Origin of the sequence: Acinetobacter oleivorans DR1 (assembly GCF_000196795.1) — a bacterium.
GTDB lineage: Bacteria > Pseudomonadota > Gammaproteobacteria > Pseudomonadales > Moraxellaceae > Acinetobacter > Acinetobacter oleivorans.
The window spans coordinates 3,631,450-3,862,135 of record NC_014259.1 but is presented as its reverse complement, the minus strand read 5'-3'; the positions used below and the strand labels follow the sequence as shown (position 1 = coordinate 3,862,135).

Below are 230,686 nucleotides of genomic sequence, written 5' to 3'. Positions count from 1 at the left end.
TAAAGAACTTCTCACGTTGTTCTTCAAGGAACTTCTTCGCATCTGGTTCAAACACGTTTAAGCGTTTTTCATTAATCAGCGTAGTTTGGTGTTTTAACCATTCTTGCCATGCTTGCTTAGAAACATTTTCAAAAAAATCTTGGCCTTTAGCACCTGGGAAAGGAGCGAAGTCTAAACCTTCCATTTCCTTTTGATATTTGCGGCAAAAAACTTGTCGACTCATGATTTATCCTTAAGCGTATAACTGTTCTAAACGTGTATGGGCACGAGCAATCGCAGCTTCAACCTGTTTTGGTGAAGTTCCGCCAATATGATCACGTGCATTTACAGAAGCTTCTAGTGTTAAGGCTTTATCAAATACATCTGCTGTAATTAAGTCAGAGAATTGCTGTAATTGCTCAAGTGTGAGTTCAGATAAATCTTTTTCTTCAGCAACACCTAAAGCAACAGCTTTACCTACAATTTCATGAGCATCACGGAAAGCAACGCCTTTTTTCACTAGGTAGTCAGCAAGATCGGTTGCAGTCGAGAATCCACGAAGTGCAGCTTCACGCATGATTTCAATATTTGGAACCAATGCAGGAATCATATCTGCGAAAGCCATGAGTGAACCACGAACCGTATCGATTGCATCAAATAAAGGTTCTTTGTCTTCTTGGTTGTCTTTGTTGTATGCCAATGGTTGACCTTTCATGAGCGTAAGTAAGCTAATTAAGTCACCAAATACACGGCCAGATTTACCACGGATTAGCTCTGGAACATCCGGATTTTTCTTCTGCGGCATAATTGAAGAACCAGTACAGAAGCGGTCAGGAATGTTCACAAATTTGAACTGTGCAGAAGTCCAAAGAATCAGTTCTTCAGACATACGTGATAAATGCATCATGATAAGTGCAGCAGCTGCATTAAATTCGATGGCAAAGTCACGGTCAGATACAGCATCAAGAGAGTTTTCAGATACAGCTTCAAACCCTAAAAGCTCTGCTGTATATGCGCGGTCAATTGGATAAGTTGTACCCGCAAGAGCAGCAGATCCAAGCGGCATACGGTTAACACGTTTACGGCAGTCTTGGAGACGTTCAGTGTCACGTACCAACATTTCAAACCATGCTAACAAGTGATGACCAAAAGTCACAGGCTGAGCAGTTTGTAGGTGTGTAAAGCCCGGCATAATGGTATTTACATTTTTGGCAGCCAAGCCTAACAAGCCTTTTTGTAAACGTTCTAATAATTTTAAAATATCATCAATTTCGTCGCGTAGGTAAAGACGAATATCAGTTGCAACCTGATCGTTACGGCTACGGCCTGTGTGTAATTTTTTACCTGTAATGCCAATACGTTGAGTCAAACGTGATTCAATGTTCATGTGAACATCTTCAAGATCGATGCGCCACTCAAAGTTTCCAGCCTCAATTTCTGAGCGAATGGTGCTTAAACCTTCAATAATGTCATCGCGTTCTGCTTCTGTGAGTACGCCAACTTTCGCAAGCATGGTAGCATGCGCAATCGAACCAGCGATGTCTTGTTTATAAAAACGTTGGTCAAACTGAACAGAGGCGGTAAATTCGGCTACAAAAGCGTCCGTCGCTTCAGAAAAACGACCACCCCACATACCTGAGGTTTGGTCTGGGGTTACTGAATTAGGGGGATTTGAAGATGTGGTCATGGTGGCTCAGTAAAATAAAAAAGAGTATATCACTTGCCGAAGCTCAACAAACAAAGTTGTTTCCTACAGCATACCGAAATCAAAATTCCTCCTATTTTTTTACGAAAAACGGGCGTTGGCAACACTTATTCGAATTAATTATCGCAAGTAATGTTTTGGCTCTGGTCTTAGCATTGGCTGAAGCACAGTCTTGGCAAGCCTTGAGCGGGGGAAGGCTTTTTCAATACATCATTTTTATTAACTGGGTAATATTGTCGTTTTTTGCATTGGTTGAGCGCTTTCAAGGTTTTTTTAGCACTTTACGTCAAGAATTTGCCTTGGCTATTGGCTTTGTCATGTTGCAAGGTATTGTTGTTTTAACCACCTTAATGAGTAATTTTTTTCAGTTTGGTCTTTTAAATAAACATGCTTCTTTAACGCAGGGCTGGAGTATTTATTTTACCAATGTACCTTTATATCTAAGCTATGGAATATTACTCGGGGCTTTCTGCCTACGTTATTTATATGTCAGAGAACAATGGTTACATCAGCAATATGCAGAATTAAATGCCCGTATTCAGGCCATGCAAGCGCGAATTCATCCTCATTTTTTATTTAATAGTTTAAATAATGTAGTCAGTTTAATTGCGATAGATCCAGATAAAGCAGAAAGCATGCTCATTAGTCTGTCACGTTTATTTCGTGCCAGCTTCCAAGAATTGAAATTGGTGAGTCTGCATGAAGAAATCGAGCTAAGTAAACAATATTTAATGATTGAACAGGTCCGTTTGGGGGAGCGTTTAAAAGTAGATTGGAAAGTCGAGCTTTCACCTGTGCAACTCAAACAGATCACCATTCCTTTATTGACATTACAACCTTTGTTAGAGAATAGTATTTTTCATGGGGTAGAACCAATGATGGGTAAGGCAACCATAGGGGTATTGGTTGAAATATTGCAAAATCAGGTCAGTATAGTCATTACCAACCCATATACAGACGATACAATAAATTCAAGGAAAGGGCATGGAATCGCGCTTGAAAATGTTAAGCAGCGCCTGAAAGCATATTATGGGAGTTCCGTAAGATTTCAGGTTTATAAAGGTGAAACCTTATATACCACCATTATGAGCTATCAATATCAAACAAAATAATAAGTTAGTCAGAGTTAACCATAAAAAAATGGATCAAGTTAACGGTGACAAGGAGGATGAATGAAGGTGCTGATTTGTGATGACGAACCACTTGCAGTGGAGCGATTATCACGTTTAGTTTCAAAGATGGGACATGAAGTTGTATCAACGGCTCATCATGGACAAGAAGCCTTGGAACAGGCGCGGCTTCATCAACCGGATGTAATTTTACTTGATATTCAAATGCCAGGTATGAATGGTCTTGTCTGTGCGGAACAGCTAAGCCAGCTAAATCCTCGACCTGCGATTGTATTCTGTACGGCCTATGACCAACATGCGTTGGAAGCATTTAAGTCTCAAGCTCAAGCTTATCTTCTTAAACCTATTGATCCTCAAGAACTTGAACAAGTTTTTAGTCAATTGACTCAGCTTACTCAAGCACAGCTCAATGCTTTACCACAACATGATTTTTTACATGATCTAAAAACACAACGACATCAAATTGCTGCAAAGACCTATCGTGGGGTTGAGCTAATTCCAGTTGAAAATATCTATTATTTTTTAGCTGATCAAAAATATGTCACTGTGCGTCATCAAAATGGCAGTGTATTAATTGATGAAACTTTAAAAGAGCTTGAAACCGAATTTGCAGATCAATTTATTCGTATTCATCGAAATGCATTGGTTGCAGTTGCATATTTAGATGGACTGGAGCTCGTTAGCTCTGGGCAATATCAGGTTCGTTTACGTGGCTTAGATGAGCGACTTTCTGTGAGTCGTCGACATTTATCTATGCTTAGAGAGCGGATCCATCAGCTCTAAAGTTAAAAAGAGTTATCTTGGGCGTGCGAGATTTTACTTGCAATTTTAAGGGATCAAGTTAAGTTTAGGGTGTATCGTTTGACCAGCCCATGCTTGAATTTATGAAAACCTTGAAAATTGCTACACGACAAAGCCCACTTGCTCTTTGGCAGGCAGAACATATTCGTGCCCGATTACAGGAGCTTCACCCAGATTTAACGGTGGAGTTGGTTAAATTTGTTACGCAGGGCGATAAAATCTTAGATACGCCTTTAGCAAAAATTGGTGGGAAAGGGCTGTTTGTTAAAGAGTTAGAAGCAGCACTTCTAGATGGGCGTGCAGATTTAGCTGTACATTCAATGAAAGATGTCCCAATGGCTTTGCCAGAAGGTCTAAGCTTGGCAGTAATTTGTGAACGTGAAGATCCATTAGATGCTTTCGTTTCAAATCAATTTGAAAAATTTGCCGACTTACCTCAAGGTGCAAAAGTGGGCACCTCAAGTTTACGCCGTAAATCCCAAATTTTAAAACAGCGTCCTGATTTGCAAATTATTGACTTGCGTGGAAATGTTGGCACACGTTTAGCAAAACTAGATGACGGTCAATATGACGCTATTATTTTAGCTAGCGCTGGTTTGAAGCGTTTAGGATTGTCAGAACGTATTCGTCATTGTTTAACACCAGACATTAGTTTGCCTGCGGTGGGTCAAGGTGCGTTGGGCTTGGAATGCCGTGCAGCTGACCAAGATGTATTAGCTTTAATTCAACCACTATTGCACGAAGAAACAGATGTTTGCGTACGTGCTGAGCGTGCTTTTAATGCTTATCTGGAAGGTGGTTGTCAGGTTCCGATTGCAGGTTATGCCACACTACAAAATGGACAAATCCATATTGAAGGTCGTGTCGGAAGTCCTGATGGGCAAACATTATTACGTGCTGAACTGACAGATGAAGCTAGCAATGCTCATCAACTGGGTGAAAATCTTGCTCGAAACTTACTAGACCAAGGCGCGGGCGAGCTATTAAAGGCTCTCTACTAAACCATGTTGTTTATTAATACTCGACCTGATTCTCGTGCAGCTGAATTAACAGATGCTTTGCAAAATGAAGGTTATCAGGTTGAGTCTTTACCTCTTTTAGAACTCGTTGCTAAACCCTTTTCCGAACACTTACTTCAGCTTTACCAACAATTAGTTAAAGCACAAGCTATTGTTGTGGTCAGCCCAACTGCTGTTGATGTGGGTATGCAGTATTTAATACAAAGTGGTTTAAAGCTAGATGACTTAACACATATTCAGTGGATTGCGGTCGGACAGGCTACCGCTAATCGTCTTCATGAGTATGGCGTTGACGCACATATTCCAGATGTGGAAACTTCTGAGGGAATGTTAAACCTACCGATTCTTCATAATATGAAACAGGACGGTAGTGTCGCTTTCTGGCGAGGAGAGGGTGGCCGTCAATTTATGATGGAAACTTTACAGCAGCAAGGCATTCAGATTTTAAATTTCGTTTTATATCATCGGCAATGCCCAGAAACCTCATATTCTACATTCAAACATCTGACACAGAATTCAAATTATAATTTACATAAATGGCTGGTCTTAATTACCAGTGAGGCCAGCTGGAAATATTGGTTAGAGCTTTGTTTAAAAAATAATGTACAACCTGATTGTGTATATTTGGTTTTAGGACCACGTCTTTTTCAAATTGTTAAAGAATATCGCGATCAACAACAGGCTCATTTTCACATTATTCAACTTGAAAATTTATCGCCTTCGGGGATGATTCATCACATTCAGGCATTATAAGGATTCGTATGAGAAAACTTGTTTCTATCATCATTTTACTGGGCATGGCTTGGTTGGCTAAGCTCAGTTACGATATGTGGCAAATTTCTCGTACTGTTCCCGAGCTTAAGCAAAGTCTGCTTCAATCAGAACAGCACTATGCCAATCTAAATGATCAATTGGTTGCTTTACAGCGGCAATTACAGAATCAACCTGTAAATACTGGTGATAAAGTAAGTTCAGTAGCTCACCCAGATGCTCCACCGATAGGTATTGCTCCTACAGTTTTAATTAAACAAAAGTTAGATTTAATTCAATTTGCAATTGATCAGCAGCAATTGATTTATGCAGTTGATCAATTAAATCAGTTGCAGCTATCTCTCGTGCACTATGAAATTGCTCCAGCATTGCAACATAGTTTAAGCCAATCGCTTGAGCAAGATAAGCAAGCAGTTCAACAATTCACTTTGGCTCAAAATCAGCGCCATCAATTGATCGACGATTTATTACAGACGATTGATAAAAATATTCAGCAAGCTTTAGCTCAGCCTAAGCTTGAGATGGATCAATCCGAGTCTGTGTCTTGGTGGAAAAAATGGTTCCGCATAGAAAAAGTAGAAACGCCGTCTATTAATTTAATGAATCGAAGTGTGGTACTCAAAGAAGTACAATTAAGACTATTAATTGCTGAACAGGCACTCAATCAAGGCAAAATGACAGAGTACCAAAACGAGTTGCAATCTGTGATGCAAAAGCTAGATGAAATGCCTGATGCAACGAGTCAACAGTTAAAAAAACGTATTGCTAAAGTGGCGCATTTATCTATCGTGCCTGTTCCTAAATTATCTACACTTGGTCTAATTGGCTCATAAGGAGGAGATATGAAACACCTCCTGTCGGTTTATTTCGTAATTAGTTTAATACTCTTTGCCGCTTTAGCTTTATTGAGTTATGGCTATGGAATGGGGTATGTCTACATTTACTGGCGACAATTGCAGTTGCAAACAAATGTCTGGGGATTAACCCTTGCTTTTGTTGCCATGAGTTTTATTGCTCAACTTATATGGCTTTGGGTTAAACGTTATTCCTCTCGCGAGCAGAGGAAAAGTGAAAACATCTTCCAGTTTAAAAACCTTCATCCCTATGAACAATTAGGTATTGTCTGGTTATTAGAGGCCGCCGAAGATCAACGTGTATTTATTGAACGTGTTTTTACTCAGTCAGCGCTTTTAAAAAATATTATTGATGCCAAATTTCTGGTTTTAAGTGGAGACTATCCAAAAGCATTGGCTGCTTTAGATCAATCACCGCCTATGGCATTTGAATTGGCAGAATTAGAACGAATCGAAATCTTTTTAGCCCAAAACGAAGCTGAACGTGCATTAACTCATCTTGAGTTTTTATACCAGCATCAGTTATCGCCTTGGCTTGAGGAAATAGAAACAGCCTACCAGCAACGATTAACAGCGTTATGGGGGCAATTGGCGCTGCAACACCCATGGGTGTATTTACGGTCAATGAAGTATGGTTTGCTAGATGCTGAGCACCGTGATTTATGGTTACAGCAACTCCTTCAGCAGTTTGATGAAGCTTCTGTTGATGATCTGCATGCTTTGCAACAACGTTATCTAGATTTAGAGTCTGAAATTCAAACTCGACCTTATAGCAGTAAGTTGTTATGGCTCAAACTATTGGCGCGTATGCCTGATATGAGTATGCAGCACGCAGCCTTAACACTACACTTATTAAAAGAACAGTTCGATCCAGAAGTGTTTTATCTGTGGTTTCAGCAACAACTGCTTAAACAGGTTCCAGACTATGCAGATGTCGAAGAAAAAATTATCGAGTTTGAAAATCAATATATGAATTTGCCTGTTTTAACTTTTGCAAAATGGCATGTCTATATGGCAACTGGACGTCAAGCAGAGGCTGAAACATTATTATCATTATATCCAGATAATATTTTAATGAGCTATTTACGTATTAAGTCTACGCTTAATGAAGATGAAGTATTAATCAAACAGTTAAACCTAATTTTTGAAAATGATGCGAATTTTTTAAAATTTAAAATATGAGGCAAAAATGAAAGAACTGTCTGTCTACCCGATAATATATGAACAGAAAGTCGCATGGGGAGATATGGATGCTTTCGGTCATGTCAATAATGTACAATATTATCGATATATTGAAAGCTCACGTATTTTATATATGGAAGCAATAAATATATTAACGCCGCAATTATATACCGTTGTAGCTTCAAGTCAGTGTAAATATTTAAAGCCAGTTTTTTATCCAGATGTACTGAAAGTCGGTGTTCGCGTGGAAGAGCTCCGTAATAGTGCATTCCGTATGGCTTATATATTATGGAGCGAGACACAACAACAAATTGTGGCTACTGGTGAGGCGGTTATGGTCTGCGTAGATAAATTAACAGAACGAAAATGTGAAATACCTCAGGAAATAAAACAAAAAATTATTGAGCTAGAAAAATCTGTTGGGCATGACTTAATACATTTATCTTAAATAAATATTAATAAAATATATTTCATTTATAATTGATAATGTAATTAAAAGGTAATTTTTTTAGTTATTCTGATGAACACGGCTTTCAAACTATTGCTTATTGAATAGATTATAAATAATATTGGTCTTGATTTTATGTTTTTAAATTTTGTCTGTATTATTTTGAATTGTCTGTAAGACTGGAGTATTTATTAATGAAACCGGATATCAGTGAATTATCTGTTGAAGAGTTAAAACGCTTACAAGAAGAAGCGGAAGCTTTAATTGCAAGTAAAAAAGATCAAGCAATCGAAGATGCTTATAATCAAATTATCGAGATTGCTGAAAATGTAGGTTTTAGTGTTGAACAACTTCTTGAGTTTGGTGCTCAAAAACGTAAGAAAACAACACGTAAATCTGTTGAGCCACGTTACCGCAACAAAAACAATTCTGAAGAGACTTGGACTGGTCGTGGTAAACAACCACGCTGGTTAGTTGCTGAAATTGAAAAAGGCGCAAAACTTGAAGATTTCTTAATCTAATCGTATTGCCGATTTAAAAAGCCAGGCAGATTTGCCTGGTTTTTTTATGCATAAAAATAACTAAAGTGTGTTTTGAAAATTATTTAAGAAATTGGGTGTTTAAATTCATCTTTAAATAGATTGTTGAGATCAAATTTGCATTTAGTTCTTTTAGCACTCGGTTTTCATGATTTTGTCATACGTTCAACTTATAGTCTTAATACCGAAGCCAAGCCCGATTGCTTGGTTTTTTTATATGAAGTGAATTGGCGATGTTGAAAAAGTATGCATAATGTCAGACTAGGGAGCTACTCTCAAAATAAGGACGATAATTTGCATGTTGGTAAGGCTGAATGAAGAAAAAGTCTAAGCAATGGAAGTGGTGGTTATTTGCACTCATTGCATTTTTAATTTTTATTATTTTACAGATCCCGGCGACGTGGCTAATTTCTAAATTTTCAAAGAATAATCAAACTCTACACAATGTAAGTGGAAATATCTGGCAAGGCCAAGCAGATTGGCGGCGTGGTACTTTGAGAGGCTCGATTCATTGGAAAACTAGACCTCTTGACCTGTTTTTATTACGGTTCGCTGCTGATGTAGATATCCATAGTGGAAATACCCAATTATCTGGGGTAATGGGCTATGGCGTGGGTAAAAAAGTAATTGTAAAAGCTATGAATGGTCAGGTTGCGCCTGAAACATTAAAACAAATTGTGAACTGGCAATGGCCTGTGAATAGTATCCAGTTAAAAGATATTAATTTTAATTATAAAAAAGAGCAGGGTTTCGCCGCAGTTGATGGTCAATTGCATTGGGGGGGCGGTGCTTTAATTTATAATATTGGTGATCGTCAAGACCGGATGAATATGCCCTCTTTAAATGGGCAACTAACGGATCAAAACGGTCAATTACAAGTTGATATACGTGATCAACGCAGTCAAAAAATGGCGAATCTCTTATTAGATGCCAACATGATGCTTGATGTACAGCTTACCCAAAGGTTATTACTCAATATCCCATCTTATGATGGAAAAGCTGGTTTAGATACATTTGTCATTAGTTCTCGTCAGCCCTTAATACAAGGGGGTAACTAATGAAAGTGTGGATGGAGAAATTACAGCACCTACAATGGCAAAAATTAGATCGGTTAAGTGTGGTTGTATTTGCCGTTTTAATTCTATGGCTGTGCTGGAAATTGGCTTCATTATTTTGGTGGGTGATTGCACCTCCTCAAATGATGCAGTTTGATCGTGTAGAGTTAGGATCACAGCAACCACAAATTCCTAACATTAGTACTTTTTCGCTTTTTAATGAACCTTCAGCCAATGCAGCTCAGGAAAATGTCAACCTAGAATTACAAGGCGTGATGCTGGGTTATCCCAACCGTTTTTCTTCGGCTGTGATTAAGCTTGATAATACTGCTGACCGGTATCGGGTGGGAGAAACAATAGGTTCTACCTCTTATCAGTTGGCAGAAGTTTATTGGGATCACGTGATATTGCGTCAAGGTAATGGAAGTACGCGTGAGCTTCAGTTTAAAGGTTTGCCAAACGGTTTATATCAACCTATGACACCAGATGCCTCACAACCAACTGCAACTGCGCCTCAGTCGTCGGCACCTGTTAATACGACTCAAGAGGCGTTAGGACAGGCTATTCAGCAAATGCAGGGGAACCGAGAGCAGTACCTCAAAGATATGGGGGTAAGCGGGAACTCAGGCGGAGGTTTTGAAGTTACAGAACGTACACCCACTGCGCTTCGAAATAAGTTAGGTTTAAGGCCGGGTGACCGGATTGTTTCCTTAAATGGTCAAACGGTTGGGCAAGGGCAAACGGATGTGCAGTTACTTGAACAGGCTCGTCGAGCTGGGCAAGTGAAATTAGAAATAAAACGTGGTGATCAAGTGATGACCATACAACAAAATTTTTAGTGATAACACGTCACCATAAGAGTTAGGAATTATCGCAAGTTATGGCTTTATTGAATCATCAACGTCCACTTTGGGCATTACTTGCAGCAGCTCCATTGATTGCGACAGTGAGCAGCAGCGTCTATGCCCAGACATGGAAGATCAATTTACGTGATGCTGACTTAACTGCATTTATTAATGAAGTTGCAGACATTACGGGGAAAAACTTTGCAGTAGATCCGCGAGTGCGTGGCAATGTCACAGTAATATCGAATAAACCCCTTAATAAAGATGAAGTTTATGATCTATTTCTTGGGGTTTTAAATGTAAATGGGGTGGTGGCAATTCCTTCAGGGAACACTATCAAGCTTGTGCCAGATAGTAATGTTAAGAATTCGGGAATCCCTTACGATTCTAGAAATAGACTGCGTGGTGATCAAATTGTCACTCGAGTCATTTGGCTTGAAAACACGAATCCAAATGATTTAATTCCAGCACTTCGTCCTTTAATGCCACAATTTGCACATATGGCTGCGATAGCAGGGACTAATGCGCTAATTGTTTCGGACCGGGCAGCGAATATTTACCAACTTGAAAATATCATTCGTAACCTCGACGGTACGGGGCAAAATGATATTGAGGCAATAAGTCTCCAATCGAGCCAAGCGGAAGAAATTATTACTCAACTTGAGGCAATGAGCGCTACGGGGGCATCTAAAGATTTTAACGGGGCGCGTATCCGTATTATTGCAGACAACCGAACAAATCGTATTTTAGTAAAGGGTGATCCTGAAACGCGTAAACGCATTCGCCACATGATTGAAATGTTGGATGTGCCTTCAGCAGATCGCTTAGGCGGCTTAAAAGTTTTTCGATTAAAATATGCTAGTGCAAAAAACTTATCTGAGATTTTGCAAGGCCTCGTAACAGGACAAGCAGTTTCTTCGTCAAATAATAATAGTTCTTCTAACTCATCGAATCCTATCAATAATTTGATGGGTAATAACCAAAATTCCAGTTCAAATACCTCTGGTTCAAATGGTAGCTCAATTTCTACGCCATCTATTAACCTAAATGGTAATTCAAATAATAGTAATCAGAACAGTATCTCTAGCTTTAGCCAAAATGGTGTGAGTATTATTGCGGATAATGCCCAAAACTCGTTAGTGGTTAAGGCTGATCCTCAATTAATGCGCGAAATTGAATCTGCTATTCAGCAGCTTGATGTTCGACGTCAGCAAGTTCTGATTGAAGCTGCAATTATTGAAGTTTCAGGGGATGATGCGGATCAACTTGGAATCCAATGGGCGCTAGGTGATTTATCTAGTGGGATTGGTTTGCTTAGCTTTAGTAATGTTGGTGCTAGTTTATCTTCTATTGCTGCTGGTTATTTATCGGGTGGCTCGGCTGGAGCAGCGTCTGCTATTGCTGGTGGAGCCAATAAAGGTAACGGTGCAACTTTGGCTTTGGGTAATTTTGAAAATTCCCGTAAGGCTTACGGTGCCTTGATTCAAGCACTCAAAAGCAACACTAAATCAAACTTATTGTCGACCCCATCTATTGTTACGATGGATAATGAAGAGGCTTATATCGTTGTCGGTCAGAACGTTCCATTTGTAACAGGGTCAGTCACTACGAATAGTACAGGTATCAATCCATATACAACTGTTGAACGTAAAGATGTGGGTGTGACATTAAAAGTTGTTCCACATATCGGTGAAGGCGGTACGGTTCGTCTTGAAGTAGAGCAAGAAGTTTCGAATGTTCAGACTAGTAAAGGGCAAGCGGCCGATTTAATTACCAATAAACGTGCTATTAAAACTGCTGTATTGGCCGAACATGGACAAACAGTTGTTTTAGGTGGTTTGGTGTCTGATGATGTTGAGCTGAGTCGTCAAGGTATTCCTGGTTTAAGCAGTATTCCATATGTAGGTAGATTATTCCGATCAGACAGTAGAAGTAATACGAAGCGTAATCTTCTTGTTTTTATTCATCCAACAATTGTGGGTGATGCGAATGATGTGCGCCGTTTGTCTCAGCAGCGCTACAACCAGCTTTACAGCTTGCAATTGGCGATGGATAGAAATGGCAACTTTGCCAAATTGCCTGAACAGGTTGATGATGTCTATAATCAAAAAATGACTCCGCCAAACATTACCTCTCAGCCAAAAAATTATCAGCAGGTTCCTTCAGGTGGCAAAAGCTCGACAGTAACAACACCTGTAGCTGTAGAGCCATCGGTTCAAAGACAAACCTTACAGTTGCCTGAACCTGAAGTTAATCGTACTAAAAATACCGTAACAACAACGACACTGCGTCCAAGCACAGCACCGTAGTAGCATGTTATGATTGATAAAAAATGAATAGGACATACGCATGACTTGGAAATTACAAGCAATTACTGGCGAAATTACTGGCCAAGAAATTAGTGTTGATCGTGATATGTTAGTCGGGCGCCATCAAGATGCTGATGTATTGTTGCAAGCCGCTGAAATTTCACGTCGCCACGCTGCATTGCTTTTAAAAGATCAATTGCTATGGGTGCAAGACCTTAATTCATCAAATGGTACATTCATAAACGATATTCGTATTGAGCAAGAAAAACAGCTGCATGATGGTGATATTGTTCAATTTGCTAGCTTTAAATTTTCTGTATTAGCGCCTGCGAAAGAAATATTAGATTTACCCGAAATCGAAGCAGAACCAGTGCAAACTGCTGCACTAACACAAGACTTAAGTGATCAAGGAATGCCAAGTCTTGCAGAGCGTGCTGCAGAAACAGAAGTTCGTCGTGATGGTATGCCACAGAATATCTCTATACCAAAGCCTGCACCTATTCCAGAGGGTGTGGATGTCAATGTAAAACAACCATCACCTGTTGCCTTTGAGGAGCCTGTTTCTCGTGTTGCTGAAGAAAAAGAGCAACAGAAGAATGCCTCAGTTGGTTTAATCACTATTATTATTTTAGTAATTTTAGCTTTATTGGCATGGTTATTCTTTAAATAATCCCTTGCTGCTTTTACAATCAAGGCATGCTAAACGCATGCCTTTTAAATTTTGAGAAGAAGAAGATGTCTGTTGCACAATTAAGTAAGCGCGATTTAATTTTATTTGATCTAGATGGAACACTAGTTGATTCTGCTGCTGATTTATATAGATCAATGAATTTAAGTTTACAAGAATTAAAATGGCCTTTAATAACAGAAGCCCAGATCCGAGCATGGGTAGGTAAGGGAGTGTCTAAACTCTGTGAAAGTGTTCTGCTTCATATTTTTGGAAAATTAGATGCTGAACAGCATAAAGTCCTCTTGCAGAAGTTTGTTGACATATACCGTGCTGAACTTTGTGTGAATACTCAAATTTATCCTGGTGTAACTGAGTTTTTAAAGCATTGTAAAACTTTGAATATACATATGGCATGTGTTACCAATAAGCCTGTGCAACTTGCTCAAGGGTTACTTGATGCATTAGAACTTTCTTCTTATTTTCAAGTTGTACTTGGAGGCGATAGTTTGTCCGAGAGAAAGCCACATCCATTGCCTTTATTGCATTGCATGCAAAGTCTAAAAATATCTGCGTCACAATCATTAATGATTGGCGATTCAAGTAATGATATTGAGGCTGCGCGTCGTGCGGGAATTGATTGTATTGTGGTTAGCTATGGCTATAATCATGGAGAAAATATCTATGATTGCAAACCTCAGCAAGTGGTTGATAGTTTGGCTGAGTTAATTATCTAATGAGTGAAATGGAGATCAGCATGAATAAGCGTATGGTTTTTCGATGGCGTGTCTAAATCGAAACTAGAAAACACACTTTTAAATCGAAACCATATTAGAGAAAAATTCATGACTACTTTAGCGCAATTCGAACAGCTTAAAGCATCAGGTTACAACACTATTCCAGTTTATCGTCAACGTTTGGCAGATACGGAAACACCTTTATCTGTTTTTGCTCGTTTTAAGGAGCAAAAACAAGCTTATTTATTTGAATCGGTTGAGGGGGGTGAAAACTGGGCGCGTTACTCCATGATTGGTTTGGGTGAATCGACAGTTTTTTCATGTAATGCTGGCGTTTTATCTATACAGCATGCTGATGGTTCGATCACACAAGAAGATTGTCTAGATCCATTTGAATATATTCGTGAATTCCAGAAGCAATTTACAGTTCCACCAGCTGAGCTTTTACCAGACTTACCAAGTTTTACTGGCGGGCTGGTTGGTTATTTAGGCTATGATGCAGTTCGCTACATAGAGCCACGTTTAAAAAATGTTCCTGCGGCTGATCCAATTACATTGCCGGATTTGTGGTTAATGCTATCAAAAACGGTCATTGTCTTTGATAACCTTAAAGATACTCTGTTTTTAATTGTTCATGCCGATACAGCACAGCCAAATGCTTATGAAGATGCGCAGCAAAAGTTAGATCAATTGGAACAGTTGTTGGCTACACCAGTTAGTTTGCAAGCTAAGCCACATACACCCCCACATTTTGAATCGATTACGGGTAAAGCGAAATTCTTAGAGACCATAGAAAAGGTTAAAGAATATATTCGTGCGGGTGATGTTATGCAGGTTGTTCCTGGTCAACGTATGGTTTCTGACTTTGATGGAGAGGCTTTACAGGTTTACCGTGCTTTACGCCATTTAAATCCTTCGCCTTATTTGTTCTTAGTACAAGGTCAAACAATTACGGATCAAAAACCATTCCATATTGTAGGGTCATCACCTGAAATTCTCTCTCGTCTTGAAAATGGTATTGCGACAGTTCGCCCATTGGCTGGTACGAGACCACGTGGAAAAACTAAAGAAGAAGATATCGCTTTAGAAAAAGACTTGCTTTCTGATGAAAAAGAAATCGCAGAGCATTTAATGTTGATTGACCTTGGTCGAAATGATGTTGGGCGAGTTTCTAAAATTGGTAAGGTCAAAGTGACTGATCAAATGGTCATTGAACGCTATTCGCATGTCATGCACATCGTTTCAAATGTACAAGGTGAGGTGCGTGATGATATCGATGCACTAGACGTATTTAAGGCAACTTTTCCAGCAGGTACTTTGTCTGGCGCACCTAAAATTCGTGCAATGGAAATTATTGACGAAGTAGAGCCTGTGAAAAGAGGTGTTTTTGGTGGGGCAGTGGGATATTTAGGATGGCATGGTGAAATGGATATGTCGATTGCAATCCGTACGTGTGTAATCCGTGATAAAAAAGTGTATGTACAGGCTGGAGCGGGCTTAGTTGCTGACTCAAATCCTGAATCGGAATGGAATGAAACCCAAATAAAAGCTCGCGCAGTGATCAAAGCGGTTGAATTATCATCAAACGGATTGATTTTATGAGTTTTTAGCAGTTTTTTTAAAAAAACTGCTTGCATCGTTTGGAAGTTTTGCTAAACTGCACACCGTTCCGATACGAAACGTACGAAACACTAAGAAGCGCCGGCATAGCTCAGTTGGTAGAGCAACTGACTTGTAATCAGTAGGTCCACAGTTCGAATCCGTGTGCCGGCACCATTTAAAGTGTGAAGTTGTTAAGTGTGGGATAACACTGAAATAAGTGTGATATGGTGAGATTCCCGAGCGGTCAAAGGGGGCGGACTGTAACTCCGCTACGAAAGTTTCGAAGGTTCGAATCCTTCTCTCACCACCATTAACTTCGATTGAAGTGCTAAGTATACCAGCATCGTGCGGGAGTAGCTCAGTTGGTAGAGCGGCAGCCTTCCAAGCTGCATGTCGCGAGTTCGACCCTCGTCTCCCGCTCCATCGAAGGATAATCGCTCTTATAGCTCAGTGGTAGAGCACTCCCTTGGTAAGGGAGAGGTCTCGAGTTCAAATCTCGATAAGAGCTCCAGATACAGTTTAGTAGATTTTCTACAAAGATTTAAAAAGCAGGCTTATTAGTCTGCTTTTCAAGTATTGGGTGTTTGATTTTTTAGGCGATATGTCGATGCTGAGTCTTGCTCAGAATTGTGTTCGACGTAAACGAGGACTATAAACATGGCTAAGGCTAAGTTTGAACGTAATAAGCCACACGTAAACGTGGGCACAATTGGTCACGTTGACCATGGTAAAACAACTTTAACTGCTGCGATTGCAACTATTTGTGCAAAAACTTACGGCGGTGAAGCGAAAGATTACTCACAAATCGACTCAGCACCTGAAGAAAAAGCACGTGGTATTACAATTAATACTTCACACGTAGAATACGATTCTCCAATCCGTCACTACGCTCACGTAGACTGCCCGGGCCACGCCGATTATGTTAAAAACATGATTACTGGTGCTGCTCAGATGGACGGCGCGATCCTTGTATGTGCTGCGACTGATGGTCCAATGCCACAAACTCGTGAACACATCCTTCTTTCTCGTCAGGTTGGTGTACCTTACATCATCGTATTCTTGAACAAGTGTGACCTTGTTGATGATGAAGAATTACTTGAATTAGTAGAAATGGAAGTTCGTGAACTTCTTTCTACTTATGACTTCCCAGGTGATGACACTCCTGTTATCCGTGGTTCAGCTCTTGCTGCTCTTAACGGTGATGCTGGTCAATATGGCGAGTCTTCAGTTCTTGCTCTTGTTGAAGCGCTTGACTCTTACATTCCAGAACCAGAACGTGCTATCGACAAAGCATTCTTAATGCCAATCGAAGACGTATTCTCAATTTCTGGTCGTGGTACTGTAGTAACAGGCCGTGTAGAAGCTGGTATCGTTAAAGTTGGTGAAGAAGTAGAGATCGTTGGTATTAAAGATACAGTTAAAACAACTGTAACTGGCGTAGAAATGTTCCGTAAACTTCTTGACGAAGGTCGTGCAGGCGAGAACTGTGGTGTTCTTTTACGTGGTACTAAGCGTGAAGACGTACAACGTGGTCAAGTACTTGCTAAACCAGGTACAATCAAGCCGCACACTAAATTCGATGCAGAAGTATACGTACTTTCTAAAGAAGAAGGTGGTCGTCATACTCCATTCCTTAACGGTTACCGTCCACAGTTCTACTTCCGTACAACTGACGTAACTGGCGCAATCCAATTACAAGACGGCGTTGAAATGGTTATGCCAGGTGACAACGTTGAAATGTCAGTAGAATTAATCCACCCAATCGCAATGGACCCAGGTCTACGTTTTGCGATCCGTGAAGGTGGTCGTACTGTAGGTGCTGGTGTTGTTGCGAAAGTAACTGCATAAGCATAATATAGTGACGGATTACGTCTCAGGTTGAGGGCTTTGGCTCTCAACTTGCATTATAGGTCAGTAGTTCAATTGGTAGAGCGTCGGTCTCCAAAACCGAATGTTGGGGGTTCGAGTCCCTCCTGACCTGCCATATTTTGAAATAAAAAGCTTGATGCTGGCTTAGTTGTTCATATAATAAGTCGCGAGTTCTACGACGAGTACAAAAATGTCGAATGATAAATCGCGTGACGCATTGAGCGACGCGCCAATTCCTCAAAGAAATAATTCTGCTGAAGTTGTTCGTTCTGGTTCGCCTCTAGATATTGTTCTATGGGTGATTGCAATTGCATTCTTGCTTTTAGCTACTATGGTGAATCAGTATTTACCAGCGTATTGGGCGCCTGCAAATAATATTTGGGTGCGCGTTGGGGCAATTTTTGCTTGTATCGTTGTGGCTTTAGGTTTATTATACGCCACCCATCAAGGTAAAGGCTTCGTTCGTTTGCTAAAAGATGCACGAGTCGAATTGCGTCGAGTAACTTGGCCAACAAAACAAGAAACAGTCACTACATCGTGGCAGGTTCTATTGGTTGTAGTTGTTGCATCATTGGTTTTATGGTGCTTTGACTATGGTTTGGGTTGGTTAATTAAGTTGATTATCGGGTAAAAGAGCTATGAAACGTTGGTACATTATTCATGCCTACTCTGGCTATGAAAAACAAGTGTTGCGTTCGCTTACAGAACGAATCCAGCGTAGCGCTGTTGCTGATAGCTTTGGTGATGTCCTTGTTCCTACCGAAGAAGTGGTAGAAATGAAGGATGGTAAGAAACGTAAATCTGAGCGTAAATTCTTTCCTGGCTATGTATTAGTCGAAATGGAAATGAATGATGATACTTGGCATATCGTTAAAGAATGTCCAAAGGTTCTAGGTTTCATTGGTGGTACACCTGAAAAACCAGCACCAATCACTCAGCGCGAAGCAGATGCGATTCTTGCGCGTGTACGTAATACAGGTGAAGCACCACGTCCTAAGACGATGTTTGAGCCTGGTGAAGAATTACTTGTTATTGACGGTCCATTCACAGACTTTAAAGGTGTGGTGGAAGAAGTTCAATACGAAAAGTCACGTTTAACGTTGACGATTAATGTATTTAATCGACCAACTCAGGTTGAACTCGAATTTCGCCAAGTCGAAAAAACGATTTAATCTTAATTGGTTGAAAAGCGCCCGATTTTATCGGGCATTGTTGTTGTAACAGTAGTGTTGCGTAAAGATTGGGGAGCCTAGCGGCGTTCGTACCCAGAGGTATTTTAAAATGGCTAAGAAGATTGACGGCTATATCAAGCTGCAAGTTCCAGCTGGTAAAGCAAATCCATCTCCACCAATTGGTCCTGCATTAGGTCAACGTGGTGTAAACATCATGGCATTCTGTAAAGAATTCAATGCTGCTACACAAAAAGTTGAACCAGGTCTTCCAATTCCTGTAGTGATTACTGTGTACAACGACAAGTCGTTCACATTCATCATGAAAACTCCTCCAGCTTCTATTCTTCTTAAGAAAGCTGCTGGTATCCAAAAGGGTTCATCTGTACCAAACAAAACTAAAGTTGGTAAGTTGACTCGTGCTCAGTTAGAAGAAATTGCGACTACTAAAGAACCAGATTTAACTGGTGCTGATTTAGACGCACGTGTACGTACCATTGCTGGTTCTGCGCGTTCTATGGGCTTGGAAGTGGAGCTATAAGACATGGCAAAGTTAACTAAACGTCAAAAAGCCATTGCTGCTGCTGTTGAAGCAAACAAAGTTTACACTTTGGAAGAAGCAGTGCAAGTTCTTAACAGCCTACCTGCTGCAAAGTTCAAAGAATCTTTGGATGTAGCTGTAAATCTTGGTGTAGACCCACGTAAATCTGATCAGGTTGTTCGTGGTGCAACTACATTACCTGCAGGTACTGGTAAAACTGTACGTGTAGCTGTATTTGCTCAAGGCGCGCAAGCAGAAGCTGCTAAAGAAGCTGGTGCTGATGTTGTAGGTTTTGATGACCTTGCTGAAAGCATCCAAGGTGGAAACCTTGACTTTGATGTTGTAATCGCTGCTCCTGACGCTATGCGTGTTGTTGGTAAGCTCGGTACAATTCTTGGTCCACGTGGTTTAATGCCAAACCCTAAAGTTGGTACTGTAACTCCTGACGTAGCGAATGCTGTTAAAAACGCTAAATCTGGTCAGGCTCGTTACCGTGTAGACAAAGCGGGTATTATCCATGCTGCGATCGGTCAATTAGGCTTTGAAGCTGCTGCTATCCGTCAAAACGTTGAAACCTTAGTTGCTGACTTGAAAAAGTTAAAACCTGCAACTTCTAAAGGTGTATACATCAAAAAGATCACTTTGAGCTCAACTATGGGTCCTGGTCTTACTGTTGATGTAAGCAACGTTTCTAACTAAGTTTAAAACTTGGTCAAGAATTTTAAAGTCCTGATTGAGGGCAGGGTATAAAAATCATAGGTTTTTATACCCATTCAAAGTATTGCTTTGTTTCCTCACTCATCAGGCGGACTTTGAATTGATAAATGTAAATTTATCAGCGTCAAAGACCACAGGCGAAGAGACTTCTTTTGAATATCTTCTTAATAGCCCAGCCTGCGTAGACGCGGTGGTGTGATTTATTCCTCCTCCGCGTGCAAGTCAAATCTTTATTGACTTGCGAATTGGGAGTGTACTTTTTTGAGTACATAAATCACCGTTAGGAGGTTTTACAATGGCTCTTCTTATTGAAAGCAAAAAACAGATCGTTGCTGAAGTGGCTCAAACTGCTTCTACAGCGTTCGCTGCCGTTGTTGCTGACTATCAAGGTTTAACCGTTGAGCAATTAACTACTCTTCGTGTTGAAGCTCGTAAACTAGGTGTTGCTACACGCGTTGTACGTAACACTTTAGCTAAACGTGCTCTTCAAGATACGCAATTTGCAATCTTGAATGACAACCTTGTTGGCCCAACAATCTTAGCATTCTCAACTTCTGAAGACGATATGGGTGCAGCTGCACGCTTGTTTGAAGAATTTGCTAAAACTAACAAAGCATTTGAATTAAAAGCTGCTGCATTTGACGGCAAACTTTATCAAGGTGCTGATGTTAGCGTTATCGCAAACCTTCCAAACCAAGAAAAAGCGCTTACTATGCTCGCATCTGTTCTTCAAGCTCCTATTTCGAAATTGGGTCGCTTACTTACAGCGCTTCAAGAGAAAAACGAGTCAGAAGCTGCTTAAGCTTAAATCTACTTCCACACCATTCAATACCCATTTGGAGTTAATCTCATGGCTTTAACAAACGAAGAAATCCTAAACGCAGTTGCTGAAAAAACTGTTCTTGAACTTGTTGAACTTATTTCTGCTTTTGAAGAAAAATTCAACGTATCTGCTGCTGCTGTAGCTGTAGCTGCTGCTCCTGCTGCTGCTGCTGCTGAAGAACAATCTGAATTCAACGTTGAGTTGACTTCTTTTGGTGCTAACAAAGTAGCTGTAATTAAAGCAGTTCGTGAAGCAACTGGCCTTGGTCTTAAAGAAGCTAAAGACCTAGTTGAAGGTGCTCCACAAGTTCTTAAAGAAGGCGTTTCTAAAGAAGAAGGCGAAGAACTTAAGAAGAAACTTGAAGAAGCTGGTGCTACAGTTACACTTAAGTAATTGTAAAAGGAGTCGGTTTTTAAATCGGCTCCATAAAATGGCTGATGGCTCTTGGGTCATCAGCCTTTTTGCGTTACAATAATCGGCTCGATTTTTGTTTGTTCTGTACAATAACTGTTATATTTCAGAAGAATCAAAGTAATTTCAAATGCTTACCAATATTTTTCTTTTTAAAAAATATTGTTAAGCGTTTTAATACCACTAAAAATTGCAGCATTTGTAAACAGTGGTGGCCATATCGGCCTGTGTAATTCCTTCTGAGCCCGTTCTGCAGGCGGGCTTGGTTTACTTTCCGAGGACTCCAGATGGCATACTCATATACCGAAAAGAAACGGATCCGTAAGAATTTTGGTAAATTGCCCCAAGTAATGGAAGCACCGTACTTACTTTCGATTCAGGTCGATTCGTATAGAACGTTCTTGCAAGGTGGCAAATCTCCAAAAAACCGCGAAGATATCGGTCTCCAAGCCGCATTTCGTTCAGTTTTTCCTATAGAAAGTTATTCTGGCAATGCTGCTTTAGAATTTGTTGAGTATAGCCTTGGTAAGCCTGAGTTTGATGTGCGTGAATGTATTTTACGTGGTTCGACTTATGCGGCACCAATGCGCGTAAAAATTCGTTTGATTATTAAAGATCGCGAAACTAAATCTATTAAAGACGTACGTGAACAAGAAGTCTACATGGGTGAAATGCCACTTATGACAGACAATGGTACCTTTGTTATCAATGGTACTGAGCGTGTAATTGTATCTCAATTACATCGTTCACCTGGTGTGTTCTTCGATCACGATAAAGGCAAAACACATTCAAGTGGTAAAGTACTTTATTCTGCACGTATTATTCCTTACCGTGGTTCATGGTTAGATTTCGAATTTGATGCTAAAGATTTAGTTTATGTACGTATTGACCGTCGTCGTAAATTATTAGCAACTGTTGTGTTGCGTGCATTGGGTTATAACAATGAACAAATCTTGAATTTGTTCTATGAGAAAGTGCCTGTATATCTTGATATGGGTAGCTATCAAATTGACCTCGTTCCAGATCGTCTGCGTGGCGAAATGGCGCAGTTTGATATTGCTGACAATGACGGTAAAATCATTGTTGAACAAGGTAAACGTATTAATGCACGTCATGTACGTCAAATGGAAGCTTCTGGTTTAGCTAAGCTATCAGTTCCTGACGAGTACTTGTATGAGCGTATCACTGCTGAAGACATTACTTTACGTAATGGTGATGTGATTGCTGCAAATACATTGTTAAGCCATGAAGTTATGGTGAAACTAGCAGAAGGCGGCGTTAAACAATTCAATATCTTGTTTACGAACGATATTGACCGTGGTTCATTTGTTGCTGACTCATTACGTGCTGACACAACATCTGGTCGTGAAGAAGCATTAGTTGAAATCTATAAAGTAATGCGTCCAGGCGAGCCACCAACAAAAGAAGCTGCTGAAAACTTATTTAATAACTTATTCTTCTCTTCTGAACGTTATGACTTATCTCCAGTAGGTCGTATGAAGTTCAACCGTCGTTTGGGTCGTCCATACGAAGTTGGTACTGACCAGAAGTCACGTGAAGTAGAAGGTATTTTATCGCACGAAGATATCATCGATGTATTACGTACATTAGTTGAAATCCGTAACGGTAAAGGTGAAGTCGACGATATCGATCACTTGGGTAACCGTCGTGTACGTTCTGTTGGTGAAATGACTGAAAACCAATTCCGTGTTGGTTTAGTTCGTGTTGAACGTGCTGTTAAAGAACGTTTAAGCCAAGCAGAAACAGATAATTTGTCTCCGCAAGATCTCATTAACGCAAAACCAGTTGCAGCTGCAATCAAAGAATTCTTTGGTTCAAGCCAATTGTCTCAGTTTATGGATCAAAACAACCCATTATCTGAAATTACACATAAACGCCGTGTTTCAGCGCTTGGGCCTGGTGGTTTAACGCGTGAACGTGCGGGCTTTGAAGTACGTGACGTACATCAAACTCACTATGGTCGTGTATGTCCAATTGAAACGCCTGAAGGTCCAAACATTGGTTTGATCAACTCGCTTTCAGTTTATGCAAAAGCAAATGATTTTGGTTTCTTGGAAACACCTTACCGTAAAGTGGTAGATGGCCGAGTAACTGATGCTGTTGAATACCTTTCTGCTATTGAAGAAGTAGGTACTGTTATTGCACAGGCCGATTCTGCTGTAGATAAAGATGGTAACTTAACAGAAGAGTTTGTTTCTGTTCGTCATCAAGGTGAATTCGTACGTATTCCACCTGAAAAAGTGACGCATATGGATGTATCTGCACAGCAGGTTGTATCTGTAGCTGCATCACTTATTCCATTCCTTGAACACGATGACGCGAACCGTGCATTAATGGGTTCAAACATGCAACGTCAGGCCGTTCCTACTCTACGTGCGGATAAACCGCTTGTAGGTACAGGTATGGAAGCGAACGTAGCACGTGACTCTGGTGTATGTGTGATCGCAAACCGTGGTGGTGCGATTGAATATGTAGATGCTTCTCGTATCGTTATTCGTGTAAACGAAGATGAAATGATTGCGGGTGAGGCTGGTGTAGATATTTACAACCTCATTAAATATACACGTTCTAACCAAAACACTTGTATTAACCAAAATATTATCGTGAATTTGGGCGACAAAGTTGCTCGCGGTGACATTTTGGCAGACGGTCCGTCAACAGATATGGGTGAGCTTGCGCTTGGTCAAAACATGCGTGTAGCGTTCATGACGTGGAATGGTTACAACTACGAAGACTCGATCTTGTTATCTGAGCGTGTACTTCAAGAAGACCGTTTAACTTCTATTCATATTCAAGAATTATCATGTGTAGCACGTGATACTAAGTTAGGTGCAGAAGAAATTACTGCCGATATTCCTAACGTAGGTGAAGCTGCACTTTCTAAACTTGATGAATCAGGTATCGTTTATATCGGTGCTGAAGTTACTGCTGGTGACATCCTTGTTGGTAAAGTAACGCCTAAAGGTGAAACTCAGTTAACTCCTGAAGAAAAATTGCTTCGTGCAATCTTCGGTGAGAAAGCAGCTGACGTTAAAGACTCATCTTTACGTGTTCCATCTGGTACTAAAGGTACAGTTATCGATGTTCAAGTCTTCACTCGTGATGGCTTAGAGAAAGATGACCGTGCGTTAGCAATTGAAAAAGCACAGCTTGACTCTTACCGTAAAGACTTGAAAGAAGAATACAAGATCTTTGAAGAAGCAGCTCGTGAGCGTGTAATTCGTTTGCTTAAAGGCCAAGAATCTAACGGTGGTGGTTCGACTAAACGTGGCGACAAACTTGTTGAAGATATGTTGTCTGGTTTAGAGCTTGTTGACTTACTTGAAATCCAACCTACAGACGAAGCAATTGCTGAACGTTTATCTCAAATTCAAGTGTTCTTGAAAGAGAAGAGCGCAGAAATTGATGAGAAGTTTGCAGAGAAGAAACGTAAGCTTTCGACTGGTGATGAGTTAACAACAGGCGTTCTGAAAGTTGTTAAAGTTTACCTAGCAGTTAAACGTCGTATTCAGCCTGGTGATAAAATGGCTGGTCGTCACGGTAACAAAGGTGTTGTATCTAACATTTTACCTGTTGAAGACATGCCACACGATGCGAACGGTGTACCAGTAGATATCGTATTGAACCCATTGGGTGTACCATCTCGTATGAACGTGGGTCAGATTCTTGAGACTCACTTGGGTATGGCGGCTAAAGGGCTTGGCGATAAAATCGAAAAAATGTTGAAAGAACAGCGTACAGTTTTAGAACTTCGCGAATTCTTAGACAAGATTTATAACAAAGTTGGTGGCGAGCAAGAAGATCTTGATAGCTTAACTGATGCTGAAGTTTTAGCTCTTTCTGGCAACTTACGTGCTGGTGTGCCTTTAGCTACTCCTGTATTTGATGGTGCTGAAGAAAGCCAAATTAAAGACCTACTTGAATTAGCTGACATTTCACGTACTGGTCAAACAGTATTGTTTGATGGTCGTACGGGTGAACAGTTTGATCGTCCTGTAACTGTAGGTTACATGTACATGCTCAAATTGAACCACTTGGTTGATGACAAAATGCATGCGCGTTCAACTGGTTCTTACTCACTTGTTACACAACAACCGCTTGGTGGTAAAGCACAGTTCGGTGGTCAGCGTTTCGGTGAGATGGAGGTCTGGGCACTTGAAGCTTACGGTGCAGCATATACTCTTCAAGAGATGTTAACTGTTAAGTCGGATGACGTTGAAGGTCGTACACGCATCTATAAGAATATTGTAGATGGTAACCATTATATGGATCCGGGTATGCCTGAATCGTTCAACGTATTGACCAAAGAGATCCGTTCTTTAGGTATCAACATTGAACTGAAAAATGGTGACTAAGTCGTAAGACTCACGATTTTTTAGGAAAAAACAATATTTGTGACCCAGTCGGGTAAGCGTTGCTTCCCGACACACGGAGAAAAAAATTGAAAGACTTGCTCGATATCATGCGTAAGAAAACGGACTCAGATGGTCATGCACCAATTGAGTTTGACCGTATCCGTATTGGTCTTGCGTCACCAGAAATGATTAAGTCATGGTCTCATGGTGAAGTTAAAAAACCTGAGACAATTAACTACCGTACTTTTAAACCAGAACGTGACGGTTTGTTCTGTGCCAAAATTTTTGGTCCAGTAAAAGATTACGAATGCTTGTGTGGTAAATACAAGCGTATGAAATACAAAGGCGTCATTTGTGAAAAATGTGGCGTTGAAGTAACTACAGCGAAAGTTCGTCGTGAACGTATGGGTCACATTGAACTCGCTTCTCCAGTTGCACATATCTGGTTCTTAAAATCGTTACCATCTCGTATCGGTTTATTACTTGATATGACGCTTCGTGATATCGAACGCGTATTGTATTTCGAATCATACGTTGTAACTGATCCTGGTATGACTCCGTTTGAAAAGTATCAACTTTTAACAGACGAAGAATACTTCAATGCACTTGAAGAGCACGGTGATGAATTCACTGCGAAAATGGGTGCAGAAGCGATTCAGGACTTATTAAAAGATATCGATCTTGAAGCTGAAATCGCACGTTTACGTGAAGAAATTCCTCAGACAACTTCTGAAACGAAGTTGAAAAAAGCGTCTAAACGCTTGAAATTGATGGAAGCATTCAACGATTCAAACAACAAGCCAGAATGGATGGTGATGAATGTACTTCCTGTACTTCCACCTGATTTACGTCCATTAGTTCCACTTGAAGGTGGTCGTTTCGCGACTTCTGACTTGAACGATTTATATCGTCGTGTCATTAACCGTAACAACCGTTTGAAGCGTCTTCTTGATCTTGCAGCACCAGACATTATCGTACGTAACGAAAAACGTATGTTACAAGAGTCTGTAGATGCATTGCTTGATAACGGTCGTCGTGGTCGTGCAATTACTGGTTCTAACAAACGTCCATTAAAATCTTTGGCAGATATGATCAAAGGTAAACAAGGTCGTTTCCGTCAGAACTTACTTGGTAAGCGTGTTGACTATTCTGGTCGTTCGGTAATTACTGTAGGTCCTACTTTACGTCTTCACCAATGCGGTCTTCCGAAGAAAATGGCACTTGAATTATTCAAGCCATTTATTTTTGCGAAACTACAAGCTTCAGGTCAAGCAACAACCATTAAAGCTGCGAAGAAAATGGTTGAGCGCGAGACTCCAGAAGTTTGGGACGTTCTTGCTTCTGTAATTCGTCAACATCCAGTAATGTTGAACCGTGCGCCAACACTTCACCGTTTAGGTCTTCAAGCATTTGAACCTATTCTTATTGAAGGTAAGGCAATCCGTCTTCACCCACTCGTTTGTGCTGCGTTTAACGCCGACTTCGATGGTGACCAAATGGCGGTACACGTTCCATTGACACTTGAAGCGCAGTTAGAAGCTCGTGCATTGATGATGTCAACAAACAACATCTTGTCACCAGCGAATGGTGAGCCGATCATCGTTCCTTCCCAGGACGTTGTCTTGGGTCTTTACTACATCACGCGTGATGCAGTAAATGCTAAAGGCGAAGGCATGGTGTTTGCTGATACTCACGAAGTAAACCGTGCACTTGCAACTGGTCAGGTTGCGATCCATGCTCGTGTTAAAGTACGTGTGCATCAAACTGTTATCAATGAAAATGGTGAACGTGAACACGGAACTATTATTGTTGATACGACACCAGGCCGTTGTTTGCTTTGGGAAGTTGTTCCACAAGGCTTAAGCTTTGACATGATCAACCTTGAGATGACTAAAAAGAATATCTCGAAGTTAATCAACTCTTGCTACCGTAAACTTGGTTTGAAAGATACCGTTATCTTTGCTGACCAATTAATGTACTTGGGCTTCCGTCAAGCGACTCGTTCAGGTGTATCTGTAGGTATGGAAGACATGTTGATTCCACCTACTAAGCACACAATTATTGATAAAGCAGAAACAGAAGTTCGTGAAATCGAACAACAGTTCGAACAAGGTTTCGTAACTGCTGGTGAGCGTTATAACAAAGTTGTCGATATCTGGGCGCGTACAAACGACCAAGTTGCTAAAGCGATGATGGATAACTTGTCTTATACACTTGTGAAAAATAAACAAGGTGAAGACGAGAAACAAAAATCATTCAACAGCATCTATATGATGTCTGACTCTGGTGCCCGTGGTAGTGCGGCACAGATTCGTCAGCTTGCTGGTATGCGTGGCTTGATGGCAAAACCGGATGGTTCGATTATCGAAACACCGATTAAAGCGAACTTCCGTGAAGGTTTAACAGTACTTCAGTACTTTATTTCAACACACGGTGCGCGTAAAGGTTTGGCCGATACAGCATTGAAAACTGCGAACTCTGGTTACTTGACTCGTCGTCTTGTAGACGTAGCACAAGATTTGGTAATTACTGAGCCTGACTGTGGTACAGCTGGTGGTTTGGTAATGACTCCATTCATTCAAGGTGGTGATGTCATTGAGCCATTACGTGACCGCGTATTAGGTCGTGTAACTGCTGAAGACGTACGTCGTGCATCTGATGATGAAGTTGTATTACCTCGTGGTACGTTAATTGACGAAAAAATCGCAGCTCATCTTGAAGAAGCGGGTGTGGATGAAGTCAAAGTACGTTCAGTAATTGCTTGTGAATCTGCTTTTGGTGTATGTGCTAGATGTTATGGCCGTGACCTTGCACGTGGTCACTTGGTTAACCCAGGTGAATCAGTTGGTGTAATGGCAGCACAATCTATTGGTGAACCAGGTACACAGTTAACGATGCGTACGTTCCACGTTGGTGGTGCTGCGAGCCGAACTTCTGCTGCAAACAGTGTTCAAGTACGTAATAAAGGTACTGTACGTTTCCATAACGTGAAAACTGTACAACATGCAAAAGGCCACTTGGTTTCAGTTTCACGTTCAGGTGAAATTGGTATTGCCGATGACTTAGGTCGTGAGCGCGAGCGTTATAAACTTCCTTACGGTGCAAGCATCTTGTTGAAAGATGGTGAAGCTGTAGAAGCTGGCGGCATCGTAGCGACTTGGGATCCGCATACACATCCATTAGTAACAGAAGTTGCTGGTAAAGCACGTTTCAGTCAAATCGCTGATGGTGTAACTGCAACATCGAAAACTGATGATGCAACTGGTATGACTACTGTTGAAATCTTGCCTGTAACAGCTCGTCCTGCTTCTGGTAAAGATTTACGTCCTGCAATCGTGTTGGATACAACAGATGGCGGCGAACAGTTCTACTTCTTGCCACAAAACACAATCGTAACTGTTCGCGATGGCGAAACGATTGGTGTCGGTGACGTAATTGGTCGTGTACCACAAGAAACATCACGTACTCGTGATATTACCGGTGGTCTTCCGCGTGTAGCTGACTTATTCGAAGCACGTAAACCGAAAGAACATGCAATTCTTGCTGAAGTTTCAGGTGTTGTAAGCTTCGGTAAAGAAACTAAGGGTAAAAACCGTTTAGTAATTACCCCAGATGATGGTTCTGAGATTTACGAAGAATTGATTCCAAAATGGCGTCAAATCAACGTGTTCGAAGGCGAGCATGTGAACCGTGGTGAAACAGTTTCTGATGGTCCACAAAACCCGCACGACATCTTACGTTTGAAAGGTGAAGTTGCATTAACTAACTACATCGTGAACGAAGTTCAAGACGTATACCGTCTCCAAGGTGTAAAAATCAACGACAAACATATTGAAGTTATCGTACGTCAAATGTTGCGTAAAGTTGATATCACTGATGGTGGCGATACAAGCTTCATCAAAGGCGAGCAAGTGGATTACATCCGCGTTGTTCAAGAGAACCAAGCTGTCTTGGCTCAGAACAAGTTCCCTGCGAAGTTTGAACGTCAATTGATGGGTATTACGAAAGCATCGCTTTCTACAGACTCGTTCATCTCTGCTGCATCGTTCCAGGAAACAACTCGTGTGTTAACTGAAGCTGCTGTAACAGGTAAAGAAGATGATTTACGTGGCTTGAAAGAAAACGTTGTAGTCGGTCGCTTGATTCCAGCTGGTACTGGTCTTGCATACCACTTAGAACGTCGTCGTCAAGAAGCAGAAGCTGCTGAACATGAGCTTCACAATGACTTCAGCGAAGTAGACCAAGCATTTAGCCAAGCATTAAACTCAGAACAATTCTAAGTTTAGACTGGCACTAAAAAAGGCACCTCAGGGTGCCTTTTTTTATTTATATTTATTTATAACAATTAAAAGTGGTAATTACATAAACATATTAAAGAGCCATTATTTTATTACTTAAGCGGGATAAACGCTCCACAAAAACAGATTAGGCTACATGCTTATGAGGACTGGAGTAAATCTAATGAAAAAAATGATGATGATTGTGAGTGTTGGCCTGATGTCAACAACTTTGTTTGTTGGTTGCCAAAATGCAAGCCCAGAAAGTAAACGTATTGGTTCGGCTGCGATCGGTGGTGGTGCAGGTGGTGCTGTAGGGAAACATGTGGGCGGTAATATTGGCGCAGGTTTAGGAGCGGCTCTCGGTGCCGGCGTTGCAGCTAATGCAAAAGGATCTAGTAGTAAAACCGTGCGTAATAGTGCAATTGGTGCCGGTGTGGGTGCGGTGTTAGGTGGCGCAATCATTGGTGGCGATGCTGGTGCTGCTACAGGTGGTGCACTGGGTGGTAGTGCGGGCGCAGCTTATGAAGAGAAGAAAGGGAAGTACTAAAAGTATTCCTAATAATGTTTAAAATTAGAAGTCTTTAACCTGTTAGAGACTTCTTTTTTATGTCTTTTTTATAATTAAAATTTTGCTTGATGATCATAAATAGAAGAGCTTTACAAAATATCAATCGATTAGGACAGATGAATAACACAATCTGATCAAATTCCTCATAAAAGAGGATTATTCTTTTTATTAGAACAGGTAGTAGGAGTATGGCCATGAAAAAAACAATAGGATTAGTTTCTGCTTTAATGTTGTCTACGCTTATGTTTACGGGTTGTCAAAATATGAGTCCGTCTGACCAGCGTATTGGTGCAGCAGCAGCAGGTGGAGCACTAGGTGGTGGCTTAGGTAACCATGTAGGTGGTGGTGTTGGTGCAGGCTTAGGTGCAGCAGTAGGTGCTGGTGTTGGTTCAAATAGCCAAGGCGGTAGTAAGCAAACCACGACTAAGAGTGCGATCGGAGCTGGTATTGGTTCTGTGGTAGGTAAAGCAATATTGGGTGGTGACTCTGGTGCTGCAATTGGCGGTGCGATCGGTGGTGGTGCTGGTGCAGCGATTGAAGAAAAAAGATAACACAGTATTGATTGAATAAAATAAGCGCTTTTTAGCGCTTATTTTCATTGCGGGAAAGGTTTTGCTTTTTTACGTCTGATATAAAGCGTTTTTTTAACTTCGGCAATTCTTACCCCAGATTCATCAAAAATGTTTAGATGATAAGTTCTTAAAACAGGGTCGTAGTTTTCGGCAAGCTCACGTATTTGCTCAATCTCAGCTAAATCTACTCGAATGTCTGCATGTACCGTACTTCGACCTGGGGAAAGAAAATTAATTTCAGCAGCTTTATCCCAGACAATATATTTTGATCCGAGATGATGCAGCAGAATCATCATGTAAAATGGATCAACCATTGAATAAAGACTGCCCCCAAAGTGTGTTCCGACCAAGTTTTGGTTTTTCCAAGTCAGCGGCATTTTTACACGTACATGGCAAAGTTCTAAATTCATGATTTCAATATAAATCCCTGCACCACGATAAGGTGGGTAGTGATTAAATAGAAATTTTGAAATCGTAGGATTGTTCTGAAGTCTTCTTAAAATAGCCATAATAGTCAATTTTTTTTATTGAAATAGTATTCATACTAGATAAGTATCATCTTTTTTATATTGATGGCAATGCTCTATCCGACTAACGACATGATCGATTGAAAAACAAGATAGGAAATGATTATGCAGCCAAAAGTTCATACAGTAACAACAAGTGACCAACAAACCCTTTGTGCCAAAACATGGGGCGATGAAAAAAATACACCGTTGGTTTTAGTACATGGTTATCCTGACAATCAAGAAGTATGGGAATCAATCATTGAACATTTAATTAATGATTTTTACATTGTCACTTATGATGTACGTGGGGCGGGTTTGTCGTCTATACCAAAACGTATACGCGATTACCGTTTAGAGCGGTTATCTCTAGATTTACAAGAAGTGGTTGATGAATTATTACCAAATCGTCAATTCCATATGGCTGCACACGATTGGGGTTCAATTCAATCTTGGGAGTCGGTAACTGAGCCTAAATTTAAAGGACGGTTATTATCATACACAACCATTTCTGGGCCATGTCTTGACCATGCAGCTTTGTTTTTGCGTGATAAATTTAAATCTTCACCAGCTCAGATCCTAAAAATATTAACCAAATCTTGGTATATCGGTGCATTCCATCTTCCTTTGTTAGCACCAACAGTATGGTCTCTTTTTAGCCCTGAAAAATGGGGGAAAGTCCTGACTCAGCTGGAGAGAAAAAGTAATTTACCTTTAAATAATAATATTAATGCAGATGGTAAATATGGCATTAATTTATACCGAGCAAATTTTATTCCTCGTTTAACTGGCCCTCGTCAGCGTTATGCTCAATGTCCAGTTAAAGCCGTTATTTTAAAATATGATACTTTTGTGAGCCCTGAATATATTACTGAGGCTATGCCAAAGTGGGTAGAAAATTTTGAATATGTAGAGCTTGAAGCAAATCACTGGGCAATTCTAAGTGAGCCGGCAAAAATTGCAGATCATATTCGTCAGTTTATTAAGGCCCAAGCTTAATCATTGAGTGACTGCATAAAACTGTTAATTCGGCGATATTTTCGGCTTCATAGGTCTGAATCTGATAGAATGTCGCCTTTTGTTTTGCTCTGAATTTATTCATGAATGCTGTCGTTATTGCGATTGCAGTGATGTTTTTATTATCACTGGCGCGCGTTTCTGTCGTACTGACTTTAGTGGTTTCTGCCATTGTAGGCGGCCTCGTAGCAGGTTTAAGCCTTTCTCAAACCGTTGATGCCTTTAACGCTGGTCTTGGCGATGGTGCTGAAGTTGCACTTGCCTATGCTGTGTTAGGGGCATTCGCTCTGGCACTTTCAAAATCTGGTTTACCTGATTTACTTGCCCATAAACTGATTGGTTTGTTGGGAATGGAAGCTGGAAAAAGCCGCGAAACGAAAGTGAAATATCTACTGTTAGGTATTTTACTCATCGCTGCTATTTTCTCTCAGAACCTAATCCCAGTTCATATCGCCTTTATTCCTGTACTCGTTCCGCCATTATTACGGGTAATGAACCATTTAAAGTTAGACCGTCGCGCTGCAGCCTGTGTGCTTACGCTAGGTTTAGTCGGAACTTATATTTTTCTTCCGGTTGGATTTGGTGCAATTTTCCTTGAACAAATTTTGATGGGGAATATCAACAAAGTTGGCGCAGCGTATGGCTTACATGTAGAGCGTGGCATGATGTCAATTGGCATGGCTATTCCTGTTTTGGGAATGGTTTTGGGTACTTTGGTTGCTGTATTTATTAGCTACCGTAAACCAAGAATTTATGCTGATCGCGCTATTACACCAACTACAACGATTGATTTAGATAAACCTCTTCGTGCAACAGTGCAAGATGAAACAGCTGATTTAAAAGCGGATGCAGAAGAGTTAAAGCATGAGGCAGAGCAAGCGCCCGTAATTGCAAAGAAAACGATCTATATGGCATTGCTTGCAATTGGCCTGACACTTGCTGCACAGCTCTATTCGGGTTCAATGATTTTGGGTGGTTTAGTCGGTTTTGCTGTTCTCTCTACTGCTGGAATTTTTAAATGGCAAGATGCAGATGATGTCTTTGTACAAGGCATGCGAATGATGGCCTTGGTAGGTTTCATTATGATTTCTGCTGCGGGCTTTGCATCGGTCATGACACATACTGGGGATATCAATCAACTGGTCAAAGGTGTGGTTGAAATCATTGGGGATAATCGAGCACTTGCAGCTTTCTTAATGCTTTGTATTGGCCTATTTGTCACGATTGGTATTGGTTCGTCTTTCTCAAGTGTACCTGTATTGGCCGTTATTTATGTGCCTTTATGCGTACAGTTTGGATTTTCACCATTAGCGACGATTGCACTTATTGGGACAGCAGCCGCATTAGGTGATGCAGGCTCACCAGCTTCTGATTCGACCTTAGGCCCAACAGCTGGTTTAGGTGTAGATGGGCAACATGACCATATATGGGATACGGTTGTACCTACATTTATTCATTTTAATATTCCGCTATTAATTTTTGGCTGGATTGCTGCAATGGTTTTATAGATTTTTTATAAAATATTAAATTATTAACCTTCTTAATGATGATCTTTAGATTTAAATTAAGAAGGTTTTTTATTGGCTAAACAAAAAGATGTATTTAAAATAAATTATATTAAAATACTCAGAATTAAAAGTATATTAAAATAGTTGGTAATATAAAATAATCTTGATTAATAAGGTTGGAATAAAAACCAATTAAAATAGTTGGTTAATATATAATTTTATTTAAAACAATTATTTAAAAATAAATGATAAATTAATTTTATAATGTGTATTGCATGATTTTAAAATACATGTTTATTATAAATATAAATAAGTTTGGAGATATTAAAGTGTTCAAAAAAGTTTTGGTTGTTGCATTAATGGGGATGTCTTCTTTTACTTTTGCTGGTAACTGGCAAGTGAAATTTGGTGGTAGTGTTATTGCTCCTTCGGAAGATACGACACTTGCTGAAAACACTGTAGTTAAAGCAGATCATGAATATGCATTTACACCATCGGTAGAATACTTTTTTAGTCAATCTCCATTTTCGGCAGAGTTATTATTAGCAGCACCTGTTAACCATGATGTGTTGCTAAATGGAAATAAGGTAGCGAGTCTTAAACAGTTACCACCAACGATTACTGCTAAATATCATTTTAAAAATTCGACTCGTTTTACGCCATATATTGGTGTTGGTGCAACAGCATTTATTGCTTGGGATGAAGATGGCATTGTAAAAGATGTGAAAGAAGATTTTGGTGTGGCAGGACAAGTTGGTTTTAATTTCCAACCTGCGGATGCTAAAAACTGGGGAGTATTTGTAGATGTTCGTTATGCTGATTTAAGCCCAGAAGTTACTTTAAATGATGGGACTAAGTTTGATCTAGATATTAATCCATTTGTTTACACTTTAGGTTATAGCTATAAATTTTAAGCATAATAATAAATAGAAAAAATATAATAATAAACCTAGACTCAGGCACCTCACATATATTTTATGTGAGGTTTTTTTATAGTTTTTATTTGCACTAAAAAAAGCATAAAACAGACAGTTTTATACATATCTTATGCAATTTTTTTCCTAAACTAATTTCTATTCATTACAAAACATGGGAATAAAATCATGAACAAAAAATTAGCGATGTGTTTGGTTGTTTTTAGTGGTATTGCTTTTACACAGAGTTTGCAAGCCGCAAGTTTCTCATGTGATGCTGCAAAAACGAAAACGGAAAAAAGTATTTGTAAAAACCGATCTTTAAATGATGCTGATGTGAAAATGGCGACGACCTATCAAATTGTTCTGCATGCTTTACCAATGGGCGGGCGGGACAACCAAAAAGATGCTCAGCAACAATGGCTGAAAAAAAGAAATGCTTGTGCGGCTGGCGTAAGTTGTATTAGCAAAGCTTATCAACAGCGACAACAGCAGCTAGACGCGATATTGCAAGATAGAGTGTTAAGCCACGGTCCATTTTAATTAGAGTAAAAATTTTTAATATTCAGGATTGAAAAATTCTAGAAGTACTCCATTCATAAAACATTCGAGAACAAACAGACTTCAAAATTTAAGGAGTGATTTATGAGTGAACAAGCATCACAAAATTATAGTTTCCAAGCAGAAGTTGCCCAGCTTTTACATTTAGTGACGCATTCTCTCTATTCTAACCCTGAGATTTTCTTACGCGAGCTGATCTCTAATGCATCAGATGCATGTGATAAGTTGCGTTTTGAAGGAATTAATCATCCTGAATATTATGAAAATGATCCCGATTTACATGTACGAGTCATTCTAAATAAAGAAGATAAAACTTTAACGATTTCTGATAACGGTATTGGCTTAAATCAGCAAGAAGCGATTGATAACTTAGGTACGATTGCAAAATCGGGTACTAAAGATTTCATGTCAAAATTGACTGGCGATCAAAAAGCAGATGCTCAGTTGATTGGTCAATTTGGTGTTGGCTTTTACTCAGGTTTTATTGTTGCCGATAAAATTACCGTGGAATCACGCCGTGCAGGTCTAGATGCATCTGAAGGGGTGCGTTGGATTAGTGGTGGTACAGGCGAGTTTGAAGTTCAGCAAATTGATAAGGCTTCACGTGGTACCGACATTATTCTGCACTTGCGTGATGATGCGCTTGATTATTTAGAATCTTATAAAGTTAAGCAGATCATTAATAAATACTCTGACCACATTAGCTTGCCAATTGAAATGCAAAAAGAAGTTTGGCAAGAAGAAGAGGTTGCTGAGGGTGAAGAGCCTAAAGGCGGCCAAATGGTCAAAACTGGCGAGTGGGAAGCAATTAACTCAGCCAGCGCTTTATGGACACGTAACAAGAGCGAAGTGACTGAAGAACAGTACGTTGAGTTCTATAAAAACTTAACGCATGACTTTGAAGCGCCACTGGCTTGGGCGCACAACCGTGTTGAAGGTAGTACCGAATATACACAGCTACTTTATATTCCAAGTAAAGCACCGCATGACATTTTTACTCGTGAAGCCAAAGCGGGTATTAAGCTCTATGTAAAACGTGTCTTTATTATGGATGATGCGGATAATTTAATTCCAAATTATCTACGTTTTGTTCAAGGTGTAGTGGACAGCGCTGATTTACCACTGAATGTAAGTCGTGAGTTGTTGCAAGAAAGCCGTGATGTCAAAACGATTCGTGAAGGTAATGCACGCCGCGTATTAACTGTACTTGATGGCTTGGCTAAATCGGAAGATGAAAAAGACCAAGAAAAATTCAAGACGTTCTATAGTGAGTTTGGTTCAGTACTTAAAGAAGGCTTGGGCGAAGACTTTGGTAACCGCGAACGTATTTTAAAATTATTACGTTATGCGACATCAACAAATGATGAAGTAACAACTTCGTTTGCTGACTATAAGGCTCGCATGAAAGAGGGCCAAAAAGCTATCTACTATGTGACTGCTGACAGTTTAGCGGCAGCGAAAAACTCACCGCAGCTTGAGTTGTTCAAGAAAAAAGGCATTGAAGTATTATTAATGGCTGAACGTGTTGATGAATGGGCAATGAATTTTGTTCAAGAGTTTGACGGTACACCATTAAAGAATGTCTCTAAAGGTGCGGTTGATTTAGGTGACTTGCAAGATGCTGAAGAGAAAAAGGCACTTGAGCAAGCTGCTGAACAGTTTAAACCTGTTGTTGAGAAACTAAGTGACTCATTGAAAGCTAAAACGCAAGAAGTGCGTGTAACAACGCGTTTAGTTGATTCTCCTGCATGTTTAGTGACAAGTGAAGGTGAATTATCACCTCAACTTATTCGTATGCTTAAACAAGCAGGACAAGCAGTACCAGAAATCAAACCAATTTTAGAAATTAACCCTGAACACCCATTGGTGAAGAAACTCGAAAGTTCAGAACAGTTTGATGACTTGGCTAACGTCATTTTTGATCAGGCTGTTATTGCTGAAGGTGGTTTACCGGAAGACCCGGCAGCTTATGTAAAACGTATTAATAGCTTATTGCTGAAATAATTCAGTTTAAAAAAAAGCCTCTGAACTGTCAGGGGCTTTTTTTGTGGATAAAGAGAGAGTTATCCACAATTTGATAATTTCTGATTAAAAATTAGCTTCGAGATTCATTTGAACACTGAGCTGATGTTTCGAATCATCATCAATATGGTTAAAAAAGTTAAGGTCATTTTGCATAAAAAGCCAATTTCGCCACACAGGCTGGCGCCATGAAATATAAGGCCCCCAACTATTTAGCCGAATGTCGTTTTTGGTATATACGCCACCGCTATAAACACCGTAAGTAAGATGATTATCCTTTAAAAATTGATACTGCTGGAAAGTCCAATTCCCCCAACTATAATCTTCATTTTCACTCTTATTCACATTAAATTTATTAGCGAAAAGAGTATTGTCTTGCATTTTTTGCGTTAGATTTAGCGTTGTCTCGGTGTAGTTTCGGCTAGTAGAACCGTAGCGAAATACCTGTTCTGTATCCAAACTAATGTTATGTCTTAAATTCCATTTTTTCTTTGCCAAAAATTGTACATAAACATCGTTTTCTGAGTTTGAACCTAAATCAAGATTATTTTCAAAAGGCATCCAAGTTGAAATGGTGGCCCAGCTTGCACTCAGTGGATTAGTTGTCGAAACCTGTGTCGATGAGGTTTTCTTCTTTTTCTTACCGAAGGCCTTATAAGTTTGTTCAGGCTGAGTCGCACGTTTCCATAACGTATCATTTCCAAATACAGCCATTAGTTCTTGAATTAAGGTGACATCGGGTAAAGCATCATTTGTCTCTATTTCACAAGGAGAGAGTGAAAGTGATGGTCTTTTTACTTTAGTAAAACGCGTAGAAGAATAAGGATAACGCCGTGACCGTTGGTGCTTGAACGTATTATAAAAAAATTGAGTATGCGGAATTAAAGCCAATACGCCTAAACTATAAATACAAACTAAGGCAGCTGATTTGTATTGAAATGAAAAAGAGGAGAATTGATTCATTTTTAAGGAGAAGGAATCAAAAATAAAAATTAGAACAATACTTTAAAAGGCTAAGCTTAAAAATTTATTTAAAAGTATTTTATTATTCATCACCTTGGATGGGTTCCAAGGTGATGTTTGGCAGCTTAAAAAAGAGCTTCTAAGCGCAAGAAGGTGCTGACGAAATGGTTGCGATCTTCACGGTGATCATTAAAGTAATTTACATCTCCTTGAACAAAGAACCATTCACGTAAAACAGGTTGGCGCCATGAAACAAATGGTCCCCAACTATTTAAACGCAAGTCATTGTCGTTGTAATAACCACCTGTATAAATACCATAGTTAAAACGGTTATTTGCAAAGAAACTATGTTCACGGAAAACCCTATTTTCCCAACTTAGATCATCATCTTGATCATCAGCATAAGTTAAGCTGAATTGATTTGATAAAATCGGTTGATTTGGTCTGGCATGGGTAAGTTCAAGATTGGTACGTAAGTAGTTTTCGCTATCTATGCCGTAACGATAAATTTGCTCAGCATAAAATTTAAAATCATTACGGAGTTGCCAATTTCTTGATGCTTTTAAACGAACATAAATATCGTCTCCAGAACGGATACCTAAGTCAGCATCTGTTTCAAAAGGCAATTTTTTCGAGAAATCTGACCAACGTAAAGCAATAGAACTGTTGTCATCTCTCGTTTGTTTACCATTTAACTTCTTATTAGAGTCTTGATTTGGGTTTTGGTTAATATTGGCCGGACTGTTATTAAATTCGTTATCTAAAGAATCATCACCAAATACCACACTTAGACGTTTTTCTAGCGTTGGTAATTTAATCCTGCCTCGTATTCTGGGCTTAATTTCAAAATTATCGTATTCATTCCAATAGTTATCGACCATTACGCGGATGGTTGCAGTAGCTGGTTTCTGTGGATCGACTTCTCCAAACCAGTTATCAATTTTTTCAGAAGTACGATCGGCCCAATTACGAATTTTCTTTTGCTTACGGTCAACCCACGTTTGATCTTCTGTTTGTTCGGTAGGGGGAACAATAGGTTGACTAGACTGCTCTGGAAAAATGGTTGGGGTCGCATCTACCCAACGGGGGATCTGATCTAACAGATTTTCATCTGTTGTAGCTCCGGTTTGAACTCCAGATGACAAACCTTCTACTTGTTGGTTTTGAGAGGAAGAGCTCGTTTCTGCATGAGCAATGCATACCGAACCAAATCCTAAAGTTAAAAGTGCAAAAAGCTGCCGATAAGGCATTATGTGAAATGTTTTCATATCTATCTTTATGTTTTGTTGTTGTTTCCACTTTTGTTGATTTTTCTAATAAAATCAAGAGGACGACACAAAAGTTAAGTAAATTTAACTTTTTTTACATATTTGAAATAAATTAAAAAGTTTAAGCTAGTAGCGATTATTTTTAACCAAAAAAAATCCCCCAATTAAGGGGGATGATAGATCAAGGAAACTTCAAATTCCGATCATTAAACACATAAAAAACAGAACATTACAGCGCGAATATTCTAAGAAGCAATCATAAACTGATTTTAAACAATTAGATAGTTCTTTTTTTAGAACGCTCTATTGCTAAAATGGTGATAAAACATACGATTTCATCACATTTTCAATTGTGTTGATTTATTTCTGTGGAATATCACATGATTCATCATTACAAACAGCAGCATCATCTTGCTCGACCGCTTCAGCATTTGCTTTAAGTTGTGCTTGCTCTAAGACTTTTAAAAAGACGTCACGTGGTTGAGCACCTGCGAGAGCAATTCTTTGATCAAATACAAAAAATGGCACACCCGTAACATTTAACTGCTCTTTAGCAATCTTTTCGTCATGACGAACAAAGTCAGATAGCTCATTGGTATCTAATACAAATTCAACTTCCGCATTATCAAGGCCAATACGAGAAGCAATTTCTTCTACAACTTCACGCTCACCAATTGCTAGACCTTCGGTCATATAAGCATGGAAAAAAGCTTCTTTTGCTTGGTTGCCTAAGCCTTTGCTTTGTGCAAGGTGAATAATACGGTGTGCATTGAAACTATTGCCAGAATTCGCCTTTTGCCATTGGAAATCAATACCTTCAGAGGCAGCCATGGCCGCAATATTGCGTTCCATTTCTTCCATCTCTTCATAGGTACGGCCATATTTTTTAGCTAAACGCTCAGTGTTTGAAGTGTCATGTTTTGCTGGCGCATCAGGATCTAATTCAAAACTATGCCAGTGAATTTCAAGCTCAATACCTGCTTCCGCAGCTACATGTTCAAGGCGTTTTTTGCCGATATAACAGAAAGGGCAAACTACATCAGACCAGACATCAACACGCATGGGAGAATCTCATAAATTTTAATTACCCATCATAATAGGGATGATGCACAAAGATTTAAAGCTTTGAGTAGCGAATACAGTGTTGCGTATTGTGAAATAAATGGCATATAAAGAAGAATAAGCTCTATTTTATAACTATAAAGAGCAAAACTATAAGAAGGGAAATAGGAGGTGTGTATGCGCCGAGTTTTGATTGCGATAGCAAGTCTGATTGTTATCACAAGCATTGTTTTTTTCACCTATCAACATATCAAACAGCAGCAGGCCAAAGACAGTAGTCAAATGTTTGATGTCGTCATGACTGAAAAAATGAATCAGCTTTATGAACAAGCACAAGACTGGTCTAAACCCGTCGAGCTTAATATTCACGATAAACGGTTAGCAGGACACTATAAGCAAATTTCAGAATTTCTTTTAAGTTATTGGATTCAAAATATTAATGCACGAAATGCATATTTAAGAGAACTCAAAGCAGCCAAATGGGATACTTTTTTAAATGTTGAGCGTTTAGATCTTGATAAAAAGCAAAAGTTTGTAGAAACCGAGAAGATGTTAGCTGATGTCCGTATGGCTTCAGATCAGTATCAAACTGAATATGAAAAAATTCATAAAACTTTCTTAGCAAAGGTTCAAGAATTATCTGTTGATACAGAGATGAGACAACTCCTTGAAATGAAATTGGGAACTCAACAAAAAGCTGATCAAGATCATGCAATTTTTATGATTGAGCTACAAATTTTAGATAAAGCAGAAGAAATGTTTAAGCTTCTAAAAAATTATGAATGGCAGAAGAAAGATCAGATGATTCTTTTCCATGAAAATGCTCAGGTCAAAAAGTTTAATGGGCTTTACCAAGATGTTCTAAAACTGAATGCAAAAATTGAAAAAATTAAGAAAAAGAATGTAGCTGCACTCGAAGGAGATTTAAAAGAATAAGCGTGGCATGAGCATCAAAAAATTATAGTTTGGTGCTCTCGGCTTTTCCTTTGGTTAAAAAAGTTTGTAATAAACTTTGAGAAGTTTGTAGTTTGTTTAATTGTTCAGAAACATGCTTGAGTTCAGTTTGCAGTTTTTCTTGAACCACTGAGCACAGCGTAAATACGCGTTCATCTAAATCAAAACAAGGCAGCAAGGCTTGAATGTCTTTTAGGTGCATGCCTGCATCATTTAATATTTTAATTTTCTTAATATTTTCAATGTCTTTGTTTGTATAGCTTCGATAGTTATTACTTGCTCGATGAGGCTGTATAAGTCCTAAACTTTCATAGTAACGCAGCATACGCGGGCTGACTTTTGTGAGTTCGGCAACTTTGGCAAGGTTCATAAAATGGGGTTGACCTTAACAGTGGTGTCATAGTTTAGCATGTTTTTATCTTTCAAAATGGTACTTGTTCCATGATCAGAAAACTCATTTTATTGGTGTTATTCGGATTAATGTCATTTGTTGCAAATGCCAAAACACTTGAACTTCAGGAGAAAAACATGCGTCAAATATTTGTGCTTCATGGTTACTCTGCTTCTATAGATGATCACTGGTTTTTAGATTTAAAACATCAAATAGAAGATGAACATACGACTGTAACTCTAATTCCATTTCCAGATTCTGAGCATCCAGATGTGGATGCTTGGCAGAAGGTTTTAGACAAACAGATCCCGAGTGTGGATGAAAATACCTATTTTGTTGCACACAGTTTAGGGGTAATTACGTTACTGCACTTTTTACAAAAACATGATTACCAGAATATTGGTGGAATGATTTTAGTATCTGGATTTTCTGGTCCAATTTCAGACTTTTCTCCACTCGATGCCTATATAACAAAAAGCAAAGTCGATACGAACTACTTTAAGGACATAAAGAAAAAGCTGGTGTATTTATCTGATAATGATGATTTGGTTCCGCCAAAACTGACGATTGAATTGGCGAAAGAAATTGATGCGCCGTACATTACTGTTCCTAATGGTGGGCATTTTTTAGGAAGGGAAGGTTATACGACGTTTCCACAAGTCGTGAATTCTTTAAAAGAGATGTTAGAGAGCAAATAAAATTTATAAGATAAATCGCACTCTATAATCTGAACATTTTTGTTCAAGTTGTAGAGTGCTTTATAGAGTGCAGTTTTAATACATAGAAGAACCGTACTATTACATTAAAAAATTTAATTATATTTACCGTTTATCTGAGCATTACTGAATCAAATTCGACTTTGTTGTAGCCTATTTATAGATACTTTTAATTTAATCATCATCTTTTTAATTTGAATAGGGTGAGTGATTTTTGGAGCAAGTTATGAACTTTCTAAAACAATCAGCCTTCATTGCTGCATTTGCTTTTATGGGTTTACCGACTGTTCAAGCAGAAGAAGTGGCTACTTTACCAACAATTCGCGTTATGGCTGAATCTGAGCTACGTGAAGAGGTAGGATTTGTACCCTTCCAAGAAGATAAAAAAGTGCGTCAGGCTCTGCAACATCATGAGTATAAAACGCATTACGATATACAAAATGCTTTAGTCCCTGAAGGCATGACTACAGTAGATTATCAGCCAGTCATGGCACAACCTGATTTGTCTCAACTTTCTCCATTCTTACAACAATACATTTTAGCGGTAGCGGGTGGAATACAGTCTTCTGATCCAACCAATGGTATCTTTGTAATGTTAAAAGATTTGAATATTAATCGAAGTAATGTCGACGCTTATCGTGAGGGTACGATGAAAGTGAATATTCAAGATATTAGAGATTTACAGAAGAAAATCGAGAATGGTTTAGCTGGTCGATAAAAAAATCCCCGCATTGAGCGGGGATTTTTTTATCTTGGTGTTAATTAAACACGTTCGATCACTGTTGCAATACCTTGACCAAGGCCGATACACATGGTCGCAAGACCGATTTGAGTATCTTGTTGTTCCATTACGTTTAACAGCGTAGTGGTGATACGCGCACCAGAACAGCCTAGTGGGTGACCCAAAGCAATTGCACCACCATTTAAGTTAATGATGTCTTGCTTGTCATAAATACCTAAGCCTTTCATTACTGATAAGCCTTGAGCAGCAAATGCTTCGTTTAATTCGATAGTTTGAATATCAGCCATCGTTAAACCAGCACGTTTAAGCGCTTTTTGAGTTGCTGGAACTGGACCGTAACCCATGATTGCAGCATCACAACCTGCAACAGCCATAGAACGAATCACAGCGCGTGGTTTTAAACCTAACGCTTGCGCGCGCTCAGCAGACATAAGCAACATTGCAGAAGCACCGTCAGACAACGCTGAAGATGTAGCAGCAGTTACCGTACCGCCTTTCGGATCGAATACAGGACGTAGTGCTTTGAACGACTCAAGGTTTGCATCTGGACGAATTACTTCGTCTATGTCACAAAGGATTTTAAAGCCATTTGCATCGTGACCTTCAACACCAACGATTTCGTTTTTGAAACGACCTTCTTGAGTTGCAGCCCAAGCACGGCGGTGAGATTCAACACCAAATGCGTCTTGCTCTTCACGGCTAATGCCGTTCATGCGACCTAACATTTCAGCAGTTAAGCCCATCATGTTAGATGCTTTTGCATAGTGTTTAGATGCTTCTGGGTTTAGGTCGATGCCGTGCATCATACCTACATGGCCCATGTGCTCTACACCACCAATAATGAAGATATCACCTTGGTTAGTTGCAATCTGTGCAGCAGCAGTATGAAGTGCTTGCATAGATGAACCACAAAGACGGTTTACAGTTTGACCTGCTACAGTTTTTGGTAAGTCAGCCAATAAGCCGATGTTACGACCAATGTTCATACCTTGTTCTAAAGTCTGATTTACACAGCCCCAGATCAGGTCTTCAACTTCATTGGTGTCAAATTGGTTACGAGCAACGAGTGCACGAACTAATTCAGCAGATAAGCTGTCAGCACGTACATTGCGGAACATACCGTTTTTGGTTTTACCCATTGCAGAACGTACGCCATCAACGATGACAACGTCACGTGGATTTAAAGTAGCCATTCACGTTGCTCCTTAACCGTAGAATTTTTTGTTGTTAGCAGCCATGTCACGCAACATTTGTGGCGCTTCATAAGCCTTACCTAAGTGTGCATATTTGTCGCAAAGCGCAACATATTCAGCAACACCTGTCTGGTCGATATAACGACATGGACCACCACGGAATGGAGGGAAACCTACACCCATAATCATTGCCATGTCTGCTTCAGCAGCAGTTGCAACGATGTTGTCTTCTAAGCAACGAACTGTTTCGTTACAGAAAGCAAGCATCATGCGGTCAATGATTTCTTGGTTATCAAACTCGCGTTTTTCACCCGTTACGAAAGGAGCAATGATTTCATACGCTGTTGGATCAACAGTTTTTGCTTTCTTGCCTTTCTTATCGAGTTCGTATTTGTAGAAACCAACGTCATTCTTTTGACCAAGACGTTTAGCTTCGTACATTGCTTGGATTGAACCTTTGTAGTCTGGCTTCATGCGGTCTGGGAAACCTTCAGCCATGACTTCTGCACCGTGTACACCAGTGTCGATACCAACAACGTCGATGAGGTAAGCAGGACCCATTGGCCAGCCAAACTTAGACATTACATTGTCAACTTGCTGGAAGTCTGCGCCGTCTTTTACAAGAAGGTCAAATGCACCAAAGTAAGGGAACAATACACGGTTAACCAAGAACCCTGGGCAGTCGTTTACAACGATTGGTGTTTTACCCATTTTTTGAGCAAGAACAACAGTAGTTGCAATCGCTTCTTCAGAAGTCTTTTCACCACGAATGACTTCTACAAGCGGCATCATGTGAACTGGGTTGAAGAAGTGCATACCTACAAAGTTTTCAGGACGTTGTAAAGCTTTCGCTAAACGTGTAATTGAAATTGTAGACGTGTTAGACGCAATAATCGTGTTTTCACGAACATGCTTTTCAGTGTCTGCAAGAACGATTTCTTTAACTTTTGGATTTTCTGTAACCGCTTCGATCACGATGTCGACTTCTTTAAACTCATCGTAGCTTAAAGTAGGACGGATACGTGCAAGGGTTTCACCCATTTGCGCAGGTTTCATTTTCTTACGTTCAACTTGTTTAGTTAACAAGCTGTTCGCTTCTGACATACCTAGTGCAAGTTGTGGGTTACCAATATCTTTCATGATAATTGGAGTGCCTTTGCTTGCCGCTTGGTAAGCAATACCACCACCCATGATACCAGCGCCAAGTACAGCTGCTTGGTTTACAGGGTGAGCACCTTTTTCATGTTTTTTAGCAGTTTTCTTAACAACTTGGTCATTGAGGAATAAACCAATCAATGCACCAGCTTGTGGAGTAATCGCAGCTTTTGCAAAACCTTCAGCTTCAGCTTTTAATGCTTCGTCACGCGCAAGGCTTGCACCTGCTTGTAATGAATCAAGTAATAATTTTGGAGCAGGGTATTGAGCAGGATTTGCTTTAGCAAGTACAGCACCTTTTGCTGTGTTGAACGCCATCATTTGTTCAAGTGGGTTCAATTTTACAGCATCAAGTTTTTCTTGGCGTTTCGCTTTCCAGTTCAAACGACCAGAAATTGCTTGCTTAACTAAGTCAGTTGCAGCTTCAAGTAATTTATCAGCAGCTACAACCGCATCTACAGCACCATCTTTTAGTGCAGCAGCTGGTTTTTTAGGAGCAGCCATCGCCATCCATTCAACCGCGTTGTCGATACCAATAAGACGGCTTAAACGTACGCTACCGCCAAAACCTGGGTAAATACCAAGTTTAATTTCTGGTAAGCCCACTTGCGCAGCTTCTGACATCACACGATAGTCACACACTAAACACATTTCAAAACCGCCGCCTAACGCCATACCGTTAATAGCAACAACTTTTGGAATTTCTAAATCTTCAAAGCTATTGAAGATTTCGTGAACAGGCATAAGCCAGTCAACAATCGCTTTTTCGCCTTGAGCGAAGTTTTCACCAAATTCGGTAATGTCTGCCCCAACAATAAATGTTGATTTGCCCGACGTAACAACTAAGCCTTTAATATCATTATTTGCTTTTACCGCAGCAATAGCAGCTTGGAAATCTTCAATTGTTGCACGGTTAAATTTATTGACCGACTCACCTTGTAAGTCAAAGCGGAATTCTGCAATTCCGTCCGAAAGCATTTGGACGGTAATGGCATTGCCAGCGTGGATCATGCCTGATCTCCTTGGTTTTGGAGGACTTCTAAGTTGATGTTATGAAGCGTGTGCACAGCTTTGGTACACATTTATGCTTCGCTAATCTTACGATAACTATATCTAAAAAAAACCTGACAAGTTGTATCAAGCCGTGACGCAAGGGTCATCTTATTTATTATTCAATTCATCTGTATTAAATTGCATAAAAGAAATCATAAAGATAGCTGCTAATCAAAGGCTTTTGTTTTGCTTTAAATTTTTCTTTATAAAGCTCTGGAGTTATCACACTTTCTTATAAAAAATATGAAAATTCAAAAGTTAGTTTTTTGTCAAAAAAGTCAATTGTTCAATTTTTATCTTAAAAAAGCGAATAAAAATAACAACAAGTTTAACTTCTTAAAGTGCTGAAAAAATACTGAGGGTTCTTTTATTTCTTATAAAAATATGAGACCTATTATTTGACTTATTTTTTACATTCGCTTTTTATAAGTCAATTTTGTTAAAATTTGTGCCAATTAAATAAACTTCCGGTTTCTATTGCCTTAAATATAAGGTGAAGTTGCCCCTAATCTTTTGAAAGAGTAGCAATATGATTAAGTGGATCATATTAGCGATTTTTGTGATATCAGCATTGTATATCCAGCATCGCGGCAAAGTGCGTCACTCGTTTTATCGTCAGTTTTTTGACCATTCAACCTTGCTCGCACCGATTAACTTTTTAATGTACATCTTTTCAAAGGTGCCGAATCAACCTTATATCGACACCCAGCATTTTAAAGATTTAAAAGTGTTGGATGAAAATTGGGAAATGATTCGTGATGAAGCGAAAGCTTTATATGACCAAGGTGGAATCAAAGCTTCAAGTACATATAACGACTTAGGTTTTAACTCATTCTTTAAAACAGGTTGGAAGCGTTTTTACTTAAAATGGTATGAGTCAAGTCATCCGTCTGCTGCTGAGCTCTGCCCGAAAACCACAGCACTTCTTAAAACATTGCCGACAATTAAAGCCGCTATGTTTACCGAGCTTGCACCTGACAGCCGTTTGGTAAGACACCGTGACCCATATGCAGGTTCACTGCGTTATCATTTGGGTTTAATTACGCCAAATGATGATCGTTGTTTTATTGATGTTGATGGTGAAAGATACTCTTGGCGAGATGGCCAAAGTATTGTATTTGATGAAACCTATATTCACTATGCTGAAAATAAGACTGATCAAAACCGTATTATTTTCTTTGCAGATGTTGAACGACCGATGAAAGTGAAATGGATGGAACGTTTCAATCATTGGTTTGGTCGTAAAGTGATGACTGCTGCAAGTTCACCGAATGAAACAGGTGACCAAACAGGTGGTTTAAATAAAGCTTTTGGTTATGTTTATCAAATTCGCATTAAAGCTAAAGCATTAAAAGCTAAAAACCGTAAGTTGTATTACTTCTTAAAATGGTTATTAATGCTTGGGATTTTCTTCCTGATTTTTGTCCGACCATATATATTTTAATTAAAACGCCCGAAAGGGCGTTTTTTGTTTTAAGCTAAAATAACCTGTTAGAAGGAATAGATTATTAATAAAATCATTAGTCAATAAGTTTACCATTTTTGAAGACTTGAATAAGACTTCCTTGCCAACCATAGATGACAACACGGTCTATCTCTGATTCAATCATTAAATATCCTTTTTCTATATCACCTTCAACAATAATCTCTACTTCAGAATTTGACTCAATATTATATTCTTCTGCCCAAGGTTCGAGTATTAATTTGATTTTCTCGTTTTTCGAGTTTTTATAAATAAGCTTTTGTTTTAATATCATAATTATATTTCCATTATTATAATTCATTATATATCATTGTGATATGTCTCTTTCTTTTATTTTGGTAAGGAATTCATCCTGTAGATCTCCATTTAAAATTACTGTCTTCTCATTTTCTGTATATGTCAGCGTAAAGTCACCAGGGATCTGATTTAAGGTCACAGGACCATCAATAATACCTAGAATTATACTTGTAGTATCAATAGTCGTCTGTTTAATGATTTTAAATAAGGTTTCCTTATCTTTTTGAGATAAAGATTGATAAAAAGTGAGAGCATCAAACCAGTAGGGATCTTCTTTAATTTTATTATCGACTAAAGTAGATGAGTAAATCTGTTTATAAGTATCGATATATTCGTCTGAAATAGTATTTATAAGTTCTTTGACAAATTCTTTAGTATTCATAGAAATTAACCTTTATTGAATTTTGTGACTCATTTCACAGTGCTGGCAATTTGTTACAACTATTAAAAGCCAAGGACCAATTTTGATTCTACAATGGCGCGGTTTTTTCGAAGACTGGTTAGCGGAAGTAGGTTTTAAAATGGCTCATGCTCATCACGCAGTTCATGCACATGTTCATCATATCGAAGAGAGAAAAGAAGAAAGCTCTCAAGATGATTTAAAAATGAAAGTGATGTTAAGACAAGCAGCTTCGTCGACTGAAAAACATAAAAAAACTGATGTGAAAATTCATCAATCTGAAGATCAAAATATTAATTTGCACAAGTTCTCAAGTAAGCTTGAAAGTATATCTGCCAACCATAGTAAAGAGAAATGTGCCAAAAATATTCGCATTGCTTTACAAGCAGCAGGAGCGGATGTGTCTAAGCATCCAGTAGCAGCTTCAGACTGGGGGCATACGCTTGAGAAGAATGGTTATAAGAAAATTAAACCTGCTTTTAATCGTCCTCAAGAAGGCGATATTTATATTATTGAGCGGACAAGTGGCCACACATATGGTCATATTGCGGGATATACAGGGAATGGCTGGTTCTCAGATTTTCGTCAAAAAACCTATGCGGTCTATAAAGAAAAAGATGTGAAATATAGCTACTATCGCCTCGATTCTTAAGCGAGTACGACATAGTCTGTCGGGGCATATCCAAATCTGTTTCCAAATTTGGCTTGTGGCACAGTAAAGCACTTGAAAACTCAGGTTGAAAACATCACATTAGGTATTCAGTATTAAGCCATGTCTGCCGATAGTGAATCAAAACGCTCGTCCCCATATTGAAAAAATTTTAGCCCACATGACCCAACTTCCAGGTGTTTATAAAATGCTAGGGAAAGAGGGCGAATTGTTATATGTTGGCAAAGCAAAAAACCTAAAGAATAGGGTGTCGAGCTATTTTGTTAAAACCATTGAGCATCCTAAAACTCAGGCTTTAGTTGCCAGAATTTATGATATTGAAACTTTAGTCACTCGTTCAGAAACTGAAGCACTACTTCTCGAGCAAAATTTAATTAAACAACATCGTCCGCCTTATAACATCATGTTGCGGGACGATAAGTCATATGTCTATATTTTTGTATCGGCAGATAAGCCCTATCCTCGGCTTGCTAGTGGTCGCGGCAAAGGGAAGCACCAAATTGGTAAGTTCTTTGGACCTTATCCAAGTGCCTATAGTGCCCGTGATACTTTACTCGTTCTACAAAAGCTTTTTAATGTACGTCAGTGTGAAAATAGCTACTTTGCGCAGCGCAAGCGCCCGTGTTTGCAATATCAGATCAAACGTTGTTCTGCACCTTGTGTAGGGCTGATTTCACCCGAAGATTATAAAGAAGACATTAATAATAGTATTCGCTTTTTGCAAGGTGATACGAAGGAGCTGAATCAAGAGCTCATTGCCAAAATGGAACAAGCAGCAGCAGAACTTGAATTTGAAAAAGCTGTTTTTTATCGTGATCGACTATCTTTGCTTCGTGAAGTTCAAGCGCAACAAGCTGTGTTTAAAGTCAAAGGTGAGGCGGATATTCTGGCGATTGCTTATCAGGCTGGCGTGACATGCGTGCAGATTATGTATGTACGCAATGGGCGAATGCTAGGTGGAAAAAGCTATTTCCCTGACATGCTAGGCGATGACCTTGGGCAAATGCTGAGTGACTTTATGGCAAACTTTTACTTTCAAGTTGCAGATGAAGTACCCAATGAATTGATTGTGAACATTGCATTGCCTGACCGTAAAGAATTAGAAGAAGCATTGACACAGCAGTTTGGCAAAAAGGTTCAGATTAAGAGTAATGTTCGAGAAACTCGTGCTGAGTGGCTAGAGTTAGCTGAAATGAATGTTCAACATGCAATTAAGGGGCAGTTGAGTAACCATTTAGAACTCAATGAACGTTTCCATCAGTTAGAGCAAGTAATTGGTAGACCTGTCGATCGTATCGAATGTTTTGATATTAGCCATACCATGGGCGAAGCTCCAATTGCGTCGTGTGTGGTGTTTGACCAAGGTGGTGCTCGTAAGCGTGACTATCGCCAATTTGCCATTCAAGATATTACCGCTGGCGATGACTATGCAGCTATGCGCCAAGCCTTAACACGACGTTATAAAAAAGCCATATTGCCTGATCTGTTGTTAATTGATGGTGGTAAAGGTCAGCTTCACATGGCGATGGAAGTTATGCAAGAGCTTGGGCTCGATGCTTTTATGGTGGGGGTATCGAAAGGTGAAGGGCGTAAACCGGGCCTTGAGACCCTGCATTTTACAGATGGCACGAAAATCCAGTTACCAGAAGATCATAAAGCATTGCACTTGATTCAACAGGTACGTGATGAAGCCCATCGCTTCGCAATTACTAAACACCGAGCTAAACGTGATAAACGCCGTAGCATTTCAGTTTTAGAAGCGATTCCGGGATTGGGTCCAAAGCGCCGTCGAGATTTATTAACCCATTTTGGTGGGATTCAAGGTGTTTTAAAAGCCTCTGAAAAAGAGCTCACGCTTGTGCCTGGTTTTGGTGAAATGATGGCCAGAACGATTTATAAAATTCTGCATGAATAAGCATCGTTTTAAAGGCGGAGTGACAAAATAGCTCGCCAATTACTAAAGGATTGACCATTCACATTCCAAACAAAATGAGGAAAGATCGACCCTAATAACACTTTTGTTTTAGGGAAAGGAATGTCTTTGCTGCAATTGTTTGAAGAAATAAAACAAAAGGAATGGATTGAAATATCTGAAGGGTGGTTGCAAGGACGAACAGTGTTTGGAGGTCTTGTTGCGGGATTGCTGATGCAAAAAGCGTGCGCCAATATTCAAGATCCAAATAAAAGATTATTGAGTTGTAGTGTTACTTTTGTGGGGCCTGTACAGCAGGGGCCCGCTCAATTGACTGTTGAAATTTTAAGGGAAGGGAAATCGGTCACTACACTTGAAACCCGTTTATGGCAAGATGGCGCGGTACAAACCATTTTGGTTGCAAGTTTTGGTGTGCCTCGTGCGTCGAATATTGAAGTACGGCAAGAACCTATTGTGCCAATTTATGCACCACCCGAAGATTTACAACCGATTCCTTTTGCTAGACAAATGCCAGAATGCTATCAACATTTTGATGTATGCTGGGCAGAAGGTCATTATCCTGTTACAGGAAGTCAGTATGCTGACTTTGGAGGATGGTCAAGGTTCTCTCCAGAGAAGCATGAAAATCGTCAAATGACATTGCCAGATTTAATTGTTTTGATGGATATTTGGCCACCTGGTGTATTGCCGATGTTTAAACAAGTTGCTCCTGCAAGTTCTTTAACTTGGCACATTACCTTTGTTCATCCATTTCCACATCAATTATGTGACTGGTTTAAATATAAAGTGGTGACTGAATATGCTGGTGAAGGTTATTCCACGGAATATGCCCATCTTTGGGACCAAAATGATCATTTAATTGCAATTTTACGGCAAACTGTTACGGTATTTACCTAAGCAGTCCACTTCCTCGATTCGTATATTTCGTATAAAGTGGCTGTTACAGATAGATACAATATTGAAGAATGTATTTTTGTCTGTTACAAGATGCATGAAGACTAAATTGGCGGTGTTTATGACCACAGGGCGAATCCTGAATATCCCAAATATCCTAACGTTGGCGCGTATCGCGCTTATTCCTGTATTTTTGGTGATTGCGTATTGGCCGCCTGCAATGGGTATTGGTGAGCAAGCAGGAAATATGAGTCGTCATATTATTTTGACGGCTATTTTTGTGTTGGCTGCTATTACCGATTGGTTTGATGGCTATTTGGCACGAACTTTAAACCAGACTTCAGCATTTGGCCGTTTTTTAGATCCAGTTGCAGATAAGCTCATGGTGGCGGCAGCACTTATTGTTTTGGTGCAGTGGAATCCAACCATTTCAATGGCTTTTGCGGCAATTGTCATTATTTCACGGGAAATTACAGTTTCTGCTTTACGTGAGTGGATGGCAGAACTTGGCGCAAGAACAAGCGTAGCTGTATCAACAGTAGGTAAATATAAAACAGCTTTTCAGATGATTGCCATTAGTGTGTTCTTACTCAATTGGCAACCTTTAGAAATGTTGGCTTACGCGTTGTTATATACAGCAGTCATTTTAACTTTATGGTCAATGTTTATTTACCTTAAAGCAGCTTGGCCATATTTAAAGCAACCTTAAGCACATATTGAATGATTAAGCCTTTCTATAATGAAAGGCTTTTTTATTTTCGAAAGTGCAAGAATCGGGTCGTCATGGGGCTTTAGCTACTTTAATGTAAGATATAAGTGCTAAGGAGGTGACACATGCAAATGCTTTCTTCTCGGCAATTTGCTGTAATTGCCAATGTAATTGAATATTTATATGAACATCTAGATCAGCAACCAAGTCTGGATGATGTTGCGAGCCATATGAATTTAAGTTCAGGTTATATCCAACGTCAGTTTCAGGAATGGGTGGGGATTAGCCCGAAAAAATTTGTCCAATATATGAGTTTGCAGCAGGCTAAATATTATTTGCTACAAAAGCGAAGCTTATTAGAAACTGCTTTAAACACAGGCTTGTCGGGTACTGGTCGTTTACATGATCTGTTTATTCAGCTCGAAGGGATGACACCTGGTGAGTATAAACAGCAAGGCGAAGGCGTGATTCTTAATTATTCGGTTGAGACAAGCCCCTTCGGTGAGCTGTTGGTGGTAAGTAGTGAAAAGGGTATATGTTCTATACGGTTTATCGAAACTCATGAGAATATTGAAGATTTAATTAAGCAGTATTTCCCAAAAGCCCAATTGAAAAATCAGTCACCGATTTGGCATAAACAAGTTGCAGAATGGTTCGAACAAGATTTTTCAGAACACTTACAGCAGAAACTTCCTCTTAATTTGGCAGGAACCCCCTTCCAACTGCAAGTTTGGGAAGCGTTACTGACCATTCCAGAAGGTCAATTGCGGACCTATCAAGATATTGCAGAGCAAATTGGCAAACCTAAAGCGGTACGAGCTGTTGCTACCGCAATTGGACAAAATCCGATTGCATATTTGATTCCCTGTCATCGAGTGATCCGCGCAACAGGAATGGTCGGAGAATATCATTGGCAAAAGGGGCGTAAATTGGCATTGTTAGCTTGGGAGATGTCAAAGCAACATGGAGAGACCGTATGACCTTGGATTTATTTTCTCCAGAGCCTTGTGAGAATTTATTACCCTACGATGGTGAAGTTCAGGACTATGGTTGTATTTTAAGCCCTGAAGAAGCTGAACAATATTTTCATTATCTTTACCAGCACCTCGCGTGGAAACATGACGAGGCTAAGTTGTATGGCAAGCACTTTATAACAGCTCGAAAAGTTGCATGGTATGGAGATGACTACTATCAATATAAATATTCGGGTGTCGCACGTGATTCTTTGCCGTGGGACAAAGCACTCGCCAAACTAAAACAACAGGTAGAGCAAATACTTTCAGAGAAATTTAATTCTTGCTTAGCAAATCTCTATGAAGATGGAACTCAAGGTATGGCTTGGCACAGTGATTCGGATGTGTCTTTGGCAAAAACCACAACAATTGCTTCTTTAAGCTTTGGTGCTACCCGAAAATTTTCTTTTAGACATATTCAAAGTAAAGAGAAAGTTGAATTATGGCTCCAGCCAGGTCAACTCATTGTGATGCGTGGTGAGACACAACAATATTGGCAACACCGTTTAAATCGCTCAACAAAAATTTTACAACCACGTATTAATCTTACTTTTCGGCAATTTCAGTTCTTATAAAAATTGGATAAGAAAAAAGCCCATGATGGCAACATGAGCTTATTCCTCTGAGGGGGATGCTTCTATTGATGAGCTGCTGATGAAAAGAATCACCAATAGGAGCTAAAATCATAATATGAGAATATTGTGAGATATTCAATATTTTAAAGTGTAAGAAAAGGTTAAATTATCATAAGGTGGAGTTTTAGATTTCACCTTTTTCAGATAACTCCATAAAACGCTGCTCAATAAGTGCTGCATTTTCTTGTAAAATTTCGATGAGCTTTTCAACATTTAAAAAATCAAAACGATTTTTAGAGGCAACTAGAGTTAAAGCTAAAGGCACTTCTTTGTTCGAAAAACGTACTGGAACGGCAAGCCCAGAAACATTTGGGTCAATCTCACCTTGTGAGAAATAGAAGCCTTGTTTTTTAATTTTTCGCATACGCTGAATAAAGCTCGGTTCATCTTCAGCAAAACCTGATTGTTTTAATTCTTGTTGATAACGATGATAGTAATCTTGCATCCGTTGTTTACTTAAATGCGAAACCATCGTTTTTGGAGATGACCCAACGTAAATCGGTCTTGGGCAGCCTCGACCATACGAGAGCAGTTCAGTGTCTTTAAATATTTCATGATGAATGTCGATGCAATAGTCATCATTTAAATAGGTGAGCAAGCAGCACAGTTCGGTACGTTCTACAATATTTCGCATAAACGGTGTGCTGATTTGAACTAATGGGTCTGTTGTCCGAGATATATAGTCAAGAACTGCAATTTTTGAGCCTAAGGTATAATCGCCAGATGTCCCATTAATGCGTTTTAATAGATCGGTAGACACCAACTCTTTTAGGTAACGGTAACTGGTTGGTTTAGACAAGCCAAGTTCTTCGCAAATAATATCGACATTAATGACTGGACGCGAAACTGAAAATAGGTCCAGTACGGTTAAAATTTTGCCAAAACTTGAAATTGCCATAGTGTCTTGTTCGTATCCTTTAACAATGAGTCATCTTTGAGTTTTTATAACAGAAAAAAAGAAAATTTGTCTCAATTCTAAAATAAATGCCTGATTTGAGTATTTTACTCTGACAAAGAGAAAACTTCTCTTGGCTAATACATCATATACGATAATCAAAAAACATATCAAATTATCAAATAGAGATATTTTAGTTGACTAAATTGCTTTATTTTGAAAAAATTGCCAAACAAAATATCTAATCGAGAAATTGGTCGATTCTAGGCGAATTTCTTGATACCTCTTCTTTCCAAAGTTTGGCCGTTTAAATAGCGCCCAAATTGAAATCATCTGGGCCAATCAGGCAGGATGTGGAAAAATCATTGTATTGAAGGATGCTCCTCATCTCATTTGCTTTTAGGCAAATGGCAAAGTTTTGTTGTCTCTAGAAAGACAATTGAACATTGAAGGGCATGCTCATCAGTTCAAATCTGTATTTGAGATGAGTTCATGTTATTAAAGCAAATACTGGCGTTTCGCCCGAGTAGGCTTGATCTGATCTTTGCAATAAAAACATTTATTGCCGGAATGTTGGCGTTATTTGTTTCATTTGAATTAGATCTGATTAACCCGATGTGGTCGATTGGTACAGTCCTGATTATTGCCAATCCTTATTCAGGAATGGTGTCCTCTAAGTGTGTCTATCGTGTTATAGGAACGATGGGTGGGGCAGTGGTTGCCTTAACACTAACGCCACATCTCATTAATACGCCTTGGTTGTTTACTGTGGTGTTGTCGTTGTGGGTAGGTTTTGCACTTTATGTGTCTTTACTTGACCGGACCCCACGCAGTTATGCTTTTATGCTGGCGGGTTACTCGACAGCCATGATTGTCTTCAATGCGATTACGTATATTGATCAATACAATATTTTTGATATTGCTTTAGCTCGGGTCATTGAGATTTCGATTGGGGTGATTTCAAGTGCTGTGGTTTCTGCCACGATTCTTCCAATGCACATTGGTTCTGCGATTAAGCAGCGCGTCATCAAAACGCTTAAAGATACAGAAAATCTGTTTGCTAATTTATTAACTGCTGACCCTCAGCAGAACAATACGCAACTTTTAGCCACTATTACTCGTGACACCACAGATATTCATGCTTTGGCAGTACATTTGAGTTATGAGAAGGGTGAATTGCATGGCATGACCAAACCCTTGCAGGAAATGCTTCATCAAATCTCAATGGTCGTTGCTAATCTGGTTGCTTTATCTGAACGTATTAAGCAGCTTCAAGAACTTCGGTTTATTGAAACTCATTCAGAAAAACTGCAACAGCTCTCAGCGCATGTTGTTCATTTTCTCGAGCAAAAAGATTTAATTATTGATGAAAATATTTTGCAGTTACCAGATGAGTTTGAAAGTGATTTCTTGAGTTTGATGGAATCGGCTTCGACACATCAGCAAGTTTTGGTCGCTGCTATGAAAATGGATGTACGCCATTTCATTAGCAATGTTTTAGCGGTTAAAGTCTTGTGGCAAAGAATTCAGCAAGGCAATAAAGAAATCCCTGACAACATTACGCCAATGACCACCAAATATCCAAGTTTACACCGTGACCATGGTGTGGCTATTCGAGGTGGCATTAGTGCAGTTCTTATTACATTTATTGTGACTGGGGTCTGGATTATTTCGGGATGGAAAGCTGGATTTATGATGGCGCAAATGGGCGCAGTAACAGCCTGTATTTTAACGGCCTTAGATAATCCCGTTCCGGTTTTACGTATTTTTATCTGGGGCAGTATTGCTTCAGCAGTTTTAGTCTTTGTTTATGCATTTGGTATTTTCCCTCATGTCACCACATTCTGGGAACTTGGACTGGTTCTATTGCCGATGTTCCTGTTTGCTGTATCTATGATGGCCAATCAAATGCTTATGCCAGTAGGTATGGTCTTGGGTATTAATACCATGATGGGCCTAAATCTACATAATGCTTATAGCATGGATGCGGTATCTTATCTTGATGGTTCTTTTGCCATGATCTTAGGCGTTTTAGTGTCTTTAGTTGTCATCGACGTTGTTCGTGCAATGTCTCCAGACACGAGTGCCAGCCGTATTCTGGCCTTGCATTATCGTGCCATGAGACAAGCGATCTATTTGCCTTATGGTCTTGATTTTAAAGTTCACCTGCGCAGTATGCTGGACCGAATTGGAATTCTTAACAGTAAAGTAGTGCAATCTAATGAGATTAAAACCTCAATTCATCAAGCATTGATTGAGTCGAGCAGTATTGTCGATTTAAGTAGATTACAAGAACTGGCAAATCAGTCTCCGCAAAATTCGGAACTGGCTCATCACATCGGAAATTTGCAACAAAATCTAGATGAATTGTTTAGAGCCAAAGAAAATGATGTAGATAATACGGTGGCTTTGGTTGAGCAAATCCATCACGGCTTATTTGAATTAAAACAGCTTGCTTCAAATATTGAAGATATGACGATGCGACAAAGATTACTCATTTCACTTAACAATATTGCTTATAGCATGTGTCATGTTTCATCAGATCAAATGAATGAGAACAGTACCTTGAGAGGAGCGACAGCAAATGGGTGAGTTTAATGTTTATGGTATTTACGTGCCTTCTTTGCTCGTTCAAGCCCTCTTAGCATATATATGTTTTCGTGGGTTAAGTCCTTTGACCAACAAGTGGATTGCACAAGGCTGGATTGCATTACCTAGTATTTTCAATTTGTGCTTTTACCTTTTATTGCTTTTGGTAATACATCAAATTTTTGTTGGGGTGGGTGCATAGAGATGATTGCGAAATTAAAGATTGAGTTAGGTGAGTGAAATGAATCAGGTGGATTTGAAAAAGGTCATCCGTCCAGTAATTTTGATTGTCGCATTAATGGTGGCGGTCTATACCATTGTGCATTTGTGGAACTACTATAATGCAGCGCCGTGGACACGTGATGGTCGAGTGCGTGGTGATGTTATTCAAGTATCTTCGGATGTCGCTGGCCTTGTCACAGAAGTATTGGTTCAAGATAACCAGACTGTAAAAAAAGGTCAGGTGCTCTTTAAAATTGATGTTTCTCGTCGAGCTTTAGATGTAGAGCAGGCCAAATCGGATTTAGCAAAAGCAAATGCAGCCTTTGCTCAAGCGCAGGCGGGTTTGGCACAAGCAAAAGCGAACTTGATTAAATCGGCTAGTAATATCAAATTGGCCGAGAAAAATGCCGGTCGTTACTCGAACCTAATGGATGGTGCTATCTCTAAACAAGAACAAGACCAAGTGTTTGCCACACGTGATCAATCCCTTGCAGAGCATGAGCAACTTCAAGCAGCAATTCAGCAGGCGGAAGCAACTGTTAAGCAGCAACAGGCCCTCATTGAGGTTGCAACGAGCAATTTGCATTTAGCCGAGCTTAATATGCATCGTGCTGCGGTAATTGCTCCAGCTGATGGTACATTATCTAACTTTGATATGCGCCCAGGTAACTATGTTCAAGTGGGACAGGCTGTTGCAGCATTACTTGATCGTAAACAGCTCTATGTGGTGGGTTACTTTGAAGAGACTAAGTTAAATCGTATTCATGTAGGTGATCAGGCTACTGTGCAATTAATGGGTGATAACCAGAAAATTAAAGGTCATGTACAAGGTATTGCATCGGGTATTGAAGATCGTGAGCGCTCAAGCAGTTCTAAGCTTCTTGCTAATGTAAATCCAACTTTTAGTTGGGTTCGTTTAGCACAGCGTGTGCCTGTGAAGATTGTATTAGATGAAACACCGAAGAATGAACTTGCTTTTGTTTCTGGACGAACTGCGACTGTGCATATCGTTGAAAAATAAAATCGAAATGATTTAATTAAAAAAAGCATGTAGTTTTAATTACATGCTTTTTTGTTTTATGGCGTTAATCCAACTGGATTTCGATACCAACTCTGAATGAGTAGTGCAGCAGCAAAACTATCAGCCGAGAGCTTTTTTGCTCGACCTTGTTCTTGGTAAAAACCTAGCTCTTCTCTTGCTTCACGAGTAGTTAAACGCTCATCTACCATCAATGTTTCTATGTTGGTTTGATGACGTAAACGTCTCGCAAATTTGCGGGCACGTGTAGAGAGTTCTGATTCACTATCATCCATATTTAACGGCAGGCCAACCAAAAATAAATTGGGTTGCCATTCTTTCACAATTTTTAAGAGTTGATCCCAATTTGGGATGCCATCTTTCATAACAAATAGAGGGAGAGGATTGGCGCTTTCAATTGAAGACTGGCCAATCGCCATTCCCATTTTTTGAGTACCAAAGTCAAAAGCCATAATCGATTTTGATTGTGTTTCGGTCATTAAGCGTGTCCGATTTCAGATGCTAGCCATGCACGATCTACACCAATTTTTTTATAAGCTGCATCCCAACGGTCGTCATAAGGCAGGTTAAAAATCAGATCCATATCGGCATCACAAATGAGCCAGTCACCACGCGTAATTTCGTCTTCTAACTGATTTTTGCTCCAGCTCGCATAGCCTAAAGCGATCTGATATCGACCTACGCCTTCATTATGGGCAATCGCATCTAGAATATCTTTACTGGTGGTAATACAAACATTTTCACCTACAGCAATAGATGAATGCCATGTTGGTTGTCCAGTATGAAGAACAAATCCAGCTTCAGGACGTAATGGCCCACCTTGTAAAACCGCATGTGGATTTACATTGTCTGCTTCAATGTCGAGATCATTGAGTAATTCTTTAATTTGAATACCAGAAGGACGATTAATAATAATGCCTTGAGCACCTTCTTCATCATGACGGGCAAGATAAATTACAGTGTTTGCGAAAAAGTCATCTGCCATTTCTGGCGGGGCAATCAGACAACGGTGAGTCAGATATTGTTTGGTCACCTAAGCGGTTCTCCCTCAAAAAATGTCACTAGAGGGCCTCTCGACCCTTTTATCTATATAGGTTCTTTTTATCAACATACAAGAGTTAATCGGATTTCGCCAATCTTTTTCTCTCATTTTCTTTATTAATTTGAAGAAGCCTGAAATTTAAGTTGGCGTAATTGTTTAGCATGCTGCAAGGTTGTTTCATTAATTTCAACACCACCTGACATGCGAGCTAACTCAAAAATGATTTGATTTTCATCAAGTTCTACAATTGTACTGCTGGCTGGGTCAGTTTGTTGTTTTTTCACTAATAAATGCTGATCAGACTGTGCAGCAACTTGTGCTTGGTGAGTAATACATAAGAGCTGGACATGTTGTGCCAAGTCAGCAAGTAAACGTCCTACAACTTCTGCGGTGCCACCACTAATCCCGACATCAATCTCATCAAACACCAAAACTTCAGATTCAGTTTTTTCTGCATTCATGACTTGCATTACGAGGGCAATACGAGAAAGTTCACCACCTGAAGCCACTCGTGCCAATGGTTGTGGAGGAATACCTTTATTGGCAGTAAATAAAAGTTGAATAAAGCTTAAACCCTCTGCACCTGGCTGCTCTAATGGTTCGAATTTAAACTCGAAGTGTGCCTCTGGTAACGCTAAAGGTTTCACTTGCTCAGTTAATTGTTTCGCAAGCGGAGTGGCAGCTTCACGACGAATATCGTCTAAATGCTGAGCTTTTTCTAAAAACTCCTCATGCGATTTTTCAACTTGTTCTGCCAATGTTTCTGGATCTTCAAGTTGATGCAATTGCTCAAGCTCACTTTGCCAAGTTTCGTATTCTTCTTTAAGTGTTTCCGGTTGAGTGCGATATTTACGTGCCAGACGATGGAAAACTTCCAATTTGGAATTTAGTTCTTCCATCCGCTCAGGGTCAAAACTTTGACGATCTATAAATTGGCGCAAGTTTGCCGTTGCATCGTCTATTTCACTTTGAGCATTCAGTAAAGAATTATAGATCTCAGAAAGTTGTTCGCTGCGCCCCGCATGGGACTCTAATCTGCGAATAATCGAAGATATTTCTTGAGTAATGTTCTGCTCAGCTTCATCTAAGACATTTAAGCTAAAGCTACAGTCTTGCATGATATGTTCATGATGACTAAGTCGATCAAACTCTTGCTCAATTTCTTTATAGTCGGTTTGAATGACCTCTTCGAGTTCTTCAATTTGGTGCTCTAAAGTACCAATCCGTTGTAGACGGGTTGCTTGTGCATCTAGGGCTGCTTGGTGCAAACGAATGGTACGTTGCCATGAGCTATAGGCTTCTCGTACATCATTCGCTTCAGCATAAAAATTGTTATAACGGTCTAGCCAATGCTTTGGATAAGGCGGTTCAAGCAGCTGCTGCTGGCTGTGCTGACTATAGAGTTGAACTAGCAAACGCCCTAACTCTTTAAGTTCAGATAGACTGCTCGGGCGCCCATTAACCCATGCCTTACTACGGCCAGTTGCAAAAATAACACGACGTAAATGAATTTCCCCAGAATCATCATCTAGCTCGTGGTCTTGGAGCCATTTTGCTTCAGGACTATTATTCTGATAAGTGAAAACCGCGGTAATATCCGCTTTGTCCGAACCATAACGGACATAATTTGTATCTGTACGTTCCCCGAGGCAGGCAGAGAGTGCATCCAGTAATAATGATTTTCCGGCACCTGTTTCGCCTGTTAGAACATTAAATCCCTGTTCTATATCAATAGCTAAATGATCAGCTAATGCAAAATTAATTAAAGTTAAATGTGTGAGCATAAACGCATCCAACGCGCCAAATTATGGGTTAAAGATAGAGAAGTTTTGAATTTGCTACAAGTGATCTATTATTCTAACTGAAATTATAGAACAGCAAGATTGCGGATATTTACAATGAAAAAAACATTCAGCTTACCGAAACCACCCATAGGGATGGTCAATCGTCATAAAAAAAACAATCCTGCGGAAATGAATAAAATTTTAAGCCAACATTTTAATGCATTTAAACAAGCAGCTGCACAAGGTGATTATGCCAAAGCTTATCAACATGTTAAACAAGCTGTTAGCTTAGTTCCTAAGCATCCGGGAGCTTTATCTGACTTGGCTTATACCGAATTACGCTTAGGCCGTTATAACGAGGCCTATCAACATTATTTACAAGCGATTCAGGCCAGTGGAACTAATGTAAATACAAACTTATATGATGGACTCACAGAGGTTTGTCATCATTTAAATAAAAAAGAAGAAACAATCAAATTTGGACGCTTAGCCATTACAACAAAAAAAGAGCTAGCGAAGAGCGAACCTGTTTTATCGATTCCAGATCATGTACCGCCAGCATTTAGTACAAACCCTGAAGAAAATATTATTGCCTTCTCATTATTCGGGGCAAATCCTCGCTATTGTGAAACCTCTATTTTAAATACTCAGCTAGCCAAACAGATTTATCCAGAATGGACGTGTCGATTTTATGTTGATGATACGGTGCCAGTACTGGTACAACAGCGGTTAAAAGCAAAGGGCGCGCAAGTCATCCAAGTTACAGATTCTCAAAAACAACTATCTGGACTGTTTTGGCGTTTTTTTGTGATGGATGATCCTACAATTAAGCGTTTTCTAATACGTGATGCCGACTCTATTGTGTCGCACCGCGAAAAGGCGGCTGTAGATGTATGGCTGAAGAGTGATAAATGGTTTCATTTAATGCGCGATAATTATTCTCATACTGAGTTAATTTTGGCTGGAATGTGGGGCGGGTGTACAGGGATTTTTCATAATATTGAAGCACATATCAGAGATTATGTTGCCACCGGACGTTATCTGGATAATCGGGTGATGGATCAGCATTATTTGCGCTACTGTATTTGGCCGACTTTAAAACAAAGTGTGCTTATACACGATAGTCAGCAATTCGATTCAGATGCTATCGATTTTCCAGCTTATGATCTGGCGTTAATGCAAAATGACAGTGAAAATTTTCATGTAGGAATGAATGACGGTTCACCGGTAATTGCTACAGCAGTTGTCCATCCAACGGCGCAAAAAGTGTGTTGGATACTCCTAGATGAAAATCAGGTCGAAGTTTGCAGATACGATGCAATTGTGTCGAATAGTCGAAATATTGAGATTAACTTACCTTATGCTTTTGCCAAAAAAATTCAGGCACAGCAGTGGAAATTACAAGTCTATCCGTATGAAAACTGATTGATTAGTTATTTAGGCACAATTAAACTACATTCATCATAATTTATATAAATACGGCATTATCTGGAGAATCTGCATGAGTTCAACCCAATTTGATCATGTAACGGTCATCAAAAAATCAAACGTTTATTTTGGTGGAGCATGTATCAGCCATACCGTGCAATTTGAAGATGGAACTAAAAAAACATTAGGTGTTATTTTGCCGACTGAGCAAGCTTTAACTTTTGAAACACATGTTCCTGAGCGTATGGAAATTATTTCAGGCGAATGTCGCGTAACAATTGCAGACAGCACTGAAAGTGAATTGTTCCGTGCAGGCCAATCATTTTATGTACCGGGCAACAGTCTTTTTAAAATCGAAACTGACGAAGTACTCGATTATGTATGCCATTTAGAAGGCTAAGAAATTCCTGTTCAAATCGGGTACACTATGCCCAAAGAAATCCTGTGAAGTTGGCTTTGCAGGATTTTTATTTTTTTGCTCAAACGTTGTTAGAGGTCATGCATGGCAAAACAGGAATATTATTATGGCGTTCATTCAGTGGAGTCATTGTTAGAACTTGAGCCGGAGCGTGTGCTAACCCTGTTTACTTTAAAAGGACGGGATGATCAGCGTTTGCAAAAGATTTTGCAATTGGCAGAGCCTTTTGGAATTAGTGTACAAAAAGCAAGCCGCGATAGTCTTGAGAAACTCGCAGGTCTTCCATTTCATCAAGGTGTAGTTGCTGCAGTACGTCCACATCCTGTCTTGAATGAGCAAGATCTTGATCAAATTTTAAGAGAAACTCCAGATGCTTTGTTGTTGGCATTGGATCAGGTGACAGACCCGCATAACTTAGGGGCCTGCATTCGTACCGCCGCTGCGATGGGCGTGCAAGCTGTTATTGTGCCTCGTGATCGTTCGGCTAGTTTGACACCAACTGCTCGTAAAGTTGCAGCAGGTGGAGCTGAGAAAGTTAAATTTATTCAAGTCACTAATTTAGCTCGTACATTGGCTCATCTTAAAGAAACAACTCATGTACGTGTAATTGGTACTATGCTTGATGAAAGTGCGTTGCCACTTCAAAAGTGTGATTTCTCTGGCGCCGTTGTGATTGTAATGGGAGCTGAAGACACTGGTTTGCGTCCTATTACACAGGCGCAGTGTGATCATAAAGTTTATATTCCGATGTCAGGTAATCTACAAAGTCTAAATGTCAGCGTAGCGACAGGTATGGCACTTTATGAGGCTTGCCGTCAGCGTTCTGAGGTATAATCTCGCTGCCTTTTTAGTTTTTAAGTCATCTTGATATGTCTCCCCGTAAGCAAGGTTATTTCTTTGTATTGGTGACCATGTGCATTTGGGGCGGGTTTACGCTTTTTGCCCGTTTAAATGCACAGTGGCATATCAGTGCTTGGGACATAGCCGCATTGCGTTTCGCTATAGCCTTCCTAATTTTAATGCCCATTTTAATCTATAAAAAAGATCTCGCTTTTTTATGGAGTAAGCATGCTGTTATTTTGGCCTTGATTGGCGGGGTTATTTATTGCCTCACCGTCTATACCGCTTTTCTCTATGCTCCCGCTGCCCATGCTGCAATTTTCTTAAATGGTTGTATCCCAATTTGTACTGCGTTTGCAGCATACTTTTTATTTAGGCAGCCGTTTGATAAGCATACATGGGTAAGTCTGGTAATTATGATTACTGCCTTGGCTCTTATGAGTGTTGTGATGTTGCAAGGTAATGCTTCTGCTTTTGGCGTGGGTGATTTGCTTCTTTTTATTAGTGCGATTTGGTGGGGGATTTTCACTGTATTACTTAAACAGTGGAAACTTTCTGCATGGCACTCTACGGCAAGTGTTGCGATTTGGTCTGCAATTATTTACTTGCCCATCTATGCTCTATTTTTACCAAAGCATTTTATGGAAGTTAGTCCTGTCCATTTAGCGATACAGGGCATTTTCCATGGTGTATTTGTGGTTATTATTGCAACTCTGACTTATGTGGCAGCGATTCAGCGACTTGGCGCTTTTAAAACAGGAAGTATTGTAACTTTGGCGCCGTTTATTGCTGCTATTTTAGCTGTACCTTTACTCGGTGAAGCATTAAGCCCATCTATTGTTGTGGGCTTGGTCGGAATGGGAATCGGCGCCTTACAACCTTGGCGATGGTTCCGACCAGATAGCTTGGCACAACAAATTAAGCAGCAAAATAAATCAAATTAGTTTGTACGCTTTAAATAACTTTGATGTAGCGGCTCTAATTGTTGATGTAAATGTTCGAGTAATCCATCATTAAACACAATGTCATTGGCAAGTTCGCGTTTACGTTCGCGTGGCATTTGTGCTGCAATAATTTTCTGAATTTGTTCTTGGTTTTGCCCATCACGTTGGCTTGCACGCTGAATTTGAGTTTGTTCACTCGCATCAACTAATAAGGTGTGGTTCACCAATTCATGCTGGTTGGTTTCAAAAAGTAGGGGTGAAACTAAAATCACATAAGGACTTTTTGGGTTTTGCAACTGCTGAATAATAGATTGGCGAATAGCTGGATGCGTGATTTTTTCGAGTGTTTGTCTTGCTTCAGGATTTTGAAAAATATGTTCGCGTAGGGCACGACGATCGAGATTACCATCGGATTGAAGTACCCAGTCTCCAAAAGTTTGTTGGATTTTTTGCAGGGCAGGTTGGCCTTTCTCAACCACTTCGCGAGCAACGATGTCGGCATCGACGACTTGTATTCCTTGGGATTCAAACCATTGTGTTGCAGCAGATTTTCCACTGCCAATACCACCTGTGACTCCCAGAATAAAAGCCATCTTAACCTCCCAAATAGATTTTCATAATCTGATCACCCCATAGAAAGGCAACCCAACCTGCAATGGCAATGTAGGGCCCAAAGGCAAAGGGCTGATTGTCATTGCGTAATTTTAATAAAATGATGCCAATAATTGCACCTAGTAAAGATGACAATAACACAATTAATGGCAGCATCAATGGCCCCATCCACGCACCTAATGCGGCAAGTAATTTAAAGTCACCGTAGCCCATGCCTTCTTTGCCTGTAATCACTTTAAATAAGTAATACACAATCCAAAGACATAAAAAACCAATCAGGTAACCCCAAATGGCTGAGTTAGGTGAGGTGTAAATATTAAAGGTGTTAATGCCTAGACCAAGCGCAGCCAAAGGTAGGGTAAAACGGTCGGGTAGCAGCTGAGTATCAAAGTCTATAAAGGTGAGAGTAATCAGGACCCAAGTCAGGACTAGCCCCAAAAGCATTTGAATGGTTGGACCAAACATCATGACCACAACCAGTGAACATACCATTGTTAATAGTTCAACTGCTGGGTAGCGAATGCTAATAGGATGCTGGCAATGACCACATTTACCTTTTAAAACTAACCAACTGATGACTGGGATATTTTGATACCAACGGATGGGCTGATGGCACTCTGGACATGATGAAGCAGGCTTACTTAATGTCAGTTTTTCATGATCAATGATTGGTTGTTCAGGATTGAGTAGTATTTGACATTCTTGCTGCCAATCTTGTTCCATCATTTTGGGGGTGCGATAAATCACCACATTCAGAAAGCTACCAATACATAGGCTCAATAATGCAACTGCAATATAAAGTGCAGTTAAGTTTTGAATAAAATAAGCAATAATTTCTTGCATTATACAACTGAGCCCATTTGGAAAATTGGAAGATACATAGCAACAACCAGACCGCCTACAAGTACCCCTAAAATTGCCATAATTAAAGGTTCCATCATTGAAGTTAAGCCATCAACGGCATTATCAACTTCATTTTCATAGTAGGTTGCAACTTTATCGAGCATGCTGTCTAGTGCACCAGATTCTTCACCAATTGCGACCATTTGTATAGCCATAGATGGAAAACGATTTGAAACGCGCATCGCAAATTGGAGTTGTTGACCTGTAGCTACATCTTCACGAATTTTCATGACAGCTTGTTCGTAAATAATATTATTGGTTGCACCAGCCGTTGATTCAAGCGCATCAATGAGAGGAACACCAGCTGCAAAAGTTGTTGCTAAAGTACGGCTGTAACGCGCAATAATCGCCTTATAAACCAGATCACCAAAGATCGGTAGTTTCAGGGCAAGTTTGTCTAAACTATCACGGAATTTTTTACTGCGCTTTTTAGCTTCCAGAAATGCTGCAATGATTGCACCGATCACAATAATCAGAATGAACCAGTATTCCTGCATCCATTTCGACATATTTACGACCATTTGTGTAAAAGCAGGAAGATCTGCGCCAAAGGAAGAAAACAGATCTTGGAAGACGGGAACTACTTTAACCATCAAAATAATGGTAACAACCACCGCAACCACAATAACCGTTGCTGGATATTTCATAGCTTTCTTAATTTTCTGCTTAAGCAATTCACTTTTTTCTTTGTAAATTGCCACGCGGTCCAGCATGGTTTCAAGCGCACCAGACTGTTCGCCAGATTCTACAAGCGAGCAAAACAGTTTATCGAAGTGCTGAGGATACTTTCTTAGAGCTGAAGCAAAAGTACTACCACCTTCAACTTCACCTTTAATACCGAGTACCACCTCGCGCATAGCTGGGTTTTCTAGACCTTCTGCCACAATTTCAAAACCTTGTACCAGTGGGACACCAGCTTTCATCATAGTTGCAAGTTGTCGCGTGAAAATCGTGATATCGAGCGTTGATACTTTTTTCTTAAATAAACCTTCAAGAATATTTTTACGCTTTTCCCGAATATTACGAACAGTTACACCTTGCTTGCGTAGGGTGACTTTGGCTAAAGCCATATTTTTAGCCGAAAGTTCCCCCTTAATTTTTACGCCTTTACGGTCAACCCCATCATAAGCAAAAGTCGGCATCAATTGTGCCTTTTTGACAGTCATGACATTATCCTTATTTTAAATTGTCTTTTATTCACTGGTTACGCGATTGACTTCTTGTAAAGAAGTAACACCTTGCATAACTTTCTTTAAACCTGAGCGACGTAGATTATTAAACCCCAGTTTTTCAGAAGCGGCAGCGATTTCTAAAGCATTGCCATCTTCCATAATAATCTTGGAAATCTCAGGTGTGACTTTCATTACTTCATAAATACCAACTCGACCTTTGTAACCCTCACGACATTCTGGACAACCGACGGGTTGAAAAACTTGAAAATCGGGATGTGTCAGATCTTGTTCGGTAAAACCCATTTCCAATAGGCTTTGTTTAGGAATGTCAGTAGGTACTTTACATTGAGAACATAGTCGACGTGCCAAACGCTGAGCAATGACCAGATTGACCGATGTCGCAATATTGAAAGATGGAACTCCCATATTGCGTAGACGAGTCAGTGTTTCAGGCGCACTGTTGGTATGTAGCGTGGACATCACCATATGACCTGTCTGAGCCGCTTTAATCGCGATTTCAGCTGTTTCTAAATCACGAATCTCACCGACCATAATAATGTCAGGGTCCTGACGTAAAAATGACTTAAGTGCAGCTGAAAAAGTCAGACCTACCTTAGGGTTCACGTTAACCTGATTAATGCCTTCAAGGTTAATTTCGACTGGATCTTCGGCAGTAGAAATATTAGAACTTTCAGTATTTAAGATATTGAGGCCTGTATATAAAGATACAGTCTTACCAGAACCTGTCGGACCAGTGATTAAAAGCATACCTTGTGGCTTATCTAATGCTTCCATAAAGAGCGCTTTTTGCTCTTCTTCATATCCTAGAGCATCAATTCCCAGCATAGCACTCGATGGATCGAGAATACGTAGAACTAGCTTTTCACCAAATAAGGTCGGAAGAGAGTTCACACGAAAATCAATTGCTTTAGATTTTGATAGCTTGAGCTTGATACGACCATCTTGAGGGACACGCTTTTCAGAAATGTCCATTTGAGACATCACTTTTAAGCGTGAAGCCAAACGATTGGCCAGCTGCAAAGGCGGATTTGCAATTTGACGCAAAACGCCATCGACCCGATAACGGACCCGATACGATTTTTCATAAGGTTCGAAATGTAAATCAGAAGCCCCCATACGAATCGCATCAATTAATAATTTGTTAATATATTTAACAATAGGTGCTTCATCGCCTTGTGGAGTATCCTCATCCTCTTCTGGAGCAGCTGAGGTATCAAGATCTACATCTAGATCAAATTCTTCATCACTAAACTCGAAATTACTTTCTTCAGTAAATTGCTGTACCAGAATTTTTTCGAGTTTATGGTGCTCGACAATAACAGGCTCAACCATAAGCTTGCTGTTAAAGCGAATAGCATCAATAGCATCAATATTGCTGGGATTACTGGTTGCAACATATAAAATCTGTCCTCTTTGTACGAGAGGCAAGATCCGATGTTTTAAAATCAGTTTCTGATCGACCAAATCTTTAGGAATCTGGCTGGTATCGTAAACGTCCAGATCAAAATATGGTTCAGCAAATTCAATAGAAATTGTCTCAGCTAATAAAGAAGGGGAGAGATTAACCTCTTCAATCAGGTACGCAACAGTATCCTGTTTAGCTCTTTTTGCTGCATCTAATGCTGCTTGCATGGTCGCTGCCGACACATGTTTTTCTTCGATTAATCGTCGAAAAAACCCCGAAAATTTTGGAGATGTATGTATGACTGACATCTGCCTACCTGTGCTCATATGTTTATAATTGGTATATAAAAAATTATACTTTTGTTATCTAAAATTACTACCTGAGAAAATGATGCTCTCGTCTTGATCCGTATATTAAAGCTTGAACCAGTCGAAGTTTTTATTCATTAATTTTTAAAATGCGGAGCTTTAGTCTTAATAAAGTTTTATTACTGTTTTCAAATAGTAGAAAAGATATGAGCAAAGCCGTTAAAGAAAAGTATCTGAAATTTGTAGAAATGCGTGTAGAATGTGCTGCATTTTTGATGAAAGGTGAGCCGTATGTCGGGTTCGACGATTACGCCTTGGGTAGTTGGCAACTGGAAAATGAACCCAATGCGTGCCAATGCCAAACAACTTATAGAAGAATTTAAACAACTATTGCAACAAAACGAAATTGCAGATGAAAGCTGCCATGTCGGAGTTGCTCCGGTTTCTATTGCACTTGCAATGGTACAAACACAATTGCAAGATGCTGCAAAAACAGTATATACAGTTGCACAAGATGTATCGCGTGTAGCAGGTACAGGCGCCTATACTGGTGAAGTCAGTGCAGAATTATTAAAAGATAGCCAAATTAATTTTGTATTGGTGGGTCACTCTGAACGCCGTGATTTGTTAGGTGATAACGTTGAAATTTTGAAGGCAAAACTCCAAAATTCTTTAAATGCAGGCTTAACTGTCATTTATTGTGTGGGTGAAAGTCTCGAACAACGTGAACAAGATTTGGCAGAGCAGGTTGTATTGCAACAAATCTGTGATATAGCTCCTGTAGTGAGTGCAGAGCAATGGCAAAAGCAAATTGTAATTGCTTATGAGCCAATCTGGGCAATTGGTACAGGTAAAACTGCTTCACCACAAGATGCACAGGCAATGCATGCTAAAATCCGTGAAGGTTTAAGTCAGATTACTTCTGCGGGTCCAGACATTGCGATTTTATATGGCGGTAGTGTAAAAGCTGAGAATGCAGTCGAGTTGGCAGCATGTCCAGATATTAATGGCGCGTTGGTTGGAGGTGCTTCGTTAAATGCAGCATCTTTTTATCAAATCGTACATGCCTTTGCACAAAGTAAATAACGAGGATAGGGTATGCACTCTTTTGTACTGATCGTACATATTATTTTAGCGGTACTGATGATTGGCTTGATTCTAGTCCAACACGGTAAAGGTGCGGATGCTGGTGCTTCTTTCGGTGGCGGCGGAGCAGCAACCGTATTTGGCGCATCGGGTTCAGCTAATTTCCTTACTCGCCTTACTGCTATTTTAACGGCATTGTTTTTTGTGACGAGTTTAACCTTGGCTGTTTTTGCGAAAAAACAGACGACTGAGGCATATAGTTTGAAATCTGTACAAACAACAGCACCAATTCAAACAACATCGCCTGAAACTTCACCAAATGCACCAAAAACGGGTCAATAATTTGAAATAGGGCTTTCCTTTTATAATTGGAAGGACTAGAATGCGTCCCACAAGCTGCGGTGGTGGTGGAATTGGTAGACACGCTACCTTGAGGTGGTAGTGCCTTCGGGCGTGGGGGTTCAAGTCCCCCCTTCCGCACCAACTTTGAACCAGAAAGTTGAGTGCAAGCAGTTTTTTGATGCGGGATGGAGCAGTCTGGTAGCTCGTCGGGCTCATAACCCGAAGGTCGTTGGTTCAAATCCAGCTCCCGCTACCAAATTGATTAAGGTGCAACTTAATCAGACAGTATCTAGAAAGTTTACATTGACTTTATTTGATATTTGTATATAATTTTTGCACGTTTGATGCGGGATGGAGCAGTCTGGTAGCTCGTCGGGCTCATAACCCGAAGGTCGTTGGTTCAAATCCAGCTCCCGCTACCAAGTTTCTTAAAAGAGGCTCACAGACAAGTGGGCCTTTTTGCACAGTGGACTATTGTTTTCTGTGCTACATAGGGGCGATTAACGCCCTTTTTTATTGGTTATCGTATCGCTATCGTGTAGTTTCGACATCAATTGGTCAAATAGTCATGCTTCACTATAGTAGGTCTGTGTCGGTTAAAACAACCGATTGAATCGCACGAGAATGACGAGAGTAAATGAAATTATCAAATAAATCCCAAGCATTGCATGACTTAATTGTTCCTGCAGTACAAGCATGTGGTGTCGACCTTTGGGGAATCGAGTTTCTCCCACAAGGTAAACGTTCATTATTGCGTATTTATATCGACAAAGCGGTAAGTGAAGAAGATGCTGAGCCAGTACTTAATGAAGATGGTGAAGTAGAACTAGGCCGTGGTATTGGTGTACAAGATTGTGTGCGTGTAACACAACAAGTTGGCGCAATGCTGGATGTCCATGATCCAATTTCAGGTGAGTATTCATTAGAAGTTTCTTCACCAGGTTGGGATCGTCCATTTTTTCAACTAGAACAGTTACAAGGCTACATCGGACAACAAATTGCTTTGCGTTTGATTGCAGCAGTAGAAAACCGTCGTAAATTTCAAGCAAAGCTTATTGCAGTAGACCTTGAAAATGAAGAAATTCAGGTTGAAGTTGATGGGAAGCACGTGCTTGAGATCGACAGCAACAATATCGATAAAGCAAACTTGATCTATCAAGATTAAATTTATTAAATTTTATAAGAAATCGGTAGGTGACTTATGGGCCGCGAAATTCTTACCGTTGTTGAAACGGTTAGTAATGAAAAAGGTGTTAGTCGTGAAGCGATCTTCGAGGCTTTAGAACAAGCTCTAGTTGCTGCAACGAAGAAAAGATTTTACGAAGGTACGCATGCTGAAGAAGCTCAGCTTCGTGTAGAAATTGATCGTAAAACTGGTGATTACAGCACATTCCGTCAATGGACTGTTGTGGCAGATGAAGATCATGAAATGCCAGCTTGCCAAGATGCGATTTCTGACCTTGATCCATCTAAATGGTCAATTGGTGATGTTCGTGAACTCGAAGTAGAATCTATTGAGTTTGGTCGTATCGCTGCACAAATTGCAAAACAAGTTATCGTACAAAAAATTCGTGAAGCTGAGCGTGCTTTAGTTGCTGATGCATACGAGTCTAAAGTTGGTGAGTTAATTTACGGTGAAGTGAAAAAACAAACCAAAGACGGCTTTATTATCGATTTAGGCGACAATGCTGAAGCTTATCTTGCGCGCGAAGAAATGATTCCTAAAGAAATTCTTCGTCCGAAACAACGTATGAACGCTATTTTATACAATGTGAACCGTGAAGGTCGTGGCGCTCAGTTGTTGTTATCACGCGCTAAGCCTGAAATGTTAATTGCTTTAATGAAAAAAGAAATTCCTGAGATTTCTGAAGAAATTATTGAAATTAAAGCAGCGGCACGTCAACCAGGCGTTCGTGCTAAAATCGCAGTGAAAACAAATGACCATCGTATTGACCCTGTAGGTGCTTGTATTGGTATGCGTGGTACGCGTATTCAAGCAGTACAACAAGAGTTAAACGGTGAACGTATTGATGTAGTGGTCTGGTCTGATGATCCAGCTCAGTACATTGCAAGTGCATTAGAACCAGCTGATGTTTCAGGCATCGTGCTTGATGAAGATGCAAGAAGTGCCGATATTATTTTTGCAACCAGCGATCAATTGGCTCGCGCGATTGGCTCACAAGGCCAAAATGTTCGCTTAGCTTCTGATTTAACTGGCTACAAACTCGACATGATGCTTGAAGAAGAGTATCGTGCTCGTCAGCAAAATGAAGCTCAGCAATATCTTGATATGTTTGTATCACGTCTCGATATTGAAGAAGATTTAGCAATGGCATTGGTGGAAATGGGCTTTACCTCTTTAGAAGAGATTGCTTATGTTCCAGCTGAAACTTTTGACGAAATTGAGCTTGATGCTGAATTGGTTGAGTTATTGCAAAGTCGTGCAAAAGAAGCAGCACTTACTGATGCTTTGAAACAGCAAGAAAATATTCAAGAACCGAGCGCAGACCTTCTCACTATGGAAGGCATGACTTCTGAGATCGCTTACTCGCTTGCCGCTCGCGGTATTATTACTGTCGATGATTTGGCAGATCAAGCTACTGACGATATTTCTGATATTGAAGGACTTGATCATGAAAAAGCAGGTCAATTGATCATGAAAGCTCGCGAATCATGGTTTAACTAGGAGATGAAATATGACGGACAAGTCGATTAAAGAGTTAGCTCTCAGTGTAGAACGTCCTGTTGAGAAGCTCCTAGAACAGGCTCGTGAAGCAGGTTTGCCTCAACGTACAGCAGACGACATTATTACCACTGAACAACAGGATACTTTAGTCAATCATTTGAAAAAAGTGCATGGTCAGGAAAGTGGTAACACAGGAAAAATTGCGTTGAAACGTAAAACAACCAGTACCGCTAAAGTTGCAAGTACTTCAGGTAAAGCAAAAACAATTAACGTAGAAGTACGTAAAAAACAGGTTTTTGCTAAACCAAACCCTGAACAAATTGCAGCTGAAGCTAAAGCACGTGCAGAAGCTGAAGCTAAAGCACGTGTAGAACAGCAAACGCGTGACACTGCACAGCAAAACGCGCGTCTTCAAACAGAGCAAAAAGCAAAAGCAACTTTAGATGCGATGCGTGCTGCTCATCAACAAGATAGCGCTGCTCAGACAGCTCCTAAAGCTGCTGTAGTAGTGAAAAAACGTGGTGGTGGTACAGTAAAACCTGCACCAAAACCAGCAGAAACATTAGAGCAAAAGAAAGCTCGTGAAGCACAAACAGCTCAGTTGAAAGCAACTGAAGAAGCTGCGCGTCGTAAAGCGGCTGAAGAAGCTCAGCAACGTACACTTGAACAAATGCGCAAAATGGCGTCTAAGTATTCAAGTGACGAAGCTACTACCACAATTCGTGTGATTGATGATTCTCCACTTGCTTCAGGTCTAGTAGGCCAAGCTTATGAAGATTCATTCAAGCAAGAAGACCGTGAAATTAAACGCGGTGGTGCAACCACTAACCCTCGTGCGGGTAAAAAAGGTGGTCGTCGTGGTCAAGAAGAGCAAAGCTTTGTTAACCATAACAAACGTGGTTTAAAATCAAGCCAAGCTAATAAGCACGGATTTGAAAAACCAGTTAAAAAGCAAGTTTATGATGTAGAAATCGGTTCAAGCATTGTTGTTGCCGATCTTGCTCAAAAAATGGCGATTAAAGTACGTGAAGTTATCAAAACACTTATGAAAATGGGTGAGTTGGTTAATCAGGAACAAGCTATCGACCAAGATACAGCAGCACTTGTTGTTGAAGAAATGGGTCATAACCCTGTTTTAGTTTCTGATACTCAAGCGGAAGATAACTTGCTTGAAGCGGCTGAAGAAGCTCGTGGTGAGCAAACAACTCGTCCGCCAGTTGTTACCATTATGGGTCACGTTGACCATGGTAAAACATCATTGCTTGACCGTATCCGTCGTTCGAAAGTGGCGGCAGGTGAAGCAGGTGGTATTACCCAGCATATTGGTGCATATCACGTTGAAACAGACAAAGGAATCATTACATTCCTTGATACACCGGGACATGCTGCATTTACTTCAATGCGTGCACGTGGTGCTAAAGCAACGGATATCGTTGTATTGGTTGTTGCGGCAGATGACGGTGTAATGCCACAAACTGCAGAAGCAATTGACCATGCGCGTGCAGCAGGTACTCCAATTATTGTTGCAATCAACAAAATGGATAAAGAATCTGCTGATCCAGACCGTGTGTTAAATGAATTAACAACGAAACAAATCGTTCCAGAAGAATGGGGTGGTGATGTTCCGATTGCTAAGGTTTCTGCACACAGTGGACAAGGTATTGATGAACTCCTTGATTTAATTCTTATTCAGTCAGAATTGATGGAATTAAAAGCATCTGCTGAGGGTGCTGCACAAGGTGTTGTTATTGAAGCGCGTGTTGATAAAGGCCGTGGTGCAGTAACTTCTATTCTTGTTCAAAACGGTACATTAAACATTGGTGACCTTGTTCTTGCAGGTTCATCATATGGTCGTGTCCGTGCAATGTCTGATGAAAACGGTAAGCCGATTAAATCAGCAGGACCATCTATTCCAGTAGAAATTCTGGGTCTTCCAGATGCTCCAATGGCAGGTGATGAAGTTCTTGTTGTAAATGACGAGAAGAAAGCGCGTGAAGTTGCTGATGCTCGTGCTGACCGTGAACGTCAAAAACGTATTGATCGTCAAAGCGCAATGCGTCTTGAAAATATCATGTCGTCAATGGGCAAAAAAGATGTTCCTACAGTGAACGTTGTTTTAAGAACAGACGTACGTGGTACTTTAGAAGCATTGAATGCAGCTTTACATGAATTATCTACTGATGAAGTAAAAGTTCGTGTAATTAGTTCGGGTGTTGGTGCGATTACTGAGTCTGATGTGATTCTTGCTGAATCTTCAGAAGCTGTATTGTTAGGCTTTAACGTTCGTGCTGATACGACTGCTCGTCAGAGAAGTGACCAAGACGGTATCGATATTCGTTACTACAGCATCATCTATGAATTGATTGATGATGTGAAAGATGCCATGAGCGGTAAACTTGCTCCTGAACATCGTGAAACTATCTTGGGTGTTGCTGAAGTACGTGAAGTATTCCACTCAAGTAAGTTTGGCGCAGCAGCAGGCTGTATGGTACTTGAAGGTGTATTGCATCGTAATAAACCGATTCGCGTATTACGTGATGACGTGGTTGTGTTCCAAGGTGAGCTTGAATCTCTTCGTCGCTATAAAGAAGTGGTTGAAGAAGTTCGTGCCGGTATGGAATGTGGTCTTGCGGTGAAAGGTTATAAAGACATCAAAGTGAAAGATAAAATTGAAGTCTATGATGTTCAATTGATTAAACGGAGTCTTTAATGGCGGGTAGCCAACGCTTAAAGCGCATGGCGGATTCAGTTCAACGCGAGTTGTCTGAGCTGATTCGTCAAGAGCTTAAAGATCCTCGCTTAGGTGGTCTAGTGACCATCTCTGCGGTGAAAGTCAGTGCAGACATGGGTTATGCTGAAGTTTATGTCACCGTAATGGGACGTGAGCTTGGTGATGAGCAAAGTGAAGCAGCAAATAAAGAAACTTTAGATGTATTAAATAAAGCTTCTGGTTTCTTGCGTCATGAATTGAGCCGTCGTATCAAGACACGTATTACGCCAAGATTGCGTTTCCATTATGACAAGACGAATGCTTATGGTAACTATATGTTTGGTCTGATCGAAAAAGCGGTAAATGATTTACCGAAACGCGATTCAGACGAAGAACAGTAATATAAAAAATAAAAAAGCCACCTTCGGGTGGCTTTTTTATTGGTGGACTTTTTCCTAGTCTTTAGGAGGGTCCATAGGCGGCTTATTTTGCGAGAAACGCTGACCAATTTTATAACGGTCCCACGGCAAGGGACGTTCAATTGACTCAGGAACTTCTCCACTCAATGAGCGCAAACGTAAATGTAGTGCAGCTTGAGCAATTAAATTTGCTGAAACCGGTGCGGTAATAAAAGCTAAAAGTGTGATCAGTAGCTCGGCAAAACCAAAGCGGCCTTGAAAAGCAAAAAAGATCATAGACGCAATCAAAAAGCTGCCTAATCCTAACGTACTCGATTTTGTGGGTGCATGTAAGCGCATGAATAAGTCAGGCAAGCGCACCATGCCAATCGAGCCGACCAACATAAAGAAAGCGCCAAAAACCAGAAAGACCGAAACAATAATTTCCATTGTAAATTGCATTTTGATCTCTCCTTAATCAATTACATGACCAGTTGTGAAGTAACGTGCTAAGGCTGCTGTAGATACGAAACCTAGCATTGCAACCAGTAGGGCTCCTTCAAATAAAGAGGTCGTCATCCAATAAATGCCTAAAACAACAATGAGGCAAGTTGCATTTAAGAAGAGAGTATCGAGTGCTAAAAGCCGATCTACAATTGATGGGCCTATGACCAATCTGAAGAGGCAAAGTAGCATAGAGATGGTAATGGCAATTGAGCTAATACCTAGAGCATAGGGTAGGATGGTCATGCACTTGCCTCCGTTTTGCTTTTTACATCAAAAATTTCCATAAGTGGAATTTCATAACGTTGTTTGATGTCTTCAATATCAGATTCGGTATTATCCGTGCTCAACGCATGAACCAGAATATCTCCACGTTCCTGATCAATGCCTGCAGAAACCGTACCCGGCGTTGTGGTAATGATCATTGCCAGTAAAGTATTAACCTGCTCATGTTCCGTTTCTAATGGCACACGATACCATTTAGGATGTAAATTTTTGGTAGGTCCTAAAACGAGCTTTGCCACTCGGAAGTTAGAAATAACAATATCCCAAAGCACCACAAAGCATAATTTAATAGCGGGTTTCCAGTGAATATGCGGTGTGCGGGTAATAAACGGTTTGACTAAACGAGGAATAATTAAGCCCAACAGTACTGCCGTCAGAATGTCACTAGCATCAAGACTATGTGACAGCATCAGCCAAAATAAAATGATAAGAACGGAAACAAATGGATGTGGAAACCAGCGTTCAAGCAAATGAGATAACTGCATTTTTATGGCTCCATAGGTTTCAATTGACTTTCATCAACAATGGTAGGCGTTTGTAGTTTGTCCTGTTGCTGAATTTGTCGAAGTTTATATTCCGAAATATGTTCACCATTGAAGGTATCTTTCGAAATAATATCTGGAACGAGGTAAGCATTATGATCTTCAACCTCACCACCATATTTAGTTTCTGGTAGGTAAGCAGGGTCAAATGGTTGTACGCTGATAGTTTCACCATTTTTATCTACTTTAAGAATAGTGTGTTGGTAAAGTGCATGGTCTTGAATCTGCTGGGCAGTACTTAATGTGTAATGCTGAATAGGTGCAGCAAAGACGACATAAGCGATTAAGCCGGCAAGTAACACATAAATCACTTGATCATTACGTGGTGGTGCTCGTTCTGGTAATGCTCGATAAAGAATATAAGCCGGATGAATTGGATCTTCCTCTGGTGGTGTTGCTCGCCAGAACAAGATAAAACCAACTCGCGTTAGAGCAATAATACTTAATAGGCTCACAACAAGCACAACACCAATGATCCAACCTTGGTAGCTGGCTTCGACTGTCGCTTGTAAAATAAATACCTTTCCAAGAAAACCACTAAAAGGTGGTAAACCCGCGAGCATCATGGCAATCAAGAAGTAAGTCAGCATCGCTGCTTTTTCTTGTTTGATTCTTGGGGCAACTTTTAAATGATCTTTAAAATCTCCACGTTGTGAAGTTATCCATCCACAAAATAGATAAAAAGCCGCGCCAATCAGTGTGCTGTGCACTAAGTAATATAAAGCACCAGACCATGCTTGTGTATTTGACATGGCAATTGCTGTGAGCAATGTACCAATTGAAGAAAGTACCATAAAGCCGACAAAGCGACGTAAACGATCTGCTCCAATTGCTGCAATCACACCGTATAGTGAGGTAATCAAACCAATCGGAAGTAACCAGCTTTTTAAGATTTCTTGACTAAGTGCATCGTCAAATACTGTTCCATTTACACGCAAAATCGAATAGATCCCGACCTTGGTCATAATGGTGAATATTGCAGCCACAGGTGTACTTGCAACAGCATAAGTTTTTGGTAGCCAAAAACCTACAGGAAGCATCGCCGCTTTAATGCCAAACACTACAAATAAAAGTAGGGCGCCTGCTACGGCTAATTTGTGTTGATCTGCTTCGAGTGTTGGAATAAGGCGTGAAACATCAGCCATGTTGAGGCTGCCCACACTGCCATAAATCATTCCAAGGCCGATTAAGAATAGGGCAGAGGCTAGAAGATTGATAATGACATAGTGAACGCCAAGCTGAAAACGAGGTTTGCCTTGGCCATGTAAAAGCAAAACATACGAAGCCATCAACAAGATTTCAAAAAAGACGAAAAGGTTAAATAAATCGCCTGTTAAAAATGCTCCGCAGATACCCATTAATAAGAAATGCACCATGGCATGGAAATAGCGACCACGGGTATCCCAATTGTCGCTTGCATACCATAAAACTGGAACGACTAATGCATAGGTCAGTACCAGCATAAAAGCAGAAAGACGATCTAATACGAGCACAATACCAAACGGTGCTGACCATTCACTCAGCTGGTAAGTGGTAATTTGGCCTGTGCTTGCAAAGCTTAAATATACAATTGCGGTAACTAATCCAGCAATTGCAGAAACAAGACTAATGCCACGACGCCATGGTTGTCGCCAGTCATCTTTTAAAGAACCTGCTCCTGGGTTGCCTAGCAGTAATAAGATAAAAGCAGTAAATGCCGGAATGAGAATGCTAAAAATCGGCGCATGTTCTTGCCAGAAAGATAAAAAATCAAACATTACGGCTCATCCTCACGTGGGTCGTATGTTGGAGAGATGTCTTCTTTAGCATCAACATGATCACTACCTGATTCATAACGGCTACGCAGTGCCAGTTGTACAATAAAAGCGGTGGTTGCAAAACCGATCACAATGGCTGTTAACACCAGCGCTTGAGGAAGTGGATCGGTTATTTTTGTTGTCTCAGTTAAAATTGCGGGTGAGCTAATTTGTAATCGGCCCATGGCAAATAAAAATAGGTTTACAGCATAGCCAATTACAGCTAATCCAAGCACGACAGGGAAAGTACGAGCACGTAAAATCAGATAAATACCTGTGGCAACAAGTAAACCAATCGCAGAAGCCAATAAGAATTCTAAACTGATCATGATGATTCCTCCCGATGTGGTACTACAGGACCAGACATACTTGAGTGGCGAGAGTCTCCCAATACCGAGATGAGCAACATTGTTGCACCAACCACGGTAATATAAACCCCTAAGTCAAAACTCGCAGCCGAAGCCAAATGTAGTTTTCCTAAAATTGGTAATTCAACATAGACGTGCGCGCTAGTTAGGAATGGGCGTAACCAGAACCATGCAGCTACACCAGTAAGCCCAGCAATGGTTAAACCTGAACCAATCCATACTTCGTAAAGACGACCTGATTTTGCTTTAAGTAATTGTTCTGTCTGGTCTTGACCTAGCGCAATATATTGAATGATTAACGCCATTGAGGTGATTAGACCTGCAATAAAGCCACCACCTGGATAGTTATGGCCTCGCATAAAGATATAAACACTCACGACAAGCGCCAATGGCAATACCCAAGAGGCTGTAATACGGAACATGAGTGGAGATGGATTAAAACGGTAGGTGAGACCTTGAGTTATGGTTGTACCATGTACACGCATACCATCCATGAGGCAAAGTGAACCAATAGCAGCAATGCCTAGTACTGTAATTTCACCAAAGGTATCGAAACCACGGAAGTCAACTAAAATGACATTTACAATATTTGAGCCACCACCCAGTGGCAAAGACTGCTGCGCAAAGAACCATGAAATCGAATTATGATCACGAGTTAAAATCAGCCACGCAATCCAGCCTATTCCTAAGCCTCCAATAATCGCTAAAGCAGCATCTCTTAAGCGTCTAGAGCGAAGAGATTCATACGGTGTTAACTGTGGAAGTAAAGATAAACTCATTAACAGAAGAACAGTGGTTACAACATCCACGGTAATTTGAGTCAGTGCTAAATCTGGAGCTGACATGGTGACAAACACCATCGTTACCACTAGACCAATTGCACCACTAATAAGGACTGCTTTAATGCGCTCATGATGGAACCACAGCATCATCCAGCAACCTGAGAACAGGGTTAGCCAGAGAACGATGGCAATCCATGGAGCATGAGTAAGTTCACGTGTGCCTGTAGTGAGCCCTTGATTAAGTAGCGGCATAGTGACCATGATGACGCTAAAAGCAATGATCAAGAACAAGTAACTTTGCAATGAGCCATTTTCAGTTTTTTGTTTGATTTTTCGGCTTGTGAGCAACAGATGTTTTAAAAATAAATCAAATAAAATGCGGCCTTGTAATCGACCAAGACGTGGGTCAAGGTCAATTTTACGAATCATGCCATCTTTTGCCAAAGCAAAATAGAACAGTGAGCCGCCCACTAAAGCAATAATACTCATCACAAGAGGAGCATTGAATCCATGCCAAATCGCAAGATGAGTTCCTGCAAATTCTGGTTGCATCAAGCTTGCTCTGGTTACGCTATTTACCAGTGGTTCTACCAACAAAGAAGGTAAAACGCCGACTAGGATACATAGCACAGCAAGAAGAAGGGCTGGTGCGCGCATGCCCATTGGCGGCTCATGTGCATCTTTATTTGGCACTTGCTTACCAATCGGACCGTCAAAAAACACGCCGTGCACTAAACGAATTGAATAACTCACTGCAAAAATACCAGCAAGCGTTGCAATGATGCTGGCAAAGATAACTGCTGAACCTGAAAGATTCGCCAATAGCTCGGTAAAGAACATCTCTTTAGAAATAAAGCCATTGGTGAGCGGTACACCTGCCATAGAGGCAGCGGTGATCATGGTTAATGTGGCAGTGAAAGGGAGTAATTGCCAAATACCACTGAGTTTTCGAAGATCACGTGTACCTGTTTCATGGTCAATGATCCCTGCAATCATAAAGAGTGCAGCTTTAAATGTTGCATGGTTAATAATATGAAAAATAGCAGCAGCAACTGCTAAAGGTGAACCGATACCAAGTAAACAAACAATGAGCCCTAAATGACTAATCGTTGAATAGGCTAATAGCCCTTTTAAATCTTCTTTAAAAATGGCAAAACATGCTGCCATACAAAGTGTAAACAGGCCGATAAATGTCACAATATTGTGATAGATCGCAGCGCCTACAAAAATTGGTAGTAAGCGGGCAAGTAGAAAAATACCCGCTTTTACCATGGTCGCAGAGTGTAGGTAGGCAGACACCGGTGTTGGTGCAGCCATTGCGTTAGGTAACCAAAAATGAAATGGAAACTGAGCACTCTTCGTAAATGCACCAAGCAAAATAAGCAATAGCATTGGAATAAATAGAGCATGGGCTTGAATGGCGTCTTTCATGCCCATGATGTCACTAATTTCATAGGTTCCGGTGATTTGCCCTAATAGAACAAATCCACCCAATAACGCCAAACCGCCCATCCCTGTAATGGTGAGCGCCATTCGAGAGCCGCGTTGCGCAGCTTCATAATGACTCCAGTAACCCACTAATAAGAAAGATGAAATACTGGTGAGCTCCCAAAAGACTAATAAAATAATAAGATTATTAGAGAGCGAAATACCCAGCATTGCTGCCATAAACAGCATGAGTAAAGCATAGAGTTTGCTTAAAGAATTTTTAGGGCCAAGATAGTAATAGGCGTATATGTAAATGAGGGTACCGATACCGGTAATAAGTAAAGAGAATAGTAAACCAAGAGCATCGAGTCTGAAGCTTAGATTAATTCCTAATTGAGGTAACCAATCCCAGCTTTGTTGAATGCTTGCACCACCAAGCACAGTTTTAGCTTGAGTCAGTAATAAACCAAAACTGGTTAAACTGACTCCAATTGCCCCTAAAGCCGTTACTCCACGCGAGAACCGTTGAAGCAATGAAACAAGGGTGGTGCCTAATATTAACGGTAATAAGATAATTATCGGTAGCACACTCGTATCCATATGTGATTTAGGCCGAAACCTAAAGGTGAATTTTTAATTTCAGAATAGATAGGAATTCAAAGAGAGTTCCAAGACTTTGTTATTCTGAAAACCCAACCAAATTAGAAAATAAAGCGAGAAACAAGTTGTATTGCGCAACTTGAAGAATAAAAACGCAAAATGAAATTTATTGTACACTAAAAAAGCAGTAAAAATCTGATGTTATTACATGTAGTAACAACATCTAGTTATTTTTAAAGCTAAAAAAACTGACTTAACCATATATTTTGTGACTCTGCTTTTTAATTATAAAAAGAGAGCCGATTGATTATAAAATTTAAACAGAAGGGCTTTCTTCTGGTGTGTCTCCTGCATGAATCATGCGTAGCAATTCGTTTTTTTGTTGTTCATTTAAACCCTGAATTTGCTGAAATAAAACATCAACCTGTGCTGGAGAGGGAGTAGGGTCTATTAAGCTTGGAAGCTGTGCTTCTATATGTGGAACTAATGACTCACTTCTTTGGAGTAATGTATAGATGTGTTCAAGCTGTTGTTTTGTGGTATTTAAATCGAGATGACTAATTTTACCATGCTCTAATTTTAAACATTGATAGGCCGAGGCATGTTCTAGTAACTCTTCACGACTTCCAGTTGCAATAATTTGTAAGCGTGGGAATGCTTGATGGAGTTTGTTTAAAATTTCTGAACAATGCTGTGCATCGAGTTGTGCATCAATTTGATCAATCAATAAAATTCCTTCACCTTCAAGACAAGGATTTAGGCTTAACGGATTGAGTAAACAGAGCCTGCGGGCAATATCGCCCACTAAAGCAATCCATGTTTTTGTGGTGTTGGAAAGTTGCTGAAAAGGTAGGGTTTGGCCATCATAGTCAGCCATAAGTTGAAGCCTAGGCTGATATTGTAAATATAAGTCTTTGAGCTCAGGCAAAACAATATTTAATGCATTTTTAAGAGCGTAGAGGTTAGGTGCGGTGAGCTGTTTAGGCTGCCCAGATAACTCTTTTTGAAGCTCATTTAATAGTTCTGTCTGATCTTGTGGATCTGATTGCTTAGATTTAATGCGTTGTACTAAATGTGCAGCTTGAGCATTTTCGATATCACTAATTTCGCGTAACCATTCAAAAAAACGAGTGAAGGTTGTGAACGGAACTGGACTAATATCATAGGCTGAAATGGCTTGAGTTATGCCGGGTAAATTTTTATTGAGCAGATTAATATCATTTACAAATCGCTCGGCTGGGTAGTAAGCGATTAAGGGTAATCCTTGTAATGGATCTTTTTTGATGACTTGTTGATAAAGGGCCATAGTCTGGTCAAGTTGTTGAGTTTCAACTTGGCTGATTCCAATGCCACTTGAATTTAGGGTTTTAAAAAGTTTCCAGCTACACAGCGAAGAATCTACCTGTTGTGCAGAAGTACTTTCTGGTAAAGAGCCAATTTCTGGTGGAACTTGAAGGGTCACTTCGATTTTTGACTGTAGACGCGATTGAGTAATGTCTTGGTCAGGCATAACAATACCGGGACTACGTAAATCTTTAAAACGGGCAGGGAACCAAGTTAGAGCATGGTAAGTATGTTTGAGCAACATACTTTTACCCGTTGCTTGTTCACCTAAGATTAAGGTAATCGGCTGTTTTTCATATTGAAACTGTATTTTAAGATCGTGAAACAGAGCAATATGTTTAAATTGGATAGATTCAAGTTGCATAGGCTCACCTAATTATGAGCGCTTCAACCAACCGATTGACGAAGACTTAAAGGCGCCCTTAGTTTTAATTGTTGTATCAGATCATAAAGATGATGGATATTTAGACTTACTTTAGCACGAGTACAGGCAACGTAAAGTAATCTTAACTCTTCATCACTAATCTTGTGTTCTAAGCCATTAATTTTAAATTGATAGTCATCTTCAATATGAACGCGATTCCATTCTAGCCCTTTCGCTTTATGAGCTGTAGAGATGACATAATCAGCTTGCTCAAGTGGAGTAATCTTTGCAAGTGCTTTTTTTAGTGGGTCAGTGCCGTGATCATCAACCAGTTTAACCAATGGTTTAATGTCACTTCCTTCATTGGTTTCACAGTACTCATGTACATCGTGCCATGAGTTAAACCATGCCAATTCAGGAACGTCAGTAACTCGTTTTCCTTGCTTTAAGAGACTTGCGGCGTCTACAAAACGGTTTAGTTTTTGATGATCCGCCTGCAAACTTACTTTATCGCCGTGAACTAAGCCTGCCAGTAAAAGTTCCATTGCACGAGCATTGGTACGGCATAAAATCGCATCACGCATTTTGGTATGCGGTTTATTCACTACACTTGATTTCTGGTTTGGATTACCAAGCAAGGGAACAGTTTCATTTAGACCGCCAAGCAGTGCATTGGCCACATCGGCAATCGTTTCGCCAAAACGAAAAGAAGTGGTTAACCGAGATTCGGCCAAGGGCAATTGTTGCATAGCATTAATTGCACCACGCCAAGCGTAGATTTGTTGATGTGCATCACCGACATAAATAACTTGAGTATTTTTTTGGCGAAGCAAAATACCTAGCATTAGTGGGTCAGCATCTTGTGCTTCATCAAACAAGACATAGTCAGTAGGAATGTTTGGCTCTGACAATGCCCAAAGTTTGAGGTAAATATCATGTCCAATACCAGCTTGATGGTTTTGGTCAATCGACTCTAACCAACGTCGTTCTACAGCAGGGTAAAGGTGATTTTGTAATTCGATAATATCGTCTGGATGCAACCAGTTAGGTGCCTGAATATGTCGAGGTGCTGGATATTGAGAACTCGTTGAACAGAAATAGCTCACCGCATTTGCTACAAGACTCGCTAGACGGCTTGGCATTAAGACATATTTCTCGTAACGCCCACCCATCATACGTCGTAAGGTAATCGGTTCTAGTCGATATTCTTTAGCAATAAAGCTTGGACTTAAACGAGGCAAGCGTAATTTATCAGTCACACCGCGCGGCACGCTCCGAAACGCGAGCGAGTGAAAAGTACGGCAGTCTACATTACGATGAAATTTGTTCTGTGCTTCGCCGGCAATGGCCTTATTAAATGCCAAATACATACCGCGCCGTTCAGGCATGGCATCGCTAATCATTTGTAATGTAGTAGTTTTACCTGTACCCGCATAGGCAATCACTTTAAATGATTGCCCAAGACGTGCGTTATCTATGGCAATCGCTTGCTCATAGGTGGCTTTAGGTTTTTCAATATTCGACACTGAGTGATTTTAAACCTTGTTGCGGTTAGCTTTTTCAACTAAACCAGATAAACCCTGACGACGAGCTAATTCGTCAATAATAAGTTGTGGATTAAGATCGAAATAACCCAACATCACAATAGTATGGAACCACAAATCTGCTGTTTCATAAACGAGATCGTTTAAGTGAGCTTCTGAATCCTGTGCGGCAAAATCTTTAGCAGCAATAATTGCTTCTACACTTTCTTCACCCACTTTTTCTAAGATTTTATTGATGCCTTTTTTGTAGAGGCTTGCAACATATGAAGTATCAGCTTCAGCTTGCTTACGCTCTTGCATCAATTGCCCTAAGTGAGCAAGTACATCGACTTGTTCTGTGGTGTGAGCATGATCGTGTGCTTCAGTTTTAGCTTTGTCACCATAAATTGCAGTAGGGTCTTTTAATTGTGCATCGACAATTTCCCAACCCTGTGGTGTGAGTTTACGATAGAAACAAGACTCACGACCCGTATGGCATGCAATACCACCGTGTTGTTCAATTTGTAGAATAATCACGTCGCCGTCACAGTCCAGACGAATTTCATAAACAATTTGGAAATGGCCTGATTCTTCACCCTTGTGCCAAAGTTTTTGGCGAGAGCGAGAGAAGTAAACAGCCTGATTTTTTTCTGCTGTGAGCGCGAGTGCTTCACGGTTCATCCACGCCACCATCAAAATACGTCCGGTTTGATGATGTTGAGCAATGGCAGGGATAAGACCATTGGAATCAAATTTAACTTCATCTAACCAGTTTGACATGAGTGGAAATCCATTGGGTGGAAAGCAGCTAGTGTAGCGCTTGTGCTTAGGGTTGGCTATGCTTGTTGTATAAAAAATCGGTTATATGATTTGTCTATAAGATCGTTATGAGTAAATTGTAATTTAAGAGTTGTTCAAATTAATTTTGATTTGCGAAGTTATCGTTATTATAAAATTATTTAATCGTCTTGCATAACTTAGGAAAATAAATTTTGGAAAAAATAGAAAATTTTGCTTGTCGAATATGTGGGCTTATACAACCTGAAGAACCATGGGGTGAAGATGGGGAAAATCCAAACTTTGACATTTGTGATTGTTGTGGTGTTGAATTTGGATATGAGGATTATACTAAAGCATCTGTAAAAACGTACCGCAAGAAATGGTTGGAGGCAGGTGCTAATTGGTGGACATCAAAAGAGAAACCCAAAGATTGGGATATTGAAAAACAATTACAAAATATCCCTGCAAACTATAAATGACTTATAACTTTATGTTATTTGAAATCTCAATCAAATTTTGATCTGGATCGCGAATATAAACTGAAAGAATAGGGTGCGCCGCACCCGTACGTTCAATGGGGCCTTCCTCAATTGTAATATTTAATTGATTAAGATGCGCAATCACTTCGGAAATGGGAGTTTCTGAAATAAAACACAGGTCGGCAGATCCAGGAGTTGGCTGTAATGCCTTAGGTTCAAACTCGTTACCTTGCTGGTGTAAATTTATTTTTTGATTTCCAAACTGTAGAGCCTTTCTATCACCTTTAAAAGTGATGACCTCAAACCCTAATACGGTTTGATAGAAATTACAGGTAATTTCAATATTTGAGACGGTTAAAACAAGATGATCAAGATGGCTAATTTTCATGTGTTGTTCACTATCATTTAGTTGGGTTAATAGTCAGACAAAGATTCGTTTTTTAAATTGAAAGCACGGCTTTCTCTAGGCGTTTGAGCGACTTGATCATAATCAATTTGCTGAAATGGACCAGTCTTTAATCCCGAAATCGTGATTGCCATTTCTTTTCGAAAATAGGGGATTTGATACATCCAAGGGAAAACTAAATCTCTTAAGCCTCCAGCCCACCAATGGTCAGATTGATAAAGGGGTGTCAGTAAGCGACTAAGAAATTGATAAAACTGAGTAGATGAGTGGCGAAGTTGATGATAGTGCTGCCAGAGCAGGGGCCAATCAATCTTTTGATTCTTTTGGGCATGTTGCAATGACTGAGAAAAAGCCCAAGCATCCAATAATGCCATATTGGCCCCTTGTCCTAACTGAGGACTCATCGCGTGAGCGGCATCGCCAATCACTCCAATTCTGCCTTGACCAAATTGAGTCATGACGACATCACGGTAGTTTGCAGATAGCCATTTAGGCTGAGTTTGACTGTCGTATAAAATCTCTTTTAGCCATTCTGCAACTTTGGGCCATCGCTCTGAGACTTGCTTTAACCAAGTTTGTTTAGCTTGCTCATCTTGCAAGAAGCTTTGTAATTGCTGCGTCGGTAAGCTCCAGAAGATACTTGAAAGGCGCTGTTGAGGTTCTGTTGGAATCGCTCCTGTAGGAAGAATTCCCATCATAATCTTTGAGCGATCATAAAATTGATGCAGAATTTCAGAATCGAGTACTTGGCACTCAGGCACGATACTCCACGCCGCACCCCAAGGATAGGCTTGGTCAACTTTTACCCATGCTTTGGGGCGTAATTGGCTCCGAGCACCATTTGCAATAAGGACGGCATCAAAGCAAGCATCAAACTTTTGATTTTGATGAGTTCCGAATAATCGAACTTCATTGTTATGTTCTTCAAAACTCTCAACAGAATGGTTCATACGCCAAGTAATTTGGCTCGAATACTCACTAAGCTTTTGGGTGAGTACATGGCATAAAGTAGCCCGGTGTATACCTAAACCATAGAGATTTGTAGATGCTTCGTGATAGTGGCTGTCGACTAAAAGACGCTTGTTGGGAAGTTGCCCCTCTAACCCTGTTACTTTTGCTCCTAATGTTAGAGCTTTATCGAGCACCCCTAAATGTTCAAATACTGCTAAGCCCGCCGGTTGTAGTAATAAACCTGCACCTACTGGAGATAACTCATCAACTTGTTCAAAAATAGTAATGTTATTACCTTCACGGGCGAGCAAAATCGCAGTGGCTAAACCTGCGGTACCGGCACCGATAATCGCAAAATGAGGTGTTTTCATTGTTTGTTCTTTTGATGCATTTATAGATTCAATTTAACAATCAACGAATAGCTGATCTATAATTTTTTTGAAAATTAAAGTTTTCACATAAAAAAATCCCTTGCGCGGGCAAGGGATTTTAAACTTATTTCAATATACGCCAAAGCGCTAATAAACTGCTTAGCACAATTAAAATAATAGAAACAAACCAAGGGCTAATAATCGCGATGGTGAGTAAAATCAGCATGCTACTACCGAACATCCAGCTGCGGCGTTGTTGATGTTCCATTTGCAAACGAAGTTGCTGCATTTCGCGTAACTGACGGTCTTGCCAAGCAGACTGATTTTTTAAACCATTTAAACTATCGACAATTAAGCTTGGGAAATCTTGAGCACCTAAAAGCAGGTCAGGTAATTGTTGTCCTAACTCTTTTATATTTTTGACTGGGTTCATGTTGGCCTTGACCCATTCAGTCAAAATTGGTTTTGCCAATTTCCAGATGTCGAGCTGCGGGTAAAGATCGGTCCCTAGGCCTTCGACATGCACTAAAGTTTTTAGCAACAACATGAGTTGTGGCGGAATCTCTAAATGGAAGCGACGGGCAATATCCATTACTTGAATCAAGATGCCCGCAAAATCAAGTTGATCCATTGGTTTAGATACCATTGGACCAACGGTGCGACGCATTTCACGCGATAGCGCATCTTGGTCTGTACCCGGTGGAATCCAGCCAGCTTGATGCACAATTTGAATGAGCTGCATAAAGTTGCTGTTCATTACAGCAAGCAACATGCGGGCAATAGTCATCTGGTCATGCTTAGATAATTCACCCATAATTGCACAGTCGAGTGCAATAAAGCGTGGATTGCTTGGGTTAATTGTTTCTACAAAGACATTGCCAGGGTGCATGTCGGCATGGAAAAAGTTATCGCGGAATACTTGCGTAAAGAAAATGGTTAATCCTTTTTCTGCAAGTTGTGCACGGTCCATGCCTAGACGGTCAAAGGTTGCCGTATCTGAAATAGGTACACCTGTAATGCGCTCCGCAACCATGACATCTTTGGTGTCCATGTAGACTTCAGGCACATACATCATGGTTGAGCCAGTAAAATAATGGCGCATACGACGGGTGTTGTCTGCTTCGATACTCAAGTCCAGCTCATTTAAGATAATCTGGCGGTAGTCTTGAATAATTTCAGAGAGATGTAAGGCACGAGCAGCTTCAAGGCGACTTTCTAGTGTGTTGCCTAACCATGCCAAAATCTCAAAGTCTTGCAAAATTTGGTTGCGAATGTCAGGACGAGTCACTTTAACAACAACTTCTCGACCGTCGTGCAAAGCAGCAGTGTGAACTTGTGCAATTGAAGCAGCTGCTAATGGCTGGTCATCAAATCGTGCAAACAAGGTATTTACGTCAGCTTTCAATGATTCTTGAATACGTTGTTTGGCAACATTGCTATCAAAAGGTTTGACCTGATCTTGAAGTAAGACCAATTGAGCGAGTATTTCAGGTGGAATCAAATCACGTCGAGTTGACAGTAATTGTCCAAGCTTAATTGCAAGCGGCCCCATCTCTTCCAAAGCTTCTTTGAGCTTTAAAGGATTTTTACGTTCGCGACTAGACCATGCAGCTGGGTGCATTTTAATAACACTTAATGCACGTTGAGCTTTAACTGGTAATTCATCCGCAGGGAACAACGTATCGAGTCTATAGTGCGCTGCAATACGCCAAAGTTCGAGTAAACGTGAAACGTGCGGAATCATATACGGTCTTACCTAATCTTGAGAGGGTTGTAGTTGTGTGTTGAGTTGCTGCAATCTTGCTTCTAGACGGTCAATGTCTTGATTAAGCTTGCGAGTTGCTTGAGTTAAATCATCCATTTCCCAACGAGGGGCAAATAGACCGCTATCTTCTTTTAATGCGTCTTCTGCAAAAAATAGATGACTTTGAAGAGAGCGTTTTAAATATTTTGGTGCAAGTTGAATCTTGCCAATTTCGTGGGCGAGTTGAGGACCTACCCATCTTGATAAGTGCGAAGCTAAATCTGGTTCAGCTTGCTGCATAATCTTTTGAATATCCTGTAGCAGGTGGTAGTCACCTTGCAATGGGATATTGCCAATCTGATCTGGATCGCTGACCAATAATTTAATTAGTTCGACGACATCTTTAACATGCAAAGTTGCTGTTGCTTCAGAAATTTTGAATTGTGCATCAAAAGGGCGTTGTTCAAAAATAGAAGGCTTTTCACTGTGCCCTGTTGCAGTAGGTTCAAGACGTACTTTTTCTTGGTCAAAGAATACATCGACAGAAAGCTGCGGGCTATTAATCACAACACGCAGCATTTTGCCCTGTAACTGATTAAGCTGAATGCGTGTAACCGCATCCAGATCGATCAGATGATGAATGATACGTTCGACTGCACCGAGTGCCAAAATCGACCACATATCGTTATCCCTTACAGTTTAAAGCCACGGTGAACGGCAACGATACCAGCAGTAAGGTTGTGATAGTCACAGTTCTGGAAGCCAGCATTTTCCATCATACCTTTTAAGGTGCGTTGGTCTGGATGCATACGAATTGATTCAGCCAAATATTTATAACTTTCAGAGTCATTCGCAACCAATTTACCCATAATCGGTAAAGCAGTGAATGAATAGAGGTCATAAAGTTTTGAGAATGGCTCAAATACAGGCTTAGAAAATTCGAGAATAAGTAAACGGCCACCTGGCTTTAACACACGGAACATAGATGCAAGCGCGGCATCTTTATCTGTCACGTTACGTAAACCAAAGCTAATGGTGAGTAAGTCAAAGCTGTTATCTGCAAAAGGCTCTAAAGTTTCTGCATTGGCAAGTACGAAGTCAACGTTGGTACAGCCTGCATCAATGAGGCGATCACGACCAACATTAAGCATAGACTCGTTAATGTCTGAAAGAACGACATGACCTTGAGGACCAACTTCGCGGCTGAATACTTTCGCTAAATCGCCTGTACCACCAGCAATATCTAACACGTGTTGACCACGGCGTACGCCAGACATGTTAATTGCGAAGCGTTTCCATAGGCGGTGAATACCAAATGACATTAAGTCATTCATCAAGTCATATTTGCTTGCAACCGAGTGGAATACTTCTGCAACTTTTTGAGCTTTATCTTCAGTTCTAACAGTTGAATAACCGAAGTGAGTGGTTTCACCAACGTTGCCAGTATTGCCAGCACCACGTGGTAAATTATATTTCGGTACAGAACCATTAACAGGTGTATCGGTTAAGGTTTGTTGTAAAGATTGTTGTTGCCCTTGAGGTGTACCTGACGGTAAAGGTGAGCTTAGGAATGGGCTAACTTTGTCTGAACTTTGTGCCTGCTCAGTTGGAGATGTTGGCTTTTGGTTTTCGTTAGACATATTGTCTCTCCTAGACTCAAACTCAAGTGAAACGGAATAAGTTCTGCATGATGACAGATTTTGTCTATTTTTACAGGCATCATCATGCAAATATAATGAATAAAATCTCAACTTCGTAAGGTTGATTTTTTCTCTGTGCCGACCTTATCACACTCTAAACGGATTCGGATGCCCTGAATGTACATTTTCAATAATTTGGCGTTCTTTTTCAGTAAAAGTCTTGATAAAGTTCTCGGCTGATTTTAACGGTTTCATCGCACTAAAACCATCTTGGATAAAATCATACATCAATTCGAAGTGATATTTTTGGGCAATGCCTTTACACATTTTAAAGGCCGTAAACATCATAAATGAGCGCATGTATCTATCGAGAGCTGCTCCTAAATCATCAAGAAGAGCAAGCTGTTGATAACGAGCTTCTGCTTGGTCAAGCTTGATTAAGGTTAAACGCATAATCTCATCAGTGAGTACTGTATCTGCCGGATAGTCCTCAAGAAGCTGCATAGCCACTTGCTCATCAAGTTGAGTTGCAAGCACAGCTAAACTTACCGATTTAGTGCCAGTTTTAATTGCATTTTCAGGCAATACTTTTTCGGCTTTATGAGCATATTTCAATAAGCGTTCAATTTGAGCTGCAAGAGCATCAAACTCTGGACCACCATATAAACGATTTAAAAAATACTCTGACATGAGTTTATGTTCAGGCAGATTAAAAAAGTCGTGATGCGTATCTTTCATCCGCTCTTTTAGCCATGTTTGTACATCTTGCAAACGTTGGGCAAGCACTGGATTGTCATGATAATTAAATGTTTTATATTGTTGTAAAAGTTCATCAAAAGCAGCGAGTTTAGACATTTAAGGCTCTAATATTGGGCTATTTGCAAAAAATCATAAGAGGCATTGTAACCTTGTACTATGGCGAGTAGATGTAAAAAAAATGATTCATGCGTCAATTCTTAGACAGATTTTTGTCGCAATGACATAATTTGTATAGCAATTCATCATTTAACCGCATAAGTTAAAGATCATCGAAATTAAACAATAAAATATTAGAGCCGTGGACTATGAGTGAACAACAACCAAAATTTGAAATTCGAGATGAAGAACTGCTTTCAGTTGACTTGATTGAAGCACAATATGCGTTAAAAGAAAGTCGGGGAAAACCCAACGCTAAAAGCACACTCATTTTAATGAGTGGTATTGAGCTGGCAGGTAAAGGGGAAGCGGTTAAGCAGCTTCGCGAGTGGTTAGACCCTAGATATTTACGAGTAAAAGCAGATGCGCCACGTGTGCTGACAGATACAGAAGCATTTTGGCAATCTTATTCGGAGTTTATTCCTACCGAAGGTCAAATCGTGGTGATGTTTGGTAATTGGTATAGCGATTTGCTCGTAACAGCGACACATGTGTCTGAGCCTTTAGATGAAGCACGCTTTGATGCTTATGTTGAAAATATGCGGGCATTTGAGCAAGATTTAAAAAATAACTATGTCGATGTGGTTAAAGTCTGGTTCGATCTTTCATGGAAATCACTACAAAAACGTTTAGACAAAATTGACCCGTCTGAGCAACACTGGCATAAGCTTCACGGTCTAGATTGGCGTAATAAAAAACAATACGACACTTTGCAAAAGTTACGCCGTCGTTTTACCGATGATTGGTACATTATTGATGGCGAAGATGAAAAGCAACGTGATCAGTTTTTTGCTCAGTACCTTTTACAACACATGCGCCAACTTCCAGACCATGAAACCGAAGTCAAAGGGAAATGGCAGCAGGCTAAAATTCCAGAGAGTTTATTAAAACCTTCTAATGAACCTCTTGAAAAAGCCGAATACAAAAAAGAGCTCGATAAACTAAGCAAAAAAATTGCTGATGCCATGCGTTTCGATAAACGTAATGTCGTCATTGCTTTTGAGGGAATGGATGCTGCTGGTAAAGGGGGGGCAATTAAGCGAATTGTTAAAAACCTAGACCCGCGTGAATATGATATTCATTGTATTGGAGCACCTGAACGCTTTGAAGCACGACATCCTTACTTATGGCGCTTTTGGAACCGCATTAATGAAGCCGAGAAAATCACAATCTTTGATCGGACATGGTATGGGCGCGTACTTGTTGAACGTGTTGAAGGTTTTGCTTCACCTTTAGAGTGGCAGCGTGCCTATGACGAAATTAATCGTTTTGAAAGAGATTTATTTGATAGTCAAACGATTGTGGTAAAAATTTGGCTTGCGATTAGCAAAGATGAGCAAGAGCAGCGCTTTAAGGCCAGAGAAGAGACACCGCATAAACGTTTTAAAATTACCGCAGAAGATTGGCGTAATCGTGATAAATGGGATGATTATTTAAAAGCGGCAGCAGATATGTTTGAGCGAACCAGTACCGATTACGCACCTTGGTATATTGTTGCAACTGATGATAAATATACGGCACGTCTAGAAGTATTAAGGGCAGTTTTAAAACAGCTGAGAGCAGATTAAGCTCTCAGCCATAAGGCATAGATTAATTTACAATAGTGGTGCGGCTTTTTTGCTGAATACGTTTTGCAAGATTATAACTGTCAGTAAGATGCGTTTCTGCTATTTTTTTCATCATGAAATAGCCTAAACTAGCTGCTACAATTTGTCCGCCTAGTGGTATAAATTTAGTCACTTGTTTCGTTACGATTTTGCCAAAGAAGCCGTTAAATGTTTTTTTAACGGTCGTGCGTGCCACTACAAAGCCTGAAAATTCAAAACCACGTTTACGTAGCTCATCCCAGTGAATTGTTTTGGTTTTTGGGTCATAGACACTTACGTGTTCAGGGGCTAAACCGAAACGGGAATTGATATCTGGAATCAGGTACGACAAAATTCCCAAATCTATCACCACGTCAAAAAAAGGAATCGGTACAATTGCCGCCCCTGCTGAGACGTAAGCTCTTTTTTTGATGAGATCATGGCACTCATCGCGAATTTGTTCCAGATTTAGGCTAGGATCAATATAGTCAGGAATCTTGTCAATTTTCATAATGTCTACCTGTATAAATTTCTTGATGGCGTCATTCAAACCAAGTGTAAGTGACACCTGAAGTTAAATTATGCTGTGTTTAAACCAACGTGACATAGTCAGATTCAGTTGTATAGTAATGAATGTTTATGATTTTGTGCATAAATTATGCAAGCAGGAAATGAAATAAATGGGGATCCATGTTATTCAAAGTCAACGTATTGATGTGTTATTGCAAGGTGTATTAGCGTCTACATCTCAAGCTTCAACGCATCCATTACAGGTTTTGAAAACCCAGCATTTTATTGTTCCAAGTCCTGCGGTCGAGCAGTGGCTGATACAAAAACTTGCAGAACAGCAAGGGATGAGTGCCAATTACCAGTTTCACCAACGAGTACGCGGCTTCCAGTGGTATGCCTATCAGCAAGTCTTAACTACGCATAAAGAGCAGGTCCGTAAAGCCAACATCCCCCGTTTGATTTTTAAATGGCGGGTGCATCAGGCTTTGCATGAGTTTATTCAACCTGACACGATGAGCATAGACACATCACATCCTTTACATTCTATTGTTCAGCGTATTTATGACAGCGCAGATCGACTCGAACAAGGTATAGATAAACAATTAAAAAAACAAAAAATGCTGTATTGGGTCGCTGAGCAGATTGCTGATTTATTTAGCAACTATATGATTTATCGTGGACAGTGTCAGCGAGGTTGTGAAAATAGTTGCACCTGTCCGGAAAACTGGTTGGCTGCTTGGGGTCAAGGCCGAGCACTTGATATTGAAAAATATATTGTGCAAAAAGATGAAGAAGTGACTGCTTTCGCATTGCATCAAACTGAGGAGCTAGAGCGTTGGCAGCGTTGGTTGTGGCAGCAACATTTTCATGATGATTTTGTGCAGATGCAGCAAATTGATGCGTTGTTCTGGCAAGAGTTAGATCATCCAGATCGCAGTAAGCACGCTATTTCAAGATTACCTAATCAAGTGGTGATCTTTACGTTATTAGATTTACCGCCAAGCCAGTTACAGTTCTTGCGCCGTTTAGGTCAATATATTGATGTATTAATTTTGCACTATAACCCTTCACAAGAATATTGGGCCGATAGTGTCGATCCACTGTGGAAGAAGCGTTATGACCTAGGGGTAAAAGAGCGTTTTATTGCAAAAAATCCCAAGGCAACAGATGCTGAAATTAGTGATTTCTTTAATAAATTTACACTCAACTTTAATGCAGAAGCGCGTGAGTCCAGACATCCGCTTTTAACCAGACTGGGTAAACAAGCCCGCGACCACTTTTCACTATTATCAAATTTATCTACGGGTGAAGAAGGTAAGTGGGTTGATGCTTTTGTGGATGATTTTCCAGAAAGTTTACTCGGTAAAGTTCAGTCAGATATTTTGCATTTAGTGGAGCCCCAAGCTAAACAATATGAGCTTGCTTCCGATGATGACTCTATTCAGATTCATGTTTGTCATTCGACTTTACGTCAGCTTGAAGTATTAAAAGAGCAATTAATCTGTTGGTTGGCTAAACCACATGAGCAACCGCGCCGACCAAACGATATTTTAGTTTTAGTTCCTAATTTAGCCGACATAGAGCCTTTAATTCGAAGTGTATTTCCCGCTACTGCTACTGAGCAGGGTGTGCATTTGCCCGTGAAAATTGCAGGTGTTGCATCACTTGATGCACTGAATGCATGGCGCGCCGTGATTGGGCGTATTCAGCTGATGCAGGGACGTTTTAGCTTTGATGATTTTGCTGACTGGTTAAGCTTGCATGCGACCCAGCAACGTTACGAACTTGAATATGTTCAGGTTGAGCGAATTTTAAATTTACTCGCCGATGCAGGCTTTAAACGAGGGCTTGATGCAGAACATCTCAAGCGCAGCTTGTGTGAAGGGGATGATGATTATCGATATAGCTTTAAATTTGCCTTAGAACGATTGGTCCTTGGCATTGCCGTGCCTGTGCATGCGACATTTAATCAGGTGTTGAGTTATGCCAAAGTTCAACCGGGTGATTTCGAGCTGATTGGTACACTCATTCAGATTTATCAAGATTTGAATGAGCGCCGTGATTGGCTGACTTTACATGAACAGGGGAAAGTCTACACGGTTGAATATTGGCTTCAGGTGCTAAGCAAAGATATTGTTGAATTTGAGCAGGTCGGTGTTGCTGCTTTAAAAGCTGTTCGGGAAATTGTTAAAAAACAAGAGCGAATGTTGACGCTCGCAAGCTATTATGCCGAGACAGAAACAGGAACTTTGCGCAAAATTACCTTACCTCTGCCTTATATTATTGAAGAAATTCAGCGAACTTTAGAAAGCCAAAGTGCACAAGCTGAACCAACAGGGCAGATTACCTTTGCTCAAATTGGACATATTCGGCCGTTACCTTATCGCTTAATGGTCATGCTAAATCTGGATGCAGGGCAATTTCCAAACCGAGATACCCATGTGCCATTTGATTTAATGGATGCACTGCGTCAACAGTTAGGTGACCGCTCTCGACTTGAAGATGATCAAGGTGCGTTTTTAGATGCTTTATTATTAGCCCAAGACAATTTATGGCTGTTTTATAACGGTTTTGATGTGAATGATGGTGAGGTACGAGAACCTTCCAGTATTCTTCAAGAGTTCAGTGAACACCTTGCCCTGATTGTGAAAGCTGAAGACGATATACCTGAAAATGTAGTTGTTGAAGGGATTGAGATTCCATCACAGTTAAAACAACTCTATCACTTACATGACTTACAGCCCTTCGATCCGAAAGGTTTTACTGTACAAAAAAGTGTGATCCGTTATCAAGATCACTGGTTTAAGGTCGCTTCACAAATTCAGCAAGTCTCAGGAAACCGTCAACCTTGGGCGAATACGATTTATCCGCTACAAGCTCCTGATATGCTGGTTTTAGATAGCCAGCAGTGGATACAGGATGTGACGTTCCCTGCACGCTTATATTTGAAAACTTTAGGAGTAGAAAACTTAGGAAGTGTCGGAGTGCTCGACCAAAATGAACCGTTATTATTAGATGGTTTAGGGCGCTATGCGATCCGACATTTTTTACAGCAATCTGAACAGCATCCACAACCTGAAGTATTAATTGATCAGTTGCCTGTAGGTAAAGTCAAATATAGCGCATGGCAACAAGGTGTGTTTGAGCAAGAATGTTTACTTGAACGCCTTCACCATTATGCACCAGCAGTGACACAAACAACTCAGCGTATTTGGCGAATTGCTAAACAACTTCATATGAATATTACGGTTCCAAAGTCTGAAACTCGGGATTGGGTGAGTATGGAGCCTTCAAGCGCCCGAGCAAAAAGACGCGCGAAAGTCTGGTTGGAACACTTACTTTGGTTAGCTTATTTGAATGAGGGAAGTGCAGGAGCTGAAAAACGCCGTATTGTAGTTTTTAGCGATCAAACTGTGATTTGTAGTGGTGTAAGTTCTGAGCAAGCTCGGCAATATTTACAGCCATGGTTTAAAATCTGGCGTCATGCACAGCAACAACCATTGGTTCTACCAGCAGCCTTATTATTAAAGCCATTAGAAAAAGCCAAAGCATATCAGTGGGAAACAACAAATCAGGCAGAAAAAGCAAAACTGGATGAGAAGAGCTACACTGAGCTGTTAAAATACTGGAATGAGACAGGGTCATTTACCACAATGGATATGACTCAAAATGAAGCTTGCAAGTTGCATCGAGACTGGAGCTTTATTTTACAAGAACAAGATGCGCAAGCTTTGCTTCAACATGCTTGTGATGAGTTTGCGTATGATCTGTATCATCCGGTTTTTCAATTTCAACATTCGGAGTAAGACATGAACTCAAGAGTACAGGTGTCTTATCAACCTATTATTGATATTGAATTTAGTGGCTTACACTTAATTGAAGCTTCGGCAGGTACAGGAAAAACCTATACCTTATCAAGTTTGATGGTTCGTATCTTTCTTGAAAAGTATTTGCCTAGACAAGTGATTGCAACCACGTTTACCCGTGCTGCCGCTGCCGAGTTAAAAAGTCGTATTCGCGCCCGTTTAGTCGAAACGTATCGTTATTTAGAGACCAAGCGTAGTTTTACAGAACACGAATTAATTACGCAGGCTGAGCAAGAGCCTGACTTATTACTCCAACATATTTTAAAAAGCTTTGCGACGCGTATTGCCTATGCGTGTGAACGTTTAAAACTGGTCATCGATCAATTAGACGAGTTATTTGTCGGGACACTCGATAGCTTTAGCCAAAAACTGTTACGTGAGTTTGCCTTTGAGAGTGGCAAAATTGAGCGCGCTCAAATTACCGATGATGCCAAAACTTATAGCCGACAACTGATTCATGATGTTTTGCGTGAATGGATACAGTCTCAACCTCAAAACGTGATTGATGCTTTATATCTGGCAGGTGAGCTTAAGAATGTCGATAGTTTTGTTAAACTTGTTGAAGACTCACTTAACTTTAGTTCTGCTCATTTTAAGCTTCCTGAAAAGCCAAACATTCAGTTTGAACAACTTGCTCAGCTCAAACAGTTGGCGACAGAAATTGACTTAAGCCTTTTAGAAAACTATTACCAGCTTGATGGTGAACACTATAAACATGTGAGCGGCACAATATTTCGGAATGGGGCATTTAACAAATTATTTAGTGAATGTTTGCCGCAGCTTTTGCAAGTTCTAACGCAAAGCGACAGCATTTTGGTTTTTGATGGATCTATGACAGCACAACGTGAGCTTGTTTTTAAGTTTTTAGGTCAACTTGCCGATCAGAAAGTTTTCAAGAAATGTCCTGCTGAAATTTCAGATGGTTTCTATCAACATCCTTGTATTCAACAGATTCAACAGCTATTTGGTGTGCTAAAAAATTACGCTGAGCAGTTCGACCAGCTTCATATTTTTTTAAAAGCCTATTTGTGTGTAGAGGTGAAAAAACGTTTACCTCAGGTTTTGCAAAATAAAGGTGAAACTACTTTTTCTCAGCAAATTCGTACACTTTCTGAAGCTTTAAAAGGTGAGCAGGGGCAGCGTTTTGCTGTATTTGTTCAGGCACGTTATCCCTTAATTTTGGTCGATGAATTTCAGGATACTAACCAAGATCAAGACGATATGCTGGCGAACATTTGGCGCCATCCAGAGCGCTACCAAAAAGGCTGCATGATTATGGTGGGTGACCGTAAACAGGCGATTTACGGTTTCCGTGGTGGGGATATGCTCACCTTCTTAAATGCCTATAAAGATATTCAAGCTAAACATGGTCGTGAATATAAGTTAATTCATAACCATCGTTCCGTTGCTGATCTGGTTGAAGTGGTCGATGCCTTATTTCAACGACAAATTGATTTCGGCGAAGAGGTTCAATATGACCCAATTCGAGCAGGAACTCGGCCTCATCCTGTACTGATTGAGCAGAATAATCATAATCCTCATCCTTTACGTTGGCTCATGCTCAAAGATAAAGAAACTGAGGCACAGCAAGTTGCTTGGAAGATTCGAGATCTACTCAATCAGTCACATGCTGGACAACTATATTTTCAGAAAGATGCTCAGACTCAAGCTCTAAACGAAGATGATATTGCGGTATTGTCTCGTAATCATGATGGGCTTGATAAAGTTCAATTTGAGCTAGAGCGTTTAGGAATTCGGGTTAACAGGCCATCAAAACGAAGTGTTTTCGATTGCACAGTTGCGCAAGACGTTGGTGCTTTGTTGACTGCCATACTTCATCCTTACGATGAGGCAAAAGTGAAGCGAGCTTTAATTAGCCGTCTATTTGCCATGGATTTAAAACAACTCTTACAGCTTGAGCAGACAGCCGAAGGGTTAAGCCAGTTTATGACTGGTTTTGATAGCATTAGAGAGTTGTGGTCCGCTCAAGGCTTTTTAGTAGCATGGCAACAATGTCTCATCCAATTTGATATATGGCAAAATTTGGTCGCTGCCCAAAGTAAAGATAATGAACGGGTTGTGGTGAACTTGCGTCATTTGACTGAAATTTTGAGTCAGCACAGTGAGAAATACTCAGGCGCGCAAAACCTCTATCATTGGTATCTCAAACAGTTGAGTTCTCCTCTGGATCGTGATTGGGAGTTAGAGCGTAAATTGTCGAGTGAAGCTGGTGTTCAGCTCATGACAATTCACCAGTCAAAAGGACTGGAATTTAAGATTGTTTTCTTATTAGGTGCAGACAAGCCCTTTCGAGAAAATAACAAAACTCTGAATTTTTCGACCCAAGATGTAGTCCAACCAGACTCAAGTCAGACCTTAACTCAACGTGTCGTTGCGATTGCTGATAAGACTTATTTGAATGAAGTTGAACTTAAGCAACACGAAGAACGAGCGCTTGCTGAACAGAATCGCCTTTGGTATGTGGCTTTAACGCGAGCAAGCCACCGCGTCTATGCACTTTTACAAGATCTTGATGGTAAATCAGTATCAGGCCTCGCGTTTTGGAAAAATAGGACTGAGCCTTTTCAGCACCGTTGCTGTACGGATGAAATGGTTTTGGAGCAGATTCCACAGGCAATTCATTTAGCCAAACAAACAAGTATTATTGAAATACAAGCACAACGGTTTCCTGAACAGCGTTTTTATTCGAGAGGTAAAACCAGTTTCAGTTACTTGGCACAGCATTTAAAACATAAAGCTGGCACAGATTTATTAGTGAGTCAGAGCGATGATGCTGTATTAGCAGAAGATGAGCTGGATTTAATTAACACTGCTGAGGCAATCAGTGCTCAGCCGATTGATTGGATAAAGAGTAACTTCCCGCGAGGAACGCTTGCCGGTAATTTCTTACATGAAATCTTTGAGCACATCAATTTTCAATGTTCAGATGACTGGGTAAGTGAAATACGTCGTCGTTTTAAAAATGACTATAGTAGTCTTTGGCAAGATTTACTTAATAAATATAACGAGAGCTTCCCAGAGCAAGAAGATGCCGAGAATCTGCTTTACCAGTCAGTTGCAGAGTGGCTGAAAGATATTTTGCGAACGCCGCTTGATCAAAGTTTCCGACTAAATCAGCTTCAACAAGAGCAGTATTTGTCAGAGTTTCCTTTTTATTTGGCGTTGTCAGATCGGGTTCTAGCGATGACACGTATTCAGCAGCTTTTCGCTGAGTATGGGTTGAATATGCCGGAATTACTTGAGGCTCGCTCAGCACGTTACCTCAATGGTTCTATCGATTTGGTCTATTTTGATGGGCAGCGTTACCACATTGCCGATTATAAAAGTAATTACTTAGGTGATGATCTTGCAGATTATCGTAGCGATAGCATTGCCCAAAGCATGTCTTTAGCAAGTTATTGGCTACAGGCAGGTTTATATCTCGTTGCATTACATCGCTATTTGCAAGTCAAAATGCAGGATTACCAAATTGAGCAACACTTAGGTGGGGCAACTTATCTTTATTTACGTGGTATGAATGGTGAAGCTGAGCAGGGCTATTATTACTGGCAGCCTAGCATTGAGTTTATTCTGCGTCTTGATGCCATTTTAGGGTATTTTGCTGAGGATAAAATTGCATGAAAAATGCTGATAAAGTATGTAATTTTAATATTAACAAATATTTGGCATGTGGATAAGCCTGTCTATAACCATGTGGACAAGCGTGTGGAAAACTAGGTGGATAAGTGTGTGGACAATCTAAATAGCTCTGAACAGGCCGATTTAAGCTGGTTAACAACGTGGAGTAACTTCTTAAATCAGGCTCCATTTACTGAGCAATCGCAAGGGTCAGAAGCCACTTCTTACTTGCAGCAGCTTATTGAAGCGAGCTTACAAGGCGATAGCTGTATCGATGTCAGTTCTGAGCAAATTGCAGCACTTGGTCAGCTTGCTATATCTGCCGATCAAGCAACTTCAAATGTTGCCCCATGCGTCTATGATGAGCAGGGGTTGGCATTATACCGATATTGGCACCTAGAGCAACGACTTGCAGAACAAATTTGTCGATTAAAGCAACAATTAATTCAACCTGTATCTTGTGATGACTACTTAGACCTACTCACAGACCCGCATCAACAGGCAGCTTTACAAATGGTTGCTCGGCAGAGCCTGAGTATTATTACGGGTGGGCCAGGTACGGGTAAGACCTATACGCTTGCACGTATTATTGCAGTGCTTAGCCAAACAATTCCGAATATTCGTGTGGCGATGGCTGCTCCAACAGGTAAAGCCGCACAGCGCATGCAAGAGGCCTTACAGAACTCATTTAATGACCCTAAATTGCTTGAGTCTGGATTAGTGAGTGAAGAACTAAGGAATCAGGGAACGCAAACAATTCACCGATTATTGGGGATGGGACATAGTCAAACACCACGGTTTAATCAAAAACAACCGCTTCCTTATGACGTGATTGTTGTGGATGAGGCTTCCATGCTGGATTTAAATCTAGCTACTCTTCTACTTGAAGCAGTGCCAGAGTCTTGTCGAATTATTTTATTAGGAGATGCAAATCAGCTGGCTTCCGTCGACGTCGGAGCGGTTCTTGCTGACTTGCAACAAATACAGGCACTCGCCGCTAACAGAGTACAATTACAAACCAGTCGCCGTTTTGCTGAAGGTGCATTGATTGGGCAGGTGGCACGTTTTATTCAAATGCGAACCAGTCAGATCAATCATGAGCAGGTTTTGCAACAGTTTGAAATTGATATTGTTGAGGTTTCTGAATTAAAGCCTATAGTTTTACAAAGTGACATGCCAGATGTGGTTCAGCTTGAGTATTTGCCAGAAGGGAATCACGCAGAAGTCGAAATTTATTATCAGAAGCTCATGCTCGGTTTCCAAGGATATGTAAAAAGCCTAAAAAATTATTTAAAAGAAGAACGCTCTATTGAACAGGTCCAAAACGTAGTAAAAGCATTTGATGACTACCGTATTTTAACGGCTGTTCGTCATGGTCCATTTGGCTTACAGCAGTTAAATCAATATGCGCAGCGTTGGATACAGCAACAACTTTCAATAGTGGTAGCTGGGGGGTGGTATGTCGGTCGTCCGGTAATGATGACTTATAACGACTATCAGCTCGGTATTTCAAATGGTGACATTGGTCTGTGTTTTGAACACAGAACTCAGCCACAGCAATTTGAAGTATATTTTCCAAGTTTGAATAAATGGGTCGCTGCAAATCGATTACCTAAAAGTATTCAAAGTGCATTCGCTTTAACGATTCATAAATCGCAAGGGTCTGAATTTACACACACTGCTGTCGTTTTAGATCAAGCCGCAAAGAATTTATTAAGCCAAGAGCTTATTTACACTGCGATTACACGCGCTAAAAAAGTAGTGAGTCTTTTGGTTCATCCTGAAGCTTTACTACAGTCCTTTACAATTCGTACGACACGAAAAAGTGGTTTAGTTCAGAAAGTTAATCGATTAGTTCGTTAAGCCAAACTTAATATTTTCACCCTTGTAAGAAAAAGCTTACATAGATTCGAGATATTTGCTGCTAGAGTACACACCACGTTTTTGAGATTATAAACGCACAACGAGCTTGGCAAGGAATGTCGGGCAAAATCGCACAATAATAATAGCTTAAGTCGAGAGACTGCGAACTTACAATGACGTAGGTGTATAAAGAGGAAACTTACAGCCGCTAAGCCTTGTAGTTTTGGGAGAGACTACAGGGCTTTTTTATATTCTCAATTTTATTTACTTCTAAAAATTATCAGAAAAGTTCGGATTTAAGCCAATATTGAGTGCAATTTCTTTTAAAAATTTATATCAATAATATCAATATATTTATCTGTAATATGATTTTTAAACAGCCATTTTTCCTGTGAATTGTTAAGTTAAATGTTATACAGAACTGTACGATAATGGGGCAAAAACCGTTATTTATTAAATATTAGACAGACCTGTACGTTTTTGCTTACATGATGATAAGAAAAATACTACTTTTCTTCATAATTGGATATGTCACAATACATCACATAAGGAAATAGAAACAAAACAACGGAAGTCAGTTAAAACAACAAGAAGGATGTGACTAGCATCTCACCAACGATAATAAAAATAGAAATAACACGATAAACAAAAACTACAGCGCAAAAAACCCAAGCAGAAATGCTTGGGTTTTTTATTTGATTTACACTAAGTTCGTTTCATGAGCGTCGCTGCCAAACAAAGATCGGCGCTGATCTCTAGGAATGCGTGGGCATTGTGTTGAAATCTGATAAAGCACATTGGCTAAAGCAGGTAGGTGAGTTCCCACGACCGATTTGCCCGTTGTTAATAGAGAAACACTAATATCTCTTTCAGGGTCGGCCCAACATAAAATGTTGGAGAATCCTAAATGACCAAAAGCTTGCCCCGTCATTGGACCAAAAAGGCCTACAGGATTACTACCTAACATTGGACCTAAGGCATAGCGCATTGGTATTAATAAAGTACGGTCAATGTTAACGCCTGTGGTCGGCAGTGTTGCCCTGAAAATTGTTTTCTCACTAAATATTTGCTGACCGCCGTAGCTTCCGCCACTTAAAAGCATTTCAAAGAAACGTCCAGCTTGTTCTGCACTCGTATAAATGTTGCCGGCTGGGCAAATTGTGTCCATGAAACGACTATCGTTAGTCACATCAACTGCAAGTTGTAACCCTCCACCTAATACATGGTTCAGGTAATGATCGGTACCAAGCCGAGGGTGTAGACCTGTTGCACAGTTTAAGGCCACATCTGAGCGGTATTCTGGTTTTAAGCCATAATTGAAATAAGGCATTCCCATTGGCTTTTCAATAGTTTGATGCACAAACTCACGTAAATTTTGCCCAGTCACCCGTTCAATGACTTCGCCTAAAATATAACCTGCTGTAACCGCATGATAGGCAAGATGGTTACCAGCAGGAGACACAGGTTTGGCAGCATATAAACGTTTTAAAATTTCGTCTTTATCAAATAGGAGTTCGGGCGTGACATCGCCATCAATATAGGGAATGCCGCCACGATGTGCTAATAAATGAAAGAGAGTTGCACGGCGCTTACCATTTACGCCGTATTCAGGAATATAGTAGCTCACAGGATCAAGCAAATTGATTTCGCCTTTTTCATCTAGTAGATGAATCAGCATGGCCGTGATCATCTTCGATGCTGAAAACAGACAAACGGGCGTATCTGGAGTCGCAATCAGGGCATTCTCTTGTAGTCCTGCCGGAGAGTTCCCTTGAGCATATCCAATGCTTCTGTTCAGCAAAACTTTACCTTGTCTACGTAAGCAGAAGGTAATGAGTGGATAATTTCCAGTTTTATATAGTGCTTCTATACTGTTCCAGATTTTTTGAATCTGGCGCTCAGTCATTCCACCCTGTTCAGCAGCAACTTCATCTTGATGACGAATAACTTGCTCAATATTGTCCGGTACTGGACAAGTGTTGGTTGAAAAAATTTTCACACGTCCCTCGCGCTTCTTTCTTTTTATTCAAAGCTAGTGTGCAGGGTTAGCATGCTCGTGTCAGTGTCTAAAATGACAAGTTACTGAAAACTATTTTGCAATCCACCTATAGATACCTTAAAATAGGCAACTTGCTGTAGTGATGCACGGCAGTCAGTTGCCTCAACTGATTCATATCGTTTACTTTTTTAAGCATCTCGGAGAAATCGAATGGCTTTAACTAATGCAGACCGCGCAGAGATCATTGCTAAATTTGCTCGCGCTGAAAATGACACTGGTTCACCAGAAGTACAAGTAGCTTTATTGACTGCTCAAATCAATGATTTACAAGGTCACTTTAAAGCTCACAAACACGACCATCACAGCCGTCGTGGTTTGATTCGTATGGTTAACCAACGTCGTAAATTGCTCGACTACTTAAATGGTAAAGACCACGGTCGTTACACTGCTTTGATCGGTGCTTTAGGTTTACGTCGTTAATTCGATTTTCACTTTGTTTTCGCTATTTCGCATGTCGCAATGCTTTATCGCTGAAAAGAGAGTTTCACTTAATTTTAGATTAAGTGATGTTTAGAAGGGGCGCTTGTGCGCTCCTTCTTTGCGTTTAATATTATTTAAAATTTTTGGCCTAGTGTGATGGCTTCTAAGCTTTGTCATTTATCTACCAACAGTTGTAGTCTGAATGCCAAACCTTAGGGGTCTCACTAGAATAAAATTAGGAAAATACAATACATGTCAATGTTTAATATCGTTCGTAAAGAATTCCAATTCGGTCAACATCAAGTCGTTTTAGAAACGGGTCGCGTTGCACGTCAAGCAAACACAGTTTTAATTACAATGGGTGGCGTAACTGTTTTAGTTGCAGTTGTTGCTCAACCTAAAGCAAAAGCGGGTCAAGACTTCTTCCCGTTAACAGTTAACTATCAAGAAAAACAATATGCAGCTGGTCGTATCCCTGGTGGTTACGGTAAGCGTGAAGGCCGTGCTTCTGAAGCTGAAACTTTAATTTCACGTCTTATTGACCGTCCAATTCGTCCATTGTTCCCAGAAGGTTACTTCAACGAAATCCAAGTAACAGCAACAGTTGTTTCTTCTGACAAAACTATGGATGCTGATATTGCAGCAATGCTTGGTACATCAGCAGCATTATCTATTGCTGGTACTCCTTTCCGTGGTCCAATCGGTGGCGCACGTGTTGGTTTAATCAACGGTGAATATGTTCTTAACCCGAACTTTGAACAGTTGAAAGAAAGTGATCTTGACCTTGTTGTTGCTGGTACAGAATCTGCTGTATTAATGGTTGAATCTGAAGCTAAAGAGCTTTCAGAAGACCAAATGCTTGGTGCTGTGCTCTTCGGTCATGACGAAATGCAAATCGCGATTCAAGCAATTAAAGAATTTGCTGCTGCTGCTGGTGCAGTTGAATCAACTTGGGTTGCTCCAAGCAAAAACGAAGCACTTCTTGAGCAATTAAAAGCAGCTTTCGAAGCTAAAATTTCTGAAGCATATACAATTGCGGTTAAACAAGACCGTTATGCAGCACTTGATGCACTTTATGCAGAAGCTGTAGCTCAGTTCGTTCCTGAAAATGACGAAACTGGTATTGCTGACGAAGTAAATGAATTATTTGAAGACCTTAAATACCGTACAGTACGTGACAACATCTTGTCAGGTAAACCACGTATTGATGGCCGTGATACTAAAACTGTTCGTGGTATCGACGTTCAAGTTGGTGTATTAGACCGCGCTCACGGTTCTGCATTATTTACACGTGGTGAAACTCAAGCGTTGGTAACAACAACTTTGGGTAATACTCGTGATGCATTAATGGTTGATACATTGTCAGGTACTAAAACTGACAACTTCATGTTGCACTACAACTTCCCTGCATACTCTGTAGGTGAAACTGGTCGTGAGTCTGGCCCTAAGCGTCGTGAAATCGGTCATGGTCGTTTAGCACGTCGTGGTGTTCAAGCTGTTCTTCCTGCTGCTGACCGCTTCCCGTACGTAATCCGTATCGTATCTGACATTACTGAATCTAACGGTTCATCTTCAATGGCTTCTGTATGTGGTGCTTCATTATCACTTATGGATGCAGGTGTTCCACTTAAAGCACCAGTTGCTGGTATCGCAATGGGCTTAGTGAAAGAAGGCGAGCGTTTTGCAGTACTTTCTGACATCTTGGGTGATGAAGATCACTTAGGTGATATGGACTTTAAAGTAGCAGGTTCTGCAAACGGTATTACTGCGCTTCAAATGGACATCAAGATTGAAGGTATCACTGAAGAAATTATGGAAGTTGCATTAAACCAAGCATTTGCTGGTCGTATGCACATCCTGAATGAAATGAATAAAGTCATTTCACGTGCTCGTGCTGAAATCAGCGCACATGCACCGACATTTGAAGTGATTAACATCAATCCAGACAAGATCCGTGATGTTATTGGTAAAGGTGGCGCAACGATTCGTGCCATTACTGAAGAAACTAAAGCTGCAATTGATATTGAAGATAACGGTACAGTTCGTGTATTTGGTGAAACTAAAGCTGCTGCTCGTGCTGCGATTGCAAAAATTCAAGCACTTACTGCTGAAGTTGAACCAGGTAAGATCTATGACGGTAAAGTAATCCGTATTGTAGAATTCGGTGCGTTTGTAAACATCATGCCGGGTACTGATGGTCTTCTTCACATTTCGCAAATTTCAAACGAACGTATTGCGAACGTGACTGACGTTCTTAAAGAAGGTCAAGAAGTGAAAGTACAAGTTGCTGATGTTGATAACCGTGGTCGTATTAAATTGACTATGAAAGACATTGAACAAGCATAATTGTTTGAATGACACGAAAAAGTCCGCTTGATGCGGACTTTTTTTATGGCATGATGCAAGTAATACAAAAACAGATCGTTGTGGTATGCAGGTTTATTATTTTTATCGCCATCAAAGCGACGGCTATGTCTTTTTAAGCCGCGAACAGCATAGTGAACATGTTCTGGAGTTTTTCTGGATTGATAGTGTCAGAACGGATGTGGTTAACCATAACGAAGAATGGCAACAAGAGATTCATAAGCTTTCAGGTGTGGTTATTAATGAGTTTCATATGCGGGATATTGCCAACATTGAACATCCCTGTGCATTTGACACGCTTGAAGAATATGACCTGTTAATTTTTAAGAAATTGGTTACGCCTGACGATGAAATTAAGCATGCAGAATCACAAGATAGTGTTTTTGGTTTAGCAACGACGCCGATTAGTTTTATTTTGACACCTGATGTGCTGATTAGTGTGCGCGAGCAGGGGAATAAGTCGATTGAAAACTATATTCAACGTCTCGAAAATATTTTATGTAAAACTTTAGAAGAACAAAACAAAACCCGTAAATTACCGAATTCACCCGTCGATTTATCATTACGCTTGTTAAATAGTATGGTTGATGGTTATCTTGATATCCGCTCACCATTGACGAGAAGAGTAGAGCATTGGCAACAACAACTATTGCAGGGTAATCGTCGTTTTAAACAATGGCACCAGTTGTTCCATGAGAATATGGCCTTTCAACAGGTCGAAAATTTATGTGAAGAACAAATTGAAACCCTTCAAGAGTTTCGGGATGAAATTGTAGAAAATTACCATCATGTTGTTGGCAGTCACATCCATAATTCTCAAGATATTTTACTGGTTCGTTTAAATGATTTAATGAGTCATGTTGAACGTATTCAGAAACATACTTTGCGGTTACGTAGTGCAATTCAGTCGGCCATTGATTTACATTTTTCTGCTATTGCAAACCAAACCAATGAAAACATGCGGATTCTTGCGATTATCACGGCAGTCTTTGCGCCGCTTACCCTTTTAACAGGCATTTATGGAATGAACTTTGAGTTTATACCTGGTCTTAAATCACCTGTTGGTTTCTGGATTATGTTGGGTGCCATGCTGATTAGTACGATTTTTCTGTTGTACTATTTTTATAGACAGCACTTGGTTGGGCGTGGTGAAAAAAGTGTGATTGATTTACTGGCTCAACAGCATCGTCAAGATCGGATGAATTTATTTTGGTTTTTGGAGTATGAGCCGATTAAACAGACGGTGAAGGAATTAGAGAAGATTACTCGATTAAAATAAATTTTTATTTTTATTGAATTTTTTCAAAAATTTTCTCGAGCTAAGCGTCATCCACAACCTGCCCATAATTTAGAAATTATTGTTTTTGCAAAATAATGATTTAAATGAGGCTAGTGAACAGGTTTTGTGGATGACAATGGTTTTGGTTACTTTTGCCAAAACAAAAGTAACGTAATTAGCTGATGGAATAGACAATGAGTGCCAGTAGGACTCCGTCGTGATTATCTAATCTAATGAAAATGCTTTAACTGTTTTCTAAGTTGTTGTACTTCATCAATCAAATCTAACATCACCGCAACTGCTGCCAAACTTGCGTCAAAGTCACGTTGCAGACGATAAGCTTTACGTGCACGTGCCACATCTTCACCGATAAATTGGTGTGCTTCAGGCGTATTGTCGACAGATAAAATGTCATATTCAATTAACTGAATAATCCAGTCAGGGCTTTGACCACAAGCTTGAGCAAATTGTTGTAGGTCAAATGTAGATTGTTCATCAACGACCTCCGCACTAAAGGTATGGCCGTCATATACAATTTCGCGATAATGAATGGTTGTCATGATCTTGCTCCCTAATGAGATGAACGAGGTTCGAATGAAGCGAAGGCTTCAGCCAGTTGCTGATAAGCTTGTTTTTCTTTTTCAGAATGTGCTGGTGGGAATACAATATTTAAAATTAAATAGAGATGGCCTGGCGTTTTATTTGGTATCCCTTTGTCTTTTAAACGTAGCTGCTGTCCTTGTTTTGCATTGTGAGGTAAATTGACGTTTAAAGGTCCAGCAGGTGTTTTTACTTCAATACCTTGACCTAAGGCAGCTTCCCACGGCGCGACATCTACAGTCAAATATACATCGCTACCTTCAACATGAACGCGATCTGTATCTTTATACTGAATTTCAATATAAAGATCGCCGTTGGCACCGCCATTGATGCCACTTTGTCCTTGTCCACTTAAGCGGATTTGCTGACCTTCTTTCATACCTTTGGGTATTTTCACCTGTAAGGTTTTGCGTTGAACTTCAGGCTCGCCATAAGCATTCATGGTCGGGATTTGCAGGGTAATCTGTTGTGTTGATCCATGATAGGCAATATCAAGATCAACCTCTATGCTGGCATGTTGGTCTTCACCGCGATAACTACGCTGTTGTCTTTGGTACTGCTGCTGACCACCACCAAATCCTGCACCAAAGCGTCCAAATAAATCTTCAAAACCACTAAAATCTGCTTGTTCACCACCTGTAAAGCCTTGGCGATAAAACTGTGCTCCATCAAAACCACCTTGTGCAGCACCCTGACCAAAGTTATTAAAACCTTGAGGATGATCTAACATCTGGTCATATTCAGCTTTTTTTTCTGCATTGCTTAACGTGTCATAGGCAACATTAATGGCCTGCATCTTTTCTTCTGCATCTTTTTCTTTGCTGATGTCAGGATGATATTTACGGGCTAGTTTCCGATAAGCTTTTTTAATTTCATCAGCAGAGGCTTTGCGTGTAACCCCTAATTCTTCATAATAATTTTTTGCCATAATGTTTTATCACGATGGAGTTGTTTATTTCATTATGAAACGATTTTTAGAGTTTTCAATAAGCTAGATTGTATAAGAGTTGTTCTATTTCAAAATGAAATTGATAGAAAAAGGTATAGGCAAATGAGGCCCATACCTTTCATGATTTAGATGAAACTTTGATATAAGCCATACAGGGCAATAAGTAAAAGTAATAAACCGCATAGCCCTAATATTTTTGGATATAAATGACTGTTAGAAAGGCGACGGAAGAATATATAAACCAAAGATAAGGTGAGGAAGTCTAAAACAATCCATGTCAGGGTGAGTATGGTTAGACTTAAATTTAATTGAGGGGTAATAGAGACGAATTGCGGAAAGAAGGCCGAGAAAAAGATAATATCTTTAGGGTTTGAAATACCGACGAGAAAGCCTTTCTTAAAGCCACCATTTTGTGCTGAAACTGTTTGTATCGCTTCTGGATGAGGTGCTTGAATCACTTCTTTAAGAATACTAAAACCCAAATAACCAATATATAAGCAGCCTAGAATACGAATGATATTGAGATAACTATCGTTAACACTCAGTACTCCCTTTAAAACGAGTACTGAAATAAAAATTAAGACAAGGGATGCTAAGTTTGTACCAAAAATGGTTTCAAGCGCTTTTTTATAGCCTCCTTTAAGCCCAGCGCTTGCAACTAAAATCATTACGGGGCCAGGGGTCGCAATCATAATAATTACGCTAAAAATAAAGAGAAAATAATCAAAATAATTCATGGCGTTTTAAGCATCTATTTATAGGCTATAAAGTAGCCTTATATTATCCTATTTAAAATAAAATATTGAAAACTATCATCAAAAGTACAGACAAATAAAAAGGCGGTATATCCGCCTTTTTATAAATTTTAATGATTAACTCAAATGTTCACCAAATAATGCTAAAGCTTCTTCAGCAGTAAAGGTGTATTGAGTATTACAGAACTGACAATCCATACGAATAGGGTTTTGTTCTTCTAAGGTTTCATGAACAGCGTCTACACCAATTTGAATCAGCGCATTTGCACAGCGTTCTTTCGAACATGTACAGCCAAATTTTAATGCTTCAATTTCTGGTAAACGAACTTCTTCTTCGTTATATAAACGATATAAAATTTCGTTTGCATCTAAATTGGTTAGCTCTTCGGCTTTTAATGTTTCGGTCAACATCGTCAAACGTGGCCATAAATCTTCATCGACCAAGTTTTGCTCTTCTTCATCATGACGTGGTAAAAGCTGAATCAGTAAACCACCAGAGCGTTTTGTCGTACTTGCTAACACAATGCGAGTTGGAATTTGTGCAGACAAATCGTAATACTGCATTAAACAGCCAGCTAAAGTTTTTTGATCAAGAGGGACAATCCCTTGATAACGCTCGCCAAATTCAGGTTCAATATTAATAAATAAAACTGGATTAACTAAAGCGCCAAGAACTGTACTACTGTCTGTTGCTTCGATGAAGCGTGGGTCCGTTTCGTAATCAGCTAGAGCACGTACTTCACCCAAATGATTACATTCAGCCATTGCCCACTTAAAGGTGCCGCTAGCCTGGATTTGCAAGCTGATACGGCCTTTGATTTTTAGTGTACTTGCAAGTAATGCAGTCGCACTCAACATTTCACCTAACAGAATTTTAACCGCAGGCATATAGTCACGTTGAGCTAAGATAGTTTGTAGTGCCTCTTCTAGATGAACTACTTCCCCACGAACCGGAAAGTTCTCAATATAAAAGCGTTGGCGTAAATCAGACATAATATTCTCCAGGGCCCTAAGCAGAGTATAACTATTTCGTTTTAATCAAGCTTAGGAAATGCAGCGAAGCCGCAAGCCGGACAGGGGCAGCTTTGTGCCCATTGTCCAATTATTTAGGCAATGTGAATAAGTCCTTAATATAGCCATTTTCTGAAATCTCAAGTTATTCTAGATGATCTCTTGTAATGTCGATGCGATTTGGCTGTAAATGACGCTTTAAATTAACATCATGTTTTGACGTAGCCTGTTGCTGTGCATCACTTTCAAACAAATGTTCAAGTTCGGCTAAGGCATTACGATGCGTTTCAAAGATCTTCTGTTCATCAGTATAAATACTTTGCTGCTGTATGAGCAATTTCTCATCGTAATCCCGAAAGATTTCGATATTGTTATAGGCTTGTTCATCTGAGATACCGAGTTCTCTCAAGGCGCGATAAGCCATTCCTAATGAAGATAAATATGTTTCACGCCAAATGTGTTCAACGCCTAAATCTCTTAAAAGATGTACATGGTGACGGTCACGAGCACGAGCTAATAACTTTAAGTTTGGATAATTTAATCTGAGATGCCGTGCAACGTTCATTGAATCTTCAACATCATCAATCGCTAAAATAAATACTTTGGCTTTTTCAATACCCGCGGAACGCAATAAATCTGGCTGGGTCACATCGCCATAATAAAGCTTGCCGCCATAGCGTCGAACAAAGTCTACTTGATGAAGATTATTGTCGATTGCGGTAAAGCCCAAATGTTGCAGGCGGGCAATACGCGCGATAATTTGTCCAAATCGACCAAAACCAGCAATGATAATCGGGTTATCCTGCTGAGGAATTTCATCGTACTCAGGTGGACGTTCTTTATTAAACAGAGGAATGACCTTGGTTGCCATAATCCAGTAAATCACTGGGGTAAGTACCATCGACAATGTGACAATAAGGGTCACTGGCTCTAATAGAGCTTGAGTTAAAATTTTCTCACTTTTTGCAAGACTCAAAATTACAAAAGCAAATTCTCCGCCTTGTGCCAAGCAAGTACCCAAAAGTAAGCTATTGTTCCAACTGTATTTTTTATAGCGGGCAATGGCAGTCAATATCAGTGTTTTGATGAGCAATAAGCCGACTGCTCCACCAATAATAAGTAAAGGCATTTCAATGAGTAGGGACAACTGGGTGGTCATACCCACGGTCATAAAGAATAAGCCAAGTAGTAAACCTTTGAACGGTGCAATACTCGCTTCAACTTCGTGACGAAATTCTGAATCTGCTAATAATACACCTGTGAGGAATGCGCCTAATGTGGTGCTAATTCCTAGAGTATCCATAAGCAAGACAACAGCAAGAATAATAAATAATCCTACTGCTGTAATAAGTTCAGTCGCTCCACTTTTGGCAACAAAACGGAAGAATGGACGCATCACATAGCGACTAAACAAAAACAAGCCCGTAAAGGTTGCAATAATAGCTGCAAAATAAGCGATCCCGTGATGGGTTGATTCTGTTCCTGCCAATAATGGAATGATGGCAAGTAAGGGAATCGCCGCTATATCTTGAAAGAGCAAAATCGAAAAAGATTGCTGACCATAAGTCGTGTTGAGTTGCTGCTTTTCAGTCAGAAGCTGTAATACAAAAGCGGTGGAAGACAGCGCAAGGGCAAAACCAATGACAAAGCTAACAGAAAGCTGCTGCTTAAAGAGTAATAGTATGATCAGCATAAGTACGCCACCGCTAATGAGGACTTGCAGACTTCCCATTACAAAAATAGAGTCACGCATTTCCCACAACCGCTGTGGTCTTAGTTCTAAACCAATCAGGAACATCAATAAAATGACACCAAATTCGGCAAGTTCCATAATTGCTTCAGGGTCATGTGCAATATTTAAAACACTAGGACCTAGAAGTATTCCTGTAAATAAATAACCTAAAACTGTTGCTATCCCTAGGCGTTTGCCAAGAGGGACTAAAATCAGAGAAGCTCCAAGAAAGATTGTTGCTTGCAGTAGGAATGACATTCATTGCCTCGAATGTATTAGTCTCTTTTAAGTGTAAAGCCAAAAAGGCTTCTTCACACCATGATATTCAAATCATCTAATTAAATTCTTGCGGATCGACATCAATTGATAGCCTGAGTTGATGCTGTCTTGGGGCATGAACCAATTGAGACCACCATTGTCTTAAGTAAAAATGTAGGCGAGCACGGTCGGCAGATAAAATTACCATGTGGGCACGGTAGCGTCCCGCTTTACGTTCCATCGGCGCTGGAATAGGTCCCCAAATATCAACAATCTCACCAGCGACTTGACGAAGTTGCTCGGCAGCTTCATTTAAAAATTGTAAGGTATAGTCACGATCTTTGGATTCTGCTCGTATTAGAACTGCATAGCGATAAGGCGGCAGCAAAGCAACTTTACGTTCAGCCAGCGTTTGTTTGGCAACCGCGCGATAATCTTTTTCGATGAGTGTGGTAAGTAACGGATGATCAGGTCTTAAGGTTTGTAAATAAACATGACCTTTATGTTCTCCACGACCTGCACGACCAGCGACTTGTACAATCAGCTGCGCCGTACGTTCTGGCGCACGGATGTCTACACTGAGTAAACCTGCATCAATATCTAAAATGGCAACTAATGTGACATGTGGAAAATGATGGCCTTTTGCCAACATTTGAGTACCGAGCAAAATTGTTGGTTTGTTTTGATGAATGCGATCATAAATTTTTTGCCAGCTTCCGACACGACTGGTACTGTCACGATCGACCCGAATGACATCATGATCTGGAAATAGTTCTTGTAAGTGCTCTTCAACCTTAGCGGTTCCTGCACCTAAAGTTTTTAAGCTTTTTTGCTGACATTCAGGGCAATGATCGGGTAAGCGATGAATGGTTCCGCAGTGATGGCAGTGTAAATAAGAATAAGGCTGAGTGTGCAAAGTAAAATGCGCATCACAATGCGGGCAATTTGCTTGCCATCCACAGCTTTCACAAACCAGTACAGGTGCATAGCCACGACGGTTTAAAAAGATTAAAACCTGTTCTTTTCTAGCTAATGTATGTTTGATTTGTTCAATAAGGGGTTGGCTAATTCCATGCTGCTTTTTGACAATTTTAAGGTCAATCAAATGCATTTTAGGCAAAAGTGCATGTCCAGCACGTTTGTTGAGTTGCAGTGTAGTTAATTTGCCAGTTTCGACTAAATAATAACTATCAATACTTGGTGTGGCTGAACCTAAAATAACAGGGCAGCTTTGCAAGTGACCGCGGTACAGTGCGACATCACGCGCATGATATCGGAAGCCTTCTTGTTGCTTATAAGACAGGTCGTGTTCTTCATCTAAAATGATGAGGCCCAAACGTGGCAGTGGCGTATAGATGGCAGAGCGCGTTCCTAAAATAATAGACGCTTTTCCGGTCTGTGCTTGTTGCCATGCTTGTAAGCGTTTGGAATCATTTAAGCCTGAATGCAATAAAGCAATATCACAGTTAAAACGAGACTTAAAGCGAGAAATCGTTTGAGGGGTTAAGCCAATTTCAGGTACTAACACCAGTACTTGTTTACCTCGCTTTAGCACTTCGTGCATGATGTGCAGATAAACTTCAGTTTTACCACTTCCAGTTAAGCCATCTAGTAAAAAGGCTTGGTATTGATGCTGTGCATTTACGACGTGCTGGGTTGCTTTCTTTTGATCTTCATTGAGCGTGAGCGGCATTTGTGCCAATTGAGCTGGTGTCGGGCTAAAGTCGTGTGGTTCGAGCGTGCAGTCAACCAATCCTTTCTTTTGAAGTGCTTTAAGCGTTGCAGTTTCTACACCACTTAAATTGAGAATATTTTCTGTAGTTCCGGCAGGGTGTAATTTTAAAATTTGATACGCATCTTGTTGCTTAACAGAACGCTTTAGCAGTGCTTCAACATTGTCACAGGGAGTGATTTTCCAAAGATGGAACAAAACATCCATCGGTTTGCCCTGACGCAATAATGCGGGTAGGGCAGTTTGCATGACCTCACCAATTGGAAATTGGTAATATTGCGCGGACCATGTCAATAAACTTAAAACTTGTTCATCTAAAATTGGTTCTTCATCTAAAAGTTCAGAAATGGCTTTAAGCTGAAATTTGCCTGTAAATGGCTCATGTGGATTTACTTTTTCTGTAATGATACCAATCAGGTTTTGGCGTCCAAATGAAATAGCGACGCGTGAGCCTACGTGAGCCCGTTCATATTGTGCTTGGGTGAGTGTATAGTCAAAAGTGTCGTACAGATGCACAGGTACGGCTACACGCACACGATAAACAACTGAATCTGGCTTTGGCGTTATGGTCATAGAGGCTCATTTCGTCAATTTTAAAAAACGGCATAGCGTCGTGAAGAGGACTTGGGTATTCTACACAGGCTATAGAACGAATATGAATGATTGCGTAGCATAGATGCAACAGCAGCGACTATTATTTTTGGAAAATTAGAACATTACCATGCCTGCATATCAATTTACTGCCATTGATGCTTCAGGGAAGCAGCAAAAAGGAGTGCTTGAAGGAGATTCAGCACGCCAGATTCGCCAACAATTACGCGATAAAGCATGGACACCAATTAGTGTTGACCCTGTTGAACAAAAAGATAAACATCAGAGTCAGGGGTTATTCCAAAAAAAGTTCAGTGCTTATGATTTGGCACTCATGACCAGACAACTTTCTGTTTTGGTTGCAGCGGCCATTCCTCTAGAAGAAGCTTTACGTGCGGTGAGTAGGCAAAGTGAAAAACCACATGTGCAAAACCTTTTATTATCTGTCCGTTCTCGCGTTTTAGAAGGGCATTCACTCGCACAAGGGATGCAGCAATCTGGACGGTTTCCTGACCTCTATATTGCAACGGTCGCAGCTGGTGAGCGTTCTGGGCATTTAGATCTGATTTTAGATCAGCTCTCTGATTACACCGAAAACCGTTTTGCCATGCAAAAGAAAGTTCAGGGCGCTATGATTTACCCAATCATTTTAATGCTGATGTCTTTTGGTATTGTGATGGGTTTAATGACTTATGTTGTGCCAGAGATTGTAAAAACGTTCGACCAAAGTAAAGATGCCTTGCCGTGGATTACAGTTGCTTTAATGAAAGCCAGTGATTTTATTCGGCATGCTTGGGTGTTTATTATTATTTTTGCAGTTGTGGGAATTGTTGCATTTGTACGATTCTTAAAAACGACTGCTGGGCATTATGCTTTTGATCGATTAACACTCAAATTGCCATTATTCGGTAAACTGTCACGTGGTATTAATTCTGCACGATTTGCCAGTACTTTATCTATTTTGACTCGTTCAGGCGTACCTTTGGTCGATGCCTTAAAGATTGGTGCAGCAGTGACCAGTAATTGGGTCATACGAGATTCAATTGCCCATGCAGCTGAGCGTGTTACCGAAGGTGGTAACTTGGGAACACAGCTTGAGCGCAGTGGTTATTTCCCACCAATGATGGTACAAATGATTCGAAGTGGTGAGGCATCAGGCGAACTGGACCGCATGTTAGAACGTGCATCGACCATGCAAGACCGTGAGGTTACAACATTTATTTCAACCTTACTGGCATTACTTGAACCACTTATGCTGGTTCTAATGGCAAGCATTGTACTGGTTATTGTAATCGCGGTTATGCTGCCAATCGTAAATATGAACAATATGATTTAATAACTTTGATATTAGAGATAATGATGAAAGTACAACCTATGCAACGCAAACGAAATAAAAACTCAGGCTTTACCCTCATTGAAGTCATGGTCGTGATTGTAATTTTAGGCGTGTTAGCAGCGTTAATCGTACCAAATGTCATGGGGCGTAGTGAAAAAGCTAAAATTGATACCACTCAAATTACCTTAAAAGGTGTGGCTGGAGCTTTAGATCAGTACAAGCTTGATAACGGACATTTCCCAACCATGCAAGAAGGCGGGCTAGATGCTTTAGTTAATCAACCTGCAACAGCAAAAAACTGGATGCCGGGTGGTTATGTAAAAGGTGGTTATCCTAAAGACAGTTGGAAAAATGATGTTCAATATGTCATTCCTGGGGCAGATGGTCGCGCTTTTGATTTGTATTCATTTGGAGCAGATGGCAAAGATGGTGGTGAGGGTAATGATGCGGATATTTATTATCAGCCTTAATTGAAAATATAATAGAGATTATCAATTTAGTTAAAAAGATAAACCGATAAATTTGAATTGATAATCTCTCTCAATCAGAAAAATATAATAAACAACTGAAAAATATAAATTAAAATTAATAATGATATTTGAGATTTATAATAAGAATTATTCCCATATTTAATAGTTACAAGAAAGTTAAAATGTAGAGAGAAATAAGCTATATATTTAAATGAAAGCTTTGCATAATAAATAAAAAGCACTTTATTCAATTAAAAAGGAGAGATTAAATGAAAGCATTTCTCATATTAGATGAACTGACTCAGTTCCATTGGGTAATGCTCAAATCTGTCCTATTGATTTTGGGTTTATTGCCAATTGCTGAATTTTCATTAAAGTTATGGTTGAGTACAGAGGGAAGTAGCCAAATTATGATTGGTTTCTTCGCATTAAGTATTGTGAGTGCATGGTTGATGGTGAGCTTCTTTACCGCATTAAAAGCGAGTGTCTGGCAAGCTAAACAAATATCTACTAAATATGAGCAATTACTGTTTAAAGCTTATCGCTATGTACCCATGGTCTTTTTATCAAGCTTAGTTGCTTATTTATCTTTGGAACTATCTATCGCTTTTTAATGATATTTTAAAACCAGATTTTTAAATAAAACGTAGACTCAACATCTACGTTTTATTTTTTTAGTTAAGCAGGTTGTACTAATATGGCCGTGATTTTACGAACAACAGGTAAGACCAAAAGTAACGTTGGAAAAGCGATTAACCAAGAAATTGCCCATGCAGACATCCAGACATAAAGGGAAAATTCTTCTAGTCCTAAACTTCGTAATGTACTAATCATCGAAACCACAAAAGTCATAATGATCGATAGAAGAAAAGGTAAAACGATAGATGTATAGCGATTTGGAAGTTTTTTAAAAGTAGACAAAGATTTTGAGTTTTGCATTTTTGACTCCGTAAACCAACAAACGCCAGTGCCATTCAAAAATATTTTGAACAAATAGCTCCAAGCATTGTTGGAGGTATGTTGGCACGTTGATTGACGTAAACGTTTACGGCTTTTTGATGAGCAGATTTAATTTAGCATGAATTTTGAAAACTGGAAATAAAAAGAGGGTGTTTCTTTATTTGTACATATTATATGCTTCAAATCAGATATTTAAGAACATGAGAAAAAGTAAATGGAACAAATCGAGTGGAATGATTTTTTAAAAGTAGAGCTTCGCGTTGGTAAAATTATTCAAGCTGAAGTTTTCGAAAAGGCACGTAAACCTGCCTATATTTTACATGTAGATTTTGGTGAAGAATTAGGTATACGTAAATCGAGTGCTCAGATTACCAAGCTATATCAACCACAAGATTTAATTGGTAAATTAGTTGTTGCTGTAGTGAATTTCCCTAAAAAACAAATTGGGCCTATTCAGTCAGAATGCTTAGTGACAGGGTTTCATAACGCAGATGGGGATGTTGCACTTTGTATCCCAGAGTTTGAAGTTCCTCTGGGTACAAAGCTATTATAATTTAGCGACGTGATTTAAAAGAAACGTCAACTTTACGTGGACGATAAATCCAACCTAAAATCAGCAGTAATACTGCAAATCCTAACACTGGATAATCACCTAAACGGTTATAAAGAGTTTGACCTTGCATGGCAGGTAAATCACCTCTCAAGACAAACTCTTTATCGAGCGGTGCTTGTTCAGTGATATGACCATTTTGATCGATAAATGCTGTTACACCAGTGTTGGTTGCACGAATAAACCAGCGACCATTTTCTTTAGCACGCATCTGCACCATCTGTAAATGTTGCCATGGCCCCGCAGTACCCGTAAACCAAGCGTCATTAGATACAGTCACTAAAAAGTCGCTGTCTTCTGCATTGCGTCGGGTAAGGTTTGGATAAGCCACTTCATAACAAATCGCAGCAGCAAGCGCATGTCCTTTAATCATGAGTGGTTTCTGGTTACTCTCACCACGTGAAAAACCGCTCATGCTAATATCATTTTGCATGGCTGGTAATACCCATGAGAGTAAACCTGATAGTGGAATATATTCACCAAACGGCACAAGACGCTGCTTTTTATAGAGACCGCTTGAGTCTCTACCAGAAGCCATAATACTGTTGTAATACAGCGGGCTACCGACTTCATGAGATTTGGTAACATCCCAGTAAGGAATTCCGGTTACCCATGCAGTGTAGTTCTTTTTCGCTTGTGCATCCATTGCATCCAAAAACGGTTCAATGTCAGTTTGGAAGAGTGGAATTGAAGATTCAGGCCATACAATTAAGTCACGGCCCCATTCAGATTGAGTCAGACCAGCATAAATTTCTAATGTTCTAACTTGATATTCAGTCAGCCATTTTAAATCTTGTGGAATGTTGCCTTGAATGAGCGAAACGCTAAGTGGTTTAGCAGCTTTAGGTTTTACAAACTGTATATATGATGCTCCCCATGCACCTAAAACCAATAGGGCAGACGGGATAACCCAGAAAATACGCTTGCGCAGAACTTCAACTAAAGCACACGCTAATACAATAACAACGAAGGAAATTGCATAAATACCGAATAGAGGTGCGTAACCATCGAGTAAACGTTCAGTAAAAGCGTAACCGACAAACAGCCATGGGAAACCTGTAAATACCCAAGTTTTTGCCCACTCGAAAACAATCCAGAGCGGTGCAAAAGTCAGTGGCGTTTCAGGGAAGAAACGTCGGTAAACCCAAGTCTGAAGTGCGGTGAATAAGCCCATAAGCAGGGCCATAATAGCAATCATACCTACGCTTAGAAAAGCATTGGTATCGCCATATACATGGATGGACGTGTAGAGCCAAAAAGCGCCTACAAACCATAAGCCGAAGCCATAGCTCCAGCCAATAGCAAATGCTTGTTTAGCTGAGCGTTTATGTAGTGATGCATAGAGTAGGGCTGGAGATAAAATTGCCAGCCACCACCAATAATAAGGTGCCAGTGAAAAACTGAACACGGCACCTGAAAATAAAGCAATGAGTAAAGGAAAAATTAAAGGAAGCTGTTTTTGTTGTTGCGAAGAATCTAACAGCTTTTCAAAGTATGCTCTCATTGACGTACAGCTCGAATCAGATGAATAGTGCGGGCATCTGCTTCAACGATTGTAAATAACCAATTTCCAAGTTCAACAGTTTGTCCTTGTAAATCACTTACTAGACCAATCTCTTGAAGTAATAAACCGCCGACAGTTTCTACTTCATCGTCAGAAAAATCAGCATCTAAAACAGTATTGAAATGTTCGATTGGTGTAAGTGCTTGCACCATCCATGCATTTGCTACCGTATGGTCATTGTCCGGAACAATGTACTGTGCATCTTCATCAGCAGTGTCATGTTCATCTTCAATTTCGCCAACGATTTCTTCAAGAATATCTTCAAGCGTAACAAGACCAGCTGTTGAACCATATTCATCAATCACAATAGCAATGTGAGTCTGAGTGTGTTTCAGCATGCGTAGAACCTGATCGGAACGCGCACTTTCTGGAACAAATAACGGTTGACGCATAAGAACTCGAATATCGACTTTGGTATTCGGTTCGGTTAGAAACGGCAGTAAATCTTTTGCGAGCAAAATCCCGACAACATTATCAGGCTGATCAGAAGAGAAGACTGGAAAGCGTGAGTGAGCAGACTCGACCAATACATCAAGAATATCAAGTAACTGATCATCTTCTTGCAAACTGATCATTGCTGTTCGTGGTGTCATGACTTCACGAATTTTTGTAGCTGGAAGGTCAAGAACACCTTCAAGCATGGCAACAGTATCTGGTTCTAAAAAGCGACGTGAATTTTGGACTAATTTTAATAATTCATCACGGGTTTCTGGTGCTGTGCCTAACCATTTTCGTAAGCCGCGCATTCCCCACGACGGACTTGGTTCCTCTTGCATGATCTTTCCTAAAGACTCAATCTATCAAATGAATACTTTGAATCATACCGAAGAAAACATGCTTATGCATCTATAAAACAAGCTAAAAGACAAAACGTATATTGTTATGTAAAAGCCAGTTACAGTTAACAGCGCAGTAATTTGTTTATGCTAAAATGTGAAAATTCTATTTGTTCGAGTTTGTTATGTCAGAGCAACCCATTTCACCTACTGTACAACTCAATACGCGTGGTTTACGTTGTCCGGAACCTGTCATGATGTTGCATCAAGCCATTCGCAAATCTAAATCTGGGGATGTGGTTGAAGTCTTCGCAACAGATAATTCGACCTCGTGGGATATTCCTAAATTTTGTATGCATTTAGGCCATGAGTTGCTTTTGCAAGAAGAACGCTTAGATGAAAATGGTCATAAAGAATTTCATTATTTGGTGAAGAAAGGGTAATAGAATAATAAGGCTTCTAATAACGACAATTAGGAGCCATTAATAATTCAAATTTAATTTGAAATGATAATTTTTTACAAATAAGAATCGTTATATAATTTATAAAATTAAGTATATAAATGACGTATAAAAATGAATGATTATTTTGTGAAACGAAGCTTATTTATTTGTCTTTGGTTTTTCTCTATTGCTGGTTTATTAAATCTAGAAACCCCTTGGTTATCTGAAACTCTTGCCACCATTATTTTAGTTACTCTTATTATTGTTGGCTCAATTCTGTTGGGTTATAGAAATACATATTTTGCTCCCGAACCAAAAATAAAGATGAGTCTGATTTTACATACAAGATTCATGGGCTTCATGTTAATTCTTGATTTATTGTTTGGGAAATCAGTTTGGTATTTCGATTTAGCACGAAACTTTGGTTTTCTTGGTCTGTTTTTATTAGGCTCATTTATTTTCTATAAAAAGAACCTTAATTTAAATGTAGCAAAAATACCGCCTTTTCAATAAGCGAACTCCAATAAAAAAAGCCCCGAATAATCGGGGCTTTTTTTATTACATATTAGGATAATTCGGACCACCGCCGCCTTCTGGCGTTACCCATGTGATGTTTTGAGATGGGTCTTTAATGTCACAGGTCTTACAGTGAACACAGTTTGCTGCGTTAATCTGGAAGCGTTTAGAGCCATCATTATCTTCCATGATTTCATAAACACCAGCAGGGCAGTAGCGCTGTGCAGGCTCATCCCATTTCGGTAAGTTTACATTCACTGGAATTGAAGGATCAGTAAGCTTCAAGTGAGCTGGCTGGTTTTCTTCATGTACAGTGTTTGAGATAAACACAGAAGATAAACGGTCAAATGTAAGCTTGCCATCTGGTTTTGGATAGTTTGGCTTGAAGCTAGTTGCATCGACAGTTTTCAATACAGCAAAGTCTTGCTTCAAGTCATGTAAAGTGAATGGCACTTTAAAGACGTTTTGGTCGATAAAGTTAAATGCACCACCAATCCATTGACCAAATTTATGCATTGCTGGGCCAAAGTTACGAGAGTTATAAAGCTCTTCTTTTAACCAGCTGTTGTTGAATTTGTCAGTGTATGAAGTTAACTCTTTAGTGAATAAATCTTCGCCTTCGGTAACACGTGCAATCGCAAGATCACCGCCTTTTTCTACACCAGCAGCAATCGCTTCAAATACAGCTTCACCACATAACATGCCTGATTTCATGGCAGTGTGTGAGCCTTTGATTTTTGCAAAGTTTAAGAAACCTGCGTCATCACCAATCAAGCAGCCACCTGGGAAAGTCAATTTAGGCAATGAGTTGAAACCGCCTTTCACTACAGCACGTGCGCCGTAAGAAATACGCTTACCACCGTCTAAATACTGTTTAATCAGTGGGTGAGTTTTCCAGCGCTGCATTTCCATGAATGGATACATGTGTGGATTTTCATAAGACAAGTCCACAATCATACCCAAAGTCACTTGGTTGTTTTCAGCGTGGTATAACCACCAACCACCAGAAGAACCAGTTTCAGCCAATGGCCAACCAGCACCGTGCATCACTAAGCCCGGCTTATGTTTTGATGGGTCAATTTCCCAAAGTTCTTTAATCCCGATACCGTAGTGCTGAGGATCAGCATCTTTATCAAGGTTGTATTTCGCAATGAGGCGTTTGCCTAAGTGACCACGGCAACCTTCAGCAAAGAGGGTGTATTTAGCGTGAAGTTCATATCCTGGAGTAAAGTTATGCGTTGGTTCGCCATCTTTACCAATACCCATATCACCAGTTTGAATACCTTTTACAGTACCGTCTTCATGGTAAAGCACTTCAGATGCAGCAAAACCAGGGAAGATAGAAACTTCTAGTTCTTCAGCTTTTTGACCTAACCAGCGAACAACGTTACCTAACGAGATAACATAGTTACCATCATTGTGCATGGTTTTAGGAACCATCCAGTGAGGTGCTTCTTTAGAAGTGGTTTCTGAAAGTAAGAAGAATGTCTTGTCTTCAGTTACAGGTACGTTAAGAGGCGCGCCTTCTTCTTTCCAGTTCGGGAAAAGTTCATTGATGGCACGTGGCTCAAGCACAGCACCAGACAAGATATGCGCACCTACTTCAGAGCCTTTTTCAACTACACAAACAGAAAGATCGGGTAAGTTTTTTTCAATCGCTAATTGACGGATCTTAATCGCAGCAGACAGACCGGCAGGTCCTGCACCTACGATGACAACGTCAAACTCCATCGATTCACGTTCGATGTGTTCCATGTAGGACTCCTCAATACTTAAAGGTGGCAACCGTCATATTCAGAAATTCGGTGCTGCCGTGAGTGTTTTAATCCATAGGCGCAAATATGCTATTGTGCCTTTTATCGTTTTGGCTAGTATAGTTTTAAACCATGATCTAGCCAATTGGCTGAGTCGTCATATTTTTTCGTCAGCAAGGCATAAACTATGGTAAATCAAAATAATTCCCCATCGGATATGGGAAAAATACCGTTATCTGATGATAAAAACTTAATGAACATTGCACAATACTTAAAAGGTGTACAGCAAAGTCACAAAAGGTCAATTCCACCTTTAGAGCAGTGGCATCCAAAGCATTGCGGCAAAATGGATTTGACGGTTAAAGCCAATGGAGAATGGTGGCACGAAGGTCAATTAATTAAGCGCCAAGCCCTATTAGATCTATTTACCAAAGTCCTATGGAAAGAAGAAGGGAAATTCTACCTGAAAACCCCCGTAGAACAAATTGAAATTGAGGTTGAAGATGAACCTTTATTAGTCAATCAGGTCGATCAAGTTGAAATTTCAGGTGATCAATTTTTACAACTGACCACGACCAATCAAGATGTGATTTTGGTTGATGCTGAACATCCAATTTTTATGCGTGAATATGCAGGGGAGTTGCGTCCTTATGTGCATGTCCGATTTGGAATTAATGCGCTTATTCAACGTCAGTCTTTTTATCACTTAGTGAACTATGGGACACTCGTCGAAAAAGAGAATGGTGAAACCGTTTTAGAGTTAAAAAGTGGTAATTTGCTCTTGCAATTAGGCACTTGAGGTTTAAGCTTTAGGAAGTGAAATTTTCTGACACTTCAGTACAGCTATGACCGCCATACAACCTCTATTTACCGATCTAGAACCTATGCCTAAAGCATCAGCAGATGCCCCAATTGGTATTTTTGATTCGGGAATTGGGGGAATGTCAGTTGCAGCAGAAATAGCTAGATATTTACCCAATGAACGCATTGTGTATTATGCCGACACAGCCTACGTTCCTTATGGCCCACGTTCTGATGAAGAAATTAGAGAACTCACAGCCCGAGCCGTTGATTGGTTATACCGCCAAGGTTGTAAAATTGCAGTGGTTGCCTGTAATACCGCTTCAGCATTTAGTCTTGACCATTTACGTGAACATTATGGTGAACATTTTCCAATTGTTGGTTTAGTTCCAGCATTAAAACCTGCCGTATTACAGACACGTTCTAAAGTGGTTGCTGTGTTGGCCACACCTGCTACTTTTCGTGGGCAACTCATTAAAGATGTTGTTGAGAAGTTTGCTGTTCCGGCGGGTGTTAAAGTGATGACCTTAACCAGCCTTGAACTTGTTCCTTGTGTAGAAGCAGGACAGCAAATGGGAGAGGCGTGTTTAACGGCATTAAAAGAGGTTTTACAGCCTGCCGCTGAGCAAGGTGCAGACTATTTAGTGCTCGGTTGTACGCATTATCCTTTCTTAAATGAAGCAATTCATCATCTTTTTGATAACCAATTCACACTGGTTGATTCTGGGTTCGCAGTTGCCCGACAAACAGCCCGTATTTTAATAAAAAATGCGTTATTATGTGACCAAATAGGTCAGAATGTTGCACGTATTGAATGTTACGTCAGCGGAAATAATGCTGACGCACTGCAACCTGTTTTACAACATATGATTCCACAAGAGTTAACTTGGACACTTCATAATCTGAACTGATCTTTTAGCATCATTTAGAAAATAGTGTTTTTTTATATTTATTATTTTATTTGGGGCGGTTCATGATCTTGGCTGATTTTAAGTCACATACAGATCATGAGGCGAAAGGGTATTGTTATGCTCGATACACGCTATCAGATTTTTATTTCAACGTCTGGCCGCGATATGCAGCCAGAGCGAACGGTTTTGTCTCAAACCTTGGTGGGAATGGGTTTCTTTGCTTGGGGACTAGAACATCGAACACCTTTAACAACCACACTTGCACGTCGACAAATTGATGAATGTGATTATGTAATCTTACTTCTAGGAAGTCAGTATGGAGAACAATCGATTTCTGGTGTGAGCTATCTGTCTTTAGAATATGAATACGCGTTAAGTCAGGCTAAACCTATTATTGTGTTCATGCATGAACAGCCTGAAAGTCGTGAAATAGATTTACAAGAAACACATCCACAAGTTAAAGATAAATTTCTCGCATTTAGAAAAAAGTTATTACACGAAGCAAAGCATATTTTTTACTTTAAAACTCCACGTGAATTGGAGTTGGCTGTCCGTTTAAATATACCTTTAATGGTTGAACAACATCTGGGACAAGGTTGGGTTCCTGCTCATCAAGCTCAGCAGTTAGAAGATGAAATTAGACTATTAAGAAGTAAAATTTTGCATTTAGAACAGCGAGTAACAGAGCCATCAGTGCAGTTAAAGGAAGTTGCACCGCAAGATATTTTTGCATTTGAATATCAGATTCAAGCATTTCAGGATGGCAACTTTAAAGAGCTTAAACGACAGAGACAAATGACATGGTCTCAGTTGTTGAGCGTGCTGGCAAAGCGCTTTGAAACAGCTGTGCCAGAAGAGAATTTTGGAATTTGTCTGAATGAATATTTAAATCAGGCTGGCTTAGAAGATGCTCGTCAGGAATTACCTCGTGCACATGCGGTGGCTTGCGCACAGATTAATCATAAGGCCCTGTTTCGAATTAAAAATCAAATGCAATCACAAGGTTGGATTGTCCCAACACAAACTGAGCAATCATATGACCTTTGGAAACTAACCACTAAAGCTCAAAAGATATTGCTTAGTTATAAATGGAACAATCGAGGCGTTCGATTAAAAGCTTAGAGCGATTCAATTTATATATGGCATTAAAAACTGTTACATTAGTGTCATAAGATGAACTGAAAGGCATTTACACATGTCGTTTGAACAAAAACCGAAAGTTACTGTCATTTTAGCGAATTTAGGCACACCAGATGAGGCGACTGTGCCTGCGGTGCGCCGTTTTTTAAAACAGTTTTTATCTGATTCACGCGTGATTGAAATACCAAAATTCATCTGGTGGATTATTTTAAATCTGTTCGTTTTACCTTTTCGTCCGAAAAGAGTAGCGCATGCGTATGCTTCAGTATGGTCAACAGATTCGCCAATGCGCGAAATTGTGTTTGAACAAACCAAACGTGTGCGGGCTTATTTAGAACAAGAAAATAAACAGTTTGATTTAACGGTTTTACCCGCAATGACTTACGGTAATCCGGGTATTGATAAAGTTTTAGAAAAATTGGCGGCTAACCCGCAAGAGCATGTCATTTTATTGCCTTTATTTCCTCAATATTCTGCAACGTCTACAGCGCCGTTATACGACGCATTTGCCAAGTGGATTCCAGCTCAGCGAAATTTGCCGGGTCTGACCATCATTAAAGACTATTATCAGCATCCTATGTTTATTCAAGCATTGGCAGAAAGCGTTTTAGCCTACCAAGAGCAGCATGGTAAACCTGAAAAACTGTTGATGTCTTTTCATGGGATTCCACAGCCGTATGCAGACAAAGGCGACCCTTATGCAGATCGTTGTCGCATTACAGCAAAGTTAGTCGCTGAAGCCTTACATTTAAAAGATGATGAATGGGCAATTAGCTTCCAATCACGTTTTGGAAAACAAGAATGGGTTAAGCCTTATACAGACCAGCTTTTACAAGATTGGGCGAAGCAAGGTGTTAAGTCCGTTCAGGTATTAAGCCCAGCTTTTTCTGCCGATTGTTTAGAAACACTTGAAGAATTAGCCATTCAAAATGCAGAGTTGTTTCAAGAAGCAGGTGGTGGTAGCTATGCTTATATTCCAGCTTTAAATAGCGATCAGGCTCATATTGATTTGCTTGCAGGTTTAGTTCAGGCTAATCTTGATGCCCTTACCCATACCTTAGCCCACCGTTAATTGCGTTTTAGCCAGAGGTTCTTATGCTGCAAGTCAAAATTGTTCCCGTTACTGCATTTGCTCAAAATTGTTCCCTTGTTTGGGACAGTGAAACGAAAGAAGCAGTTTTGATTGATGCAGGTGGTGATGCTGCTGTTTTGAAAAAAGAAGTAGAAGCCTTAGGTTTAAAAGTGAAGGCTTTGTGGCTAACTCATGGGCATTTAGACCATGCTGGAGCAGTAGGTGAGCTTGCCAAAGAATGGAGCGTTCCTGTTATTGGTCCACACAAAGAAGATCAGTTCTGGCTAGACATGATTCAGGAAGTATCAGCACGTTATGGCTTTCCAATTCCACAACCTGTCAAAGTCGATCAATGGCTTGAAGGTGGTGAAGTACTAAAATTGGGTGAAGATGAATTTGAGGTACGCTTTGCTCCAGGGCATACGCCAGGTCATGTAATTTTCTATAATAAAAACCATGGCTTACTTTGGACAGGCGATGTTCTGTTTAAAGGTTCGATTGGGCGAACAGACTTCCCACGTGGTAACCATGAGCAGTTGATTGAATCGATTAAACGTGAGTGTTTTAGTTTGCCAGATGATACTCAGTTTATTTCTGGACATGGTCCAATGAGTACCATTGGCTATGAAAAGCAATTTAACCCGTTTGTCGCGGGTAAAGCAGGTTAATCTTCATAATCATCTTCATTTTGACTACCCTTGTTTTGCTGAGGAGCATCTTGGGTAGGCAGTCTATATTCATCATTTGCCCAAGCGCCTAAATCAATTAATTTACAACGTTCAGAACAAAATGGACGAAATTCATTGCCTTCCCAAACACTTGGTTCACCACAACGTGGGCAGGGAAATGTACGTGGCATAAAGCAATATCCTCAAAGTGAAGAGAAATAGATTAGGCAAAAGTCAGGTGACTTGTTAGACTTATGCCGATTTTTATTTAGTTTGATGTGATTATGCCGATTCGTCAATTTCAAGCACAACGTATGCAAGCGCCTCGTGATTTTACTCCAATTGAAAATACCCCGATTTGTGTAGAAATTGGAGCAGGCAAGGGCAAACATGCTTTGCTTTTTAGTGGGCAACAGCCACAGCACACGTTGTATGCAATTGAACGAACCCGAGAAAAATTCTTGGCAATGCAAAAGCAGCATGGTTTGGAACCAAGAGATAACTTGGTGCCTGTACATGCGGATGCTTTGCCTTGGGTAGTGCATGCTTTGCATCCCGCTCAAGTTGAACATTTCTTTATTCTCTACCCAAACCCAGAACCACATAATCCAGCACAGCGCTGGTTGAATATGCCATTTTTTGAGTTCTTAATCTCGCGTCTGCAAACAGGTGGAACCATTACTCTGGCAAGTAATATTCCTGAATATATTGAAGAGGCAGAGCAGCAGTTATTAAATGTATGGAAGCTGCCTTACCAAAAAGAAAAAATTGCTCAAACCTCTGCACGTACCCATTTTGAAATTAAGTATTTAGAACGTGGTGAGCTTTGCCAGCAGCTCATTATGACCAAGCCTGAAGGTTATCAAACTCGATTTGATGAGTTTGCGCCATTGCAAGGGCAAACACATGGCGAATAAGCGGGTTGCCATTATTGGAGCAGGCCCAGCAGGTCTTATGGCTGCTGAGGTATTGAGCCAATACGCTTATGATATTGATGTCTATGAACAAAAACCTTCAGCGGCACGTAAGTTTTTGATGGCAGGTAAAACGGGTTTAAATATTTCGCATGCCGAACCATTAGCCCAGTTCATTGACCGTTATGACCATGCAGAATGGCTCAAACCGTGGGTTGAAAAATGGGATGCAGTCTGGATTCAGAACTGGATGAAAAGCCTGGGAATTGAATCTTATGTGGGCACCTCAGGTCGCATTTTTCCGGTCGAAATGAAAGCTGCTCCTTTACTGCGTGCTTGGCTAAAACGCTTGGCAGAGCAACAGGTTAAATTCTTTTATCGTCATCGTTGTATTAATTTACAAGGTACAACGGCGACTTTAGAAAACCAAAATAATCAAAGCACTGAAACTTTTACTCAGCAATATGATGCAGTTGTATTGGCCTGCGGTGCGGTGTCGTGGTCACAATTAGGTAGTGATGGTGCATGGCAGCAATGGGTTAATCAATCTGATATTGAACCTTTTCAGCCAAGTAATGCAGGGGTATTGCACACTTGGTCAGCTTTTATGGAAAGCTGTTTTGGTGAACCTTTAAAGCGTATCAATGCGTGGGTTGAGCCTAGCCAAGTTACTCATGGCGATATTGTAATTACTCACTATGGTTTAGAAAGTGGTGTCATTTATAAACTTGGACGAGCTTTACGAGAACAACAAAAACAAGGGAAAAGCTTAAATCTATTTTTGGATTTATTGCCTGATGTAGAGTTGTCACAGTTAATTAAAAAATTGCAGGCTGGTAAAAAACAATCGCTCACCAATATCTGGCGTAAAGCAGGTTTAGACACAGCTAAAATTAACTTAATTAGAGAAGTGGTTGATAAAGAGTTATGGAGCCAACCAGAGACTATGGCTCAGCAAATTAAAGTACTTCAAATTAAGCTAGATGGCTTTAGGCCTATTGAGGAAGCAATTAGCTGTGCTGGTGGTGTTAAGCAAGGTGCATTAACTGAAAGCTTAGAGCTTAAACAAACCTCAGGTGTTTTTTGCTGTGGTGAAATGCTGGATTGGGATGCTCCTACAGGTGGATATTTACTTACAGCATGCTTTGCTACAGGGCGAGCGGCTGGTGATGGCGTGCATTTATTCTTAGAAAAATAACAGCGAATTTGGTGCTATGTTTGATATGTGAAAAGTGTTATTTTTGAGCGATCAATAATAATAGGATTTACGAGAACATGTCTCAAGCATCACCAGTTTATCAAGGAAGTTGTTTGTGCCAAGGTATTCGCTATGAAATTAAAGGCGATATCGGGGATATCATTCAATGCCATTGTCAACGTTGCCGAAAATCCAATGGAACAGCATTTGCCACGAATGCTCCTGTTAAAAGTACAGATTTTAAAATTACCCAAGGTGAAGACTTAGTCAAAAAATTCGCTGTGGAAGGTGTGTACCGCTGGTTCTGTAGCGAATGTGGTTCACCTTTGCTTAGTTCGCGTGATGCGCAGCCTGAACTGTATCGTGTAAGAATTGGGACACTAGATACGCCATTAGAGCAAAAACCGACAATGCATATTTTTGCTGCCTCTAAGGCAGAGTGGGAATGCATTCGTGACGACTTACCGCAATATGATGAACGTCCATGATTTTACAAAGTATATTTAAATCAAATTCAAGATGATCTAATATACTTAAAACGGGGAGATGGCATTCCTCCCCTGAAAAACCGCCGTATTGGCTAATGATGCCTACGTTACCCTCATGTATTTATATATCACTGGGTACGTAGGTTATTGCGTACTCTGCTTATTTTTGGAGTACGCCATGTCATATTTTCCTTCATTATTTTTTGCTCTTTTAGCGTCTATCTAAAGGGGTGGTCTTATGTATTATTCTCTACTTTCAATTGCTTTAGGCTCAGTTCTAGGGGCGTGGTTACGTTGGTTTTTAGGTTTAAAACTGAACCCGATCTATCCGCAAATTCCACTGGGCACTGTCACTGTTAATTTGGTTGGTGGTTTTATTATTGGTTTTGCGATTGCCTACTTTTCTCAAAGTGATTTAAGCCCGAACTATAAGCTCTTTGTGATTACGGGTTTTTGTGGAGCTTTAACTACGTTTTCAACGTTCTCAATTGAGATTGTGACTTTATTACAAAGTGGTAAGTTGGGAATGGCGATGTTGGGAATTTCCATTCATTTAATTGGGTCGTTAATTTTTACGTGTTTGGGGTTGGCGACTTATTATTGGGTAGCGGGCAACTGATTATTCGGATGTTTGAGGAGCGAGATATGCGGTACGGCCTCCGTTTTAAGATGTTCTCCAATACCATTTGTATAGGCATACCTTACTTTTGAAAGATCAAAAGTAAGCAAAAATCTTTTGTTTCGCTGATGCTACATCCATGTAGCACAGCAAAACAGCGGCATCCATGCCGCTTGTCACGATAGTAAATGACGAATTAAAAAAATCTGATTTATTTTTGGGATTTGATACGCGTTAAAGTCATCAACAGCCTGACTGAAATTGGCTATATATTGTTTTTGCAAGATATGGGATAAGTGCAAACAGATAACAGGTTCTGTTGATGAAAATGGTTTTGCCTACTTTTCCCAAAAGAAAAGTAGGTCGAGCCGAAGGCTAATCTAGATATAGAACGTCACTGAAAAAACTCTGCTATGACAATTTTCTAATTTAAGACATTCCTTACTAGCACTTATTATTTTTCAGTTAAAGCCTGACCTTCAAACTTCACACCATCCCAACCATTTTGCATAAACTGACGAATATTTTGATGGTCAGTGCCCTCAGGCGTAGCCAATACAGATGCGTAGTGCTCTGCAAATAAACTTAAAGTTTGTGCTTGGTCTAAACCTTGTAACTTGGCAAAAGAGAAAACTTTTGCACTGCCTTGATTTTCAGTCGCAGCATTATGCTGTGCGCCATTTTGAAAAGCTGTTGGAGTATGCTGGTAACGTGCTTCAATATGAGCTAAAACGTCTGAAAATTTTGCTGTGCCTGCTTGTAATTGTGCAAGTAACTCTTGTGCCATTATCTTAAACTTCCTATTAAATGAGGGTTCAAGCATAGCATCGAATAGCAACTTTGAAAGCTTGGCGAATACAAAAAAATGATGAGTTGTGGGAAAAATAAGAAGTGTTTTTATACAAGTTGTGGATAAGTTCTCTTTTATACACAACATAAAAATATCGAAAAAATACACATAAAAAAAGAAGCCTAAGTGGAGGAGATAGTCTTAGGCTTCCAATGATTTAAGTGTATTGGTCAAATCTTAACGTAAGATTAACTCTTACGATTAAAGCGAGCGAAGCGTTTATTAAAGGTTGCAACACGGCCTTCGTTACTTGCTTGACGTACTTCACCTGTGTAGAAAGGGTGAGATGCACTTGAAATATCAAGGGTTACATAAGGATAGACTTTTCCTTGATATTCTTTGGTTTGTTTAGACTGAAGAGTACTACCAATTAAGAAGTACACGTCTGCATTGGTGTCATGAAATAACACTTGTTGATAAGCAGGATGAATATCTTTACGCATGAGAGATTGTCCTAAATTATTTTTGATTAAAGAAATGTTATAACATAACAATTAAAAAGTCAATGTAACCCCTAGAAGGCTACATTGATCAGTAAATTAAGTTAGTTAGAAGGTGGGACAAGCTCTTCAAATAAACCGTTCAGATTGTCATGTACTTTTAAGTGAATTAGGTTCCAGTAGTGTCCTGAAATGGTTCTATTGACCATTAGGGTATCTGGTGAAGGCTTAAAGACATCCCAGTACTTCAAAGATTTTTTCACAAGCAACATGCCATCATGATGTGATGAGTTCTCGGCAAAATCATAAGTAGTGGTAAGCGGACGTAATAACACTTCAATCCAGAGTTTATAAAGATCGCTCGGGAATTTGCCTTTTTCGGCTAGTGAATGTAGCTCAAGTAACTCAGTTTCAATCAAATCGATATTTTCATGACGAGCTGCATTTACTAAGCGTTTAAAGCTATACACAATTTCATTTGAAAGTGTTTTAACACTGCCATAGTCATAAATAATGACACTACCATCTTGGCGGAAGGCAAAGTTACCCGGGTGAGGGTCACAGTGAAAACGTTTTAAAAAGAACATTTCCTGACCTAAAGCACGAATCAAACGACGTCCAATCGTATTTCGAATTTCAATAGGCCAAGCGCTGGCTGTTTCAATGCTGTCACCTTGTTCGAGGCTCAAGGTTAAAATACGTCGTGAAGAGTAATCTTTATAAACAGTAGGGATGATAATTTTGTCATCTAACTGGCTATGAAATGTTTTGAAAACTTCTAGGTTTTGAGCTTCGATTTCATAGTTAAGTTCTGCTGAAAGACTATCCTGAATTTCTGTAAAAAGCTGATCTTGTAGCTTTTTATCAATTTTAAGTACACCCATTAAACGAAGGGCTAAACGCACTTGTTTTAAGTCACTTTCACAGGCCTCATCAACACCTGGATATTGCACTTTCACTACAACTTGTTCGCCACTAGGTAAGGTAGCTTTGTGAACTTGGCCAATTGAAGCAGCTGCAAAAGGTTCTTGATCAAAAGATTTAAAGGCAACATTGAGCGGTTTTCCAAGCTCACGTTCAACTTGTTGCTGAATGGCAGCAAAAGGCATGGCTGGAGCTTGGCGTTGTAACTTTGAAATTGCTTTAGCGACTTCGGGTGGAAAAATATCTTTATATTGAGATGCAATTTGGCCGACCTTCATGACGGCACCTTTCATTTCACCTAAGGTGTCGGCAATTTGCAAACCAATATCCTGAAATAACTTGGTTTTTGAAGCCAGCTTTTGCTCTTCGTCTGCGGTCAAGTTTCGAATCGAGTTAGAAACGGTTTTCGTTGCAATGCTCGCGGTCATTCCTGCAAGTTTCATAAATCGTTTGCCGGGTGAACTTGCATTCTTTGCCATATCTTCGATACCTCATTGACTACAACATAATATTGCCTAGTTTTGATCATAGGTGACAAAGCTTAAAAAGCCTATATGAAATTGTTTATCTCATGTAAGAAAATTTTCGAAAAACAAAATGTTATTTTTATAGTAAAAAATATGAAAAGCTTGTGAAAATCCATTTCATAAACAAAGCTTTAATATCTATAAAGTGTCTGTTTTTTTGGTGCTAATGTGAGTGGCAGGTTAAATAAAAATAGAGATAACAAAAGTTATGACAAGTTTAAGTTCAGCCCATGGGCGGTCTCAGGCGGTTCCTTTATCTGTGTTTGAGCAGTCAAAAGATGCGCATATTATTCGTTCTGATGAAGAAGCAATTGAGGTTGCCAAACAACTTGCGCAAGAGTTCGCACACGAAGCATCCGATCGAGACAAGGAGCGCCGTTTACCCCTAAATGAAATTCAACAGTTCTCACAAAGCGGCTTATGGGCCATTACGGTTCCCAAGCAATTTGGTGGTGCCCAAGTTAAATATCGAACTTTGGCTGAGGTCATCAAAACAATTGCGAGTGTTGATCCATCTCTTGCACAGCTTCCCCAAAATCACTTGGCTTTTATTGAACATTTACGTCTTGATGCAGGTCCAGAACAACAACAGTTCTTCTTTAACTTAGTGTTGAGAGGAATTCGTTTTGGCAATGCATTTTCGGAAAAACATAGCAAAACGGTGGCTGACCTCACTACCACATTACGAAAGACCGAGCATGGTTATGAAATTAATGGGAAGAAGTTTTTTGCAACTGGCGCATTGCTTGCACATTGGGTTCCAATTGTCGCTGTGAATGAACAGGGGCAGCCTTATGCGGCGCTAGTTCCTCGGGAAACTTCAGGAGTTAATATTATTAATGACTGGTCTGGTTTCGGGCAAAGAACCACAGCCAGTGGGACCGTTGAACTTAATCAAGTTCCAGTACGTGAAGAATATCTCATTCCAATTTATCAGGCTTTCGAACGTCCTACACCAGCAGGTGCAATTTCACAATTTATTCAAGCTGCTGTCGACGCTGGTATTGCACGTGGTGCAATTGAAGAAACAATTCACTATGTCAAAAATCATAGTCGTGCATGGGTCGATTCAGGTTTGGAAAAAGCCAGTGATGACCCCTATACGATTGCAAACATTGGTGATTTAAAAATAAAACTGCGTGCGGCAGAAGCGGTATTAGATTTAGCAGGAGATGCGATTGATCAAGCGATTGCCGACACGACAGAAGAACATGTAAATCAAGCGACATTACTGGTTGCTGAAGCAAAAGTACTTACTACAGAAGTTGCGATTTTAGCAGCGAATAAGCTTTTTGAGTTGTCTGGAACACGTTCTACTTTGTCAGAGCTTAATCTGGACCGCCATTGGCGTAATGCACGTACTCACACCTTGCATGATCCCGTGCGTTGGAAATATCACATTGTCGGTAATTACTACCTCAATGGCATCCATCCACCTCGTCATGCATGGAGCTAAAGTGAAGAAAAAACAAGATTAGGAGAATAAAGATGACAATTACCCAAATTGAATTAGAAGAGCTATCGGTAGGCGCCGATTATGAAAAAGTAGCAAGTAGATTTCGTACAGTTTTTGAAAAAATTGCCCAAGGTGCAATTCAACGGGAAAAAGAACGAATATTGCCTTTTGAACCGATTCAGTGGTTAAAAGAACTTAAATTAGGTGCGGTACGTGTTCCGGTTAAATATGGTGGAGACGGGGTGTCATTGCCGCAACTTTTCCAGCTTCTAGCAGAATTGGCGCAGGCAGATTCGAATATTGTGCAAGCGTTGCGTGGACACTTTGCTTTTGTCGAAGACCGTTTAGTTGCGCATAAAGAGCATTCGCAGGAAGTCTGGTTCCAACGCTTTGTACAAGGTGATCTAGTCGGTAATGCATGGACCGAAGTTGGAAATGTACAGATTGGTGATGTCGTTACACGAGTAACCAAAGATGCTTCGGGCAACTTGGTGGTGAATGGTGAAAAGTACTATTCAACAGGAAGTATCTTTGCTGACTGGATCGATTTATTTGCTTACGATGAAGTGAATGACCGTCATGTGATTGCTGCTATTTATCGCCATGAAACTGGGGTAAGTGTGATTGATGACTGGGATGGCTTTGGTCAAAAGACAACGGGCAGTGGTACTTTAAAAGTGCATCAGGTGCATTTACCAGCTTCGCACCTTATTCCATTCGACCAGCGTTTTAAATATCAAACTGCTTTTTATCAGGTTGTCCACCTTGCAACGCTAACAGGGATTGCACATGCTGCTGTCGAAACTTTTAGCCAAGAAATACGTGAGCGAAAGCGTATTTTTAGTCATGGTAATGGGGACCTTGTTCGTCACGACCCACAAGTTTTACAGGTGGTGGGTAAAGCCTCGGCTCAAGCCTATGGAAGTCTAGCAATTACGATTAAAACAGCAGAAGCATTACAGAAGGCTTATGAAAGTCACTTTAGTGAGTTAGAGGTGCAAGAACATCAGTTTAATGTAGATGCAGAGCTTGAGTCGGCGCAAGGGCAGGTGGTGATTTCTAATTTGGTACTGGATTTAACTAGCCAGTTATTCAATGCTTTAGGTGCCTCGGCGAGCAGTCAGGTTAAACAACTCGACCGTTTCTGGCGTAATGCACGAACAGTCTCTTCTCATAATCCGCTCATCTATAAAGAAAAGGTGATTGGCGATTGGGAAGTGAACCGTACCGATTTACCCTTTGTCTGGCAAATTGGAGCAAGCCCGCGGGCAAAGTCTGCATAATGAAAAAAAGCCGATGTTTCATCGGCTTTTTTATTAGGTCTGGCTTAAACGTTTGGTATTTAAATAAAGCCTTGAAAGTAATAAAACACAAGCAATGCTCAAACCAATAATCAAACCTAGCCACACACCAGCCACGCCCCAATGGGTATAACGCGCTAGATAAAGCCCAATAGGAAAAGCAATCACCCAATACGCCATAAGCGTAATCCACATGGGTGCTTGAGTATCTTGCATACCTCTTAAACAGCCTGCGGCACTCACTTGCAATGCATCCATTAACTGATATGCCATTGCAAACCACAGTAAATACATCGCAACAGGAGCTACGTTTAAGTCTTGAGTATAAATCGAGATAATTTGTTCACGGCCTAGAGCAATAAAAGTCATGGTTAATATGGCAAAAAATATGGCTGTGCTGAGACCAATTTTTTGTACTTGGTACATTGCAGCCCAGTTCTTTTCACCATAATACGTTCCCACGCGAATGGTTAAGGCAATGGCTAGTGAAAGCGGAATCATAAACAGTACAGAGGTAACGGAAATTGCGACTTGGTGTGCGGCAATAAATACTTCACCAAGAGGGCTAAGGACCAATGCACCTGTACTAAAAATACTAATCTCAAAGAACACAGCTAAACCGATTGGTAGACCAAGCTGTAAAATTCTTTTAACTAAAGCCATATTAATTTTATCAAATCGGCCAAAAATAGACGTGTTTTGATAAGCCGAAGCTTTATAAATATAGCCAGCTAATGTAATCAACATGAGCCATTGTAAAATGGAGGTTGCAAAACCACAGCCAGCACTACCTAATGCAGGTATTGGCCCTAATCCATGCATAAAGATCATGTTAAGAGGGACCAATACAACTAAAGCTAATAGGCTAATAGCTGTGACAGGGCGTGGATGGCCTAATGCTTCTGAATAGCCACGTAGTGCTGCATACATGGTCACAGCTGGCATACCTAAACCAATTGCATGTAAGAACAAGCTTGCTTTAGGTCGTAAGCTCTCTGGTACGCCGAACACATGCAAGAAAAACGGCATAAGCTGCAAAATGAGCATTGCCAGTACACCTAAAATGACAGCAACCCACAATGACTGACGAACAACGACAGGGATCTGCTCTGTATTTCTTGCGCCTTTTGCTTCAGCGACCAAAGGTGTTGTTGCAATCATAATGCCGCTGAACAGGAGCATGATTGGAACCCATAAACCGACCCCTACAGCAATTGCTGCTAAATCGGTTGCAGATAAATGCCCAGCCATAATAGTGTCAATTAACCCGAATCCTGCTTGAGCAAACTGGGTAATTAAAATAGGTAGCATTAAGTGGAAGAGTTGTTTTAATTCAGCCCGAAAAGATGTGACATTCGACACAAAAGGTACTCTTTTTAAATATAAAAAATGAAGCTAACGCTGCAAAGTGAGTACCACACCGACAAAGATGATGACTCCACCAAGAAACCGTTGCCATGTAACAGGTGTCTTTTCTGTGCCCAACCAACCAAAATGATCAAGTAACATAGAAATAACGATTTGCCCAAAAACGACTAGCCCTGTAAAGGTTAAAAAACCAAGCTTAGGTGCAGTATAAATGCTCATGCTGATTGCATAAACCCCAAGGAATCCTCCAGTCCAAAGAAGCCAAGGAATATTTGATATTTCACTTAAAGAGGGCTTCTCGGCACTTTGAAAGAAAACCATAATCGCTAAAACAATAGTACCTATGAAAAATGATAATAAAGCTGCTTGTAAGGGTGAGTGTAGTTGCTCGCGCAGTTGAGCATTAATTGCTGTCTGAAAAGCCATGGCAACACCGATTCCCATAGCTAAGGGTAAGATCAGGAAAAGTTGACTAGAGAATTTCATCATTTTTATCAGTATTTAAGAATGTTTAAATTTAGTCTAAAGCAATTAAGGTATGTTTTCATAAGCCCATTGATGCAGTCATGTTAAAATAGAAATATTGTGTAAATTGGACCTGCTCCTTGGCCGTATTAAACCCTGCTTCTATTCCTCTATCTTTATATATCCATATGCCGTGGTGCGTGCGTAAATGTCCATATTGTGACTTTAACTCGCATGCGGTACCAGACGGAGCACTTTCGTCAGAACTTGAGCAAACCTATTTAAAAGCATTGGTCGCCGACTTTGAAACTCAACTAGAGATGGCGCAGGGACGTCCGATCCATAGTGTGTTTATTGGTGGAGGAACCCCTTCACTGATTTCGGCACAGGGTTATGTATGGTTATTTGCAGAACTTAAGTCATTGCTTAAATTTGAAGATGGCTGCGAAATTACCTTAGAGGCAAATCCGGGAACGGTAGAGCATGACCCATTTGCAGGGTATTTAGAGGCTGGCATTAATCGTTTGTCTATTGGTGTCCAGAGCTTTGATACTGATCATTTGCAAAAACTTGGTCGTATTCATTCTGCAAACAATGCAATTGAAGCGATTCAACAAGCAAAGCAGGCTGGTTTTAAACGAGTAAATGTAGACTTAATGCATGGTTTGCCTGAGCAAACGCTAGAGCAGGCACTCTATGATCTCAAGCTTGCTGTAGAAAGTGGTGCCACTCATATTAGTTGGTATCAACTTACCATTGAACCGAATACGGTTTTCTTCCGTACTCAACCCGTTTTACCGCAAGATGAAATGCTTGAAGATATTCAAGAGCAGGGTGAGGCATATCTTAAGGCAAATGGTTTTATAAATTATGAAGTTTCAGCATGGCGTAAAGAGCTGCCTTCAGCACATAATTTGAATTATTGGGAGTTTGGTGATTATCTTGCAATTGGGGCAGGTGCACATGGCAAAGTGACACGACCAGATGGTGTGTATCGTTTCCAAAAAACTCGTTTGCCAAAAGACTATTTAGCTAAGGTTCCAGCCGAACATCTGCAAATGAAAAAGATTGAGGCAGAAGAGCTACCTTTTGAATTTATGATGAATGCTTTACGTCTAAATGATGGGATAAAAGCTGATTTATATGAACAGCGTACAGGCTTAAGCTTAGATCATTTAAATGAGGTACTCACTTCACTGCGAGCTAGAAAGCTACTGGTAGAGGATAGTTCTCGTTTGGCTTGTACAGAGCAGGGGCATATTTTTTTGAACTCGGTACTAGAAGAGTTTTTATAATAAAACAATGTAAAAGCCGCACTATGAGATGCGGCTTTTTTGATTTTAGCGAGTGGTGTAGCCACCATTTGCAAAAATTGTTTGACCAGTAATCCACCAACCATCGGTTACCAGAAAACGAACCAATGGCTCAATATCTTCAATTTTGGTAAGCCCACCTAAAGCTGAAGCTGATTTGTGGTAAGCCACTGCCTCGGCAGATTCTTGTCCATAAAAGAATGGTGTATCCATTGGGCCAGGTGCAACAGCAGTCACAGAAATCTGACGATCACCAAATTCTTTTGATGCAGCGCGCGTGTAATGCTCAACAGGTGCTTTTAAGCCTTCATAGGTTGAATACAGCCCAGTGTAGGCTGCAAGAAGAGAAGTCACGATTGAGCAGATCTTTCCGCCGTCATTTAAATGACGACCCGCAGATTGAATAAAGAAATAGGCAATTTTTGAGTTGATATCGCTCATGCTATCAAACTCTTGTTCTGTGGTGTCTAAAAAGGATTTCTTTAAAACCTTTCCAACTGTATTAATGGCAATATCAATTCCACCAAAATGTTGCTTAGTGTCTAAGAAGAGCTTTTCAATATTATCAATATCCGTTAGGTCTGCTTGAATTAAAACAGCGTCTACACCGAATGCTGTTACATCTGCGAGCGTCTGTTCTGCATCTGCTTGAGTTTCAGCGCTATTGTAGTGAATTGCAATTTTTGCACCTTGTTCTGCAAATTTACGGCTAATAAGTCCGCCTAAGTTTTTTGCACCGCCCGTAATCAGTACAACTTTATCTTTCAGAGTATGAGTTGCCATGATGATTGTTCCTATGATGACTTGTTTTAATGTGTTTTTAGTCTAGATTGGCGGTAATTTTTGATCAATTATGCTAGTTTGGTTTAACTATTCAGAAAATACGAACAATTAAATGGATCGGTTGCAGCAATTTTTTATTTTTTCAGAAGTGGCTAAACGACAAAGCTTTAGTGAAGTAGCAAATCAACTTGATTTACCTCGCTCTACAGTGACGAGTGCAATTCAACAATTAGAAACTCACTATGGGGTACGTTTATTTCATAGAACTACACGCAAGGTAAGCCTTACTCAAGATGGACAAAGAATCTTGCCTGAATGTCAAAACCTATTATTTGACTATGAACAGCTTGAACAACTCATACAAACGCAAAAGCAGCATTACCGTGGCACGCTAAAAATTTCAATGCCCAGCCGAATCGTACATCAAGTGATTATTCCTGAACTTCCCGATTTTTATAGCCGCTATCCAGACATTCATTTACAGCTCAATAGTTCTGATGACATGACTGACTTAATTGAAAAGGGGATTGACTGTGTTGTTCGGGTAGGTGAGTTAGATAGCAGCAGTTTAATTGCAAGATTGATTGGTCATTTGGTCATGGTGAACTGTGCAAGTCCCCATTATTTAGAACAATATGGTATTCCTGAACAATTAGGAGATTTATCTCAGCACAAACTCATTAACTACGCAGGAGCCGTAGGAGAAAAACAGGGTATATTTTTATATCAAAATGGAACAGTAATGATCGATAGTGCTTTAAGTGTAAATAATACAGAAGCCTATGTTGCCGCGGCTTGTGCTGGCTTAGGGATTATTCAACTTCCATACTACGATGTTCAGGATAAAATAGAGCAAGGAAGCTTGGTTGAAGTGTTAAGTGCACATACTGCTCAATCTTTGCCACTCAATATTTTGTATCCGAACCGAAGTTATATTCCTAAACGTTTAGAAATCTTTATGAATTGGGTTAAAGAGATTTTATATAAGAAATGCATCGTCATCTTTTAGTCATGAAACTAAAATAAGATAACAATAAAAAAAGCCTCTCGCAGTGAGAGGCTTTTTAGAATTTGGTGGGTCGTCCGCGACTCGAACGCGGGACCAACGGATTAAAAGTCCGCTGCTCTACCAACTGAGCTAACGACCCAAATAGGTTCAAAACAGATAAGTGGTGGGTCGTCCGCGACTCGAACGCGGGACCAACGGATTAAAAGTCCGCTGCTCTACCAACTGAGCTAACGACCCGTATCGTTTTGATGTCGCGTATTTTAGCAAGTTATTCAACTAACACAAGAGGTAAATCAAAAACATTTGCATGATTGCCTATAAAAAGCACGATTTCCTCTCGTTTAGCTAAAAAATGAACTAAAAACGGTATTTATATGCCTGAATGTTGTCAAAAATTTCAGTTGTGACATCACAATAACTGTTCGTACCAGGTAATAAAGCGAGTAAACGTTCAGAAGTTTTGCTTGGATTAAACGAATCTTCCTTCAATTTATTCTTTTGATACTTAAAAGTACCTGTTGTTTCAACTTTAGCTTGCACTCGTAAGAACACGGGTACTGCATAAGCAGGCAGGCATTTTTTAAATATAGTGACCATTTCGGTTAAGTCAGACTCATTTAACTCAGCGCCATCAGCAAGTGTGATTGCTGCCATACCAGCACGACCATTGGTATTTGGGATTTCTACCCCATAAACCACCGCTTCAGCGATCTTGTCATATTCACAAACCATGTTCTCAACTTCAGTAGTAGATACATTTTCGCCTTTCCAGCGGAAGGTATCACCTAAGCGGTCAACAAACTGAGCATGACGGAAACCAATATTACGAACAAGGTCACCTGTGTTGAAATATGAGTCACCTTTTTTAAAGACATCTTTCATAATCACAGATTTATTCTTTTCTGGATCTGTATAGCCATCAAAAGGTGAGCGACTGGTAATTTTACCTACTAGCAAACCAATTTCACCTGCTTTAACTTTTTTACACCAGCCCTTTTTATCGCGTACAGGTTCATTTTTCTCTTTATCAAACTCAATAATGGCATATGGCGTAGGAGAGAAGCCTACTGTGTTGTCAAAGTTAAAAATATTACTAAACCCGACATTGCCTTCACTTGATGCATAAAGCTCAAGAACCTCTTGCACGCCAAAACGTTGTTTGAACTTATCCCAGATGTTTGGGCGCATGCCATTACCGATCATTTTGGTTACGCGGTGGGCACGGTCAATTTCTGTATGAGGGGCATCCATTAAGTAACGGCAAAGCTCTCCTACATAGCCAATTGCAGAGGCATTAAATTTCTGAACATCTTTCCAGAAGGCACTGGTTGAATATTTACGTCGAATTGCAAGGGTAGAACTTCCCGCGATCACACCACACCAGCACACTACGACACCTGTTGCATGGTAAAGCGGTAAAGTTACATACATCACATCATCTGGGCCAAGATTTAAAATGTGCCCATAAGTACCATAGGCAAGTGTCCAGCGACTGTGTTTGAAAATAACAGCCTTTGGTAAACCTGTAGTGCCCGAAGTATAAATATAAAACAGGCCATCATTTCCATGAACAGACTGCGTAGTCGATGGGTTAAATTTTGGAAATTGATCAATTTCTATTGCAAGATTGGCATAACCTTGAGGTGCAGTTCCTGCATCTTGACGTGTAGCCTGATCTGCAAACCAATGAAAACGGTCTTTAGGAACATTGAGGTCCTGACGAATTTCATCAATGACCGCTCGAACTTCTTCACCTGCAATTACGGCAATTGGTTTTACAAGATTGATACTATGAGCGAGGACCTTACCTACTTGAGAGGTATTCACAAGCGCAATTGTTACCCCAATTTTAGCTAAACCTACAATCGTGGCAATAAGCTCAGAACGGTTCTCAACCATTACGGCAATCACGTCACCTTTCTGTGCGCCAAGAGATAGATAATAGTGAGAAATTTGGTTAGCCCATTCGTTTAAAGCTTCATATGAATAACGTTGATCTTCAAATAATAAAGCAATGCCTTGCGGATTTCGCTTAACAGCTTTTTCAAAAGCTACACCCAATCCCGTTGGTGTATTTGCTGTTCTTAAGTAAGCCTGTTTAAGACCATTCAGGATATGGGGTACTTTGGGGATGAAGCTAGGAAGTCTTGTTGCAACATCACCAAGCGTAATGATATCGGTCTGTGTTGTCTGGCTCATATCAATCCTATTTATTTTTCGATCAATCCAAAAAAGGTTGCGTTGGCAAAAGTACAGTGTTTTTCATGGTTCACCATGCTTTTAAAACTTTTCTTCTAGTGCAATCAACCTAATTGGTTAAAAATAACAAAAAAAACCTAGTCATCGAAATGACTAGGTTTGTTTAAATTAGCTGCAATTGAGCAAATGATTTACTCAGCTACAGGATTTGCTTTCTTTGGTGGACGACCACGAGGGCGACGAGGAGGACGACTTGGTTTGTCCTGATCTGCCTTAGAATCGTCTGATTCAACTTCTGCAGTAGCTTCTGTTGGTGCTACAGCCTGTTCTACGGCAGCTTTTGCTCTTGCAGATGCTTTAGGCTGTTTAACAACTGGAGCTTCAACTACTGTTGTCGCTGGTGTTTCTTCTGTGCTTGTTTCACTTTGTGCTACTTCAGTCACCTGATCAAGCTCAAGCGGTTGTTGTTTTGACTCAACAGGTGCTTGTGTTTCAGCAGCAGGAGCAACAACCGTTTCTTCAACAGCTGGAGCTACAGGTGCAGCTTCTTCTGGTGCAGCGTGTTGTTGTTTAACTTGCTCAAAAGCTTGTTCCGCAGCAAGTTTTGCTAAACGACGACGCTCACGTGGATCATTAGCAACACGTGGTGTTTGCTCTTTTTGTGGCGTCAATGCAAGTACAGGCGCAGGCTCTGCTTCTTGTGATGGCTTGTTGCTTGGAAGCTCTGCATCACGAGTAACAGGCTTTTTGTCTTCAGCATCAGACACGACTTCTGTTGCTAGCGTACTAGCGTACTGTTCAGCAAACTTCTGCAATGCACGATTGAATGTTGGAACTAAACCAAACTGTTCAATCAATACTGTGCAGTCTTCACCATAAACATGACGAATCAAGCTACCAATCGTATATTGCGCCAACGTTGGAATTTGCGATGGGGCAATTGATGGTACCGCAGCTTTAGCACGTTTCGCGTTGCGTTGTTCACGACGACGCATACGAGGGTCATTGCTCGCACGTTGAATTTGCGGTTGAGCTTTGCTGTCTGCAGGAGGAGTCGTCGTTTCTTCTGCTTTGGCAGGGACTGCTTCTTCTACAACTGCAACAGGTGCTGGAGCTGGCTCTTGAGCGACTTCAACAACAGGTGCTGTTTCAGTGCGTTCAACAGGTTGCTCTGGAGTCAAAGCAATAATTTCGCTTTGTGCTTGATCAACATTGATTACTAAGGCTGTATTCATGACTTCATGCTTTGGAGCATCAATCAAATCAACCTTAATTTGTTTCTCATCAACAACTACTGGTGCCGCCGGTGCATTTTGATTTTCATTCAATACACTTGGATCGCGGTGGCGATTTGGACGGTTCGGACGTTGTTGATTATTACGGTCACGACGCGGCACGGCATTTTCAGTTTGTTGTCCATCATTTTGATGTTGTTGATGTGACTGATCTGGGTGCTGACGTTTTTGTTGACGTTTTAACTCACGTTGTTCTTGACGTGATAACTGTACAACTTCTTCGTGAACCTGTTGTGGTTGTTGCTGTTGTTGTGGCTCTTGAGCATGGTGATGTTGTTCACGTTGCTCTTTGTGCTTACGTTTTTTGTTGTTTGGACGTTGTTGTACTTTATCGTCTTTTTCAACATTTTCACGAACTTCCTGTTTAGCAGGAGACTGTGAAATGTAAGCATTATTAGATGGAGCCGCAACAGTTTCAGCAACTGGCGGTACTGCAACTTGTCCAAACTGGCCACGGCTTACAGCGCCAGTATTGACCATTTGTTCAATTGTCGCAGCAGCATTTTGTGCTGAACGAGATTGATCAATAGTTTTAGCTTGTTTTTGAACAAAAAGGTTCTCTAACCATGCGAGAGGGCTTGCTGCTTTTTGAGTGCTTGGCTGAGCAGCAGAAGGTTGAGCTGCTTGATTTGCTTTCTTTTGACCAGCTGCGTTATTTGCAGCAGGAGCTGCATGAGCATGGCCATGATCAGCTTCTTCTAAATGCCATTCAGAAGATTCATAACCTAACTCTTTCTCACTTGAACGAGTTGCTTCTGTACGCTCATAGCTAGATGGTGCAAATCCATCTGGATTGTACTGAATTTCATAGTGAGGTGTTTCTAAGTGCGGGTGAGGTAAAACAGTCACACGAACACCAGAAGTTTGTTCTAAATAAACAAGGCTATGGCGTTTTTCGTTGAGTAAGAATGCTGCAATTTCAACAGGAACTTCTACTTGTACTTCACCATGACGTTCACGAAGTGCAATTTCTTCTACTTTACGCATAATTGAAAGCGAAAGTGAACGTAAGTCACGCACCATACCCGTGCCATGACAGCGTGGGCAAACATATCCAGTTGCTTCTTCAAGTGATGGGCGTAAGCGTTGACGGCTCATTTCCATTAAGCCAAAACGAGAGAGTTGGCCAAACTGGATACGCGCACGGTCGCTTTGTGTTGCTTCACGAAGTTTTGCTTCAACCATGCGTTGGTTGCGTTCTTTAGTCATATCGATGAAGTCGATAACAACTAAACCGCCAATGTCACGAAGACGAAGTTGGCGAGCAATTTCTTCTGCTGCCTCTAGGTTTGTATTAAGCGCAGTTTCTTCAACGTCATGTCCACGAGTCGATTTCGCAGAGTTAATGTCGATTGAAACTAAAGCTTCAGTCTGGTCAATTACGATTGAACCACCAGAAGGAAGTTTTACTTCACGCTCGTAAGCAGTTTGAATTTGGCTTTCAATACCAAAATGAGCAAACAATGGCTCGTTTAAAGTATAAGTTTTAAGTTTGTCTAATTGACGTGGCATAACTGCTTTAACAAAGTTATACGCTTCGTTATAAGCTTGTTCGCTATCAATTAAAATTTCTGCAACGTCATCACGTAAGTAGTCGCGGATGGCACGAGTAACTACGCCAGCTTCTTGATGAACAAGCATTGGAGACGGACCAGAACTTGCAGTGCCTTGGATTTGTGCCCAAAGGTCAAGCAAATGCTGTAAATCTAACTGTAATTCTTCTTGAGTACGGCCAATACCTGCGGTACGCACAATAACACTCATGCCGCGAGGTAAATTTAAAGAAGCTAAAATTTCTTTTAATTCTTCACGTACAGAACCTGAAATTTGACGGCTAATACCACCGCCTTTCGGGTTGTTTGGCATAAGAACCAAATAACGTCCTGCAAGTGAGATGAATGTAGAAAGGGCAGCGCCTTTGTTACCACGTTCTTCTTTTTCAACCTGAACAAGTAATTCAGTACCTTCAGTGATGAGTTCACGAATGTTTGAAGTTTGTCGCGGGTCTGCTTGGAAATAACTATTCGCAATTTCGCGCATAGACAAGAAGCCTTGACGGCCTGCGCCATATTCAACAAACACAGCTTCTAAAGAAGGTTCTACGCGGGTTACATGGCCTTTATAGATATTGGATTTTTTCTGTTCTCGGGTACGATTTTCTAAATCAAAATCGTAAAGACGATTACCAGTGATAAGTGCAACGCGGACTTCTTCTGCGTGAGTTGCATTAATCAACATACGTTTCATGGGTGTGACACCTAATAGTGACCCACACAAACATATCGCACAAACTTAAAGGTTCTGAACGAACATCGAACATGACGGATCATTTCCCAGATCTCAAAATATTTGTGGTCTGAGTCATCTGTTACCGGCTACATTTAGCCTTAACTTCGATTCTCGTCTGTGATGTAGGCAATACTGCTTCAACCTTTAAATCGGACTTCCTTAGTGCTTCACTGGCGGGTGAGCGGTACATTGGTTAATGACTTTCACTGTCATTGAGCGCGAAGTGACTTCTTTTTGGAAGTTTGATACGGAATGTTCATCGTATCGGTGCTTTCGGCAGTTCCAATGCATCAACGCTTTAGCCTGAAGGCAACTTTAAGGAGCGATTTGTCTGATGTGTATCAGTTTACGTTCCATAACCAACTAGAGTTGGTAACATATTTTTTTGAACAAACTGAATTAAACGCAACAGTTTGTCATTTTGCCGATATAATAAGCCTTCGGCGTCGGCATAATTCTTTAGGACCTATCCGAGCTGATGGTGAAAGCATCATTTTGATTGAGGTTTCAATCAGGGAAATTCCCTATTAGATGTTCACTTACGGCGGTATCCGTGCGCTGACTATATCAAACCTTGCAGCATCTGCCTATGGGCTAAGCTTAGATTTCTTGTGAAAAAACTAAGCTAAACGGTCATTTATTAATCAAATTTAGCAAAATTTCAGGTTTAAATATTAGTATGAATTCTACACAGCAATGGCAAAGTGTCACTTGGTTTGAGGTGGATGAACATCAAGCAGGACAGCGAATTGATAATTTCCTGTTCTCGCGTTTAAAAGGTGTACCTAAAAGTCGTATTTATCGTTTGATTCGTGAAAGTCAGGTTCGAGTAAATAAAAAACGTGTTAAAGCTGAGACTAAACTTGAGATTGGTGATCAGATTCGTGTTGCTCCAATTCGTTACGAACAAAAAGACGAAACAGCCGCTCCGGTCAGTGACAGTGTGGCACAAGGCCTATTAAGCCGTGTGGTCTATGAAGATGAAGGTTTGTTAGTTGTAAATAAACCATCAGGTATTGCTGTCCATGGTGGTAGTGGTATGGCATATGGTTTGATTGAGGCACTACGTGCAGCGACAGGCAAAAAATATTTAGAACTTATTCATCGTATTGACCGTGATACTTCTGGTCTGGTCATGATTAGTAAAAAACGTAGCACATTAAAACAACTACAAGATATGTTGCGTGAGCACAAAATTCGTAAAACCTATGCAGCGATTGTTAAAGGGCAAGTGAGCTTAGATAAACAGCTGATTGATGCGCCTTTATTACGCTATGAGCTAGCAAATGGCGAGCGTCGTGTACGTGTGACTAAAGATGGTAAACCAAGTAAAACCGAATGGGTTGTAGCAGAGCGCTTTAAAAATGCGACTCTGGTTCATGCATCACCTTTATCTGGCCGTACTCATCAGATTCGTGTGCACGGTTTAAGCATTGGACACCCTTTGATTGGTGACGATAAATATGGACACACGACTGAGTACACTGGTCCTGAAGCACGTCGTCTATGTTTACATGCGATGCGTTTAGATATTCCAGGTTATCCACCGATTGAAGCTCCTTTACCAGAAGACATGACGCAGTTATTAAAGGCTTTGAGAGTGGCAAAATGAGTCTAAAAACCGAATTAGTTATTTTCGACTGGGATGGGACTTTATATAACTCTGTTGGACAGATTGTTGCTAGCTTGCAACATGCCGCAGAACAACATGAATTGCCTTTAACAGATGGAGCAGCAAAAAGTATTATTGGTTTAGGCTTGCCCGAAGTTATGCAAACCCTATTTCCAGAAGCACCTGAGTTACATGACTCAATTTTAAAAGCATATGGCGATCACTATATTGCAAACTCTACAAATGATGCATGGTTCGATGGTATTGCTGAGCTACTACATGATTTAAAAGCGCAAGGTTTAAAACTTGCAGTCGCAACAGGTAAAAACCGTCGTGGGCTAGATCGTGTAATCGCAAAAACAGAGAGTACTCATCTTTTTGATGTGACTCGAGCAGCCAATGAAACCAGATCGAAACCAGATCCACTCATGTTGCAAGAAATCTTAACAGTCACTGGAGTGAATGTTGAGCGTGCAGTAATGATTGGTGATAGTAGCTATGATCTTGAGATGGCTCAGAGGTTAAACATGCCACGAATTGGTGTGGGCTATGGTGTGCATTCGATCGAAGTTCTACAGCAGTTCCAGCCTTTAACGATTGCCAAAGATGTACCTGAGCTGCACAACTTTTTAAGAGAGTATGCAAAGTTATCTACGGTAGATGTTGCATAATTTAGAATAATATAAGAAGGGGGAATTTATTCCCTCTTATTGTATGTTTAATATCAATAAGAAGAGAAAAATGAGTCGTTCTATTCGTCTATTAAATCTTTTACAAGAACTTCGAGAAGCCCGTTATCCAATCACTGCACAAGTTCTCGCTGAACGTATGGGAATTAGTGTACGAAGTGTCTATCGCGATATCGATAGCTTACGTGAGCAGGGTGTAGCAATTGAGGCATCGGCAGGTATAGGTTTTCAGCTTAAAGAAGATATTGTACTGCCACCAATGACACTCAATGAAAATGAAGTCGAAGCTATTTTTTTGGCATTGTATTGGTTGAAGAGTGTACCTGATCAATCGTTACAATCGGCATCTACATCTGTATTAGCTAAATTGAATTCTGTTTTGCCTGAGCATCGGCAATATTTATTACAGCACACGACTTTAAGAGCATTTAATACGTGGCTGCCTGTAGATGAAAATCGAGTCGAACAGGTGCGTTTAGCCATTCGGCAGCAAGTTAAAATTTCGCTGCATTATCATGATGAGCAGCAACGAAGTAGTGTTCGAACCTTGTGGCCTTTTGCCTTGGGATATTTTAATGACAAAATTTTATTGGCTGCATGGTGTGAACTCAGGCAGGATTTTAGACATTTTAGACTCGATCGTATTCAACAGCTGAGTTTAAGCCAAGAATTATATCCATCATTTAAGCAAAAACTATTTGAGCAGTGGTGGGCACAAGAGTCGAAGACTACTGACAAAAACTGACAAAGAGGTTTTGTAGACTAGGTTCCACGATAAACAAGGAGCCATAAAAATGAGCCTTAAACTTTATACTAATAAAGAATCACGTGGTGTTGTGGTCGACTGGCTTTTAGTCGAATTAGGTGTTGAGTGTGAACGTATTGAAGTCGAATACAAGACTGAAATGAAAACACCGGAATATCTAAAAATTAATCCTTTTGGAAAAGTACCAGTATTGGTAGATGGTGATGTCGTGATTTATGAGCTAGGTGCAATCTGTGCTTATCTTGCTGATAAATTTTTCGATAAAGGTTTAGCTCCTGCATTAGATGATCCTAAACGTGGTTTGTACTATCGCTGGTTATTTTTGATGGCAGGCCCATGGGAAGCTGCTGGTGTTGATAAAGCTCTCGGAATAGATGTATCGCCTGAGCAAAAAATGTTTGTGGGTTATGGTGATTATAACGATGCCTACCAAGCTTTAGTACAAGGACTTAATGAAGCAAATCCGTATGTGTGTGGCGAACAATTTACCGCCGCAGATGTAAGCGTTGGAGCAATGCTGTTATGGCAATTGAAAATGGGAGCGATTGAATCTCATCCTGCTATTACGCGTTATGTTGAAACCATCAAGCAACGTGAAGGCTTAAAACAAAGCACGATGGGCTCATTGTTGTAAACCTCTGCTGTTTAGAGTCACCCATTTGGGTGACTTTTTTATTTCCTAAATGCAAGTTTTAGTTGGTAAGAAAGCCAGCAGCAACGTTAATACAGATCGCTAAAATGGTGGTATTAAACCCAAAAGACAAAACCGCGTGAAATAAGTTTAAAAGACGCATGTGTTTGGTGGTAATCGAAACATCGGCAGTTTGGGCAGAAGTCCCAATAATATAACTAAAATATAGAAAATCAGGATAAGTGGGCTGTTTTGTTCCCGGAAAATCTAGACCACCATTTTCTTCATTCCTCGATAAAGCCATATAAAAATCATGGGCATAATGTAGGGCAAAAACGGTATGCATAAAAAGCCATGCAGAAATAATCGTGAGTAAAGCTAAAGCCACATGGCCTAACTTTGCAGAATGATCAGAAGGAAGCTGTGAGAGCTGTATTAAAATAGCAACTAGGCACATGGTTAAAGCCAATAAAACAATCAGCATAATGACCCATTTGCTTTCATCTTGTTTTTTAGCTTGCTGCTGCATTTGTGAATGATCAGCACTTTTCATGAGCTGCCAAACATGTAGTAAATATATACTAATCGAAGTATTCCAGCTGACTAATAAAATAGTTGACCATTTCCATGAGGTGAACCATGTCAGAATACCTGCTGTAATAAATCCTATAAATAAAGCAATAAAGAAATGAGGGCGGTTTAGTACACTACGTCCAAGGTGTTGAAATACTGCAACCATTTTCCTAATCTCCTTTTACTAAATGGTAAATATATTGTTTTTTATTAAATGGTGAAAATAATATCCAGTTTTATATAGATTTTATTCCAAGACTTTAAATTGTATTTAAGAGATATTTACTTTAATCGAGTAGGTAAAATAGAACAAAAGCGCGAGCTAAACTGTTTATAAAAAGTATAAAATAAATAAAAAATATTATTTACTTATACCTTTTATAAAGGTGTCCTTATTAATCATAGGCTTAAAATAAAATATAGCTTCTCTGATTAGGTGTGAGTTAAGTTCTTATCTAGATGAAATACTTTAGTGAGTTGATCAATAAATTTTTGGACGCCTAAAGACTGTGAGTTTCTACGGTAATTTACGAATAAATCCAATGTCGGTAACTCGACATCAAGAGGGCGGACTACTGTATTTTTGATGCCTAAAGGTGCAACGTAAGCAGGTAAAATTGTACAACCTAATCCAGAGCCAAGAGAGTTAATATTAAACAACATGCTGTCTGCTTTTTGAACAATATTGAGGTCAATATTATGAGTTTTGGCAAAATCTAAAATTGTGTTATGTAATGTTTGTGACTGCTCAGCAGCAGGAATAATAAAGTCAACGCCCTGTAAAGCATGGACGGGAATTCGTTCATATTGAGTAAGTGGGTGATTTTTAGGAAGTAAAAAAATCAAGGGTTCAGTCAAAACAAATTGGCTTTGGATCTCATCACTATCTGTATTTTCTCGAGTAAAAGTAATGTCTAACTCACCTTTTTTTAAGGATTTAAGTTGTTCAGTATTGTTTAGATTAGATAGTTCAATGATGAGATCGGGGTGTTGTAATCGCAGATTAGGAAGAACGTAAGGAAAAATTTTCATTTCTGCAATGGGAACAAAACCGATACGGAGCAGTTGCTGTTTAGCCTTAGAAACCTGTCGTGCCAGAGCAACTGCTTTTTCAGCTTGAGCAAGGGTCAGGCGAGCATGTTCTAAAAAGACTTCACCTTCTTCGGTTAATTCAACTTTACGTTTAGTGCGATTTAAAAGTCGTACACCAACATCTTCTTCTAAATCTTTAATCTGTTGGCTAAGGGAGGGTTGTGCGGTAAAAAGTTTAAGGGCGGCTTTACTAAAATTTAATTCTTCAGCAACGGTAATGAAATATCGGAGATGGCGTAGTTCCATAAGACTAATCCAAAAAATGTCTTACTATGATTTATGTGAAGTATAAAGCATAAAGGGATATAGCGTGAAGGTGATTTAGGTATTTATAAAATAAATGGAATTTTCATTTTCATTAAACATTTAATATATAAATCTAAGTTCAAGTAATTCATAAAATATATTAATTAGGGTCGTTTAAATACATTATTTTTACTTAATCAAAGAAATATTTAAATGTTTTAAATATTAGTATAGGTGATTCTCATATTATGCAAAAATGAAGAAATATAAAATAATATTATAAAATATAAATTCTTTAAGAATGAATTGGCTTTAAGTGTTACTAAATATTTTGTTCTGTAATCTGGCAAAACATTTGAAGTGGGAAAAGTAGAGCTTACTAAGGCAAAACCAAGTAACTCCCCCCTAATTTCACGTGACTAATTATTGTTATGTTATACAAGCACTCTTAATAAGAATGGTAATTATCGACGCATAAACCCAACACATCTATGTATTTTTTATGGCAATCTAATTCAACTTATGTTGGCTATGACCACAATAAAAGGGATATTTATATGATAAATAAGTGTAAGTGCCATAGCTTAATTTGTTTTAATTGTTAAGATAGAAACCTGAACACATCCATTCTGCCGATGCTAAAACATAGAAAAGCCCATGAAAGACAAGCCGACATTAACATATCAATTGCCGACTCAGTCCTGTTGGACGCATACATGGATAAAACCTCCTTTTTATCATCCCGAGTCAGGGCGTGAATCTGATACACGTTTTTATAACCAACAGCCTAAATCACCGGCTAGAGGCTCAAAAGAGCTATTACGTTGGTTAGTTACACGTGAGTCTTTTACATGGAAAGTTGATATTCAAAATGAATACGATACTCGTGTAAATACGGCTGTGGCCTTGCCTCAAAATCGTCCTCAGGCGGATTTAGATGATTGGCAAGTTTGGTTTGTTGGACATGCAACGGTATTGATTCAGATTGGGCCTTATAACTTTATTACCGATCCCGTATGGTGTGATTATGCAAGCCCTTCACAGGGTCGTGGACCTCGCCGTGTGTGTCCGGCAGGTTTTGCATTAGAGCAATTGCCGACGATTCATGGTGTTCTACTCAGCCATAATCATTATGATCATATGGATTTGGCTACGCTTGAATGGCTACATAAAAAATTCGCAATGCCGATTTATACTGGACTCGGGAATGGCTTTTACCTACCCAAAGAGTTTCATGTGATTGAGATGGATTGGTGGCAAGAAATTCCCTATCACGAACTAAGAATAATCTATACACCTGCACAGCATGGCTCTGGTCGTGGCCTACGTGACCAGAATAAAGCACTCTGGGGCGGCTTTTCGGTTGTAGCGAAAACAGGGCATTGTTTCTTTGCTGGTGATACGGGTTATGCGGGGCATTTTAAGCAAATCCATGCTCGTTATGGTGCACCACGTGTTGCTTTACTTCCGATCGGAGCTTATGAACCTCGCAAGTTAATGAGTTATGTTCATATGAACCCTCAAGATGCTGTACATGCACATTTAGATTTGCAAGCTCATCGTTCTGTTGCGATTCATTATCGAACTTTCCAGTTGACCGACGAAGACCGAGAAGATCCTGAACATGCGCTAGCTCAAGCAATTAAAGCTTCATCGAAACTTGCGAATCCTTTTTATTGCATTCGAGAAGGACATAAATTGACTGTATAAAATTACATCATTTTATATTTAATTAAAAAAGCCAGTTCAATTTGAACTGGCTTTTTTAACTTTGACTTAAATTAAGCTAAGTCAAAACGATCAAGATTCGTGACTTTAGTCCATGCCGCTACAAAGTCTTGAACAAATTTTTCTTTACCATCGGCCTGAGCATAAACTTCTACCAGTGCACGTAAGATTGAGTTTGAACCGAATACTAAATCATTACGCGTTGCAGTAAATTTTACAGTGCCTGTTTTACGGTCTTTGCCTTCAAATACTTCACTTGTTGAATCAACAGGTGCCCATACAGTAGACATGTCGAGTAAGTTCGTGAAGAAGTCTGTGCTGAGTACGCCAACCTGCTGAGTGAATACGCCGTGTTGCGAACCATCCCAGTTAGTGCCTAGAACACGTAAACCACCAACCAATGCAGTTAACTCTGGTGCAGTTAAAGTCAGTTGCTGTGCTTTATCAATTAATAAAGCTTCTGTTGCTGCATTGACACCCTCTTTTTTCCAGTTTCTAAAACCATCGGCAAGGCCGCGGAGCAATTGGAAAGATTCGACATCAGTTTGACTTTGTAATGCATCAACACGACCAGAGGCAAATGGAACGCTAATGTTGAAACCTGCCGCTTGAGCAGCTTGCTCTACACCAACGTTACCTGCTAACACAATGAGATCAGCCAATGACAGTTGAGTTGAGGCTTTGATTTCTTCAATTTTAGTTAAAGTTTCAACAGCTTTTTGGTTTACTTCCCAATCACGTTGCGGTGATAAGGCAATACGTGCGCCGTTTGCTCCGCCACGCTTGTCTCCACCACGGAAAGTTGACGCTGAAGCCCAACCAAGAGAAACCAACTCGCCAGCAGATAGCCCTAGTGCAACAATTTTTGCTTTTGCATCAGCAATGCTGGCAGCCGATGGTGCAGCGCTAGCAGCAGGTAATGGATCTTGCCAAATTAAATCTTCAGCTGGAACTTCAGGACCTAGATAACGTGCTTTTGGTCCCATATCGCGGTGAGTTAATTTGAACCATGCACGGGCAAAAGCATTGGCGAAAGCTTGTGGATCGTTAAGGAAGCGGCGAGAGATTTTTTCAAACTCAGGATCAAAACGTAAGGTCAAATCTGTAGTCAGCATTGTTGGCTTACGTTTAATTGATGGATCGAATGGATCAGGAATGATCGCTTCAGCATCTGCTGCTACCCATTGAATTGCGCCAGCAGGTGAGCGTTCTTGTACCCACTCATATTTGAATAGGTTTTCAAAGAAGTAATTGCTCCATTGTGTTGGCGTTTGTGACCAAATGACTTCTAAGCCAGAAGTGATCGCGTCTTTACCAACGCCTGTACCAAAGCTATTTGACCAGCCAAAGCCCATCTGTTCAATTGGGGCACCTTCAGGATCAGCCTGAACATGATCAGCAGAGGCAGCCCCGTGGGTTTTACCTAAAGTATGACCACCTGCAATTAATGCAACAATTTCTTCGTCATCCATTGCCATGTTGCCGAAAGTCGCACGAATAAATGGTGCAGCCGATTTTGGATCACCACTGGCTTGTGGACCCTCAGGGTTTACATAAATTAGACCCATTTCGGTTGCAGCGAGATTGCTGCCTTCCAATGCTTCAGAGTTTCGATGAGCTAACCATTCTTTTTCATCGCCCCAGTTTACATCGTTGTCTGGTTCCCAAACGTCTTCACGACCCGCACCAAAACCAAATGTACGGAAGCCAGAAGACTCAAGCGCAATGTTACCGGCAAGAATAAATAAATCTGCCCACGATATTTTTTGACCGTATTTTTGTTTAACTGGCCATAGCAAACGGCGTGCTTTATCTAAGCTCGCATTGTCAGGCCAACTATTTAATGGCGCAAAACGTTGCTGACCGCGACCAGCACCACCACGGCCATCGCCCATACGATATGTACCGGCAGCATGCCATGCTAATCGAATAAATAAGCCTGTATAATTTCCCCAATCGGCTGGCCACCAATCTTGAGAATCGGTTAATACATTTTTGATATCAGCTTTGAGGGTGTAGTAGTCGAGTTTTTTAAATTCTTGACGGTAATTAAATTCTTTACCGAGTGGATTAGAGCGTTCTGAATGTTGGTTGAGTAGGTCGACGCGTAGTTGTTTTGGCCACCAGTGTAAACTAGGCGTGCCACCACCGACCGTTACCTCTGGTTTTGATTTATGGCCTGAAAAAGGGCATTTTGATTCGTCTGACATGGTTATATTCTCTCTGGGTAATAATTATTGAGCTCTTGATAAAGTAGTAGGGCTCATTTTCCTGGACTTCTGGTTTAAAAACTCATGTTTATTAAATAAGGAAATGAGTGAACACATGGTGAGAGAAACCGTTTCAAAATTCTTTTCACTAAGATGTTGGCTCATTATTTTTTATTTAATAATGCATCAGATTCCTTTAATTGTTATCCCTCCAATTTACTGCATGGAGGTTAAAAAATAAAAGGAAAAATAAGATGAAACCTGTAAATAACGATGCATAGAATTACCTCTTCAATTGCTGAACAACTTAAGATCTTTTAATAACGCTCTTTAAATATAGTAGAAGTAGAGGTCTTATTTTTCAAATGGATTAAATTGTCAATATTGATTTAAAAAACCGATTAAAGTTTGGTTTAAAAAGCTGGTTATTAGCGAGAGTGAAAAGAAATTTTTATATTTATTTTTTAGCTTATTTGAAAGAAAAAAGGAGAGCATGGCTCTCCTTTTTTTAAATATTAAACATTTACGATTCGATTTGATTTGACCATGTCGGCTAGGCCGTGAGTTTTAAAATAGTACTCAAGCCAGCTTTTCACAATGAGTGGGTTATTCATTTTCATAACATCATCAAGTAATTTTTGTGCATCTGTCATAGGTACATGACAAATTGCTTTTCGTACTCGCAAAATATTACTTGAACTCATCGAAAGGGTATTAAAGCCCATCGCCATAAGTAAAATTGCCGATAATGGATCACCTGCCATTTCACCACAAATGCTGATTGGTTTTTTGTGATCATGGCATTCTTTAACCAAGCGAGATAAAGCACGTAAAATGGATGGGTGGAAATGCGAGTAAACGTTTGCCACATGTGGATTATTACGATCAACCGCGAGTAAGTATTGGGTTAAGTCGTTTGAACCGACTGAGAAGAAATCGACGAGTTCAGCAAACTCATCAATTTGTAGTAATACGCTTGGCACCTCAACCATAATTCCAATTTTAGGCTTGGTAATTTTAACTTGCTCTTCTTCTTGCACCGCAATCCAGTCACGCTCAAGTAAATAAAGTACTTCTTCTACCTCACTTACTGTAGTGACCATTGGCAATAAAATATGCAAATTATTTAGACCAATACTGGCTTTGAGCATGGCGCGAATTTGAGACGAGAAAATCTCAGGATGATCAAGCGTAAAACGAATACCACGCCAGCCTAATGCCGAGTTTTCTTCTTCGATACTGAAGTAAGGCAAGTCTTTATCGGCACCAATATCGAGAGTTCGCATCACCACAGGTTTGTTGGCGAAGTGGCTTAATTGTTGACGATAAATGGCACGTTGTTCTTCTTCACCCGGGAAGCGTTCCCGTAACATGAATGGAATTTCGCTTCGGTATAGACCCACACCTTGCGCGCCACGTTGTACTCCGCGGACGACATCAATCATGAGACCTGTATTCACATAAAGCTGAACAGATACACCATCTGGCGTAATCGCTTCTTTGGTCTCGTATTGTTTGAGATCTTTTGCGATCTGTTCATCTTCTTTTTGAATTTCTTTATAACGTTGGCGTAAACGACGTGGAGGATTAACAAAAACACGGCCCTGATAGGCATCCACGATCATTTCTGCATCATCAAGTGTGTTAACAGGCAGTTCAGTTACGCCAACTACGGTTGGAATGCCTAATGCACGGGCCACAATCACCATATGTGAATTTGCTGCACCTTCTGATGTCACAATAGCTGCAATGTTATCTACCGGTAATTCCACGAGCGCAGCAGTACTAATTTCTTCACCAATTAAAATACTGTCTGGGCTCAGTTCACGGTGGCTAGAATCTTCTTCTTGCAACGAAGCTAAAATACGTCGGCCTAAATCTTTAAGATCGGAAACTCGCTCACGAAGATAGTCGTCTTCCATTTGTGCAAATAGGGCAGTATGTTTTTCAATGACACGGCGTACTGCACCTTGTGCCCAATGCCCGTCACGAATAAGTTCTTTAATTTCGGCTGGTAATGCATTTTCATCTAGCATTCTTAAGAAAACACTAAATAAAGCGCGTTCTTCTGCCATTAATGAATCATGCATTTTTTCATCTAAAGAACGAATCTCTGAACGAACTGATGAAATGGCTTGATCTAGAAGTCGAAGTTCATGACTAATATCTTCTGCTTCACGGTCAGGTACTGAAGCTAAATCGGCAGGTGGATATAAAATAATAGCGCGACCTAAAGCAACACCGCCTGCACCTGAAGCACCTTGAAAGGTTTTATAGGCAGGGCCATTACTTGGTTTACGAAATACGTCAATATTACCCACTGCATGAGCGTGAGCAATAACCCCAGAAAGCTGAGCACACAGAGTGACTAAAAATGACTCGGCTGCTTCGCTAAAATCTTGAGGAAGTTTGTTTTGTACAACCAAAACGCCCATAACCTTACGGCGATACATGACAGGTACGCCAAGGAATGAGTTATAAATTTCTTCGCCCGTTTCCGGCAAATACAAGAAACGCTCATGTTTTGGCGCGTTGTCAAGGTTAACAATTTCTTCACGTTGTCCAACCAGACCGACCAAGCCTTCACCGAGTTGCAGTGAAACATGGCCCACAGATTCTGGATTTAAGCCTTTAGAGGCCATCAAAACATAGCGCTGGTTGCGTTCATCGAGTAAATAAATAGAGCAAACATCCACTTTCATGGCTTCAGCAACCTGATTGACCATGATGTCTAACGATTCATGCAAACTGACGGACGCATTAACCTCTTGGACAATGCGCCGTAAAGTGTCGAGTTGCATGTTTGACATGGATGTATACTCCAGTATTTTTTTAGACTATGAATGTATTTATAACAGCACTTTTAATAAAAATCATTTGCTAGATAAATGATTTTTAGGGTAATTGTTGCATCGGCAACTGTGTACACAACTCCACCATGGCTTTACGATAAACATCACGCTTGAAGTTCACCACTTGTCCAAGGGGATACCAATAGCTAACCCACTGCCATTCATCGAATTCGGGTGGGTCGGAGAGGTTTAACTGAATATTTTTTGCATGTGCAGTTAATTTCAGTAAAAACCATTTTTGTTTCTGTCCGATACATACGGGGTCAGAGTCTGACCGAATGTACCGATGTGGCAAACGATAACGCAGCCATCCTTTGGTTTGCGCAATAATCTGGACATGTTCGGGCAATAAGCCGATTTCTTCTCTCAGTTCTCGAAAAAGTGCCTGTTCAGGAGTTTCTCCAAACTGAATGCCTCCTTGTGGAAATTGCCAAGCATTGTGACCAATGCGCTTTGCCCATAAAACCTGTCCATCATCGTTTGCCAAAATGATCCCGACATTCGGTCGGAAACCTTCTGAGTCGATCATTTGGCTACCTAAATATTGTCTATATCATTGACTTTAATCGCGGGGACAAACACTTTTTTATGTCCAGCTCGAAAAGATCAAAGTAAAATGTTTAAATTGCTACGATCTTAACGAATTTCTATCGACTAGCGGAGATAGATTTACATTTTTTTTCTTAAATTTCAGTTTAAACGAGAATTTTCATGAAACTGGCGTTGTTTGATTTAGACCATACCTTGTTAAATACCGATTCAGACCACTCGTGGGGTGAATTTTTAGTCAATGAAGGTTTGGTTGATCCGGTTCATCATCGTCAGATGAATGATAAATTTTATGAAGATTACAAAGCAGGACAACTTGACCCATATGCTTATAATGAATTTGTCTTTGGATTTTTAACAAAGCACGACAATAATTATTTAACTGAACTTCATCAGTTGTTCATGCAAAAAGTGATTCGCCCACAAATGCGTCCTAAGGGTTTTGATGCAATCAAAAAACATCAGGACTTAGGTCATACAATTGTCGGAATTACGGCAACAAGTGATTTTATTACTGCACCAATTTTCCGTGAATTTGGAATTACAGAAATTTTGGCAACCAATGCCGAAGTGGCTGACGGCAAATATACTGGTAAAGTTGCGGGCTTGGCATGTTATCAAAAAGGTAAACTTGCACGTCTTGATGACTGGTTAGCTGGGCGCAGCGTCTCTGAGTCTTGGGCGTATTCAGATTCAATCAATGACCGTTTTTTACTTGAATATGCAACCCATGCGGTTGCGGTAAATCCTGATGATCGTCTAGAAAAGTTAGCTCAAGAGCACAACTGGGAAATTCAGGACTGGTCGATTTAATTGAAAGGCGTGAGCTTCTTGGAAAAAATAAGTTTTTAGAAGCTCTTTAATAAATTACTTAACTTTCTCTGTAGTATGCCAAATATTTGGGTCAGGGTTTTGTTGATGCCAAAGCTTAAATTGAGTCCGCCATTGTTGAAAGGGTGCAGTTAACGTAGGGCGTGGGTCATCACTTAAACTATAAGCCATGCCTTCTACTAGCCATTTGGGTTTAGTCAGCATTGCTATATTTCCCCATTCTTCGGCTTGACGGTGATGAATAAGCTCATGGGTGATGTAGAAATCTTTCCAGCCACGCGGTGCAACCAATAATCCCAAATTACCAACAGCTTTAGCGGCTGCTTTTTCCATACCAAAGGTATTTGCACATTGTGGAGTTGAGCAAAAAACCATAGTGGGTTGTTGATGAAAAGCACCTACTTTATCTTGGGTCTCTTTTAATGCCTGATTATAAAGTATCTTTGCAAGAGGCTCTGTCTTTGGATCATCTACACATATCTGACCATCACACTGTAACAATGACAGGTGATGGGCGAAAACAACACGTATCGGTTTAAACCAAATAAATGTAACTAGAATTAAGACAGCTAAAGTTATGAAGCCGTATAAACCGATTTTAATTATCTTTGAATATTGATTCTTCACGATCATGAATCTTAAGTGAAAAGTATAATGATAGTAGAGAAAAGGATATATATTTACAGTATCATTTCTAATCAATATATAACTTTATTAATTAAAATAGCATGGCTAAAGACAAGCGCACTAAAAATGAAAGTAGTAGTGGTTTCTTTCAAGAGTTTATAGATCAGCTCATTACCGCTATTTTTGGTGAATTACTTATTTATATCATTGCTTTACTGTTTATGAGTGCATTTGGCGGAATTATTTTCGCTGCTATATGTTTCAGTTGGGGCGTTCTGTTTTTGCTGCTGCCTTTTGCTGTTTTAATTTATATTCTTTTTAAAAAATATAGTCGTTAATTCAATTACTCCTTATTCCTGCATCATTTTAATGAGTTCTTGCATAGCTCTAGATTGAGTACGTGCAGGATGCCACACCATGCCTAATTGGCGATTCATTTCTACATCTAAATCAAGTTGCTGCATATCTTGATTCAGTAGAGTTTTTGGTAGTACTGACCAACCTAAACCAATCGACACCAACATGCGAATAGACTCAAGAGGGTTATTACTCATGGTGATTTTTGGTTTAAGTCCTTGTTTTTCAAACTCGGCTAATGTGATTTGAGCTGTGTAAGTTTGTGCAGCGGGCAATAGGCTTGGATATTCAATTAAATCTTGTAAGGTCAGATGCTCTTTTTGTGCAAGTGGGTGAAATGGCGCAGCAACAAAAACTAAAGGATCATTCCAGATTGTAATGTAGTTAAGGCGCTCATCACCTGAAGGCGGAAGTGTTAAGAATGCTAACTCTAAATCACCAGCAAGTACTTGTTCATGAGCTTGTTCTGAATCAACAAAATGCACATCTAAAGTAACCTGCGGAAATTGTTGAACAAAGTGTTTAAGTGGGGACGGTAAATGATGCAAGCCAATATGGTGACTAGTACCGACTTTTAAGCGGCCTTGTATCTGAGTTTGTTCATGGCTAAGCGTATGGTGAATATCCCCAAGCTCATTTAACCAGTTTTTAACCTTTGGTAATAATGAATGTGCAGCATGGGTTGCCTGTACACCTCGGCCTGCGGACTCAAATAGTTTTACACCAAAATATTCTTCTAAGCTGTGAATCCGTTTGGTAACAGCAGGTTGAGTAATAAATAATTGATCTGCTGCCACAGAGATAGACCCTGTTTCCATAACTTTTACAAAAGCTTCAAAGGCTGCAAGATTCATAATACAACTCAACTTGGAATAGAAAAATCGAGGGGCTAAAGTTGCCGAGCCAAAATCGTATCATGCTTGCAGCAAAACGAGTTAGAAAGTTGTGAATTACCGCACTAATCTTAGCCTAAGCCGTTGTTTCTTTTTCGGCTAAGGCTGATACGCGGCGATCTTTAGCTGCCCAAACTTTTTCATGGAAGAAAAAAGCAAATGCTTGTACGGTTGGTTCGAGCATGCTTAGGGTTAAAGCCATCCAGATATTACCTGTTACAAAGTATGCAACTATCATTGCTACACTAATATGCATAATGTAATAGCTGAAGGTTTTCTTTAAGGTACGTTGATTATTTATAACGAATTTTTGGATATTAGCCATGATCATTCTCTTTAGCCACTTTAGATATTTTTAGTATAGAGATGAGAGTATAAGATTAAAAATTGATTATGCAAATGATAATCATTAACAAAAACGATTTATTAAATTTACGATACCTCAAAGGAATTATAATTTATTCCAAAAAGTTTTCTAATTTATAAAAATGATAAATTAGATTTATGTGAAACTCTGGCTATAATCGAAGAAAGATTAGAATTACCCAGTCCAATGGAGCAAGACGACATGGCAGGCAAAACTTTATATGACAAATTGTGGGATGACCACGTTGTTTCACAGCGTGATGATGGCTCATGTTTACTTTATATTGACCGTCATTTATTGCATGAAGTGACTAGTCCACAAGCATTTGAAGGTTTGCAACTTGCAGGTCGTCAACCATGGCGTTTAAGTGCAAACGTTGCTACACCGGACCATAACGTTCCAACGTCTAAAAAAGAACGTGACCAAGGTATCGCAGGTATTGAAGATGATACGTCTCGTATTCAAGTTCAAACCTTAGATGACAACTGTAAAGCTTTTAATATTGTTGAATTCAGCATTAATGATATCCGTCAGGGTATTGTGCATGTGGTTGGTCCTGAACAGGGCTTAACTTTACCCGGCATGACAGTCGTATGTGGTGATTCACATACAGCTACTCACGGTGCTTTCGGTTGCTTGGCGCATGGTATTGGGACATCTGAAGTTGAACATGTGTTAGCAACACAATGTTTGATCCAGAAAAAATCTAAAAACATGTTAGTACGTGTAGATGGCGTATTAGGCAAAGGTGTAACACCAAAAGATGTTGTGTTGGCAATCATTGCTAAAATTGGTACTGCTGGTGGTACAGGCTATGCAATTGAATTCGGTGGTCAAGTTTTCCGTGATATGTCGATCGAAGGGCGTATGACGGTATGTAACATGGCGATTGAAGCTGGTGCTCGTGTTGGTATGGTTGCAGTTGATGACAAAACTGTTGAATACGTGAAAGGCCGTAGCTACGCACCAAAAGGCGAGCAATGGGAACAAGCAGTTGCTTACTGGGACACTTTGCATTCAGATGAAGATGCAGTGTTTGATGCAGTTGTTGAATTAAATGGCGCAGAGATCGAGCCACAAGTGTCTTGGGGAACTTCACCTGAGATGGTTATTCCTGTGACAGAAGCTGTGCCAACTTTAGAACAAGCGAAAGATGACGTTCAACGCAATGACTGGACGCGTGCTTATCAATATATGGGTTTAAATGCAGGTCAAGCATTAGCTGATATTCAACTTGATCGTGTCTTTATCGGTTCTTGCACTAACTCTCGTATTGAAGATATTCGTGCTGCGGCTGAAGTGGTTAAAGGCCGTAAAGTAGCCTCTAGCATTAAGCAAGCCATGATTGTTCCGGGTTCAGGTTTAGTTAAACAACAGGCAGAAAAAGAAGGCTTGGATAAAATCTTCTTGGAAGCTGGTTTTGAATGGCGTGAACCGGGTTGTTCAATGTGTTTAGCAATGAATGCAGATAAGTTACAACCGGGTGAACACTGTGCATCGACGTCTAACCGTAATTTCGAAGGTCGTCAAGGCAATGGTGGTCGCACTCACTTGGTGAGCCCAGCAATGGCGGCAGCGGCTGCAATCGCAGGTCATTTTGTTGATGTTCGTTCATTTTAATTCGGTCTGGAGCAAACCATGAAAGCTTATACAGTTGAACAAGGTATCGTTGCACCATTAGATCGTGCCAATGTTGATACAGATTTAATTATTCCAAAACAGTTTTTGAAATCAATCAAACGTACTGGTTTTGGCGATAACTTATTTGATGAACTTCGTTATTTAGATGAAGGTTATCCGGGGCAAGATAACTCGGTACGTCCCAAAAATCCGGATTTCGTTTTGAACCAACCACGTTATCAAGGCGCAAATGTTTTAATTGCTCGTACTAACTTTGGTTGTGGTTCAAGCCGTGAGCATGCGCCTTGGGCATTAAATGAATACGGTTTCCGTACTGTTATTGCCCCAAGCTTTGCTGATATTTTCTTTAATAACTGTTTTAAAAATGGCATGTTACCTGTCATTTTGTCAGAAGAAATTGTTGATCAGCTATTTAAAGAATGTGCTGCTAATGAAGGATATCAATTAACAATTGATTTAGCTGCTCAGGAAGTACGCACGCCAACAGGTGAAGCTTTTAAATTTGAAGTTGACCCATTCCGCAAGCATTGCTTGTTAAATGGCTTGGATGATATTGGTTTAACCCTTCAAAATGCCGATGCAATTCGTGCTTATGAAGAAAAAACTAAACAAGTTCGTCCTTGGGTATTCCAAGAGTTAAATTAACCTTTTGGTACATTTTAAACATAGCCATGGCGTAGTGTTCAAACTCTTGCTAACATGCTAAAGCATAAAAACACCTTAAAATTATGCACTAGATGAGGATTGGGCTTGAACAATGAAGAGGAACGTTACTCATAGCTTTTTGTTGAGCCTGTGCGCAATAACACTCAGTGCTTGTCAGAGCACGTACAATGTAGTGGATACTGTCCGTATTAAGCAGGCTGAACAAGAAAATTTGGGGCAGAATGCAGCAATATATTGTTCGGGCGCGAAGAGTTGTGAATTTGAACGACTAAATGATATTACTGTAGTGGATGCGCAAACACGACGAATTAGTAATCAGGCAATTCATCAAGGAATTGTAAGATTGCATGGTTCAGTGCTTGGTCAAACCAACAGTTTATATTTATCTGTGCCCGCTAAACAATATGAAGTGGTGATCCGTTTCTATCCGATTTCTCCAGATCGGGCAGAAACATTTCATGTGATTCACCAGTTTAATGCCAACCATCGCTATACTTTTAAAATGTACCGAGACAAATCTAACCGTTCGGGTAGTTTGCTCAATGTTTCTGTACCAGATCCATTATGTGTCGATTTAGATCAGGATGGGCGTGTAATTCGCCGTTTTTGTCGACCATTTGATGTAACAACAGGGCTAGGCGAGTTCCTTGAACAGAAAAAACTAACACCGCGGTAAATATAACGCTGCTTGTTTTTGGAAAATGGAAAAAGTTCATGTCTAAACAGATTTTAATTTTAGCTGGTGATGGTATTGGTCCTGAAATTGTTGGGGCAGCAGAAAAAGTATTAAATACAGTAAATGAAAAATTTAATTTATCTTTGACTTGGGAACATGGTCTATTGGGCGGCGCAGCAATTGATGCGCATGGTGAACCGTATCCAGCTGTAACGAGTGAACAAGCAAAAAAAGCTGATGCAATTTTATTAGGTGCGGTAGGCGGACCAAAATGGGATGCGATTGAGCGCTCTATTCGTCCTGAACGTGGTCTTTTAAAAATTCGTAGTGAACTTAACTTGTTTGCTAACTTGCGCCCAGCGATTTTATATCCGCAATTAGCAGATGCTTCTAGCTTAAAACCTGAAATTGTTGCTGGCTTAGATATTTTAATTGTTCGTGAATTGACTGGTGGTATCTATTTCGGTCAGCCACGTGGTATTCGTGAACTCGAAAACGGCGAAAAACAAGGCTATAACACAGACGTTTATTCTGAAAGCGAAATTAAGCGTATAGCAAAAGTAGCTTTTGAACTTGCAGGGTTACGTGGTGGTAAAGTTTGTTCGGTCGATAAAGCCAACGTTTTAGAAGTTACAGAACTTTGGAAGCAAACAGTTACTGATTTACAGCAAGCAAGTTATTCAAACATTCAGCTTTCACATATGTATGTCGACAATGCTGCAATGCAACTTGTACGTGCGCCTAAACAGTTTGACGTGATCGTAACGGGTAACTTATTTGGTGATATCTTATCTGATGAAGCCGCAATGCTTACAGGTTCAATCGGTATGTTGCCATCTGCATCGTTAGATGAAAATGGTAAAGGTATGTATGAGCCTTGTCATGGTTCTGCACCTGACATCGCGGGCCAAAATGTGGCTAACCCATTAGCAACGATTCTTTCTGTTGCAATGATGCTTCGCTATACTTTCCGCGAAGAAGCTGCTGCAAAAGCAATTGAAGATGCTGTAGGTCAAGTACTTGATCAAGGCTTGCGTACAGCAGATATTATGTCTGAAGGCATGACAAAAGTTGGTACAGCTGAGATGGGTGAGGCAGTTGTCGCTGCTCTTGCTTAATCGCTACTTTACTAAAAAAACGCAGCCTAATCGCTGCGTTTTTTTGTGCCTATATTTTAGCAGGCTTTACCTTCATATTGAATAGACTGGGCAATATCATTCTTCAGCTGGAAAATAACTTTGCAGTTGAAATTTAAATCGTAAGAATTACCACCCAGATTACCTGATTGTATAGCGACAGAATTACCTCTCATGTCGACATTAGTCACCATCGGGATTGGAATGTTTAATGGCCGTAAAATCGTATAGATGAGTTGATTGGATGTTTTCTGTGGAGTATTTGTGACTTGAAAACCAAGACTTCGTAGATTGATATCTTGCCGAATGGTGTTCGATGATTTGCCCAGAAAGCCCTTTAAGTATTCTTGTAAATCTATTGATTGGCGTGGATGGCTAGTACAAGCGCTCATATTCATGACGATTAAACAAAGTAGGCCAATTTTACATCGGGTAGCTGTATTCATTTTTATCTCAATAAAAAATTATATTTATTATTAAAGAACAATAGGTTGGATTTGAATGCTTGTAAAGTAAAAAAGGAAGATTATGATAAATAGAAGGTAAATTTGTCTTGCGATTTATCATTACATTCAAATCGTTTTAATAATAATTTCATAGAAAACTTAAGGAATAAAAGTATGAAAAAAATAGTTTTGGCTTTTTTATGCAGCTTTGGAATGACTGCGGTCTATGCAGATAACTGTGATAGTGCCCGAAATACTTACGATGATATTTACTGTACAAATAAAATTTATGCGAGTGCTGATGCAGATCTGAACAAGAACTATCAAGCATTGCGCGTAAAATTAAATATGGCGCAAAAAAATATTCTTAAAAAATCTCAACTCGCGTGGATACGTCAACGTGATGCAGATTGTACAGATTCAAATAGGAATAGCGTAGACGTGCAATGTCGTTTACAGACAACGCAAGAAAGAAACCATTGGCTGCAAGAAAGACTGCGTGAATGCCAAACGGTAGGATGTAAAGCCAGTCGCTTAAGTGAATAAACAACGCAATAAAAAAGCCACATCATAAAGTGGCTTTTTTGCATTCACTAATTAGCGAGCACGGTACGTAATACGACCTTTAGTGAGGTCATATGGAGTCATTTCGACTTTTACACTGTCGCCAGTAAGAATACGAATATAGTGTTTACGCATTTTACCAGAAATGTGTGCAATAACTTCGTGACCGTTTTCAAGACGTACACGGAACATCGTATTAGGAAGCGTTTCGGTGACAACGCCTTCGAACTCAATGAGTTCCTCTTTATTGGCCATAGCCTACCTGATGATCAAATTGGAAAGGCGCAAATTATAGTCAATTTATTTAAAAAAAACAAGATAGACATCCTTTTGCTAAAGCATCTGGTTAAAGTATGACTAATAAAAAAAGATGTAATTTTTTTCATAAAAGAAGAGTAATTCTGTTGTCAGTTTGGTCAATCAACGCTAATCTAAAATCATAGTTATTAGGGACTGTTAATTGCGTAAAGGTCAACAGCCCTAAATATCAATGAAGTATCTACATGGAAGGGCACTGCGTGGGTCAGCTAACAGATGCATCAGTTGTATTACGCTTTGGCTATCAAGCGATTCGTCGTGCGGGTTTGCCAACAGAAGAAATATTAACCAAAGCGGGAGTTGCTTTAAATCAGGTTGATACAAATGCACGTACACCGTTAAGTGCACAGTACGCCTTTTGGACTGCCGCTCAGGAAGTCAGTAAAGATCCAGATATCGGTCTGCATTTAGGCGAGCATTTGCCTTTGTACCGTGGTCAGGTCATTGAACATCTATTTATTAGTAGTGAAACTTTTGGTGAAGGTTTAAAACGGGCCTTGGCTTATCAGCGACTCATTAGTGATGCTTTTGATGCAAAACTAGTCATTGAGGAAGGGCGTTGTTATTTAACCAATGGTGAGCAAATTGGTGCTGATAATCTTGTTAATCGTCACTTCTCTGAATGTGCAATTTCAGGCATCCTTAGATTTTTTAAATTTATTACCGAAGGGCAATTTCATCCCATCTTCATCGATTTTAATTTTAGCGAAGGTGCTTCTGAGGATGAATATTTCCGAGTGTATGGCTGCCCAGTCAGTTTAGGTCAGAAAGAGACACGTTTATATTTTGATCCAGCTATTCTAGATTTTCAGCTTTGGCAAGCAGAGCCTGAGTTATTGCAGTTGCATGAACAGCTCGCGATTGAAAAACTACAGGAATTGGCTCGTTATGATTTAGTGGGTGAAGTTCGTCGCGCAATTGGTTCAACGTTGGAAAGTGGAGAAACAACCTTAGAAACGGTTGCAGCTCAGTTGAATATTACTCCACGTCGCTTACGTACTCAGCTAAGCGAAGCCAATACTAGTTTTCAGCAAATTCTGTCAGATTATCGTTGTCGATTAGCTAAAAAACTTTTGGCAAATACCAACGAGAGTGTTGAGCGTATTGTGTATTTAACTGGCTTCTCTGAACCGAGTACGTTTTACCGCGCATTTAAGCGTTGGACGAATGAGACACCGGTTGAGTACCGTAAGCGTAAACAACACCGGTAGAAACATACAGCATTGGGCTAAGCTTACTCAGGTAAGTTTAGCCAATGTGGCCCAAGTGGTGGCTGTGGCAAATCAAACTGCTCAGGATAATTACACTGAATAAAATAAAGACCGTCGGGTGGGGCTGTTACTCCTGCCGCTTTACGATCCTGTGCAGCAAACATTGTATCGATATGATCAATTTCATACATACCTTGACCAATTTCAAGTAAGCATCCAACAATGTTGCGAACCATATGGTGTAAAAAACCATCTGCTTCAATATCTAAAACCAAATAGCGCCCGTGTTCAAATAAACGGCAATGTTTTACATGTCGAACAGGTTGATTTGATTGGCACGCTGCTGCACGGAAGCTTTCAAAGTTATGAGTGCCTTCAAATTTACTTGCCGCTTCAATCATCTTTTTCACATCTAACTTTTGGTAAATGTGAGTAACCTGTTTATGCAGGAGTGCAGGGCGATGTGGCGTGTTATATATAATGTAGCGGTAACGTCGAGCAGTTGCTTTAAAGCGGGCATGAAAACTTTCATCCATCAGCTTAATCCACTGAATGGAAATATCTTTAGGCAGCTGACTATTTGCCCCTCTTAACCACCCTGTCTCTGGACGAATGGCATGAGTATCGAAGTGTGCCACCATATTTGTCGCATGTACTCCTGCATCGGTACGACCAGCACCATGGAGTGCTATAGGTTCATTTGCGACTTTGCTAAGCACACGTTCAATAGTTTCTTGTACGCTGGCAACGCCTGGCTGTTGTGTTTGCCAACCTCGATATTGAACTCCGCTAAATTCAATACCGACTGCATAACGTTGCATGGCTTTACCTCTATTTAATGCAAATTTTCGTTCCAATGGCTGAACCATTGTTCTGGGGTTGAGTATTTTAAATAGATTTGAAGTGCTTTTGCATAGAGATCTGCGTGACTATGCGCATCATTAATGACAATTTTTGCAGTTTTGGCCCAAGCACTAATTGCATAACGTTGGTCAATACCACCAAACGTCACCTGTGTCGTCAAGATTGGAACACAACCATGAGCATACAGTTCATCTAAGGTTGCCAATAATTCAGGGTTTACTGCGATATTGCCTGTACCAAAGCCTTGTAACACCAAGAAGTGTGGTGGGGCAGGAAGTAAATGACGTAACTGCTGCACCAAGTGCTGTGTTGCAATAGGTTGCATCATCCAGTTTAAAATTTGGAATGAAGCAGCTTTTTCAATTTGAACATCTTGTACGATCAATTCATTTTGCTGAGGCTTAAACTCAACTTCACTACTTAAACCTGAAAATGCATCGAGTTCAGTCGTATGCGTTTTTAATGCAGTTTGTGCATGGAATACTTGATGATGGAATGCAAGATACGCACCTACAGGTAGGGCAATCACTTGTTCTAATGCAAGATATAAGTTCTCAATTGCATCAGTAAATTCACGAGTATTATCACCCTGAACATTGAGTAACGGGTATTGGCTACCAGTAATCACAATATGACAGCTTTGGCCTAAAAAGCGAGCTAGGGTTGCAGCAGCATAACTAAGAGTATCTGTACCATGAATAACGACGAAGTGCTGATAACCTTCGAGTTGGAGCTGTTGTATACGTTGAATAAGACTTAGCCAATCGGGCGCTGTACAAGCGCTGCTATCTACAATATTTGGGGCAGCAAAACAGTCAACCGTTAAGTGGGGGGGTATAACTTTTTTAAGTTGAGGCAAGAATTGGTCATATGGCATAGGTGCTAAAGGTTCACCTACACAGCCAAAAGTACCACCCATATAAAATAAGGCAATTTTTTTCATCTTTTTCAGGCACAAAAGCAGTCATCTTTGACTGCTTATGGTAAAACGATCGGCCTTAAGAAGCTATGCGATTTAGTAGATTTTTCGCGCGTTGTTGTTGCTCTGTGTTGAATTTTTGCTCATTACTTGCCAACAACGCATGTGCTGCTGGGTAAGCACCTAATTTGATGTATTGTTCTGCAAGTTGTAAGTCGAGTTCATTTTCATCTAACTGTTTTAATTCTGGAAATGCGTCTAGAAGTGGATCCTCTATTTGAGTTTGAGTCGCCTCTTCATTGACTGTCTCTATATGGTTTTGAGTTTCAATCTCTGGTGTTGTAACTAACGCTGGCTCATCTAACGAAAACTCAAGAGGCGCGATTGAAGTTGCTTCTAATGGCGCTTGTTCTACGAGTGTAAGTTCATCTAATGATGGAGCTTGTTCAACAGATTTGGTCTCTGAACTTGAAGGATTTAAGTCAAGGTTAAAATCTAATGCATTGACGCTACTCTCTTGATCTGCTTTTACCTCTAGTGCTTGAGTTTTTTCCTCAGTTTCATGCAGAGGTGCCAAGTCAAAAGAAAACTCTAAATCAGCTAGCTCATTTGTTTCCTGAGATGACGATACTTCTGGTACTTGCTGAGATGTTGATACTTCTGGTTCATGTACAGGTTGGCTGTTAGTTTCGGTAGCAGCGGTTTTTTCGAGTGAAAAGTTAAATTCTAAAGGTTTAACTTCAACAGCAGGTTCTTGTTTTACCGGTGTATAGTCTTTCCGCAAGTCATCAAAAGAAGCTTCAGAAGAACTTGTTGTTAACTGATCAAACTGAGCTGTAGTGTCTGGTGTATTTTTTGGTTCTTCATATGTTTGAGCTTGAGGAAAATCGATGGCATCAGATTGGCTAGATGACTCATGTTCTGTTTTTCGTAATGTCTCATATTCTTTTTGTCGAGCTTCTGCTTGAGTCACTATTTCATTTAATGCCAAGCTACGAATATGGCTAATCAGTTGTGTTATAGCAAACTCATCTTTTTGTGCAATATGAACTTCAAGTAATAATAAATAAAGAGCATGCTGAGTATTGTCTTTTTTTAACGCCTGATTGACTTGAGCTTCAGCAGCTGAATATTGCTTTTCTTGAATGAGCTGTTGAATTTTTTGACGTACAGCTTCTGGAACAGGAGTGTTTTGTGGAACAGGTGGAAGAGTGTCTTCTACTACATTTACTTTGCTTTTTTCACGCGAGCTTTTACTCGATTTAGAGTTCGCTTTTTTATTGGTTTTTTTGTTTACCGTTTTAGGAGAAGTGGCCTCTTGTTTCTGGCTATTCTCGCGTTTTTTTAAAATAACAGCGACCACGAGTAATATGATGAACGGAATTACATATAACATTACTTTCCCCTTAAAAATAAATATTTGCAATATAAAGCGAGCTAACTCTGGTTTTAACTTAATGTTTTTGTTTGTGAGTTTGTTGCTGTGCTTGTAACTGCTGTTGTAACTCTGCCAAACGAGCATTCAAAAGCTGAATACGTTGGTCTTTTAAACGTAAAGTTTGATTTAGTTTGGTTACATTCCTTTGTAATGTAACGTTTTTTTCTCTTTTTGTCATAACTTTTACTGCTAACTCAGTATTGTTTTGACTTTGTTGTGTGCTCTTTTTAGCACTTCCATGTGTAGAATTTTGGCTGTTTTCAGCCACGATACTCATTTCTGCTTGTTGCAATCGGTATTTAGCTTGGCCAGAAGATGATTTTGCAGTATGTGTTATTTCAGTTTTTGATTTATTTTGCTGAGTTTTAGCGACAGGAGGGTGTGTGAGTTTTAGAGAAATTCCCTGACGCAAACGGTTTACATCACCTTGAATAAAAGCATGCTGGTTTTGTTTTTGGATATCATGCATGACCTTTGCAACTGGCTGTTTGGTTTTCGCTGCAATACGATTAGCAATACTCCATAAAGACTCATTATGTTGTACTACATATTTACCTGAAGTTACTGGTCCTTTAGATGGACTTAGGGTTTGTTTCTTTGCAGTATTTTGATTGAGATTTTTGGATGGAGCAGTCTTCTTTTGTCCTGCTAAATTTTTAACTGTTGTCTTTGGCGAAGTATGGGCATTTGACTTAGTGATAGTAGGTTTGGTTTGTGCCTGATCGGGCGCCGTACCTGTTACAACTTGTTGAGTTGCTAGAGCTGAAGCGTTTTCACTAAGTGAGGGAGTTGAATTCGTATTTAATGCAGAGGCAGTGCCAGAGCTGATATTAAGATTTTGTTCACTATTAGAGTTTGTTGTAGTTGGGGTCGAAGTTGATAAAGCATATTGGGTGCTTTCTGGCAGATTTAATGCAATATCCTTCTCGTTAACAACAAACTGAGGAGATAAAGTACTTTCGTTATTTTCAGTCTTTTTTATCGGAGAAGGTTTAATTACAGTTTTAATATGCTGTAAACGCGTTGCAGAACCTTCACTGATTTTCACAACAATATTGAGCTCAGGATCATTAACAGGTCGGGATGAGGTAATCACAATAACCCCAGAACCTTGACCATTTTGGCGTGTATAAAAATTAAGATTTCCTGGAGGCTGATGAGTTACACCCAAAGCGCTTAAATCTTCAGGAGTCGCTAAACTCACTTGTAATGTAGCGTTGGGGTCAGCTTGTTGGAAATTCATTTCTGCATATAACAAATCCCCGGGCGCAGACTGAATTTGTATAGGGTCTAATGTAATCGCATAAAGAGAAGGCGAAGACATAATGGTGAAAATGGCAATTTTTAATTTGTTATAAACAGTCATCTCAATCCATGACCTAATAAGTCGTAAAGTCGTTCAAAATTATACAATAATGAAATGTAAATAAATTGTAAAATTTTTACAAACCAGTTACGAAAAAGCCGATCTAATGTGATCGGCTTTTCGTTTTGACTGAATAATTCAGACCAAATTATGAGCTCTTGTATTCTACTAAGATACGTAACATGCGACGTAAAGGTTCAGCAGCACCCCAAAGTAACTGATCACCTACTGTGAATGCGCCTAAATATTCTTTACCCATATTAAGTTTGCGCAAACGGCCAACAGGTACAGTTAAGGTGCCAGTTACAGCAACAGGTGTAAGGTCAGTCATAGACGCTTCACGAGTGTTTGGTACAACTTTCGCCCATTGGTTTGAAGTGCGAATCATATCTTCGATTTCATCAAGTGGAACATCTTTTTTCAACTTGATTGTCAGTGCTTGAGAGTGGCAACGCATCGCGCCAATACGGACACAGTGGCCATCGATCGGAACAATTTGTGAATTACCCAAGATCTTGTTGGTTTCAACCTGACCTTTCCACTCTTCTTTTGACTGACCGCTTTCGAGCTGTTTATCAATATAAGGAATCAATGATCCAGCTAATGGCACGCCAAAGTTAGCAGATGGGAAACCTTCGCCACGTTGTAACTCAGCAACTTGACGATCAATATCCAAAATTGCAGATTTAGGGTCATCTAACAATGTTTTGGTATTGTTATATAAGTAGCCCATACCAGTAATTAGCTCACGCATGTTTTGTGCGCCAGCGCCTGATGCTGCTTGATAAGTCATAGCAGTCATCCACTCCACCAAATTGTTTTGGAAAAGTGAACCTACACCCATCAACATAAGCGATACGGTACAGTTACCGCCTACGAAAGTTTTGGTGCCGTTAACCAAGCCGTCTTTAATAACGTTAAGGTTTACTGGGTCAAGAACGATGATCGCATCATCTGACATACGTAAAGTAGAGGCTGCATCAATCCAGTAGCCATCCCAACCAGTTGCTTTTAACTGTGGGAAAACTTCAGACGTATAGTCACCACCTTGACAGGTAATAATGACATCCATTTGCTTCAGACTATTAATGTCTGTAGCTTCCATAAGTGCTGGGGCAGTCTTACCACCAAATGAAGGAGCTTCACCACCTGCATTACTGGTAGAGAAATAAAATGGCTCAATATGAGCAAAATCATTCTCTTCAACCATACGTTGCATAAGGACGGAACCGACCATCCCGCGCCAACCGACCAGACCTACTTTCATGTCATTTTGCCTCGGTGCGTTAAAATTGTTAGGGGGAGTTGAGTGTATCAAAAGTGTCCACAACTGCAAGCGTTACAGAAACAAAACACCATGTTTATTGAGTAGAATATCTTGTTTATGTTACATACAAAATTGATAAAGATGACAAAAAACTTAAAAACCAAATCATCTTAAAAGAGAAAATTCAATGATTTATGTCGAAGTTCTAGCTGGTCTGGTGATTTGGTTAAGTTTCTGGTCACTTATTCCTCGTGATGAGTGGTGGTTTCGTGGCGCCGATTTTCCTCGTTTGCAGATTCTATTTGTTGGTCTATTAGCCTTTGTTGGTATGCTGTTTTGGCCTGGCGAATGGAATCTATGGCGTGAAATAGTGCTTGCTGTGCTTATGGCGGCCATCGCCTATCAGCTTAAAATGGTTTTGCCTTATACCTTGCTCTGGAGAAAACAGGTTAAACAGGTCAAATCATCCCAGTTAGACCAACAAAAGCAAATTTCATTAATTGTATCGAATGTTCTAACCCCAAATGATAAATATCATTTATTGCTTGAACAGATCAGGACATTAAAACCAGATTTGTTACTTACATTGGAAAGTGATAAGACTTGGGAAAATGCTTTAAAAGAAATTGAAGAAGATTATCCTTATCGCGTTCCCGTGCCTTTAGATAATTTATACGGCATGCATTTATATAGTCGATTATCTCTATCGAATACTGAAGTTAAATTTATTTTAAGTGATGAAATTCCATCTATTCATACTACTGTGACCTTACGATCTGGTATGCCAGTTCAACTCTATTGTTTACATCCGAAGCCACCGAGTCCAACCGAGGCGAAAGATTCGACTTTACGTGATGCAGAGCTTTTAATTGTTGGCGACCAGATTAAAGACTTAGATGAAAGCTGTATTGTGATGGGAGATTTAAATGATGTAGCGTGGTCACGAACTACGCGGTTGTTCCAGCGGATTAGTGGGCTACTTGACCCACGAGTTGGGCGACATTTTATTAATACTTTTCATGCAGATTATCCATTGCTGCGTTGGTCTTTAGATCATATTTTTCATAGTACGGATTTTGGTTTAGTTAAAATGCAGCGTTTACCACATATTGGATCTGATCATTTTCCTGTATATGTTGTTTTGCAGACTGGGCGAATATTTGAACATATTCAAGAGGAATTGGAACAAACTCAAACCGATGAAGAAGAGGCTCAAAGCGCCATACAAGAAGGGATTGCAAAGGCTGAAAAAGAAGAAAAAATTGTGACTGATAAAATTGCACAGCCTTATAAATAAAAAGAATATAAAAATTGATGTAAGCAATAACGTACAAAGATTTGAGTCTAGGGCGAATAGGCAGGGGGGGATAAAAACCTTATTCTACATTCATCGGCACACGGAAACGGGAATGGACTATCCCACGTAAGGATACACAAAGCTGATATGGAATAGCATCACGGATTAGATGTTGGAACGGAAACGATAAAAATAACGATTAACCTGAAAGCACAACCTCATTTACCCGAGTTTTGCAGGACGCAGAGCTCGGGTTAATATTTTATATATACCATATTTAATTTATCGTAAAAAAAGAAATATTTTTAAGTTAATCTTAATTTTAAAATCTATCTAATGATAGGTAAGCACTCATCTATATCTAAGTAATTTTTAATGAAAATAGATACAATTTTTTTTTCAGATAAGTTTCTGTTTTTATAGATTATTGATGAATAAATATGGGTTTTCATCTGTTTAGATATAAATTGGGGTTGTTTAATTAGCAAATCTCAATAGAATGTGCCGATCGTTGACATGTTGGATCGTCAACAGGCATTGTTGTTTATCTCGTCAGATCGGCGAGTTGTGATTTGTTTGTACATTTAAATTTCTGTTTGGAAATTACTGTACATATTGAGGTTTCACTCTTAGTTAGTGGTCTTCTCCCTCTCATATTTGATACTTTGCGGTGCATAAGGATTGTCTTATGAAGAATTTTAAATTTAGCCTTGCTTGGCAAATTTTAATTGCTTTAATCCTAGGGATAGTTGTCGGGGCTGTTTTACATAATCAGCCTGAAATCAAAGACAGTATTGTAACTAATGTTCTTACGCCACTTGGTAAGATTTTCATTAGCCTGATTAAAATGATTGTTATTCCAATCGTTTTCTCTACCTTAATTTTAGGTATTGCAGGTGTTGGCAGTACGAAAAGTTTAGGGCGACTTGGTTTTAAAACCATTCTCTATTTTGAAATTATTACCACTATTGCTATTTTGGTGGGCTTAGTTGCAGCGAATATCTTCCATCCAGGTTCAGGCATTGATATGTCTCAACTGGTTCAAACTGATATTTCTCAATATAAGCATACAACTGAAGAAGTTCAGTCACAGTCTCATGGCATTATGCAGACAATATTATCGCTTATCCCAACGAACATTATTAGTTCAATGGCGCATGGCGAAATGTTACCTGTGATTTTCTTTGCTGTGTTATTTGGTATTGGTTTGTCTTCATTACCAGCAACAACTAAAGATCCATTATTAAACGTATTTCATGCTGTATCGGAAACAATGTTCCGTGTAACGCACATCATCATGAAATATGCGCCAGTGGGTGTGTTTGGTTTGATTGCAGTAACGGTTGCAAACTTCGGTTTCGCTTCGCTTATCCCTTTAGGCAAATTAGTCGTGTTGGTATATGGCGCGATCTTGTTCTTTGCTTTGGTGGTACTTGGTTTAACTGCAAAAATGTTCAGCATCAATATCTTTACTTTATTTAAGATTTTGAAAGATGAATTAATTTTGGCATATTCAACTGCAAGCTCTGAAACAGTTTTACCGCGTATTATGCAAAAGATGGAAGCTTATGGCGCGCCTAAAGCAATTTCTAGTTTTGTAATCCCAACAGGTTATTCATTTAACCTTGACGGTTCTACGCTTTACCAAAGTATCGCGGCAATCTTTATTGCACAGCTTTACGGTATTGAAATGTCAATTAGCCAACAGGTCATTTTAGTTGTAACTTTAATGATTACTTCTAAAGGTATTGCGGGTGTTCCTGGCGTATCGTTTGTTGTGTTATTAGCAACATTAGGTAGTGTTGGTATTCCTGTAGAAGGCTTGGCATTTATTGCTGGTGTTGACCGTATCATGGATATGGCACGTACCGCATTGAATGTTGTAGGTAATGCACTTGCAGTACTTGTGATTAGTAAATGGGAAAAACAATACGACTATGAAAAAGCAGCAGCTTATGAAGCATCGCTTAAATAAAGCTGACTTTTTATTGTTGTAATAAAAACCCGCGTTGATCGCGGGTTTTTTTATGGGGTTATTTCAGTACAGATTCATATAGAGCCAGTGTTTGATCACACATGTCTTTCAAGCTAAACCTGGTAACAGGGGCAACGACTTGAGGCTGTTCAATATGCTGTCTAACTGTTTCCAGTAAAGCCTTTTCATTTCCTACTTCAACAAGACCTTGTGTATAGATATTCGATAAAATCTCGGCTACGCCTCCACGATTCCAGCCAATGACTGGAGTACCTACTGAAAGCGCTTCTAATGCTGTTCTACCGAATGTTTCTGCCTGATTGGATAGAGAGAGCACAATGTCACTAAAAGCGAGCCATTCGCGAATATCTGAGCGATGTCCTACAAAGGTAATTTTATCTGTGAGTCCTTTGCTTTGAATGGTACTCTGCAACTCGCTTAAATAGGCCTGTTTTTTTGCATCGGCACCGCCAACCACCACAGCATGTAGCTGAGGATATTGTTCACCTAGTTTTTGCATCAATTCAATTAAACTTTCATGTCCTTTTAAACGTGTAATACGGCCAGGTAAGCAAAGTAAAAACTTATTTTCAAGTTCAGGAAAGTCATTAAAAACTTGATTAAACCATTGTGCTGATGGCTGATAATTATGTGGAAACGCGGCTGGGTCAATTCCTCGATAAATCCGAACAATATCTTGGGGAGGGCAGTTTTTATAATGGTCAGTGATGTATTTAACTACGCTGTCTGAAACAGCAATCACTTTTTCGGCCTGAGTCATAATTGCACTATAACGATTGACTGAATAAAAGCCATGCACCGTGCTAATGAGGTGAGGGCGTTTGTTCGCAGGTATTTTTCTTAAAGCAAAGTGAGTCAGCCAAGCAGGTACGCGTGAGCGTACATGAACAATATCTGGTTGATGCTGTTCAATCAGCTGGCGCAATGGGCGGATTTGCCACAAGCTTGAAAGTGATTTTTTATGAATTGGTAGCGTTAAGTGAGTAGAGCCTTCAGCTTCGAGCTGTGAGACCAAACGGCCACCATTTGAAACAACCAATGATTGGTGGCCTTGTGCAACGAGCGCACGGGCAATTTCTAGTGTGCCGCGTTCTACGCCACCGCTGTTGAGTTCTGGGAGAAGTTGCATCACTTTCATTGTTTTTGCCTTTAGGTTGTAGCAAAGCGGGGTCTTACGATTTATTCATTCAATAGGTGGAGTTTACTCCTTACTTTTGTTTTGGCAAAAGTAACAAAACCATTTGTTGGACTAACGACACATCCATGATGTCGTAGTCCAACAGGCGACATCCTTGTCGCCTTCGCACGATAGTAGATACTGGTGTTTATTTAAATGTTTATAACTACAGTGTGGTCATTACAGAAGATTATTTAATAGATCTCTTCATATCCCTCAGGACGTGTCTTAAATCGACGGTGGAACCACATATATTGAGTCGGTGCGATGCGAAGTTGATTTTCAATAATTTTATTGACGCGTGTTGCATCATCGACTTCGTCTTCGCTTGGCATATTGTCGACCGCAGGTTCAATCAGAACGTGATATTTCGGGTTCTTTATATCTCCATGGCGATAGAAATATAAAGGCACGGCGACTGCTTTTGAGATTTTTAATAAGCGGCGGTGTGCAGTGACTGTGGCAGCAGGTACACCGAAAAACGGTGCCATAACACCTTGTTTAAGTCCAAAGTCTTGGTCGGGGCTATACCAAATTGCATCGCCATCTTTAAGGTGGCGAATTAAACCACGCATATCATCATGATCGATTTGTGCTTTATAAATCGTGCCACGGCAACGATAAATGAGCATATCGAGCAATGGGTTATTTTGAGGTCGATAGACAACATCTGGTTCAAAATACTGAGCACAAACATAGCCGCCAGCATCAAGAAGCGTGCTGTGAGTCCCCAGTAATAAAACACCTTTGCCCTGAGCTTGGGCATTGGTAATGTGCTCTAAACCTTCAATCGTGACTCGGTTTTTAAACCAGCGTGGGCTGTACCATGCATTTAAGGTTTCAAACACTCCAAGCATCATATCGACGAAAACTTGTTGAGCTTGTTGTTGAACCTTATCGGCAGACCATTCAGGAAAACAGACTTCTAAATTACGAATAGTGGTTTTACGGCGTGATTTTAGATATTTCCAAGCTAGATGAGCTACGCCATGCGCCAGACGCCATTGTATGGCCCAAGGTAAAATAGCCAAAAGCATTAAAAAGACAATAGCAATCCAAACACCCCAATATTTAGGCAATAAAAAGGACCATTGAAATTCACCGGGCGTATAAGGCTGCTTTTGGCTCATAACGATATAAAGAGTTCAAAAAGTTAAAACAGGCAAAAGTGTATCACGAACTGAATTTATCGTCGTAATACACTGTTCAATTGAGTGTTAATAGAGGATGAAATAAGAAGCTTGAGTTATCGGCGATTTTCTAAAAGAATTTTAACAGCAAGTCCTGCTAATACTGTTCCCATGAGCCAGCGTTGTATATTTGCCCAAAGAGGTTTTTGTTGTAGAAAAAGGGCAATGCTACCCGCAGAAAGTACAATAAGCGCATTTACTGAAACGCTGACAAAAATTTGAATCGTACCGAGTTGAATTGATTGCCACAAAATACTGCCTTGTTGTGGGTGAATAAACTGTGGGAGTAAAGATAAATACATAATGGCAATTTTCGGATTAAGCAGGTTGGTCGCAAAACCCATTAAAAAGAGTTTAGCTGGGGAATCTACTGATAAATCTTTTACATTGAAAATTGGAGCGGCATTTGGACGTAGTGCTTTCCATGCAAGCCAGAGTAAATAAATCGCACCAGCAATACGAATAGTATCGTAAGCATAAGGAACAGCTACAATTAACGCCGTAATACCAAAAGATGCGCAAAGCATATAAAAGATAAAGCCTACAGCTACGCCACCTAAAGAGATAAATCCAGCGGTTTTCCCTTGGCAAATTGAGCGGGAAATAAGGTAAATCATATTGGGACCAGGAGTGAGTACCATCGCCAAACAAATTAGTCCAAATGCTAAAATTTGAGAAAGCTCCAGCATGCCAAAACACTCCAATATTATTATGCTGTTAGATATAACATAATTATTTTTATAAGTCTTATATTCAAGCACAGGGTTATTTTTAAATACTAAAAATAACCAAAATATAATCTATTATAGGAATGTGATTTATAGGCTTTAAGTTTTTAAAAGCTTATATTCACAATATAAAAAAAAGAGCCTGCTTAATTTAAGAAGGCTCTTTTTTTTAGGGTCTTTTTAGAAAAGTAAAACGAATTAGTTTCCTTTGCTCATTTGTTCAAGCACGTCCCAACGTTCCAATTTTTCAAGCAGTAATTCTTCAATTTCTGCTAGGCGTTGGCTTGCTTGGGTTGCAGCATCTGCATCTTTAACAAACCATGAACCATCTGCAAGTTTCTCAGAAAGTTCTGCTTGTTCCTTTTCTAAGTTTTCAATTTCAGCGGGTAATTGTTCAAGTTCACGCTGATCTTTATAACTCAGTTTGACCTTTTTAACGGTACTTTGGGCAGCAGCTTTTTCCGCTTCAGCTTTTGCCTGAGCTTTTTTAACGTCAGATTTCTGATCGACTACTTTGTCATCTGGACGTTGCTGCAAATAGTCTTGGTAGCCACCGATGTATTCTGCAATATTGCCTTTACCATCAAATACCCACGTAGATGTTACTACGTTATCCATAAATGCACGGTCATGGCTAATGAGAAGCAAGGTGCCTTTGTAATCAGACAACATTTCTTCTAGAAGCTCTAGAGTCACCATATCCAAGTCATTGGTTGGCTCATCCATTACAATTAGATTCGATGGTTTGAGTAGCAGTTTAGCTAGTAAGATTCGATTTCGTTCACCACCAGAAAGTGCTTTTACTGGAGTACGAGCACGTTCAGGTGAAAATAGGAAGTCTTGAAGGTAGCTGTAGATATGACGACGGTTGCCATTTACATCAACGAAGTCAGAGCCTTCTGAAACGTTTGCCATTACCGTTTTTTCAAGGTCTAAGGCATTACGTAATTGGTCAAAATAGGCAACTTCTAACTGTGTACCTGTTTTAACTGAACCGCCATGTTCGATTTCACCTAAAATGGCTTTAATCAACGTCGTTTTACCAACGCCATTATCACCTACCAAGCCAATACGATCACCACGCATAACAAGGGTAGAGAAATCTTTGATCAGTAAATTATCGTCGTAAGCGACACTTAAATGTTCGATATCAAATACTAATTTACCTGAACGATTTGCTTCTTGAGTTGCCATACTCACTTTGCCTTGTTGTGAGCGGCGTGCTTTCGATTCTTCACGTAAAGCTTTTAACGCACGAACACGGCCTTCATTACGGGTACGACGTGCTTTAATACCTTGGCGAATCCAAGCCTCTTCTTCAGCTAACTTTTTATCAAATAAAGCATTCTGTTTTTCTTCTGCTTCCATTTGCTGAGCTTTTAGCTCTAAATAGCGAGAATAATTTCCTTCATAACCTCGTAGAATACCGCGGTCGAGTTCTACAATTCGAGTTGCAATGCTATCTACAAAAGAACGGTCATGCGAAATAAATAGAAGTGTTAAATTATTTTGATCGAGTAAGAATTTTTCTAACCATTCAATACTTTCAACATCTAAATGGTTCGTAGGTTCGTCTAGAAGTAATACGTCTGGTTGTGTTAAAAGAGCACGTGCGAGTAAGACACGGCGTTTACGTCCACCTGACAGGTCTGCTAAGTCTGCATTTGGATCAAGCCCCATTTTACTTAAAAGAGCATTTACCTTATTTTCTAGTGCCCAACCATCTAGTTGGTCTAGCTTATGCTGAAGGTTACCCATGCGATCACAGGCTTCCATATCTCCTAACATACAAGCATCGGTCGCTTCATGATAAGCTCTGAGTACTTCAGAAGCTTCACCTGCACCATCTGCCACAATGTCAGCTACTTTGCCAGAGTCCATTGGAACGTCTTGGGCTAACATTGAGACAGTTAGACCATTTTGAATGGAAACTTCACCAGAATCTGGTAATAGGCTTCCCTCGATCAGTTTAAGTAAAGTAGACTTACCTTCACCATTACGCCCAATTAAACAGACTCGTTCGCCACGTTCTAGATTAAAGTTCGCGCCATCGAGTAGGGCAGGTCCGCCAAAAGCAAGTTGGACATCCCTTAGGGTAATATAGGCCATAATGTTTTCCAGAATCTCAAATGAGGATTTAAATGACTAAACCACCATATCATGATGATCAAGCGTCATTGTCCGCACCCATTGAAGATTTGCAAGTGCGAATTACATTTTTGGATGATTTAGTTGAAGAATTAAATCAACAACTCGCTATTCAGACCCAAGAAATAGCTGATTTAAAAAAACAAATGCAATTTCTTTATCAACGTGTGGAATCATCGGATTTATCGGAAGGTATTGCACCTTTTGACCCATTAACCAATAAACCTCCTCACTATTAATAAAATGGCAAGTTCAATGCTTGCCATTTTATTAGGGAATATTTTTAATTTTACTTAAAAACCATGTAATACGATTTTCCCTTTTGTTGTGCCGCTTTCAATTTGCTGATGAACTCGTTTTAAATTTTCAGCATTAATTGGACTTATAACCTCGGTTACGGTCGTCTTGATTTTTCCTTCGTCAACCAGTTTGCTGATTTCATTTAATAGTTCACTTTGTTTTTGCATATCTTCAGTCTGGAACATTGAACGTGTAAACATAAACTCCCAATGCACCGATACTGACTTTGATTTGAAAGGCTTAATATCTAACTGAGCTGGATCATCAATTAAACCAAAATGACCTTGTGGTGCAATCAACTCTACGATATCTGATAAATGCTGATCTGTTTGAGTCGTTGAGAATACATATAAAGGTGCAGTTAAGCCTAATTGCTTGATTTGGGCTGCTAAAGGCTCTCGATGATCTAATACATAGTCAGCACCAAGTTGCTTAACCCATTCTTGAGTTTCTGCTCGTGAAGCTGTTGCAATAATTGTTAGGTTAGTCAGCTGCTTAAGAAGTTGAATGGTGATTGAACCTACACCACCAGCTCCGCCAATTACTAATATTGATGTATTTTCTGGAGCAGCTTTGGGTACTTGTAACCGATCAAATAGCATTTCCCATGCCGTGATAGCAGTTAAAGGAAGAGCAGCTGCTTCAGTTACTTCTAAAGTTTTTGGTTTATGCCCCACAATACGTTCATCAACCAACTGCAATTCACTATTACTGCCTTGGCGATTGAGTGCACCTGCATACCAGACTGCATCTCCGACTTTAAATTGCGAGACTTGATCTCCAATCGCTTCAATGATGCCTACCGCATCCCAACCAAGAGTTTTCCACTGATTATTTTCTGGATTTACATTGTTGCGAATTTTTGTATCAACTGGATTAACTGAAATCGCCTGAACACGAACAAGTAAATCACGACCTTCTGCAACGGGAGTGTCGAGTTCAATATTAACGAGTGCTTCTGGTGACGTAATGGGACCTGCTTTTTGATATGCCACAGCTTTCATAATAATAATTCCTCTTGTTGAGAGTTTGATCATAACGTAAGCTTAAATTTAGTGACTACAAACAAATAACGCTCATAGTGTCAAAAAGGATACTGTAAAATGGCAAAACTACGACATTCAAGTTTTGATTGCTCTCCAGGTTGTTCAGTGGAGGCGGCCATTAGTTTGATTGACGGAAAGTGGAAATGCGTCATTCTTTGGCATTTATTTAATGAAGGCACCTTACGGTTTAATGAAATTCGAAAGCGTGTTCCGAGCATTACCCAAAGAATGCTGACAAATCAGTTACGTGAGTTAGAGCAAGACGGAGTTATTCATCGGGAAGTTTACCCTCAGGTCCCCCCTAAAGTGGAATATTGCCTGACCGAATTAGGGCAAAGTCTTGAGCAAATACTATTTGCTTTAAAACTGTGGGGTGATGCCCATATTGACCGATTTGGAAAGTTGACGCTTGTTAAGGATGGTCAGAACTCTTAACTATATTTGAGTGACAACATGGCAATTTGCACCGTGAAATACTGATATTTTGGGTCTTGCGATCTTATCGGGCATTATTTTTCTGATGTAACTTGCGTTTTCTGGTCAGCTTATGCAACTCTAATAAAAGAGATTAATAGGTTTTGCTATGGACAATATGGGAATTTGGGTTACGGTTATCATTGTTCTTTTCGTACTAGGCTCCATTTTTGGTTTAAGAGTGAGCCCACGTGAAAAGGCACTTGGTATTATGCGTGATAAAGCCCGAAAAATAGGGTTACATCCACGTGTAATTGTTGCACCTGAATGGACACATGTTCCAATGGCTACTGAAAAACGTGCCAGCATGGTTGCTTATTATAGTGTATTGATTCCTGATGCCCGTTTATCCTTAATGCGTGCTCGCGTTATAGATGGCAAATTAAAAGTGGTTCAGGGCGATGAGAAATTTAATGATTCTCCCATTGCATTAAAAGGGATTTATGCTATTGATATGCAGGCAAACTGTGTAGGGCTTTATTGGGATGAGGAATCAGACCTAAGAGCAACACAATTAGATGAGATGAAGGCTTATCTTTTGACCTTGGCTAAAGCCTGATTTTTAAATTTATTGGTATAGGAATAACATTTTATATGGCGAATACCTCGCGCTCTGCATCTCAAAGCACAGCATCTACTGCACCTGCTGCACATAAACGTGCCTTAGTGATTGTGGAGTCGCCTGCCAAAGCGAAAACCATCAATAAATATTTGGGTTCGCAATTCATTGTAAAGTCTTCTGTAGGTCACGTACGTGACTTGCCAACAGGTGGCAGTAAATCAACAGAGAAAAAGCCGGCTGCCCGGACTAAACTCACCGAAGCCGAAAAAGAACAAAAAGCTAGTCAGGCTTTAGTTAATCGTATGGGCGTTGATCCTGAGCATGGTTGGGAAGCTCATTACGAAGTTCTGCCTGGTAAAGAAAATGTTGTAGCTGAACTCAAAAAACTCGCCAAAGATGCCGATGCAATCTATCTCGCAACGGACTTGGATAGAGAAGGGGAAGCCATTGCTTGGCACCTAAGAGAAGTGATTGGTGGCGATGACAGCCGTTATCACCGCGTGGTATTTAACGAAATTACTAAAAATGCCATTCAAGAAGCATTTAAACAGCCAACACGTCTAGATTTAAACCGTGTAAATGCCCAGCAAGCACGCCGTTTCTTAGACCGTGTGGTGGGCTTTATGGTTTCGCCATTACTTTGGGAAAAAATTGCCCGTGGTTTATCGGCTGGACGTGTGCAGTCAGTAGCAGTGAAACTGGTTGTAGAACGTGAGCGAGAAATTCGAGCTTTTATTCCAGAAGAATATTGGCAAGTTTTTGCAGATACCCAAGCGAAAAAAGACGATATTCGTCTTGAAGCATTTAGACAGGCTGGTAAAACCCTTAAACTGAAAAATAAAGCTGAAACTGATGCTTTATTAGATGTTTTAAAAGGTGCTGAATATAAAGTTGCACAGCGTGAAGATAAACCAACTAAGGTCAATCCAAGCGCACCTTACATTACTTCAACTCTGCAACAGGCTGCGAGTACACGTTTAGGCTTTTCTGTGAAGAAAACCATGATGTTAGCTCAGCGTTTATATGAAGCTGGTTTTATTACCTATATGCGTACTGACTCAACTTTCTTGAGTGATGATGCAGTAAGCATGGTACGTGCGCATATTGAAAGCCAATATGGTGAAAAATATTTACCGGCTAAGCCAAACCGCTATGGGAACAAAGCGGGTGCTCAAGAAGCCCATGAAGCGATTCGCCCATCGAACGTTGCACTAACAGGTGATCAGCTTGCGGGTGTAGAGCGTGATGCTCAACGTCTATATGATTTGATCTGGCGTCAGTTTGTTGCGTGTCAAATGACACCAGCAGAATATTTGTCTTCTACTTTGATTGTTGAAGCGGCGAATGTTGAGCTAAAGGCAAAAGGCCGTACGCTTGTATTCGAAGGCTTCACTAAAGTACGTGGCGCGAATAAGTCAGATGACGATATTATTTTACCTGCTATTAAAGTAGGCGAAATTTTAAAGTTAGAAAAGTTAGATCCAAGTCAGCACTTTACTAAACCACCTGCACGTTTTACTGAAGCATCTTTAGTTAAAGAGCTTGAAAAACGTAGTATTGGTCGTCCTTCGACTTATGCAGCTATTATTTCTACTATTCAGGAACGTGGTTACGTTAAGTTAGAAAACCGTCGACTTTTCGCCGAAAAAATGGGTGAGATTGTGACGGATCGTCTGGATGAAAGTTTTAATAACTTGATGAACTATGCGTTTACGGCAGACCTTGAAGGACAGCTTGATAAAGTTGCAACAGGCGAGCGTAACTGGAAAGAGTTACTCGATACTTTCTACGGCGACTTTAAGAAACGTCTTACTAATGCTCAAGGCGAGCATGGCATGCGCCGTAATCAACCAGTTGAAGTACCAGCTGTACATTGCCCTGAATGCTCACGTCCAATGCAGATTCGTACGGGTACAACTGGTGTATTCTTAGGATGTTCCGGCTATAACTTGCCGCCTAAAGAGCGTTGTAAGGGTACATTGAACTTAACACCTGTTGAGTCTTTAGCTGCGTTATCTGATGATGATGGTGCTGAAACTGCTGACTTGATGTCAAAGCATCGCTGTGCAAAATGTGGCACTGCCATGGACAGCTATGTGATTGATGGTGGTCGTAAATTACACGTATGTGGTAATAACCCTGACTGCGATGGTTTTGAGCTTGAAGAAGGTGAGTTCAAGATTAAGGGTTATGATGGGCCAACGATCCCATGTGATAAATGTGATGGTGAAATGCAGCTTAAGACTGGTCGTTTTGGCCCGTATTTCGCTTGTACAAGCTGTGACAATACCCGTAAGGTCTTGAAAAGTGGTCAACCTGCACCTCCACGTGTAGAACCGATCAAGATGGAACATTTACGTTCAGCGAAACATGATGACTTCTTTGTATTGCGTGACGGTGCAGCTGGCTTATTCTTGGCAGCGAGTAAATTCCCGAAAATTCGTGAAACACGTGCACCAAAAGTTGCAGAGTTACGTAGTGTGGCAGCTCAGCTTGATCCAAAATATCAATTTATTTTACAAGCGCCAGATGTAGACCCTGAAGGTAATCCAACAATTGTGAAATTCAGTCGTAAGAATCAATCGCAGTATGTCGGTTCAGAAACCCCAGAAGGTAAACAAACTAAATGGAGCCTAGTTTACCAAGATGGTAAATGGGTTGAGGGCTAATCAAGTCCACCATAAAAAATGCTAGCTCAGCTAGCATTTTTTATGTCTAAAACAATAAAAGAAAATTTTAATTTTATGGGGAATAAGAATGTGGAAAAACATTCGGGTCTTATGTTTATTAATTATTTTATTGATTGTTGCTGTTCAAGCATGGCGAGATCAAAATCAAGATTGGAATCGACCAGTTGTAGTCATTTTACATCCAGTTAATGCAGATGGTTTAGAGACAACACAGGCCTATATCCATCAGTTGAAAAACGAAGATTTTTGGGCAATTAACAGCTATTTAAGTGAGTGGTCACAGCATTATCGTGGACAATCAGGAAACTTTACAATTCGCTTAGGACAACAGTTGCAGCAACGACCACCTGCGGTTCCTCAAAATGCCAACATTTTGCATGTTATGTGGTGGAGCTTAAAATTTCGTTTCTATGCATGGCGACAAAAACAACCTGAAGACAGTGGAGCATCACTTAAACTTTATTTAAATTATTATGATCCTAACTACCAAAAAGTCTTAATCCATTCAACTGCTTTAGAAAAAGGTCGTATTGGTAGTGTGAATTTATTTGCGACCAAGACACAAGCTTCACAAAATCAGGTTGTGATTGTTCATGAGCTATTACATGGCTTTGGGGCACAAGACAAATATGATTTAAAAACAGGACAACCTATTTACCCTTTAGGTTATGCCCAACCTGAAAAAGTACCTCTATATCCACAGACTGATGCCGAAATCATGGGTGGTCGAACGCCTTTGTCTGAGCAGAGCAATAAAATGCCGAATGGCTTACATGAAACAATAATAGGTTTACCTACAGCTCAAGAAATTGGCTGGGTGAAATAAAACTGTGGATAAATACTGCTTTATCCACATCAATTGTTAAGAAACGATGCAGATTTTATACAGACAAAAAATGTGAAGTGCATCACTATTATTAGGTAGATGAAATTCTAATACCTGATAATAAGAGTAGCCATGATGAAAACTGTAGGTAATGATTTAGTACGTAATCAGTTACATGCTGACCGTAAATGGTATTTGATATTGGGCTTTGTGCTTATTGGTTTTGGCCTGATTTTATTTAGTTCATTGCCATTTGCGACCTTTTCTGTTGTTTTTTTATTTGGAATACTCATGATGGTCGGCGGTGTTTTGCATCTTGTCGCGGCTATGAGTGTTTTTAAAGGCGCAAGCCGATGGTTGTGGGCACTGTTTGGTGTGCTTTATTTAATGGCTGGTTATTATGCGTTTTCTACTCCAGTCACTACAGCAGTAGTACTGACAAGCCTATTATCTATAGCGCTGATCATTGCTGGTGCTATACGTACCATAAATGCAATTTTACTTAAGCCAATTAGTGGATGGGGCTGGACCCTGTTTTCTGGGTTATTGACGCTTGCTACAGGTATTTTAATTTTAGTTTCTAAAGATTCACCTTTTTGGGTATTAGGAATGTTCCTTGCTATTGATATTTTATTTCAGGGAATTAACTTTCTAGGTTTGGCTTCAGCCATTAAACATCTTCCTTCTAGTTCAAAAACAGTATCTTAAAAAATAATATTCAACCAAAGAGCACTTTAAGTGCTCTTTTTGTTTTTAGGATAGGCAGACCCATCTGTTGCCTCGGTCTGTTAAACTATGTCTTGGTGTTTTAGCGATATGTGTTATGAGTCTTGCAAAATTAATTAATGAACTAAATGCTCAGCAAAAAAAAGCAGCCACTACGTCTGCGCAAAACTGTTTAGTTTTGGCGGGCGCTGGTTGTGGCAAGACTAAAACTATTGTTGCTCGTGCAGCTTATTTAATTGATCAGGGCTTGCCAGCGAACCAAATCCAGATTTTAACGTTCACGCGCCGTGCTGCGAGTGAAATTGTTGCGAGAGTAGAACAACATGTGGGAGCACAGGCAAAGGGTCTGCGAGCTTCAACTTTTCATACGTTTTGTATGTATTTACTACGCCGTAATCCACAAGCTTTTGGGTTAAATCAATTTAGTATTATTGATCGTGATGATCAGTTGCTTATGTTTCGCTTATTAAGAGGCAAAGATAAAGATAACGTCTTGCCCAAAGCCGCAGAGCTGTGTGATTTATATTCTTATGCGAGAAATACTCAAACAAAGCTTTCTGAGGCATTAATTAAACAGCTTCCAGATGCATATGAGCATAAGAATCAAATTGCAGATTTAATGAAAACCTATGAGCAGCGTAAACGAGAGCGTAATTTTTTAGATTACGACGATATCTTGTCAATTGTGGCTGTTCATTTACAAAATTCAGAAGCATTAACGAATTGGGTGGCAGGTTTTTGTCAGGCATTGCTAGTTGATGAAATGCAAGATACCAATCCTTTGCAATGGGCTTTATTGCAACCATTGATTGGCAAAGTGAAGCTATTTTGTGTTGGCGATGATGCCCAGTCGATTTATGGTTTTCGCGGTGCAGACTTTGAAAATATCCATTCTTTTAAAGAGCGGATACCCGACGCAGTTATTCATACACTGGATTTAAATTATCGTTCGACTCAAGAAATCTTGGATTTATCAAACTGGTTGTTAGCACACAGTCCAATTGATTATCAAAAACAGCTGCAAGCACATCGTGGGCAAGGACAAAAGCCTCAGTTGCACCTATTTGGTAATGAGTATGAAGAAGCAAACTGGATTGCACAGGACTTAATAACGCGACATCAGCAAGGTGCAAGCTGGTACGACCATATGGTTTTGGTCCGTTCTGGCTATAGTGCACGATATCTGGAAGGGGCTTTCATTGCTGCGGAAGTACCTTATCGTTTTATTGGTGGGGTAAAACTTCTTGAATCTGCACACGTGAAAGACGTGCTTAGCTTGTTACGTATTGTGAGCAATCCTCACGATGATTTGGCGTGGATGCGTTTTTTAACCTTGTGGGATGGTATTGGTGACGTTGGTGCAAGTAAGCTCGCGCAAGAGTTGATGGGAATTGTTGACGTTGAAGAGCGCTGCAACCGTCTAGAACGTCATGGGAAAGTCCCTTTACAAGCGATTTTAATTTTAAAACAGCTAGATGTATTACAGCAGCATGTGGAAGCAAGCATTGGCTTGGCACTCGATGCTTTAGGTGAACAACTAGAGCAAAATTATAAAACTAAAGATTGGTCACGCCGATTAAAAGACTTTGACTTGGTTAAGCAACTTGCGCGTAAACATGCATCTTTAGGTGAGTTCCTCGAAGAATATGTTCTTGAACCTATTTCAGTTTCTGAAATTGAGAAAGCAGCTGATCAGGATTTAGTGACTTTAATTACGATTCATTCAGCTAAAGGTGCCGAACAGAAAGTTTGCTATGTACCTCATGTATCGCCAAATCAATATCCTTATGCAAGGGCACAGGGCGATTTTGATGATGTCGAGGAAGAGCGCCGCGTATTGTATGTTGCATTAACACGTGCAGAGAATGAATTAATTTTGACCAAGCAAAATCTCAATACATGGTCAGAAGACAATTATGATGAACAAGGTCGTAAAATCGAAAGTTATTTCCTAAATGATCTTCCTGCACATTTAGTTCAAGCAAAGATTCATAGGCAAGTACCTCAGCCATTTGCTAAAAAGCAATGGAGCCGTTCACCTACAGTAAATTTAGGTTTTGGTATCGATCTAGATTAAACTACTGTATAAGACACTGTGATTACTTAAATATATTGGCTACTCCCTTTAATTGCCAATTAAGGTTAGAAAATGAAGATATTAGTTCGTAATTTAGATCGTGCTGTGAGTGAAACTGAAATTTTAGAGTTATTCAAAGCATTTGGTAAAGTTGAAACATGTGTTCTTGTTACTGATAAAGACACCGGCAAATCAAAAGGTTTTGGTTTTGTTGAAATGCCTAACCCACGTGAAGCAATTAAGGCAATTAAAGGCTTAAACCTGCTTAAAGTTAAAGGTAATGGAATTCGCGTTAAAGCAGCTGAAGAATAAGTCTTCAGTGTGAAAAGACAGTTTTTAGCTCTTTCGATTGTAACGCCAAATGGCACTCGTATCGCTGAAGGTATCAAAACACTTGAAGTGCGTTCATGGGTACCTACAAAACTGCCAATCAAAGATCTATTAATTGTCGAGAACCAAAAATTTTTGGTTAAAGATACAGATGAAGAAGAGGGAGTTGCTGTCGCTTTGGTTGATGTCGACTCTATTCATGCTTGGCGAAATGATGAAATTGAACCAGCATGTGCAACTGCTTGGGACGAAGGGTATTTTGCTTGGGTTTTAAGTAATATTCGTCCTATAAAGCAGCCACTAAAAGTTTTAGCGAAACGTAAAATTTATCAAGTTGAGCTGGATTTACCATAAATAACGTTGATTTTATTAATGGAGTCGTTAAGCTAAAGAATAGCTGTTGCAATAGCGATTTTAGAACAGGAAAGTTTAGTTATGTCACGTGTTGCTCGTTATCATGCCGATCGTACCAATCAGAAGCTCTATTTTGCGCGCTTAGCGTGTCAACAGGCAGAACAGACCGATCATGTGCAGCAGATACAAGCTTACCGTGAAGCAGCTGTATTTCATTTACATGGCGCAATGTTAGCTTTCTTACAAGAACTCGTACGTTATTACCGTTTAAATGAATTGCAACCCACTTTAAAATCTATTGAAGAACACATGGCGGCAAAAGGACAAGTTTCTCCAGAAGTGTCCGTTTTGCAACAATTGGCGAAAGATGGTTTTGTTGCAGAGCTCAAACGAGCTTACCGTATGTGTCAATATGCACCAGAACCTAAAGAGCCGACCCCAGAAGAAGAAACATCTTCTAATCTCATTATCAAAGTAACTCAAGGTCCTCAATCTTGGTTGCCAGATGTTAAGATTTTGCGTGAATGGCATCGTGAATTAAGCCATTTAATTGATGGTTTTCGTAATGAAATGGTCGAGTTCTAAAATTAAACTGCCCGAACGCTTGAAATTTAATCCGGGTGTGCCTATATAAATAAGACAAGAGATGCAAAGTGCAAGGGTGCTTTGCCACCATGTTGAAACATGGAGGAAATATATGTCTATACAGCAATTGAAAGAGTTATTTGGAAATCAAGAAGCCGTTTTGGAATTAGTCCAACTCGAAGGTGGCGAACTCGCCTTGCGTAATGCAGGTTCTGAGAATGAACCCTTGGTTAAAATTCAATTTAGCGATGAAGTAAAAGCAATCTTGGGTGAGCAAACTCCAGTTGTTGCTCAGCATATGATTCAGGCTGCACTATTTGGACTGCTCGAAAAGCAGGTGAATGAATGGCAGGCTGAGGTACTAGACGAACAGCCTAAATTCTTGAGTTAAAAAAAAGCGTACTCTTGAGTACGCTTTTTTTATGGGTTAATGAATAGTTGACTGATGGGCAAGCTCGATCTGATTTAATATATGATGGCTCATATTCTTTGCCATTTCCTCTTTGGCATAGAACACTTCACCAATATTCTCATCTCTGATTACCGCGGCTTCTTCTTTACTTTCTGCGCAAATTAATACCTGAATTTGAGGGTTTAATTGCTTAGCGATCGCCACAATACGGTGAATATCTAAAATATCCATAGGTGAGATCACCAAGAGTCTTGCATGCATGATGTGTGCTTGAATTAAAACACCTGGTTCGGTTGCAACACCACTCACAGCAGCAATATTCGACTGACGTAGCTTTTCTACGATTTCACGATTCTCTTCAGCAATAACGACTTTAATATTTTCATTAATTAAATTTTCAGTAATACGTCGTCCCACACCACCATATCCAACAATGACAACCTGATCGCGTAAGTAAGCCTGATCAACTTCATCGGGTAACATGGCTAATGGGTCACCACTACGTTCAAGAAGTCGGGCTAGGTGAGAGCGCTCGCGAATCCAGCGTTGTACAGGCTCAATGGCAGAGAATATAAAAGAGTTCAGCGTTATCGAAAATAAAGCACCAGCTAAAATCAGATTTTGTGCTTCTAAGCTTAATAAACCTAATGAGACGCCGAGAGTCGCTAAAATAAATGAGAATTCACCAATTTGGGCCAAACTCGCGCCAACTGTAAGCGCTGTATTAATTGGATAGCGAAAGAATAAAACCAAAGCCATTGCAGCAAGTGTTTTACCTATCATAATAATTGCGATAACGGCCAAAATATGGAGTGGACGCTCAACAAGAATATGTGGATCAAACAGCATACCCACAGAAACAAAAAACAGAATTGAGAAAATTTCACGTAGTGGAAGTGTTTCTTCTTCTGCGCGGTGGCTAAAGTCTGATTCTTTAACAACCATCCCTGCAAAGAAAGCCCCTAATGCCATTGAAACCCCAAAAATGGCATAAGACCCGTAGGCAATTGAAACAGCAGCGGCAACAACAGTAAGGGTGAATAACTCTCTTGAACCTAAACGAGCAACAAACTGCATAATAATAGGAACGACACGTTTACCTACAATCAGCATAAAGGCAATAAAGCCAATTACTTTTAATAAAGTGAGTCCAAGGGTTAACCAGATATTACCATCTGCACCTTCTGGTGCTTTCCCACCGAGTAAAACCGCTGTAGCTGGAAGAAGTACTAAAACAAGTACCATCACTAAATCTTCGACTAACAGCCAACCCACAGCAATTTTGCCGTTAACTGAGTCTAAAAGACCTCGGTCTCCTAAAGCTTTTAATAATACAACAGTACTCGCACACGACAGGCTTAAGCCAAAAACGAGTGCAGAACCAAAACTCCATCCCCAGAGCATGGATACACCGACCCCTAATAGGGTAGCGACGGCAATTTGTAAAATCGCACCTGGTACAGCAATACGTCGAACCAGCAGCAAGTCATTTAATGAAAAGTGCATGCCTACACCAAACATCAGGAACATGACCCCGAGTTCTGCAAGCTGGTTAGCAAGATGAATATCTGCTTCTATGCCGGGTGTATTTGGGCTAATAATAATTCCGGCAATTAAATAGCCGATAAGAGGGGGAAGTCGCAATCGGGCTGCAAGATAACCAAAAAAGAGGGCAACACCGAAACCAACAGCAAGTAAAACAATTAAATCTACGTCATGCGGCACTAAAAACTCCTTTTACGTGAGTTAGGCTAAAGACAAGCATAAAAAATGCCAAGGCGAAATATGTGGAAAGTTTAACAAAAAAAAGCTAGCTATAAAAAAAATGCAAAAAAAAACGACTTCATTGTGAAGTCGTTTTTTCTCGAGGCTAAAATTATTTGATTTTAGCTTCTTTGAAAATCACGTGTTGACGGATTTTTGGATCAAATTTTTTGATTTCCATTTTTTCCGGCATAGTACGTTTGTTTTTAGTCGTGGTATAGAAATAACCTGTACCAGCTGTAGAAACGAGACGAATCTTATCACGCATTGTTCAGACTCCTTAGATCTTTTGACCTTGAGCACGAAGGTCTGCAACAACCTTTTCGATACCCAATTTGTCAATAATACGCATACCTTTAGTGGTTAAACGAAGACGTACAAAACGTTTTTCGCTTTCTAACCAGAAACGGTGGTGGTGCAGGTTCGGCTCGAACCGGCGCTTGGTTTTGTTGTTGGCGTGTGAGACGTTGTTACCAACGACTGGACGCTTGCCGGTAACTTGGCAAACCTTAGACATGGTGTAACTCCATTGATTCAGCCAACAGCAAATCTGTGGCCAGTCATACTAAATGTAAACGGATGAATTCATTCAAGGGGCGTTTTATACCAAAAATACGATTAAAAGACAAGCGGAATTGGTAAAAACGAGGCATGATTTAGTATAACAGATCATGCCTTGATCAGTTAGCGCAACAAGGTTTTCGAAATGAAACGATGAATGGGCTTATTGAACGGTGGAAGAATGTATTTAAGGCTATAAAGTTTTGGATTAGACATCACCGAACGTTCATGAGAAAGGCTAAAAAAGCCCTCTGGTCCGTGATATTTACCCATACCTGATGCACCAATTCCCCCAAACGGTAAATCATCTTGAGCCACATGGGTAATCACCATGTTGATTCCGAAATGCCCTGAATGGGTATGTTGTGCAATATAGTCAGCACGTGCCTGATCATAGTCAAAATAATACATGGCTAAAGGACGTGGGCGACTATTAATGAATTCGATGACTTCTTCTATTTGGTCATATTCTAAAATTGGTAGGATCGGACCAAAAATTTCATTCTGCATAATATCCATTGCGGTCGTTACGCCTGTAACTAAAGTCGGTGCAATTTTACGGACATCATCTAAAATTTCATTTTGTGGATTAATTTCAACAATACGAGCACCTTGATCGCGGGCATTTTCAAGATAACCCTGAATGCGGTTGTATTGCTTGTCATTAATAATTGACGTGTAATCTTGATTATTGCGGAAATGCGGATACATGCCAGCCACAATCAATTTAAAGTTTTCGATGAACTCGGCAGTTTTCCCGCGTGGCAAGAAAATATGGTCAGGTGCAACACAGGTTTGACCCGCGTTCCATAATTTCCCTACAGCAATACGTTGAGCCACATCTTTCATATCCATAGATGCATGCACAAGGGCAGGAGATTTTCCGCCTAATTCAAGAATAACAGGAACCAGATTTTGAGCTGCGGCTGCCATCACTGTTTTACCAACAGAAGTTGAGCCTGTGAAAATCATTTTGTCAAAAGGCAAATGACTAAAAGCATCTGAAATAACGCCACCACCATTTACTACAGCAACTAATTCTTGTGGGAACGCTTCTGCTAATGCACTTTCAAGAACTCGGCCAAAGTTAGGAGAGGCACTCGAAATTTTGATCATGGCATGGTTGCCCGCTGCCAGTGCACAAATTAATGGCCCAACTGAAAGAAGTAATGGGTAATTCCATGGTGTAATAATACCAATTACACCCATAGGTTGATATTGTACCCAACCTTTTGCTGGCTGATGTAATACACTGATATGGCGTTTTGAAGGTTTCATCCACGCTGTCAGATGTTTACTGTAATATTTGATTTGTTCCAAACTGGTGAGTAGCTCACCAATTTTTGTTTCCATAACTGCACGATTGCCATAATCAAGGTTAATTGCGTCGGCAATCTGATCTTGATATTTTACCAAGACTCTTTTAAGACGAGCTAAACGATCAATACGCTCTTTAGCAGTGGGTACCGGATGACGTAAATAAGCGAGCTTTTGTTGTTCAAGCAAATCATGTAAATGCTTAACATCATAAGGAAGCTGAGTCTCTGGATTTGTTTTTGTTTGACTGTTCATCGGTACTTACCAAATACATTGATATATTTATTTTTTAGAGTAAATACTCTAAATAGTCAAGTCAGTTTATGTGTTCAAGTCTTAACCATGTGAATTATTAAAGGTTATTAAAATGTCTCAACCTAAAGCTCTGAAGACAAAAGACCGGATTTTACAAATCAGTTTGCAGCTTTTTAACGAGCGAGGTGAACGGTCAGTTACAACCAATCATATTGCTGCGGAGTTGGGTATCAGTCCCGGAAACTTGTATTATCATTTTCGGAATAAGCATGAAATCATTAAGGAATTAATGTATCAATATCAGGCCGAGACATTGGAAGTGCTTTCTTTACCTGACGATAGACCATTAACGACCAATGATAAAATTAACTATTTTCAGGTGCTCAGCGGCCAATTATGGAGCTACCGTTTTATTCATCGTGATGTTTATCATTTAGTTGAAAGTAACGAAGACTTTAAAAAGATTTATCCGCGTTTTGCTGGGCAGGTGATGCAGCAGGGGCAAAAGATTTATCAAGCTTTTGTAGATGCAGGTCTTATGAAAATGACGGCATCGGAAATTGAAGCCCTCATTATTAACCTCTGGATTGTATTAACAAACTGGACAAACTTTTTGTATATGTCTGGTCATATTAGTGACAATAACCATTTAGAAGAAAAATGGGTTTGGCAAGCATTACGCCAAATGGTTTTCCTTGAAGGTCCTTATCTTATGGGGGAGAGCCGAGCAACTTATGAGCAGTTGCTTGAATCTCTTGGCCCTTCAGATCTATTTGCTAGCTTATCGTCCTTAAAAGACGAATAGTTGTGCTTGTTTATTTAGGGCGCTAGAATACTCGGCCTATTAAAAGATTTATCTCAATTAAGTGATATTAACCAAATGAATATGACCACTGCCAATACAGCCCGTTTACTGATTACTTGTGAAGACAAGCCAGGGATCGTACAAGCGGTATCGAGCTTTTTGTATCACCAAGGTGCAAACATTACCGCGCTTGATCAGTATGCGACGGAAGCTCAGGGCGGACGTTATTTCATGCGTGTTGAATTTGAACTTGATCATTTACAGTCGCGTAAAGATGCATTAATTCAAACTTTTGCTGCGAATGTTGCTGAGCGTTATGAGATGCAATGGCGTCTTGCTTTCGTTAACGATGTTAAAAAAGTTGGTATTTTAGTTTCTAAAGTTGACCACGCATTGCTTGAGTTGTTATGGCGTCATGCACGTGGTTCGTTACCTTGCGAAATTACTCATGTCATTTCTAATCATGAAGATTTACGTGAATCTGTTGAAAACTTCGGTATTCCATTTACTGTAATTAAAGTCACTAAAGACAATAAAGCTGAAGCTTATGCGCAAATTGATGAAATGATGCAAGGCAATGATTTATTAGTTCTTGCACGTTATATGCAGATTTTAAGCGAAGATTTTGTTGCGAAATGGGAAATGAAAATCATCAATATTCACCATTCTTTCTTGCCAGCTTTCGTGGGTGCTAATCCATATAAGCAAGCTTATGAAAAAGGTGTGAAGTTGATTGGTGCGACAGCTCACTATGTGACAGCTGACCTTGACCAAGGTCCAATTATTGAGCAAGACGTTGAGCGTGTGAGCCACGACTATAATGTTGAGCAATTACGTGAGCTAGGTGAAGATGTAGAGCGTAATGTATTAGCTCGTGCAGTGAAGTGGCATTTAGAAGATCGTATTATTGTTGATGGTAATAAGACCGTTGTTTTTTAAATAACGGTTATTTTAAAAAGCACGCTTCTTGCGTGTTTTTTTATATTTAAAATAAAATTGAAATAATATAACATATCAATAATAAGTGGGATTATCATAAAAATAGATCTGTTCATGGTGTAAATAGCCCAGCTATTTAAGTTTGGCTAAACAAATTGTGAACATGGGTGTCTATTGATGTAACTATGAGAAAACTAAAGCAAAGACGCTCAGCAGGCACAAAGCTCTGGCACAGAGTAAATGTTTTTCTCAAAAAATAGTTGCAAATGAAAACACTTCTCATTTATTATTGTGGCACTTTATTGTTCTATCCGATGTTTGAAATCGTTTCTATAAATAGAAATCTGAAATCATCATCCATTAGGTAATTAGATTCTTATGAGTCAATCTTCCGCAGCCTTAAACGCTCCCAATCCGATGAAAAAGAAAGTCATCACAGCACTAATTGCAGTTGCAATTGGTCATATCGGGGTCTTATGGGCAGTTAGCCATATTAAGCCTGCTGAATTAAAGCCAATCGATAAGAAACCTTTACAGGTACGTTTCGTAAAAATTCAAGAACAACCTAAACCACTACCTCCTAAACCAAAGGAACCGCCTAAAAAGCCGGAACCTAAAAAAGAGGTAAAAGAAGTTAAAGTTGTTGAAAAGCCTGTGACACCACCGAAAAAAGTGGAAAAAATTCAACAGGTGAAAAAGGCTGAAACACCAAAAGAAACAGTAAAGACAGAACCTAAAGTTGAAACCAAAGTGGTGACAACGACTGTTTCTGAAAAAGTCGTTGAAAAACCAAAGCCAGTAGTACAAGAGGCACCTAAAGCTCAACCCGCTCCAGATCCATCACCAAAACGAGTTTCAATTGGTGGTTCGGGTGTACAGTGGAGTCGTTCACCACGTTTAACAGTTTCTTCAAAAGATTTACAAGGCGAAGCACGCTCTGTCATGGTACTGATTGAAGCCGATGAAAAAGGCAAGATTATTAATGTACGAGTGACGAGAAGTAGCGGTATTCCAAGTCTAGATGACAAAGTTGTCCGTGCTGTTCGCGGTGCGAAATTTAAACCTTATATGGAAAATGGTGTTGCTTATCCAATTAAAGCAGAGCAACCCTTTGATTTAACCCCTTAAATGAATTTGAGTCCCAACGGCTAACCTTAATCAGGAGTTCATATGAACTTTTCAATCTATTGGCAACATGCAGATGCAGTGAGTAAAACCCTGTATTTCATCTTATTGGCAATGTCGATTGCTACCTGGACAGTTTTCATCTTACGTTTGATGGGGACTCGCCAATTAAAGCAACAAGCTTATGCTCAACTTTCTCAGGCTATCACTTCGCTAAAAGCAAAGTTACAACCTTTAAGTTTTGAGCAGCGTAAAGCGGTTGCGGAGCAGGCTCTACTTCGTCAAATTTCTGCTGAAAAAGTCAATGCTGAAAAAGGTATTTCTGTTTTAGGAACAATTGCGTCAATTGCACCATTCGTTGGTTTGTTTGGTACGGTATGGGGTATTTTCCATGCACTTGTTGCAGTCGGTAAAAGTGGACAAGCAGGTTTGGCTCAAGTGGCTACACCAGTAGGTGAAGCGCTTATTATGACGGGCCTTGGTCTTGCAGTTGCGATTCCTGCGGTATTGGCTTATAACATTTGTGTACGCGCTAACCGTGGTCTTGCTCATGATTTACAAGATCAAGCGCACAGCTTATTAATTGATACAATGTTGCAGCAAGACTCAACTGTAAAGTCTGATGTTAAAACTGCACAGCAAAGTTATGTTGGAGGTCAAGCTTAATGGCTTTTCAATTGGGTGAAGACCACGATAGTGGCATAAATGAGATGAACCTCATTCCGCTAATCGACATTATGTTGGTGTTAATGATCATCTTTTTGGTCACAGCAACAGTTGCCAACCCATCGATTCCATTAACGCTTCCTAAAACAACTGCTGAAATTATTGATCCACCACCAAAAGCAATTACGATTAGTATTAATGCAAATGGTGAAGTGGCTTGGGATACTCAAGTAATTAGCCTTGATGAGCTTCAAAAACGTTTTCAAGAAGCAGGTCAAGGTGATGTTAAACCAACAGTTCAGCTTCGTGCAGATAAAGAGTCGAAGTACGATACTGTTGCACAGGTAATGTCTCGCGCTAGTGAAGCCGGACTGAGCGATATTGCCTTTGTCAGTGAAAACTAAAATTTAGTTTACCTAATAAAAAAGCAACCAAATCGGTTGCTTTTTATTACTCTAATTTATTGATCTTTCATAAGATGCTGGAATTTACTATATAGCTTGAGCAACTTAGGTGGAATCGCAAAGTTGCAATAACCTTGTGAAGGATTCTTTGCATAGTAATTCTGATGATATTCTTCGGCTGAATAGAACGTTGGAACAGGAGACAATTCAGTCACAATATCAAGATCATCATCTTTTAGTGTTTGAATCGTATGTTCCGCTGCTTGCTTTTGCTCTTCATTATAGTAATAAATAACAGAGCGGTATTGCGTGCCGATATCATTACCTTGGCGATTTAAAGTCGTTGGATCGTGAGTCGCGAAGAATACATCGAGTAACTGGGAGTATGTTACTTGCTCTTCATCAAAATCAACCAAGATCACCTCAGCGTGCTGGGTATCTCCTTGACATACTTGCTCGTAGGTAGGGTTAGTCGTGTGCCCACCTGCATAACCACTAGTTACTTTTTCTACACCGCGTATTTGTAAAAATACAGCTTCGACGCACCAAAAACAGCCGCCGCCAAATAATGCCTGTTGCATTGTTTTTCCCTCTATTTCCTGCCTATTACAATAGGGTTTATGTATTTAAAATACAAAGTAAAGCATGTATAAAAAAGTAAAGAAAAGTGCATTACTTATTTCATTTAGCTTTAGGTAAACCTTGTCGAACGATTTGAGAGAAGTGTTCACTACTCTGATCTGAAAACTGTTCAAAATTTTCAGTACGTGGATTGATATGTGCAATTTGATACCACTGTTTTAAACTGACATTTTGATTAAGAGCTTTAAGATCATATAAATAATTAGGTAAGTAACCTGAAGCAATTAGACGATAATCTTTAGGAAGTTGATAGGGGTTAATCGCTTGAACCATATCAAAAATTAGAGTTGTACAGTTACTCGTGAGCGTATTGTACCACTCTGGTTTTGTACGCAACTCATCTGATTTTTTAAGATATTCTAAAAATAAAGCTTTTTGCTCAGATCGTGGCATATTGATAGGAAAATTATAAACTTGCTCTTTGCGGATATTGCTACGCGTATAGACAATATCTTTCTCATCAGAAGCAATTAAGCTCAGTTCATATTTTCTAAAAAAACCACCGATTGCTGAAAACTCTTCAGTTTTTTCTTTACGAATCTCGATTGAGAAGACTAAAGGTTGTTGATGTGCAAATTCGAAGCTGACCAGTGTATGGGCAATTTGTGGCCCCATCCAGTAAGAAGCAATGATATTTATTCCATTTAACTGGTTAAGGTCAAATGTTCGGGTTTCCCAGCGAACATCATAAGTTCCATCGGGATGCCAGTTAAAGTTACGGACATTATGTAAAGTGATTACATCGCCGTGCTTTTCATAGCTCAGCATATTGGCAACTTCTGGGTTCCAGTCACGGTCTTGACGTGCAGTAATCGAAAAATACCAAACGAGAGAGCAGGCAAATGCTAAAAGGTAAATCAGGATGTCTGTACGTCTGCTAACAAGATGGCCTTCGACATATAAGCCCGCCATACTCAGCGCAAAAGCAATCCAGATGCCAATGAGTATGCGGCTGCCTAACCAGCCAAAAGGCTGTTGAACCCAGAGCGCTACACATATCCAAATACTAGAGAACACAATAAACAGCGTGAATAGACTATGTAACAGCCCAAAAAGTAGAGCAATAATAAATTCACGTGTTCCGATATTGTGCATAGGCATCCATAGAATTATTTTTTATAAGTGGCAAACTCGAATGAAGTTCCTGATTTTTCATCAACTTGCTGTTCACTTGCAGTTTTATGAAATTCACTCGGTATTGTCGGATAATGTGCATCACCTTGCACATCTAAGTCAACATGAGTAAGTTCAAGACGGTCTGCAATTGACAAAGTTTGCTTGAATATCTCACCGCCACCAATGATGAACAATGCCTGCTTTTCAGTATTTTTTACATCTTCTAAAGCTGCATTTAAAGCATCTTCAATTGAATAGGCAATTTTAACACCGTCAAATTGCCAGTTAATGTCACGGGTAATGATCCAGTTCACACGGTTTGGTAGCGCACGGCCCATAGACTCAAGGGTTTTACGACCCATGATGACCACGCCACCTTGGGTGATTTCTTTAAAGTGTTTTAAGTCGGCAGAAATATGCCATGGCAACGCATTGCCCTTACCAATACAGTGGTTTTTATCCATTGCCACAACGTGAACAACTTCTACATTTTGCCATGCCATAATCTTATTCTCTAAACCGTAACCTAATGAAATTTGAGTCGTCGTTATACTGCAACTGGTGCTTTAATTGCAGGATGCGACTCATAACCTACAATTTCAACATCTTCAAATTTGAAATCAAATAAGTCTTTTATTTCTGGATTTAGTTTCAATTGGCAGAGCGGCAAAGGCTCACGTGTCAATTGAAGTTGTGCTTGCTCAAAGTGGTTGGCATAAAGATGTGTATCACCACCAGTCCATACAAAATCACCGACTCCTAAACCGCACACTTGAGCAATCATATGGGTGAGTAGAGCATAGCTTGCAATGTTAAAAGGCACACCTAAAAACACGTCTGCACTACGTTGATAAAGTTGGCATGACAATTTGTTATCTTGTACGAAGAATTGAAAAAGCGTATGGCAAGGGGGTAAGGCTACTTGTCCAGCTTCGTTCGGGTTCCAACCAGAAATAATCAAACGACGTGAGTTTGGGTTGGTTTTAATTTCATTAATTAACCATTTAATCTGGTCAAAACCATCTTGGTTATAAGAGCCGTCAGCGTTTTTTGTTGCGCCGAAATTACGCCATTGGTGGCCATAAACTGGACCAAGCTCATGCTCTGGGCGGCCAAAACGAGCAGTTTGTTCTGCTGTTGCCCATTCATCCCAAATTGAAACTTTATTATCTTTTAGATATTGGACGTTGGTGTCGCCTTTTAAAAACCAAAGTAACTCAATCACAATAGAACGGAAGTGAACTTTTTTTGTGGTGAGTAAAGGAAAACCTTTAGAGAGATCAAAACGCATTTGATGACCAAATACAGAACGGGTTCCTGTGCCTGTACGGTCGCCTTTGTCACCGCCATTATCAAGGATATGTTGTAGTAGGTCTAAATATGCACGCATAATACTCTCGAGTTCGGATTAATTCCATAAAATAAAAGGGGGAGATAGCTCAATGATAAATAATTACGCAATAGAGCTGCTTCATCATGAACCATTGAAGATGATACCTGTTGTAGCTCAAGATGAAAATCTAAAAATAGTTCTATGACATTTCAATAGACGTAATTATTCAAATCGTTTGGCACGATTTTGATAAATTGAAACAAGAAAAAAGCCAACCAATACAAAACCTAAAGCTTGTATAGCAAGAATCCATTTATGCTGAGCAGGAAGTAGATACATCAAAATAACAACGATCAAAATAGGATAGATTTTGATTAAAAATCTAAAGCTCGATTTGTTTGATGTGTTATTTGGAATTTTGCTATTTAAGTAATGTCCAACATGTAAACCAAAACCGAAAATAAGGCTAAGAACAGTATAAGTCGGCGATAAAGGCTGGGCTTGATTGGCTACATAAATTGCAGCACAAACCGCAATAATGAAAATGAGTTTGATATGGCGCGGAGCGTTGTACCAATAAGCCAACATGAAAACCAAACCTATTTCTTAAAAAGTGATTGAGGTGAAAAAATAAAAGCAGCAAGTGCCATAAAAGCAATTCCTTGCACACCCCAGATCAGCAAGTTCGGCATCGCTTTAACAAAAATAAGGGCAAACAAAAGGGCAATAGGGATCCAAGTAAATAGACGGTAGAGTAAACCAGTCGGGTTGCTTTGAGCGAAATGCAATTTAAAGTAACGACAGATTAAAAAAATTACCCCAGTTCCAGTAAACATTAAAATGGTATCTAAAGGCAGTGGTTGGTATTGATATAGCGCAATACAAATAAGTAGCGTAATAATCAAAATCACTAGTTTTTTAAATGTTGGGACTTGCGTGTCAAACCAGAATTCCAGCATGGTATATCTTCATCTTGGGAGAGTAAAAACTGTAGCATAAAAAAAGAAAAGAGGAGCCGAAACTCCTCTAATTTAGATATTAACTATTCTTTTGTGGACCCCAGTCATAAATTTTCTTTTGATAGGCATACCACATCATCCAAAGACCAATCAGTAACATTGGAATTGTTAGAATCTGTCCTTTTGTCATCCAGCCAAATAGAATAAAACCTTGGTCGGCATCTGGTTGGCGGAAGAATTCCATAACAAAGCGGGCAACGCCATATCCCATTAAGAATAGGGCAGAAACGGCCATACGAGGACGTGGTTTTGAACTAAACCACCACAGAACAATGAATAGAATCAAACCTTCACAAAGCGCTTGATAGATTTGTGATGGATGGCGAACTAGGTGTAACGGATCTGTTGGGAAGATCATACCGAATGGATAATTTGGGTCAGTTACCGCACGACCATATAACTCTCCACCAATAAAGTTACCAATGCGTCCAAACATTAAGCCAGTCGGTACACAAGGGGCAATAAAGTCGAGCGTTTGGAACCATGTTTTTTGGTATTTTTTACACCAAAATAGCATAGCAACCATAACACCGAGAAAGCCGCCATGGAAACTCATACCACCTGTCCAGACTTGGAATAACCAAATCGGATTTTCGAGGAATTTATCAAACTCATAGAAAAGGACATAGCCGACACGACCGCCCAGAACAACACCTAGGGCACCATAGAACACTAGGTCGGAAACCATTTCTGATGTCCAGCCATCACGTTGTTTGGCACGGTAGGAAGCAAGCCCCCAAGCACATAAAAATGCCAATAAATACATGAGTCCATACCAATGGACTTGAAGAGGTCCTAGATGTATTGCGACCGGATCGATATTAGGATAGGTCAGCATTGCTGCTCCTTGATCTTACGTTTTGACAGATTGTAGCGGAATGATGTGAAAAATGTTGTACATTCAATGTGTAAAGATAGGGAACAAGAATCAATGTGTATTGTGACTTTAGCATGGCATATTTTGGATGATATGCCCTTGTGTCTTATGTCAAATCGGGATGAGTTTTATCATCGTCCAACGGCTTTATTGCATCCGTGGGAACATACTCCCATTGTTGCAGGACAAGATTTGCAGTCGGGTGGCACGTGGATGGGCGTTACACCTCAAGGCCGATGGGCTGTTTTAACCAACTTCCGTGATGGGCGAGACCAAAAAACTTATGAAACTTCTCGAGGGCATTTAGTTCAGGCTTTTTTAGAATCTGATTTATTACCTATTCGTTTTGCACAACAATTAGAACAGCAACAACAAAATTTTGCTGGTTTTAACTTGTTTATGGGCAATGCTGATCAGGCTGTCTATATGAGTAACCGCGGCGAAGCTCCTCAAGTTTTAGCTAATGGAGTCTATGTGGTTTCTAATGGCCTCATGTCTGATCATTGGGAAAAAACCAGACATTTACGAACACGGTTTACGCAAGAGTTTTTGCCTATGCTTCAACACCAGATAGAAGAATTAACATTGCAACATGCAGCGTGGGATATTCTGGAAGATGAGCGCAAGGTCACAACGGCATTATTGCCGAATACTGGCATTCAAGCAGAAATGGAAGAGTTATTATCATCCACCTTTATTCAAAGTCCTGTGTATGGCACACGTTGTTCAAACTTTCTAAGAATGACTAATAACGAATGGCTTTGGTTAGAAAAGACCCAACAAGGTGAGCACAGCGGTCAAATTGTTCAGCAGCAAATTCTTTTAAATCGATAACAATTAAAATGCCGATCAATTGACCGGCATTTTTATAAGCATAAACAAATTAGCCTGCAATCACGCCGCCATCTTTACGGGTAATCACAACAGTTGCTGAACGTGGACGTGCAGTTTTATTGCTTGGGTCTTTCTGGGTTGCTGGCCAGTTACTGTCTGGTGTTGCGTAACTTTTCGAGTCTTCACCAGGGTGTTGAACATTAATAAAAATAGCTTTGTGATCAGGTGTCATGGCAATACCTGTAATTTCACATTGCTTTGGTCCAACCAAGAAACGGCGTAATGTTGAGTCTGTAACTTTAGCACCGACTAGCGTTTGTTGGCCATTTGACGTAGTGGCAGCGGCACCATCACCAATTTGGCCCGGTAACGCTGCAAGCATCATACAGTTAGTAACATCGGTGTAAGCACCATCGTCTGTTTGAATCCAAAGCACACCGCGTGAGTCGAACCACATACCATCTGGTGAAGACAAATCGTTATTGTCAGTTAAACCAGATAGGTTAATGTTTGATGCCATAGATGCTTCTGCACCAAACAGATAAATATCCCACTTGAAGGTTTCGGCAGTGGTTTTGTCATCAGTTTCTTTAAAACGGATAATATGACCGTTAACGTTACCCTTTTGCTCTTTAGTGCCGTTGTAGAGGTCTGTGTAGTTACGTGGGTTTGCAGCATCGGTCGCGTAATCTTTACCACGATTTGAGTTGTTGGTTAGGGTGACATAGACCTCGCCGTTTACTGGATTAACCGTACACCATTCTGGGCGGTCCATTTTGGTAGCGCCGACTGCATCACCTGCCAAACGTGCAAATGTGACAACGTCTGCCTGAGATTTGAAAGGGTATGTAGTGTTGCTTTCATTTAAGCCATTTTTGCCGTAGGCAAGTTCAATCCATTGACCTGAACCATCATTATTAAATTTGGCAACATACAATTTACCCGCGTTCATATATTTGTCGCCAGCTGTATAGCCACCATTTACATCTTTGGTATCCCACACAGCGGTCGAGACAAATTTATAGATGTATTCACCGCGAGAGTCATCACCCATATAAAACGCTAATGGCTGACCTGCTACAGCGCGGCAAGCACTATCTTCATGTGCAAAACGACCCAATGAGGTACGTTTAACTGGGTTTAGGCGGTTATCAAAAGGATCAATCTCGACCATCCAGCCGAATGTATTTGGCCCATTACGGTAGTCCTGTGTCGGCTGTACGGCTTTTACATCGGCATTCCAGCGATCATACAAGTCTTGTGATTCAACTTGACCAATTGCTGTTTCCCAGCCGTAGCGTGAACTTACGCCTAAATAAATTTGTCGCCCTTGTTCATCAACGTTCGGGATTAACTCACCATTTTTATCTTTTAAATAAATGGTCTTGCCGTCTTTATCTTTTTTAGGAGCACCTTTTTCATCTTTCTCATACTGATAAAGTTCATCTTTTTTAACGCCTAAACCATAACGTTTTAAAGCAATTTTTTCTGCATCTGTACGTGCATATTCATCGCTACCTGAACGTTGGAAATAACCAATAAAGTTTTCTTCGGTAGTTAAGTATGTGCCCCAAGGTGTATAACCATTACCGCAGTTATTATGGGTGCCACGAGTTTGACGACCAGCAGGTGAGAAACGAGTTGTAAGCAAACTAGACCCAGCAGCAACACCTGCAAAATTCATCTCTGTTGATGCCGTAATGCGTCGGTTAAAAATTGATTTTTTATCAATTACTACTTTTTGAGTTGCAGCATCTTTTTTGATGTGAACAATAGAAATGCCATGCGCATTTGTCTCACGAATGACTTCATCTTCAGGGCGGCGTCCATTAACTTTTGTTGGGCCTTTTGGGTGAAGGAAGGTCTGGTTGATATATTCGTGATTCATTACCAACAAACCTTCAGCCGAAACACTTTCATCAAAGTTGTTTTTTGAAGTATTTAAACCAAAGAAATGCATACCGTCATGGCAATCACCAGAACGGAACTGGAAGCTTGGACCAGATGGAATATTATTGTCATCCCAGTCACCAAAAGCAGGGTTGATTGAATCACCTAAAGCGTAAATGACATTCGCTTCATAGCCTTCTGGTACAGTCACAATATCGTTGTGGTTTTTTGCCACTGCTGTAAAAGTTAATTTCTCTGGTTTTTTATTTGGATCTACAGGTGGGATTCCACCGTTGTTAGAACCTGAGTCATCATTACTATCATTACAGCCTGTTAAAGTAGAGGCTAAAGTTAAAGCTACAGCACCGCTTGCTGCTTTAGTAATTAAACTACGCCGACTTACATGTTGTTCTAAAATGTCACGAAAGTGAATATTGTCAGAAGTATTATTGTCCAGTTCTTGATCTTCATGATATGGCGTCAGCTCTGTCATGGGAAATTCCTAAGTAAGTAAAGAAATAAAAGAGATTGTTCTAAAAATCTTCATTAGCTTAGTTGGGTAGTGTGACGAGGCTTTGACGTTTTGATGATAGGTTTGTGAAATAATTGATCGTTTAGTCAAAAAAGAAACCTGCACAAGGCAGGTTTCTTCTATTTTGGTGAAAGAGATTATTTTTTCACAACAGATGGAGCAATTGGGTCGGCAGTGATATAGCCAACCGCTGCTGCAAATTTATTGCTGTAGTTTGTATTAATCGCTGTATCAATTTGCGAAAGTAAATCTGCACTGATACCAGTACGAACACCGTTAGTTTCTTTATAGAAACGATTCCATTCATCACCTGGATGTTGGAAGTTACTCATGATGTAAGTCCAACCGTTTACTTCATCGACTGCGTGTAGACCAGTCGATTCTGCACCTGCTGGTGTAGACAAGATACGGATGAGCTGTTTAGTGTCGACATTGTAAGCCCATAAGAAGTTATTTAAATGGTTACCAGAGTCTTCACCGATAAATAACGTACGTAGCTTTTCAGAGAACTTCAAGTTGTCAGGGCTAGCAATCTGTTCTGGGTCAGCAGTGTTACCTAAGCTGTCAAAGCTAATGTCTTTACCTTTAATGAGAAGACTAGATTGGCTAGGTACCCATTCACTGTTAATTGCTACATTTGAGCTGTCTTTTTGGCCGCCTGTCAGTTTATGCTCCAAAATACCACCAGCCGTGATTTTCGGGAATTTAACGTTGTGCTCAGCAAGGTAACCGCTACCACCTTCAACCATTGAATCAACAATGTTAGCTAAAGCTGAATATGCTCGTTTATCTGCAATATTTACAGTCGTACCTTCGTTCTTGGTCAATGCCATTGAAGCACCAACGTAAGCTGCATAGCGGTGTGTCTCAAGGAAAGCCGCAGCAAGTTTAGTTTTGTCGCTGTTATCTTTAAGCTTGAGATAAACACCAGTTTTACTCAAATAAGTAAATTTAAAACCTTGAGCTTCTAATTCTGCTTTTTGAGTAGCTTGTTGTAGTTTTAAACGATCTTTCGCAGCTTTTGCTAAAACTTGTTGTTCAGGTGTACCTTTATCTCCAGCATCAATAGCATCTTTTTCTGCTGTCGTTGCATCGCTTGGATATTTGGCAATTTGTAGAACCGATTCGAAAATATCAGTTCCTTTGATACCACTCTTGATTAGGTTTTCAATCTCTACACTTGTTGCATGACCAAGCTTGATCCATGAGATCTGACCCGTCGTTGTATCTGTAAGTACTGTTGTATATTTTGCAACGTAAAGTGTGCCGGCAGATAGGTCTTTCTCTTTATCTGCAACGAACATGAAGAGACCACCATTGGTATAGTCGTCACCCATTAATACAGTACGGTTATCTGGGAAAACTTGTACAAGTTCATGTGAAATACGGCCTAAACAGTAGTGCTTTGTTACACGACCCGTACCATCTGCATTTACGGTAATTTCCGGTAAATGACCGTAGTTATATGGGTTAGCCGCATTTTCATCACCATACACATTTTTACTGAATGCTTTAAGTGTTGAAAGTGATTGACCTAACTTTTGGTTGAAAGCATCTGGCTCATATTCTTCACTCGATAAATGAGTTCCCCATGGTGACAAGCTTGCACCACAAGTAATCCATAAACCATGTGCACTTGAAGTGTCTACATTGTGATATTTAATTAAAGTCAAATGACCGGTTTTCGGGTCTTGATCTAAAGTAAGCACTGCAATCGGAGATGATAATTTACCGTAAGTATCACCACCATTTTGGTCTTTCGATAAATATTCAAACTGAACGACATGGAACACTGGGTTACCAGTTACACCTAATGCTTTCTTGTCTGCATCTGTGAAATCTTTGCCAGTCGCTTGTTTAAAGCTAATCAGAGAACTACCATCTGGACAGTCAGAGAAGAATTGACGCTCTTTACCTGCAACTGACTTATCAATAATTGGCTTATTATTAATGTCAACATAACCACCCGCGATAATCTTTCCGCCTTTACCATCAGGAACTTCTGTACCTGTTAAGAAGAATGGTTTGTAAGCAAGTTGATATTCGGTTTTACTGCCATCTTCCCATGAAATGGCAAGTTTTGATGCACATGCTGTTGTTGCGATCTCTGCTACAGTAGACGGCGCAGGCATTGACGTGAACGTTGCATTTTTAAAGTTAATTGGTTTTGATGGAGTGGTAACGTCTGAATCATCATTACTATCGTTACATCCTGCTAACGTTGCTGCCGTAGCCATCGCACCTAATGGAAGAAAAGGGATCCCCGTAAACCATTTTAAAATGTCGCGACGTGTTGGGTGGTTAGAAGCAGTTGTCATAATAAATCCGTAACTTTTGTGAGTATATTTGTTGAGTTGATTCTATGGACTGTAAATGACACTTTTCTTACATTTTTAAGTCACTTTGAAGACAGTTTATTGCTTTGTAGATTAAAAAGTGGTCTATACAAAAAAGCCTGAACTTAGAGGTTCAGGCTTTTTTTTAAATATTATTTTATTCAGCAGATTGAGCTTTTCTTTTCTCAAGAATTTTACCGAACAATAATCCAAGTTCGAAAAGCAACCACATCGGGATCGCCAACATCACCATAGAAATTGCATCTGGTGGTGTAATGAACATGGCTACAAAAAAACAGCCCACAATGATAAAACGTCTTTTTTCAGCAAGACTTTTTGTATTTACCACACCAATTAAAATCAGTAGAAGCGTCGCGATTGGAATTTCAAAAGTGACACCAAAAACTAAAAACAGCTTTAAGCAAAAGCTTAGGTAGCTATTAATATCCGTCATAGGTGCAACAGTTTCAGGCGATACACTAATAAAGAAATGTAAAATCGCAGGAAGTGTAATGTAGTATGCAAAGGCAACTCCGGCATAAAACAAAACGATACTACCGATGAGTAAGGGTAGCGCTAAATGACGTTCTTTTTGATATAACGCTGGGCGGACAAAAGTCCAGATTTCATAAAGAATAAATGGCATTGCCAGCACAAGCGCGACAAATAAATTGAGCTTAAAAGGCGCCATAAAGGTTGCAGTTACATCTGTTGCAATCATTGACGATGATGCAGGAAGTTGCAGCCTTAAAGGTTCAGATAATAATTGGTAAGTATTATTTCGAAACGGTAATAAGCAAAAGAATAAAAATAATGTTACCCCGACAATCCTAAATAAATGACGTCTTAAAACGACCAAATGATTCATGATTGGCATTTGGTCTAAATTTTCTTGCGTATTTACAGTCGTTGAAGGCAGTTGGTTCATACGGCAATCTTCAATTTAACGGGAGGTGTTTCTAAAGTATCGCTTTGAGATGCCAAAGGTGTAAATTTGGCAAGAAAGGGCACTTCATAATGACCCGATACAGGGGAGTACATCGTAGACTGAGATATAGTTTCAGCTACCTCAGTTTTTTCTGAGTTGTCTGAAGTAGTCTGTTTTTGTATTTCTTCAAGTTGTTGTTGTACTTTGCGTTCTAGTGCTTCAATGCGGTTGAGTTCTTCTTGCATTTCTTTTCGAAATTCAGAAAGACGCAACTCTTGATCAATCTCATTTTGCAAATTGGTAATATAACGTTTTAGGCGAACATACCAGCGACCAGCAAAGCGTGCGGCTTCTGGAAGTTTATCTGGGCCTAAAACTAAAATTGCAATAATTGCAAAACAGAGTAGCTCTGTCATTCCTACATCAAGCATGGTGGAAAACCTTTAGCTTTTCACTGATGTGCTGTCAGGGGTTTTGACTTGGGCATCAATTGTACGTGGAGTATTAAGAGCAGCAGTTTCGTCTTCTTCACGAACTGATTTTTTAAAGTCTTTTACTGCACCGCCTACGTCTTTACCGATATTTTTTAATTTAGATGTACCGAATAATAAAATAACGACAATTGCAAAAATAACGACGTGCCAAATAGATAAACCGGCCATGATCTTATACCTCTTTTCAGTTTGCTTTATATCAACAGGTTGCCATGACAACAATGTGACATTTATATGTCATTTTTAAGACAATAACCGTCAGTCAAAATCTAAAAGGGTAGTTTTATAAAGGCTGTATTGGATTGTTATTTTAGAGAGAGCTGAGAAAGTGAAGCTTAAATTACTTGAAATGGAGAGTACATTTCACTTTGAAAAGGTGTAGCATAACAAACTGATTTTGATGGGTGAGAGGAGAAAATGTGGCGTTATTATTGCCAATATTGGCGTTTATCACTGGACTTTTACTTGCTCAGACTTCTCTTTCAGAAACGATAAAACCTGTTCTTTCAGCTTGGCTTGCCCGCTTACTGATTCCAGTTGTGATTATTTACAACATGGTATTTTATCAGCCGGGTAGTCTAAGTCTGATGCTCTTTAGCTTCGGTTCAGCATTTCTTATTTTCTTTGCTTATTTAGCTTTATTTAAAGACAGATTATTAGCGCTATGTGTAAGTTATACCAACATGGGCTGGCTCGGTTTTCCTTTTGCCATGGCTTTATTCGGCCCTGATGCTACTGCCCCAATTGTTGCGCTATATATTGGTATGTCTCTTTTTGGAAATGCATGGGCTGTTACGGCAGTCACTACTGCACCACAAAGTAAGCTCAGCATATTAAAAAAGTTTTAACTTCTCCTCCGTGTATTTCAATCTTTTGCGCGCTTGTGCTCAGGTTGTTAGGTGCTCAGCATATCGAGCATCCTGCCATACATTGGGTATATGAGGTTGCTAAGTTCGCAATGACGTTTGCTGGAATGTGTGTATTGGGAATGTGGTTACGTCGTACTCGAGTGCATTTAAAAGACTTAATCTACAGCACCAAAGCTCAAGCATTTAAGGTGGTGTGTGGACTTATTCTTTGTGGCGTAACTTATAGATTTCTACCGATTCCAAATATAAGTCAGCAAATTGGAGTCATGTTTTTAATGTTCTGTTTGCCACCAGCAGCCAATATTGTAGCGCTAGAAACACATTATCAAGGAACAGGAAGATCTGCGGCTTATATTGCTTCAGGGACGATTGTGAGTTGTGTGTGTATTGCGATTTATGCAGTGTTTTTGCATCTTTATTTCTAAGTAAGATAATTAGATTAGGCTGCCTTTGAATAGTGGTTATATGCTTATTTTGTATATGTAAGCAATACTTTACTTTTGTTTCGTCAAAAGTAACAAAACCATTTGTCGAACTGACGACACATCCTGAGCGATTCCCGAAGCACTGCTTTGGGAATCAGCGCAAGGCAGTGACGGGCGACATCCATGTCGCCTAGCACGATAGCAAATGGCTTTGAAGTTTTACTTCTGCAAACTTTCTCTAAATAACTGCATCGCTTGTCCACGATGACTAATCTTATTCTTGTCTTCTTTAGAAAGTTCCGCGCTAGAAACTTGTAGCTCAGGTAACCAGAACAGTGGGTCATAACCAAAGCCATTTTCACCACGTGCAGCTTCTAAAATTTCGCCGTGCCAGATGCCTTGGAAAATTTGTGGCAAAGGATCTTCCGCATGAGTGACTAAAGCAAGTACGCACACAAACATACCTTCAATCACTTCACCATTTTTACGAAATGGCAAAAGATCATTTAATAATTTGGCATTATTCGCTGCATCGTCACCGTGTTCTCCAGCATAGCGTGCAGAGTAAATGCCAGGTGCACCATCCAAAACAGGAACACAAATGCCAGAGTCGTCAGCCATAGCAGGTTTACCTGAAATTTTAGAAGCATGACGAGCTTTAATAATGGCATTTTCAATAAAGCTTAAGCCATCTTCAATTGCATCGGGAATATTAAGGCGACCTTGAGGAATAATTTCTACAGGTAACTTAAGCTGTTCAAAAAGTTTTTCAAACTCAGCGACTTTACCTTTGTTATTGCTGGCAAGAACTAAACTGCCCTGATCAAACCAATGTGGGGTAGACATAATAAAACCAAACTTTATAGCTAATATCGAACGTGAGTTATGTTACGTGTTTTTTAAGAGGGGATATAGAGGGAAATAAATAGAATATAAAATGGGACCACCTAAACTAAAGCCACCTTGTAGAGCATACAAGGCGGCTTTAGTCGAGTAAGGTTTTTTTACGGATGAACCGTTATTATTGTGCTTGAATCCATTTGTCTGCACGGTCACGTGCGGTACGGATTTGTTCTTGAGTTAAGTTCGCCGCTAGAGCAGTTTTCTTACCTTCAGATAGGCTAATCACTTTATTATCGAGCATGCCATCACGAGTTGAAAGCTCATACCACTGGTAAGCACCTACGTAGTTTTTCTTTTGCTCTTCCATCATCGCGAGGTTGTAGCTTGCACGGTTATCACCATTGCTTGCTGCTTTTTCAAAGTATTTACGAGCCATAGACTCATCTTTTCTAACACCAATACCGTCGGCGTACATACGACCTACGTTGAGTTGTGCTGGTGATAAACCTTGATCAGCTGCCGCTTTAAACCATGCGAAAGCTTGTTTCTCATCTTTTTCTACATCTTTACCATATTGGTAGTGTGTACCAAGGTAAAATTGCGCGCCTGCTTGACCAGCTTTTGCAGCTTTCTGAAGGTCATTAACCCCCATTGTTGAAAAGCGTGCAGCCTGACTCGCAACCGATTGTGGCTGGGCGATATAATCTGCATGAGCCTGCATACTTAGCAGTCCTGCAAATAGTGTGCTAAATAATGTCTTTTTCATAGTGCACTCACTCGATAAATAGCGACTTCACCAAACAAATTAGGAACATGTTTGCTTAACAGGCTTCCCTGCTGATTTCCATTGACGGCGAGTCGATTAATAATTTGTATCTGATTTTCAGCACAGAGTGCTTCGAAATCTTTAAATGTACATAGATGAATATTGGGGGTGTTATACCACATATATGGTAAAGCATCCGATACAGGCATCATTCCTTTTAATGCAAGAAAAGAGCGAGTCTTCCAATGCGCAAAGTTTGGAAAAGTAATAATTGCCTGTTTACCCACACGCACCATGTCTCTTAATAAAACATCCGGTGCATCTACGGCTTGCAAAGCCTGTGCCATAACCACATAGTCAAAAGACTGGTCGGCAAAACGGCTCAAACCGAGATTCAAATCTTGTTGAATAATATTTAACCCGCGACTGACGGCAATTGCAATCTTTTCTTGATCAATTTCTAAACCATAAGCACGAATTTGATGCTTTTGGCTCATATGAGCGAGTAATTCACCATCACCACACCCTAAATCGAGTACGCTTGAGCCGGGTTTAATCCACTTTTCTGCCAGTTGTTGATCAATACGCATTAACTTGCCTCCAGTGATGTCGATTTTAAGTGTTCTTCACCGCCTAAGAAAGCGCGCATGGTTTTGACATACAGTGGAATCGGGAATAAGAACGAGTCATGGCCTTGCTCAGCATCAATATCGAGATAACTTACTGGCTTATGATTGGTAATAAGTGCATCTACAATTTCTTGAGAGCGACTAGGGGCAAAACGCCAGTCTGTTGTGAAAGAGACAATCAGGAACTGACATTTGGTTTTACCCATCGCTTCTGTTAACGAATGATTGTATTCACGTGATGGGTCAAAATAATCTAAAGCTTTGGTCATGATGAGATAAGTATTGGCATCAAAGTTACGGCTAAACTGTTCGCCTTGATAACGAAGATAGCTTTCGACTTGAAACTCGACATCAAAACCATACATAAATTTGCCAGATTTTAAATCACGGCCAAATTTTTGTTTCATGGCTTCTTCTGAAAGATAGGTAATATGACCTACCATGCGAGCCAAAATCAGACCACGTTTCGGGTAGCTATCATTTTCTAAATAACGACCATGATGGAAGTCTGGATCAGATAAGATCGACTGACGCGCAACCTCATTAAATGCAATATTTTGTGCTGAAAGCTTTGGTGCACTGGCAATAATCACACACTTTTGTAAGCGGTCAGGATAGTCTACTGACCATTGTAGTGCTTGCATGCCCCCTAATGATCCACCCACAACTGCATACCAAGTATCTACACCCAAAAGGTCAGAAAGCATGGCTTGAGTTTTGACCCAGTCGCGTACCGTTACCAACGGGAAATCCGGTCCATAAGGGCGATTATCATTTTCAGGATTTGGTGACGTTGGACCAGTTGAGCCGCTACATCCACCAATATTATTGAGCGAAACTACAAAAAACTTATTTGTGTCGATTGCTTTACCCGGGCCAATACAGCTATCCCACCATCCAGCTTTTTTATCATCTTCATGGTGATAACCCGCTGCATGATGATGTCCGGAAAGAGCATGACAGATTAAAATGGCATTTGATTTATCTGCATTTAAAGTGCCGTAAGTTTCAACCATTAATTCAAAACGTGGCAAAACACGCCCACATTCAAGATGTAATGGTTCTTCAAATTGGAACTTTTGCGGAGTGACTAACCCCACTGAATCAGCTGGAAAAGACACGGGAACATTTCGCCTTTTAAATCTTTCAGGAATAAAAAGAAAGGATACCAAGCTAGGTATCCTTTCAAAAGAGTTTTTTTAAATTAAACAGCGGCGGCAACAACCTGATCTGTACTTAAAACGCCTTGATCAATCAAACGGTTAGTACATGCAATAATTGCTTCAATCGATGAGGTGACTGTATTGTCATGAACACCTGCACCAAATGAACCTTTACCTGTACCTTTGACTTGAAGTTCGATCAAGGTTAATGCTTTCGCATTTGCACCTGAACTAATACTACGTTCTTCATAGTTCAATACGTCAATTGGTAATTGAAGCGCATTTAAGAATGCAGAGATTGGTCCGTTACCTTCACCGCGAAGTTGTTGTGTTTCACCTTCAACATCAACATCAAGTTCGATAATCTGAGTGCCATTAATGTCAGATAATCTGTAGTTTTTGACTGTGTAATGGTGGTTTTTCACATCAACATAAGTGTCTTTAAACAAGGTCCAGATTTCTTTTGCATTAATTTCTGTACCATTATCATCAGCATATTGTTGAACAACTTGACTGAATTCGATTTGTAAACGACGAGGCAATACAACGTTATAGTTCGCTTCTAATAAGTAAGCGATACCACCTTTTCCAGACTGACTATTTACACGAATAACTGCGTCATAGTCGCGGCCCAAATCTTTCGGGTCGATTGGCAAGTAAGGCATATCCCAGATTTCTTCGTTTTTCTGGTACTCGAAGCCTTTTTTAATTGCATCCTGATGTGAACCAGAGAATGCAGTAAATACCAAGTCACCTGCATATGGATGGCGAGGGTGTACAGGTAAACCAGTACATTCTTCAACCGTTGCAATCACTTCATTAATGTTAGAGAAATCTAACTCTGGCGCTACGCCTTGGGTATACATGTTCAATGCAATCGCTGCAACGTCAACATTACCTGTACGTTCACCATTACCGAACACACAACCTTCAACACGGTCAGCACCCGCCATAATGGCAAGTTCTGATGCAGCAATACCACAGCCGCGGTCATTGTGACAGTGAACAGAAATGATCACGCCATCACGACGTGCCAAATTACGATGCATCCATTCAATTTGGTCTGCATAAACATTTGGTGTAGAAACTTCTACAGTCGCGGGTAAGTTTAAAATCACTTTATGGTCAGGACGTGCATCCCAAATTTCTGTGACGGCATCACAGACATCTTTAGCGACTTCTAATTCAGTTGCAGAGAAACACTCTGGGCTGTACTGGAAAATCCAGTCAGTTTGAGGATATTGTGCCGCATACTCTTTAACTTTTTGAGCAGCATTAATTGCTAATTGTTTTGCGCCATTAACGTCTACATTCAACACCTTTTGACGGAAAGTTGGAGAGTTAGAGTTATAAATATGCACAATTGCGCGTTTAGCACCTGCCAAAGATTCAAAAGTACGTTCAATTAAATGATCACGTGCTTGAACCAAAACCTCAATGTATACGTCATCAGGAATATGATTTTCTTCGATCAACATGCGAGTAAAATCGAAGTCAATTTGAGACGCAGAAGGGAAGCCGATTTCAATATGTTTAAAACCGATTTTTACAAGCATTTTGAACATTTTGAATTTTTGTTCCATGTTCATCGGTTCAAAAATTGCTTGGTTACCGTCACGTAAATCAGTACTCATCCAGATTGGCGCTTTTGTAATTTCTTTATTTGGCCATTGGCGATCTGGTAAATCCACTCGTTGGTACATACGGCGGTATTTTTTGCTTGGGTCAGCCAACATCATGAGAAAACTCCTTGTCTCGTAGCGCAGTTGCTCTGGATATATTTAAAAGGCAACGTCTCTACTTAATATATGGTATCTAATTCAGAAAAATTAAAGGGAACTTCAAAGTGCTGCTTTAGAAAGCAGACAAAATTTTTATACGCGCGCTTGGCGCAGCATCAGGAGTTGCGGATGATGTCTTGCTTGAGTAGGCTGGGCAAACAAGTAATTCGTTTTCATCTCTAGACCGTGAAATAATAAGTTTGATGGTTTGCTGGTAATCTTGATATTTAGATATATCACATCTAAACAATGATTACACCTTGTGCAAAATTCTTATCGTAATTTTAATCTCAGAAATTAGAAAATAATTTTCTAATTTTGCGCAGTTTTATGTTTATGAGAAAATAATTTTCATATTTTTGCCATATTGAGATAAAAGAAATTATATGATCTCAATAAGGCAAAAAATAAATGTAGTTATAGCTCTGACCACATTCGAATTAAATTATGATAAATGTTGGTGAGCTTCATGACTTCTGGATAGTTATCGCCGTGTGATTTACGTAATTCTCTAATACTTTCATCTAAGTTAAATAAAAGATGGCGTTTACTATCGTCTCGTACCAAACTTTGTACCCAGAAAAAAGAGGCAAAACGAGTACCTGAAGTAATGCTACTGACTTCATGCAGGCTAGTAGACGGGTAGAGCACCACATCACCTGCGGGTAATTTGACTTCGTGATAACCATAAGTGTCTTCAATAACGAGGTCACCGCCTTCATATTCATCAGGTTCACTTAAAAATAGCGTACAAGATAAATCGGTGCGGAGCTGCTCAGAAGTACCACGGATAAGACGAATTGAGTTGTCCACGTGAAAACCGAAGCTTTCATGTTCATCATAACGATTAAAAAGTGGTGGAATAATTTTGTGGGGTAGAGCCGCAGCCTGAAACACTGGATTTTGCCAAATTGCTTTAATGACAATATCACTTAAATGATGAGTAAGCGGGTCTTGTTCAGAAAGCTGCTGATTTCTTTTAACAGAAGCAGATAAGGTGCCAGCAGTTACTTTTCCACCTACCCAGTTGGCATCTTCCATGAGTTTACGAAACTCGGCAACTTGCTCTTTGCTTAAAACATTGGGGATATGATGAATCACAGCAAACACCTTTTAATATAGATACTTCATTTGTAAAAATAGCCTCGTGATGAGGCTATTTTATATGAACTTTAATTAATTCCATAAATAAATTATGGAATTTAACCTTAGTACTTAAAGTTAATCGCTAAGACAGCATTACGGCCATTACCTTCAAACGCGTAGTGAGCTGCATGTGCACTTGTGAAATAACGCTTATCAGAAATATTATTAATATTAAGCTGTAAGTTTACGTTCTTGTTCACGTCGTATTTAGCCATCGCGTTGTAAATAGTGTAGGTTGGCAAGTATTTCGGAGCAGTTGTGTTCACAAAAACTTGATCACGGTATTCAACACCAGCACCTAAAGTCAATTGAGGCATAACTTTATATGTAGACCATAAAGTCGCGCTGTTTTTAGCTACGAATGGAAGCGGTTTACCTTCTTGAGCAACGGCATTATATGCAGCCTCAGTGATTTCACTATCTAAATAGCTATAGCCTGTAGAAACATCCCATTTGTCAGTAATCTTTCCGTTTAAACTAATTTCAAATCCATCAACTTTACTTTTACCAGCATTGGCTGTCGTGTTCGGATCAATTTGGATACGTGTATTTTGCTTTTCAGTACGGAAAACTGCTGCTGTTAAATTAGCACGGTTATTAAATAGGTCCCATTTAGTTCCTAACTCGAAAGTACGAGCTTCTTCTGGTTTTAGATCATTTGCACTCGCACTTGCAGCACCTGAGTCGCTAATAGAATCTGAACCTGTATCACCTTCAGCGAGCACGCCTACTGGGTTTGCTGACGTAGCATAGCTTAAATAAATACTACCATCTTCTGTTGGTTTAAAAACTAGACCAGCTTGGTAAGAGAAGTAATCTGTATCACTTTCCAGTTTATCGCCAGCTTTATGAGGTGTACGTCCACCTACGTCTTTATTATATTTTTTCTCAGTTTCAAACTTATCCCAACGAACACCTACATTAAGTAACCATTGTGGATTAAATTCAATACTATCTAAAGCATATACGCCTACATTATGACTACGAGTGGTTGATTGTGCTGTAATAGATCCACGTTTATCTGTGAAAGCACCATTTCCTGGATTATTTAAACTCGTACACCAGCCATTTGCTACAGCAGCGGCTGAAGTACAGTTTTGAATGTTGCTGTCTAAAATGGTTGAGGTAGTTTCACCAGCAGCATTAGTAAATGTATGTACACCTTGATCAGTTTCTTGGAAGCTCCATTCAGTACCGACATTAAAAGAATGTTTTAATGAACCAGTATTAAATTTACCTCTTAAAGAAAGTTGATCGCTATAAGCATCGCTATCCAAAATACGACTTAAAGCACGACGAGCAATTGTGCCTCTGTAAATATTACCCTTAGAGTCATCAGCATTCGTATAAACATAATCAGATTTAGATTTGTTGTAAGTTGCTATATTTGACAAAGTAAGATTTTCATTAAAATCATGTTCTAATTTAAACGTACCAATATGGTTCTCACGTTTATCGAAATCACGTGCTTTCCAGCCATAGTAGGTACCCGCTTTTACATCAACAGGTTTACCATCACCAGGAGTTACAGTAACTCCAGCTGGAGGAGTCGTTGGATTTGCGTTGTTAAACGGAATACCTGCATCAGGTTCATCATTACTACGTAAATAGTAGTAACTCAGTGTTCCGCGAGTTGCAGTATCTAGGCCAAATGCAAGACTTGATGCAATACCAGCACGAGCATATTCTGCGCCGTTACTTTGACCAGCTTTTTCATTTTCATGACCCATAATAACAACACGACCAGCAACTCCGTTACCAAAGTCTTTGTTTGCATCGAGTTGGATATGACGATAGTTGTCAGTACCACCTTGAACACTACCTTGGTAAACGTCACCTTCATGAGCAACTTTAGGGATTAAGTTGATACTTCCACCCACGCTACCACCACCACCAAGGGCAGAAGAAGAGCCCTTAATAACTTCAACTTGTTCGATGGCAAACATATCGCGGCTTTGTGAAGTAGTATTGCGGACACCATCAACATAAATAGAAGATTGACCGCTATAACCACGAATGTAAGGCATATCTGTAAACGGGGTACCGCCTTCACCTGCACCTAGCGTAATACCAGGTTCATAGCGTAATGCTTCGAGTAGGGTATTAGAGTTTGTATCTTTAATTAATTTTTGAGAAAGAATAGAGACTGATTTTGGTGTGTCTTTGAGGGGAGCCACGAATTTAGAGTTTGCTGACTGATCTACTTTTAAAGATTCTTCTTGAGTCGCTTGAGTATGAATCGTTGGTAATTGTGAAATTGCTTCTTGTGCCATGGCTGTTGTTGCAATCATTGATAACGAAGAAGCTATCGCAGAAGAAACAATTTTTTTACGTGTTCTAATCAAAGACATGACTTCAGGACTCTAAAACTAAAAGGTTATGCGAATAATAATAATTCTTATTTATATGTACAGTTTGTGTTAATTGGATTTGCCAATTGAATTATGAAGAAAAAGTGAATGATTGAATGGTGAATTGTACTTTTATTTAGCTAATCTACTGATTCTTAGTAATTGTTTGTAAAAGCGATTAAATTTAGATTTTGATTGTAATTTTAGATTTATGAAGAATAACTAAAAAATTAGTTTTAGTTAATGCTTTATGAAAAATATTTAAAGAATCATAAAATTACTGTGAAATTTACGAGAATAACGAGGCTAACTTAAATGAAGTGATCGGTTAATTTTGTATATCTTGAAAGTTGTCATATAATACAGCACTTTTAAAAAAACTGTTCCTACTCACTAATTTTTATCGAGGAAGCCATGCAAGTAACGACTGAAGCGGTTTCGGGCGTTGCCCGTCGTTTAAATGTGTCTGTACCGACGAGCCGTATTAACGAGCAATTTGAAGCTCGTTTGAAACGCACTGCCAAAACTGTGAAGATCAACGGCTTCCGTCCAGGTAAAGTACCTGAAAACGTTGTTCGCCGCGAATATGGTGCAGGCATTTATCAAGAAGTTGTAAATGACATCATTCGTGATAGCGTTTTTGAAGCAATTCAACAAGAAAAAATCAATGCGGTAGGTATGCCGAACATTGATAAAGTTGAACATAAAGAAGATGCTTTAGTTTTTGAAGCGACTGTAGAAGTTTATCCAGAAGTTGCAGTACAAGCATTCGACGGTTTAGAAGTTGAACGTAAAACAGCTGAAATTAAAGATGCTGACGTTGATGCTATGATCGAAAACTTGCAAAAACAACGTCAAACTTGGGCTGTTACCAAGGGCATGGCGAAAAAAGACATGCAAGTGACTTTTGACTTTGAAGGCACTATCGACGGTGAGAAGTTTGAAGGCGGTTCTGCTGAAGACTTTAAACTCGTATTAGGTTCAGGTCGTATGATTCCTGGCTTTGAAGACGGCATCGTTGGTATGAAAGCTGGTGAAGAGAAAGTAATTGATGTT

At 39.9% G+C, this 230,686-nt stretch carries 210 protein-coding genes, 10 tRNA genes, 4 pseudogenes and 1 riboswitch (2 of these 225 running past the window's edge); of the genes and pseudogenes, 124 read left to right on the top strand and 100 right to left on the bottom strand.

Annotated elements, in window-relative coordinates; translation table 11 throughout:
• Positions 1-223, bottom strand: partial view of an oxidative damage protection protein gene (locus tag AOLE_RS18170; RefSeq protein ID WP_004795121.1) — the 5' portion only. It extends 47 nt beyond the left edge of the window; the window shows 223 of its 270 coding nt (coding positions 1-223); the start codon lies at positions 221-223; its stop codon lies off the left edge, out of view.
• Between the two features lie 9 nt (positions 224-232).
• The gene (gene argH / locus AOLE_RS18165) at positions 233-1,666 is read right to left on the bottom strand and encodes an argininosuccinate lyase (protein WP_002121138.1); all 1,434 of its coding nucleotides are present in this window, start codon (positions 1,664-1,666) and stop codon (positions 233-235) included.
• Between argH and AOLE_RS18160 the strand changes: the two genes are divergently transcribed.
• From AOLE_RS18160 to AOLE_RS18010, 30 genes are all read left to right on the top strand, one after another.
• Positions 1,657-2,796, top strand: a complete 1,140-nt coding sequence (locus AOLE_RS18160; protein ID WP_013199116.1) for a sensor histidine kinase — start codon at positions 1,657-1,659, stop codon at positions 2,794-2,796. The genes argH and AOLE_RS18160 overlap by 10 nt on opposite strands.
• 60 nt (positions 2,797-2,856) lie before the next feature.
• Entirely contained in the window at positions 2,857-3,597 is a 741-nt protein-coding gene (locus tag AOLE_RS18155) for a LytR/AlgR family response regulator transcription factor (RefSeq protein WP_013199115.1), read from the top strand.
• 101 nt (positions 3,598-3,698) lie between these two features.
• Entirely contained in the window at positions 3,699-4,616 is a 918-nt protein-coding gene (gene hemC / locus AOLE_RS18150; protein WP_035332054.1) for a hydroxymethylbilane synthase, read from the top strand.
• Between the two features lie 3 nt (positions 4,617-4,619).
• A complete protein-coding gene (locus AOLE_RS18145; protein ID WP_013199113.1) occupies positions 4,620-5,387 on the top strand; it encodes a uroporphyrinogen-III synthase in 768 nt (255 codons plus the stop codon).
• 8 nt (positions 5,388-5,395) lie between these two features.
• Entirely contained in the window at positions 5,396-6,238 is an 843-nt protein-coding gene (locus tag AOLE_RS18140; RefSeq protein ID WP_013199112.1) for a hypothetical protein, read from the top strand.
• A 9-nt stretch (positions 6,239-6,247) separates the two neighbouring features.
• Entirely contained in the window at positions 6,248-7,441 is a 1,194-nt protein-coding gene (locus tag AOLE_RS18135) for a hypothetical protein (protein WP_005301703.1), read from the top strand.
• Between the two features lie 7 nt (positions 7,442-7,448).
• Entirely contained in the window at positions 7,449-7,889 is a 441-nt protein-coding gene (locus AOLE_RS18130) for an acyl-CoA thioesterase (RefSeq protein ID WP_023274336.1), read from the top strand.
• A gap of 194 nt (positions 7,890-8,083) precedes the next feature.
• The gene (locus AOLE_RS18125) at positions 8,084-8,410 is read left to right on the top strand and encodes an H-NS histone family protein (RefSeq protein WP_002053185.1); all 327 of its coding nucleotides are present in this window, start codon (positions 8,084-8,086) and stop codon (positions 8,408-8,410) included.
• A 332-nt stretch (positions 8,411-8,742) separates the two neighbouring features.
• Positions 8,743-9,486: a type II secretion system protein N gene (gspN, locus tag AOLE_RS18120; protein ID WP_005301710.1), complete on the top strand. Its 744-nt coding sequence runs from the start codon at positions 8,743-8,745 to the stop codon at positions 9,484-9,486.
• Entirely contained in the window at positions 9,486-10,322 is an 837-nt protein-coding gene (locus tag AOLE_RS18115) for a type II secretion system protein N (RefSeq protein ID WP_013199110.1), read from the top strand. Before gspN ends, AOLE_RS18115 begins: the two co-directional genes overlap by 1 nt.
• 41 nt (positions 10,323-10,363) lie before the next feature.
• The gene (gspD, locus tag AOLE_RS18110; RefSeq protein ID WP_013199109.1) at positions 10,364-12,637 is read left to right on the top strand and encodes a type II secretion system secretin GspD; all 2,274 of its coding nucleotides are present in this window, start codon (positions 10,364-10,366) and stop codon (positions 12,635-12,637) included.
• Positions 12,638-12,677: 40 nt separating this feature from the next.
• Entirely contained in the window at positions 12,678-13,307 is a 630-nt protein-coding gene (locus tag AOLE_RS18105; RefSeq protein ID WP_013199108.1) for an FHA domain-containing protein, read from the top strand.
• A 65-nt stretch (positions 13,308-13,372) separates the two neighbouring features.
• On the top strand, positions 13,373-14,041 hold the full coding sequence (locus AOLE_RS18100) for a phosphoglycolate phosphatase (RefSeq protein WP_013199107.1): 669 nt from the start codon (positions 13,373-13,375) through the stop codon (positions 14,039-14,041).
• 108 nt (positions 14,042-14,149) lie between these two features.
• A complete protein-coding gene (trpE, locus tag AOLE_RS18095) occupies positions 14,150-15,643 on the top strand; it encodes an anthranilate synthase component I (protein ID WP_004795107.1) in 1,494 nt (497 codons plus the stop codon).
• Positions 15,644-15,741: 98 nt separating this feature from the next.
• Positions 15,742-15,817, top strand: a tRNA-Thr gene (locus AOLE_RS18090).
• 52 nt (positions 15,818-15,869) lie between these two features.
• A tRNA-Tyr gene (locus tag AOLE_RS18085) sits at positions 15,870-15,953 on the top strand.
• A 37-nt stretch (positions 15,954-15,990) separates the two neighbouring features.
• Positions 15,991-16,066: transfer RNA gene (locus AOLE_RS18080), tRNA-Gly, on the top strand.
• 13 nt (positions 16,067-16,079) lie between these two features.
• Positions 16,080-16,154: transfer RNA gene (locus AOLE_RS18075), tRNA-Thr, on the top strand.
• Between the two features lie 146 nt (positions 16,155-16,300).
• Entirely contained in the window at positions 16,301-17,491 is a 1,191-nt protein-coding gene (gene tuf, locus AOLE_RS18070) for an elongation factor Tu (protein ID WP_004794160.1), read from the top strand.
• 60 nt (positions 17,492-17,551) lie between these two features.
• Positions 17,552-17,627 (top strand) — tRNA-Trp (locus AOLE_RS18065).
• Positions 17,628-17,702: 75 nt separating this feature from the next.
• The gene (gene secE / locus AOLE_RS18060) at positions 17,703-18,143 is read left to right on the top strand and encodes a preprotein translocase subunit SecE (RefSeq protein WP_004795106.1); all 441 of its coding nucleotides are present in this window, start codon (positions 17,703-17,705) and stop codon (positions 18,141-18,143) included.
• Between the two features lie 7 nt (positions 18,144-18,150).
• Entirely contained in the window at positions 18,151-18,684 is a 534-nt protein-coding gene (gene nusG / locus AOLE_RS18055; RefSeq protein WP_003654499.1) for a transcription termination/antitermination protein NusG, read from the top strand.
• A gap of 109 nt (positions 18,685-18,793) precedes the next feature.
• Positions 18,794-19,222 carry a 50S ribosomal protein L11 gene (rplK, locus tag AOLE_RS18050; protein ID WP_001074682.1) on the top strand — a complete coding sequence of 143 codons (429 nt, stop codon included), beginning with the start codon at positions 18,794-18,796 and terminating at the stop codon, positions 19,220-19,222.
• A gap of 3 nt (positions 19,223-19,225) precedes the next feature.
• Positions 19,226-19,921, top strand: a complete 696-nt coding sequence (gene rplA, locus AOLE_RS18045) for a 50S ribosomal protein L1 (RefSeq protein WP_005301727.1) — start codon at positions 19,226-19,228, stop codon at positions 19,919-19,921.
• Positions 19,922-20,234: 313 nt separating this feature from the next.
• A complete protein-coding gene (rplJ, locus tag AOLE_RS18040; protein ID WP_004699170.1) occupies positions 20,235-20,741 on the top strand; it encodes a 50S ribosomal protein L10 in 507 nt (168 codons plus the stop codon).
• Between the two features lie 48 nt (positions 20,742-20,789).
• Entirely contained in the window at positions 20,790-21,155 is a 366-nt protein-coding gene (gene rplL, locus AOLE_RS18035) for a 50S ribosomal protein L7/L12 (RefSeq protein ID WP_005037257.1), read from the top strand.
• Between the two features lie 305 nt (positions 21,156-21,460).
• Positions 21,461-25,549 (top strand): DNA-directed RNA polymerase subunit beta, encoded by a 4,089-nt coding sequence (gene rpoB / locus AOLE_RS18030; protein WP_005301734.1) that lies wholly within the window; start codon positions 21,461-21,463, stop codon positions 25,547-25,549.
• Positions 25,550-25,635: 86 nt separating this feature from the next.
• Positions 25,636-29,829 carry a DNA-directed RNA polymerase subunit beta' gene (gene rpoC, locus AOLE_RS18025; RefSeq protein ID WP_013199106.1) on the top strand — a complete coding sequence of 1,398 codons (4,194 nt, stop codon included), beginning with the start codon at positions 25,636-25,638 and terminating at the stop codon, positions 29,827-29,829.
• Positions 29,830-30,010: 181 nt separating this feature from the next.
• Positions 30,011-30,376 (top strand): hypothetical protein, encoded by a 366-nt coding sequence (locus tag AOLE_RS18020; protein ID WP_005301737.1) that lies wholly within the window; start codon positions 30,011-30,013, stop codon positions 30,374-30,376.
• 215 nt (positions 30,377-30,591) lie between these two features.
• Positions 30,592-30,948: a hypothetical protein gene (locus AOLE_RS18010; RefSeq protein WP_013199104.1), complete on the top strand. Its 357-nt coding sequence runs from the start codon at positions 30,592-30,594 to the stop codon at positions 30,946-30,948.
• A 44-nt stretch (positions 30,949-30,992) separates the two neighbouring features.
• On the opposite strand, the gene AOLE_RS18005 is transcribed toward AOLE_RS18010, so the two are convergent.
• Positions 30,993-31,478: a DUF4442 domain-containing protein gene (locus AOLE_RS18005; RefSeq protein WP_005301740.1), complete on the bottom strand. Its 486-nt coding sequence runs from the start codon at positions 31,476-31,478 to the stop codon at positions 30,993-30,995.
• Positions 31,479-31,595: 117 nt separating this feature from the next.
• Here AOLE_RS18005 and AOLE_RS18000 point away from each other — a divergent pair, with 117 nt between their 5' ends.
• The 5 genes from AOLE_RS18000 to htpG all read left to right on the top strand — a co-directional run bounded on the left by AOLE_RS18000 (position 31,596) and on the right by htpG (position 37,479).
• Positions 31,596-32,474: an alpha/beta fold hydrolase gene (locus AOLE_RS18000; RefSeq protein WP_081399217.1), complete on the top strand. Its 879-nt coding sequence runs from the start codon at positions 31,596-31,598 to the stop codon at positions 32,472-32,474.
• 101 nt (positions 32,475-32,575) lie between these two features.
• A complete protein-coding gene (locus AOLE_RS17995) occupies positions 32,576-34,000 on the top strand; it encodes a Na+/H+ antiporter family protein (RefSeq protein WP_013199102.1) in 1,425 nt (474 codons plus the stop codon).
• Positions 34,001-34,329: 329 nt separating this feature from the next.
• The gene (locus AOLE_RS17990) at positions 34,330-34,914 is read left to right on the top strand and encodes an OmpW/AlkL family protein (RefSeq protein ID WP_023274335.1); all 585 of its coding nucleotides are present in this window, start codon (positions 34,330-34,332) and stop codon (positions 34,912-34,914) included.
• A gap of 189 nt (positions 34,915-35,103) precedes the next feature.
• Complete coding sequence (locus tag AOLE_RS17985) at positions 35,104-35,457, top strand: lysozyme inhibitor LprI family protein (protein ID WP_013199100.1); 354 nt, start codon at positions 35,104-35,106, stop codon at positions 35,455-35,457.
• A gap of 102 nt (positions 35,458-35,559) precedes the next feature.
• Positions 35,560-37,479, top strand: coding sequence for a molecular chaperone HtpG (gene htpG / locus AOLE_RS17980; protein ID WP_013199099.1), 1,920 nt, complete (start codon positions 35,560-35,562; stop codon positions 37,477-37,479).
• 84 nt (positions 37,480-37,563) lie between these two features.
• Here htpG and AOLE_RS17975 read toward each other — a convergent pair whose 3' ends face one another.
• The 3 genes from AOLE_RS17975 to AOLE_RS17965 form a co-directional block, all read right to left on the bottom strand.
• Positions 37,564-38,460, bottom strand: coding sequence for a hypothetical protein (locus AOLE_RS17975; protein ID WP_013199098.1), 897 nt, complete (start codon positions 38,458-38,460; stop codon positions 37,564-37,566).
• A 125-nt stretch (positions 38,461-38,585) separates the two neighbouring features.
• A complete protein-coding gene (locus AOLE_RS17970) occupies positions 38,586-39,728 on the bottom strand; it encodes a hypothetical protein (RefSeq protein ID WP_013199097.1) in 1,143 nt (380 codons plus the stop codon).
• Between the two features lie 360 nt (positions 39,729-40,088).
• A complete protein-coding gene (locus tag AOLE_RS17965) occupies positions 40,089-40,790 on the bottom strand; it encodes a DsbA family oxidoreductase (RefSeq protein WP_004795074.1) in 702 nt (233 codons plus the stop codon).
• Between the two features lie 177 nt (positions 40,791-40,967).
• On the opposite strand from AOLE_RS17965, the gene AOLE_RS17960 reads away from it, so the two are divergent.
• Positions 40,968-41,726: a hypothetical protein gene (locus tag AOLE_RS17960; protein WP_013199096.1), complete on the top strand. Its 759-nt coding sequence runs from the start codon at positions 40,968-40,970 to the stop codon at positions 41,724-41,726.
• A 22-nt stretch (positions 41,727-41,748) separates the two neighbouring features.
• Here the strand turns inward: AOLE_RS17960 and AOLE_RS17955 are convergent, their stop codons facing one another.
• A complete protein-coding gene (locus AOLE_RS17955) occupies positions 41,749-42,114 on the bottom strand; it encodes a MerR family transcriptional regulator (protein WP_013199095.1) in 366 nt (121 codons plus the stop codon).
• Positions 42,115-42,185: 71 nt separating this feature from the next.
• Here AOLE_RS17955 and AOLE_RS17950 point away from each other — a divergent pair, with 71 nt between their 5' ends.
• Complete coding sequence (locus AOLE_RS17950) at positions 42,186-42,833, top strand: RBBP9/YdeN family alpha/beta hydrolase (RefSeq protein ID WP_013199094.1); 648 nt, start codon at positions 42,186-42,188, stop codon at positions 42,831-42,833.
• A gap of 244 nt (positions 42,834-43,077) precedes the next feature.
• On the top strand, positions 43,078-43,569 hold the full coding sequence (locus AOLE_RS17945; protein WP_013199093.1) for a hypothetical protein: 492 nt from the start codon (positions 43,078-43,080) through the stop codon (positions 43,567-43,569).
• Positions 43,570-43,613: 44 nt separating this feature from the next.
• On the opposite strand, the gene fadA is transcribed toward AOLE_RS17945, so the two are convergent.
• Both fadA and fadB read right to left on the bottom strand, forming a co-directional pair.
• Complete coding sequence (fadA, locus tag AOLE_RS17940) at positions 43,614-44,786, bottom strand: acetyl-CoA C-acyltransferase FadA (RefSeq protein WP_004795064.1); 1,173 nt, start codon at positions 44,784-44,786, stop codon at positions 43,614-43,616.
• A gap of 12 nt (positions 44,787-44,798) precedes the next feature.
• The gene (gene fadB, locus AOLE_RS17935; protein ID WP_013199092.1) at positions 44,799-46,952 is read right to left on the bottom strand and encodes a fatty acid oxidation complex subunit alpha FadB; all 2,154 of its coding nucleotides are present in this window, start codon (positions 46,950-46,952) and stop codon (positions 44,799-44,801) included.
• Positions 46,953-47,523: 571 nt separating this feature from the next.
• Here fadB and lpxO point away from each other — a divergent pair.
• On the top strand, positions 47,524-48,438 hold the full coding sequence (gene lpxO, locus AOLE_RS17930) for a lipid A hydroxylase LpxO (RefSeq protein ID WP_013199091.1): 915 nt from the start codon (positions 47,524-47,526) through the stop codon (positions 48,436-48,438).
• Between the two features lie 76 nt (positions 48,439-48,514).
• On the opposite strand, the gene AOLE_RS17925 is transcribed toward lpxO, so the two are convergent.
• Positions 48,515-48,751 carry a hypothetical protein gene (locus AOLE_RS17925; RefSeq protein WP_013199090.1) on the bottom strand — a complete coding sequence of 79 codons (237 nt, stop codon included), beginning with the start codon at positions 48,749-48,751 and terminating at the stop codon, positions 48,515-48,517.
• Positions 48,752-48,784: 33 nt separating this feature from the next.
• The gene (locus AOLE_RS17920) at positions 48,785-49,156 is read right to left on the bottom strand and encodes a hypothetical protein (protein ID WP_013199089.1); all 372 of its coding nucleotides are present in this window, start codon (positions 49,154-49,156) and stop codon (positions 48,785-48,787) included.
• A gap of 139 nt (positions 49,157-49,295) precedes the next feature.
• On the opposite strand from AOLE_RS17920, the gene AOLE_RS17915 reads away from it, so the two are divergent.
• The 6 genes from AOLE_RS17915 (at position 49,296) to AOLE_RS17890 (ending at position 54,968) form a co-directional block, all read left to right on the top strand.
• On the top strand, positions 49,296-49,826 hold the full coding sequence (locus AOLE_RS17915) for a peptidoglycan hydrolase (protein WP_035332052.1): 531 nt from the start codon (positions 49,296-49,298) through the stop codon (positions 49,824-49,826).
• A 133-nt stretch (positions 49,827-49,959) separates the two neighbouring features.
• Positions 49,960-51,759 (top strand): excinuclease ABC subunit UvrC, encoded by a 1,800-nt coding sequence (gene uvrC / locus AOLE_RS17910; protein ID WP_023274332.1) that lies wholly within the window; start codon positions 49,960-49,962, stop codon positions 51,757-51,759.
• Positions 51,760-51,879: 120 nt separating this feature from the next.
• Positions 51,880-52,674 (top strand): thioesterase family protein, encoded by a 795-nt coding sequence (locus AOLE_RS17905; RefSeq protein WP_013199086.1) that lies wholly within the window; start codon positions 51,880-51,882, stop codon positions 52,672-52,674.
• 118 nt (positions 52,675-52,792) lie between these two features.
• Positions 52,793-53,380, top strand: coding sequence for a CDP-diacylglycerol--glycerol-3-phosphate 3-phosphatidyltransferase (gene pgsA, locus AOLE_RS17900; protein WP_004795051.1), 588 nt, complete (start codon positions 52,793-52,795; stop codon positions 53,378-53,380).
• Between the two features lie 125 nt (positions 53,381-53,505).
• A complete protein-coding gene (locus AOLE_RS17895; protein ID WP_005301791.1) occupies positions 53,506-54,360 on the top strand; it encodes a methylated-DNA--[protein]-cysteine S-methyltransferase in 855 nt (284 codons plus the stop codon).
• Complete coding sequence (locus AOLE_RS17890) at positions 54,357-54,968, top strand: alpha-ketoglutarate-dependent dioxygenase AlkB family protein (protein WP_004795047.1); 612 nt, start codon at positions 54,357-54,359, stop codon at positions 54,966-54,968. The genes AOLE_RS17895 and AOLE_RS17890 overlap by 4 nt, the downstream gene beginning before the upstream one ends.
• A gap of 184 nt (positions 54,969-55,152) precedes the next feature.
• Here the strand turns inward: AOLE_RS17890 and AOLE_RS17885 are convergent, their stop codons facing one another.
• Positions 55,153-55,926: an IclR family transcriptional regulator gene (locus AOLE_RS17885; RefSeq protein WP_004795045.1), complete on the bottom strand. Its 774-nt coding sequence runs from the start codon at positions 55,924-55,926 to the stop codon at positions 55,153-55,155.
• Between the two features lie 367 nt (positions 55,927-56,293).
• Here AOLE_RS17885 and AOLE_RS20135 point away from each other — a divergent pair.
• The 4 genes and pseudogenes from AOLE_RS20135 (at position 56,294) to AOLE_RS17870 (ending at position 59,755) form a co-directional block, all read left to right on the top strand.
• Positions 56,294-56,425, top strand: a pseudogene (locus AOLE_RS20135) (hypothetical protein).
• The gene (locus AOLE_RS17880) at positions 56,416-58,515 is read left to right on the top strand and encodes an FUSC family protein (RefSeq protein WP_005301795.1); all 2,100 of its coding nucleotides are present in this window, start codon (positions 56,416-56,418) and stop codon (positions 58,513-58,515) included. The pseudogene AOLE_RS20135 and the gene AOLE_RS17880 overlap by 10 nt, the downstream one beginning before the upstream one ends.
• Positions 58,508-58,714 (top strand): DUF1656 domain-containing protein, encoded by a 207-nt coding sequence (locus AOLE_RS17875; protein WP_004795042.1) that lies wholly within the window; start codon positions 58,508-58,510, stop codon positions 58,712-58,714. Before AOLE_RS17880 ends, AOLE_RS17875 begins: the two co-directional genes overlap by 8 nt.
• A gap of 39 nt (positions 58,715-58,753) precedes the next feature.
• Entirely contained in the window at positions 58,754-59,755 is a 1,002-nt protein-coding gene (locus AOLE_RS17870) for an HlyD family secretion protein (protein ID WP_004795040.1), read from the top strand.
• A 56-nt stretch (positions 59,756-59,811) separates the two neighbouring features.
• Here AOLE_RS17870 and ruvX read toward each other — a convergent pair whose 3' ends face one another.
• From ruvX to recN, 3 genes are all read right to left on the bottom strand, one after another.
• A complete protein-coding gene (ruvX, locus tag AOLE_RS17865; RefSeq protein ID WP_004795038.1) occupies positions 59,812-60,252 on the bottom strand; it encodes a Holliday junction resolvase RuvX in 441 nt (146 codons plus the stop codon).
• On the bottom strand, positions 60,252-60,806 hold the full coding sequence (locus AOLE_RS17860; RefSeq protein ID WP_003654562.1) for a YqgE/AlgH family protein: 555 nt from the start codon (positions 60,804-60,806) through the stop codon (positions 60,252-60,254). The genes ruvX and AOLE_RS17860 overlap by 1 nt, the downstream gene beginning before the upstream one ends.
• 125 nt (positions 60,807-60,931) lie before the next feature.
• Entirely contained in the window at positions 60,932-62,599 is a 1,668-nt protein-coding gene (gene recN, locus AOLE_RS17855) for a DNA repair protein RecN (protein WP_013199085.1), read from the bottom strand.
• 114 nt (positions 62,600-62,713) lie between these two features.
• Between recN and AOLE_RS17850 the strand changes: the two genes are divergently transcribed.
• The 4 genes from AOLE_RS17850 (at position 62,714) to AOLE_RS17835 (ending at position 66,229) form a co-directional block, all read left to right on the top strand.
• On the top strand, positions 62,714-64,024 hold the full coding sequence (locus AOLE_RS17850) for a tetratricopeptide repeat protein (protein WP_013199084.1): 1,311 nt from the start codon (positions 62,714-62,716) through the stop codon (positions 64,022-64,024).
• Positions 64,025-64,100: 76 nt separating this feature from the next.
• Positions 64,101-64,427 (top strand): pyrimidine/purine nucleoside phosphorylase, encoded by a 327-nt coding sequence (gene ppnP, locus AOLE_RS17845; protein WP_004795031.1) that lies wholly within the window; start codon positions 64,101-64,103, stop codon positions 64,425-64,427.
• A 102-nt stretch (positions 64,428-64,529) separates the two neighbouring features.
• Positions 64,530-65,279, top strand: a complete 750-nt coding sequence (gene rlmB, locus AOLE_RS17840; protein ID WP_004795029.1) for a 23S rRNA (guanosine(2251)-2'-O)-methyltransferase RlmB — start codon at positions 64,530-64,532, stop codon at positions 65,277-65,279.
• A 35-nt stretch (positions 65,280-65,314) separates the two neighbouring features.
• Positions 65,315-66,229, top strand: coding sequence for a DMT family transporter (locus tag AOLE_RS17835; protein ID WP_013199083.1), 915 nt, complete (start codon positions 65,315-65,317; stop codon positions 66,227-66,229).
• Here the strand turns inward: AOLE_RS17835 and coaE are convergent.
• The 4 genes from coaE to pilB are packed head-to-tail and all read right to left on the bottom strand — an operon-like array spanning position 66,226 to position 70,650.
• Complete coding sequence (gene coaE, locus AOLE_RS17830; protein WP_013199082.1) at positions 66,226-66,822, bottom strand: dephospho-CoA kinase; 597 nt, start codon at positions 66,820-66,822, stop codon at positions 66,226-66,228. The genes AOLE_RS17835 and coaE overlap by 4 nt on opposite strands.
• 1 nt (position 66,823) lies before the next feature.
• A complete protein-coding gene (locus AOLE_RS20825) occupies positions 66,824-67,684 on the bottom strand; it encodes a prepilin peptidase (RefSeq protein WP_013199081.1) in 861 nt (286 codons plus the stop codon).
• Positions 67,684-68,910, bottom strand: coding sequence for a type II secretion system F family protein (locus tag AOLE_RS17820; protein ID WP_013199080.1), 1,227 nt, complete (start codon positions 68,908-68,910; stop codon positions 67,684-67,686). Before AOLE_RS17820 ends, AOLE_RS20825 begins: the two co-directional genes overlap by 1 nt.
• Positions 68,911-68,937: 27 nt before the next feature.
• Positions 68,938-70,650 carry a type IV-A pilus assembly ATPase PilB gene (gene pilB / locus AOLE_RS17815; protein ID WP_023274331.1) on the bottom strand — a complete coding sequence of 571 codons (1,713 nt, stop codon included), beginning with the start codon at positions 70,648-70,650 and terminating at the stop codon, positions 68,938-68,940.
• 291 nt (positions 70,651-70,941) lie between these two features.
• Between pilB and tpiA the strand changes: the two genes are divergently transcribed.
• The 9 genes from tpiA (at position 70,942) to AOLE_RS17770 (ending at position 77,875) form a co-directional block, all read left to right on the top strand.
• The gene (tpiA, locus tag AOLE_RS17810) at positions 70,942-71,736 is read left to right on the top strand and encodes a triose-phosphate isomerase (protein ID WP_013199077.1); all 795 of its coding nucleotides are present in this window, start codon (positions 70,942-70,944) and stop codon (positions 71,734-71,736) included.
• A gap of 12 nt (positions 71,737-71,748) precedes the next feature.
• On the top strand, positions 71,749-72,078 hold the full coding sequence (gene secG, locus AOLE_RS17805; protein ID WP_004795012.1) for a preprotein translocase subunit SecG: 330 nt from the start codon (positions 71,749-71,751) through the stop codon (positions 72,076-72,078).
• Positions 72,079-72,134: 56 nt separating this feature from the next.
• Positions 72,135-72,219 (top strand) — tRNA-Leu (locus AOLE_RS17800).
• A 38-nt stretch (positions 72,220-72,257) separates the two neighbouring features.
• Positions 72,258-72,334 (top strand) — tRNA-Met (locus tag AOLE_RS17795).
• Between the two features lie 89 nt (positions 72,335-72,423).
• Positions 72,424-72,500, top strand: a tRNA-Met gene (locus AOLE_RS17790).
• 215 nt (positions 72,501-72,715) lie between these two features.
• Entirely contained in the window at positions 72,716-73,243 is a 528-nt protein-coding gene (gene rimP / locus AOLE_RS17785) for a ribosome maturation factor RimP (RefSeq protein WP_004795010.1), read from the top strand.
• Between the two features lie 36 nt (positions 73,244-73,279).
• Positions 73,280-74,764 carry a transcription termination factor NusA gene (nusA, locus tag AOLE_RS17780; protein WP_003654584.1) on the top strand — a complete coding sequence of 495 codons (1,485 nt, stop codon included), beginning with the start codon at positions 73,280-73,282 and terminating at the stop codon, positions 74,762-74,764.
• Positions 74,765-74,774: 10 nt separating this feature from the next.
• A complete protein-coding gene (infB, locus tag AOLE_RS17775; RefSeq protein WP_005301836.1) occupies positions 74,775-77,474 on the top strand; it encodes a translation initiation factor IF-2 in 2,700 nt (899 codons plus the stop codon).
• A complete protein-coding gene (locus AOLE_RS17770; RefSeq protein WP_005301838.1) occupies positions 77,474-77,875 on the top strand; it encodes a ribosome-binding factor A in 402 nt (133 codons plus the stop codon). The genes infB and AOLE_RS17770 overlap by 1 nt, the downstream gene beginning before the upstream one ends.
• A 54-nt stretch (positions 77,876-77,929) precedes the next feature.
• Here the strand turns inward: AOLE_RS17770 and AOLE_RS17765 are convergent, their stop codons facing one another.
• The 9 genes from AOLE_RS17765 to hisIE form a co-directional block, all read right to left on the bottom strand.
• Positions 77,930-78,334, bottom strand: a complete 405-nt coding sequence (locus AOLE_RS17765; RefSeq protein WP_013199076.1) for a Na+/H+ antiporter subunit G — start codon at positions 78,332-78,334, stop codon at positions 77,930-77,932.
• A 12-nt stretch (positions 78,335-78,346) separates the two neighbouring features.
• Positions 78,347-78,622 carry a monovalent cation/H+ antiporter subunit F gene (locus tag AOLE_RS17760; RefSeq protein WP_004795001.1) on the bottom strand — a complete coding sequence of 92 codons (276 nt, stop codon included), beginning with the start codon at positions 78,620-78,622 and terminating at the stop codon, positions 78,347-78,349.
• Positions 78,619-79,146, bottom strand: coding sequence for a Na+/H+ antiporter subunit E (locus AOLE_RS17755; RefSeq protein ID WP_005301847.1), 528 nt, complete (start codon positions 79,144-79,146; stop codon positions 78,619-78,621). The genes AOLE_RS17760 and AOLE_RS17755 overlap by 4 nt, the downstream gene beginning before the upstream one ends.
• 2 nt (positions 79,147-79,148) lie before the next feature.
• Entirely contained in the window at positions 79,149-80,960 is a 1,812-nt protein-coding gene (locus AOLE_RS17750; protein ID WP_013199075.1) for a monovalent cation/H+ antiporter subunit D, read from the bottom strand.
• Positions 80,960-81,328 (bottom strand): Na+/H+ antiporter subunit C, encoded by a 369-nt coding sequence (locus AOLE_RS17745; RefSeq protein WP_003654595.1) that lies wholly within the window; start codon positions 81,326-81,328, stop codon positions 80,960-80,962. The genes AOLE_RS17750 and AOLE_RS17745 overlap by 1 nt, the downstream gene beginning before the upstream one ends.
• Positions 81,325-84,177 (bottom strand): monovalent cation/H+ antiporter subunit A, encoded by a 2,853-nt coding sequence (locus AOLE_RS17740; RefSeq protein WP_013199074.1) that lies wholly within the window; start codon positions 84,175-84,177, stop codon positions 81,325-81,327. Before AOLE_RS17740 ends, AOLE_RS17745 begins: the two co-directional genes overlap by 4 nt.
• A gap of 316 nt (positions 84,178-84,493) precedes the next feature.
• Entirely contained in the window at positions 84,494-85,885 is a 1,392-nt protein-coding gene (locus tag AOLE_RS17735; protein WP_013199073.1) for an AAA family ATPase, read from the bottom strand.
• 23 nt (positions 85,886-85,908) lie between these two features.
• Positions 85,909-87,411 (bottom strand): UvrD-helicase domain-containing protein, encoded by a 1,503-nt coding sequence (locus AOLE_RS17730; protein ID WP_013199072.1) that lies wholly within the window; start codon positions 87,409-87,411, stop codon positions 85,909-85,911.
• 9 nt (positions 87,412-87,420) lie between these two features.
• Positions 87,421-88,188: a bifunctional phosphoribosyl-AMP cyclohydrolase/phosphoribosyl-ATP diphosphatase HisIE gene (gene hisIE, locus AOLE_RS17725; RefSeq protein ID WP_013199071.1), complete on the bottom strand. Its 768-nt coding sequence runs from the start codon at positions 88,186-88,188 to the stop codon at positions 87,421-87,423.
• 212 nt (positions 88,189-88,400) lie between these two features.
• Here hisIE and AOLE_RS17720 point away from each other — a divergent pair, with 212 nt between their 5' ends.
• Positions 88,401-88,667, top strand: coding sequence for a hypothetical protein (locus tag AOLE_RS17720; protein WP_013199070.1), 267 nt, complete (start codon positions 88,401-88,403; stop codon positions 88,665-88,667).
• A 1-nt stretch (position 88,668) separates the two neighbouring features.
• Here the strand turns inward: AOLE_RS17720 and AOLE_RS17715 are convergent, their stop codons facing one another.
• From AOLE_RS17715 to AOLE_RS17690, 6 genes are all read right to left on the bottom strand, one after another.
• Positions 88,669-89,055 (bottom strand): VOC family protein, encoded by a 387-nt coding sequence (locus AOLE_RS17715; RefSeq protein ID WP_013199069.1) that lies wholly within the window; start codon positions 89,053-89,055, stop codon positions 88,669-88,671.
• Positions 89,056-89,081: 26 nt separating this feature from the next.
• Positions 89,082-90,395, bottom strand: a complete 1,314-nt coding sequence (locus AOLE_RS17710; RefSeq protein ID WP_013199068.1) for an FAD-dependent oxidoreductase — start codon at positions 90,393-90,395, stop codon at positions 89,082-89,084.
• Between the two features lie 124 nt (positions 90,396-90,519).
• Positions 90,520-92,139, bottom strand: a complete 1,620-nt coding sequence (locus AOLE_RS17705) for an ABC1 kinase family protein (RefSeq protein WP_004794982.1) — start codon at positions 92,137-92,139, stop codon at positions 90,520-90,522.
• A 12-nt stretch (positions 92,140-92,151) separates the two neighbouring features.
• On the bottom strand, positions 92,152-92,820 hold the full coding sequence (locus AOLE_RS17700) for a ubiquinone biosynthesis accessory factor UbiJ (protein ID WP_013199067.1): 669 nt from the start codon (positions 92,818-92,820) through the stop codon (positions 92,152-92,154).
• Positions 92,821-92,831: 11 nt separating this feature from the next.
• The gene (ubiE, locus tag AOLE_RS17695; RefSeq protein ID WP_005301878.1) at positions 92,832-93,779 is read right to left on the bottom strand and encodes a bifunctional demethylmenaquinone methyltransferase/2-methoxy-6-polyprenyl-1,4-benzoquinol methylase UbiE; all 948 of its coding nucleotides are present in this window, start codon (positions 93,777-93,779) and stop codon (positions 92,832-92,834) included.
• 147 nt (positions 93,780-93,926) lie between these two features.
• Positions 93,927-94,634 (bottom strand): FFLEELY motif protein, encoded by a 708-nt coding sequence (locus tag AOLE_RS17690; protein ID WP_013199066.1) that lies wholly within the window; start codon positions 94,632-94,634, stop codon positions 93,927-93,929.
• Positions 94,635-94,843: 209 nt separating this feature from the next.
• Here AOLE_RS17690 and pap point away from each other — a divergent pair, with 209 nt between their 5' ends.
• Positions 94,844-96,262 carry a polyphosphate:AMP phosphotransferase gene (pap, locus tag AOLE_RS17685; RefSeq protein WP_005301884.1) on the top strand — a complete coding sequence of 473 codons (1,419 nt, stop codon included), beginning with the start codon at positions 94,844-94,846 and terminating at the stop codon, positions 96,260-96,262.
• Between the two features lie 22 nt (positions 96,263-96,284).
• Here pap and AOLE_RS17680 read toward each other — a convergent pair whose 3' ends face one another.
• Entirely contained in the window at positions 96,285-96,791 is a 507-nt protein-coding gene (locus AOLE_RS17680) for a hypothetical protein (RefSeq protein ID WP_005301888.1), read from the bottom strand.
• A 169-nt stretch (positions 96,792-96,960) separates the two neighbouring features.
• Between AOLE_RS17680 and AOLE_RS17675 the strand changes: the two genes are divergently transcribed.
• The 3 genes from AOLE_RS17675 to recD all read left to right on the top strand — a co-directional run bounded on the left by AOLE_RS17675 (position 96,961) and on the right by recD (position 106,158).
• Entirely contained in the window at positions 96,961-100,596 is a 3,636-nt protein-coding gene (locus AOLE_RS17675) for an exodeoxyribonuclease V subunit gamma (RefSeq protein WP_013199065.1), read from the top strand.
• A gap of 3 nt (positions 100,597-100,599) precedes the next feature.
• Positions 100,600-104,298, top strand: coding sequence for a UvrD-helicase domain-containing protein (locus AOLE_RS17670; protein WP_013199064.1), 3,699 nt, complete (start codon positions 100,600-100,602; stop codon positions 104,296-104,298).
• Positions 104,299-104,406: 108 nt separating this feature from the next.
• Entirely contained in the window at positions 104,407-106,158 is a 1,752-nt protein-coding gene (gene recD, locus AOLE_RS17665) for an exodeoxyribonuclease V subunit alpha (protein ID WP_013199063.1), read from the top strand.
• 700 nt (positions 106,159-106,858) lie between these two features.
• Here the strand turns inward: recD and AOLE_RS17660 are convergent.
• The gene (locus tag AOLE_RS17660) at positions 106,859-108,157 is read right to left on the bottom strand and encodes an EstA family serine hydrolase (protein ID WP_013199062.1); all 1,299 of its coding nucleotides are present in this window, start codon (positions 108,155-108,157) and stop codon (positions 106,859-106,861) included.
• Between the two features lie 210 nt (positions 108,158-108,367).
• Here AOLE_RS17660 and rpsO point away from each other — a divergent pair, with 210 nt between their 5' ends.
• The 3 genes from rpsO to AOLE_RS17645 all read left to right on the top strand — a co-directional run bounded on the left by rpsO (position 108,368) and on the right by AOLE_RS17645 (position 112,280).
• Positions 108,368-108,637 (top strand): 30S ribosomal protein S15, encoded by a 270-nt coding sequence (gene rpsO, locus AOLE_RS17655; RefSeq protein ID WP_002114951.1) that lies wholly within the window; start codon positions 108,368-108,370, stop codon positions 108,635-108,637.
• Positions 108,638-108,895: 258 nt separating this feature from the next.
• On the top strand, positions 108,896-110,983 hold the full coding sequence (gene pnp / locus AOLE_RS17650; RefSeq protein WP_171056879.1) for a polyribonucleotide nucleotidyltransferase: 2,088 nt from the start codon (positions 108,896-108,898) through the stop codon (positions 110,981-110,983).
• An 85-nt stretch (positions 110,984-111,068) separates the two neighbouring features.
• Positions 111,069-112,280: a magnesium transporter CorA family protein gene (locus tag AOLE_RS17645; protein WP_005301909.1), complete on the top strand. Its 1,212-nt coding sequence runs from the start codon at positions 111,069-111,071 to the stop codon at positions 112,278-112,280.
• A gap of 230 nt (positions 112,281-112,510) precedes the next feature.
• Here AOLE_RS17645 and AOLE_RS17640 read toward each other — a convergent pair whose 3' ends face one another.
• From AOLE_RS17640 to AOLE_RS17615, 6 genes are all read right to left on the bottom strand, one after another.
• Positions 112,511-112,840 carry a chaperone modulator CbpM gene (locus AOLE_RS17640; protein WP_005301912.1) on the bottom strand — a complete coding sequence of 110 codons (330 nt, stop codon included), beginning with the start codon at positions 112,838-112,840 and terminating at the stop codon, positions 112,511-112,513.
• Between the two features lie 11 nt (positions 112,841-112,851).
• Positions 112,852-113,808: a DnaJ C-terminal domain-containing protein gene (locus tag AOLE_RS17635; protein WP_013199061.1), complete on the bottom strand. Its 957-nt coding sequence runs from the start codon at positions 113,806-113,808 to the stop codon at positions 112,852-112,854.
• A 146-nt stretch (positions 113,809-113,954) separates the two neighbouring features.
• The gene (locus tag AOLE_RS17630) at positions 113,955-114,566 is read right to left on the bottom strand and encodes a LysE family translocator (RefSeq protein WP_005301917.1); all 612 of its coding nucleotides are present in this window, start codon (positions 114,564-114,566) and stop codon (positions 113,955-113,957) included.
• 135 nt (positions 114,567-114,701) lie between these two features.
• A complete protein-coding gene (hslO, locus tag AOLE_RS17625; protein WP_005301920.1) occupies positions 114,702-115,577 on the bottom strand; it encodes an Hsp33 family molecular chaperone HslO in 876 nt (291 codons plus the stop codon).
• Positions 115,578-115,740: 163 nt separating this feature from the next.
• A complete protein-coding gene (locus AOLE_RS17620; RefSeq protein ID WP_013199060.1) occupies positions 115,741-117,585 on the bottom strand; it encodes a monovalent cation:proton antiporter-2 (CPA2) family protein in 1,845 nt (614 codons plus the stop codon).
• A gap of 76 nt (positions 117,586-117,661) precedes the next feature.
• Complete coding sequence (locus AOLE_RS17615) at positions 117,662-119,890, bottom strand: primosomal protein N' (RefSeq protein ID WP_013199059.1); 2,229 nt, start codon at positions 119,888-119,890, stop codon at positions 117,662-117,664.
• Between the two features lie 148 nt (positions 119,891-120,038).
• Between AOLE_RS17615 and gspF the strand changes: the two genes are divergently transcribed.
• The 3 genes from gspF to AOLE_RS17600 all read left to right on the top strand — a co-directional run bounded on the left by gspF (position 120,039) and on the right by AOLE_RS17600 (position 122,328).
• On the top strand, positions 120,039-121,244 hold the full coding sequence (gspF, locus tag AOLE_RS17610; RefSeq protein WP_005301929.1) for a type II secretion system inner membrane protein GspF: 1,206 nt from the start codon (positions 120,039-120,041) through the stop codon (positions 121,242-121,244).
• A 20-nt stretch (positions 121,245-121,264) separates the two neighbouring features.
• On the top strand, positions 121,265-121,714 hold the full coding sequence (gene gspG / locus AOLE_RS17605) for a type II secretion system major pseudopilin GspG (protein WP_167317673.1): 450 nt from the start codon (positions 121,265-121,267) through the stop codon (positions 121,712-121,714).
• A gap of 269 nt (positions 121,715-121,983) precedes the next feature.
• The gene (locus AOLE_RS17600; protein ID WP_005301935.1) at positions 121,984-122,328 is read left to right on the top strand and encodes a hypothetical protein; all 345 of its coding nucleotides are present in this window, start codon (positions 121,984-121,986) and stop codon (positions 122,326-122,328) included.
• Between the two features lie 64 nt (positions 122,329-122,392).
• Here AOLE_RS17600 and AOLE_RS17595 read toward each other — a convergent pair whose 3' ends face one another.
• Positions 122,393-122,653: a DUF2798 domain-containing protein gene (locus tag AOLE_RS17595; RefSeq protein ID WP_013199057.1), complete on the bottom strand. Its 261-nt coding sequence runs from the start codon at positions 122,651-122,653 to the stop codon at positions 122,393-122,395.
• A gap of 235 nt (positions 122,654-122,888) precedes the next feature.
• Between AOLE_RS17595 and AOLE_RS17590 the strand changes: the two genes are divergently transcribed.
• Positions 122,889-123,227 (top strand): tRNA-binding protein, encoded by a 339-nt coding sequence (locus AOLE_RS17590; RefSeq protein ID WP_005301940.1) that lies wholly within the window; start codon positions 122,889-122,891, stop codon positions 123,225-123,227.
• 1 nt (position 123,228) lies between these two features.
• On the opposite strand, the gene lnt is transcribed toward AOLE_RS17590, so the two are convergent.
• Positions 123,229-124,788, bottom strand: a complete 1,560-nt coding sequence (lnt, locus tag AOLE_RS17585) for an apolipoprotein N-acyltransferase (RefSeq protein ID WP_013199056.1) — start codon at positions 124,786-124,788, stop codon at positions 123,229-123,231.
• Complete coding sequence (locus AOLE_RS17580; RefSeq protein WP_004794939.1) at positions 124,785-125,624, bottom strand: HlyC/CorC family transporter; 840 nt, start codon at positions 125,622-125,624, stop codon at positions 124,785-124,787. The genes lnt and AOLE_RS17580 overlap by 4 nt, the downstream gene beginning before the upstream one ends.
• Positions 125,625-125,809: 185 nt before the next feature.
• Between AOLE_RS17580 and tusA the strand changes: the two genes are divergently transcribed.
• Complete coding sequence (gene tusA, locus AOLE_RS17575) at positions 125,810-126,067, top strand: sulfurtransferase TusA (RefSeq protein ID WP_002053527.1); 258 nt, start codon at positions 125,810-125,812, stop codon at positions 126,065-126,067.
• Between the two features lie 132 nt (positions 126,068-126,199).
• Positions 126,200-126,580, top strand: a complete 381-nt coding sequence (locus tag AOLE_RS20570; RefSeq protein WP_013199055.1) for a hypothetical protein — start codon at positions 126,200-126,202, stop codon at positions 126,578-126,580.
• Positions 126,581-126,625: 45 nt separating this feature from the next.
• Here AOLE_RS20570 and AOLE_RS17565 read toward each other — a convergent pair whose 3' ends face one another.
• Positions 126,626-128,338 carry an electron transfer flavoprotein-ubiquinone oxidoreductase gene (locus AOLE_RS17565; RefSeq protein WP_013199054.1) on the bottom strand — a complete coding sequence of 571 codons (1,713 nt, stop codon included), beginning with the start codon at positions 128,336-128,338 and terminating at the stop codon, positions 126,626-126,628.
• A 186-nt stretch (positions 128,339-128,524) separates the two neighbouring features.
• Between AOLE_RS17565 and AOLE_RS17560 the strand changes: the two genes are divergently transcribed.
• The 5 genes from AOLE_RS17560 to AOLE_RS17540 all read left to right on the top strand — a co-directional run bounded on the left by AOLE_RS17560 (position 128,525) and on the right by AOLE_RS17540 (position 132,929).
• The gene (locus AOLE_RS17560; protein WP_013199053.1) at positions 128,525-129,136 is read left to right on the top strand and encodes a DUF1285 domain-containing protein; all 612 of its coding nucleotides are present in this window, start codon (positions 128,525-128,527) and stop codon (positions 129,134-129,136) included.
• 46 nt (positions 129,137-129,182) lie between these two features.
• Positions 129,183-130,049: a glutamate racemase gene (gene murI, locus AOLE_RS17555; RefSeq protein WP_013199052.1), complete on the top strand. Its 867-nt coding sequence runs from the start codon at positions 129,183-129,185 to the stop codon at positions 130,047-130,049.
• Positions 130,050-130,166: 117 nt separating this feature from the next.
• Positions 130,167-131,171 carry a DUF4062 domain-containing protein gene (locus tag AOLE_RS17550; RefSeq protein ID WP_013199051.1) on the top strand — a complete coding sequence of 335 codons (1,005 nt, stop codon included), beginning with the start codon at positions 130,167-130,169 and terminating at the stop codon, positions 131,169-131,171.
• 73 nt (positions 131,172-131,244) lie between these two features.
• Positions 131,245-132,261 carry a ferrochelatase gene (gene hemH / locus AOLE_RS17545; protein WP_013199050.1) on the top strand — a complete coding sequence of 339 codons (1,017 nt, stop codon included), beginning with the start codon at positions 131,245-131,247 and terminating at the stop codon, positions 132,259-132,261.
• A 23-nt stretch (positions 132,262-132,284) separates the two neighbouring features.
• On the top strand, positions 132,285-132,929 hold the full coding sequence (locus AOLE_RS17540; protein ID WP_013199049.1) for an MBL fold metallo-hydrolase: 645 nt from the start codon (positions 132,285-132,287) through the stop codon (positions 132,927-132,929).
• Here AOLE_RS17540 and AOLE_RS17535 read toward each other — a convergent pair.
• Complete coding sequence (locus AOLE_RS17535) at positions 132,926-133,120, bottom strand: DNA gyrase inhibitor YacG (protein ID WP_004794921.1); 195 nt, start codon at positions 133,118-133,120, stop codon at positions 132,926-132,928. The two genes, AOLE_RS17540 and AOLE_RS17535, sit on opposite strands and share 4 nt — an antisense overlap.
• Positions 133,121-133,207: 87 nt before the next feature.
• On the opposite strand from AOLE_RS17535, the gene AOLE_RS17530 reads away from it, so the two are divergent.
• The 5 genes and pseudogenes from AOLE_RS17530 (at position 133,208) to AOLE_RS20125 (ending at position 136,444) form a co-directional block, all read left to right on the top strand.
• Positions 133,208-133,846 carry a class I SAM-dependent methyltransferase gene (locus tag AOLE_RS17530; protein WP_081399214.1) on the top strand — a complete coding sequence of 213 codons (639 nt, stop codon included), beginning with the start codon at positions 133,208-133,210 and terminating at the stop codon, positions 133,844-133,846.
• Entirely contained in the window at positions 133,836-135,041 is a 1,206-nt protein-coding gene (locus AOLE_RS17525) for a TIGR03862 family flavoprotein (RefSeq protein WP_013199048.1), read from the top strand. Before AOLE_RS17530 ends, AOLE_RS17525 begins: the two co-directional genes overlap by 11 nt.
• 77 nt (positions 135,042-135,118) lie before the next feature.
• Positions 135,119-135,529, top strand: coding sequence for a GFA family protein (locus tag AOLE_RS17520; RefSeq protein WP_013199047.1), 411 nt, complete (start codon positions 135,119-135,121; stop codon positions 135,527-135,529).
• A 45-nt stretch (positions 135,530-135,574) separates the two neighbouring features.
• Positions 135,575-135,641: riboswitch (Fluoride riboswitch) on the top strand.
• Between the two features lie 126 nt (positions 135,642-135,767).
• Complete coding sequence (crcB, locus tag AOLE_RS17515; RefSeq protein ID WP_005301974.1) at positions 135,768-136,148, top strand: fluoride efflux transporter CrcB; 381 nt, start codon at positions 135,768-135,770, stop codon at positions 136,146-136,148.
• A gap of 166 nt (positions 136,149-136,314) precedes the next feature.
• Positions 136,315-136,444: pseudogene (locus tag AOLE_RS20125) on the top strand (hypothetical protein).
• A gap of 158 nt (positions 136,445-136,602) precedes the next feature.
• Here the strand turns inward: AOLE_RS20125 and AOLE_RS17510 are convergent.
• From AOLE_RS17510 to AOLE_RS17500, 3 genes are all read right to left on the bottom strand, one after another.
• A complete protein-coding gene (locus tag AOLE_RS17510; RefSeq protein ID WP_002114866.1) occupies positions 136,603-136,935 on the bottom strand; it encodes a HopJ type III effector protein in 333 nt (110 codons plus the stop codon).
• A 251-nt stretch (positions 136,936-137,186) separates the two neighbouring features.
• A complete protein-coding gene (locus tag AOLE_RS17505) occupies positions 137,187-137,441 on the bottom strand; it encodes a type B 50S ribosomal protein L31 (protein WP_005301976.1) in 255 nt (84 codons plus the stop codon).
• A gap of 101 nt (positions 137,442-137,542) precedes the next feature.
• Complete coding sequence (locus tag AOLE_RS17500) at positions 137,543-138,841, bottom strand: ABC1 kinase family protein (protein WP_013199046.1); 1,299 nt, start codon at positions 138,839-138,841, stop codon at positions 137,543-137,545.
• Between the two features lie 256 nt (positions 138,842-139,097).
• On the opposite strand from AOLE_RS17500, the gene AOLE_RS17495 reads away from it, so the two are divergent.
• Together AOLE_RS17495 and AOLE_RS17490 are read left to right on the top strand one after the other, a co-directional pair.
• Positions 139,098-140,345, top strand: coding sequence for an SfnB family sulfur acquisition oxidoreductase (locus AOLE_RS17495; RefSeq protein WP_013199045.1), 1,248 nt, complete (start codon positions 139,098-139,100; stop codon positions 140,343-140,345).
• A gap of 32 nt (positions 140,346-140,377) precedes the next feature.
• The gene (locus AOLE_RS17490) at positions 140,378-141,628 is read left to right on the top strand and encodes an acyl-CoA dehydrogenase family protein (protein WP_013199044.1); all 1,251 of its coding nucleotides are present in this window, start codon (positions 140,378-140,380) and stop codon (positions 141,626-141,628) included.
• Positions 141,629-141,661: 33 nt separating this feature from the next.
• Here AOLE_RS17490 and abeM read toward each other — a convergent pair whose 3' ends face one another.
• Entirely contained in the window at positions 141,662-143,008 is a 1,347-nt protein-coding gene (gene abeM / locus AOLE_RS17485) for a multidrug efflux MATE transporter AbeM (RefSeq protein ID WP_005301990.1), read from the bottom strand.
• Between the two features lie 33 nt (positions 143,009-143,041).
• Positions 143,042-143,503 carry a DMT family transporter gene (locus AOLE_RS17480; protein ID WP_004794898.1) on the bottom strand — a complete coding sequence of 154 codons (462 nt, stop codon included), beginning with the start codon at positions 143,501-143,503 and terminating at the stop codon, positions 143,042-143,044.
• A gap of 116 nt (positions 143,504-143,619) precedes the next feature.
• On the opposite strand from AOLE_RS17480, the gene hemW reads away from it, so the two are divergent.
• Positions 143,620-144,774: a radical SAM family heme chaperone HemW gene (gene hemW / locus AOLE_RS17475; RefSeq protein WP_023274329.1), complete on the top strand. Its 1,155-nt coding sequence runs from the start codon at positions 143,620-143,622 to the stop codon at positions 144,772-144,774.
• Between the two features lie 45 nt (positions 144,775-144,819).
• On the opposite strand, the gene AOLE_RS17470 is transcribed toward hemW, so the two are convergent.
• Positions 144,820-145,575, bottom strand: coding sequence for an SDR family oxidoreductase (locus AOLE_RS17470; protein WP_013199041.1), 756 nt, complete (start codon positions 145,573-145,575; stop codon positions 144,820-144,822).
• Between the two features lie 112 nt (positions 145,576-145,687).
• On the opposite strand from AOLE_RS17470, the gene AOLE_RS17465 reads away from it, so the two are divergent.
• Positions 145,688-146,584 carry a LysR family transcriptional regulator gene (locus AOLE_RS17465; protein WP_013199040.1) on the top strand — a complete coding sequence of 299 codons (897 nt, stop codon included), beginning with the start codon at positions 145,688-145,690 and terminating at the stop codon, positions 146,582-146,584.
• Positions 146,585-146,647: 63 nt separating this feature from the next.
• Here AOLE_RS17465 and AOLE_RS17460 read toward each other — a convergent pair.
• From AOLE_RS17460 to AOLE_RS17445, 4 genes are all read right to left on the bottom strand, one after another.
• Positions 146,648-146,723 (bottom strand) — tRNA-Lys (locus AOLE_RS17460).
• Between the two features lie 22 nt (positions 146,724-146,745).
• Positions 146,746-146,821 (bottom strand) — tRNA-Lys (locus AOLE_RS17455).
• Positions 146,822-146,941: 120 nt separating this feature from the next.
• On the bottom strand, positions 146,942-148,783 hold the full coding sequence (locus tag AOLE_RS17450) for a long-chain-acyl-CoA synthetase (protein ID WP_013199039.1): 1,842 nt from the start codon (positions 148,781-148,783) through the stop codon (positions 146,942-146,944).
• 191 nt (positions 148,784-148,974) lie between these two features.
• Complete coding sequence (locus AOLE_RS17445) at positions 148,975-152,325, bottom strand: Rne/Rng family ribonuclease (protein ID WP_013199038.1); 3,351 nt, start codon at positions 152,323-152,325, stop codon at positions 148,975-148,977.
• Between the two features lie 721 nt (positions 152,326-153,046).
• Between AOLE_RS17445 and AOLE_RS17440 the strand changes: the two genes are divergently transcribed.
• The 4 genes from AOLE_RS17440 (at position 153,047) to AOLE_RS17425 (ending at position 156,068) form a co-directional block, all read left to right on the top strand.
• Positions 153,047-153,979, top strand: coding sequence for an RluA family pseudouridine synthase (locus AOLE_RS17440; RefSeq protein WP_004794885.1), 933 nt, complete (start codon positions 153,047-153,049; stop codon positions 153,977-153,979).
• Positions 153,976-154,650 (top strand): HAD-IA family hydrolase, encoded by a 675-nt coding sequence (locus AOLE_RS17435; protein WP_013199037.1) that lies wholly within the window; start codon positions 153,976-153,978, stop codon positions 154,648-154,650. Before AOLE_RS17440 ends, AOLE_RS17435 begins: the two co-directional genes overlap by 4 nt.
• Before the next feature lie 70 nt (positions 154,651-154,720).
• Entirely contained in the window at positions 154,721-155,413 is a 693-nt protein-coding gene (locus AOLE_RS17430) for a helix-turn-helix transcriptional regulator (protein ID WP_013199036.1), read from the top strand.
• Between the two features lie 49 nt (positions 155,414-155,462).
• Positions 155,463-156,068, top strand: coding sequence for a glutathione S-transferase family protein (locus AOLE_RS17425; protein ID WP_013199035.1), 606 nt, complete (start codon positions 155,463-155,465; stop codon positions 156,066-156,068).
• Between the two features lie 58 nt (positions 156,069-156,126).
• On the opposite strand, the gene AOLE_RS17420 is transcribed toward AOLE_RS17425, so the two are convergent.
• Positions 156,127-156,804, bottom strand: coding sequence for a DUF1345 domain-containing protein (locus tag AOLE_RS17420; protein WP_013199034.1), 678 nt, complete (start codon positions 156,802-156,804; stop codon positions 156,127-156,129).
• A gap of 266 nt (positions 156,805-157,070) precedes the next feature.
• Positions 157,071-157,976 (bottom strand): DNA-binding transcriptional regulator HcaR, encoded by a 906-nt coding sequence (gene hcaR / locus AOLE_RS17415; RefSeq protein WP_004794873.1) that lies wholly within the window; start codon positions 157,974-157,976, stop codon positions 157,071-157,073.
• A 657-nt stretch (positions 157,977-158,633) separates the two neighbouring features.
• Between hcaR and AOLE_RS17410 the strand changes: the two genes are divergently transcribed.
• The gene (locus AOLE_RS17410) at positions 158,634-159,686 is read left to right on the top strand and encodes an MBL fold metallo-hydrolase (RefSeq protein ID WP_005302032.1); all 1,053 of its coding nucleotides are present in this window, start codon (positions 158,634-158,636) and stop codon (positions 159,684-159,686) included.
• Positions 159,687-159,757: 71 nt separating this feature from the next.
• On the opposite strand, the gene katG is transcribed toward AOLE_RS17410, so the two are convergent.
• From katG to AOLE_RS17395, 3 genes are all read right to left on the bottom strand, one after another.
• Complete coding sequence (gene katG, locus AOLE_RS17405) at positions 159,758-161,914, bottom strand: catalase/peroxidase HPI (RefSeq protein ID WP_013199033.1); 2,157 nt, start codon at positions 161,912-161,914, stop codon at positions 159,758-159,760.
• 515 nt (positions 161,915-162,429) lie between these two features.
• Positions 162,430-164,724, bottom strand: a complete 2,295-nt coding sequence (gene ptsP, locus AOLE_RS17400; protein ID WP_004794867.1) for a phosphoenolpyruvate--protein phosphotransferase — start codon at positions 164,722-164,724, stop codon at positions 162,430-162,432.
• Positions 164,725-164,809: 85 nt separating this feature from the next.
• Positions 164,810-165,295, bottom strand: coding sequence for an RNA pyrophosphohydrolase (locus AOLE_RS17395; RefSeq protein ID WP_004794866.1), 486 nt, complete (start codon positions 165,293-165,295; stop codon positions 164,810-164,812).
• A 182-nt stretch (positions 165,296-165,477) separates the two neighbouring features.
• Here AOLE_RS17395 and AOLE_RS17390 point away from each other — a divergent pair, with 182 nt between their 5' ends.
• Positions 165,478-166,128: an HAD family hydrolase gene (locus AOLE_RS17390; RefSeq protein ID WP_013199032.1), complete on the top strand. Its 651-nt coding sequence runs from the start codon at positions 165,478-165,480 to the stop codon at positions 166,126-166,128.
• Positions 166,129-166,182: 54 nt separating this feature from the next.
• Here AOLE_RS17390 and AOLE_RS17385 read toward each other — a convergent pair whose 3' ends face one another.
• The gene (locus AOLE_RS17385; RefSeq protein ID WP_013199031.1) at positions 166,183-166,779 is read right to left on the bottom strand and encodes a hypothetical protein; all 597 of its coding nucleotides are present in this window, start codon (positions 166,777-166,779) and stop codon (positions 166,183-166,185) included.
• Positions 166,780-166,874: 95 nt separating this feature from the next.
• Between AOLE_RS17385 and AOLE_RS17380 the strand changes: the two genes are divergently transcribed.
• Positions 166,875-167,111: a hypothetical protein gene (locus AOLE_RS17380; RefSeq protein WP_013199030.1), complete on the top strand. Its 237-nt coding sequence runs from the start codon at positions 166,875-166,877 to the stop codon at positions 167,109-167,111.
• Positions 167,112-167,123: 12 nt separating this feature from the next.
• Here AOLE_RS17380 and AOLE_RS17375 read toward each other — a convergent pair whose 3' ends face one another.
• On the bottom strand, positions 167,124-167,984 hold the full coding sequence (locus AOLE_RS17375) for a LysR family transcriptional regulator (protein WP_013199029.1): 861 nt from the start codon (positions 167,982-167,984) through the stop codon (positions 167,124-167,126).
• 115 nt (positions 167,985-168,099) lie between these two features.
• A complete protein-coding gene (locus AOLE_RS17370; protein WP_171056858.1) occupies positions 168,100-168,354 on the bottom strand; it encodes a DUF2061 domain-containing protein in 255 nt (84 codons plus the stop codon).
• Positions 168,355-168,591: 237 nt separating this feature from the next.
• Here AOLE_RS17370 and leuC point away from each other — a divergent pair, with 237 nt between their 5' ends.
• The 4 genes from leuC (at position 168,592) to leuB (ending at position 172,491) form a co-directional block, all read left to right on the top strand.
• On the top strand, positions 168,592-170,010 hold the full coding sequence (gene leuC, locus AOLE_RS17365; RefSeq protein ID WP_004794861.1) for a 3-isopropylmalate dehydratase large subunit: 1,419 nt from the start codon (positions 168,592-168,594) through the stop codon (positions 170,008-170,010).
• 18 nt (positions 170,011-170,028) lie between these two features.
• Positions 170,029-170,676 carry a 3-isopropylmalate dehydratase small subunit gene (gene leuD, locus AOLE_RS17360; protein ID WP_003654711.1) on the top strand — a complete coding sequence of 216 codons (648 nt, stop codon included), beginning with the start codon at positions 170,029-170,031 and terminating at the stop codon, positions 170,674-170,676.
• Between the two features lie 112 nt (positions 170,677-170,788).
• On the top strand, positions 170,789-171,373 hold the full coding sequence (locus AOLE_RS17355; protein WP_005302052.1) for a hypothetical protein: 585 nt from the start codon (positions 170,789-170,791) through the stop codon (positions 171,371-171,373).
• A gap of 38 nt (positions 171,374-171,411) precedes the next feature.
• Positions 171,412-172,491: a 3-isopropylmalate dehydrogenase gene (gene leuB, locus AOLE_RS17350; protein WP_004640985.1), complete on the top strand. Its 1,080-nt coding sequence runs from the start codon at positions 171,412-171,414 to the stop codon at positions 172,489-172,491.
• Between the two features lie 56 nt (positions 172,492-172,547).
• On the opposite strand, the gene AOLE_RS17345 is transcribed toward leuB, so the two are convergent.
• Positions 172,548-172,955: a hypothetical protein gene (locus AOLE_RS17345; RefSeq protein WP_013199026.1), complete on the bottom strand. Its 408-nt coding sequence runs from the start codon at positions 172,953-172,955 to the stop codon at positions 172,548-172,550.
• Positions 172,956-173,129: 174 nt separating this feature from the next.
• Between AOLE_RS17345 and AOLE_RS17340 the strand changes: the two genes are divergently transcribed.
• The gene (locus AOLE_RS17340; RefSeq protein WP_013199025.1) at positions 173,130-173,501 is read left to right on the top strand and encodes a lysozyme inhibitor LprI family protein; all 372 of its coding nucleotides are present in this window, start codon (positions 173,130-173,132) and stop codon (positions 173,499-173,501) included.
• Between the two features lie 51 nt (positions 173,502-173,552).
• On the opposite strand, the gene infA is transcribed toward AOLE_RS17340, so the two are convergent.
• Positions 173,553-173,774, bottom strand: a complete 222-nt coding sequence (infA, locus tag AOLE_RS17335; RefSeq protein WP_001284370.1) for a translation initiation factor IF-1 — start codon at positions 173,772-173,774, stop codon at positions 173,553-173,555.
• Between the two features lie 263 nt (positions 173,775-174,037).
• Here infA and AOLE_RS17330 point away from each other — a divergent pair, with 263 nt between their 5' ends.
• On the top strand, positions 174,038-175,048 hold the full coding sequence (locus tag AOLE_RS17330; RefSeq protein WP_023274328.1) for an AraC family transcriptional regulator: 1,011 nt from the start codon (positions 174,038-174,040) through the stop codon (positions 175,046-175,048).
• Positions 175,049-175,071: 23 nt separating this feature from the next.
• Here the strand turns inward: AOLE_RS17330 and truA are convergent, their stop codons facing one another.
• The 5 genes from truA to asd form a co-directional block, all read right to left on the bottom strand.
• On the bottom strand, positions 175,072-175,869 hold the full coding sequence (truA, locus tag AOLE_RS17325; protein ID WP_013199023.1) for a tRNA pseudouridine(38-40) synthase TruA: 798 nt from the start codon (positions 175,867-175,869) through the stop codon (positions 175,072-175,074).
• 14 nt (positions 175,870-175,883) lie between these two features.
• A complete protein-coding gene (locus tag AOLE_RS17320; RefSeq protein WP_013199022.1) occupies positions 175,884-176,855 on the bottom strand; it encodes an asparaginase in 972 nt (323 codons plus the stop codon).
• 55 nt (positions 176,856-176,910) lie between these two features.
• A complete protein-coding gene (locus tag AOLE_RS17315) occupies positions 176,911-178,227 on the bottom strand; it encodes a hypothetical protein (protein ID WP_013199021.1) in 1,317 nt (438 codons plus the stop codon).
• Between the two features lie 58 nt (positions 178,228-178,285).
• Positions 178,286-179,635: a type IV pilus assembly protein FimV gene (locus tag AOLE_RS17310; protein ID WP_013199020.1), complete on the bottom strand. Its 1,350-nt coding sequence runs from the start codon at positions 179,633-179,635 to the stop codon at positions 178,286-178,288.
• A gap of 148 nt (positions 179,636-179,783) precedes the next feature.
• A complete protein-coding gene (asd, locus tag AOLE_RS17305; protein WP_004794839.1) occupies positions 179,784-180,902 on the bottom strand; it encodes an aspartate-semialdehyde dehydrogenase in 1,119 nt (372 codons plus the stop codon).
• A gap of 187 nt (positions 180,903-181,089) precedes the next feature.
• Between asd and AOLE_RS17300 the strand changes: the two genes are divergently transcribed.
• Positions 181,090-182,199 (top strand): endonuclease/exonuclease/phosphatase family protein, encoded by a 1,110-nt coding sequence (locus AOLE_RS17300; RefSeq protein WP_013199019.1) that lies wholly within the window; start codon positions 181,090-181,092, stop codon positions 182,197-182,199.
• Between the two features lie 688 nt (positions 182,200-182,887).
• Positions 182,888-184,174: a glutamate/aspartate:proton symporter GltP gene (gltP, locus tag AOLE_RS17295; protein WP_004794835.1), complete on the top strand. Its 1,287-nt coding sequence runs from the start codon at positions 182,888-182,890 to the stop codon at positions 184,172-184,174.
• 58 nt (positions 184,175-184,232) lie between these two features.
• On the opposite strand, the gene AOLE_RS17290 is transcribed toward gltP, so the two are convergent.
• The 4 genes from AOLE_RS17290 to AOLE_RS17275 form a co-directional block, all read right to left on the bottom strand.
• A complete protein-coding gene (locus tag AOLE_RS17290; protein WP_013199018.1) occupies positions 184,233-185,333 on the bottom strand; it encodes a glycosyltransferase family 4 protein in 1,101 nt (366 codons plus the stop codon).
• A 233-nt stretch (positions 185,334-185,566) separates the two neighbouring features.
• Positions 185,567-186,502, bottom strand: coding sequence for an LpxL/LpxP family acyltransferase (locus AOLE_RS17285; protein WP_013199017.1), 936 nt, complete (start codon positions 186,500-186,502; stop codon positions 185,567-185,569).
• Between the two features lie 116 nt (positions 186,503-186,618).
• A complete protein-coding gene (locus AOLE_RS17280) occupies positions 186,619-187,251 on the bottom strand; it encodes a LysE family translocator (protein WP_004794830.1) in 633 nt (210 codons plus the stop codon).
• A gap of 237 nt (positions 187,252-187,488) precedes the next feature.
• Positions 187,489-189,399 (bottom strand): ATP-binding cassette domain-containing protein, encoded by a 1,911-nt coding sequence (locus AOLE_RS17275; RefSeq protein WP_013199016.1) that lies wholly within the window; start codon positions 189,397-189,399, stop codon positions 187,489-187,491.
• A gap of 32 nt (positions 189,400-189,431) precedes the next feature.
• On the opposite strand from AOLE_RS17275, the gene AOLE_RS17270 reads away from it, so the two are divergent.
• Positions 189,432-189,677, top strand: a complete 246-nt coding sequence (locus AOLE_RS17270; RefSeq protein WP_005302092.1) for a SlyX family protein — start codon at positions 189,432-189,434, stop codon at positions 189,675-189,677.
• 54 nt (positions 189,678-189,731) lie between these two features.
• On the opposite strand, the gene AOLE_RS17265 is transcribed toward AOLE_RS17270, so the two are convergent.
• Entirely contained in the window at positions 189,732-190,742 is a 1,011-nt protein-coding gene (locus AOLE_RS17265) for a zinc-binding alcohol dehydrogenase family protein (protein ID WP_013199015.1), read from the bottom strand.
• A 99-nt stretch (positions 190,743-190,841) separates the two neighbouring features.
• On the opposite strand from AOLE_RS17265, the gene AOLE_RS17260 reads away from it, so the two are divergent.
• The 10 genes from AOLE_RS17260 to AOLE_RS17215 all read left to right on the top strand — a co-directional run bounded on the left by AOLE_RS17260 (position 190,842) and on the right by AOLE_RS17215 (position 199,799).
• Complete coding sequence (locus AOLE_RS17260; RefSeq protein ID WP_013199014.1) at positions 190,842-191,219, top strand: winged helix-turn-helix transcriptional regulator; 378 nt, start codon at positions 190,842-190,844, stop codon at positions 191,217-191,219.
• A gap of 148 nt (positions 191,220-191,367) precedes the next feature.
• Entirely contained in the window at positions 191,368-191,817 is a 450-nt protein-coding gene (locus tag AOLE_RS17255; protein ID WP_004794821.1) for a hypothetical protein, read from the top strand.
• Between the two features lie 35 nt (positions 191,818-191,852).
• Positions 191,853-194,489 carry a type I DNA topoisomerase gene (topA, locus tag AOLE_RS17250; protein WP_013199013.1) on the top strand — a complete coding sequence of 879 codons (2,637 nt, stop codon included), beginning with the start codon at positions 191,853-191,855 and terminating at the stop codon, positions 194,487-194,489.
• An 88-nt stretch (positions 194,490-194,577) separates the two neighbouring features.
• Positions 194,578-195,336 (top strand): hypothetical protein, encoded by a 759-nt coding sequence (locus tag AOLE_RS17245; RefSeq protein ID WP_013199012.1) that lies wholly within the window; start codon positions 194,578-194,580, stop codon positions 195,334-195,336.
• Between the two features lie 135 nt (positions 195,337-195,471).
• A complete protein-coding gene (locus AOLE_RS17240) occupies positions 195,472-196,044 on the top strand; it encodes an HdeD family acid-resistance protein (protein WP_013199011.1) in 573 nt (190 codons plus the stop codon).
• A 115-nt stretch (positions 196,045-196,159) separates the two neighbouring features.
• Positions 196,160-198,139 (top strand): ATP-dependent helicase, encoded by a 1,980-nt coding sequence (locus tag AOLE_RS17235; protein ID WP_013199010.1) that lies wholly within the window; start codon positions 196,160-196,162, stop codon positions 198,137-198,139.
• A 72-nt stretch (positions 198,140-198,211) separates the two neighbouring features.
• The gene (locus AOLE_RS17230) at positions 198,212-198,451 is read left to right on the top strand and encodes an RNA recognition motif domain-containing protein (protein ID WP_003654760.1); all 240 of its coding nucleotides are present in this window, start codon (positions 198,212-198,214) and stop codon (positions 198,449-198,451) included.
• 9 nt (positions 198,452-198,460) lie between these two features.
• The gene (locus AOLE_RS17225; protein ID WP_013199009.1) at positions 198,461-198,823 is read left to right on the top strand and encodes an ASCH domain-containing protein; all 363 of its coding nucleotides are present in this window, start codon (positions 198,461-198,463) and stop codon (positions 198,821-198,823) included.
• Between the two features lie 81 nt (positions 198,824-198,904).
• Positions 198,905-199,408, top strand: coding sequence for a DUF6586 family protein (locus AOLE_RS17220; RefSeq protein ID WP_004794811.1), 504 nt, complete (start codon positions 198,905-198,907; stop codon positions 199,406-199,408).
• Between the two features lie 112 nt (positions 199,409-199,520).
• Entirely contained in the window at positions 199,521-199,799 is a 279-nt protein-coding gene (locus tag AOLE_RS17215) for a hypothetical protein (protein WP_002114792.1), read from the top strand.
• A gap of 36 nt (positions 199,800-199,835) precedes the next feature.
• Here the strand turns inward: AOLE_RS17215 and AOLE_RS17210 are convergent, their stop codons facing one another.
• The 4 genes from AOLE_RS17210 to AOLE_RS17195 form a co-directional block, all read right to left on the bottom strand.
• On the bottom strand, positions 199,836-201,545 hold the full coding sequence (locus AOLE_RS17210; protein ID WP_013199008.1) for a cation:proton antiporter: 1,710 nt from the start codon (positions 201,543-201,545) through the stop codon (positions 199,836-199,838).
• 151 nt (positions 201,546-201,696) lie between these two features.
• On the bottom strand, positions 201,697-201,852 hold the full coding sequence (rpmG, locus tag AOLE_RS17205) for a 50S ribosomal protein L33 (RefSeq protein ID WP_003654787.1): 156 nt from the start codon (positions 201,850-201,852) through the stop codon (positions 201,697-201,699).
• Between the two features lie 12 nt (positions 201,853-201,864).
• Positions 201,865-202,101 carry a 50S ribosomal protein L28 gene (gene rpmB, locus AOLE_RS17200; RefSeq protein ID WP_000048256.1) on the bottom strand — a complete coding sequence of 79 codons (237 nt, stop codon included), beginning with the start codon at positions 202,099-202,101 and terminating at the stop codon, positions 201,865-201,867.
• A 167-nt stretch (positions 202,102-202,268) separates the two neighbouring features.
• Positions 202,269-203,717 (bottom strand): coniferyl aldehyde dehydrogenase, encoded by a 1,449-nt coding sequence (locus tag AOLE_RS17195; RefSeq protein WP_013199007.1) that lies wholly within the window; start codon positions 203,715-203,717, stop codon positions 202,269-202,271.
• Between the two features lie 112 nt (positions 203,718-203,829).
• Between AOLE_RS17195 and AOLE_RS17190 the strand changes: the two genes are divergently transcribed.
• From AOLE_RS17190 to AOLE_RS17170, 5 genes are all read left to right on the top strand, one after another.
• Entirely contained in the window at positions 203,830-204,522 is a 693-nt protein-coding gene (locus AOLE_RS17190) for a TetR/AcrR family transcriptional regulator (RefSeq protein WP_005302132.1), read from the top strand.
• A gap of 75 nt (positions 204,523-204,597) precedes the next feature.
• A complete protein-coding gene (purU, locus tag AOLE_RS17185; protein WP_005302135.1) occupies positions 204,598-205,461 on the top strand; it encodes a formyltetrahydrofolate deformylase in 864 nt (287 codons plus the stop codon).
• Positions 205,462-205,839: 378 nt separating this feature from the next.
• Positions 205,840-206,589, top strand: coding sequence for an energy transducer TonB (locus AOLE_RS17180; protein ID WP_013199006.1), 750 nt, complete (start codon positions 205,840-205,842; stop codon positions 206,587-206,589).
• Between the two features lie 42 nt (positions 206,590-206,631).
• Positions 206,632-207,252: a MotA/TolQ/ExbB proton channel family protein gene (locus tag AOLE_RS17175; protein ID WP_004641039.1), complete on the top strand. Its 621-nt coding sequence runs from the start codon at positions 206,632-206,634 to the stop codon at positions 207,250-207,252.
• Complete coding sequence (locus AOLE_RS17170; RefSeq protein ID WP_003654800.1) at positions 207,252-207,656, top strand: ExbD/TolR family protein; 405 nt, start codon at positions 207,252-207,254, stop codon at positions 207,654-207,656. Before AOLE_RS17175 ends, AOLE_RS17170 begins: the two co-directional genes overlap by 1 nt.
• A 56-nt stretch (positions 207,657-207,712) precedes the next feature.
• Here the strand turns inward: AOLE_RS17170 and msrA are convergent, their stop codons facing one another.
• From msrA to lgt, 7 genes and pseudogenes are all read right to left on the bottom strand, one after another.
• Positions 207,713-208,237, bottom strand: coding sequence for a peptide-methionine (S)-S-oxide reductase MsrA (gene msrA, locus AOLE_RS17165; protein WP_013199005.1), 525 nt, complete (start codon positions 208,235-208,237; stop codon positions 207,713-207,715).
• A 100-nt stretch (positions 208,238-208,337) separates the two neighbouring features.
• Entirely contained in the window at positions 208,338-209,393 is a 1,056-nt protein-coding gene (locus AOLE_RS17160) for an Lnb N-terminal periplasmic domain-containing protein (protein ID WP_013199004.1), read from the bottom strand.
• Positions 209,394-209,407: 14 nt separating this feature from the next.
• Entirely contained in the window at positions 209,408-209,917 is a 510-nt protein-coding gene (locus AOLE_RS17155; RefSeq protein WP_013199003.1) for a dihydrofolate reductase, read from the bottom strand.
• Between the two features lie 44 nt (positions 209,918-209,961).
• On the bottom strand, positions 209,962-210,804 hold the full coding sequence (gene thyA / locus AOLE_RS17150) for a thymidylate synthase (RefSeq protein WP_013199002.1): 843 nt from the start codon (positions 210,802-210,804) through the stop codon (positions 209,962-209,964).
• Positions 210,805-210,971: 167 nt separating this feature from the next.
• A pseudogene (locus tag AOLE_RS17145) lies at positions 210,972-211,335 on the bottom strand (hypothetical protein); the annotation flags it as partial.
• 11 nt (positions 211,336-211,346) lie between these two features.
• The gene (locus tag AOLE_RS17140) at positions 211,347-211,706 is read right to left on the bottom strand and encodes a hypothetical protein (protein ID WP_013198999.1); all 360 of its coding nucleotides are present in this window, start codon (positions 211,704-211,706) and stop codon (positions 211,347-211,349) included.
• A gap of 79 nt (positions 211,707-211,785) precedes the next feature.
• On the bottom strand, positions 211,786-212,604 hold the full coding sequence (lgt, locus tag AOLE_RS17135; RefSeq protein ID WP_005302151.1) for a prolipoprotein diacylglyceryl transferase: 819 nt from the start codon (positions 212,602-212,604) through the stop codon (positions 211,786-211,788).
• Positions 212,605-212,697: 93 nt separating this feature from the next.
• On the opposite strand from lgt, the gene AOLE_RS17130 reads away from it, so the two are divergent.
• Positions 212,698-213,477, top strand: a complete 780-nt coding sequence (locus AOLE_RS17130; RefSeq protein ID WP_013198998.1) for an NRDE family protein — start codon at positions 212,698-212,700, stop codon at positions 213,475-213,477.
• A gap of 49 nt (positions 213,478-213,526) precedes the next feature.
• On the opposite strand, the gene AOLE_RS17125 is transcribed toward AOLE_RS17130, so the two are convergent.
• The 5 genes from AOLE_RS17125 to AOLE_RS17105 all read right to left on the bottom strand — a co-directional run bounded on the left by AOLE_RS17125 (position 213,527) and on the right by AOLE_RS17105 (position 219,825).
• A complete protein-coding gene (locus tag AOLE_RS17125; RefSeq protein ID WP_013198997.1) occupies positions 213,527-215,860 on the bottom strand; it encodes a PhoX family protein in 2,334 nt (777 codons plus the stop codon).
• A 176-nt stretch (positions 215,861-216,036) separates the two neighbouring features.
• Positions 216,037-218,217: a PhoX family protein gene (locus AOLE_RS17120; protein ID WP_013198996.1), complete on the bottom strand. Its 2,181-nt coding sequence runs from the start codon at positions 218,215-218,217 to the stop codon at positions 216,037-216,039.
• Positions 218,218-218,392: 175 nt separating this feature from the next.
• Positions 218,393-219,163: a twin-arginine translocase subunit TatC gene (gene tatC, locus AOLE_RS17115; protein ID WP_004794778.1), complete on the bottom strand. Its 771-nt coding sequence runs from the start codon at positions 219,161-219,163 to the stop codon at positions 218,393-218,395.
• Positions 219,160-219,594 carry a Sec-independent protein translocase protein TatB gene (gene tatB, locus AOLE_RS17110; RefSeq protein WP_013198995.1) on the bottom strand — a complete coding sequence of 145 codons (435 nt, stop codon included), beginning with the start codon at positions 219,592-219,594 and terminating at the stop codon, positions 219,160-219,162. Before tatB ends, tatC begins: the two co-directional genes overlap by 4 nt.
• A 12-nt stretch (positions 219,595-219,606) precedes the next feature.
• Positions 219,607-219,825: a Sec-independent protein translocase subunit TatA gene (locus AOLE_RS17105; RefSeq protein ID WP_004794775.1), complete on the bottom strand. Its 219-nt coding sequence runs from the start codon at positions 219,823-219,825 to the stop codon at positions 219,607-219,609.
• 251 nt (positions 219,826-220,076) lie between these two features.
• Between AOLE_RS17105 and AOLE_RS17100 the strand changes: the two are divergent.
• A pseudogene (locus tag AOLE_RS17100) lies at positions 220,077-220,951 on the top strand (AEC family transporter).
• A 219-nt stretch (positions 220,952-221,170) separates the two neighbouring features.
• Here AOLE_RS17100 and rdgB read toward each other — a convergent pair.
• The 7 genes from rdgB to AOLE_RS17065 form a co-directional block, all read right to left on the bottom strand.
• Positions 221,171-221,797: an RdgB/HAM1 family non-canonical purine NTP pyrophosphatase gene (gene rdgB / locus AOLE_RS17095; RefSeq protein ID WP_013198994.1), complete on the bottom strand. Its 627-nt coding sequence runs from the start codon at positions 221,795-221,797 to the stop codon at positions 221,171-221,173.
• Between the two features lie 175 nt (positions 221,798-221,972).
• Positions 221,973-222,560 (bottom strand): tetratricopeptide repeat protein, encoded by a 588-nt coding sequence (locus tag AOLE_RS17090; RefSeq protein WP_013198993.1) that lies wholly within the window; start codon positions 222,558-222,560, stop codon positions 221,973-221,975.
• Positions 222,557-223,150 carry a methionine biosynthesis protein MetW gene (metW, locus tag AOLE_RS17085; protein WP_001217230.1) on the bottom strand — a complete coding sequence of 198 codons (594 nt, stop codon included), beginning with the start codon at positions 223,148-223,150 and terminating at the stop codon, positions 222,557-222,559. Before metW ends, AOLE_RS17090 begins: the two co-directional genes overlap by 4 nt.
• Positions 223,150-224,310, bottom strand: a complete 1,161-nt coding sequence (gene metX, locus AOLE_RS17080) for a homoserine O-succinyltransferase MetX (protein ID WP_013198992.1) — start codon at positions 224,308-224,310, stop codon at positions 223,150-223,152. The genes metW and metX overlap by 1 nt, the downstream gene beginning before the upstream one ends.
• Before the next feature lie 83 nt (positions 224,311-224,393).
• Positions 224,394-226,091 carry a 2-isopropylmalate synthase gene (leuA, locus tag AOLE_RS17075; protein ID WP_013198991.1) on the bottom strand — a complete coding sequence of 566 codons (1,698 nt, stop codon included), beginning with the start codon at positions 226,089-226,091 and terminating at the stop codon, positions 224,394-224,396.
• A gap of 459 nt (positions 226,092-226,550) precedes the next feature.
• Positions 226,551-227,234, bottom strand: coding sequence for a Fe2+-dependent dioxygenase (locus AOLE_RS17070; protein ID WP_005302183.1), 684 nt, complete (start codon positions 227,232-227,234; stop codon positions 226,551-226,553).
• A gap of 107 nt (positions 227,235-227,341) precedes the next feature.
• Positions 227,342-229,630, bottom strand: a complete 2,289-nt coding sequence (locus AOLE_RS17065; protein ID WP_013198990.1) for a TonB-dependent receptor — start codon at positions 229,628-229,630, stop codon at positions 227,342-227,344.
• Positions 229,631-230,044: 414 nt separating this feature from the next.
• On the opposite strand from AOLE_RS17065, the gene tig reads away from it, so the two are divergent.
• On the top strand, positions 230,045-230,686 hold the 5' portion of the coding sequence (gene tig / locus AOLE_RS17060; protein WP_004794757.1) for a trigger factor. The gene runs 693 nt beyond the window's last position; 642 of the gene's 1,335 nt are visible here — the first part of the coding sequence; the start codon lies at positions 230,045-230,047; its stop codon lies off the right edge, out of view.

Coding starts and splice junctions, on each gene's coding strand:
- ruvX (WP_004795038.1), bottom strand. CDS start 60,252: ATGACCGAAACACAATCAAAATCGATTATGGCTTTTGACTTTGGTACT.
- infB (WP_005301836.1), top strand. CDS start 74,775: ATGACGGACAAGTCGATTAAAGAGTTAGCTCTCAGTGTAGAACGTCCT.
- htpG (WP_013199099.1), top strand. CDS start 35,560: ATGAGTGAACAAGCATCACAAAATTATAGTTTCCAAGCAGAAGTTGCC.
- AOLE_RS17395 (WP_004794866.1), bottom strand. CDS start 165,295: ATGATCGACTCAGAAGGTTTCCGACCGAATGTCGGGATCATTTTGGCA.
- truA (WP_013199023.1), bottom strand. CDS start 175,869: ATGCAACGTTATGCAGTCGGTATTGAATTTAGCGGAGTTCAATATCGA.
- tuf (WP_004794160.1), top strand. CDS start 16,301: ATGGCTAAGGCTAAGTTTGAACGTAATAAGCCACACGTAAACGTGGGC.
- AOLE_RS18005 (WP_005301740.1), bottom strand. CDS start 31,478: ATGGCTATTTTAAGAAGACTTCAGAACAATCCTACGATTTCAAAATTT.
- tpiA (WP_013199077.1), top strand. CDS start 70,942: ATGTCGGGTTCGACGATTACGCCTTGGGTAGTTGGCAACTGGAAAATG.
- tusA (WP_002053527.1), top strand. CDS start 125,810: ATGTCAGAGCAACCCATTTCACCTACTGTACAACTCAATACGCGTGGT.
- AOLE_RS17495 (WP_013199045.1), top strand. CDS start 139,098: ATGACAAGTTTAAGTTCAGCCCATGGGCGGTCTCAGGCGGTTCCTTTA.
- metW (WP_001217230.1), bottom strand. CDS start 223,150: ATGCGTATTGATCAACAACTGGCAGAAAAGTGGATTAAACCCGGCTCA.
- AOLE_RS17675 (WP_013199065.1), top strand. CDS start 96,961: ATGGGGATCCATGTTATTCAAAGTCAACGTATTGATGTGTTATTGCAA.
- AOLE_RS17175 (WP_004641039.1), top strand. CDS start 206,632: ATGAACTTTTCAATCTATTGGCAACATGCAGATGCAGTGAGTAAAACC.
- AOLE_RS17615 (WP_013199059.1), bottom strand. CDS start 119,890: ATGACCATAACGCCAAAGCCAGATTCAGTTGTTTATCGTGTGCGTGTA.
- gspD (WP_013199109.1), top strand. CDS start 10,364: ATGGCTTTATTGAATCATCAACGTCCACTTTGGGCATTACTTGCAGCA.
- AOLE_RS17340 (WP_013199025.1), top strand. CDS start 173,130: ATGAAAAAAATAGTTTTGGCTTTTTTATGCAGCTTTGGAATGACTGCG.
- AOLE_RS17925 (WP_013199090.1), bottom strand. CDS start 48,751: ATGATATTAAAACAAAAGCTTATTTATAAAAACTCGAAAAACGAGAAA.
- argH (WP_002121138.1), bottom strand. CDS start 1,666: ATGACCACATCTTCAAATCCCCCTAATTCAGTAACCCCAGACCAAACC.
- AOLE_RS17345 (WP_013199026.1), bottom strand. CDS start 172,955: ATGAATACAGCTACCCGATGTAAAATTGGCCTACTTTGTTTAATCGTC.
- AOLE_RS17285 (WP_013199017.1), bottom strand. CDS start 186,502: ATGAGCCAAAAGCAGCCTTATACGCCCGGTGAATTTCAATGGTCCTTT.
- AOLE_RS17765 (WP_013199076.1), bottom strand. CDS start 78,334: ATGCAATTTACAATGGAAATTATTGTTTCGGTCTTTCTGGTTTTTGGC.
- AOLE_RS17680 (WP_005301888.1), bottom strand. CDS start 96,791: ATGAAAATTGACAAGATTCCTGACTATATTGATCCTAGCCTAAATCTG.
- AOLE_RS18020 (WP_005301737.1), top strand. CDS start 30,011: ATGAAAAAAATGATGATGATTGTGAGTGTTGGCCTGATGTCAACAACT.
- AOLE_RS17160 (WP_013199004.1), bottom strand. CDS start 209,393: ATGCACAATATCGGAACACGTGAATTTATTATTGCTCTACTTTTTGGG.
- AOLE_RS17130 (WP_013198998.1), top strand. CDS start 212,698: ATGTGTATTGTGACTTTAGCATGGCATATTTTGGATGATATGCCCTTG.
- AOLE_RS18155 (WP_013199115.1), top strand. CDS start 2,857: ATGAAGGTGCTGATTTGTGATGACGAACCACTTGCAGTGGAGCGATTA.
- gspG (WP_167317673.1), top strand. CDS start 121,265: ATGATGAAAGTACAACCTATGCAACGCAAACGAAATAAAAACTCAGGC.
- murI (WP_013199052.1), top strand. CDS start 129,183: ATGACCGCCATACAACCTCTATTTACCGATCTAGAACCTATGCCTAAA.
- leuD (WP_003654711.1), top strand. CDS start 170,029: ATGAAAGCTTATACAGTTGAACAAGGTATCGTTGCACCATTAGATCGT.
- AOLE_RS17500 (WP_013199046.1), bottom strand. CDS start 138,841: ATGGCAAAGAATGCAAGTTCACCCGGCAAACGATTTATGAAACTTGCA.
- AOLE_RS17565 (WP_013199054.1), bottom strand. CDS start 128,338: ATGGAACACATCGAACGTGAATCGATGGAGTTTGACGTTGTCATCGTA.
- ppnP (WP_004795031.1), top strand. CDS start 64,101: ATGAGTTCAACCCAATTTGATCATGTAACGGTCATCAAAAAATCAAAC.
- AOLE_RS17170 (WP_003654800.1), top strand. CDS start 207,252: ATGGCTTTTCAATTGGGTGAAGACCACGATAGTGGCATAAATGAGATG.
- nusG (WP_003654499.1), top strand. CDS start 18,151: ATGAAACGTTGGTACATTATTCATGCCTACTCTGGCTATGAAAAACAA.
- AOLE_RS17290 (WP_013199018.1), bottom strand. CDS start 185,333: ATGAAAGTGATGCAACTTCTCCCAGAACTCAACAGCGGTGGCGTAGAA.
- pnp (WP_171056879.1), top strand. CDS start 108,896: ATGTTTAATATCGTTCGTAAAGAATTCCAATTCGGTCAACATCAAGTC.
- coaE (WP_013199082.1), bottom strand. CDS start 66,822: ATGGCTTTTATTCTGGGAGTCACAGGTGGTATTGGCAGTGGAAAATCT.
- AOLE_RS17975 (WP_013199098.1), bottom strand. CDS start 38,460: ATGAATCAATTCTCCTCTTTTTCATTTCAATACAAATCAGCTGCCTTA.
- AOLE_RS17640 (WP_005301912.1), bottom strand. CDS start 112,840: ATGACAACCATTCATTATCGCGAAATTGTATATGACGGCCATACCTTT.
- secE (WP_004795106.1), top strand. CDS start 17,703: ATGTCGAATGATAAATCGCGTGACGCATTGAGCGACGCGCCAATTCCT.
- AOLE_RS17690 (WP_013199066.1), bottom strand. CDS start 94,634: ATGTCTAAACTCGCTGCTTTTGATGAACTTTTACAACAATATAAAACA.
- AOLE_RS20825 (WP_013199081.1), bottom strand. CDS start 67,684: ATGCAAGAAATTATTGCTTATTTTATTCAAAACTTAACTGCACTTTAT.
- AOLE_RS17120 (WP_013198996.1), bottom strand. CDS start 218,217: ATGACAACTGCTTCTAACCACCCAACACGTCGCGACATTTTAAAATGG.
- AOLE_RS17760 (WP_004795001.1), bottom strand. CDS start 78,622: ATGACCATCCTACCCTATGCTCTAGGTATTAGCTCAATTGCCATTACC.
- rlmB (WP_004795029.1), top strand. CDS start 64,530: ATGGCAAAACAGGAATATTATTATGGCGTTCATTCAGTGGAGTCATTG.
- AOLE_RS17425 (WP_013199035.1), top strand. CDS start 155,463: ATGAGCCTTAAACTTTATACTAATAAAGAATCACGTGGTGTTGTGGTC.
- AOLE_RS17670 (WP_013199064.1), top strand. CDS start 100,600: ATGAACTCAAGAGTACAGGTGTCTTATCAACCTATTATTGATATTGAA.
- leuA (WP_013198991.1), bottom strand. CDS start 226,091: ATGATGTTGGCTGACCCAAGCAAAAAATACCGCCGTATGTACCAACGA.
- AOLE_RS17370 (WP_171056858.1), bottom strand. CDS start 168,354: ATGATCATGGCTAATATCCAAAAATTCGTTATAAATAATCAACGTACC.
- AOLE_RS17970 (WP_013199097.1), bottom strand. CDS start 39,728: ATGAAAACATTTCACATAATGCCTTATCGGCAGCTTTTTGCACTTTTA.
- AOLE_RS17525 (WP_013199048.1), top strand. CDS start 133,836: ATGGCGAATAAGCGGGTTGCCATTATTGGAGCAGGCCCAGCAGGTCTT.
- AOLE_RS17300 (WP_013199019.1), top strand. CDS start 181,090: ATGATTTATGTCGAAGTTCTAGCTGGTCTGGTGATTTGGTTAAGTTTC.
- AOLE_RS17445 (WP_013199038.1), bottom strand. CDS start 152,325: ATGAAACGTATGTTGATTAATGCAACTCACGCAGAAGAAGTCCGCGTT.
- AOLE_RS18000 (WP_081399217.1), top strand. CDS start 31,596: ATGATTATGCAGCCAAAAGTTCATACAGTAACAACAAGTGACCAACAA.
- AOLE_RS17505 (WP_005301976.1), bottom strand. CDS start 137,441: ATGCGTAAAGATATTCATCCTGCTTATCAACAAGTGTTATTTCATGAC.
- AOLE_RS18145 (WP_013199113.1), top strand. CDS start 4,620: ATGTTGTTTATTAATACTCGACCTGATTCTCGTGCAGCTGAATTAACA.
- lgt (WP_005302151.1), bottom strand. CDS start 212,604: ATGCTGACCTATCCTAATATCGATCCGGTCGCAATACATCTAGGACCT.
- AOLE_RS18115 (WP_013199110.1), top strand. CDS start 9,486: ATGAAAGTGTGGATGGAGAAATTACAGCACCTACAATGGCAAAAATTA.
- AOLE_RS17535 (WP_004794921.1), bottom strand. CDS start 133,120: ATGCCACGTACATTTCCCTGCCCACGTTGTGGTGAACCAAGTGTTTGG.
- AOLE_RS17580 (WP_004794939.1), bottom strand. CDS start 125,624: ATGCAAGAGGAACCAAGTCCGTCGTGGGGAATGCGCGGCTTACGAAAA.
- gspF (WP_005301929.1), top strand. CDS start 120,039: ATGCCTGCATATCAATTTACTGCCATTGATGCTTCAGGGAAGCAGCAA.
- rpmG (WP_003654787.1), bottom strand. CDS start 201,852: ATGCGTGATAAGATTCGTCTCGTTTCTACAGCTGGTACAGGTTATTTC.
- pgsA (WP_004795051.1), top strand. CDS start 52,793: ATGACCACAGGGCGAATCCTGAATATCCCAAATATCCTAACGTTGGCG.
- AOLE_RS17635 (WP_013199061.1), bottom strand. CDS start 113,808: ATGGCAAAAAATTATTATGAAGAATTAGGGGTTACACGCAAAGCCTCT.
- AOLE_RS17105 (WP_004794775.1), bottom strand. CDS start 219,825: ATGGCCGGTTTATCTATTTGGCACGTCGTTATTTTTGCAATTGTCGTT.
- pap (WP_005301884.1), top strand. CDS start 94,844: ATGAGTGAACAACAACCAAAATTTGAAATTCGAGATGAAGAACTGCTT.
- gspN (WP_005301710.1), top strand. CDS start 8,743: ATGAAGAAAAAGTCTAAGCAATGGAAGTGGTGGTTATTTGCACTCATT.
- rpsO (WP_002114951.1), top strand. CDS start 108,368: ATGGCTTTAACTAATGCAGACCGCGCAGAGATCATTGCTAAATTTGCT.
- AOLE_RS17710 (WP_013199068.1), bottom strand. CDS start 90,395: ATGAAAACACCTCATTTTGCGATTATCGGTGCCGGTACCGCAGGTTTA.
- AOLE_RS17850 (WP_013199084.1), top strand. CDS start 62,714: ATGAAAAAAACATTCAGCTTACCGAAACCACCCATAGGGATGGTCAAT.
- AOLE_RS17235 (WP_013199010.1), top strand. CDS start 196,160: ATGAGTCTTGCAAAATTAATTAATGAACTAAATGCTCAGCAAAAAAAA.
- secG (WP_004795012.1), top strand. CDS start 71,749: ATGCACTCTTTTGTACTGATCGTACATATTATTTTAGCGGTACTGATG.
- asd (WP_004794839.1), bottom strand. CDS start 180,902: ATGAAAGTAGGTCTGGTCGGTTGGCGCGGGATGGTCGGTTCCGTCCTT.
- trpE (WP_004795107.1), top strand. CDS start 14,150: ATGACTACTTTAGCGCAATTCGAACAGCTTAAAGCATCAGGTTACAAC.
- fadA (WP_004795064.1), bottom strand. CDS start 44,786: ATGGCTACTTTAAATCCACGTGACGTTGTCATCGTTGATGGCGTACGT.
- AOLE_RS17440 (WP_004794885.1), top strand. CDS start 153,047: ATGAATTCTACACAGCAATGGCAAAGTGTCACTTGGTTTGAGGTGGAT.
- ptsP (WP_004794867.1), bottom strand. CDS start 164,724: ATGTCAAACATGCAACTCGACACTTTACGGCGCATTGTCCAAGAGGTT.
- rplA (WP_005301727.1), top strand. CDS start 19,226: ATGGCAAAGTTAACTAAACGTCAAAAAGCCATTGCTGCTGCTGTTGAA.
- rplJ (WP_004699170.1), top strand. CDS start 20,235: ATGGCTCTTCTTATTGAAAGCAAAAAACAGATCGTTGCTGAAGTGGCT.
- AOLE_RS17155 (WP_013199003.1), bottom strand. CDS start 209,917: ATGGCATGGCAAAATGTAGAAGTTGTTCACGTTGTGGCAATGGATAAA.
- AOLE_RS17230 (WP_003654760.1), top strand. CDS start 198,212: ATGAAGATATTAGTTCGTAATTTAGATCGTGCTGTGAGTGAAACTGAA.
- AOLE_RS17480 (WP_004794898.1), bottom strand. CDS start 143,503: ATGATGAAATTCTCTAGTCAACTTTTCCTGATCTTACCCTTAGCTATG.
- AOLE_RS17090 (WP_013198993.1), bottom strand. CDS start 222,560: ATGAAAAAGACATTATTTAGCACACTATTTGCAGGACTGCTAAGTATG.
- tatC (WP_004794778.1), bottom strand. CDS start 219,163: ATGAACCAACTGCCTTCAACGACTGTAAATACGCAAGAAAATTTAGAC.
- hemC (WP_035332054.1), top strand. CDS start 3,699: ATGAAAACCTTGAAAATTGCTACACGACAAAGCCCACTTGCTCTTTGG.
- AOLE_RS18135 (WP_005301703.1), top strand. CDS start 6,248: ATGAAACACCTCCTGTCGGTTTATTTCGTAATTAGTTTAATACTCTTT.
- rimP (WP_004795010.1), top strand. CDS start 72,716: ATGAAATTATCAAATAAATCCCAAGCATTGCATGACTTAATTGTTCCT.
- AOLE_RS17870 (WP_004795040.1), top strand. CDS start 58,754: ATGAATCAGGTGGATTTGAAAAAGGTCATCCGTCCAGTAATTTTGATT.
- AOLE_RS17960 (WP_013199096.1), top strand. CDS start 40,968: ATGCGCCGAGTTTTGATTGCGATAGCAAGTCTGATTGTTATCACAAGC.
- AOLE_RS17520 (WP_013199047.1), top strand. CDS start 135,119: ATGTCTCAAGCATCACCAGTTTATCAAGGAAGTTGTTTGTGCCAAGGT.
- leuB (WP_004640985.1), top strand. CDS start 171,412: ATGTCTAAACAGATTTTAATTTTAGCTGGTGATGGTATTGGTCCTGAA.
- AOLE_RS17965 (WP_004795074.1), bottom strand. CDS start 40,790: ATGCGTGTTGATGTCTGGTCTGATGTAGTTTGCCCTTTCTGTTATATC.
- AOLE_RS17820 (WP_013199080.1), bottom strand. CDS start 68,910: ATGACTGTCAAAAAGGCACAATTGATGCCGACTTTTGCTTATGATGGG.
- AOLE_RS17770 (WP_005301838.1), top strand. CDS start 77,474: ATGGCGGGTAGCCAACGCTTAAAGCGCATGGCGGATTCAGTTCAACGC.
- AOLE_RS17385 (WP_013199031.1), bottom strand. CDS start 166,779: ATGATCGTGAAGAATCAATATTCAAAGATAATTAAAATCGGTTTATAC.
- recN (WP_013199085.1), bottom strand. CDS start 62,599: ATGCTCACACATTTAACTTTAATTAATTTTGCATTAGCTGATCATTTA.
- AOLE_RS17320 (WP_013199022.1), bottom strand. CDS start 176,855: ATGAAAAAAATTGCCTTATTTTATATGGGTGGTACTTTTGGCTGTGTA.
- AOLE_RS17270 (WP_005302092.1), top strand. CDS start 189,432: ATGACTAAACCACCATATCATGATGATCAAGCGTCATTGTCCGCACCC.
- AOLE_RS17700 (WP_013199067.1), bottom strand. CDS start 92,820: ATGTGGTCGATTTTGGCACTCGGTGCAGTCGAACGTATCATTCATCAT.
- rdgB (WP_013198994.1), bottom strand. CDS start 221,797: ATGTCTACCCCACATTGGTTTGATCAGGGCAGTTTAGTTCTTGCCAGC.
- AOLE_RS17880 (WP_005301795.1), top strand. CDS start 56,416: ATGTTATTAAAGCAAATACTGGCGTTTCGCCCGAGTAGGCTTGATCTG.
- AOLE_RS17315 (WP_013199021.1), bottom strand. CDS start 178,227: ATGTTATATGTAATTCCGTTCATCATATTACTCGTGGTCGCTGTTATT.
- nusA (WP_003654584.1), top strand. CDS start 73,280: ATGGGCCGCGAAATTCTTACCGTTGTTGAAACGGTTAGTAATGAAAAA.
- AOLE_RS17740 (WP_013199074.1), bottom strand. CDS start 84,177: ATGGATACGAGTGTGCTACCGATAATTATCTTATTACCGTTAATATTA.
- AOLE_RS17885 (WP_004795045.1), bottom strand. CDS start 55,926: ATGGCAATTTCAAGTTTTGGCAAAATTTTAACCGTACTGGACCTATTT.
- AOLE_RS18160 (WP_013199116.1), top strand. CDS start 1,657: ATGTGGTCATGGTGGCTCAGTAAAATAAAAAAGAGTATATCACTTGCC.
- rpoB (WP_005301734.1), top strand. CDS start 21,461: ATGGCATACTCATATACCGAAAAGAAACGGATCCGTAAGAATTTTGGT.
- AOLE_RS18010 (WP_013199104.1), top strand. CDS start 30,592: ATGAAAAAAACAATAGGATTAGTTTCTGCTTTAATGTTGTCTACGCTT.
- leuC (WP_004794861.1), top strand. CDS start 168,592: ATGGCAGGCAAAACTTTATATGACAAATTGTGGGATGACCACGTTGTT.
- AOLE_RS17430 (WP_013199036.1), top strand. CDS start 154,721: ATGAGTCGTTCTATTCGTCTATTAAATCTTTTACAAGAACTTCGAGAA.
- AOLE_RS17595 (WP_013199057.1), bottom strand. CDS start 122,653: ATGCAAAACTCAAAATCTTTGTCTACTTTTAAAAAACTTCCAAATCGC.
- rplL (WP_005037257.1), top strand. CDS start 20,790: ATGGCTTTAACAAACGAAGAAATCCTAAACGCAGTTGCTGAAAAAACT.
- rpmB (WP_000048256.1), bottom strand. CDS start 202,101: ATGTCTAAGGTTTGCCAAGTTACCGGCAAGCGTCCAGTCGTTGGTAAC.
- hisIE (WP_013199071.1), bottom strand. CDS start 88,188: ATGTCAAACTGGTTAGATGAAGTTAAATTTGATTCCAATGGTCTTATC.
- AOLE_RS17410 (WP_005302032.1), top strand. CDS start 158,634: ATGAAAGACAAGCCGACATTAACATATCAATTGCCGACTCAGTCCTGT.
- AOLE_RS17390 (WP_013199032.1), top strand. CDS start 165,478: ATGAAACTGGCGTTGTTTGATTTAGACCATACCTTGTTAAATACCGAT.
- AOLE_RS17470 (WP_013199041.1), bottom strand. CDS start 145,575: ATGGCAACTCATACTCTGAAAGATAAAGTTGTACTGATTACGGGCGGT.
- AOLE_RS17540 (WP_013199049.1), top strand. CDS start 132,285: ATGCTGCAAGTCAAAATTGTTCCCGTTACTGCATTTGCTCAAAATTGT.
- AOLE_RS20570 (WP_013199055.1), top strand. CDS start 126,200: ATGAATGATTATTTTGTGAAACGAAGCTTATTTATTTGTCTTTGGTTT.
- AOLE_RS17420 (WP_013199034.1), bottom strand. CDS start 156,804: ATGGTTGCAGTATTTCAACACCTTGGACGTAGTGTACTAAACCGCCCT.
- AOLE_RS17065 (WP_013198990.1), bottom strand. CDS start 229,630: ATGTCTTTGATTAGAACACGTAAAAAAATTGTTTCTTCTGCGATAGCT.
- AOLE_RS17985 (WP_013199100.1), top strand. CDS start 35,104: ATGAACAAAAAATTAGCGATGTGTTTGGTTGTTTTTAGTGGTATTGCT.
- AOLE_RS17915 (WP_035332052.1), top strand. CDS start 49,296: ATGGCTCATGCTCATCACGCAGTTCATGCACATGTTCATCATATCGAA.
- AOLE_RS17705 (WP_004794982.1), bottom strand. CDS start 92,139: ATGATTCCGCACGTTTCACGTTTACTCGAACTTTGGCGTATTGCAGCG.
- AOLE_RS17375 (WP_013199029.1), bottom strand. CDS start 167,984: ATGAATCTTGCAGCCTTTGAAGCTTTTGTAAAAGTTATGGAAACAGGG.
- infA (WP_001284370.1), bottom strand. CDS start 173,774: ATGGCCAATAAAGAGGAACTCATTGAGTTCGAAGGCGTTGTCACCGAA.
- purU (WP_005302135.1), top strand. CDS start 204,598: ATGAATATGACCACTGCCAATACAGCCCGTTTACTGATTACTTGTGAA.
- ubiE (WP_005301878.1), bottom strand. CDS start 93,779: ATGTCTAACGAAAACCAAAAGCCAACATCTCCAACTGAGCAGGCACAA.
- AOLE_RS17945 (WP_013199093.1), top strand. CDS start 43,078: ATGAACTTTCTAAAACAATCAGCCTTCATTGCTGCATTTGCTTTTATG.
- AOLE_RS17920 (WP_013199089.1), bottom strand. CDS start 49,156: ATGAATACTAAAGAATTTGTCAAAGAACTTATAAATACTATTTCAGAC.
- AOLE_RS17275 (WP_013199016.1), bottom strand. CDS start 189,399: ATGGCCTATATTACCCTAAGGGATGTCCAACTTGCTTTTGGCGGACCT.
- AOLE_RS17280 (WP_004794830.1), bottom strand. CDS start 187,251: ATGCTGGAGCTTTCTCAAATTTTAGCATTTGGACTAATTTGTTTGGCG.
- msrA (WP_013199005.1), bottom strand. CDS start 208,237: ATGCAACAGGCATTATTTGGCGGCGGCTGTTTTTGGTGCGTCGAAGCT.
- AOLE_RS17260 (WP_013199014.1), top strand. CDS start 190,842: ATGGCAAAACTACGACATTCAAGTTTTGATTGCTCTCCAGGTTGTTCA.
- AOLE_RS18105 (WP_013199108.1), top strand. CDS start 12,678: ATGACTTGGAAATTACAAGCAATTACTGGCGAAATTACTGGCCAAGAA.
- gltP (WP_004794835.1), top strand. CDS start 182,888: ATGAAGAATTTTAAATTTAGCCTTGCTTGGCAAATTTTAATTGCTTTA.
- AOLE_RS17950 (WP_013199094.1), top strand. CDS start 42,186: ATGATCAGAAAACTCATTTTATTGGTGTTATTCGGATTAATGTCATTT.
- thyA (WP_013199002.1), bottom strand. CDS start 210,804: ATGCGTGCATATTTAGACCTACTACAACATATCCTTGATAATGGCGGT.
- AOLE_RS17895 (WP_005301791.1), top strand. CDS start 53,506: ATGCAAATGCTTTCTTCTCGGCAATTTGCTGTAATTGCCAATGTAATT.
- crcB (WP_005301974.1), top strand. CDS start 135,768: ATGTATTATTCTCTACTTTCAATTGCTTTAGGCTCAGTTCTAGGGGCG.
- pilB (WP_023274331.1), bottom strand. CDS start 70,650: ATGTCAGTCATACATACATCTCCAAAATTTTCGGGGTTTTTTCGACGA.
- AOLE_RS17750 (WP_013199075.1), bottom strand. CDS start 80,960: ATGTTTGATTTTTTATCTTTCTGGCAAGAACATGCGCCGATTTTTAGC.
- lnt (WP_013199056.1), bottom strand. CDS start 124,788: ATGAGAGCATACTTTGAAAAGCTGTTAGATTCTTCGCAACAACAAAAA.
- fadB (WP_013199092.1), bottom strand. CDS start 46,952: ATGATCCACGCTGGCAATGCCATTACCGTCCAAATGCTTTCGGACGGA.
- AOLE_RS17600 (WP_005301935.1), top strand. CDS start 121,984: ATGAAAGCATTTCTCATATTAGATGAACTGACTCAGTTCCATTGGGTA.
- AOLE_RS17355 (WP_005302052.1), top strand. CDS start 170,789: ATGAAGAGGAACGTTACTCATAGCTTTTTGTTGAGCCTGTGCGCAATA.
- AOLE_RS17450 (WP_013199039.1), bottom strand. CDS start 148,783: ATGAGCCAGACAACACAGACCGATATCATTACGCTTGGTGATGTTGCA.
- AOLE_RS17550 (WP_013199051.1), top strand. CDS start 130,167: ATGCTCGATACACGCTATCAGATTTTTATTTCAACGTCTGGCCGCGAT.
- AOLE_RS17255 (WP_004794821.1), top strand. CDS start 191,368: ATGGACAATATGGGAATTTGGGTTACGGTTATCATTGTTCTTTTCGTA.
- hemH (WP_013199050.1), top strand. CDS start 131,245: ATGTCGTTTGAACAAAAACCGAAAGTTACTGTCATTTTAGCGAATTTA.
- AOLE_RS17195 (WP_013199007.1), bottom strand. CDS start 203,717: ATGAACAGTCAAACAAAAACAAATCCAGAGACTCAGCTTCCTTATGAT.
- AOLE_RS17245 (WP_013199012.1), top strand. CDS start 194,578: ATGTGGAAAAACATTCGGGTCTTATGTTTATTAATTATTTTATTGATT.
- AOLE_RS17955 (WP_013199095.1), bottom strand. CDS start 42,114: ATGAACCTTGCCAAAGTTGCCGAACTCACAAAAGTCAGCCCGCGTATG.
- AOLE_RS17310 (WP_013199020.1), bottom strand. CDS start 179,635: ATGACTGTTTATAACAAATTAAAAATTGCCATTTTCACCATTATGTCT.
- AOLE_RS17645 (WP_005301909.1), top strand. CDS start 111,069: ATGCAGGTTTATTATTTTTATCGCCATCAAAGCGACGGCTATGTCTTT.
- AOLE_RS18130 (WP_023274336.1), top strand. CDS start 7,449: ATGAAAGAACTGTCTGTCTACCCGATAATATATGAACAGAAAGTCGCA.
- hcaR (WP_004794873.1), bottom strand. CDS start 157,976: ATGGAACTACGCCATCTCCGATATTTCATTACCGTTGCTGAAGAATTA.
- AOLE_RS17620 (WP_013199060.1), bottom strand. CDS start 117,585: ATGTCATTCCTACTGCAAGCAACAATCTTTCTTGGAGCTTCTCTGATT.
- AOLE_RS17755 (WP_005301847.1), bottom strand. CDS start 79,146: ATGCAGTTATCTCATTTGCTTGAACGCTGGTTTCCACATCCATTTGTT.
- AOLE_RS17435 (WP_013199037.1), top strand. CDS start 153,976: ATGAGTCTAAAAACCGAATTAGTTATTTTCGACTGGGATGGGACTTTA.
- AOLE_RS17875 (WP_004795042.1), top strand. CDS start 58,508: ATGGGTGAGTTTAATGTTTATGGTATTTACGTGCCTTCTTTGCTCGTT.
- AOLE_RS17735 (WP_013199073.1), bottom strand. CDS start 85,885: ATGCAACTTGAATCTATCCAATTTAAACATATTGCTCTGTTTCACGAT.
- AOLE_RS17215 (WP_002114792.1), top strand. CDS start 199,521: ATGTCTATACAGCAATTGAAAGAGTTATTTGGAAATCAAGAAGCCGTT.
- topA (WP_013199013.1), top strand. CDS start 191,853: ATGGCGAATACCTCGCGCTCTGCATCTCAAAGCACAGCATCTACTGCA.
- AOLE_RS17465 (WP_013199040.1), top strand. CDS start 145,688: ATGGATCGGTTGCAGCAATTTTTTATTTTTTCAGAAGTGGCTAAACGA.
- AOLE_RS17745 (WP_003654595.1), bottom strand. CDS start 81,328: ATGATCAGTTTAGAATTCTTATTGGCTTCTGCGATTGGTTTACTTGTT.
- AOLE_RS17190 (WP_005302132.1), top strand. CDS start 203,830: ATGTCTCAACCTAAAGCTCTGAAGACAAAAGACCGGATTTTACAAATC.
- lpxO (WP_013199091.1), top strand. CDS start 47,524: ATGATTAAGTGGATCATATTAGCGATTTTTGTGATATCAGCATTGTAT.
- katG (WP_013199033.1), bottom strand. CDS start 161,914: ATGTCAGACGAATCAAAATGCCCTTTTTCAGGCCATAAATCAAAACCA.
- AOLE_RS17590 (WP_005301940.1), top strand. CDS start 122,889: ATGGAACAAATCGAGTGGAATGATTTTTTAAAAGTAGAGCTTCGCGTT.
- AOLE_RS17125 (WP_013198997.1), bottom strand. CDS start 215,860: ATGACAGAGCTGACGCCATATCATGAAGATCAAGAACTGGACAATAAT.
- AOLE_RS17715 (WP_013199069.1), bottom strand. CDS start 89,055: ATGAAAATTAGCCATCTTGATCATCTTGTTTTAACCGTCTCAAATATT.
- AOLE_RS17905 (WP_013199086.1), top strand. CDS start 51,880: ATGTCTTTGCTGCAATTGTTTGAAGAAATAAAACAAAAGGAATGGATT.
- rplK (WP_001074682.1), top strand. CDS start 18,794: ATGGCTAAGAAGATTGACGGCTATATCAAGCTGCAAGTTCCAGCTGGT.
- AOLE_RS17995 (WP_013199102.1), top strand. CDS start 32,576: ATGAATGCTGTCGTTATTGCGATTGCAGTGATGTTTTTATTATCACTG.
- AOLE_RS17490 (WP_013199044.1), top strand. CDS start 140,378: ATGACAATTACCCAAATTGAATTAGAAGAGCTATCGGTAGGCGCCGAT.
- AOLE_RS17380 (WP_013199030.1), top strand. CDS start 166,875: ATGGCTAAAGACAAGCGCACTAAAAATGAAAGTAGTAGTGGTTTCTTT.
- AOLE_RS17510 (WP_002114866.1), bottom strand. CDS start 136,935: ATGGCACAAGAGTTACTTGCACAATTACAAGCAGGCACAGCAAAATTT.
- AOLE_RS17240 (WP_013199011.1), top strand. CDS start 195,472: ATGAAAACTGTAGGTAATGATTTAGTACGTAATCAGTTACATGCTGAC.
- AOLE_RS17630 (WP_005301917.1), bottom strand. CDS start 114,566: ATGAATTATTTTGATTATTTTCTCTTTATTTTTAGCGTAATTATTATG.
- AOLE_RS17220 (WP_004794811.1), top strand. CDS start 198,905: ATGTCACGTGTTGCTCGTTATCATGCCGATCGTACCAATCAGAAGCTC.
- AOLE_RS17835 (WP_013199083.1), top strand. CDS start 65,315: ATGTCTCCCCGTAAGCAAGGTTATTTCTTTGTATTGGTGACCATGTGC.
- AOLE_RS17265 (WP_013199015.1), bottom strand. CDS start 190,742: ATGAAAGCTGTGGCATATCAAAAAGCAGGTCCCATTACGTCACCAGAA.
- AOLE_RS17180 (WP_013199006.1), top strand. CDS start 205,840: ATGAGTCAATCTTCCGCAGCCTTAAACGCTCCCAATCCGATGAAAAAG.
- AOLE_RS18125 (WP_002053185.1), top strand. CDS start 8,084: ATGAAACCGGATATCAGTGAATTATCTGTTGAAGAGTTAAAACGCTTA.
- AOLE_RS18140 (WP_013199112.1), top strand. CDS start 5,396: ATGAGAAAACTTGTTTCTATCATCATTTTACTGGGCATGGCTTGGTTG.
- tatB (WP_013198995.1), bottom strand. CDS start 219,594: ATGCTTGATGTAGGAATGACAGAGCTACTCTGTTTTGCAATTATTGCA.
- AOLE_RS17140 (WP_013198999.1), bottom strand. CDS start 211,706: ATGCTGGAATTCTGGTTTGACACGCAAGTCCCAACATTTAAAAAACTA.
- AOLE_RS18100 (WP_013199107.1), top strand. CDS start 13,373: ATGTCTGTTGCACAATTAAGTAAGCGCGATTTAATTTTATTTGATCTA.
- AOLE_RS17560 (WP_013199053.1), top strand. CDS start 128,525: ATGGTAAATCAAAATAATTCCCCATCGGATATGGGAAAAATACCGTTA.
- AOLE_RS17890 (WP_004795047.1), top strand. CDS start 54,357: ATGACCTTGGATTTATTTTCTCCAGAGCCTTGTGAGAATTTATTACCC.
- hslO (WP_005301920.1), bottom strand. CDS start 115,577: ATGTCTGATTTACGCCAACGCTTTTATATTGAGAACTTTCCGGTTCGT.